The organism is Nocardiopsis sp. MT53 (assembly GCF_019598965.1).
Classification (GTDB): domain Bacteria; phylum Actinomycetota; class Actinomycetes; order Streptosporangiales; family Streptosporangiaceae; genus Nocardiopsis; species Nocardiopsis changdeensis.
Window position 1 is genome coordinate 3,357,418 of the sequence record NZ_CP080599.1, and the last position, 230,686, is coordinate 3,588,103.

Sequence of the window (230,686 nt, forward strand, 5' to 3'; positions counted from 1 at the left end):
GGGAAGCGCTCCCACGAAAGGTCTTGGGGCGGGGTCCCATGATGGGCTAGGTTGCCCGCCATGGATATCGCGATCACATCCGGATACGTCGTGCCCGTCGACGGGGACCCCATCGACGGCGGCACGGTCCTCATCTCCGACGGCAGGATCACCGCCGTCGGCCCCGACTCCGAGGTGGCCGTCCCCGAGGGCGCCACCGTCGTCGACGCCTCCGGCAAGTGGGTGCTCCCCGGCTTCGTCGAGGCCCACGGCCACATCGGCATCGACGAGGAGGGCATCGGCTGGGCCGGTGACGACACCAACGAGATGACCGACCCCAACGGGGCGCGGATGCGCGCCCTGGACGCCATCAACCCCGCCGACCGCGGCTTCGTCGACGCCCTGTCCGGAGGCGTCACCAGCTCGGTGGTCAAGCCCGGGTCGGGCAACCCCATCGGCGGCCAGACCGTGGCGGTCAAGTCCTGGGGCCGCAGCATGGAGGACCGGCTCATCAAGCACCCCGCCAGCGTCAAGAGCGCGCTCGGCGAGAACCCCAAGCGGGTCTACGGCAACAAGGACAAGCTGCCCTCCACCCGCCAGGGCGTGGCCGCGGTCATCCGCGACGCCTTCACCAAGGCCCAGGACTACAAGGCCAAGAAGGAGCACGCCGAGGCCGAGGGCAAGCCCTTCGACCGGGACAACACGCTGGAGGTGCTGGTCCGGGTCCTGGACCGGGAGCTGCCCTGGTGCCAGCACACCCACCGGGCCGACGACATCCACACCGCCATCCGCCTGTCGGACGAGTTCGGCTACCGGCTCATCGTCAACCACTGCACCGAGGGCCACCTGCTGGCCGACGAGCTGGCCGCCCGGAACATCCCCGTGATCACCGGCCCGCTGATGACCAGCCGCTCCAAGGTCGAGGTCAACAACAAGACCCTGGCCAACCCGGGCATCCTGGACCGCGCCGGGGTGAAGGTGGCCCTCACCACCGACCACCCGGTCGTGCCCATCGAGTTCCTGGTCCTCCAGGCCGCCCTGTGCGTCAAGGAGGGCATGGACCCGGACTCGGCCATCCGCGCCCTGACCGTGAACCCGGCCCAGATCATGGGCCTGGACGACCGGATCGGCTCCCTGAAGCCGGGGCTGGACGGCGACGTCGTGCTCTGGTCGGGCGACCCGCTGGACCTGCGCAGCCGCGCCGAGCGCGTGTTCATCGAGGGCCGCGAGGTGTACACCTACGACTACGGTGCCCGCCGCGGCACGGCCGTGGACGCCTACTACCGCGAGTCCTGATGCGGTGGGCCCGGGCCGCTCCGGCCGGCCCGGGCCCGGCCCCCCTCAGGGCCCCTCAGGCCGCGGTGAGCGGGATATGAGGCGGCCGTGGCCTGCGATATACGCCGATATGCCGATGTGCGGGCAGGGTCCTTAGCGGGAGTCTGAGGTCATCCGGGACGACGGAGCCCGGGACGGGACCTCCGGGAGGACGCCATGAACCACCACGACCCCGCGGCAGAGGCCGCCGAGTTCCACCGCCTGGAGCGGGAGCGGGAGGCCGCCCGCGAACGCGAGCTGCGGCGCATCCGCGAGGAGCGCCTCCGGGACGGTGACCGGCGCCGGTTCGGGCGGCCCCGCGGCCGGGGCGGGCCTTCGGACGACTACGACCTCGCCGTCTAGACCCGCCCGATCCGACCCCCCGGGTCGGGCCGGGGAGAAGGGGGTGGTGCGCCGCGCGGGGTGCGGCGCACCACCCCCGTGTCCGTCCGGGCCGGGCGTCGGCGGTGAGGGCGGTCGGAGGCCTCTTCGCCGCCCCGTGTTCCGTCCGGGGCGGGGCGGGCGCGAGCAGTCGGCGGGTCCCGCCGGCGGGACCCGCCCCGCGGGCTCAGCCGGCCGTGGAGATCCGCCGCAGGGGGGACCCGCCGGGCGGGTCCGTGTCGTCCGCGGTCGCGAACACGGTGGCGCGCTCCGCCTCCAGCCGCTTCCAGGTGTCCCGGGGGTCGGCGCCGGGGCCGGGGAACGGCGCCAGGATGATCGGCGCCCCCGCCGCCATCGGCGCCAGCAGCAGCTCCGCGCTCCGGCCCAGCACCTCCAGCGGGGCCGCGGGGTCCAGGAGCAGCGCCACCCGGTCGTCCCCGGTCAGCTCCCAGCGCCGCGCGCCGTCGCGGCCGTGGGCGACCAGGGCCGCGCCCGTGCGGGTCTCCGACAGGCGCAGGGCCGGGGCCAGCGGGTCCACCGGGTAGGGGGAGAAGCGGTCGCCGTACCCGCGCACCTCCACCGAGTAGTCCAGCACCATCGGCGGGACCTCCCGCAGCGGCAGGCCCAGCGGGTGCAGCGAGGTGCCCACGACCTCCTCGGCCCCGCTGTCCAGGGCCGCCTCCAGACGGGCCTCGTCGGCCACCGCCACCTGGGCGTCCGCGGGCAGGCCGGGCCCCGCGGCCGCCTCGGCGACCGCGCCCACCGACCAGCACGCCGTCAGCCACACCAGCGCCTGCCAGTGCACGGGCAGGGCCGCCACCACCCGGTCGCCCGGCTGGGTGCCGAAGCCGTCCACGAGCATGTTCGCGGTCTTGGACACCCAGTTGTCGAAGGTGGCCCGGGACAGTTCCACCCGGCCGCCCGAGGCGTCGTAGGAGGTGACGAACGGGCGGGAGGGGTCGGCGGCGACCAGGTCGCGCCACAGCTGCGCGGGAGTTTCGGACATGGCCACCACTCTAGAACCCGCCGGGAGCGGGAGGCGGCGGGTCCGTAACAAAGCGCCGCACGGTGTGCGAGGGGGTGACGGGAAGTGTCAGAGTTACCCCATGCGCTTGCTCCCCGGACGATTCCTCGCCCGTGTCACCGCGCTGCCCGCGATCGCCGTGTCCGCCTGGCTCCTGGTGGCCTTCCCCCTCCTGGCACTCGGTCTGTTCACTCCCTGGATCGCCCTGATCCTCGGGGTGCCCGCCGTGATCGCGGCCGGCGCCCTGGTGCCGCGGCTCATCCCCGACCCGGAGGAGGACGTGCCCTGGTGGCCCGTCGTCCTGGTCCTGGTGGTCGCCGCCGCGTTCGCGATCGTGCAGATCGCCTACCACGCCGAGGCCCTGGTCATCCGCCGCGACCCGGCCTCCTACGCCATGTACACGGTGTGGATCGCCGAGAACGGCCACCTGCCGATCCCGCAGCAGCGCGAGCTCATCGCCGGGGACGACCCCGCGCTGAGCTACCAGAGCCTGGCGCACTACGAGCGCGGCGACGTCATCTGGCCCCAGTTCATGGCGGGCGCCCCCCTGGTCACCGCCATCGGGTACTGGCTGGGCGGGCTCGACGGCATGCTCGTCGCCACGCCGGTCCTGGGCGCCCTGGGCGTCCTGACCTTCGCCGGACTCGCCGCCCGCCTGGTCGGCGCCCGCTGGGCGCCCCTGGCGGCCCTGGTCCTGGCCCTGTGCCTGCCCCAGCAGTGGGTCAGCCGGTTCACCTACAGCGAGCCCGTCACCCAGATCCTCCTCCTCGGCGGGCTGGTCCTGGCCTACGACTCCCTGGTCAGGCGCACCCACCTCACCGACAGGTGGTCGCGGACCCAGACCCTGGCCGCCGTCGCCGGACTGGTGCTCGGCCTGGCCCTGGTCGTGCGCATCGACGCCATCCGCGACCTGCTGCCCGTCATCGGGTTCGTCGCTCTGCTCCTGCTCGCCCGGCGCGGCCAGGCCCTCCCGCTGCTCGGCGGCCTGGCGCTCGGCACCGGTCTGGGCTTCTACGCGGGGTACGGGCTGTCCCTGCCCTACCTGGAGTACCTGTCGGACTCCCTGGACCCGCTGCTGATGATCAGCGGCGCGGTGGTCCTGGCCGCGGCCGCGGGCACCGCGGTCCTGTGGCGGCACGGCCTGCCGCGCACCGACCGGGTGCGGTGGCTGCCCGCCGCCGTCGCCGCCCTGGCCCTGGTCACCATGGCCGGCTTCGCCGTCCGTCCGCTGCTGTGGCCCGACTACGGCCACGGCAGCGACTTCACCGACGGCTGGGTCGCCTACGTCCAGTCCCAGGAGGGGCTGCCGATCGAGGGCAGCCGCACCTACTACGACATGAGCCTGTACTGGGTGGGCTGGTACGTGGGCCTGGGCACCGTCCTGTTCGCGTCCCTGGGCGTGGCCATGGTCCTGCGCCGCCTCACGCAGTGGCGCGACCCCCAGTGGCTGCTGCCCGCCATGCTGCTGGTGTGGTCGGTGGCCACCACCCTGATGCGCCCCGCCATCACCCCCGACCACCCCTGGGCCAGCCGCCGCCTCATCGTCCTGGTCATCCCCGCGTTCGTGCTGTTCGCGGTCTGGTTCCTGGCCTGGCTCACCCGCTACTGCGCCGTCGCCGTGCAGGCGGAGAAGCAGGGCTCGGCCCTGCGCATGCTGCCGGTGGTGGTCGCCGCCGGCGCGGCCGTGGCGATGGTCGCCCCCACCGCCGTCACCTCCTTCGCCGGCATCATGGGGTACCGGCAGGACGTGGGGACGGTGGCGGCCACCGAGCGATTGTGCGCGGCCCTGCCCGACGACGCCTCGGTGGTCGTGGTCGACCCCGGGATGGCGGGCAACTACATGCCGCTGCTGCGCAACGTCTGCGGGGTGCCCACCGCCGCGCTCGACGACGCCTCGCCGGAGAACACCGACCGTGTCATCGCCGCGATCCTGGAGCGCGACCGCACCCCCGTGCTCGCCTCCGAGGACTGGGCGCAGCTGGCCGACCTCGTCCCCGAGGCGGAGCCGGAGCGGCCCTTCCACGTGGTGGCGCAGATGGACCCGAGTACCCTCATGGAACCGCCCACCGGCCATTGGAGCTTCGTCGGGAGCGTGTGGATCACGGTCGTCCCCCGACCCTGACCCGCGCCCCGGGCAGAGCCCGCCCGCACCCTCTGAGAAGAACGCATGAGCCAGACACACGACGACGCCAGCCCCCGCCCCGAAGCCGGGTCCGAGGACCCGCCGGTGCGGGTCACCATCGTCCTGCCCTGCTACAACGAGGAGGACCACGTCGTCGACGAGGTCAAGCGGATCTGCTCGGCCATGGACGCGTCCGGGTACGGGTACGAGCTGCTGGCCGTCGACGACGCCTCCACCGACTCGACCCTGGAGCGGCTGCGCGAGGTCGCCCCCGTGTTCCCGAGCATGCGGATCATCGCGTTCGGGCACAACGGCGGCTCCGGCACGGTCCGCCGCATCGGCAGCCAGCGCGCCCGCGGCGAGTACGTCGTGTGGACCGACGCGGACATGAGCTACCCCAACGAGCGCATCCCCGAGCTGGTCGCCATGCTCGACGAGGACCCCGAGATCGACCAGGTCGTGGGCGCCCGCACCCAGGAGATGGGCAGCCACAAGGCACTGCGGGTGCCCGCCAAGTGGATCATCCGCAAGATCGCGGAGAAGCTCACCAACACGCGCATCCCCGACCTCAACTCCGGGCTGCGCGTGTTCCGCCGGGACGTGGCCCGCCCCTACCTGCGGCTGCTGCCGCCCGGGTTCTCCTGCGTCACCACCATCACCCTGGCGTTCCTGTCCAACCAGCACCCGGTGCGGTACGTGCCGATCGAGTACGCCAAGCGGGCCGGGAAGTCGAAGTTCCACTTCGTCACCGACGCGTACCGGTACATCCTCCAGGTGCTGCGCATGGTCATGTACTTCAACCCGCTCAAGGTGCTGATGCCGCCCGCGCTCGCCCTGCTGGGCGTGGGCGCCGCCAAGTTCGTGTTCGACCAGGTGCGCAACCCGCTGTACATCCCCAACAACACCGTCATGATCCTCATGACGGGGCTGATCATCGCCGCGATCGCCCTGCTGGCCGACCTGATCGTGCGCTCCCGGGACGGGGCGTGAGCCCCGCGCGGGTGGCTCTGGTCGGCCCGGTCCACCCCTACAAGGGCGGCGGCGCCCGGCACACCACCGAGCTGGCGCACCGGCTGCGGGCCGCCGGGCACCCCACCATGGTCGAGTCGTGGCGGGCCCAGTACCCCGCGGCCCTCTACCCGGGGACGCAGACCGTCGACGAGCCCGAGGGGGAGCCCTACCCCGACACCAGGCGCGAGCTGGCCTGGTACCGGCCCGACGGGTGGTGGCGGGCCGGGCGGCGGCTGGCCCGGGAGGCCGACCTGGTGGTCCTCACCCTGTTCTCGCCCGTGCAGGTGCCCGCCTACCTCGGCGTCCTGGCCGGGGTGCGGTCGGTGCGGGGCGACCGCACGCGGGTGGTGGCCCTGTGCCACAACGTGCTGCCGCACGAGCGGCGGGCCGTGGACGTGTCGCTGGTCCGGTCGCTGCTGCGGAGGGTGGACGGGGTGCTCGCGCACTCCGCCGACCAGGCCCTGCTGGCGCAGGGCATGCGCGGCGCCGGGGCCGGCGCCCCGGTCACGGCCGTGCTGCCCCCGCACCTGCCCGACACCGGCGCGGTCGTTCCCCCGGAGCCGGGGGAGCGCCGCCACCTGCTGTTCCTGGGCATCGTCCGCCCCTACAAGGGCGTGGACGTGCTGTTGCGCGCCCTGGCCGCGGGGGCGCCCGGCGACGTCTCGCTGACCGTCGCAGGGGAGTTCTGGGGCGGCACCGCCGAACTGGAGGCGCTCACCGCGGAACTGGGGCTCGGGGACCGGGTGCGGCTGCGGGACGGGTACGTGCCCGCCGAGGAGCTGCCGGGCCTGTACGCCGGCGCCGACGCGGTGGTGCTGCCCTACCGGACCGCCACTGCCAGCCAGAACGTGTGGCTGGCCCACGAGCACGGCCTGCCGGTGATCGCCACCCGCGCCGGGGCGCTGGCCGACCACGTCCGCGAGGGCGTGGACGGGCTGCTGTGCGCCCCGGGCGACGCCGACGACCTGGCCCGGGCGCTCGAGGAGTTCTACACCCCGGGCACCCCCGAGCGCCTGCGCGCCGGCGTCCGCCCGGTCGACCCCGCGCCCTGGTGGGCCGACTACGTCGAGCGCCTCCTGTCCGCCTGAGCGCCGGGACCCGCGCCGTCCACCGCGGGTCCCGGCGGGCGGCGGCCTACAGAGGCGGGCCGTCGATCCACATGGAGAACTCGTAGAGCGTGTACTTCACCACGTCTCCGGGCTCGCACCAGTCGGCCGCCGACGCGGCGGGCTCGACCACCACGTGTTCCTGGGAGAGCAGCCGGCCGGTGGCGGGGTCGAAGAGGACCCGGTGCTCGACGGTGCCGATGTCGGTCGGGTCGAGGGTGTAGGCCACACCCACGGCCGATCGGCCGGACACGTCCCGCACCGCCTCGAGCGGCCGGACGCCGGGCAGCCCGGCCAGGAGGGTGTACATGCCGGCTCTGACCTCGGGCGGGAAGGGGAGGTGCAGCGACCGGCTGACGTAGGAGAACCGCCGCGCCTCCTCGCTCCCGTATCCGCTTCCCGTGGTCGACGGGTGCCGGATGCCGTCAGGACCCTGCTCCGCCGGGTCGTCCGGCATGGGCTCCGAGGCGGGGAACAGCATCTCCTCGAGGTCCTCGGGGTCGGGGGAGGCCTCCTGGAGACCCTGGTGGTCCACGGTGCCGAGTCCGAAGTCCCAGCCCCCGGGATGGGGGCCGGACAGCTCTCCGAAACCCTCCTCCTGCGTGGGGATGTCGGGACGCTCCCCCTCGGGTCCGGGCTCCCACCGGACGGGGGAGCCGTCACGCTCCCACGCGGCCCAGGCGTCCTCGTTCAGCAGCTTCCACGTCGTCGCATCGGTCCGCCGGGCGTGCAGCCCCCACTCCTCGCCTCCCTCGCTCCGGCCGGTCCCGAGGTCGTACTCGTCCACCCAGCTCCAGGTCTCGGCGTGGTAGATGTCGTACACCCCGTACCTGTCGTCCTCCGGGCCCACCCCCCACGCCTCCGCCGAGTCGGTGCGCAGGTTCCAGACGTCGCCCCTGACGGGCGTGTTCCGGGCCTCCTCGATGACCGGGGCCATCACCTCCAGGGCGGTGGGCACCTCCTCCGCGGGCTCCGCGGACGTCTCGGCGGCGGGCGCCGCGGCGCCCTGGGTACAGGCGGTCAGGGTGAGGACCACGGCCGCGGTGGCCGGGAGCAGGGAACGGACGGTGCGCATGGGGCTCCTGTTTCGGGGGCGGATTCTCAGGGGCGGAACGCCCCTGTCGGGACGCCCGCCCCGGGCGTGCGGTTCACCTTCCGGGGTGCGCGCGGTCCCTCGTGCGCATCCCGGGCAGGCCGTGGACGCCCCGCCGCGTCCTTCCCCGAGGGCCTCCGGGCGGTCTGCGGCGGGGCGCGGGACCGCTACAGCGGCGGCTCGGCGATCCAGGCGGTCTCGTAGGTGATGTAGTCGACCAGGTCTCCGGGCTCGCACCAGTCGGTCACGGAGGTGGAGGGCTCGATCACCACCTGTTCGCGTGAGACCAGCAGACCGGTGACGGGGTCGAAGTGGAGACGGTGCTCGACGGTGCCGAAACCCCCGGGGTCGGCGGGGGTGTAGGCCACGCCCACGGTGACCCGACCGGCCACGTCCGTCACCTCACCGAGCGGCCGCAGACCGGAGAGCCCGGCCAGGACGGTGTACATGCCGGCCATCGTCTCGGGGGGAAGGGGGGTGGCCAGGTTGTGGTCGATCTCCGAGAAGAGCCGGTCCTCCTCGCCCGAGGGCGCGTCCGGGTCGTCGTACGCGAGGATCATCTCCCGCAGCGCCTCCGGGGAGGAGGGCAGTTCCTGGAGGTCCCGGTGCTCCCGCATCTCGCCCGCCAGGTACCAGCCGGCGCCGCTGGGGCCGAGGAGTTCGCCTTCGATGTCCGAGGCGTCGGGGATCGGTCCGTCGCCGGTCTCCTCGTGGGACCAGGACTCAGGGGAGCCGTCACGCTCCCACGCGGCCCGGTGCCTCTCGTCCACGAGGGCCCAGGCGGCCGGGCCGTGGCGGCGGGCGCTCAGGCTCGCCTCTGCGTCCGCCGGAACGTACTCCACTTCGGACGATTCGCCCGACCAGCTCCACGCCTCGTTGGAACGGATGTGGTGGACGCCGTATCTGTCCCCCTCGGGGCCCAGGCCCCGGGCCTCTCCCCAGGTGAGCCGCTGGTACCAGACGTCGCCGTCGACGGGCTGGTTCCGGACCGCCTCGATGATCGGGGCCATCGCGTCCCAGGCGGGGGCGTCCGCCTCCGTCGCCTCCCCGGAGGGCTCGGTGGCCGGCCCCACGCCGACCGTGAGCGGTCCGGGGAACACCACCAGCGCCAGGAACAGGGCGGCCGCCGCGACGACCGCGGCCCCGCTCAGCGCCAGTGGCAGCAGGCGTGGTCGGCGCACCGGCCGGAAGTCCCTCCCGCCCGGCCGCCATCCGGTGAGGAGCGCCAGCTCCTCGGGGGAGCGCTCGGGGACGCGGGACCTCAGGTCCCTCAGGTGGTCGAGCTCGTTCACCGGGTCACCTCCTGGTGGTCGACGGCGGATGCGGGCAGGTCGGCGCGCAGGCGCCTGCGCGCGCGGTGCAGCCGGGAGCGCACGGTGCCCACGGGGATGCCCAGCACCGAGGCGGTCTCCTCGTAGGTCAGCTCGCCCCAGGCGATGAGCAGCAGGACGTCGCGGTCGCCCTTGGACAGCCCCGCCAGGGAGCCGGCCAGGGAGGCCGACACCGAGGCGGCGTCCACACGCTCGCCGACCCGGTCGGCGTGCCCCTCCATGACCGGGTCGACGCCGGTCCGCGCCAGGGCGCGGTAGTGGCGGGTCTCGGTGCGGTGGTGCCTGCGGATGAGGTTGGCGGCGATCCGCCACAGCCACGGGCGCGCGTCGGGGTACGCCGGGTCGTAGCGGTGCCGCTTGCGGAAGGCGATGTGGAAGGTCTCGGCGACCACGTCGTCGGCTTCGGCGGAGCCGAGCCTCCGGGCCGCGTAGCGGTGCAGTGCGGGCGCGTGCCGGCGGAAGATCTCACCGAAGTCGGTGGGCTCGTGCAGTGACCGGCGGACGACCGACGCGTCGCTCTCCGCTTCTTCGGGCGGGAACGCCCTGGAGGCGGTGGGGGACATGGGGGTCCAATCCGTGGGGACGTCGGGAACGTGCTTCTACCCGTGTTAGCCCGATCCCCCCGAGGGGGTTCACGCCGGTCCGGACCGCGGCCCGTCCGCGTCCGCCGAGCGGTCCCCGAGCCGGGACAGCGGCACCGACAGCCCCGCCCACGCGACGTCGGCGGCCGTCATGACCAGCCGTGACAGCACCGCCGCGACCAGCGCCGCCCCGGCGTCCACGACCGGGGCCAGGGCCACCACCAGCACCGCCTCGCGCACGCCCAGCCCGGCCGGGGCGAACACCACCAGCAGGCCCAGCGTCCACGCCAGCGCGTACGCCCCCACGGCCGGGGCCAGCGCCCCCCGGGGGTCGCCGCCCACCGCCCACACGAGCACCCACAGGTGCAGGCCCAGCGGTACCCACGCCGCCAGGGTCCACCCCAGCGTCGCCGCCATCGCCCGGCCGCCGATGTCCAGCGGGCCGGCCTCGGCGACCTCCCGGAACCGGGCGAACGGGCGCGCCGCCAGGCGCACCCCCCACCGCACCACGCGCGGGTGCAGCCCGGCCAGCAGCAGCGGGGCCAGGGCCAGCGCCCACCACCACGTCCGGGCGGCCTCCGCCGAGGACAGCGGCAGCGCCACCGCGGCCACCGCGAGCCCCGCGGCCACCGTCACCCCCACCGCGAGCAGGGTCGCCGCCGTGCCCCGGACCCGGGGCACCTCGCGGTCGCGGGCCAGCTCCACCTGGGCCACGAACGCCCACACCGAGCCCGGCAGGTACTTGCCCAGCTGGCCCACGAACATCACCCGCGCCGCCACCGGCACCGGCAGCGGCGAGCCCAGCCCGGCCAGCAGCGCGCGCCAGGCCATCATCTGCGCGGTCAGCCCGGCCATCCCGGCCAGCACCGCCAGCGGCAGCGTCCACAGCGGAAGGGACAGCGCGGCGTCGCGCGCCTGCTCCCAGTGCCCGTGCAGCGCCCACGCGGCGCACGCGCACAGCAGGACCACCAGCGCCGATCGCACCCAGGGGTCGCGGCGCAGTCGAGCGAGCACGCGGTCCCTCCTCATCTCCGTCCTGCGCCGACCCTACGCCCCGGGCGGTGCCCGCCGGACCACGGCGCCCTCCGGCCGCGCGGCCCCGTCGAGGGCCGGTGCGGTTCACCGGGACGGAACCGCCGGGGCGTAGGGTGCGGCTTATGACCGGTGCGAACGAACCCGCCCCCACGCCGTCCGCCGTGCGCCGCGCCCTGGCCCGCGCCCGCGACGGCAAGACCCTGGACGCCGCCGAGGCGGAGGTCCTGCTGCACGCGCGCGGCGAGGACCTGGAGACCCTCCTGGGATACGCCTCCCGGGTGCGCGACGCGGGCCTGGAGGCGGCCGGCCGGCCCGGTGTGGTGACCTACAGCCGCAAGGTGTTCGTCCCCCTCACCCGCCTGTGCCGGGACCGCTGCCACTACTGCACCTTCGCGACCGTGCCCGGCCGCCTGGAATCGCCGTTCATGTCCCCCGACGAGGTCCTCGACATCGCCCGCCGGGGCGCCGCGATGGGCTGCAAGGAGGCCCTCATCACCCTGGGGGACCGCCCCGAGGACCGGTGGAGGCAGGCCGCCGAGTGGCTCGACGCCCACGGCTACGACGACACCCTGTCCTACGTGCGCGCCGTCTCCATCATGATCCTGGAGGAGACCGGGCTGCTGCCCCACCTCAACCCGGGCGTGCTCACCTGGGCCGACTTCCAGCGCCTCAAGCCCGTCGCCCCGTCCATGGGCATGATGCTGGAGACCACCTCCCGGCGGCTGTTCGAGGAGAAGGGGCAGCCCCACTACGGCAGCCCCGACAAGGACCCGGCCGTGCGCCTGCGCGCCCTGGAGGACGCGGGCCGCACCAGCGTCCCCTTCACGACCGGGATCCTGCTGGGCATCGGGGAGACGTTCGCCGACCGGGCCGAGTCCATCTTCGCGATGCGCTCCGTCGCCCGCCGCCACGGCGGGATCCAGGAGGTCATCGTCCAGAACTTCCGCGCCAAGCCGGACACCGCGATGATGCACCGGGCCGACGCCGAGATCGACGAGATGGCCGCCACCATCGCCGTCACCCGCCTGGTCATGGGGCCCAGGGCGCACATCCAGGCCCCGCCCAACCTCATCGGCGGGCAGGACGGCGGCCGCGACGAGTACGCCCTCATGCTCCGCGCGGGCATCGACGACTGGGGTGGCGTCTCCCCGCTCACCGCCGACCACGTGAACCCGGAGCGGCCCTGGCCGCAGATCGACGACCTGGCCGCCCGCACCGCCGCCCAGGGGTTCGAGCTCAGGGAACGGCTCACCGCGTACCCGGAGTACGTCCTGGCCGGCGAGCCGTGGCTCGACCCGCGGCTGCGGGCGCACGTCGAGGCCCTGGCGGACCCCGAGACCGGCCTGGCCCGCGAGGACGCCCCCGTGGTGGGCCGCCCCTGGCAGGAGCCCGAGGCCGTGCTGGCCGACACCGGGCGCACCGACCTGCACACCGCGGTGGACACCGAGGGCCGCACCGGCGACCGGCGCGGCGACTTCGACTCGGTGTACGGCGACTGGGAGTCCCTGCGCGAGGGCGTCGACCGCGAGGGCGCGGTGCCCCGCCGGTTCGACCCGGAGGTCGCCGACGCCCTGCGCGCCGCGGAGAAGGACCCCGCCGGGCTCTCCGACGCCCACGCCCTGGCCCTGCTGCACACCGACGGGCCCGAGCTGGAGGCCCTGGCGGAGCTGGCCGACGGGCTGCGCCGCGACGCGGTCGGCGACGACGTCACGTTCGTGGTCACCCGGAACATCAACTTCACCAACGTCTGCTACACCGGCTGCCGGTTCTGCGCGTTCGCGCAGCGCCGCACCGACGCCGACGCCTACACCCTGTCCCTGGACCAGGTGGCCGACCGGGCCGAGGAGGCGTGGAACGCGGGCGCCACCGAGGTGTGCATGCAGGGCGGCATCCACCCCGACCTGCCGGGCACCGCCTACTTCGACATCGCCGCCGCCGTCCGCGAGCGCGTCCCGGGCATGCACGTCCACGCGTTCAGCCCGATGGAGGTGGTCAACGGCGCGGCGCGCACGAACCTGCCCGTCCGCGAGTGGCTCACCCGGGCCCGCGACGCGGGGCTCGGGTCGATCCCGGGCACCGCGGCGGAGATCCTCGACGACGAGATCCGCTGGGTCCTCACCAAGGGCAAGCTCCCGGCGAGCGAGTGGATCGAGGTCATCACCACCGCGCACGACCTGGGCATCCCCACCACGTCGACGATGATGTACGGGCACGTGGACTCGCCCCGCCACTGGGTGGCGCACATCAAGCTGCTGCGCTCGCTCCAGGAGCGCTCCCTGGAGCGCAACGGGCGGCCGGGGTTCACCGAGTTCGTGCCGCTGCCGTTCGTGCACACCAGCGCGCCCATCTACCTGGCCGGCCTGGCCCGCACCGGCCCCACCGTCCGGGAGAACCGGGCGGTGCACGCGCTGGCCCGCCTGCTGCTGCACGGGGCGATCGACAACATCCAGTGCTCGTGGGTGAAGCTCGCCGAGGACACCTGCCGCCTGCTGCTGCGCGGCGGGGTCAACGACGTGGGCGGCACCCTGATGGAGGAGACGATCAGCCGGATGGCGGGCTCGGACCAGGGCTCGTACAAGACCATCACCGACATCCGCGCGCTGGTCGGGCCCACCGGCCGCCCGCTGCGCCAGCGCACCACCCTCTACGGCGAGGTCCCCGAGGAGCGCCGCGCCGTCGCCGAGGCCAGCGACGGCGTCGCCCCGAGCATCCTCCGCCGCTCCCTCCCCCTCGTCTGAGAACCCGCACGCGCCCCCGGAGAAGCAGGGAGGGGCGGGAGCGCCGGGGGAACGGCGCTCCCGCCCCTTCTCATGCGGGGCCGCGCGGAGCGGGTGGGGGGACGGGCCCCCGCGCGCGGCCCGGGGTCAGCAGGCGCCGACGAGGCGCCAGACGCCCCATTCGCCGGTGGTGCCCGGCTCGTCGCCCTGGGTCCACCACTGGGCGCGCCATTCGGAGCCGTTGTGGGAGACCACGTCGCCGCCGTTGTAGACGGTGCCGGAGGCCCAGGCGGGGGCGGTGCAGTCGCCCGGCTCGCCGCCGCCGGGGTCCCCGCCGCCGGGGCCCTCCACCACGGTGCCCTTGCGCGGGTGGTCGTAGGTGATGGCGTACTCGGTGCCGCCCACCTCGATCCGCCAGTTGGAGGGCTGCGCGATGGGCAGCCGCCAGCTGAGGTCGAACGAGAACGTCCCGCCCGCCGGGATCGACTGCCAGCCCGGCACGGTGATCTGCGCCCGGTGGAAGTCCCCGTCCAGGCCGCCGACGTTGTTCGCCCGGTCGTGCCCGATCTGGAGGTGGGTGAGCCCCAGGCCGGACTGGTCGCCCATGTTGCCCGGGGCGGAGGTGCCGTAGTCGAAGGTGATCTTGGACCCGCCGGGGATCTCGGCCGCCGAGTTGTTGGTGATGGTGACCTTGGGGTTGATGGGGTAGTTGTTGTCGCCCAGCGCGAATTCCCCGAAGTCCACGTCCACGTCCAGGACCTCGGCCGGGGCCTCGGTCTCGGCCTTGAGCGCGCCGTACGGCCCGGCGTTGCTCAGGGTCTCGTGCAGCGACGTGATGAGGGTGTCGCCCATCTCGTACTGGCCCGCGGCGGTGTTGTAGGAGTAGTCGCCCGCCATCTCCCAGATCATGACGCCGCCCAGGCCGGTGTCGGCCACGTAGTCGGCCTTGGTCCGGATGGTCTGTTCGGCGTCACCGGTCAGGAACGTGCGGGTCTGCGCGTTCCACCACCACTCGTTCTTCGTGACGTCGTCCCAGTGCCGCACGTAGGTGCCCTCGAGGGTGCCGTCCACCCCGTAGTCGTCCACGTAGTCCCCGACCACGCCGTCCTCCAGGTTGAGGACGTGCCAGATCGGGTTCGCGCCCGCCGGGATCTCCCCGCCGGTCACCGGGTCGCTGTCGTGCCACAGGTTGTCGATGCCGCCGGCCCCGTTGCCGCAGGGGGTGTTGACGCCGGTGCCGGGCGGGCACTGCGTCTGGTCCGGCAGCGCCGAGGTCCCCCACAGCCCGTTCGTGCCGCCCTGCACGTCCGTCCAGCCGCGTGTGTAGAACGGCACCCCCAGGTTGATCCGGCCCGCCTGCATCGCGCCCCGGAAGTAGTGGTGGGCCCAGTCGGCGTTGAGGTAGCCGATGCCGTTGTAGGCCCCGTACACCGCGCTCAGCTCGGGGTCCAGGCCGCTGTCGTACAGCGCGCCGTTGTGGCCGACGAAGTGGTTCCAGGTGCCGTGCAGGTCGTAGGTCATCATGTTGACGAAGTCGAGGTACTGCACGACCTGGTGCACCTCCTGGCCGCGCAGCAGCCAACCGGAGGCGGGCACCGCTGCGGTCAGCTGGTAGTACGTGCCGTCCTGGGCGGACGCCTCGTCGAGCTTCTCGCGCAGGACGCGCATCAGCTCCTCATAGCCCTCCCACAGGAGGCCGCGCCGGGCGTCGGAGATCCAGAAGTCGTCCGGGCTGCCCGCGCCGTTGTTGGAGGTGGCGTACTCGTAGTCGATGTCCAGCCCGTCGAACCCGTACTCGCGCACGAACTCCACGGCCGAGTCCGCGAACGTCTCGATGCCCTCGTGGTTGACCCCGGTGGGAGTCGTGGTCATCGAGTAGAACCCGCCGCTGGCCACCCGCTCGCCGTCCGCGTCGAAGTACCCGCCGGTCTCGGCCCAGCCGCCGACCGCCACCAGGGTCTTCACCCCGGGGTGCTCCTTCTTGAAGCTGTTGAGCAGGTTGAAGTGCCCCTGGTAGTCGAACTCCGGGTCGGGCTCCAGCCCCTCCCAGGTCATCCCGGTGGCCGGGTTGTCGGGGGTGTCGGCGCCCACGGAGACCCGGTTGTCCGGGCCCACGTGCGCGAAGGCGTAGTTGATGTGGGAGATCCGGTCCCAGGGGATGTCGTCGGCGAGGTACTCGGGCTGCCCGTTGGCGCCGTTGCGCCAGCTGGTGAAGTACCCGATGACCCGGCGGTCCAGGTCGTTGGGGAGCTTCTCGCGGCCGTCGGTGTCGTAGACGTCGCAGTAGGGGACGTCCACGCCGGGGGTGGGGTACAGCCCGTCGGGGCGGCACTCGGCGTCGGAGGAGGCGGACACCTCGGCCGGAGCGGCCGGGGCGGTGGGCGCGACCGTTGCGGCCTGGGCGACCGCGGGGGTGAACAGCGCTCCCGCCGCCAGGGTCAGCGCCGCCAGGGCGGAGCCGAACCGGCGGGCGGGGCCGCCGCGGGGTCGGGTTTCGGGCATGGGGGACCTTCCTCGGGATCTCGGGGGATGCGCCGGACCCGTCCGAGGGCACGGCAGAGGACCCCGCCGGCCGGTGGCCGGGGGGAGCGGGGGAGGGGAAGGGGCATGCGGGCCGCCCGGCGTTCTGCGCCGGGCGGCCCGATCAGGGGCGGGTCAGCAGGCGCCGACGAGGCGCCAGACGCCCCATTCGCCGGTGGTGCCGGGCTCCTCGCCCTGCGTCCACCACTGGGCTCGCCATTCGGAGCCGTTGTGGGAGACCACGTTGCCGCCGTTGTAGACGGTGCCGGAGGCCCAGGCGGGGGCGGTGCAGTCGCCGGGCGGGTTCGTCGGCGGGTCGGTGGGCGGGTCCGTCGGCGGGTTGGTGGGCCCGGTCCCGGGGCCCTGTGCCAGGCGGTCGGAGATGGTGTTCGCGAACGCGTAGCCGTTGGTGGCGTCCCAGTTGATGGACCAGGTCATCACGCCGCCGATGGGGCCGTACGGGGTGGCGGGGGAGAAGCTGCCGCAGTTGGTCCCGGCCTCCAGGCAGTCGAGGGCGCGGACGACCTGGCTCGGGGCCATGTGCCCGCCGCCGGCGGCGCGGGGCGTGGCCGGCAGCCCCAGGCCGACCTGGCTCGGGGCCAGGCCCATCTCCAGCTGGATGCAGGCCAGGGCGGCGACGAAGTCGGGCGTGCCCTGGGAGTAGACCTTCTGGTCGCAGCCCATCATCGTGCCGGAGTTGTAGTACTGCATGTTGACGATGGTGAGGATGTCGGAGATGTTCGACGCCAGCTGGTAGTACCCCATGGTGGGGGCCTGGAAGTCGATCGTCTGCGGCGCCATCGTGATGATCAGGTCGTTCCCGGCCTGGCCGTGCAGGTCGCGCAGCGCGTCCGTCATGTACTGGGCGTTGATGCCGTGCTCGAGGTCGATGTCGACGCCGTCGAACCCGTAGTCCTGCATCAGCGCGTACGTGGTGTCGGCGAAGTTCTGCGCCTGGGTCGGGTTGGAGACGATCACGTTCCCGCGCTCGCCGCCGACGGAGATGATCACCTTGCGGCCCTGGGCCTGGATGGCCGCGATGTCGGCGCGGAACTGCGCGTCGGTGTACCCGTCCAGTTCGCCGCTGGCCAGGTTGAACGTGATGCCGCCGGGGAGGCTCGGGTGGTTGTCGGCGAAGGCGACGGCGACGAGGTTGTACTCGGAGGGGATCTCCGACAGCGGCATGACGGTGGAGCCGTTGTCGAAGTTGTGCCAGTAGCCGGTCAGCCACTGCCCGTTCGCCTGCACGGCGGCCTCCTCTGCGGCCACGGTCTCGGCCTCGGTGGGGCCTGCGGGGAGCTGGGCGGCGCCGATGGCGAAGGCGGCGGTCAGGAGCGCGAAAGCCCCGGCCACCAGGGCTTTCGCCCGGGGGGAACGGCTTCGGTGACGGTTCATGGTCGGGGGGTTCCTTCCGTCGAGCGGGTGACGAAGGTCGGGGGATTGAATTGTTAAGAAACCTTAGAGTTGCCTTACCTGCGCGTCAATGCAATGGGAAGGAAAGCTTTCAGTTTTCTTCGGGGCCCGGTACCGAAAGGGACTCCATTCGTCCGCCTGGAATTCACCCGCTCTGGAACGGCCCGCCCTTGCTCTCGCCGAGGTCCATGTCCCTGCTGAGCGACTGGAAGACCGCGTGGTCGATGCGCCCTTCCCGGTAGAGCGCCCTCAGGGTGTCGCGGCGGGCGTCCAGGATCTGCGCGTGCACGGCCTTGACGCTCTCCGCCCGCTCGAACGCCGAGTCGTCCTCGTCCAGCAGCGCCTGCACCTCGCCCACCCGCCGGGAGTACGCGCTCCGCAGCGACTCCGCGGTCCCGGCGTCGACCTCCCCGGAGGTCTGGAGCTCGTCCACCTTGCTCAGCGCCGCGCAGCTCATCGCGTGGTCGGCGATCAGGAACTCCTTCCGGTGGGAGTCCCCGCCGCCCACCCCCAGCCTGCGCAGCACCAGGGGCAGGCTGAGCCCCTGGCCCATCAGCGTGCCCATCACCACCACCCCGGCGACGAAGATCAGCCCCCCGCGCTCGGTGAACGGCTCGCCCCCGACGGTCGCGGGCAGCGACAGCGCGATCGCCAGCGACACGGCGCCGCGCATCCCGCTCCACCCGATGACGACCCTCTCCCGGAAGGACGACACCTCCAGGTTGAGGAAGGGGATCACCCGTTGCAGCGGGATCACCGCCATCATCAGCCCCATCCGCAGGACTACCGCCGTGACCGTCACCAGCAGCGCCACCAGCACCAGCCGCGGGAACGAGTAGTGCTCGCGGACGGCTGTGATCACCGCGTCCAGCTGCAGGCCCAGCAGCACGAACAGCATGGACTCCAGCACCGCCACCAGGGTCTGCCACAGCGTCTGCGCGGTCACCCGCACCTTCGGCGGCAGCAGGCCCTCGCCCCGGGTGCCCAGCACGATCCCGGCCAGCGCCGCCGACAGCACCCCCGAGAAGCCCAGCATCTCCGAGGGGACGTAGGCCGCGAACGGGGTGATCAGCACGATCATCAGCTGGACGGAGGAGTCCTCGATCAGCCTGCGCGACCAGGCCACCAGCCACGCCACCAGCGCGCCGAACGCCAGCCCGCCCACCACGACCTTCGCCAGCTCCAGGACGCCCTCGGCCGGGGTCAGCGGATGCGACATCGCCGTCAGCGCCAGGCTGAACAGGGTGAGCGCGACCGCGTCGTTGATCAGCGACTCGCCCTCCAGGATCGTCAGCACCCGCCGGGGCGTGCCCACCCGCTTGAGGATCGCGGACGCCGCCACCGCGTCCGTCGGCGCGATCGCCGCCCCCAGGGCGATCGCCGCGGGCCAGCCCACCGCCGGGATGAGGAAGTAGACGACCGCGGCCAGCCCCAGCGCCGTCACCAGGGTCACCCCGACCGCCATGACCACGATCGGCCGGAGCAGCTCCCGGAAGTCCTTGGGGGAGGTGAAGAACGCGGCGTTGTAGATCAGCGGCGGCAGGAACACCAGCAGCACGATCTCGGGGGCGATCGTCAGCGAGTCCACGCCGGGCAGCAGCCCCAGCGCCATGCCCAGCACCACCAGGACGATCGCGTCCGGTATCCGCAGCCTCATGGCGATCAGCCGGCCGATGATCACCGCCACCACGACCACCAGCGTGCCGACCACGTACTCTTCGACGCCCATACCGCCGCCCCCTCGCCCGCACCCCCGTACGGCACCCCAGGATGCCCGCCGCACCGCGGCCGGGCCCCCGGCGACGCGCCGGGCGCCCCCGGTCGGGGCGGCCCGGAGGCGCCGCGGCCGCGAGGCCGGCGCTCGCCGGGGACCCGCGGCCGCGGCGCCGGGGACCGGCCTCAGCGGACCTCGATGAAGTCCTCCGGGTCGCGCGGCGGCCGCTCGCGCGGCGGCTCGGCGGCGTGCCCCACCGCGACCGCGCCCATCGGCCGCCAGTGGTCGGGCACCTCCAGCACCTCCCGCACCACGTCGGCGCAGAACATCGTGGAGGAGATCCAGGCCGAGCCCAGCCCCTCGACGGCCAGCCCCACCAGCAGCCCCTGCACCCCGGCGCCCATCGCCACGTGGAACATGGTCCGCTCGGCGTCGGCCCGCCGCTCGTCGGGATAGGCGTGCGCCCCGTCGGCCACCAGGAACGGCACCACCAGGTAGGGCGCCCCCCGCAGCACGTCGCCGCGCCGGGTGCGCCGGGCGATCGCGTCCTCGTCGAACCCGTCGCCGCGCAGGTCGGCCACCCACGCCTGGAGCATCGCGTCCAGCAGCCGCTTGCGCACCGGCGCCGACTCCACCAGGACGAACCGCCACGGCGTCGTGTGGTGCGGGGCGGGCGCGGTGATCGCCGCCGCCACCGCCCGGCGCACCGCCGCGGGGTCCACCGGGTCGTCGGTGAACGCGCGCACCGTGCGCCGGGCGGGCACCACGTCGCGCGAGCCGTACCGGAACAGGTCGGCGTCCGCCGTGCGCACCAGCGCCGCGGCCCCCGGCCCGTCCGCGTCGGTGACGACCGACAGGCCGCTGACCACCGCCACCGGCACACCGCTCGTCTTGCCCTTGACCAGCTCGCCGGCGGCGGCGATCTCGTCGGCGACCGCGTTGACGGTCGCCTCCATGAGGTTGCCGTGGGTGTCCGTCGTGCCCCGGAGGTCCTGCACCGGGTCCAGCCCGGCCGCGCCGATGGCCACGTCGGTCTGCCCGACCCGCCAGGGCCGCCCGAAGGTGTCGGAGACGATGACGCCCACCCGCACCCCCAGCCGCTCGCGCAGCCCGGCGCGCAGGGCGCGGGCCGACGCGTCGGAGTCCTCGGGGAGCAGCAGCACCGTGCCGGGTTCGACGTTGGAGGCGTCCACCCCGGCGGCGGCCATCACCAGCCCGTGCCGGGTCTGCACGATCCGGGTCCTCCCGGCCCGGGCCACCACCCGCACGGCCTCGGCGTCGACGGCGGCCTCCTTGGCCATCCGGCGCAGCCGCCCCTCGGCCTTGGCGACGATCTTGGAGGTGACCACCAGGACGTCGCCGTCGGCCAGCGGCTCCCCCGAGGCCTCGACGGCGTCCGCGATCAGCGCGACCAGGTCGGCGCCCGCGCCCACCTCCGGCAGGCCCGCCAGCCCGCGCACCCGCACACCGGTGCCCGCGTCCGCGCTCACTCGCCGCCGCCCTTGCGCCCGGCCAGCTCGCGGCCCAGGTCCAGGGCGGCCCGGGCGATGGCCTCGGTGGTCCGGAGGTCGCTCATGTACAGCGGGCGCGAGCGCACCTCGATCCCCTCGACCTCGGTCCCGGCGTCGGCCTCGTCCACCAGCCACCCGTCGAGCAGGTCGGCGCCCAGGTGGGCGGCGACCGCCCCGGCGCTCGTCTCCACACCGATCGCGTCCAGGCAGGCGTCGGCCATACCGCGCACCGGGGCGCCCCCGATGATGGGGGAGACGCCCACCACGGTCTTGGCGGCCAGCGCCTCCCTGATCCCGGGGATCCCCAGGACGGACCCCACGCTCACCACCGGGTTCGACGGCGGCAGGACCACGAGGTCGGCCTCGGCGATCGCCTCCAGCACCCCGGGCCCGGGCTTGGCGTCCTCCGCGCCCACGCTCACGATGCTCTGCGCGGGCACCGCCGCCCGGTGCCTGATCCACCACTCCTGGAAGTGGATCGCGCGCCTGCGCCCGTCCTCCTCGACGACCACGTGCGTCTCGACCTGGTCGTCGGTCATCGGCAGCAGCCGCACCCCGGGCCGCCACCGGTCGCACAGCGCCTCGGTGACCGCCGACAGCGGGTACCCCGCCGCGAGCATCTGGGACCGCACGATGTGGGTGGCGGTGTCCCGGTCGCCCAGGCCGAACCAGGTGGGGCGCATGCCGTAGGCGGCCAGCTCCTCCTTGACCGTGAAGGTCTCGTCGGCCCGCCCCCAGCCGCGCTCCTCGTCGATACCCCCGCCCAGGGTGTACATCACCGTGTCCAGATCCGGACATATCCTCAGTCCGAACAGAGTGATGTCGTCACCCGTGTTGCCGATGACGGTGATGGCGTTCGTGCTCTGCTCCTCCGGGACCGGGGAGTCGATTCCCAGGGCGGCCTTCAGGCCCCGAAGGAAGCGTGCTCCGCCGATACCACCGGCCGGTACGACTATCCGCATGCGTCCAAGTCTGGCAGGCTGGAAGCATGTACGGGTCGTCTGCCCCACCGTGGGCGCGACCCCGGCGTGACCGTACCGGTACCGCCGGTTCGCCGTTCGGCCGAACCCCGGTACCGTGGCCGCCGTCCCACTTTCACGGTCCGGTCCTCCGGCGTCCCCGTGTTCCGCGGCCGGGATCGACCGATTCCAACCGAACAGCCCGACGACAGAGCCACTCTTCCTCCCACGAGGGCGGCGACGAAGCAGCAGAGGGGAATCTCCCTTGAACAACGAAACACTGGAACGCCTGCGCCTACCCGCGGCGTGGGTCCTGATCGGTGCCGTCGGCGCCGGTGTGCTGGCGGGTTTCATCCGGTTGATAGCCGGATCGGGCTACCCGGGGTCCTTCGCCTCGGCGCTGGGGGGCGCGGGGGGCAACTTCTTCGGCCTGTCCGTCGTGGTCCTGCTCGCCGCCGCGGTGCTCCTGGTCCTCACCTCCGAGCGGACCCGGCCGGCGGCCTTCGGCGTCGTGCTGACCGCGCTCATCTTCTCCGGCCTGGGGCTGCTCTTCGCGCTCATCAACCTGATCACCGAGTTCATCGCCGCCAGTGAGATCGACGCGATCAGCCTCGGCTTCGCCGGCTTCCTGAGCACCCTGGGCCAGGGCGCGGTGCTGGGCATCTTCGCCTTCGCGCTGCTCAAGGCGTTCAACGACCCGAACCTGGTGCCGCGGGCCACCCCGCAGGCGCAGACCTACGGCGGCTACCCGCAGGCGTACGGCCAGCCCGGCTACCAGGACCCGACCATGACCGGCGGCCAGCCCGCGGCCGACCCCGCTCAGGCCGTCCCGGGCCAGGCGCAGCAGCAGGCGGCGTACGACCCGAACCAGTACGGCCAGGCGCAGGTCCAGCAGCACTACGCCACGGGCGCCCAGCAGTCCTACGCCCCGCAGCAGTCCTACGACACGTCGGGCCAGCAGGCGCAGGCCTACGACGCGTCCCAGGCGCAGCAGCCGCAGGCCGGGTACGACGCGAACCCGTACGGCCAGACGCAGGTGCAGCCGCAGTACGGCACCGGCGCCCAGCAGTCCTACGGCCAGGCGCAGTACGGCACCGACGCGTCCGGTCAGCAGGCGGCCTACGACCCCAACCAGTACGGCCAGGCCCAGCAGCAGTACGGCACCGACACGTCGGGCCAGGCGCAGCAGCCGCAGGCCGGGTACGACGCGAACCCGTACGGCCAGACGCAGGTGCAGCCGCAGTACGGCACCGACGCCTCGGGGCAGCAGCAGGGGTACGGCCAGGCCTACGACCCGTCCCAGTACGCCCCGCAGCAGGGCGAGCAGTCGGCCTCCGGCGAGCAGGCGGCCCAGGACGCCATCAACTACGGCTGGTACGGGCAGGGGCAGGCCCAGGGGCAGCCGTCCGAGAGTGGAGTTGAACCTTTCTTTAACTCCGGTGAGAACAACGCCACGGAGACGACCGACCAGGGCGGCTCCGGCTACGGAGACCAGTACGGCTCGGGCTCCGGATACGGCTCTGACCAGCAAGGACAGGGCGGTACCGGGGGCCAGCAGGGCTGGTACGGGGGCGAGGGCCAGCGCTGAACCCTCCGCGTGGGCCCCGAGCCCCCCGCCTCCTTGGAACGTCGTGAATTGCGTGGTAATCCGCAGAACGGACATGAACCGAGCAGCGTTGGCGCTTCGTTACATGATATTCAGTGGATTACCACGCAGGGCGCTTGACGAGTAGCACTGCGTCCACGTGTAATTTCAAGGTGGGATTCCGCCCGGCCCGGGGGACGAAATGGGTCGGGTCATCTATGGGGGGCAACAGGAGGTGCGCATGAGCGAGGTCATCCCGCTGGCGCACGGCTCGGATGAGGATCTGGGCTGGCAGGAACGCGCACTGTGCGCACAGACCGACCCGGAGGCGTTCTTCCCCGAGAAGGGCGGCTCGACCCGGGAGGCGAAGAAGGTCTGTCAGTCGTGCGACGTGCGCGCGGAGTGCCTGGAATACGCGCTCGAACACGATGAGCGGTTCGGTATCTGGGGGGGACTCTCCGAACGCGAGCGCCGAAGGCTGAAGAAAGCCGCCGGAGGGGATTTCGATTTCCTGGCGGACATGCTGTAGCAGGGCGCGCGCGTGAGGCGCGCCCGGGCCGCGAGCCCGGGCGCGCTTTTTTCATGTTCCCGACCGTTCAGGTCCAAAGTGAGGTTTGGCACGCAAGGCCCCGCAATGGCGAATAGGGGGATAAGTCGCCGGACGTCGGACCGGGGGCGAATAGGTACGCAATGGTGTGAGGTGGCGTAGGGTGATGTCCCGCACGCACCCGTGCCACCCCCGACCCGTGGTCGGGACCGGCGTGACCGCACGCCCACCGCCCCGGCGCCCCCGCCCTTCGGCCCGGCGCCCGGGAGGCCCGCCCCTTCCCTCGGAGAGAACCCACCACAGCCGTGCTCGACCTCGACTCAGCCCGACACGTCGTGACCGCGGTCATCGTGTCCCACGACGGGGCGCGCTGGCTGCCGGAGACCATGGCCGCGCTGCGCGCCCAGAGCCGCCCGGTGCAGCGCGCCGTGGCCGCCGACACCGGAAGCACCGACGGCGGCGTGGACGTCCTCCGCGAGTACCTGCCGCCGGACGCGGTCATCGGCCTGCCCTCCCGCACGGGCTACGGCGACGCGGTGCGCGCCGCCCTCGAACTGCCGCGCTCCACGTCGCCGGTCCACGGGTTCGACGAGGACGCCACCGAGTGGATCTGGCTCGTCCACGACGACCTCGCCCCCGAGGAGGACGCCCTCGCCCACCTCCTCGCCGCCGCCGACCGCGACCCGCGCGCCGCCGTCCTGGGCCCCAAGCTCCGCGACTGGTTCGACCGCCGCCTGCTGATCGAGGCCGGCGTGACCATCGACGGAGCGGGGCGCCGCGAGACCGGGCTGGAGCCGCGCGAGTTCGACCACGGCCAGCACGACGGAACCCGCCAGGTCCTGGCCGTGTCCAGCGCGGGCATGCTGGTCCGCCGCGACGTGTGGGAGCGCCTGGGCGGCTTCGACCGCGCCCTGCCGCTGTTCCGCGACGACATCGACCTCTGCTGGCGGGTGGGCGGCGCGGGGCTGCACGTCCTCATCGTCACCGAGGCCGTCGCCTACCACGCCGAGGCCTCCGCGCGCCGGCGGCGCCCCATCGGCGCCACCCGCAACCACCCGCGCCGGGTGGACCGCAGGCACGCCGTGTTCGTGCTGCTGGCCAACCTGCCCTTCGGCGGCATGCTCGCCGCGCTGCTGCGCAACTCCGTCGGGTCGCTGCTGCGCGTGATCATGTACCTGTTCATGAAGCAGCCCGCCAACGCCCTCGACGAGGCGGCCGCGATCACCCTGGTCTACCTGCGGCCGGACAAGCTGCTGCGGGCCCGCTTCCGGCGCCGGCGCGACCGCCGCCGCACCTACAGCGCGATCCGGCCCTACCTGGCGCGCGGTGTGGCGGCGCGCCAGTTCGCGGACTTCCTCACCGGGGTGCTCTCCGGCGAGCCGGTCATCGACACCGCGGGCCGCCACCAGGCCGTCACCACCGCCCCCGCCCCCGAGGACGAGGAGGCGCCCACCGACACCGGGGGCTTCCTGCGCCGGGTGGTGCTGCGGCCGGGCCCGCTGCTCGTCATCGCGCTGACGGTCGTCGCGCTCGTCGCCGAACGCTCCCTGCTCTTCGGCCCCCTGCTGGCCGGCGGCGCCCTGCCGCCCGTCGCGGGCGGCGCCGCCGACCTGTGGAACCTCTACCTGTCCGGGGCCCCCGACTCCGGTCTGGGCTCCGACGGCCCGGTCCCGCCCTACGTCGGGCTTCTGGCCCTGCTGTCCACGGCCGCCCTCGGCAAGCCCTGGATCGCGGTCTCCGTACTGCTGCTGGGCTCCGTGCCCCTGGCCGGCGCCACCGCCTACCTGCTCGCCCGCGAGGTGCTCGGCTACCGGCCCGCCCGCGTCTGGATGGCCGCCTCCTACGCGCTGCTGCCGGTCGCCACCGGCGCGATCGCCCAGGGGCGGCTGGGCACCGCCGTGGTCCACGTGCTCATGCCGGTCCTGGGCCTGCTGCTCATCCGCGTGGTGGCCATGCCGGCCAAGCACGCCCGGCGGGCCGCCTGGGGACTGGGCCTGGCCCTGGCCGCCGCCACCGCGTTCGTCCCCCTGGTGTGGCCGCTGGCACTGGTCACCGGCCTGCTGGTGGCGGCCGCCTTCGGGCACCTGGGCCGCCGCCTGTACGCCGACGTCGGCATCGCCCTGGGCGTCCCCCTGGTCATGCTCATGCCCTGGACCCTCGACCTGCTGCTGCACCCCTCCCAGTGGCTGCTGGAGGCCGGGCTGCACCGCCCCGAGCTGTCGGAGCCGGGCGCCACCCCCGAACAGCTGCTCATGCTCTCCCCGGGCGGACCCGGCGCGCCCCCGGTCTGGGTGACCGCCGGGCTGCTCGCCGCCGCCCTGTGCGCGCTGCTGCTCCTGCGCAACCGCGTCCTGGTCGCCGCCGGCTGGTCCCTGGCCGTGTTCGGGCTGCTCGTCGCGATCCTCACCTCCCGCCTGGTGGTCGAGCCCCACTTCGGCGGACCGCCCGCGGCGGTCTGGCCCGGCGTGGCGCTGACCTTCGCGGCCACGGCGGTGCTGCTGTCGGCGGCCACCGCCGCCCGCGCCTTCCGCACCATGCTGTCCCTGGGCGGCCTGCGCAGGGCCTTCGCCGTCGGCGTCGCACTCCTCGCCGTCGCCACACCCCTGGCCGGGGCGGGCGTGTGGATGTGGGAGGGCGTGGACGGACCGCTCACCTCGCGCGCCGCCCCGGTCCTGCCCGGCACCCTGGTCGGCGCCGGGGTCGGCCTGAGCGACGACGGCACCGAGCCGCGCACCCTCGTCGTCGCCCCGGACGGCGAGGGCGGTGTGGGCTACACCGTCGTCCGCGGCCGCGAACCCCGCCTGGGGGAGGAGCGCATCCGCCCCGACGACGCCTCCCGGGCGGCCGTGGACCGGGCCGTCGCCGAACTGGCCATCGGGCAGGGCGGAGACCGGCTGCGCGTCCTGGCCGACCACGGCATCCAGTACGTGCTCTACCCCCGGCCGCGGACCGGAACGCTCACCGACGTCACCATCGTGGACATGCTGGACGGCACCCCCGGGCTGATGCGGGAGTCGCTGTCCGACCGCTACGGCCTGTGGCGGCTGGCCGAGCCCACCGGGCGGCTGCGCGTGGTCTCCCAGGACGGGCTGGAGACGGAGCCGCTGCGGGTGAGCGGGCCCGGCCACGACTTCACCGCCCGGGTGGAGGAGGGCGGCACCGGGCGCCGCCTGGCCCTGGCGGAGACCGCCGGGAACGGCTGGCGGGCCAGCATCGGCGGCACCGAGCTGACCCCGGCCGAGGGGCAGGGCGGGACCCAGGCCTGGGAGCTCCCGGCGCAGGGGGGCGAGCTCCGGGTGTGGCACACCGACCACGTGCACACCGCCTGGGTGGCCACCCAGGGCGTGCTGCTGCTCGTCGTCGCGGTCCTGGCCGCCCCCGGCGTGCGGACCGAGGAGGACGCCCGGCTCATCGAGTCCACCCCTGCCCCCCGGCCCCGCCGCCCGGCGGGGCTGCGCGTACCGCGCCGCGGCCGCCGAGGCTCCCGGGCGCGCACCGCGCCCGGGGCCGACCCGGGGACCGACGCCGGGGAGCCGTCCCCGGACGGGGAGGCGGAGGAGCCCCCCACCGGCGAGTTCCCCGCCGGTGAGTTCGCCACAGGGGAGCCCGCCACCGGCGAGTTCGCCGTCACCGACACCGGGTCGATCCGAGCGGTGCGCGGCCGCCGCCGCGGCACCCGCCGCAAGGGGCGGCGCCGGGCCGGTTCCGCGCGGGACGGCGCGGTCCCCGACACCGGTGCCGCCGGTGACGAGAGGGAGGAGTAGGCCGTGCGACTGATCGTGGAGAACCGGTTCGCGCTGTTCGGGCTGGTCGCGCTGGCCCTGGCCGCGCTGTTCGGCATCGCCGTGGCGGTCCGGCCGGTGACCGCCGAACTGGGCGTCACCGGCCCCGGGACCGCCCGCCCCTCCCACACGCTGCGGGTCTGCCCGGCACCGCACGACGAGGACGCCGACAGTTCCGTCGCCGCGTTCGCGCCCCGGGTCAGCCGCGACGACACCGGCGGCCTGTGGGCCGTCCCGGTCCCGCCCGCCGCCGAGGACGAGGACACGGACGCGGACGGGGGCACGGCGGGGCGGGACGGCTCCGACGCGCAGAGCACCTCCACCGGCACCAGCGGCGCCCCCGACCCCGACATGCTCCTGGGCGAGGAGCTGACCGAACCCGGCAGCGTGTGGGGGGTCGACACCTCCGGCGCCGCCGAGCCGACCGCCGTCCACGCCCGGGGCTCGCTCGCCTCCGGCCTGGAGTCGGCCCAGATCACCGTCGCCTCCGACGGCGTCACCGAGGTGCGCTGCGCCGAGCCCTCGGTGAGCACCTGGTTCGCCCTGCCCGGCGGCGGCGACTCCGAGGGCGTCCGGCTGGAGCGGATCACCGTCCACCTCGCCAACCCCGAGACCTCCAGGGCCACCGCCAGCCTGGACATCCACACCAGCGGCGGGCCGTCCTACTCCCTCGACAGCCGGGGCATCTCCCTGCTGCCCGGTCAGTCCACCGAACTGGACATCACCGAACTGGCACAGAGCATCGGCGGGATCGGCGTGCAGGTGCGCACCAGCACCGGCCGGGTCGCCGCCTCGCTGCTCGCCGAGCACGTCGAGGGGCACACCGACTGGGTCCCGCCCACCGCGGCCCCCGCACGCGAGCACGTGATCCCGGGCGTCCCGGGCGGCGGCGGGCGGCGCCACCTGGTCGTCACCGCCCCGGGCGAGGAGCCCGCCCGGGTGCGCGTCCACGTCATCGGGCCCGGCGACGGATCCGGGCAGGCCGGGGAGGGATCCGGAGAGGACGGCGAGGACGACGCCGCGGCGGCCGAGGGCACCCCGGACGACCCGCTGGAGCTGCGGGTCCCGCCCGCCGCCTCCGCCCGGGTCAGCCTGGACGCCGCCCTGGCCGGGCGGGCCGGCGCGGTCGTGGTGGAGTCCGACGTGCCCGTGGTCGCCGGGGTGGCCGCCGAGTCCACCGGCGACGACCCCGACGAGATCCTGGAGACCGCCTACACCGCGGCCGTGCCGCCGCTGTCGTTCCCGCTGGACACCACGGCGGTGCTGCCCGACTCCCCGGAGGGCACCACGACCCGGCTCGTGCTCACGGCCCCGGAGGGCGACGTCCGGCTGATGGCCACCCCGGTCGGGGCCGACGGAACCCAGGGCGACGCGGTCCGCACCGAGGTCGCCGCGGGCACCACGGCCGTGTTCGGCGGGGACGGCGAGGGCTGGACGGCACCGGAGGGGACCGACCCCGCGGACGGCTACACGGTCCGCCTGGACCTGCTGGAGGGCTCGGGGCCGCTGTACGCGGCCCGGATCCTCACCGCCGACGGCGACGCCCTCGGCGCGCTGCCGGTGCGCCCGGCGCCGGTGGAGGTGGCCCTGCCGGTCGTGCGCGACACGATGGTGGGCCTGGTGCCCTGAGCGGCGCGGGCCGGGGGCCCGGCGGCGGCCTCCACCGTCCGCCTCCGGGACCGGGCCCCGGGCGGTCCGGTCAGTTCTCGGGGTCGACCGACTCCGGTTCCACGCCGAGCAGGTTGGCGACCTCCTCGACCACGGTCTCGTGGACGAGGAGGGCCATCTCCTCCGGGTCCTTGGTCCGGATCTCCAGCGGACGCCGGTACACCACGATGCGGGCCCGGCCCGAGGGATCGGTCTCCAGTCGGGAGAAGGGGATCGCCTCGGTCAGGGGGCCCCGGGGCGGAACCGGTGGGACGTCCTCCACGAGGAAGTCGACGTTCGCCAGTTCGCGCGCCCACAACCGCTCCAGGCGTTCGACCGCGTCCAGCACGAGGTCGTCGAACGCCTGCGCACGGCTGCGGAACACCGGCAGGTCGGAGGGCACGAGAGGACCGCGGATGCCTCGGCCGCGGCGGTCCCGGCGTCGCACTCGGTCAGGTTGGCCATGGGAAGGGCGCACTCGTCGCACACTTCGAGACTAAGCCATCACGGGCGCCTCGCGTAGCCCCGCGGGCGCGCCGATCGGCCGGCCCCCCGAACCGCCCCGGCGGAACGCGCGTCCGGCACCGGTATCGCGTTGGACACCACGAAACAGACCAGGTCGTGGAACGATGCTGGCGTGTCCCTCAGTAAAGGCATACAGTCGAACGCTGTGAGCCCTGTTCGACGCTGCTCCCGAACCGCCTGCCGGCAGCCCGCCGTCTTCACGCTCACGTACGTCTACGCCGACTCGACGGCCGTCCTCGGACCGCTCGCCGCCTACGTGGAACCGCACTGCTACGACCTCTGCGCCATGCACGCCGACCGCCTGACGGCGCCGCGCGGCTGGGAGGTCGTCCGGCTCCCCGTCGAGACGGTGGGCGGAGGTCCCGGAAGCGACGACCTGGAGGCCCTCGCGGACGCCGTACGTGAGGCGGCGCGCCCGCCGGCCCGCCCGGCCGACGACGCCGACGGCCCCGACGGCATGCGCCGCGGACACCTGCGGGTCGTCCGCTCCGACCCCTCCCGGCCGGACCCCCGGCCCTGAGCGGCCGGCGCGCCCTCGTACCGGGGGGCCGCCGCGCCCCTTGCTAGGTTGGTACCGCGCGCGGGCGTGCCCGTGCGGCATGACCATTCGGAGCAGGACCGATCCGGCCGGAGAAGACGTGGCAGACCTCGCAGGCATCTTCAAGGCATACGACGTACGCGGTGTGATCCCCGACACCCTCGACGCGGACATCTCCCGGGCGATCGGGGCGGCCTTCGCCCGGACCGTCGGCGGACCGGCGGTCGTGGTCGCCCACGACATGCGCCCCTCCTCGCCGGAGCTGGCCCGCGCCTTCGCCGACGGGGTCACCTCGCAGGGCGTCGACGTGGTCTTCGCCGGACTGGGCTCCACCGACCTGCTGTACTACGGCTCCGGCGCGCTCGACCTGCCCGGCGCGATGTTCACCGCCAGCCACAACCCCGCCCAGTACAACGGCATCAAGATGTGCCGGGCCGGGGCCGCCCCCATCAGCGCCGAGACCGGCCTGGCCGAGATCCGCCGGCTGGCCGAGGAGGGCGTGCCCGCCCACGACGGCCCGGCCGGCACGGTCACCGAGAAGGACCTGCTCGCCGGGTACGCCGACCACCTGCGCACCCTGGTGGACCTGTCCGGGATCCGGCCGCTCAAGGTCGTCGTGGACGCGGGCAACGGCATGGGCGGCCACACCGTCCCCGCCGTCCTGGAGCAGGGCCTGCCGCTGGAGATCGTGCCGCTCTACTTCGAGCTCGACGGCACCTTCCCCAACCACCCGGCCAACCCCCTGGACCCGGCCAACATCGTCGACCTCCAGAAGAAGGTCCGTGAGACCGGCGCGGACATCGGCCTGGCCTTCGACGGCGACGCCGACCGCTGCTTCGTCGTGGACGAGAACGGCGACGCCGTGCCGCCCTCGGCGATCACCGCCCTGGTCGCGGTGCAGGAGCTGGCCCGGGACCCCGGCGCGACGGTCATCCACAACCTCATCACCTCGCACGCCGTGCCCGAGATCGTCCGCGAGCACGGCGGCGTCCCGGTGCGCACCCGCGTGGGCCACTCCTACATCAAGGCCACCATGGCCGAGACCGGCGCGGTGTTCGGCGGCGAGCACTCCGCCCACTACTACTTCCGCGACTTCTGGAAGGCCGACACCGGCATGCTCGCCGCCATGCACGTCCTGCGCGTGCTGGGCTCCGACGAGCGGCCGCTGTCGGAGATCACCGCCGAGTACTCGCGCTACGCCGCCTCGGGCGAGATCAACTCCGAGGTCGCCGACGCCGCCGACCGCACGGCCGCGGTGCGCGACGCGTTCGCCGGGCGCGAGGGCGCCGAGGTCGACGAGCTGGACGGCCTGACCGTCACGCTGCCCGACGGCTCCTGGTTCAACCTGCGGGCCTCCAACACCGAGCCGCTGCTGCGGCTCAACGTCGAGGCCCCGGACGCGGCCGCGGTCGACGCCCTGCGCGACGAGGTGCTGGCCATCGTCCGCTCCTGAGAGGGGGCATGATGGAGGGGTGGGACGTTCGGCCGTCCCGCCCCGCACGACGAGGAACGAGGACCATGAGCACGAAGATCGACGGCTGGCTGCTGGAGATCCTGGCCTGCCCGCAGAGCCAGGCGCCGCTGCGCCACGACCCCGAGACCGACGAGCTGGTCTGCGACGAGAGCGGTCTGGCCTACCCGATCCGGGACGGCATCCCCGTCCTGCTGGTCGACGAGGCCCGCAAGATCGGCTGACGGTGTCCCGGACGGGGAAGGGACCGAATTCATGTCGGACCCTTATGGAACGTTATGGGCATTCCGGTAGTCATAGCGGGTGCGACGAAGTGAGAGACTTCGTCTCCGGGGGGTGACGGACGCACCGTCCCATACCCCCGCAAGCCGTACCCTGTTCGTGCCCACCCCGTCCAACACGACCTCCCTGGAGGACACCGATGCCCGGTCCCGAACCGCTACAGCCGAGCGATCCCTCCGCGTTCGGCGATTACAGCGTGACCGGACGCCTGGGCAAGGGCGGCCAGGGCATCGTGTACCTGGCCGAGGACCCGCAGGGCGAGGAGTACGCGGTCAAGGTCCTCAACGACCAGTGGTCCCGCGACAGCGACCTGCGCAAGCGGTTCGAGAAGGAGGTCCGCGCCGCGCAGAAGGTCGCCTCCTTCTGCACCGCCGCGATCATCGACGCGCAGCTCGACAGCGACCCGCCCTACGTGGTCAGCGAGTTCGTGCCCGGCAAGGACCTCCAGGAGACGGTCGCCAAGGGCGCCCCGCTGCGCGGCTCGGCGCTGCAGCGGCTCGCGGTCTCCACCGCCACCGCGCTCGTGGCCATCCACAAGGCCGGGATCGTCCACCGCGACTTCAAGCCCGGCAACGTGCTGCTGGGCCCGGACGGGCCCCGCGTCATCGACTTCGGCATCGCCCGGGTCGACGACGGCACCGCCACCATGACCAACTCGATCGTCGGCACGCCCTCCTACATGGCGCCCGAGCAGATCGAGGGGCGCGGCATCACCGACAAGTGCGACGTCTTCGCCTGGGGCTGCGTCATCGCGTTCGCCTCCAGCGGGCGTGCGCCGTTCGGCTCCGACACCGTCCCGGCGGTCGTGCACCGGGTCATCAGCGCCCCGCCGGACATCGACGGCGTCGACGATGCCCTGCGCCCCATCGTCGCGGCCTGCCTGAACAAGGACCCCGCCCAGCGGCCCACCGCCCAGAAGCTCCTCATGCGCCTGCTCGGCCACGAGGACGCCGACGAGGCCCCCTCCACCGAGGACGCCCTCAAGCAGGGCGAGCAGATCGCCCAGACCGGCCTCATCCCGCAGGGGCAGATGCCGGTGCGCCCGCAGACCGGGCCCCAGGGCGGGTTCGGCCACGGCCACCCCGGCACCTCCAACCCGCGGCCCGGCATGGGCCTGCCGGGGCACCCCGGGACGTCCAACCCCCAGCATGGCATGGGCGTGCCCGGCCACCCCGGCTACCCGCACCCGGGCACCTCCAACCCGCGGCCCGGCATGGGCCTGCCGGGGCACCCCGGGACGTCCAACCCCCAGCACGGCATGGGCGTGCCCGGCCACCCCGGCGCCTCCGGCCCGCGGCCGGTCGGCCCCTACCCGCAGGGGCCCCAGCCGCAGTTCGGCAACCCGCTGGTCACGGGCAACCCCAACCAGACCTACGGGGGACCGGCGCAGCAGCCGCCCGCCGAGGAGTCGATCCTCCAGCAGAGCTGGGTGATCCCGGCGGTCCTCATGACGATCCTCATCCTCGTCCTGCTGCTGGTCCTCATCGTCGTCTCCTGAACGTGAGCGCCCGCGGGGCCCGGCACCGCGCGGTGCCGGGCCCCACGGGCGTCCGCGGCCCTCAGACGCGGGTGAGCCCGCCCAGCGCCAGGGACACCCCCTCGTCCACCAGGTCGCGGATCCGCGGCCAGCGGTCGTCCACGCAGTCGGCGGGCATCAGGGTCACGGCCTCGGCGCCCGAGATGCCGGGAACGTCGCGCACCCCGTCCGGATCGGTCAGCCGCCCGTCCACGGTGACCGCCAGCACCCCCGTCCGGGGGCGGCCGATCTCCTGCACCACCACCACGAGCGACAGCGTCGTGTCCTCCACCGTCAGCTCCAGCGCCGTCCACCAGTGAGCGGCGCCCGGGGTGAGCACGGCCCGCCCCGCCTCGGAGAGGCCCTCCGCCCCGGCGCCGGAGTCGTGGCCGCCGGTGCGGACCACGGCGCGCGCCGCGGGGTCCAGGCCGCGCAGGATGAGGCCCACCGACTCCCGGTGCGAGCGCAGGTGGTCCGTCACCCGGCGGCGGGTCACCGCGGCCAGGGGCGGCACCGGCTCCCCGGGGTCGGGTGCGGTCCCCGGCGGCGTCCAGCTCAGCTCGTCGCGCAGCGCCGCCGTGACGGCCCGGGCCAGCGCCGAAACGGTCGGCGCCGGGCCCTCGTCGGAGTCCGGGCCGGGCACCGCGGGCGGGTGCACCGGCGGCACCGGCGGCAGGTCCGCGCGGCGCAGCACCAGCGCGGCCACCAGCCACGGCAGCAGCCGCGGGGCCTCGTTCCCGTGGTCCAGTTCGGTGACGGCCGCCAGCGTCTCGGCGTAGGTGTGCGCCGCGCGGACCAGGGGGTGGCCCGGGACCGCCGCGGGGGCGGCCACGGCGCGGGCCCGGTCGTACTCGACCAGGGGCGCGGCCGGGGCGCGGAAAGCGCCCGGGTCGGGCAGGGAGTGGACGCGGTCGGCGAGTTCGAGCACGTAGTCGGGGTCGAGCGTGCGGCCGCCCATCCCCTCCGCCAGCGCCGACTCCAGGTACTCGGCCAGGGGCCCGCCGACCCCGGCCCCCTCGATCCGGGACCGGACCAGGGACCGGCGCGCGGCCTCGCGCGCCTCCCGGGGCTGGGCCTGCCGGTGACCGGACCAGATCCGGCGCAGCCGGTCGACGTCGGTCAGCTCTTCGCGCACGCGGTCGGGGAGCCGCTCCGGGTCCGCACTCAGGCGTAGGGTATCCACGCTCTCTCCGTAGCCCGTGGGCGCTCCGGTGAAACCTGCCCGATGGCCCCTTGACCGGGCACCCGGGCCCGCCGGTACGGCGCGGCGGCTCCGACCTGCGCGATCAGGGGCGCCGGCCCAGCAGGCGCATCGCCTTCTGCTTCTCGAAGTCCAGGGCGCGGGCCGGCGCCGGGGCCAGCCGCCCCAGCCGCTCCCCGTGGGCGCGCACCCGCGCCAGCACCTCCGGCTCGGACAGCACGCGCAGCGCGAACGCCAGCGCGGCCGGGGGGATGTCGAACTCCCGCTCCAGCTCCAGGCCGGTCGCGATGGTCCGCACGTCCTCCTCGGTGAACCGGCGGTGCCGGTGCCCCCGCCCCGTAGGCTGCTCCTGGGTGCGGGGCAGCAGCCCCAGCCCCTCCCGGTACCGGAGCATGCGCGGGGTCGTCCCCACCCGTTCGGCGGCGGCCGAGATGGGCATCGGAACGCCGTACGCGGCGGAGGTGTCGTGCAGGGCCATGCCGACGACCCTAACCGAGCCCGCCGCCCATACCGGCGCAACCTGACACCGCGTTGTCAGATTCGTGCTGATGGCGGGCGCCCGGGCCTAGAATCAGGGGCGCCACGACCATCACGAGTGAGGAACGCATGGCTTTCGACTTCAAGGTCGCCGACCTGTCCCTGGCCGCCTTCGGCCGCGACGAGATCCGGCTCGCCGAGCACGAGATGCCCGGCCTCATGGCGACCCGCGCCGAGTACGGTGACAGCAAGCCGCTCCAGGGCGCCCGCATCATGGGCTCGCTGCACATGACCGTCCAGACCGCGGTCCTCATCGAGACCCTGGTCGCGCTGGGCGCCGAGGTGCGCTGGGTCAGCTGCAACATCTTCTCCACCCAGGACCACGCCGCCGCCGCGGTCGTCGTCGGCCCCGACGGCACCGTCGACGACCCCAAGGGCGTCCCGGTCTTCGCCTGGAAGGGCGAGACCCTGGAGGAGTACTGGTGGTGCACCGAGCAGGCGCTCACCTGGCCCGACGGTGAGGGCCCCAACATGATCCTGGACGACGGCGGCGACGCCACCATGCTCGTCCACAAGGGCGCCCAGTACGAGAAGGCCGGGGCCGTCCCCGACCCCTCCACCGCCGACAGCGAGGAGTTCGAGGTCGTCCTCAAGCTGCTCCAGGCGAGCCTGGCCCAGGACCCGACCAAGTGGACGACCATCGCCGAGCGCATCAAGGGCGTCACCGAGGAGACCACCACCGGTGTCCTGCGCCTGTACGAGATGCAGCGCGACGGCAGCCTGGCGTTCCCGGCGATCAACGTCAACGACTCGGTCACCAAGAGCAAGTTCGACAACAAGTACGGCATCCGCCACTCGCTGCCCGACGGCATCATGCGCGCCACCGACGTCCTCATCGGCGGCAAGGTGGCCGTGGTGTGCGGCTACGGCGACGTGGGCAAGGGCGCCGCGGAGGCGCTGCGCGGCCAGGGCGCCCGGGTCGTCGTCACCGAGATCGACCCGATCAACGCCCTCCAGGCCGCCATGGACGGCTACCAGGTCACCACCCTGGAGGACGTGGTGGGGACCGGTGACATCTTCATCACCACCACCGGCAACTTCAACGTCATCATGACCGAGCACATGACGGCGATGAAGCACCAGGCGATCGTCGGCAACGTCGGCCACTTCGACAACGAGATCGACATGGCCGGCCTGGCGAAGGTCCCCGGCATCACCAAGAAGGAGATCAAGCCGCAGGTCCACGAGTGGACCTTCCCCGACGGCCACACCATCCTGGTGCTGTCCGAGGGCCGCCTGCTCAACCTGGGCAACGCCACCGGCCACCCCAGCTTCGTGATGTCCAACAGCTTCACCAACCAGGTCATCGCGCAGATCGAGCTGTTCACCAAGCCCGACGAGTACCCGATCGGCGTGTACACGCTGCCCAAGATCCTCGACGAGAAGGTCGCCCGCCTCCACCTGGACGCCCTCGGCGTCAAGCTGACCAGGCTCAGCAAGGAGCAGGCCGCCTACATCGGCGTGGATGTCGAGGGCCCCTACAAGTCGGACCACTACCGCTACTAGCGGACGTCCGCCCACTCCGGGGCCGGCGCCGCACGCCGGCCCCGGAGCCGCCACCACAGAACGGGCTCCATGACCGGGACTCCACACGAGGTCGCCGACCTGGCCCTGGCCCCGGCCGGGGTGCGCCGGGTCGCCTGGGCCGAGCGGTCCATGCCGGTGCTGCGCAGTATCCACGCGCGCTTCGCCGCGGAGCGGCCCCTGGCCGGGCTGCGCGTCGCCGCCTGCCTGCACGTGACCGCCGAGACCGCCAACCTGCTGCGCGTCCTGCGCGCCGGCGGCGCCGAGGTGGCCCTGGCCGCCTCCAACCCGCTCTCCACCCAGGACGACACGGCGGCCGCGCTGGTCGCCGAGTACGGGGTGGCCGTGCACGCCTGGGCCGGGATGGACCCCGCCTCCTACGACCGCAACCTGGTCACGGTGCTCCGGACCCGGCCCCACCTGCTGCTGGACGACGGCTGCGACCTCGTCCACACCCTGCACGCCGCCCGCCCCGACCTGCTCGAAGGCGTCCTGGGCGGCTGCGAGCAGACCACCACCGGCGTCATCCGGCTGCGCCGCATGAGCGCCGAGGGCGAACTGCGGCTGCCCATGGTCGCCGTCAACGACACCGCCACCAAGCGCATGTTCGACAACCGGTACGGCACCGGCCAGTCCACCATCGACGGCATCCTGCGGGCCACCAACACCATGCTCGCGGGCCGCACCGTTGTCGTCGCCGGGTTCGGCTACTGCGGGCGCGGCCTGGCCGAACGCGCCCGCGGCATGGGCGCCCGCGTCATCGTCACCGAGGTGGACCCGGTCAAGGCCCTGGACGCCGTCATGCAGGGGTACACGGTCGCCGCGATGGAGAGCGCCGCCCCGGTCGGGGACGTGTTCGTCACCGCGACCGGCAACCGCGACGTGATCCGCGAGGAGCACCTCGCGCTGATGCGCGACGGCGCGATCCTCGCCAACTCGGGCCACTTCGACCTGGAGATCGACCTGGCCGCGCTGGACCGGCTCGCGGTCGCCGTGGACCGCGGGGTGCGCGAGCACGCCGACGAGTACGAGTTCGCCGACGGCCGCCGGGTCCTGCTGCTGTCCGAGGGCCGCCTGGTCAACCTGGGCGCCGCCGAGGGGCACCCGGCCGCCGTCATGGACCTGTCGTTCGCCGCGCAGGCCCTCACCACCGCCTGGCTGGCCCGCGCCCACGCGGACCTCGCCCCGGGCGTCGTGGACGTCCCGGACGAGATCGACACCGAGGTCGCCGGGCTGGAGCTGGCCGCCCTGGGCGTCGCCATCGACACCCTCACCCCCGAGCAGGAGTCCTACCTGCGCTCCTGGCACCCCTGACCGGGGCGCGCCCCGGCACGGGCCGGGAGGCGGCGCGCGTCAGGAGGCGGGGCGGTGCTGGGAGCGCTGCTGCTGGAGGGCGATCTGCTGGCGGCGCCGGCGCTCGGCCAGTACGGCCGCGAGGAAGTCCGCCGGCGCGACGCCCGGCGGCGGGGGCGGGCTGATCTGCGCGGCCACCGCGTCGGCCAGCCGGACGCCCATCTCGTGGCGGGTGTGCTCGGCCAGCTCGTAGTAGCGCAGGACGTACTGGCGGGCCGCGGCGGCCGTCTCCGGCGCGAGCCGGGACAGGTCGGCCCCCGACGCCCAGCCCGCCAGGTACGGCGGCATGGGGATGTGCTCCTGGCGGGGGCGCCCCGTACGCTCCTCCACGACCATCGTGCCCGCCAGGAAGTCGCCGACCCGGCGCCCGTCCTTGCTGATCATCGAGGTGATCAGCGCGATCACGCCGGTCGTCGCCCAGATCTCGAAGAACCCCGCCAGGGCCCGCGCCAGCGCCTGCCGGAACCGCTCGGGCGTCCCGTCGGTGCCGACCACGCGCAGGCCCAGCGCCATCTTGCCCAGGGACCGGCCGCGCGAGATGGTCTCGAACGCCGTCGGGTATCCCACGAAGATCAGGATCATGCCGCCCAGGAACACCGCGGCGGTCGCCGCCGGGTCCACGGCGGTGCCCATCCAGGCCACCAGCACCATGTGCAGCAAGAAGAGCACGCCCTGCACGATCACGTCGATGAGCAAGGCCACCGCACGGGTCGCGAACCCCGCCGCGCGCAGGTCCAGGACCACCGCGTCCCCCGTGACCAGGGGCGTCGTACCGTACGCGTCGCCGCGCACCTCACCACCGCCGGGATAGGACACCGGTGCTGCTCCCTCGGGGCCGAACGGAACTTTCGACCCCGACACTACCCGCAGGCCGGGCACCGCGTTCCCACCGGCGGCGTTCCCGGGCCGCGAGACGGTAGGGTCCCTTGCGTGGATATCGACGTTTTCGCCGCGGCGCACAACGGGGACTGGGAGCGCCTGGAACGGCTGGTCCGCCGACGGCGCCGACTCGACGGCGCCGAGGTCGACGAACTCGTCGACCTCTACCAGCGGGTGTCCACCCACCTGTCGGTGGTGCGCTCCTCCGGCCAGGACCCCGCCCTGGTGGGCCGCCTGTCCGCGCTGGTCGCGCGCGCCCGCTCCGCGGTGACCGGCGCCCACGACCCCGCCTGGCGCGACCTCGTGGGGTTCTTCACCCGGGTCTTCCCCGCGATCCTGTACCGGCTGCGCTGGTGGTGGCTGGGCATGACCGCGGGCACCGTCGGGATCGCGGCGGCCGTGGCCTGGTGGATCGTCGCCGACCCCGCGGTGATGCACGCGATGGGCACGCCCGAGTACGTCGCCCAGGTGGTCGAGTACGAGTTCGCGAACTACTACGTCGAGAACCCGCGGGGCTCCTTCGCCGCCCAGGTGTGGACCAACAACGCCTGGGTGGCGGCGCAGGCGATCCTGTACGGTGTCGCGTTCGGGGTGCCGACGCTGTACGTGATGCTGCTGAACGCGCTGAACCTGGGCGCCATGGCCGGGCTGATGATCGGCCACGGCCGGGCCGACGTGTTCTTCGGGCTGATCCTGCCGCACGGCCTCCTGGAGCTGACCGCCGTGTTCGTGGCGGGCGGCATCGGCCTGCGGCTGGGCTGGTCGCTCATCGCCCCCGGCGACCGCACCCGGCTGCGCGCCTTCGCCGAGGAGGGCCGCTCGGCGGTGGCGGCGGCGCTGGGGCTCGCGGTGGTGCTGTTCATCTCCGGCCTGATCGAGGGCCTGGTCACCGGGAACACGGTCGCCGGGCACATCCCGATCCCGGTGGCGCTGGGGATCGGCGTGCTGGCGGAGGTGCTGTTCCTGCTGTACGTGTTCGTGGTCGGCCGCCGGGCCCACCTGGAGGGCGAGACCGGGGACATCAGGAACGCGCCCGCGGCGGTGCCGGTGGCCTGAGGGCCCTGGCCCGCCGGGCCCGGGTGTGGCAGTGTCGGGCCCATGAGCGAAGCCCCCCACTGGTTCAAGAGCTCCTACAGCAGCTTCGAGGACGCCTGTGTCGAGGTGGCCTTCGGGGTTCCGGCCGGTGTCATGGTGCGCGACACGCAGAACCGGTCCGCCGTCGTCCTGGCGGTCGGCTCACGTGAGTGGTCCGCCCTCGTCACCTCGGCCGCGCGCGTCTGAACCCTTCACGGCCTGCCTGGCCCGCTCCGCGCGTTCACGGGCCTGGACGACCAGTGTGTTCTCCTCGCCCATGGCCGCGGCCCGTGTCCGGGCGACCTCGTCGAACATCGCGGCGGCGCGGGCGTGGTCCCCGCGCTCGGCCGCGTTGCGGGCCAGGAAGTAATCGGCCTGGCCGGTGTTCGGGTGATCCTCGCCCAGAACACGGCTCCAGGCTTCGCGGACCCTGAGGAAGCCCGCCTCCGCTCCGTCATTGTCACCGCGGAGCATGCGGATGTAGGCGAGGTTCTGCAGCGCGTGGAGCGCGGTCGGTTCCTCCTCCCGCCCCTCGTAGGCCGCCAGTACCGTCTGAAAACCCTGTTCCGCGGCTTTCAGGTCACCACGCAGCCCGGCGATGAGGGCGACCTGGTGCAGGCTGCTCAGAGTGTCGGGGTGGTCGGGTCCGAGCCTGGACACACGGTCGCTGTGGACCGAGCGGTAGATCTCCTGGGCCTCGCCCCACCGGTCCAGGGCGCGCAGTGAATCGGCCCAGGCGTGCCGGGCGCGCAGCGTCTCCGGGTGCGTGCCGCCCAGGGCGGCTTCGGCCGTTTCGACGAGCCGGCCCAGGGACCTCTCCGCCTCCATCCGGTCCCCGAGCAGCATCGCGACCCTGAAACGCCCGACGGAGGCCTGGACGACGGTTGGATGCCGGGCGTGGTGCACACGGGCCAGGACCCCGGCCAGCGCTGTGTAGGCGGAGGCCTCCAGGGTGAAATCGCTGTCGGGCCGCCACTGGAGCAGACCGCTGACGATGTCCGTCACCGCACTGTCGCCGATCCCCGCGCGGACGGTCTCCGCCACCAGGGGGTGCATCCGCAGCGCCGCCTCCCCGCCGTGCTCGCCCAGGGCGACCAGGCCGTGCACGATCAGGGCGTTGACGGCGCGTGCCAGCCCCACGTCGTCGAGGCCCTCCAGCGGACCGGACGCCAGTTCCGCCGGGGGCAGCCGCCGCAGCGGCACCGGCACCGCGTTCGACCCCAGGACCGCCAGGACCTGGAGCAGGGGGCGGGCGTACGGCTCCCGCTCCGCCACCGACCGCAGCGACAGGTCCCACACGCCCGACAGCAGCCGCCGGTCCACGTCGGGCCCGGTCACGAACGGCGCCGCCAGCTCGTCCAGCCGGTCCACGCCCTCCTCCAGGCGCGCCAGCAGCGCGCGGGCGTCGGGGAACAGCACCCGGTGCGTCGCCAGGATGCGCCCGGCCAGCGACAGCGCCAGCGGCACCCGGCCCAGCCGCTCCGCCAGCTCCTCCGCCCCGGCCGTCCCCGCCAGCGCCGCGTGGTCGGCCAGCGCCGACGCCGCGGCCCCCGCCTCCAGCGCCTCCACCCGGTGGATCCGTGCGGGCGCCCACTGGGCGGGGTCGTCCACCCGCGTCGTCACCAGAACGAACCCGCCCGGGCTGGCCCGCATCCAGCCCAGCTGGTCGCCGGGCCGGTTCTCCGGATCCAGCTCCTCGGGCCGGTCGGCGTTGTCGATGACCAGCAGCCACGGCCGCGGCGCGTCGTCCAGGTGCCGCCACACCCACCGCATCGCCAGATGCCGGGTGGTCCGCACCTCCTCGGCCTCCCGCCGCGACCCGCCCAGCTCCACGGCGACCTCGATCATGCTCGCCGCGACGCTGCCGGGCCGCACCCAGAACACCGTCCGCCCCTCGGCCCGCGCCCGTCCGGCCAGCTCCGCCGCCACCGTGGTCTTGCCGAACCCGCCGGGCCCGGTCAGCACGTGCGGCACGGCCGCTCCGGCGCGCATCTCCGCCAGCAGTTCCCCGACCAGCCCCTCCCGGCCGCGCACCGCCGTCGCGGGGCGCGGCGGGTCCAGCACCACGTCCGCCCCCGGCGGGGGAGCGGGCCGCTCCCCGGCGTTGATGGTGAGGCTGTGGATGTCGCGCGCCTGGACCAGCCGCCCGTACACGTCGCCGTCCACCGAGTTCACATGGGTTCCGGGGGAAGAGTCCATGCCCACATACTGCCGGAGCGCCCCACCGCCCGCGGGCGGACCGCACGCGCCCGGGTTCGGTGAGCACGGGAAAGGGCGGGGTGGCCGGTTCCGGCCACCCCGCCCCCGGGGCGCGTGCCGCTACAGGCGGCCCTGGGCCTTGAGGTTGATGTAGGCGTCGGCCAGCGCCGGGGCGATGTGCTCGGGCTCGGCGTCCACGACCTCCACCCCGACCCGGCGCAGCTCCGCCGTCACCCGGCGCCGCTCGGCCAGCGTGCGCTCGGCGGCGGCCGCCCGGTACACGGCCGCGGAGTCGTCGCGACCGGCCGCCATCGCCGTCACGGCGGGGTCCTGCACGGCCGCGACCAGCAGCAGGTGCCGCGCGGTCAGCGCCGGCACCCGGGGCAGCAGCCCCTCCTCCAGTGCCGCCGCGTTGAGGTCGGTGAGCAGCACGACCAGTGAGCGGGTCCGGCCCTGGGCGGTCAGGATCGCGCTCGCCATGCCCGCAGGGTCGGACTCCAGCAGCTCAGCCTCCAGCGGGGCCATCGCCTCCACGATCCGGTGCACCTGGCTGCCCTTGCCGGCCGCCTTGACCTGCGCCCGCACCCGGCGGTCGTAGGCCAGGAAGTCCACCCGGTCGCCCGCCTTGCCCGCCAGCGCGGCCAGCAGCAGGGCCGCGTCCATGGCGTGGTCCAGGCGGGGCGTGTCGCCCACCCGGCCCGCGGAGGTGCGGCCGGTGTCGAGCACGATGAGGATGCGCCGGTCCCGTTCGGGGCGCCAGGTGCGTACCACCACCCCGTCGTTGCGCGCGCTGGCCCGCCAGTCGATGGACCGCACGTCGTCCCCGGGCACGTAGTCGCGCAGGGAGTCGAACTCGCTGCCCTGGCCGCGCACCATCGCCGTGTGCTGGCCCTCCAGCTCCCGCAGCCGCGACAGCTTCCCGGGCAGGTGGCGGCGGCTGTGGAACGGCGGCAGCACCCGCACCGTCCACGGCGCCGGCAGCGTGCGCTGCCGTCCGGCCAGCCGCAGCGGGCCCAGGCTGCGCACGGTCACCCCGGCGGCGCGGGCGTCGCCCCGCCGGGTCGGGACGAGCGTCGTGCGCACCCGGCGCCGCTCGCCCGCGTCCACCCGCAGCGGCTGCACCCGGGGCCCGGCGTGCGCGCTCGGCGGCCAGGCGTCGCGGACGGTCCCGCGCAGGCGGCGCCGCGTCGGGTTGGCCACGGTGACCTCGACGGAGGCGGCGTCCCCCAGCCGCAGCGACGTGTCGCCCGCCCGGGACAGCCGCAGCGCCCGGGGGCTCGCCGCCAGCAGCACGTCGACGGCGACCGACACCACCAGGGCGGCGACGGCGGCCGCGGCCGCCCACGGGCCCAGGGAGCCGGAGAACGCCACGGCGACGGTCAGCACCCCCGCGAGCAGGACCGCCCGGCCGGTGACCACCATCAGCGCGGCACCGGGACGGAGGACAGCACGCCCTCCAGGATCCCGTCCGTGGTCGCGCCCTCCAGCTCCGCCTCCGGGCGCAGCGAGATCCGGTGCCGCAGGGTGCCCTTGGCCAGCGCCTTCACGTCGTCGGGGGTCACGTAGTCGCGGCCCGACAGCCACGCCCACGCCCGGGATGTGCGCATCAGGGCCGTCGCACCGCGCGGGGAGGCGCCCAGCTGGAGCGACGGCGACTGCCGGGTGGCCCGGCACAGGTCCACGATGTACCCGAGCACCTCGGGGGCCACCCGCACGGTCTCCACGGCACGGCGGGCCGCGTGCAGGTCGGCGGCCCCCGCCACCGCGGTCACCCCGGCGGCGCCCAGGTCGCCGGGGTCGAACCCGGCGGCGTGGCGGCCCAGGATCTCCACCTCGGCCTCCCGCGGCGGCAGCGGGACCGTCACCTTGAGCAGGAACCGGTCCAGCTGCGCCTCGGGCAGCGGGTAGGTGCCCTCGTACTCCACCGGGTTCTGGGTGGCGGCCACCAGGAACGGGTCGGGCAGCGCCATCGGGCGCCCCTCCACCGTCACCTGCCGCTCCTCCATGGCCTCCAGCAGCGACGCCTGGGTCTTGGGCGGGGTCCGGTTGATCTCGTCGGCCAGCAGCAGGTTGGTGAACACCGGGCCCTTGAGGAACTCGAACCTGGCGGTGTTCTGGTCGTACACCAGCGACCCCGTCACGTCGCCGGGCATCAGGTCGGGGGTGAACTGCACCCGCTTGTGGTCCAGCGACAGGGCCGCCGACACGGTGCGCACCAGCAGCGTCTTGGCGACACCGGGCACACCCTCCAGCAGTACGTGGCCGCGGCACAGCAGCGCCACGACCAGCGCGGTCACCGTCTCGTCCTGGCCCACGACCGCCTTGGCCACCTCGCGGCGCAGGGCGACCAGGGCCTGCCGCGCCTCATCGGCCGAGGGGGGTGCCTCGTGTGTGAAGGCGCTCACGTGCCGTCCACCTCTCTCGCTCTGTCGGAATTCTCCGTCGGTCCGGTCACCGCAGCCTCCGGGACCGCTCGTCCAGTTCGGCGGCCAGCCGCAGCAGGCCGCCGTCGTCGGCCGCGTACGGGTCGGCCCCCTGCGGGTACAGCAGCCCGCGCACGGCCTCCGGGTCGTCCCCGGTGCGCTCGGCGACCGCCGCGACCACCGCGTCGGGCGGGGCGTCCGGCCCCAGCCCCAGCCGGGCGGTGTGCCGGTCCAGGAAGCCCGCGCGCAGCGCGCCGACCACCCGGTCGCGCGCCGCGCGCGAACGGTACAGCCCGGCCCGCCCCTCGGTGGTCTCCGAGGCGCGCACCACCACCGGCAGCGACTCGGGCACCAGCGCGCCCATGCGGCGGCCCTGCCACAGCACGAGCAGCACCAGGCCCGCCGCCAGCGGCAGCAGGGACCAGCGCACCCCGGCGGGCAGCAGCTCGGGCAGCGAGGCCGTCCCCTCCTGCTGGGGCGGGTCGGGGCGCAGCCACACGACGGTCCCGGCGTCCAGCAGGTTGAGGGCCAGGGCGGCGTCGCCGCCCCGGTCCAGGAGCCGGTTGGTCCACGGGTTCCCGTTGCCCAGCACGGTGGTGGTCGTGCCGTCCTCGGTCACCTGTACCAGGGCGTCGCCGGCTCCGGCCGGGTAGCAGCCCACGGCGTCGGTCCCCGGAGCGGCGGTGTACAGCTCGCCGTGCACGTACGCGGGGCCCGCGGCCTCGGCGGCGGGCAGGTCGCAGTGCGGTTCCAGCGGCCGCTCCAGGATGTCGCGGGGCAGCTCGCGGCCGGTCATCTCCACCCCGGGGGCGAACGCCGACAGTGACCGCACCGAGGGGCGCACCAGGACGGTGTCCACGTCCAGGGCGGCCAGCCGGTCCAGCTCCTCGGGCAGCAGCCGGTGGTCCAGGAACACGACCAGGACCGCGTCCTCGGCGGCGCCGACCGCGTCGGCGGCGTCGCCGGAGGAGCGGACCACCTCGACCTCGCGGTCCTCGCCCAGCACGTTCACCAGGGCGCGGGTGCCGTCCGGGGCGACGCTGCCGGGCTCCAGGTGGCCGGTGGGGAACTGCTCCCCGCCCAGCGACATCAGCACGGACACCACGACGAGCGAGGCCGCCAGGATCGCGGGGAAGCGGGCGGCCCGCCAGAAGCGGCGGACGGCCGACTCCGGGGGAGCGCCGACGGGGGGTACCGGGTCGACGGCGGCGACCGGGCCGGCGGGGGCCTCGGGGGAGTGGACGGTCATCCGCGCGCCTCCTCGGGGTCCAGGGCCGGGCGGGCCGCGCGCAGGCGCTCGTCGAGCTCACGCAGCACCCGGGCGGTGTCGGCGGTCGCCGGGCGGTCGCCGTAGACGACGTCGTTGAACAGGCGGGCGCCCTCGCGCAGCCCCCCGGCCTCGCCGGGCAGCGCCTTCGCGGCCTCGGCGGCCAGCTCCGTGGCCGTGCGCCCGGCGCGCGGCGAGATGATCGTGCGGTCCTCCAGGTCGACGCTGATCGCGCGCATCCGCTCGGTGACGGCGGCCGTGTACTCCCCGGCCTCCTCGTGGGCCAGTGCGGCCGCGCGGTGGTCGGCCGCCGACCGGGGCGCGGTCCGGTGGACGGCGCCCTCGCCGCGGCGGGTCCGAGAGGGGCGCAGCCACAGGACGAGCCAGAGCACCAGCAGCGCGACCACGACGAGCAGGACCGCGGTGGCCCACCCGCCGCCGACGCCCGGGACGGGGACCTCCAGGTTGGAGAGCCATTCCAGGAAACGTTCCAGCAGGGAGGGCTCCTGCTGCCCGTACACCGGGTCGCTCAGCTCCTCGACGGCGCGGCGGCGCCCCTCGTCCCCGGTCACCTCCAGGACGGCCGCGAACGGCGCCGTCACGCCCGCTGCTCCGGCAGGTAGATCTCCGGGCCGACCTCGCGGCCGGACAGGGCCGCGGTGTGCAGCTTCAGGTCCAGGCCCTCGCGCCGCATCCGCAGGTCGACGTAGAGCAGGGTGGTCACACCCACTTCGAACGGGGTCACGATGGCGTAGGTCAGCGCCTGGCCGATGAACATCAGTGCCCCGGCGAGGACGGCCGCCCACAGCGCGCCCGGGAACATGACCGCGGGCACGATCCCGCCGATGGTGAACGGGCTGATCAGGATGTTGCTTACGAAGTAGACGATGATGATCGTCAAGAACAGGATGAGGACGATCCGCCACCAGCTGCCCTGGGTCAGCCGCCACGAGCGGCCCAGCGCGGAACCGACACCGATGCGCTCCAGAACGACGGCGGGCATCGCGAACTTGATCCGCACGAAGATCCAGACCCGGACCACGAGCCAGAAGAGGGCGGCACCGACGAGGCCGAGTGCTGCGACGACGGCCCCGGCCACGTCGCTGCCCCCGCTGATCATCAGGAGGCCGAGCAGGAACCCTCCCACGCCGAGGAACACGGCAACGGTGGCGATGACCGCGTCGATGAGCAGCCGCAACAGTGCCAGCCCGATCACCGGCCACATCCGCCCCTTGACGGAGGACCAGGCTTGGGAAGGGGAGAGCTTGCCGCCCAGCACCGCCATGCCGACCGTCGCCGTGAGCAGGCCGGTGGCGATGGCGATTCCGAGGGAGGACAGCAGGCTGCCCGCGTACATGGCGATCAGGGTCCACGGCCCGAACGGCACCGGGTCGTTGGGGTCGATGGCCAGGGGGTCGTTCAGTATCCGGTCGACGAACTCCCCGTACGTGGACATGTAACTGCCGAAGCCGACGGAGGAGATCACGCCGGTGACGGCCATGATGACCAGCGACAGGCCGACCATGGTCTTCGGGTTGCGGCGGATGAGGGTGAACGCGCCGTTGAGGATGTCCCCGAGGGTCATCGGGCGCAGCGCCACCACGCCGGGCTTGGGAGCCTGGGGTGCGTACCCATATCCCGGTTGGCCCTGGCCCGGTCCCTGCGGGTACTGCCCCGGGGCCGCCTGCCACTGGCCGGTCTGCGGACCGGTGTGGGGGCCGGCCCAGGGGCCCTGTCCGGGCTGCGGGCCGTACCCGGGGGCGGCGAACCCCTGCGCGGGCGCCTGTCCGTACGCCGCCTGTCCATACGCCTGCTGTCCGTACGCGGGCTGCTGGTGGGCCTGCTGCCCGTACCCCTGCTGTCCGTACCCGGGCGCCCCGTGCTCCTGCGCCGCGGGCTCGCCCGAACCCGGTGCGGCGAACCCGGCGGGTGCGCTCTCCGCGGGGGCGCCGCCCGCGGGCGGCGCGAAGGACGGGTACTGGGACGGATACCGCGGCTCCGCGGACCCCGGCGCGCCCTGTGCCCCGGCGGGGTCGCCCCCCTGCCCCGGAGCGGCCCAGGACTCCGCGCCCCCGGCGCCGTTCCGGGCGTCGGGCACGGGCGATCCACCGTCGGCGGGCGCCTCCGGGGTCTCCCCCGACGGGTTCCGGTGGTCGTCCTCCTGGGTCATCTGCCCCCGCCCTCCGTGAGGTTCGGTTACGCTGCGCAAGCGGACCGGGTTCCGCATTCACGTCTCGAAGAACAACCTACCGGCCGGTTCCCCCGAAGTCGGGCACGGTCCGGGCCCCTTCACGGGCAACCGACGCACTTCATTCTTTTTGTATGCTTTCTGTTACCAACCGGTCGGGCGTTATCAAGGGCGCCATCACCCTCCCGGCCAGGGAGGACGCCCGAAGTGGCCGAAATCGGCCCCGGAAGGTCCCAAAGACATCGACCGCGCCTCCCACCGCTCCAGGAGATGGCAGGGTGGGGGACAATGACGGTTCCCCGCGTCGGACCGTGGCGGCGCACCCGTAGACCGCACCGACGACGTTCGTGTTCTTCCGAGGAGAGAGGAGTAGGCGCCGCGAACTCCGCCCCACAGGGTGGGACCGACGCCCGGCGCCGGACACACCGATGAAGGGACGTGTACTGGTTGTCGACGACGACCTCGCCCTCGCAGAGATGCTCGGCATCGTGCTGCGCGGCGAGGGCTTCGAGCCCTCGTTCGTCCACGACGGCGACAAGGCCCTCGAGGCCTTCCGCGAGACCAAGCCCGACCTGGTCCTCCTCGACCTGATGCTGCCCGGCGCCGACGGCATCGACGTGTGCCGCCAGATCCGCGCCGAGTCCGGCGTGCCGATCGTCATGCTCACCGCCAAGAGCGACACCATCGACGTCGTGCTGGGCCTGGAGTCGGGCGCCGACGACTACATCGTCAAGCCGTTCAAGCCCAAGGAGCTCGTCGCCCGCATCCGCGTGCGCCTGCGCCGCACCGAGGAGCCCGCGCCCGAGGTGCTCCAGATCGGCGACATCACCATCGACGTCGCCGGGCACGCCGTGCGCCGCGACGGCGAGCAGATCAGCCTCACCCCGCTGGAGTTCGACCTGCTGGTCGCCCTGGCCCGCAAGCCGCGCCAGGTGTTCACCCGCGAGGTCCTGCTCGAGCAGGTCTGGGGCTACCGCCACGCCGCCGACACCCGCCTGGTCAACGTGCACGTGCAGCGCCTGCGCGCCAAGATCGAGAAGGACCCCGAGCACCCGGAGGTCGTCGTGACCGTCCGCGGTGTCGGCTACAAGGCCGGTACGGCCTGATCCGCACGAAGCGCCCATGACCGCAGCCGCACCCGAGGAGCAGCGGGGGGCCGACCCCGAGGGGGAGCGGCCGCCCCGGCCCTCCGGACGAACCGAGTCCGGAGGGGGCCGACGTGATGCCCGGGACGCCGACTCCGGGCTCACCCGCGCGTACCTGTTCGCCCAGCGGGCGGCCCGCGCGCTGGTCCGCGGCGTCCACACCAACTGGCGCCGCTCCCTGCACCTGCGGGTCATCTCCACGACCCTGGTGCTGTCCCTGGTGGTCATGGCCGGCCTGGGCTACGTGCTCATCTCCCAGGTGCGCAGCGGGCTGCTGGACGCCAAGATCGCCACCGCGGTCAACGACCACCGCGCCGGGCTCAACTACGCGCTCGCCGAGATCCAGGAGAACGAGACCGGCGACCGCGACCGGCTGATGTACAACATCGTCAGCGAGCTCGCCGGGCGCAGCGGCGACACCGGCCTGTACGGGGTCGTCATCCTCCCATCCGTGGACGACGAGCTCGGCTGGGTGGGCGAGGAGTCCCCGGACAAGCAGCTCGACCTGAGCGTCCCGGAACGGCTCATCGACCAGGTCGGCGACTCGATGGGCGACCAGCAGTACCACACCTACGCGCGCATCATGAACGAGGCGGAGGGCACCGAGGAGCCCGCCCTGGTCGTGGGCGCCGAGCTCACCCACGCCTACGAGCTGTACTACGTCTTCCCGCTCCAGCACGAGCAGGAGATCCTCGACCTGGTCCAGCGCACCGTCGTCCTGGTCGGCGCGCTGCTGGTCGTCCTCCTAGGCCTCATCGCCTACGTCGTCACCCGCCAGGTCGTCTCGCCGGTCCGCTCCGCCGCCCAGTCCGCCGAGCGGCTGGCCGCGGGCGACCTGTCCGAGCGCATGACCGTCCAGGGCGAGGACGACCTGGCGCGCCTGGCCGTGTCCTTCAACGACATGGCCGGGACCCTCCAGGAGAAGATCCAGGAGCTGGAGGAGCTGTCCAAGCTCCAGCGCCAGTTCGTCTCCGACGTCTCCCACGAGCTGCGGACCCCGCTCACCACCATCAAGATGGCCGGCGACCTGCTCTTCGACGACCGCGACGAGCTCGAACCCGCCATGCGCCGCTCGGTCGAGCTGCTGCAGAGCCAGGTGGAGCGGTTCGAGGAACTGCTCGCCGACCTGCTCGAGATCAGCCGCCACGACGCGGGCGCGGCCACCCTGGGGACCGAGCCCTCCGACATCCGCGACGCCGTGATGAAGGCGGTCGGCGACGCCGAGCAGATCGCCGAGAAGCGCGGCATCAAGGTCGTCATGCGGCTGCCCGCCGACCCGTGCGTCGCCGAGTACGACCCCCGGCGGATCAACCGCATCCTGCGCAACCTGGTGGTCAACGCCATCGAGCACAGCGAGGGGCGCGACGTGGTGGTCACCGCCGCGGGCGACCGCGACGCCGTCGCCGTCGCCGTGCGCGACTACGGCGTCGGCCTCAAGGAGGGCGAGGAGCACCTGTGCTTCGACCGCTTCTGGCGGGCCGACCCGGCGCGGGTGCGCACCACGGGGGGCACCGGACTGGGCCTGTCCATCGCCAAGGAGGACGCCGCCCTGCACGGCGGCTGGCTCCAGGCGTGGGGCATGCCCGGCCAGGGGTCCCAGTTCCGCCTGTCCCTGCCCCGGCTCGCGGGCGCCGAGCTGCGCGGCTCCCCGCTGCCGCTGGTGCCCCCGGAGTTCTCGCTGGGCCGCGCCTACCCCCGTGAGGGGGGAGAGGACCACCCGTGAGCAGAAACCTCCTGGTGTTCGGCGCCTCCGCGCTGTCCTGCCTGTTCCTCACCTCGTGCGCCAGCGTGCCGATGACCGGCCCGGTGGTCCCGGGCGAGGGCGGCGACGGCAGCGCCGACCCCTACGGCGGCTACGTGCGGCTGCTGCCCGCCGGCCCGCAGGCGGGCATGAACCCGGACGGGCTGGTCGGCAGCTTCCTCAAGGACATGGGCAGCTTCGAGGAGGACCACGGGGCGGCCCGCATCTACATGCTGCCCGACACCGGCCGGGAATGGTCCCCGGACGGGTCCGTCAAGGTCTTCACCGACCTGGACACCGTGGACCTGGAGACCGAGGTGTCCGAGGACGGGCTCACCGCGACCGTGCGGATGCGCACCCCGCTGGTCGCCACCATCGACGAGGACGGCAAGTACCGCCCCGGCACCCCGGGGACGCTGATGGACGAGACGTTCACGCTCGCCCGCGAGGACGGCGACCCCGAGGGCGAATGGCGGATCCAGAGCCTGCCCGACGACCTGATCCTCAGCCAGCTCGACGTGGAGCGCACCCACCGGCCGTTCAACCTGTACTACTTCAACCCGGAGGGCACCTCCCTGGTGCCCGACCCGATCTACCTCCCGGTGAGCACCGACCGGCTGGCCGAGCGGCTGCTGGCGCGCCTGGGGGAGGGGCCGACCTCCTGGCTGGGACCCGCGGTGCGCTCGGAGTTCCCCGAGGACTCCCGGGTCGGCGTGACCGTGGACGCGGAGAGCGTCGTGGTGGAGCTGGACCGCGTCGGCGACATCGACGAGTTCCGGCTGGGCGCCCAGATCGCCTGGACGCTGCGCCAGATCCCGGACGTGCAGGAGTTCACGCTGGTCGTGAACGGCGAGGAGGTGGCGTTCGCGGCCGCCGACGGCGACAGCGCCGACCGGCCCCGGCCCGCCAGCACGTTCTGGAACGGGGTCGGCCCGGGGGCGCTGCGCTCGGGGGTGCGCGCCTACTACTCCCACGAGGGGCAGCTCTGGTCCGCCTCGGAGTGGGACACCGACGTCTTCGGCGACGCCGAGCGCGTCCCGGGGCCGCTGGGCGCGGGCGACGTCCTCCTGGAGCGGTTCGCCGTCTCCATCGACGAGAGCACCGTCGCGGGCATCACCATGGGCGGCGAGACGGTCGTGACCTCCGCCTCCGCGCCCGGCGCCGCGGTCGAGGAGGTCCTCGACAAGGGCGCCTTCACCGAGCTGTCCTGGGACATCGACGGGAACCTGTGGGTGGTCGAGGAGACCGGCGGCCCGGAGGACGACCCCGGGGACGGAGAGGGGGACGGGTCCGGGAACGGGTCCGAGGAGGAGCCCTCCGATCCCCCCGCCGACCCCGAGACGCTCGCGGACCCGGCCCCGCCGGAGCCGGGGGCCTCCGCGGTCTGGGTGCTGCGCGACGCCCAGGAGGTGGTCCGGGTGGACGTCGGCGACCTGCGCGACGAGTCCCTGGTGCACTTCCGGGTGTCCCGCGACGGCGCGCGCGCCGCCGTGGTCACCGAGGTGGACGGCCGGCGCTCGCTCAAGGTGGGCCGGGTGGTCACCGACGAGGACGGCCGGGTGTCGGTGGAGGACTTCGTGCCCCTGGCCGGTGAGCTGGAGGAGGTCACGGAGATCTCCTGGAGGTCGGCCGACCAGCTGGCCGTGCTGGGCCGCCGCGAGGCCGGCACCGACCAGGTGTTCCTCGTCGCCCTGGACGGCGGCACCCCGCCCTCCAGCGCCGGCAACTCGGTCACCGGGCTGGTCACCATCTCCGGCGCGCCGGGCCAGCCCCTGGTGGCGGGCACCGACGACGGCAACATCTGGATCTCCAACGACCGCCTGAACTGGCAGACCGCGGTGGAGGGCAGCTCCCCGACCTTCCCGGGCTGATCCGGCCGCCGGGGGCCGACCCCCCGGGGACGGCCTCCAAGGGTCGGTCGATGCCCGGGGGTCGACCTCGATCACCGCGGTGGAGGGCGGCCCCCGACCTTTCCGGGTTGATCCGGGGCCGCCCCCACGGAGGCGGCCTCCGAGGACTGGTCGACGCCCGGGGGTCGACCTCGACCACCGCGGTGGAGGGCAGCTCCCCGACCTTCCCGGGCTGATCCGGCGGCCGCCGGGGGCCGACCCCCCCAGGGGCGGCCTCCGAGGACTGGTCGACGCCCGGGGGTTGACCTCAACCATAGTTGAGGCTCGATGCTCGGGTCATGGACACGACACAGCCGGACGATATGACCCGCGAGACCGAGACCGAGCGCCTGCGCGCGGTGGTCGCGGCGCTCGAACACTCCCAGCGCGAGAGGCTGCCCGAGGAGTTCATCGGCCTGTTCCGCGAGGACGCGATCTGGACCACGGGGCACGGCAAACGGCTGTTCGGCCGGGACGAGATCGCCGCGTTCACGCGCAGGGTCCTGCCGGGCTCCGTGCAGGAGGGGACGGTCTTCTACGAGGTCGAGCACGTGCTGTTCCTGCGGCCCGACGTCGCCGCGGTCAAGGCCCGCGCGACCTACCGCGACCCCGACGGCGCGCAGATCGGCAACCAGGGCAGCCCCATGTACGTGATGACCAAGGAGGGCGACCGCTGGTTGCTCACCGCCAATCAGAACACCGAGATCATCGACACCTGACACCCGACACCCGCCGCCCGGGTTTTCCACAGGTTCGGGGAGGGGGTGGCGGGGCCGCCCCCGGTCGCCGATCCTCGAAGTATGGATGTCGGGAAGGCCCTTGTCAGGGCACTCGTGCGGATCCGGGACGCGCTCCTGGACCTGCTGCTCCCACGGGCCTGCCCCGGGTGCGCGGGACCGGCCGGGGGCGGCGCGCCGCTGTGCCCCATGTGCCGCGACGCGCTGGTGCGGCGGCCGCACCGGTGCGCGCCGCGCCCGGGGTGCCCGCCGGTCTGGGCGGCCGGCCCTTACGCCGGGCTGCACCGCCGGGTGCTGCTCGCCTACAAGGAGGGCGACGACACACTGGCCCGCGTGTGGGGCGGGCGCCTGGCGGCGGTCTGCGAGGCGAGCGGTCTCGTCGGCATCGACACCCTGCTGGTGCCGATCCCCGGGCGCGGGCCGCCGCACGATCCGCGCGCCCCGGTGGCCCGGGTCGCGGTCGCGGCCTGCGGGGAGCACCGCGGCGGAACGCTCCTGCCGCTGCTGCGCCACCGGGGCCGGGTGCGGCGCCAGGCGGGCCTGGGCCGCCGGGAGCGGCTGGCCAACCGGGTGGGCGCGTTCCGCGCGGACCCGGTCCCGGCGTGGGCGGCCGGCCGCCGTGCCGTGGTGGTCGACGACGTCGTCACCACGGGCGCGACACTGGCCGAGGCGACGCGCGCGCTGCGCGCCGCCGGGCTGCGTGTGGCCGGTGCGGTGGTGCTCGCCGAGCGCCTTCCGACGGCCGACGGAGGTGAGACCCCGTTCCACGGAGAGAAGGTTTTACGAACGCCCCCGAAACCATGAAAAGTCCTTGTGTACAGGGGTTCGCGGTGTTTTTCCGGGCCTTGGCGCCGGGGTCGCCACCTGACATCCTCGCCAGGACAGGTTACGGTCACCGTATGGCACCCGTCCGGGTCCGTGGTTGCGTCGGAGTTCCGGTGTTCCTGGGAAGACCAGGGCACTCCTCCGGCAAGCCGATGCCAGGCGCAGGCGAAACGGCCCACGTAAGGCGACTTTTCGTCGACCGATCACGGTGCGCCTTAGAGGTAAGCCCTGCCCCGCGGAGGGTCCCGATGTCCCTCACGACAGGGAGAAGAGCAGTAGTCGCGGACAAGAGCGGCGACACTCTCAGCAGGCGGATGTGGGGACGAAGACCAGGTCGGCCGGACGGGTGGCATCCCATCGGGGGCCTCGCCATCGGGCGAGCCCCCGGGGAACCCCTCGTGTGCCGCTTTTCCCCCGGCCGCGACGAAAGTCCCTTTCCCCAGTTCAGGGCTACCCGCGATCATGTGCGTGGGACGGGTGATGACCGTGTCCCCGGTGGGTATACGCACTTTCAACCGAGACGTGATCCGCGCAGAACCGGATCACCCGCAGAAGGGGGCTGACAGCGCGAGACCCTTCCGTCCCCCGAACGACGGAAGGTGCAGAAGCCAGGCTGGCCGTCACCTTCCCGACGGCCACGCGATGAAGGGGGTCCTATGGACATCATCGTCAAGGGTCGACGCACCGGTGTGAGCGACAAGTTCCGACAGCACGTCGAGAACAAGCTCGACAGGCTCTCCAAGTGGGAGAAGAAGGGCATGACCGTCGATGTGGAGGTGTCCACGGAACGCAATCCCAAGCTCGCCGACGTGAAGGAACGCGTCGAGCTCACCATCCGCTCGAACGGCAACGGCCCCGTCGTTCGCAGCGAGGCGGCCGCCGTGGACCGGCACGGCGCCCTGGACCTGGCCATCGACAAGATCGAGGCGCGCCTGCGCAAGGCCGCCGACCGCCGCAAGGTGCACCGGGGCACCCGGGCCCCCGTCTCCGTCTCCTCGGCCACCGCGCACCTGCCCGGAGACCTGCCCCCCGAGGACACGATCGTGCAGGCGCCCCCGGCCCGCCGCAGCACGGAGGAGGACGCCGACTCCGGTGCCGGACGGGCGGGCTTCTCGGACGAGTTCGTCGAGCTCGACACCCAGGGGGAGGGTCCCCTCATCGTTCGGGAGAAGTCCCACCAGGCCAAGCCCATGAGCATCGACCAGGCGCTGATGGAGATGGAGCTCGTCGGACACGACTTCTTCCTCTTCCACGACGAGGTCAAGGACGCGCCCAGCGTCGTCTACCGGCGTAAGGGCTTCAACTACGGGGTCATCCGCCTCGTCGACTGACCCGGCCCCTCCCCGAGGGTCGAGGCGGTCACGGGGGCGGCGGGCCTCGCGGCCCGCCGCCCCCGTGGGCCCGGTCGGACTACACGGCGGTGGCGCCCCGCGCCCTCCGGCCGCGCCGCCGCTGCCTCAGCCCATCCCGGCGCTCGCGCCGCTGTTCCTTGCGGATCCGGTGCAGCGAGACGCCGTGCGGCTCCTCCGGCTCCACCGACGGGGCGTCGAGCACCACGTCCTCGAAGATGCGGGTGACCGCGGCCAGCACCAGCGCCGCGGCGAACAGCACGCCGGCGACCACCAGCAGCCACACGGGCATCCCCTGCACGATGGCGATCGCGACCACGACGGCCCCGGCCACGGCCAGTGCCACCACCACCCAGGACCCGGCCCGGCCCCGGTGCCGTCCGGTCGGCGCCAGGCTGCCGCCCTGGCGCTGGAAGCCCCGGATGCGGCCGAAACGCTGCTCGTCGTCGGGATGGTGCTGTTCCCAGCCCAGGCTGGGGTCGGACGACGACGGGTGCCGCCGTCTCTCGATCAGGTCGTCGAGCACCTCCACGGGTGTGCGGGGCGATGGAGCCCCGTTCTCCGCGGTCTGCGCCCTCTCGGGCCCTTCACCGGTTCGCATGGCGGTCCCCCCTGAACGCTCATGTCGTCAGCCCGGCCGCTCCGGCACGGGCCGGGCGTCTATCGAAGGGTCTACCCGGATCCGGTGGATGAACGCGGCCCGCCGGGCCCGCCGCCCCCGCCGACCGGGTCTCCGCTCCCCGGCACCGGGCACGATGCCCGGTCCTGTCCCGCCCCGCCCCGCCCCGACCGTCCGTCCGCCGCGGGTGCCACCGGACGGGGGCTGTCCACCGGACGGGGGTTCCGGCGGGCGCGCCCGCGCGGCCCGTCCGCCCGCGACGGTTGGAAAACGGTGTGAATCTCCGGCGCCGGGCGCGCACGGCACCTGGGCGCCCGTACGTGCGAGGGGAACATTCTCCGCTGTTTCGATCGTTCACCTGGGGGAAAGGGCCTCCCGTCCCTCCGTTGCCGAGCGGACCGGGTACAGGGTGCACGTCCTCTAGGATGTAGGCCCGAGGGCCCAGGGACCCCCCGCCGCCCTCCGCGGCCACGGGACAGCGGTCAGCGGGCCTAGATCTGATCTCCACGCGTGCCGTGGAGCCAACCGCGATCTGCGAGGAGCGCATAGGAAGTGCCAGGGATACTCAGCAAGCTCCTGCGCGCGGGTGAGGGAAAGATCCTGCGCCGGCTCAACAAGCTGAAGGACCAGATCAACTCGCTCGAGGACGAGTACGTCGACCTCTCCGACGAGGAGCTCCGGGACCTCACCCGGGAGTACAAGGAACGCCACGAGGACGGCGAGTCCCTCGACGACCTCCTCCCGGAGGCGTTCGCCACCGTCCGCGAGGCCGCCAAGCGCACCCTGGGCCAGCGCCACTTCGACGTCCAGCTCATGGGCGGTGCCGCGCTCCACCTGGGCAACATCGCCGAGATGAAGACCGGTGAGGGCAAGACCCTGACCGGTACCCTCGCGGTCTACCTCAACGCGCTCGCGGGCAAGGGCGTCCACGTCGTCACCACCAACGACTACCTGGCCAAGCGCGACGCCCAGAACATGGGCCGCATCTACCACTTCCTCGGCCTCGAGGTCGGCGTGGTCAGCCCCAACATGACCCCGGCCGAGCGCCGCAAGGCCTACCAGGCCGACATCACCTACGGCACGAACAACGAGTTCGGCTTCGACTACCTGCGCGACAACATGGCGCTGTCCCTGCGGGACACCGTCCAGCGCGGCCACTTCTTCGCCCTCGTCGACGAGGTCGACTCGATCCTCATCGACGAGGCGCGCACCCCGCTCATCATCAGCGGCCCCTCCGAGCAGAACTCCCGCTGGTACGGCGAGTTCGCCAAGATCGCGCCCCGCCTCAAGCGGGACACGGACTATGAGGTCGACGAGAAGAAGCGCACGGTCGGCATCACCGAGTCCGGTGTGGCCAAGGTCGAGGACTGGCTGGGCATCGACAACCTCTACGAGGCCGTCAACACCCCGCTGATCAGCTTCCTCAACAACTCCCTCAAGGCCAAGGAGCTGTACCGCCGCGACAAGGAGTACATCGTCAAGGACGGTGAGGTCCTCATCGTCGACGAGTTCACCGGCCGCGTCCTGGCGGGCCGCCGCTACAACGAGGGCATGCACCAGGCCATCGAGGCCAAGGAGCGCGTCAAGATCAAGGACGAGAACCAGACGCTCGCCAAGATCACGCTCCAGAACTACTTCCGCCTCTACGACAAGCTCGCGGGCATGACCGGTACCGCCGAGACCGAGGCCGCGGAGTTCCACCAGACCTACGGCGTCGGCGTGGTGCCCATCCCCACCAACAAGCCGATGATCCGCGAGGACGTCAAGGACCTCGTCTACAAGAACGAGGACTCCAAGTTCCAGGCGGTCGCCGAGGACATCGCGGAGCGCCACGAGGAGGGCCAGCCGGTCCTCGTCGGCACCACCAGCGTCGAGAAGTCCGAGCTGCTGTCGCGGATGCTCAAGCGCGAGGGCGTCCCGCACGAGGTCCTCAACGCCAAGAACCACGCCCGTGAGGCCGCGATCATCGCCCGCGCGGGCAAGCTCGGCGCGGTCACCGTCGCCACCAACATGGCCGGACGCGGTACCGACATCATGCTGGGCGGCAACCCGGACTTCCTCGCCGACGAGGAGCTCCAGGCGCGCGGCCTGAGCCCGCTGGAGACGCCCGAGGAGTACGAGGCGGCCTGGCCGGACGCGCTGGAGAAGGCCAAGTCCGAGTACGAGGAGGAGCACGAGAAGGTCGTCGAGCTCGGCGGCCTGTACGTGCTCGGCACCGAGCGGCACGAGTCCCGGCGCATCGACAACCAGCTGCGCGGCCGCTCCGGCCGCCAGGGCGACCCGGGTGTGTCCCGCTTCTACCTGTCCCTCCAGGACGACCTGCTGCGCCTGTTCAACAGCAGCCGTCTGGAGGTGTTCATGAACCAGCTGAACATCCCGGACGACCAGCCCATCGAGTCCGGCATGGTCAGCAAGGCGATCGCCTCCGCCCAGGGCCAGGTCGAGACCCAGAACTTCGAGATCCGCAAGAACGTCCTCAAGTACGACGAGGTCCTCAACCGGCAGCGCAAGGTCATCTACGCCGAGCGCCGCAAGGTCCTGGAGGGCCAGGACCTGCGCGACCAGGTGCTGGTCATGCTGGAGGAGGTCCTGCGCGGCTACGTCACGGAGGAGACCGCCGAGGGCGACCCGGCCGACTGGGACCTCGACAAGCTGTGGCGCGCGTTCAAGCAGGTCTACCCGATCAGCTTCACGGTGGACGAGTTCATCGAGGAGAACGGCGACCTGCACACCCTCACCGGTCAGCTCATCGCCGACCGGGTGGTCGAGGACGCCCTCGCCGCCTACGACGCCCGCGAGTCCGAGCTGGGCGAGGAGGCGATGCGCGAGGTCGAGCGCCGCATCATCCTCCAGGTCATGGACCGCAAGTGGCGCGAGCACCTCTACGAGATGGACTACCTCCAGGAGGGCATCGGCCTGCGCGCGATGGCCCAGCGCAACCCGCTGATCGAGTTCCAGCGCGAGGGCTTCGACATGTTCCAGCAGATGCTGGAGGCCATCAAGGAGGAGTCGGTCGGCTACCTCTTCAACCTCGAGGTGCAGGTCCGCAAGAAGGAGGAGCCCAAGCTCACCGCCGCCGCGGCCGCCACCACGGCCGCGACCGTGGGCGGGAGCTCCGGTGCCGGGGCCGTGGCCACCGCCGTGGACGAGGACGCGGAGGCCGCCGAGGCCGAGGCGCCCACCGAGGAGGCCGATGCCGCCGAGGACGTGGTGGTCCCGGGCTTCGGGGAGGGGCAGCCCAGCCGCCTCCAGTACTCCGCGCCGAGCGAGGACGGCTCCGTCGAGCGCCACAGCGAGGAGAACGACGAGTACGCGGGCGTCTCCCGCAACGCGCCGTGCCCCTGCGGCTCCGGCAAGAAGTTCAAGAAGTGCCACGGTGACCCGGCCAACCGGTAGCCGTCGCTGAAACACGCCTGTGGGCGCGCTCCCCGAGGGGACCGCGCCCACACGTGTTCCCGCCCCGGGCGTGCCGCCGCTCCCGGAGGGCGGTCCGGGAAGTGGTCGCCGACGGGAAGTCGGCCGCCCAGATTGCGCCCCCGCGGTCGGTGGGCGCTCCCGGACGGGGTGCGCCTCCGCCGCCCCCGGAGGGCGGCCTGAGAGGCGTTGGCTGACAGGAAGGCCGCTGCCCCACCCCGGGTGTGCCGCCGAGGTCGGGGCGCGGGGGGTGGACCTGCGGCGTGAACGGGCGCGGGCCCGCACCCGGGAGGGTGCGGGCCCGCGCCGCGGACGGACCGGTCAGTCCCCGTCCCCGGAGCCCGACCGCTTCGGGGCGGGCCCGCCGGGGTCGTCGGCGCCCGCGGAGGCGGCCGCCTCGGCTCCCTCCGCCGGTTCGCGGCCCGGGGTGGGCAGGTTCATCTTCTTGATGAGGAACATGAACACGAAGTAGTAGAGGAAGAAGTACGCCACGCCCATCGCGAGGATGATCCACAGGCCCTGCGTATTGGACTTCGTGGCGTTGAGCAACAGGTCGATCAGGCCCGCCGAGAACCCGAAGCCCAACTGGGTGTCCAGGGCGTTGAGCACCGCCATCGAGATGCCGGTCAGCACGATGTGCACGCCGAACAGGACCGGGGCGATGAAGATGAACGCGAACTCGATCGGCTCGGTGATGCCGGTGACGAAGGCCGTCAGCGCCGCGGCGATCATGAGGCCGCCGATGTTGGTGCGCTGCGAGGGGTGGGCGCAGCGCCAGATCGCCAGCGCCGCACCCGGCAGGCCGAACATCAGCACCGGGAAGAAGCCCGACAGGAAGCCGCCCGCGTCCGGGTCCCCGGCCAGGTAGCGGCTGATCTCGCCCAGGTACACGTCGCCCGTCTCGGGGTCGGTGTAGGAGCCGAACACGAACCACACGACCGAGTTGACGATGTGGTGCAGTCCCAGCGGCAGCAGCAGGCGGTTGATCACGCCGTAGATCCCGGCCCCGACCGCGCCCAGCCCGATGATCCACTCGCCGAGGGAGTTGATCAGGGAGCCGATCAGCGGCCAGATGAGCCCGAACGCCACGGCCACCAGGATGCCCACGCCCGCCATGAGGATGGGGACGAAGCGGCGCCCGCCGAAGAAGCCCAGCCAGGTCGGGAGCTTGATCCGGTAGTAGCGCTGCCACAGCCACGCCGACAGGAGGCCGATGACGATGCCGCCGAGCACGTCGCTCGGGTTCTTGGCACCCCAGTTGACGATGAACTCGCCGCCCGATTCGAGGGTGACCCGCTCACCGACCTCGCTGCCGCCCTGGAAGAAGAGCAGCTTCGACACCCGGTCGAAGACGAGGTAGCCCACCACTGCGGCCAGGGCGGTCGACCCGTCGGCGCGCTTGGCGAACCCGATGGCGACGCCGACCGCGAACAGCAGCGGCATCGCCTGGAACAGGGAGTCGCCCGCGGCTCCCACCACGTCCGCGACCCGCTGCATCCAGGCCAGGCCGTTGATCGAGGCCAGGCCGTCGGCACCGAGCAGGTCGTTCTGCCCCAGCCGCAGGAGGATGGCCGCCGCGGGCAGGACCGCGATGGGCATCATCAGGCTGCGGCCGAAGCGCTGCAGGGTGGCCAGCGCGGAGGAGGAGCGTTTGGGGGTACCGGCCGCGGCTGCCGTGGCCGGTGTGTTGTCCGAACTCAAAGGGGGGGTCCTTCCCTCGGACCTGCGCCTTGTGGGCGCGGGGGTGGGTCAGTCGCCGTGCCGGCGCGGGTCCAGCCGCGAGTGCAGCTGGTAGCGGTCGGCGCGGTAGGTGGACAGGGCCAGTTCGACGCACTGTCCCTTGGTGAAGCTGCGGCGCTGCATCACCAGCACCGGGCTTCCAGCGGGCAGGCCCAGGAGGCGGGAGTCGGCCGAGTCGCAGATCCCGGCCTCGATGGTCTGTTCCCCGGAATCCAACAGGATGTCGTACTCGTTTTCCAGGACCTCGTACAGAGAGCGTTCGGCGAGGTCGAAGTCCTCGAGACCGGGGACCATGGCCGCGGGGATGTTGGAGCGCTCCACGGCCATGGGTTCGTCGTCGGCGGTGCGCATCCGCTCGATGTGGTGCACCAGGGTGCCCGGCTCGATGTCGAGCATGCGGGCGGTGTGCCCGCTGGCCGGGATGACCTGGCGGATGAGCTCGCGCGCCCCGGGCTCGTACCCGCGGGCGCGCATGTCCTCACTGAACGAGGCCAGGACCAGGGACATCTCGATCTTGGGACGTGCGATGAAGGTCCCCTTGCCGGGGACCCGGTACAGCCGCCCCTCCGAGACCATCAGGTCGATGGTCTGGCGGACGGTCATGCGGGAAAGACCGTAGGAGGCGCTCAGCTCCCGCTCTGAGGGGATCATGTCGTCCACGCCCAGTCCGGCCTCGGTGATCCAGTCCAGGAGCAGGTCGCGGAGTTGGACGTACTTCGGCAGCGGGTTGCTGGGGTCGATCGGCATGGGTGCGGGTGGCCTTCTCGGTCGGCGACGGGTCGGGGTGGTGCGGTGCGCTCCCGGTTCGGTGGTGGTCGGGTCTCCTGTGACGCGGTGGCTCCGTGAGCGCGGGATACATCCTCCTGTACCCCGGGTATCGGGACAATCCCGGAGCCACTGGTATAGTCCGGACTAGACCATAGCTCTGTCCGCGTGTCAATCCACCCAACGGCAGGCGGTTCGCACCACTTCACGGGAGTGCCGGGCACCCGGCACGAGCAGGGAAGGCCCTCATGACCACCACGACGAGCGTGATGCGCTCCGAGATCGCCGAGCAGCCCGACGCGCTGCGCCGCACCTTCGCGGAGCTGCTCCCGCTCCGTTCGGAGATCGCGGCCCTGGGACGCGCCACCAAGCACGTGCTCTTCATCGCCCGCGGTTCCTCCGACAACGCCGCGGTGTACGGGAGCTACCTCCTCCAGGCCCACGCCGGACGGCTGGCCACCCTGGGCTCGCCCTCCATCGCCACCGCCTACGGCTCCAAGATCGACCTGTCCGACGTCCTGGCCGTGGCCATCTCCCAGTCCGGCAAGACGGAGGAGATCGTCGAGACGATGCGCTGGGCCGCCGACTGCGGCGCCCGCACCGTGGGCGTCACCAACGGCGCCGACTCCCCGCTGGCCGCCGAGGCCGACGTCGCCCTGGTCACCCGGGCCGGGAACGAGGTCGCGGTGCCCGCCACCAAGACCTACAACACCCAGCTCGCCGCCCTCGCGGTGCTGGCCCTGGGCCTGGGCGCCGACCTGGACCCCGCCGACCTGGACCGGGTGCCCGACGCCATCGAGGAGACCCTCGCCGCGCCCACCGACTCCCTGGAGGAGATCGTCGAGCGCATGGTCGCGGTGCAGGGGGCGGTGATCTCCGGGCGCGGCATGGCCTTCTCCACCGCCCTGGAGGCCGCCCTCAAGCTGAAGGAGGCCTGCTACCTGCACGCCATGGGCCTGTCCTACGCCGACCTGCTGCACGGCCCGATCGCGGTCGTCGACCCGCGCACCCCGGCGCTGCTGGTGGCCGCCCCCGACGGCCCCACCCTCGCGGGCACGGTCGCCCTGGCCGAGCGGGCCCGCTCGGCCGGCGCCCCGGTGTTCGGCTTCGGCGGCGGGTCCGCCCTGGCCGCGGCCAGCGACCTGTCCGTCCCCGTCCCGGACGTGCCCGAGTGGGTCTCCCCGATGAACCTCATCGTCCCCGCCCAGCTCCTCACCGAGCGGCTGGCCCGGCGCCTGGGCTACAACCCGGACGTCCCCCGGGGCCTCAACAAGGTCACCCAGACGGCCTGAGCCGCGCCCGGGACCCGGTGCCTGGCGCCCCGGGTCCCGGAGCCCTAAGCTCCCCCCACGGGGACGTAGCGGTCCCCACGGCACAGCAGGAGGACGACACATGGCGGACAAGGCAGCGGCGATCGTCGCGGGTCTGGGCGGCGCGGGCAACATCGAGGACATCGAGGCGTGCATCACCCGCCTGCGCACCGAGGTCTCCGACGCGTCGCTGGTGGACGAGCAGGCCCTGAAGAACACCGGGGCGCACGGCGTCCTGATCTCCGGCAACGTCGTCCAGGTGGTCGTCGGCCCCGAGGCCGACTCCCTCACCGACGACATCCGGGACATCATCGACGGGTAGCGCGGGCGGCCGCGACGGCGGACACCGCGCCGGGCGACGGGTGGAACGCAGGCCCGTTTCCCGTCGGTCCGGATGAAATCCCCCTGACAGGGAAGAGAGCCCCCATGCCAGACCTCAACGGATCCCTCAGCGTGTCGTCCCCCGTCCGCGGCACCGCCCTCCCCCTGGAGACGGTGCCCGACCCGGTGTTCTCCCAGGGGATGGTGGGGCCCGGTGTCGCCGTCCACCCCGAGCCCGGCCAGGAGGGCGGGCAGGAGGGCACCCAGGAGGTCACCGCCCCCATCGACGGCACCCTCGTCAAACTGCACCCCCACGCCTTCGTGGTGATGGCGCCCGACCAGCGCCGGGGCGTGCTCGTCCACCTGGGCATCGACACGGTCAAACTCAAGGGCGAGGGGTTCACGCTCCTGCTCGGGGAGGGTGCCGAGGTGACGGCGGGCACGCCCGTCGTGCGCTGGTCTCCGGGGTCGGTGGCCGCGCGCGGGCTCCCCGCGGTGGTCCCGGTCGTCGCCCTGGACGCCGCGCCCGGCGACCTGGGATCCGTCGCCGAGGGCGGTGTGGACAACGGCGAGACCCTCTTCACCTGGGCCTGAACACCACGGCCGGTGCGCCGCGCCGCGCGTCGGTCGTGGTGTTCCGACCACCCCCGCCGAGGGGGTAGTCTCCGGCGGACCAGCGATCCGCCGGAGATGAAGTCCCACATGAGAAGCCCCGTCACCCGAGTCCTGGCCTGCGCGGGAATCGCCCTGCTCGCCCTCACGGCCTGCACCACGGCACCCCAGGAGGAGGACACCTCGCCACGCGAAGAACCGTCGCCGTCCGAGCCGCCCTTCGAGCCGGTCCTGGCCCCGCGCCTGCTCGCGGAGATGGACCTGGACGCCAAGATCGGCCAGCTCCTGGTGCTCACCGCCCAGGGCACGACGGCCGCCGACAACGCCGCCCAGATCGAGGCGTACCGCCCTGGCGGCATCATCTACTTCGACGCCAACCTCACCGGCGCCGCCCAGATCGCCGAGTTCTCCAACGGGGTCCAGGAGCTCTCCCCGACCCCGCTGTTCGTCGGCGTGGACCAGGAGCAGGGGCTCGTGGTGCGGCTGCCGGTCGGCACCCGCTTCCCCGACGCCATGGCCGTCGGCGCCACCCGCGACCCCGAGCTGGCGGCGCTACGCGCCACGACGACCGCCACCGAGCTGGCCGCCCTGGGGATCAACCTCAACTACGCGCCCGACGCCGACGTCAACACCGACCCGGCCAACCCGGTGATCGGCATCCGCTCGTTCGGCTCCGAGCCCGACCTGGTCTCCGAGATGGCGCTCGCCGAGGCCGACGCCTACGCCGGGCAGGGGATCGTCCCCGTCGTCAAGCACTTCCCGGGGCACGGCGACACCGACGTGGACAGCCACACCGGGCTGCCCGTCATCGACCTGCCGCGCGACCGGTGGGAGGCCGAGCACCTGCCGCCGTTCCGCGCCGCGGTCGAGGCGGGCGTGGACGCGGTCATGACCGCCCACGTGCTCATGCCGCAGCTGGACCCGGACGAGCCCGCCACCCTGTCGTCGGAGATCATCGGCGGCATCCTGCGCGACGAGCTCGGCTACGAGGGCGTGGTCACCACCGACGCCCTCAACATGGAGGGCGTGCGGCAGCGCCACTCCGACGGGGAGAACGCGGTCCTGGCCCTGGAGGCGGGCGTGGACCAGCTACTGATGCCGCCGGACCCCGCCGCCGCGGTCGCCGCGATCAAGGCGGCCGTCGAGGAGGGGCGCCTCACCGAGGAGCGCATCGACGAATCCGTGCTGCGCGTCCTCTCCCTCAAGGAGAAGCGCGGCATCCTGGAGGCGGACCCGGTCGATCCGGCGGCGGCCGAGGAGGCCGTGTCCGACCCGGAGCACGCCGAGGCCGCCCAGCGCGTGGCGGACGCCTCCGCCACCGTGCTGCGCAACACCGACGGGGTCCTCCCGCTCGCCCCCGGCGCCCGGGTGCGCGTCGAGGGCACCAATGCCGACCGGCTCGCCGCCGCGCTCACCGAGGCGGGGCTCGAAGTCGTCACCGGTGACGCCGACGCGGTGATCGTGGGCACCAACACGGCGCCGGTCGGACGCTCCACGGCGCCCACCGTCGCCGTGTCCCAGGGCGGACCGTATTCGCTGGCCTCCTCGGACGTGGACGGGTTCGTCGCCGTCTACTCCGCCGTCGACGCGTCCCTGGCGGCCGCCGCCCGGGTCATCGCGGGGGAGGTGGAGCCCACTGGGACGCTCCCGGTGTCGATCCCCGACACGGCCGAGTTCGGCGCGGGCCTGTCCTACTAGGGGCCGGGGCGAGCGATCGGGCGGAAGGGTTGAAACGGGCGGGGAACGGGAAGAACCGTTGCCCGCCCGATCCCGGGCATCCGAGGTCGGGTGATACGACGACACGGATGGAGGGGATCGGATGGACGGCATCCGCCGAGGAGTCATCTCCGACTGGGGAGGCGTGCTCACACCCCCGCTCCCGGACGGGATCCGGGCCTGGCTGGCCGCCGACCGGATCGACGCCGCGCACTACTACGAGGTCATGACCCCGTACTTCGACGGCAGCCTGGTCGACGACAACCCCGTGCACGCGCTGGAGCGCGGGGAGATCGACACCGCGCTCTTCGAGCGCGACCTGGCGTCGCTGCTGCGCTCCACCCACGGGGGACCGGTGATCGCCGAAGGCCTGATCGAGCGCATGTTCGCCTCCTTCGCCCCGGTTCACGACATGTACGAGGCGCTCCGCGACGCCCGCCGTTCGGGCGCGAGCACGGCGCTCCTGTCCAACTCGTGGGGGAACGGCTACCCGCGCGAGCACTTCGTCACCACCTTCGACGAGGTGGTCATCTCCGGCGAGGTGGGAATGCGCAAGCCGGAACCGCGCATCTACCTGCACACCTGCCAACGGATGGGGCTGCGGCCCCAGGAGTGCGTGTTCATCGACGACCTGGAGCACAACGTCCGTACGGCCGAGGAGCTCGGGATGACCGGCATCCTGCACACCGACGTGGCGACGACCACGCGCGAACTGCGGAGCTTCCTCACGGCGGACCGCGAAGCCGCCTGACGGGTGCGGCAGACTTCAGGGTGACCGTCCCACCTTCCGGAGAGCCGCGATGTACGTCTTCCTGCCCAGCACCCTCCCCGCCCTCGCGACCGTCCTCGACGAGGGGAGGGTCCGGGTGCCGGTGGCGTTCGCGGCGGACACCGACGACGAGGAGGCGGAGTACGAGGCGATGTACGCGGCCGCCGAGGAGTCGCTGCGCCTCCTGGCGCAGGACCCCGCGGCCCCCCGCCGCCGCGTCGTGCTCGTCGCGAACCTGGCCGACCACCTGGTCGAGGAGGAGGGGCGAGAGGGACCGGACGTGGTCCGCGTCCGCATCACCGGCGATTCGATCCCGTACAAGCGCCTGGCCTCCGCGCACATCGACGACGAGGCCGCCGCCCCGGACGTCGCCGCAGCGGTGGCCGACCCGGACTCCGGCGCCGCGGACGACCACGAGCTCATGTGGTACGCGCTCCAGGAGCTGCGCCACCTCCTCGCCTGATGCCGGGCGGAGTGGTTCATGACGGGGGCACGGTCCGCCGGCCCGCCGGGCCCGGCAGCCCGTTCGTCCGCGCGCTCCTCGCCCACCTCGAGTCCTGGCCGGGGGCGCCCCGCCACCTCGGCCTCGAGGACGGGGACGAGGTCCTGGAGTACCTGCCGGGGGCGGTGGCGGCGGCCCGCCTCCTGCGCGGGTTCCACGACCTCACCGAGGGGACACCGCTCGCGGCGGGTGCGGAAGCCGTCTGCCACAACGACATCGCGCCGAAGAACACGGTGTTCCGCGGGGGACGGCCGGTGGCCTTCATGGCGCACCTGTGCCGGCAGTTCCTCGGCCTGGGGCCGACTGCTGAGGCCGGGGCCTCGGCCCGCGCCATCGCGGCGGTTCGCGATGCCTACGGCCTGCCGGACCCGCAGGGTGCCCTGGTGGACCGCGTCCTCTGGTGGCAGACCCTCACCGCCGACGGCATTGAAGAGGGAGCCGCCCGGGGCGACGCCGCCCTCCGCGCGTTCGTGGAGCGCGGAGCCGTCGCCGAGGCCTGTGCCGCCCACCGTTGGGTCACCGCCCACCGGGAGACCTTGGCCGCCCCTTGAGCCCGCGCTCCGTACCTGCCACGCTGACTATCGAACGCGGGACGCCGCCCTCCTGGGAAGGTCTCGGAGAGATAACGCGCCGCGTTGTCCCAGGTCATTAACTGCAAGCCCCGCGCACGCGGGGATGGACCGGGGTTCTACGAGAACTTCCTCATGTCGGGCACGCAAGCCCCGCGCACGCGGGGATGGACCGCGGGAGAGGTTCCCCCTTCGGCTGCCGACCTGGCAAGCCCCGCGCACGCGGGGATGGACCGGCGGCCCCGGCAGCACCCCCGCACCTGATCCAGCAAGCCCCGCGCACGCGGGGATGGACCGCGAGCCCGCAGCTCCGTCACGGGGGCCCTGGCGCAAGCCCCGCGCACGCGGGGATGGACCGGCGGCCGTCCGCCGCGCCCGGGAGCGGGCCCCGCAAGCCCCGCGCACGCGGGGATGGACCGGGGTGGCCACCCCCCTGGCCAGTGGCCACCGCGCAAGCCCCGCGCACGCGGGGATGGACCGCTGAGGCGGCCGTGGACCTGGACGGTCACGGCGTCAGCCCCGCGCACGCGGGGATGGACCGATCGACGCCGCCGTCCCGTCCGTGCTCGCCCAGTCAGCCCCGCGCACGCGGGGATGGACCGACAGCTGGGCGTACACCATCGCCCCCCGGCTCGTCAGCCCCGCGCACGCGGGGATGGGCCGGTGTTGCGCTGGAGGTACTGGTCACGCACCCCGCAAGCCCCGCACACGCGGGGGTGGACCCGTCACGCTGTACCAGGTGGCGTTGCCGTCGGCGTCAACCCCGCGCACGCGGGGACGGGCCGGGACGGCTCTGCCGGACCGGGCAGCGGGGCGTTGGCGCCGCGCCGGCGGGGCCGTTCGGGTGGTCAGGTGGGGGAGGGGAGGTCGGCGAGGCGCTTGTGGAGGAGGGCGCGGTCGTCCTCCGGAAGGCGCACGCCGAGGCGGTCCAGCCACGGGTCGAGGTCTTCCGGCGCCAGCTCCCCGTGCCGGGTGGGGGAGCCCGGGGCGCGGAGGGTGACCGAGTCCTGGGTGAGGCTGGCGTGGATCCCGTCGGGGAGGAAGCCCGTCACCACCAGCATCCTGCGGAACACCGAGTCCGGGTGGGTCGCGACGAAGTGGTTCCCCGCGACCAGGTCCACCGGGTACACCTCCGACTCGTGGGTCACGTGCAGCGGCTCCCACCCCTGCCCCCGCTGCTTGCGCAGCTCCCAGCCCCGCGACCGCCCGCGGGCCACCCGGGCGAGGCCGAAGGTCATCCCGCCCCCGCTGCTCCGGGCCCCGTCCTCCATCGCGATCGGCCGCCGCATGCCCGAGCCGAACCCCGGGTCGGCCAGCAGCCGCCGGCCGTCCAGCACGACCTCGACCAGCAGGTGCGTCCGTGCATTCTCGCCTGCGGGGCCGACCGTGCCCAGCCGCCGGTGCACCTCGAAGCCCAGCCGCTCCAGGGCGGCCGCGAACAGCACCCCGTGCTCGAAGCAGTACCCTCCCCGCCCCCCGCCCAGGAACTTCTCCTGCACGCCCCGGACGTCGACCGCCGGGGACCGGCCCAGGAGCGCGTCCACGGTCTCGAAGGGGAACGCCCTGATGTGCGCCTCGTGCAGCCGGTCCAGGTACTCCCCGTCCGGCCGTTGTGCGGGCACCCCCAACCGGTCCAGGTAGGCCGTCAGGTCCAGGGCCTCGGTGCCCCATGAGGTCGTCATGGCGGATCTCCTCTCGTCACCCCGTTGCAGCGCGGGCGGATAACGGGGTGTTCCTGGAGGAACCCGGAGGAACGGCGCGGGAATATCTCAGGGGCGCAGGTCGCGTCGGAGTACCGTGCGGAGGTCGCCGGGCGGCCGACCGGTGATGCGTTCGACCGTGTCCGTGACGCGGTCCTCGGCACCCGAGGCGATGAGGCCGTCGAGCCGCACCAGCATCCGTGCCACCTCCACCGGCATCGCCGCCGCCAGCGCCCGCTCCACGTCGCCGGGTTCCAGTGACTCGTGCACGACCTCCCGCCCCGTCACCTCGCCGTAGATCGCGGCGACCTCGTCGTAGCCCAGCGCCTCGGGTCCGGTGAGGACCGGCTCCCGTTCGACCGGCTCCGCGCCGGTCAGCGCGTGCGCGGCGACCGCCGCGATGTCGCGGGCGTCGACGAACCCCACCCGTCCGCCCTCGGTGGCCGTCGCGATCGCCCCCTGCTCCCGGAACCCGGTCGCGTGCGGGTGGTCCCCCACGAAGTTCTGCATGAACCACGACGGCCGCAGCACCACCGCCTCGTCGAACACCTCCAGCACCATCCGCGCCACCCGCCCCACCACTGGTCCTCCGGTGGGAACGGCCGACGCGCCGAGCAGCACCGCCCGGCGCACGCCGCGGCGGTGCGCCCGCTCCAGGAACGGCCCCATGGCCTCGACCGGGTCCGCGTCCAGCGGCGGCGGCACCAGGTACACGCGGTCGACGCCGTCGAGGGCCGCGTCGTGGCCGCCCGGGTCGTACCAGTCGAACCTGACGCCCCGCCCCGGTCCCGGACGGCGGCTCGCCGCGACCACCTCCGCGCCGAGTCCGTCCAGCACGGGGATGAGCGCGCGGGCGGTCGTCCCCGTCGCCCCCGTCACGAGGACCTTCACGCGCCCACCCCCGCGGCCTGCGCCACCAGCGGGTCCCAGTAGTCGCGGTAGGAGGTGACCCGCCCCTGGGCCACCTCCAGTACGACCACGTACCGCTGCTCGTAGGGCGCGCCCGTCGCCCTGACCCGGGCGCTCAGGCCCATCTCGATGACGGCGCGGCCCGGGTCGGTCGTCTGATGGACCACCGTTTCCGGCTTCGCGCCGAACTCGAACAGCTCCGGGACGCCCGCCATGTACGCCAGCACCGCCTCCCGCCCGTCGAGCCGCCGGACCGCGCCCGGCGGCGCGAACGGGAACTCCATGACGGCGTCCTCGGCCACCAGGCCGGCCCAGCCGGCGGTGTCGCCCCGCCACAGCAGGTCCATCAGCTCGTGGAACACCGCTTCGGGTGTGCCCTGCTCCACGCCCATCCCGCTCCCCCCATAAAATCGGACCATCGGTCCGGATCAATATACGGACCGCCAGTCCGTTTAACAAGGGGGAAGTGTGGCCCGCGAGAACGAACGCGCCGACGCCGCGCGCAACCGGGCGGCCATCCTGGCCGCCGCGGACCGGCTCTTCGCCGAATCACCGCACGGCACCGCGGTGTCCATGGACGAGATCGCCGAGGCGGCCGGGGTCGGCAAGGGCACCCTGTTCCGCCGCTTCGGCGACCGCGCGGGCCTGGTGCGCGCCGTCTTCGACGCGCGCACCGCCTGGTTCCGCGAAGCGCTGGCCGCGGGCCCCGAACCGCTGGGCCCGGGCACCCCGCCCCGGGAACGGGTCTTCGGGATCATGGAGGCCCTGGTGCGGATCAAGCTCGACAACACCCACCTGACGCAGACCCTGGAGGAGGCGCCCGCCGGGCGCGGCGCCGAGCTCTTCGCCTCCGAGTCCTACCGCCTCGTCCACGGTCTCCTGGCCGACGCCGTCGCCCGCGCCGGCCAGGCGCCTCCGGCGCCGGACGCCGCGTGGACCGCGCACGTCCTGCTCGGCGCCGTCCGGGCCGACCTGGTGGGCCACCTCGTCGCCGCCGAGGGACTCACCCGGGGCCGGGCGCTGCGCGACGTGCGCGCACTGGTGGAGCGGCTCCTCGGACCGTGACCGGTTCGGCCCCGGTGTGGCCGGTCCCGGACGGGGTTCTCGACGGGAAACGCCCGTGCGGCACAATAGGGGGGTCCGACTGTCGTGCATCACCCGAGGAGTTCGCCATCAGCCGCCTGGTGCTATGGAACATCGACCTCACGCTCCTCGACGTCGGCCGGGTCATGCGGGCCGCCTACGCCGAGGCCTTCGAGAAGGTCACCGGTGAGCCCCTGGTCTACCTGACCTCGACCGCGGGCCGTACGGACTCGGAGATGTTCTTCGAGTTCTGCGCCCGCAACTACGTCGACATCGAGCCCGACGTCGACACCCTCGCCCAGTTCCTCGCGGCCCTGGAGGCCGCCTTCGAGACCCGCGCCGGGGAGTTGGCGGCCAAGGGGCGGGTGATGCCCGGGGCGGCGGCCTCGCTGGCGGCCGTGGCCTCGCTGCCCGACACCGTGCAGACGGTGGTCAGCGGCAGCCCCCGGACGGTGGCCACCGCCAAGCTGGTGGCCTTCGGCCTGGACCCCTACCTGAACCTGGCCATCGGCGGCTACGGGTCGGTCAACTACCCCAAGTCCACGCTCATCCAGTCCATCCGCCTGCACGCGGCGGAGGGCGGGATGATCCCCGACTCCAGTACCGTCCTGATCACCGACAACGTCTCCGACGTCCGGGCCGCCCTGATCGGCGGGGCCGTCCCGGTCGGGGTCCTCAACGGCCCCACGACGGAGGGGCAGCTGCGCGACGCGGGCGCGCAGGTCGTCCTGCCCGACCTCACCGACCCCCGCGCCGTGATGACCGCCGTCCATCAGGCGACCGATTCGACAACGGCTCGATAACGACACGTACGTCTCCGACCGGGTCGAGGTGAACCCTCGTGCACATCGCCACCGACCGTCGCAATCCGCTTCTTACAGTGTGTAACCGTGGTTTAACGGTGTTGCTCCTGCCCTCCGACGTGAAAAGCAGTAGCCTGTGTTCTTGGACGAGGCAGTGACAATGGGGTCTGAAGCCTCTTTCTTCCAGCCTGTGCGCACAGGTCACACCACCACCACACCGCTCCCGGGGTCCCGTGCGGCCCTGGGTGCTCACGTAAAATCACACATCAGCTCAGGGATTCACAGGGCACATGACCCGGTGATCCCACAGCGCTCGTGCGACGTTGCTCACAAAGGAGTGAGATAGACACATGTCCGGGCAATCCGACGGCACCCTCCAGCAGCTGCTCGCCGAAGCGGCGACCAAGTGGTCCCCCGGCCCGCGGCTCGGCGCCGACGAGGCCGAGGCCGTCCGCCGCTTCCTCCCGCTCTACTACCGGCACACCGACCCGGAGGAGATCGCGGGCCGCACCCCCGAACAGATCTGCGGCATGGCCGAGGCCCACCGCGCCTTCGGCGCTCAGCGCCGCCCCGGCCGCGCCAAGGTCCGCGTGCACACCCCGACCGTCGAGCGCGACGGCTGGGACTCCCGGACCAGCATCGTCGAGACCGTCACCGACAACGCGCCCTTCCTCGTCTCGTCCGTGACGATGGCCCTGCGCGAGCTCAACGCGGGCGTCCGCCTGATCATCCACCCCCAGATGACCGTGGGCCGCGACCTGGAGGGCGAACTCCGCCAGATCGACCCCGAGCTCGGCGGCGACGGCCTGCTGCCCGTCGACGAGTCCTGGATGCACATCGAGATCGACCGGCAGACCGACCCCGAGCGGATCAAGGAGATCACCGACCGGCTCGAGTCCGTCCTCAACGACGTCCGCTACGTGGACGAGGACGCCGCCAAGATGAGCGACCGGGCCATCCGGATCGCCGACGAGCTGGCCGCCTACCCCGACCGCCTGGTCGCCGGGGGCGTGGACGCCCGCGAGATCGGCGAGAGCGTCGACTTCCTGCGCTGGGTCGCCGGGCGCCACTTCACCTTCATGGGCTACCGCGAGTACACCCTGGTCACCGACGAGAACGGCGACGACGCCCTGCGCCCGGAGCCCGGCACCGGCCTGGGCATCATGCGCATGGACTCCCCGGCCTCCACCAGCTTCGCCGCCCTGCCCCCGGAGATCCGCGGCAAGGCCCGCGAGCCCTACATCCTGGTGCTCACCAAGGCCAACTCCCGCTCCACCGTCCACCGGCCCAAGTACCTGGACTACATCGGCGTCAAGAAGTTCGACGCCCAGGGCAACATCGTCGGCGAGCGCCGCTTCCTGGGGCTGTTCACCTCCCAGGCCACCAACACGGGCATCGCCCAGATCCCCATCCTCCGCCGCAAGCAGGCGGAGATCCTGGCCCTGGCCGGGTTCGAGGCCGACAGCTACGACGGCCGCGACCTCACCGAACTGCTGGAGACCTTCCCCCGCGAGGAGCTCCTCCAGATCCCCGTCGGCGAGCTGTACACCATCGTCCGCGGCGTCATGCGCCTGCGCGACCGCCGCGGCACCAAGCTGTTCATGCGCCGCGACCCCTACGGCGGCCGGTACATGTCCTGCTTCGTGTACATGCCGCGCGACGAGTACAGCACCCGCGTGCGCCTGGACATCCAGCAGGTGCTCGGCGAGGCCTTCCACGGCGCGACCATGGACCACAACGTCATGATCGGCGCCGCCCCGCTGGCCCGCCTCTACCTGGTGGCGCGCGCCCGCCACGGCGAGACCCTGGCCGACATCGACCAGCTCGCCCTGGAGGAGAAGGTCCGCCGGGCCGCCCGCTCCTGGGACACCGACCTCGACGACGCCCTCACCGACGCCTTCGGCCCGGACCGCGCCACCGAGTACAAGGAGCGGTACGGCTCCGGCCTCTCCGAGGCCTACAAGGTCGACAACCAGCCCGAGGTCGCCGCGCGCGACATCGGCGCCCTGGAGGAGCTGCTCGCCCGCACCGCGCCCGACGAGCGGCGGGGCGCGTTCTCCGCCAGCCTCTACCGGCACCCCGACGACGACGCCTGGCGCTTCCGCGTCCACCGCGTCGGCAAGCCCATCTCGCTCTCCCGGATCCTGCCGGTCCTGGAGCACCTGGGCGTCGAGGTGGTCGACGAGTGGCCCTACGACATCGACGTCCAGGGCGTGGGCCGGGTCTGGATCTACGACTTCGGCCTGGGCCCCGTCACCGCGGCCGACCTGCCCGACGAGCGGCTCAAGAAGCTGTTCGAGGACGCCTTCGACGCCTCCTGGCGCGGCCTGGGCGAGTCCGACCGGTTCAACACCCTGGTGGTCCGCGCCGGGCTGGACTGGCGCCAGCTCACCGTGCTGCGCGCCTACGCCAAGTACCTGCGCCAGGCCGGGTCCACCTTCACCCCCGACTTCCTGGCCGACATCCTGGCCGCCAACGTCGGGATCACCGGCCTGCTCGTCGACCTGTTCCAGACCCGCTTCGACCCGGACCAGCCCGACGAGGGCCGGACCGAGCGCACCGAGGCCCTGGTCCGCAAGATCGAGGGCGAGCTGGACTCGGTGGCCAGCCTGGACCACGACCGCGTGCTGCGGTCCTTCCTGGCCGTCATCAGGGCCACGCTGCGCACCAACCACTACCAGGGCAACCCCTACCTGGTGCTCAAGCTCGACCCGCAGAGCATCCCGGACCTGCCCCAGCCCCGGCCCAAGCTGGAGATGTACGTCTACTCGCCGCGCGTCGAGGGCGTCCACCTGCGCTTCGGCCGGGTCGCCCGCGGCGGCCTGCGCTGGTCGGACCGGCTGGAGGACTTCCGCACCGAGGTCCTGGGCCTGGTCAAGGCGCAGATGGTGAAGAACTCGGTGATCGTCCCCAGCGGCGCCAAGGGCGGCTTCGTCTGCAAGCGCCTGCCCGAGGGCGGCACCCGCGAGCAGGTCATGGCCGAGGTCGTCGCCTGCTACAAGGACTTCATCAGCGGCCTGCTCGACGTCACCGACAACCTGGTCGACGGCGCCGTCGTCCACCCCGAGCGCACCGTCCTGCACGACGGCGACGACTCCTACCTGGTGGTGGCGGCCGACAAGGGCACCGCGACGTTCTCCGACACCGCCAACGAGATCTCCAAGGGGCGCGGCTTCTGGCTGGGCGACGCCTTCGCCTCCGGCGGCTCGGTCGGCTACGACCACAAGGCCATGGGCATCACCGCCCGCGGCGCCTGGGAGTCGGTCAAGTACCACTTCCGGGAGATGGGCGTCGACGTCCAGAGCGAGCCCTTCACCGCGGTCGGCATCGGCGACATGTCCGGTGACGTGTTCGGCAACGGCATGCTGCTGTCGCAGCAGATCAAGCTGGTCGCCGCGTTCGACCACCGGCACGTGTTCCTCGACCCGGACCCGGACCCGCACACCTCCTGGGTGGAGCGCAAGCGGCTCTTCGAGCTGCCGCGCAGCAACTGGGAGGACTACGACCCGGCGCTGATCTCCGAGGGCGGCGGCGTCTATCCGCGCTCGGCCAAGTCCGTCCCGGTCAGCGCGCAGGTCCGCGCGGCCCTGGGCATCGAGGACGACGTCACGGCGCTGACCCCCGACGAGCTGATCCGCCGGGTCCTCACCTCCCCGGTGGACCTGCTGTGGAACGGCGGCATCGGCACCTACGTCAAGGCCGCCTCCCAGACCCACGCCGAGGTCGGGGACAAGGCCAACGACCAGGTCCGCGTCGACGCCACCGAGCTGCGCGTCAAGGTCGTGGGCGAGGGCGGCAACCTGGGCCTGACCCAGCCCGCCCGCATCGAGTTCGCCCGCGAGGGCGGCCGGGTCAACACCGACTTCATCGACAACTCGGCCGGCGTGGACACCTCCGACCACGAGGTGAACATCAAGATCATGCTCGACCGGGAGGTGCGCGACGGCTCCCTGGACGCCGACGAGCGCGACCGCCTGTTCATCGACATGACCGACGAGGTCGCCGAGCTGGTCCTGGACAACAACTACGCGCAGAACACGGTGCTGGCCGCCGCCCGCAAGCAGGCCCACCAGATGCTGCACGTCCACGGCCGCTACATGCGCCACCTGGAGCGCACCAAGGTCCTCAAGCGCAAGCTGGAGGACCTGCCCTCCGACAAGGCGATCGCGGAGCGGCGCGCCGCGGGCCAGGGCCTGACCGGCCCGGAGTTCGCGACGCTCCTCTCCTACACCAAGATCAGCCTCAAGGACCAGATCGGCCTGTCCGACCTGGCGCAGGACCCGTACCTGGCCGACACCCTGGTCGGGTACTTCCCGACGCCGCTGCGCACGGAGCGGTTCGCGCGGGCGGTGGCCACCCACCCGCTGCGCCGGGAGATCATCGTCAACCAGGTGGTCAACCAGATGGTCAACCGCTCCGGGCTGACCTTCGCCTTCCGCCTCAACGAGGAGCTGGGCTCCAGCGCCGCGGACATCGCCCGCGCCTACCTGGTCGTCCAGGAGGTGCTGCGCCTCCAGGAGTTCTGGGGCGGGGTGGAGGAGCTGGACCACCGCATCTCGGTGGACGGCCAGCTCACCCTGCTGCTGGAGACCCGCAAGCTGGCCGAGCGCTCGGCCCGGTGGCTGCTGCGCAACCGCACCTTCCCGTTCGACATCCGCACCGAGATCGGGTTCTTCTCCGAGGGCGTGGGCGGGGTCCTGGGCCGGCTGGTGGGCCTGCTGCGCGGCCGCGACCGCGAGGCGTTCACCGAGCGCCGCGACCGGTACATCGGCCAGGGCGTCCCGGCCGAGCTGGCCGAGCGGGTCGCGGCCATGGTGCCCGCCTACTCCACCCTGGACCTGGTGGAGATCGCGCACCGCACCGGCCGGCCGGTGGAGAAGGTCGCCGAGCTGTACTTCGAGCTGGCCGACCGGCTCAACATCAGCTGGTGGCGGGAGCGGATCATCGACCTGCCGCGCGACGACCGGTGGGGCACGATGGCGCGCGGCGCGCTGCGCGACGACCTGTACGAGGCGCACGCGGCCCTCACCGGCCGGGTGCTGGAGTCGGGCACGCCGGACGACTCGGTCGAGGCGCTGATGCTCTCCTGGTTCGAGCAGAACCGCGAGGCCGTCCAGCGGGCGGGGATCACCCTGTCCGAGATCCAGGAGAACGAGCGGTTCGACCTGGCCACCCTGTCGGTGGCGCTGCGGTCCTTCCGCTCCCTGGTCGACGACTGACCCCCGTGCCCGCCCCTCGGGGCGGGCCGCGGGGTGACCGGGGCCGTCCGCAAGGGCGGCCCCGGCCGTGTTCGCCGGTGGCGGTCCCCGCGGGGCGGGGGCCTACACTGGGGTCCGTGGCAGAACTGGACCCAGCAGAGAAGATCAAGGACCTCGCGGCGACCCTGGCGAGCGTCACCGCCGTCTTGGACCTGGAGGCGATGAGCACCCGGATCGAGGAGCTGCGCGAGCAGTCCGCCGACCCGGAGCTGTGGGCCGACCAGGGCAACGCGCAGAAGGTGACGCGCGAGCTCTCCAGCCTGGAGTCCATGGTCAACAAGATCGAGGGCATCGGCCGGCGGCTCGACGACCTGGGCGTGCTCTACGAACTGGCCGAGGCCGAAGAGGACGCCGACACCAGGGCCGAGGCCGACCGCGAGCTGGAGCAGCTCCGCAAGGAGATCGGTGAGCTGGAGGTGCGCACCCTCCTCAACGGCCCGCACGACGAGCACGAGGCCCTCGTCACCATCAACTCCCAGGCGGGCGGCGTGGACGCCGCGGACTGGGCGCAGATGCTCCAGCGCATGTACCTGCGCTGGGCCGAGCGGCACGGCTACCCCACGGAGATCTACGAGACCTCCTACGCGGAGGAGGCGGGCATCAAGTCCACCTCGTTCGCGGTCAAGGCGCCGTTCGCCTACGGCACCCTGCGCGGCGAGCACGGCACCCACCGCCTGGTCCGCATCTCCCCGTTCGACAACCAGAACCGGCGCCAGACCTCCTTCGCCGGCGTGGACGTCGTCCCCGTGGTGGAGCAGAGCGACCACATCGACATCGACGAGACCGAGCTGCGCATCGACGTGTACCGCTCCTCGGGTCCCGGCGGCCAGGGCGTCAACACCACCGACTCGGCGGTGCGCATCACCCACCTGCCCACCGGGATCGTGGTGTCCTGCCAGAACGAGCGGTCCCAGCTCCAGAACAAGGCGACCGCGATGACGATGCTCCAGGCCAAGCTGCTGGCGCGCAAGCGCGAGGAGGAGCAGGCGGCGCTGGACGACATCCGCGGCGAGTCGGTGAGCAGCTGGGGCACCCAGATGCGCAACTACGTCCTCCAGCCCTACCAGAGCGTCAAGGACGTGCGGACCGGCATGGAGACGGGCAACACCGCTGCGGTGCTGGACGGCGAGATCGACGAGTTCATCGACGCCGAGATCCGCTGGATGCGCAGCCGGGAGCGGTCCGAGGACGCCTGACCCCACGACACGCCGACCGGCCGGGCGGCCCGCGCGGGACCGGGGACCCCTCCCCGGGGCGTGCGGGCCCCGGCCGTTCCGGTCTCGTGGAGGACGGGGTATCGGACCCCGGCGCGGCCGCGGGGACCGGGGACCTTCTCCCTGTAATATCCGGGGTCCGGCCGCACGGAGCGACCGCGGTGACACCCTGGGTGTCGGTGCGGATGCTACGGGTGAGCATATTGGGAAGAATGCGCAGGTTGTATCCCAATGGTGATGCTCACGACTCCGCGGTTTTACCGAAACGGCTATATGTGAACGTTATCATCGGTTGACGCCTCCGATATGCTCGGGGCTGTTGTCCGATAGTGTGCGGAATCTTCGGGTGCGACGCGGCCTGGACGATCCGGGTCGTTCCCCCCTCTACACTGTCGGTTGGCCATGCGGCCGGTACGATCCCCGCACGGAGTCCTCTCCGCGTCGGGTACCCATACCTTCGAGAACCTTGTGATGCGCCTGTGATCCACTTCGACAACGTCACCAAGGTCTATCCGACCCAGAAACGCCCCGCGCTCGACGGCGTTTCCATTGACGTAGACAAGGGCGAGTTCGTCTTCCTCGTCGGCCCGTCCGGCTCCGGCAAGTCGACCTTCCTCCGCCTGGTCCTCAAGGAGGAGAAGCCCGACAAGGGCCGCGTGCACGTGGCCGGCAAGGACCTCGCGCGCCTGTCCAACTGGAAGGTGCCGCACCTGCGCCGCCGCATCGGCTGCGTCTTCCAGGACTTCCGCCTGCTGCCGAACAAGAACGTCTTCGAGAACGTCGCGTTCGCCCTGGAGGTCATCGGCAAGCCCCGCAGGTTCATCCGCAAGGTCGTCCCCGAGGTCGTCGAGCTCGTCGGCCTGGAGGGCAAGGCCGGACGCATGCCCAACGAACTGTCCGGTGGCGAGCAGCAGCGCGTCGCGATCGCCCGCGCGTTCGTCAACCGCCCGCAGATCCTGCTGGCCGACGAGCCCACCGGCAACATCGACCCCGCGACCTCGATCGGCATCATGAAGGTCCTGGACCGGATCAACCGCACGGGTACCACCGTCGTCATGGCGACCCACGACGCCGCCATCGTCGACTCGATGCGCAAGCGCGTGATCGAGCTTGAAGAGGGCCTCGTGGTGCGCGACCAGTCGCGCGGCGTCTACGGCCAGGCGTACTGACCTTCTGGCGCGCCCGGCGCCGGGCGTCCCACCCCGCCGAGGACCCGACCGGCGCGGCGAACCACCCAAGGATGGACCTTTAACAGATCATGCGAGCACAATTCGTTCTCTCCGAGACGTGGATCGGCCTGCGTCGGAACCTGACGATGACGATCGCCGTCATCACCACGGTCGCCATCTCCCTCGCCCTCTTCGGCGCGGGCCTGCTGGTCAACCAGCAGGTGTCCGAGATGCGCAACTACTGGGACGAGCGGATCACGCTCACCATCTACATGTGCAACGAGATCTCGCCGACCCCCGTCTGTCAGGAGAACGGGCCCGCGACCGACGAGGACCGCGCCGCGCTCCAGGACAAGCTGGAGGGCATGGAGCAGGTCCAGGACGTCACCTACCTGACGGCCGCCGAGGCGTGGCAGGACTTCCAGGAGCGCCTGGGCGCCTCCAACGAGGCCCTGGCCGCCGCCGCGCAGGAGGGCGACATCCCGGACAACTTCCGGGTGCAGCTCACCAACCCGGAGTACTACGACACCGTGCGGGCCGCCGTCGAGGGCAGCCCCGGCGTCGACTCCATCTCCAACGACCAGCGGGTCCTGGAGCAGTTCTTCGGCCTGCTGGACGGGCTCAAGTGGTCCGCGCTGCTGGTCGCCGGCGTGCAGCTGGCCGCGGCCGCGCTGCTGATCGGCAACACCATCCGCCTGTCGGCCTACAGCCGCCGCCGCGAGACCGGGATCATGCGCCTGGTCGGCGCCTCCAACTTCTACATCCAGCTGCCCTTCCTCCTGGAGGGCGCGATCGCCGGCCTCGTCGGCGGCCTCATCGCCTCCGGGTTCATCGTGGCCACCCGGTTCACGCTGCTGACCCGCGTGGAGGAATGGTTCCAGTTCGACATCGCACTGGGCACCGGCGCGCTCATGTACGTGATCGGTGTATCGATGATCCTCGGTGTGCTGCTGTGCACCGTCACCTCGTTCCTCACCCTGCGCCGGTACCTCAAGGTCTGACGCGGGCCGTCGGGGACGGACACGACCGAACCGGGGGGCCTCGTGCCCCCCGGGCGTATTGAAGGGACACCCCAAGTGGCACGGGAAACCGGGCGCAAACTCATCGCGCAGAACCGGCGCGCCCGGCACGAATACCACATCGACGAGACCTACGAGGCGGGCATCGTCCTCACCGGTACCGAGGTGAAGTCGCTCCGAGAGGGCCGGGCGTCCATCGTCGACGGGTTCGCGCACATCGGCGACGGCGAGGTGTGGCTGGAGCACGTGCACATCCCCGAGTACTCACAGGGCACCTGGACCAACCACGCGTCCCGCCGATCGCGTAAGCTACTCCTGCATCGCGCGCAGATCTCGCGGCTCATCGGCAAGACCCGGGAGCCCGGCTACACGCTGATCCCGCTGGCGCTGTACTTCAGTGACGGTCGGGTCAAGGTCGAGATCGCTCTGGCACGCGGTAAGCGCGAATACGACAAGCGTCAGGACATCGCCGAACGCGAGGCGAAGCGGGACATGGAACGCGCGCTCCGCCAACGCAACCGATGAGGCGCCCGAAAGGAACACACACGGTGTCCCCCCGTCCCCACGGCCGCAGGACCGCGGCCGCCGGCAGCGCCCTGATCCTCGCTGCCACCCTGGCCGCCTGTACTCCCGACCCCAGCCCCGAGGTGGCGGTCAGGTCCTTCCTGCTCGCCTGGCAGAGCGGTGAGCACGCGGAGGCGGCCCGGTACACAGACGGCGACCCGGAGGAGGTCGAGCGCGCCCTCACGGACATGAAGGAGCAGCTCGACCTCGCCTCCCTGCGCTTCGGGCTCGGCCCGATCTCCCGGGAGAAGGACAGCGCCACCGCCGAGTTCTCGGCCCACGCCGACCTCGGCATGGGCGACCCCACCTGGGACTACACCGGTCGGATGCCGCTCACCTGGGGCCCCGACGGCTGGAAGATCACCTGGTCCTCCGGGGTCCTGCACCCCGAGCTGAACCCCGAGGAGCGCCTCGCGGTCAGCTACGAGGCCCAGGAGCGCGGGCAGATCCTCGACAGCCAGGGCCGGCCCCTGGTCGCCGCCGACCGGGTCAGCGCCTTCGGCGTGGTGCCGGCCGAGATGGAGGACAAGGAGGCCGGGGTCACCGAGCTGGCCCGCCTCCTCGACGAGGACCCCGACCGCCTGCTCAACCGCGTGCGCTCCGCGCCGCCCGAGCAGTTCCAGCCGCTGGTGCTCATGCGCAACTCCAGCGTGGACGGGGCGCTGCTGGCCGACGTCCGCGAGATCTCCGGCGCGGACGTGCAGGAGGTGGAGATCAACCTGACCCCGGCCGCGGCGCCGTTCGTGGTCGGCGAGGTCGCCGGCACCGCCGAGCACCGGGTCTCCTCCCGGGTCCCGGGCACCTACCAGGCCGGCGACACCGTGGGCCTGAGCGGACTGCAGAACATCTACCAGCACGAGCTGGCGGGCTCGGCGACCACCCAGGTCGTCACCCTGGACGCCGACGGGCAGGTCACCGGGGTCCTGGAGTCCTGGGAGGGCGAGCAGAGCGGCGGCGTCGACACCACGCTCGACACCGACGTGCAGCGGGCCGCCGAGCACGCGCTCACCGGGATGCCCGGCGACGCCTACCTGGTGGCCGTGGCCCCCGGCACCGGCGAGATCCTGGCCGCCGCCAACGCCTCCGGCAACACCGGCGACGACAACGCCTTCACCGGGTCCTACAAGCCCGGCGGGACCTTCGGTGTGATCGCCGCGCTGGCCGCCCTGGAGACGGGCGCCGCCACCCCGACCAGCGAGGTGCCCTGCGGGCCCAGCGTCGAGATCGGCGGGCAGACCTTCACCAACCCGAGCCAGGGCTCGCTCAGCTTCGACCCCAGCCTGGTCCGCAACATCGCGTTCGGCTGCAACGTCGGGTTCGCCGCCCTGGGCGAGGAGGTCGGCGCCGAGGCGCTGGCCGCGACCGCGCAGGAGCTCGGCGTCGGGGCGAACTGGCAGCTGCCGGTCCCCTCCTCGCCGGGCGAGGTCGAGATCGGCGGCGGCGAGGTCGAGACGGCCTCGGCGATGATCGGCGAACACGGGGTGCGGGTCAGCCCGCTGACCATGGCCCTGGTCGCCGGTGCCGTCGCCGACGGCTCCTGGCACCCGCCGCAGCTGGTGCGCGACGAGGCCGCCGCCGGGGCCACCGCCCTGGACGCGACCGGCCTGGAGGTGGTCCGCCAGGGGCTGCGCGAGGCCGTCGTCCAGCGCATGCCCGAGCTGACCATGGGGGTCGGCGAGGGCGAGGTGCACGGCCAGGCCGCGCGCACCGAGCAGGGCGACACCGCGCTGCACTGGTTCGTCGGCTACCAGGGGGACGTGGCGTTCGCGGTGCTGGCCGAGGTGGACCCGGCCCAGACGCAGTGGTCGCAGTACGCGGTCACCGCGGCCCAGTCGTTCCTGTCGGGCATGGCCAACGGGGTCCCGGAGACCACCACCGGGGTCCCCGACACCACCACCGAGGCTCCGCTGACGGAGGCCGATCTGACGGCCACCGAGGAGACCGGCTGGTAATCCGGTCGTACATACCATGCCCTGATGGGGCAAAACGGGCGGCCCTTCCGCAACCTTCGGGAGGGCCGCCCGCGTCTTTCCGGATACCTGGCACCGCGACAGGGGGTAGCGGGCCAGCGTGGAGGCAGGACCTCATCTCGGGGGAGATCCTGCCGGTTTCCAACGGTCGGCCCGACCCTGCCGACCGGCCCCCGCGGGAGAGCGTCGACCACTCTGAGTCCGCCCCGCGGGGGTTTCTCCCTGTTCGAAACCGGTCCGCGTCGGCGGGAATCAGCTTGGCCCCCGCGGCGTTGACCCGGTAGAGTGACGAACGAGCCGAAGGACCACGGTCCGGACGCTCGTTGCGGGCACCGCGGGCCACGGCCGGCGGAGCCTTGACAACTGCACAGGGGGTGATCGGTTTCGACTTCGGTCGGCGTTTCAGGGGAAGCGGGTCGAGGGTTGTGTTTGTGACCTCGTTAATCCTGCATTCACGCTAAACACAAGTGCCAATTCCAAGCGCACTGAGTTCGCTCTCGCTGCCTAAGCGATAGCGACTCTGTCGGTCCGGGCTCGTCATCGGCCCGGGTACCGGCATCAGCCAGATGACTCACCGCGCGGATCAGGCCACAGGGCCCGCGCGGGACATTTCAGTGGCTGGGCCCGTCAGCGATGTGTCTGTACAAGCGCTGGGGCCGAGTAGAACGACACTACAGACTGCACCCGGAGAAGCTCTGGTGCGTCATCGAAGGACGCGGGTTCGATTCCCGCCACCTCCACTCCACGACGACCCTGCTCGGGGGCCTACGGCCGCCTCGCAGGGTCGTTTCGGCATGTCCGCCGGGGGGAGACCCCCCGAACCCCCCGAGGCACCCCCCTGTGGCGGGGCCGCGGGGAACGGTTCCGTGGGCGGTACGTGCTCTCACATCGTGACGCGGGCTGTGCCCGCTTTCGGGCGACTCCGCTTGGAGCCTTCGGCTCCTTGCGGGGTCGCCCTTTGTCGTGTCCACCGGGGGGATCGGTCCGGTGGGCGGTGCGTGCTCTCACATCGTGACGCGGGCTGTGCCCGCTTTCGGGCAGCTCTGCTCGGAGCCTTCGGCTCCTTGCGGGGTCGCCCTTTGTCGTGTCCGCCGGGGGGATCGGTCCGGTGGGCGGTGGGTGCTCTCACGTTGTGAGGCGGGCTGTGCCCGCTTTCGGGCGGCTCCGCTTGCGGGGTCGCCTTTTTTGTTCGGGCGGGGTGAGTTGTTCCGGGTGCGATAGGGTTGGCAGGCCTAAAAGATTCTGGCTGGTGTGGTTATTCCAGCCCTCGGTTCTCCTGAGATGCAGTCGCGCCCGTCGGCGCGAACCCGAGGCGCCCCATCCTTCTACGGAGTGGACGGCGGCGCTGAGGTGTACGCATCGAGGCGTCGTCGTCCCGGACAAGGGATCGACGATGAACAAGAAGAGCGCTCTTCTCTCTCAGGTCATCATGACCTTCATCATGGCCGCGACCATGTCGGGCATCATGGGCCTCATCTTCACCGGGCCGACCATGGAGTGGTTGACCGGGTGGCCCCGGCAGTTCGCCATCGCGTGGCCGATCGCGTTCGCCCTGACCATGGGCGCCTGGCCCGTTTCGATGGCGCTCGCCGGGAGGATCCTCCGCGGCCGCGGAGGTGAGGCCTCCGAAACGGCCTGACACGTGCGCGGCCCGGGCCCGGCGGGCCCGGGCCGCGGCTGGTCGTGGGGCGGGCTCCGGCGGCATGATGGGGGTCCGCGCCCTGCTCCTGCGTTCGTCGGTGGGAGGGGAGTGGGGATGCGGTCTCGGCGGGGGTTCCTGGTCGGAGGCGGGGTCGCGGCCGCGGCCGCGGTGGTGGGGGCGGCGCCGCGGTGCGGTGGGCGTCCAGGAGCCCGCGGGAGCGGCTGGCGGACCTGGTGCCCGAGGGGCCCGAGGTCAGTGTGGTCGCGGCGGACGGCGAGCCCCTGGTGGCGGTGGGGATGGACACCGCGCGGGACGTGTGCTCGGTGACCAAGCAGTTCACCGCGGCCGGCGTCCTGCGGCTGGAGATGGACGGGGAGCTGTCCGTCGGGGACCCGGTGGGCGCTTTCCTGCCCGGCGCGTCGGGGCGGCTGGGGGAGGTCGACCTGCACCGGCTCCTGACGCACACCGGTGGGCTCCCGGAGGCGCTGGGCGACGACTACGAGCCGCTCGGGCGGGAGGAGTTCGTGGCGGCGGCGGTGGCCGCCGAGCCGGTGGAGGGCTACCTGTACTCCAACGTCGGCTACGGGCTGCTGGCGGCGGTCATCGAGGTGGTGGCCGGGTCGTACGAGGGTTTCCTGGCGGAGACCCTGTTCGGGCCCGCGGGCATGACGCGGACCGGGTACGTGCTGCCGGACTGGGACGACGCCGGGGTCGCGGTGGAGTACGACGCCCGGGGGGACTCCTTGGGGCGGCCGTACGAGCGGCCGTGGGCGGACGACGGGCCGTACTGGAACCTGCGGGGCAACGGCGGGATGCTGTCCACCGCGCGCGACATGCTGGCCTGGCACCGGGCCCTGGCCGGGGGCGCGGTGCTGTCGGAGCGGGCCCTGGAGCGGATGTTCACGCCGCACGTGGCGGAGGACGCCCTGGGGACCTCGCACTACGGGTACGGCTGGGTGATCCTCGAGGTCGGGGGCCGGAGGGCGGCCTGGCACAACGGGGGGAACGGCGCGGCCTACGCGGAGCTGCTGCACGTGCCCGGCGGGCCGATGGCGTTCTGGGCGACCGGGGCGGTCTCCCGGGAGGGGGAGTGGGACCTGGAGGACGCCGATGTGGCGGTCCGGATGGGCGAGGTCCTGCTGGGAGGGTGAATCGGCGCGGCGACATAGGTTGTATTCCTAACTAGGTAGGTCTATGGTCTAGGTAGTCGAACCGAAGGAGTCGTCGTGGGGTTCTCCGTGTGGGGACTGGCGCTGGTGGCGCTGATCGTCCTGTACCTGGTGGCCGTGGAACCGTGGTGGGGCAGGCGCGCCTACACGGAGCTGGAGCGGGTGCGGGACACGGACCCGCGGGCGCTCACGCGGATGTTCGGCCAGGGCATCGCCGTCTGGTGGGGCCTCACCGGGGTCGCCCTGCTGGCGGTCCTGGTCTCGCCCGGGGTGGGCCTCGCGGAACTGGGCCTGGTCCCGATGAACGGGGAGTGGGGCACGCTCGCCGGGGCCGTCGTGGGGATGGCCGTCGCGATGGCCGCGGTCGCCCTGGCCGCTCGGAAGGCCCCCGGGTTCCTGATGCCGGGGCAGAAGGCGGTCGCCGCGCTGCTGCCGCGCACGGCCCGGGAGCGGTGGTGGGGCGCGGGGGCCTCGGTCACCGCCGGGATCTGCGAGGAACTCGTCTACCGCGGCCTGTTCATCGCCGCCGGGGTGGGCCTGGGGCTGGACCCCGTGGTCGCCGCCGGGATCAGCCTGGGGATCTTCGTCCTGGGGCACCTGTACCAGGGGCCGGTGGGCCTGGTCTTCGTCACGCTGGTCGGCTTCGTGTTCACGAACGTGTACCTGGCCACCGGCAGCCTGTTCGTGCCGATCGTGCTGCACATCCTCCTGGACCTGCGCTCCCTGGCGTTCGCCCCCCGGCGCGAGGAGGTGGCGGCCCGATGAGGGCGGACCGCCGGTCGAGCTGGCTCAAGGGCGTGCTGGACCTGCTGGTGCTGGCCGGGCTGACCGAGGGCGAGAGCTACGGGTACGCGATCGCCAAGCGGCTGGACGAGGCGGGCCTGGGGACCATCAAGGGCGGCACGCTGTACCCGGTGCTCAACCGCCTGGAGGAGGCCGGGCTGGTGGAGGCCGAGTTCCGGGCCGCCGAGCGGGGACCGGGCCGGCGCTACTACCGGCTGACCGAGGCCGGGCGCACCGTCCTGGCCGAACAGACCGCGGCCTGGCGCGAGTTCGAGACCGCCGTCCGCACCGTGTTGGAGGACCGATGACCTACTTCGACGAGCTGGCCGAACGGCTCGCGGCACGCGGCGTGGACGCCGAGAGGTCGCGGGTGCTGCTGGAGGAGCTGTCCGCGTACGCGGCGGACGCCGGGGTGGACCCGGAGGAGGAGTTCGGGCCGGTCGACGGGTTCGCCGACTCGCTCGTGCCCCGGCAGGAGGGCGGCGATCCCGAGGAACTGGCCTGGACGGCGGACGCCTTCGAGACGCCCGCGCGGCTCAACGGGTTCGGCGCCCAGGGCTGGGAGGTGGAGCGCATCGACCGGCTGGGCCGGTTCGTCGGCCGCCGGGACCGTGAGAACCCCCAGACCTGGGAGTACCGCCAGGAGGTCTGCACGGGCCGCGCCGACCGGGAGCGGCTGGCCGCGAGGCTGGCCCCCGATGGCTGGGAGCCGTGCGGGCACCGGTCGGTGCTGGCCTACTTCAAACGTCCCGGGGCGGCCACCGCCGGTCCCGGGGCGGAGCTGGAGGACCCGCCCGCGCCCGGGCCCCGGCGGGCCTTCTTCGGGGCCCGGGGGATCGCGCTCATCGCCGCGTCGCTGGCGGTCGTGGCGGTCTCGGTGTGGTCGATCGTGCAGCGGGCGGCCGACGGGCGGCTGACGGCCGAGGGGCCGGAGGAGCTGGCGGGCCTCGCGGTGGGGGCGCTCGTCGGCGCGGCCCTGGCCCTGGGCGCCGTGTGGGCCGTGCTCCGGATCGTCCGTTCGGTGCGCGACCGGCGCTGAACGGGGCCGGAACCGGCTACCCCCTGTTGTTTCCCCGGCGGGGTGGGTAGCCTCGGGGACTTCCTCCGTCTCTGTTCGATGGGAGCCCCACGATGTCCTCCTCCGCCCCCCTGAACCGCAACCGGGCCTCTCTGCTGCACAAGGTCCGCTACGCACTGCGCAACCCGGCGAAGGTGGGGCCCTACCTTCGCCGCTCGGCCCGCGACCTGGGCCTGCGGCTCCGGCACCGGGACCACGTCTCCTACTACCGGGCGGTGATGGCCGCCGACACCGCCCGGGATCCCAAGGCCGCCGTGGGCAGCCGCAACGAGGAGCGGTGGCTGGAGCTGGGCCGGATGCAGTTCGACTACCTGGTCGGCCACGGACTGCGGCCCGGCCACCGCCTGCTGGAGATCGGCTGCGGCAACCTGCGCGCCGGGTGGCGGTTCATCGACCACCTGGACGCCGGCGGGTACTACGGGATCGACATCTCCCCGGACATCCTCATCTCCGCCAAGGAGACGCTGGCCGCGCGGGGGCTGCAGCACAAACTGCCGCACCTGACCCTGGTCCGGGACCTGACCTTCGACTTCCTGCCCGAGGGGCACTTCGACGTGGTGCACGCGCACAGCGTGTTCTCCCACTCGCCCCTGGAGGTCATCGACGAGTGCCTGGCGCACGTGGAGCGGGTGCTCGCCCCCGGGGGCTTCTTCGACTTCACGTTCGACCGCACCGAAGGGGCCGAGCACCACGTGCTGCGGGAGGACTTCTACTACCGCACCGAGACGCTCGTCGCCCTGGCGGAGAAGCACGGTCTGCGCGCCCGGTTCATGGAGGACTGGGAGGAGCTGCCGCACGGGCAGTCGAAGATCCGCGTCACCGTTCCAGAACGGAGCTGAGGCGCGCCCGGGCGGCGGTCATCGCCGGGCCGTACCAGGTCAGGTCGCGGCCCGAGACGCACACCGAGGGGACGTCGAACGCCTCCGGGCCGTCGCCGGGGCCGAACGGGTACGGCTCGTCGGGCAGCAGGACGAGGTCGGCACCGACGCTCCCGGGGGAGGCCTCCGGGTAGCGGCCGGGCAGGGCGGCCGGGACGTTGACGGCGCCCAGCCGGGTCAGCACGTCGTGGGCGTAGGTGTCGGAGCCGACGAACATCCACGGGTCACGCCAGACCGGGACGGCCACCCGCGGCCCCGCGGCGGGCGCGGGGGCGGCCCAGACCCGCCCGGCCTCGGCCAGCCAGCCGGGGTCGGCCAGGCCGCAGGCGTCCAGCAGGCGGCGCAGGGAGGCCAGCGCTCCGGGGACGGTGCGGATGTCGGTCACCCACACGGGGATCCCGGCCGCGCGCAGCTCCCGGACGTGGCGCTCCCGGTTCTCCTCCCTGTTGGCGACGACCAGGTCCGGGGCGAGCTCGACGATCCGCCGCACGTGCGGGTTCTTGGTGCCGCGCAGGCGCTCCGCGCCGGGGACCGGGGGGCACCAGTCGGTGACGCCCACCAGGACGCCGGGGTCGGTGGCGGCCAGCGCCTCGGACAGGGAGGGGACGAGGGACACGGCGCGGCGCACCCGGTCCGGCAGGGGGACCGGGTGCCCCAGGTCGTCTCGGCGCGGGATCAGGCGCTCCGGCTCGGGTGGTCGGCCAGGCGGCCGGTGCGCCGCCGGACCAGGGAGGGGCCCAGGATCTTCTGCCCCGGGTCGCCGTTCCAGACCGGGTCCAGGCCGTGCCGCCGCAGGGTCTCCACGATCTCGTGGCCGACCGCGGTCTTGGCCTCGACCCCGGTGGTCCCGACGGCGTCGAACCCCAGGTAGGGCTGGAGCCGCTCGGCGTCCTGGGCGTGGTAGAACACGAAACCGTGCACCGGGTCCAGCCCCCCGGCCGCGCGGGCGGCGTTCTCGGCCTCGATCTCCCCGCGGATGGCGGAGTGGGCACAGGTGTTGCAGCACTCGAAGTTCTCCCGGGCGACGACCCCGGCGGAGTCGAGCTCCCCGAAGGCCGCGGTCAGCCGTTCGGCGTCGCCGGGCCCGTCGTCCTCGCCCTGGGAGCGCAGGTGGGCGGCGAACTCGGCGTCCAGGACCGAGACCAGCCAGGCCCGGGTCCGGTCCCGGTCGGCCTCGGGCAGCAGGCCGGGGTCGTCGACGTAGTGCTCCAGGCCGTCGATGACGTAGTCCTCGATGGTGGAGCCGACGATCTCGTCGAAGGTGTCGGTGCCCAGGGCGATCTGGACGCGCAGGTCCTCCAGGACCTCGCCGAGGACGTCTTCGGGGTTCAGGCCGTCGAAGGGGGTGCTCATACGCCGATTATGGACCGACCCTACGACGCCCGGCGCCGGAGAGGCAGGCCAGGCGCTCCAGCTCCCGGTCGCCCAGGCGCAGGTCCAGGGCGGCCGCGCTCTCGCGGGCCTGCCGCTCGCTGGAGGCACCGGGGATGGCCACGACGGTGTCGCCGTAGTAGGAGGTGAGCCAGCCCAGCGCCACCTGGCCGGGAGTGGCGCCGTGCGCGTCGGCGACGGCCCGCAGCTCCCGGACGAGCGGCGCGGACCGGGCCAGCCCACGCGGACGGTACTCGGGGACGGCGAGCCGGCGGATGCGCGGCAGCGCGGCGACCGAGGAGGGGTCCTCGTGGAAGCGGCCGGTGAGGACCCCCATGCGCAGCGGGGCGTAGGCGATGAGCGTGATCCCCAGGCGGCGGGCGGTCGCCAGGACGCCGTTGTGCTCGATGTCGCGGTGCAGCAGGCTGATCTGCACCTGGTTGGAGGCCAGGACGACGCCCCGCGCGGCCAGCACGGTGTGGGCCCGCTCCATCTGCGCGGCGGAGAAGTTGCTGACCCCCACCGCGCGGACGGACCCGGCGGCGTGCAGTCGCGCCATCTCGTCCAGTTGGGCCCGGTGCGGGGACACGGACCCGCTGGGCATGTGGATCTGGTGCAGGTCCACCCCGTAGCCGCCCAGGGCCTCCGCGCGCCGGGGGAAGGTGCGCCCGATGCTCGCCGCGGTGCGCAGCAGGGGCGCCCACTTGGTGGCCACCGTGACCTCGCCCGGGGCGACCCCGTTGGCCCGCAGCGCGTCGGCCAGCGCCCGCTCGGAGGCGCCGTTGCCGTACATCTCGGCGGTGTCGAACCACGTGACGCCCCCGGCCAGGGCGGCCCCGACGATCGCCCGGGGCAGGGCCGGGTCGATGGGGCGGTAGAAGACCCGGGCTGCCCCGGTGCCGGAGAACTGCATGCAGCCCAGTCCGATGGGGCTGATCTCGATGTCGGTGCGGCCCAACCGTCGCCGTTCCATGACGACCGCCTCTCATGCTTGTCTCTGTGTGAGACACTAATGTCTCAAGGGGGGTCATGGCTGTCAATGGGTGGAAGGGATCTAGACTGCCCGGCATGGAGAGAACGGGTCTGCGCGACCACATCGCCGCCGCCATCCTGGACGCGGCGGCCCGCGTGCTGGCGGAGCAGGGGGAGACCGCGAGCATGGCGGCCATCGCGTCGGCCTCCGGGGTCAGCCGGGCCACTCTCTACCGCTACTTCCCCAACCGGGAGGCGCTGGTGGCCGGGCTGGTGGAGCGGGTCATGGAGGGCCTGGGGACGCGGATCGCCGACGCCGGGGTGGACGGCGTGCCCGTGCCCGAGGGGCTGGCCCGGGTCACCCGGGCGTTCCTGGCCGAGGGGCGGGAGTACGCGGCGCTGGTGCGGCTCGCTGAGGTGCACGAGCACAAGCGGCGGATGGGGATCGACGAGGGGGACGAGCGGATCTCCGCCCCGGTGCGGTCGCTGCTCGCCCGCGGTGCCGCCGACGGCACGCTGCGCCCGGACGTCCCCGAGGACGTCCGCTTCGAGATGTTCACGGCCCTGGTCGAGCGCGCGCTCGGCCTCGTCATCGCGGGCCGGATGGGCGTGGAGGAGGCGGGCGCCCTCGCCACGGGCGTCTTCCTCGACGGTTTCCGCACCCGCCCCGCCTGACCGCCCCGGCGCTGCCCCCACCGTCGGCGGCGGGGGCCCGGGATCGCGCAACGGTCGGATCCGGGCGATCCGGGTGGATGGGGCAAATCGGAATCTACGTTGTAAAGGGCGGCCCGTGGAGGGCCGTGCACGACGGCGGGGCGGTGCCGGTCCGGCACCGCCCCGCCGTCGATCGGTCAGGCCTTCGTCGCGCCCACCAGCCAGGCGATCTTGTGCGCCGTGACCCCGAGGCTGCCGCTGCTGCCCAGGTAGACGCCGAAGGAGGCGATGAAGGCGTAGTCGTGCTCCCGGCGCTCACAGATCACGTCCTCGACCGCGTAGGTGGACGCCGGGTTGCTCACCCGCAGGCAGGGGCCGTGCTCGTCCACCACGTCCGCGCGGACGTCGTAACGGGACAGCTCGTCGGCCAGTTTGTCCAGGTGCCCGTGCTCCTCCGAGGGTGCGCGGGTCTCCTCTTCCTGTCTGGATCGGCTCATGGCGGTGGGTCCTTTCACGTCACGGAACCGGGTCGGTGTCCCACCGCCATTGTCACCTAGCGTCTGATAACGACTACGAAGCGTCGTGGCGACACGCCGTCACTCGACCCTCTCGCCCCGATACAGCACCTCGGCGACCGAAAGGTCGTCCGCCAGCACCAGCAGGTCGGCCGGCGCGCCGACCTCGACCCGGCCGACACCGGCCAGCCCCAGCGCCGCGGCCGGGACCGACGAGGCCGAGCGCACCGCCTCCGGGACGCCCACGCCCAGGCCCTCCACGGCGTTGCGCACGGCCCGGGGGAGCACGATCGTGCTGGAGGCGATCGCCCCGGTCTCCACCAGGCGCGCCTCGCCGCCGCTCACGCGCACCCGCAGGTCGCCCAGCGTGTACTCGCCGTCGCCCAGCCCGGTCGCCGACATCGCGTCGGTCACCAGCGCCACCCGCTCCGCGCCCGCCGCCGCGAAGACCAGGCCGGCCGCCCCCGGGTGGACGTGCACGTTGTCCAGGATCAGTTCCACGGTCACCCGCTCGTCGCCCAGCAGCGCCGCGATCGGGCCCGGGTCGCGGTGGCCCAGCGGGCGCATCGCGTTGTAGATGTGGGTGGCCACCGTCGCGCCCGCGTCCACGGCCTCCAGCGCCGTCTCGTAGGACGCCTCGGTGTGCCCCACCGCGGCCACCACACCGGAGGAGGCGGCCGCGCGGATCAGGTCCAGGGCGCCGGGCAGCTCCGGTGCCACGGTGATCATGCGTACGTGCCCGCGGCCCGCCTTGAGCCAGGCGTCGAACTCCGCGGTGTCGGGATCGCGCAGCAGGTCCGGGTCGTGCGCGCCGCACCTGGACCTGGCGATGAACGGGCCCTCCAGGTAGATGCCCGCCAGTTCGCCCGCGTCGCACAGCTCGGCCAGCGCCGCCACCTGGCGGACCGTGTCCTCGGGGGTCGCCGCCACCAGGCCGCCCACCATCGAGGTCACCCCGCGGGAGCGGTTGAACCGGACCGTGGCCAGGGCGCCCTCGGGGTCGGCGTCGGGGAAGGCGTGCCCGGCACCGCCGTGCACGTGGACGTCGACCAGGCCCGGCGCCACCCAGGCCCCGCCCAGGTCGCGGACCTCTCCGGAGGGCGTGTCGGCGGAGTCGGGCTCCAGGGCGGCGATCCGGCCCCCCTCGATCCGGACGCGGCCCCGGTGGACGCCGTCGGGGGTGACCACTCGCGCGCCGGTGAGCGTGACGGGGTCGTGCACCATGTTCGTGACTCTCTCTCGCTTCGGACCCCGTGCGCAGGGCGTGTGTGTCGCACATTACATTCGTGTGACCGGGCTTCCGGGAAGCGGGTCGTGCACCCCCGTTCCGGCCCGCGCACCCCCTGCGGAGCTGGGAAATCCCGATCCTCGGGACGCCTGTCCGAAAGGTGGACCCTCCGATCCGGGGCGGAACGGGTCCGGGGCGGGTCGCCGGCACGCATTGACGATAGCGGCCGCGCCGCCCCATGATGGAGGCATGTCCGCCGGTGAGCTGCTTGTCCAGCGCCTGCACGTCGATCTCCGACAGCAGGCGAGCGCGCTCTGTCGTAGCTAGCGCCACGCGGGGCCCGCAGCCCCGCGCCACGGTCGTACCCCGTGGCCCGACCCTCGCAGACACCGGACGCTCATCTTCTCCCAGTTCTGGGTCCCGGACCGTGCATCGGTCCGAGGGAGCACCCCTGCCAGACCCGACACACCCCGCCTTGGACGACGAGGTCCGCGCACCGTGTCGGTAAGGGGAACGACGGTCCTCTCCGGTGTCACCGAACCGCAGTCCCCACTGTCGGGGAACCAGGTCCCGATCACCGCCCCGACGGTCCCTCCGGTCGATCCCGGCTCGCTCTGACCGAACCCAGGAGTTCTCGCATGACCCGCTTCACCGTGCTCGTCGCCGCCCCCCGTTCCCGCGCCTCCGTCCGCTCCACCGCCCTGGCGGCCGCCGCCGAGGTCGCCGCCCGCGCCGGCGTCGCCGACGCGCCCGAGGTCATCGACCTCGGCGACCTGGGGCCGGAGCTGCTCGCCGACTCCTCCGCCGCCGTCGACGGCGCCCTGGCCAGGGTGCGCGAGAGCGATGTCCTGCTGGTCGCCTCCCCGCAGGCGCACGGCACCTACACCGGGCTGCTCAAGGTGTTCCTCGACCGCCTGCCCGAGCTGGGGCTGGGCCACACCGTCGCGGTGCCCCTGGCGGTCGTCGACGACCTGCGCAACAGCCGCGGCATCGAGGAGGACCTGCGGATCCTCCTGGCCGACCTGGGCGCCTGGGTCGCCGAGCCCGGCCTGATCCTGTCCGAGGACGAGGCCGACCGCCCCGAGAGCGTCGTGCGGGCCTGGGCCGACGTCGCCGCCCCGGGTCTGCGCCGGGCCGTCTCCGTCGCGGTCTGACGCCCGCCCGCGGCCGGGGCCCGTCCGGGCCCTGGCGCCGCCGTCAGCCCTCGACGAGGGTGGCGGCGCGCTTGCGGCTGGTGTCGGCCTCGGCCCGGGCCACGTTGCCGCGGACCAGCACCACCACGACCAGGGTCAGGGCGAAGCCGCCGATCCGCAGGCCCAGCAGCACCGGGTCGTCGGGCAGGCTCTCGCCGAACAGCAGGGTGCCGGCCACGACCATGAACACGTTCCCGACCACGTTGGACACCGGCGCGGTGATCGAGGCCCGGGAGCGCTGCATGGAGGTCTGGAACAGCACGATCCCCACCGCCCAGCCCAGGGCGTACAGGTAGGGGAACGGGGAGAGGAGCGCGGGGACGACCGCGTTCCACAGGCCGTGGTCGCTGATCAGCCCGCCCAGGCCCTTGCCCTGGAGGCCGGCGCTGCCCTGGGCGAGCCCCGCGGCGGCGCCCATGGCGGCGGCCGACACGTACCGCCCCCGGCCGCCGACGAACGCCATCACGGCGACGCAGGCGATGACGGTGGCCACGCTGACGCCGACCAGCAGGGGGGTGTGCGCGGTGGTGCCGGTCTCGCCGCCGTCGGCGGTGGACAGGCCCAGCAGGCCCAGCGCGACCGGCATCAGGCCCAGGGCGATGTACTCGCCGCGGGTGATGCGCTCGCCCAGGACGAGGGTCATCACGAGCAGGCCGCAGGCCACCCCGGCGGCGAAGGCGGGCTGGACGACCGACACCGGGGCCAGGCCCAGGGAGACGATCAGGCCGACGCTGCCCAGCGCCGCGAACACGCAGCCGAGCACCCAGCGGGGGTTGCCCAGCAGGACGCGGGCCAGGTGCAGGGGGCGGTTGACGGAGATGGACTCCGAGCCGTGCAGGGCCCGCTGCTCCACGGTCAGGCCCACGGTGTAGACCACGGCGGCCAGCAGGGCGACCACGAGTCCGATCACGGATGCGCCTTTCGGATCGGGGAGGGCGGCGGGGTTCGGGAGGGGGTGTCGCGCCGGGTACGGCGTACCGCTAACGTCATGCTCTGCGGCCCTCTCCGCGCGGAAAGGGTGTGCTCGGGTTGACGGCCTCCATATAACCAGTTCTAGTCTGGTGTGGCCAGCTTTGCATTACGCCCGACGCTCCCTGGCAACCGGTCGAGGGCGTGGCGGATGTTGATGTAGAACACGTTCCGATACCGCTGTGGCGGTGGGATTGGGGAACGGTGCGGGAGCCGGGTGGGCCCGACGGGGACGCCTCCGCGTCCTCCTCGGCGGAGGGCGGGGCCGGGCCGAGTGCTGCCCGGGCCACGCCGCGGGAGGCGCTCGCCCGCCGCCGCGACGCCCTGCGCGCCGCGGTCACCGAACGCCTCGCGCACTGGCGCACCCTCACCTGGCAGGACGTCAGCTGGCGCACCCTCACCTGGCGCGGGCTGGCCGCCTGGCGCCACCGCGGCTCCGGCACCTCCCGTTTCGAACCCGGGCCCCTGGGCCTGCTCGGCATCATGCTGGCGGCGATGGCCGTCACCCTGCTGTTCATCCAGGCCGGCTCCCCGGGACTGACCGGGCGGGGCGACGAGGGTTCCGACGGCCCGGTCCCGGTGCCCGGGCCGCCCTCGGGCGAGCTGAGGGTGATGGTCGTCGGGGACTCCCTCACCCAGGGCAGCAGCGGCGACCACACCTGGCGCTACCACCTGTGGCGGCACCTGACCGGGAGCGAGGTGGCGGTCGACTTCGTGGGCCCCTACGACGACCTCTACGACCTGGCCGGCGAGGAGTTCGGCGACGACTCCTACGCCGTGCCCGACTTCGACCGCGACCACGCCGCCCGCTGGGGGTACTCGGCGGGGGACCTCTCCGACGAGGTGTCCCGGCTGGCCGCGGAGTACGAGCCGCACTACCTGCTGCTGCTGTCCGGGCTGGAGGACATCCTGGGCGGCGGCACCGCCGACCACGCCCTGGAGGGGGTCGGGGAGACCATCTCGACGGTGCGGGTGGTCCAGGGGGAGACGCGGTTCGTCGTGGGCGAGCTGCCCCCGGTGGAGGGGACCGCCGACGACGCCCGGGCCAACTCCGAGATCGCCCGCTTCAACATGGGCGTGGTCGCCCTGGCCGAGCAGCTGACCTCGGCCGACTCCCCGGTGGTCGTCGCCCGGGTCGCCGACGGGTACTCGCCCGCGCGGGACAACTGGGACGAGGCGCACCCGAACGCGCGGGGGGAGCTGCGCATCGCCGCGGCGTTCGCCGACGCCCTGGCCGACCCCCTGGGCGTAGGGCCGGCCCACCCGCGGCCGCTGCCCGAGATGGAGGTCGGTCCGCTGACCGCTCCGGAGCCCGGGCACGAGGAGGGCGACGACGGGCTGGTGCTCAGCTGGGAGGCGGTGCCGGGGGCGACCGACTACCGGGTGACCCAGCGCAGGGTGGCCCCCGACCCCGACGGCGAGACGGTGCTGCCGCTGGAGGTCGAGGAGGACGGCGGGAAGTACTCGGCGCTGGTGGAGGGCCTGTTCAGCGGGGCCCGGTACGAGTTCACCGTGATCCCGTTCAAGGGGCGCGACTCCGGCCGGGCCTCCGAGCCCGTCCAGCTGGTGTGGCGCGGGGACCCGCCGCCGGGGCCCGCCTGGATCCGCCTCCAGGACGGGGGCGCCACCCTGGTGTGGGAGCGGGTAGAGGACGCCACCCACTACGAGGTGTGGGTGCGGCCGCTGGAGTGCTCGTTCTCCGACGACCGGCGGGCCCCGGCCGACACGACCGACGGGGTGCGCTCGCCCGACGACGGGCCGGTGGAGCCGCCGCCGGGCGGGGGCGACCCGAGCCCGGGGCCCGTGGACCCGCAGCCGACCCCGACGCCCCGGCCCGACCCCGGGCCGGACCCGGAGCCTCCGGTGGCGCCGCCGGCGCCCGGCGACCCCCGGTGCGAGCGGCGCGACGGCCTGGGCCCCGACGACGGCGAGGGGTGGCGCACGCTGGGCTCGGCCGGCGAGGACCCGCGGTGGGCGGTGACGGTGTCGGGCGACTACGAGATCGTCGTCCGCTCCCACCGCGACTACGTCGAGGGAAGGTTCTCCGACTCGATCCTGACGGCGCGTCCCTAGGGCGCGGTGGTACCGGTGAGGAGGGCGCGGATGTCCCGCTGGCTGCCCTGGGCGGTGGGCCTGGTCGCGGCGGTGCTCGCACTGGGCCCCGCGCTGGGGCCCGGCTACGTGCTGCGCTACGACATGGTGTTCGTGCCCGACCTGTCGCTGCCGACGGTGCTGCGCGGGGCGGACGGGTTCCCCCGGGCGATCCCCAGCGACGCCGTGGTGGCGGCGCTGTCGTGGGTGCTGCCGGGGGACGCGGTGCAGTCGGCGGCGCTGGCTGCGGTCTTCGTGGTGGGCGCCGCGGGCGCGGCCCGGCTGATGCCGTCCCCGGCGGCCGCGGTGGTGGCGGGCGCGGCGTACGTGTGGAACCCGTTCGTGGCCGAGCGCCTGCTGCTGGGCCAGTGGGCGATGCTGCTGGGCTACGCCGGGCTGCCCTGGGTGGTGGGGGCGGCGCGCGGGCCGCTGGCGGGGGTGGTGCGTTCGCTGATCCCTGCGGCGGTGGGCGGGTTCTCCTCGGTGGTGCTCACCGCTCTGACGGCGGGTCCGGTGGCGCTGTGGGGGCGCGGCGGCCTGCGCCGCGGCGGGCTGCTGGCGGGGGCGCTGGTCGTGGTGTCGCTGCCCTGGCTGGTGCCGGCGCTGACGGCGGGGGCGGCGGGCGCGACGACCGACCCGGCCGGGGTGGAGGCGTTCGCGCCGCGGGCCGACACCCCGCTGGGGACGGCGGGGTCGCTGTTCCTGCTGGGCGGGGTGTGGAACGCGCACGCGGTCCCGGCGGGGTACGGGGACCCGGTGGCGGTGGCCCTGCGCCTGGCGCTGTGCCTGGCCGCGGTCGCGGGGTGGGCGTGGTGGCTGTACCGGGACCGCCCGGGGTTCGGCCCGGGGCTGACCGCGGCGGCGGTGCTCGGATTCGGGGTGGCCCTGTTGGGCGCCACCGAGCCGGGGCGGGGCGTGCTCGCGTGGCTGATCGGCCTGTGGCCGGGGTTCGGCCCGCTGCGCGACGGCCAGCTCTATGTGGCGCCCCTGGCGCTGGTGCAGGCCCTGGGTCTGGGGGCGGCGGCCCTGTGGCTCTCCCGGCCCGCTGGGGGGACCGCGGACGGTCCGGGGGACGGCGGGGCCGGCGCGGCGGGCCGGGGCGCCGGGGAGCCCGGTTCTTCGGCGGAGCCCGGGCCCGCGGGCCCGGGCGGGCGGCGGGCGCCGGCGGCCGGCCGGATCGCCGGGGTTGCCGCCGCCGCGGGGCTGGCGGTGCTGCCGGTGGTGGCGCTGCCCGGGCTGCTCTGGGGTGCGCAGGGGGCGCTGGCGCCGGCGGAGTACCCGCGGGACTGGCTCGCGGCGCAGGCGGCGGTGGCCGCCGACGACCGGCCCGGGGCGGTGCTGGTCCTGCCCTGGAGCGCCTACCGGGGGATCGACTGGTCGGGCGGGCCCGCGGTGGTGCTGGACCCGGCGACGAGGCTGTTCGACCGGCGCACCGTCTGGAACGACGACCTGGTGGTGGGCACCCCCGACGGAGGGACCGTGGTGGTGCGCGGGGAGGACGGGCTGGCGCGGGAGGCGGCCGCGGTGCTGGGGCCCGATCCCCGGACCGGGCTGCCGGAGTCCCTGGACGCGGCCGGGCTGGCGGCGCTGGGCGTGCGGTACGTGGCGGTGTCCGCCCCGGTCGATAACCGGTTCTGGTCTGATGTGGACGGGTTCTCGGTGGTGGTCGAGGGGCCTGAGATGACCCTTTTGGAAGTGCTCGCAGGGCCGATCAACACCGAAGAAGCGGACATTTCGGGGTTGGAAGTTACCTGTGGGTTAGTTACAGTTGGGGCAATCATCTGGTCTGTAGCTAGATCAGGTTCTAGTCTCGGGTTCCAGCGCACCGGCGTCGAACGGCGTCCGGGCGCGCGGAAGGAGATCCCCTAGTGATCAAGGTAATCGCCGCCTGCGTGATCGGTGCGGCTCTGGCTGGCGGGTCGGCCTACATGGTCACCAACATCGCCACCGAGTCCACCGCCACCGCGGAACCGGTGAACGAAACCCTCTACAACTACGGCGACCGCTAGGCCGCCCGAGTTCATCGAGGTCCTTCGGGCGCCTCGCCCCCAGCGGGGCGCCCATCCGTCCCCCCGTCCCGGCGGTCCTCTGCCCCGACCGCCCCATCCCCACAGACGTCCGGTCGATGGGCCTGTTCGGTGTGCCCACCGCTCTTCCCGCGCACCCTCGCCCTCCGTGTTCGCTCCACCCCGGAGGGTGTCGGGCGCGCCGGGTCCCGGACACCCCGCGGAAGGAGAGCGCGTGGTCTTCTCGAAGGCCCACCACCGAGGCCTGCCCACGGTCACCGCGAACCCCGCCCCGGTCCCGGCGGCCGCCGAGGAGGACCCCGTCGACCTCGGCCCCCGGCTCGACGGCGTCCGCCTGGTCATGATCAACTGGCGCGACCCCTGGCAGAGCGCGGCCGGCGGCGCCGAGGAGTACGCCTGGCGGATCAGCCGCCACCTGGCCGAACGCGGTGCCATCGTCACCTTCCTCACCAGCCGCGAGCCCCACCAGGCCCGCGTGGAGACCAGGGACGGGATCGTCATCCGCCGCATGGGCGGCCGCTTCACCGTCTACCCGCGCGTGATGGCCTGGCTCGCCCTGTGGCGCCGCGAGTACCAGCTCGCCTTCGACTGCATGAACGGCATCCCCTTCCTGTCCCGCCTCGTGCTGCGCCGCCGCACCAGGGTGGTCAGCATCGTCCACCACGTCCACGACCTCCAGTTCAACGCCTACTTCTCGGCGCCGCTGGCGTGGTTCGGCCGGTTCGTCGAGTCGACCGTCGCCTCGTGGGTCTACCGCGACTGCACCACCGTCACGGTCTCGGAGTCCTCCCGCCGCGCCCTGCGCGAGAAGCTGGGCTGGCGCGCGCCCGTCGAGATCATCCACAACGGGGGCGTGCAGGGCCCCCTCAAGCCCCTGGACGACGCCCCCGACGACATGGGCGACCCGGCGATCGTCAGCCTCGGCCGCCTGGTGGTGCAGAAGCGCGTCTCCCAGGTCGCCGACCTGGCCCGCGCCCTGGAGGGGGAGCACCCCCGGCTGCGGGTCCACATCGTCGGCCGCGGCCCCGAGGGCGAGCACCTGGCCGAGCAGATCTCCCGGGACGGCACGGCCGACCGGGTCCGCCTCCACGGGTTCCTGCCGGAGGAGGACAAGAACAGCGTCCTGGCCTCCAGCCACCTGCACGTCACCGCCTCGGAGTTCGAGGGGTGGGGCCTGACCGTCATCGAGGCGGCGCGCCTGGGCGTGCCCACCGTGGCCTACGATGTGGACGGACTGCGCGATTCGGTCCGAGACGGCGAAACCGGATGGCTGGTGCGCGAGGGCGAGGAACTGGCCGATGTCGTCTCCCGGGCCTTGAAGGAGCTGTCCGACCCCCACCGCAGAGCAGCCGTCCGCCGGGCCTGCCGGGCCTGGGCCGACCGCTTCACCTGGGAGGCCAGCGGCGCGCGGATGACCCGCCTGGTCGCCCGCGAACTCGATCTCCCCGGCGGCGCGGACGCCCCCGACACGACCTCAGGCAGGAAAGCAGAGAAGTGACTTCGGCGGAATCCACCGCCAGGCGCGAACCGGAGGATTCCAGGACACCGTCCCCCGTCTCCGGGGGAGTGGACGAGAAGCTGCTGCGGCGGCTCAAGGTCCTCGCGGTGTGCCTTCTCCTGGGCGCGCTGGCGGCCAGCATCGACCCCGGCCGGATCGTCAGCGACACCAAGCTGGACCTGACGGTCAACCCCCTGGGGTTCATGGAGCGCGCCCTGCACCTGTGGGACGCCTCCTACTTCGGGCAGATCCAGAACCAGGCCTACGGGTACTTCTTCCCGAACGGGCCGTTCCACCTGCTGCTGGAGTGGCTCGGCATGCCCGAGTGGCTCGTCCAGCGCTCGTGGATGGCGGTGCTGCTGGTGGCCGCGTTCCTGGGCGTGTACAAGGTCGCCGGAGCGCTGGACATCGGCACCGTCAACACCCGCATCCTGGCCGGCGTCGCCTACGCGCTGGCACCCCGGGTGCTGACGCTGCTGTCGTACAACTCCGCCGAGCTGCAGCCGATGCTGCTCATGCCGTGGGTGCTGCTGCCGCTGGTCCTGGGCGCCCGGCGCGGGTACCCGCCGGCCCGGATGGCGCTGCTGTCGGGGGCGGCGTTCCTGCTGTGCGGCGGCACCAACGCCGCCTCCGAGCTGGCCGTCCTCATCGTCCCCGGCCTGTACCTGCTCACCCGCTCCCGCGGCCCGCGCAAGCGGCGGATGATCTTCTGGTGGTCGGTGGCGCTGGTCGCCGCCACGTTCTGGTACGTCGCCCCGCTGCTGCTGATGTCGCGGTACGTGTACTCGTTCATGCCCTACACCGAGGACGCCGCCGTCACCACCGGCATCACCTCGCTGCTCAACGCGCTGCGCGGCACCTCCAACTGGATGGGCTTCCTGCCCGACCAGGGCAACACGGCCCTGCCCTCGGGCGCGGCCCTGTCCCTCACCCCCTGGCTGATCGCGGTCACCGCGCTGGTCGCCGGGCTGGGCCTGGCCGGGCTCGTCAACCGGCGCACCCCCGAGCGCTTCTTCCTGGTCACCACCCTGCTCACCGGCACGGCGATCGTCGTCGCCGGCTACACCGGCGACCTCACCGGGCCGTTCGCCGGGACCATGCGCGAGCTCCTGGACGGCGCGCTGGCCCCCTTCCGCAACGTCCACAAGTTCGACGCGCTCATCCGGCTGCCGGTGGTGCTGGGGCTGGCGCACCTGCCCGTGGTGGTCGCCCGCGACCGGGCCGACCGGCGCGGCGAGTCCGTCTCGGGCCGGGTGCGGCGCACCGTGGCCGCCGTGTGCGCGACCGCGTTCCTGGTCACCCTCGTCCCCATCGCCACCGTCGGCGTGGCCCCGGCGGGCGGGTTCGTCGCCCTCCCCGGGTACTGGCGCGAGGCGGTGGACTGGCTCAACGACCGCTCCGACGAGCGCGGCATGACGATGGCGCTGCCCGGCTCGGGGCGCGGGGAGTACGAGTGGGGCCGCCCCCTGGACGAGCCCCTGCAACCCCTCCTGGAGGGGGCCTGGACCAACCACCAGATCATCCCGTGGGGCTCGGCGGGGGTCTCCCGGCTCACCCACGAGATCGACCAGCGGGTGTCCTCCGGGCGCGGCTCGGCGGGACTCTCCGCCACCCTGGCCCGGATGGGCGTCACCCACCTGCTGGTCCGCAACGACCTCCAGCGCGTGGACAACCACGGCGGCTGGCCGGCCCGCGTCCACCAGGCGCTCGAAGCCTCGCCCGGCATCACGCCGGTGGCCGAGTTCGGGGCGCCCATGGGCTCCCTGGACCACCACTCCGCCTCGCAGTGGTTCGACCAGCCCTACCCGGCGCTGACGATCTACGAGGTGGAGGGCGCCGCCCCGACGGTGGGCGTGGTGCCCGCCGACGAGGCCGTCCGCGTCACCGGCGGCCCCGAGTCACTGCTGTACCTGGCCGAGCAGGGGCTGATCACCGACGACCGGCCGGTGCTGCTGGGCGACGACCCCGGCGCCGAGCAGGTGTCCGCGGAGGACACCATCGTCACCGACACCGCCCGCCGCCGTGAGGTCGTCTACCCCGACGTGCGCCGCAACGTGTCGGCCACCCTCACCGAGGACGAGGAGCTCGAACGCGACGTCCCCGCCCCCGACATCGCCGACCCGGCCTGGGAGGACTACACCGCCCACGCCGAGGACATCGGGATCGCGTCGGTGCGCGCCTCCTCCTCCGAGGCGGGGGCGGGCGCCCGCGCCGCCGACCGCGACCCCGGGCACGGGCCGCAGGCCGCGCTCGACGACGACCTCACCACCTCGTGGCGGTCCAGCGCGTTCACCGGCGCCCTGGGCGAGTGGATCGAGGTCGAGTTCGAGGAGCCCCAGGACCTCACCGGCCTGACGGTCGCGTTCGAGCAGTTCGCGAACGACCCGCCGCCCTCCCGGATCAGCGTCGTCACCGACACCGGCGAGGTGGACGTGCCGGTCTCCCAGACCGGCGACCCCCAGGAGGTCATGGTCCCGCCCGGGGCCACCACCACCCTGCGGCTCCGGGTGGAGGAGCTGGCCTGGGAGCCCGAGTACCGGTTCGGCACCCGGGTGGGCGTCACCTCCATCTCCGTGCCCGGCCTGGAGCCCGCCCGCACCCTGCGCGTGCCCGGCCCGGCCGACGCCGGGACCCTGCTGTTCACCGGTTCCACCGGCACCGCACCCGGGTGCATGGAGGGCTCCCACGTGTGGGTGTGCAACAGCGGCCTCCAGGTGCAGGGCGAGGACGCCCGCCGGCTGGACCGCACCTTCGGGTTGTCGGCGGCCGCGGCCGCCGCCCCGCACTCGGTGTCCGGCGAGGTCGTCCTCACCGACCCGCGCGAGGCCGAGAACGCGGCCAACCGCGCCGGGACGTACCCGTACGTCACCGCCTCCTCCACCGCAGTGCAGCACCCGGCGGCGATGGGCCGCGGCGCCCTGGACGACGACGGCAGCACCGTCTGGTACCCCGACCCCGAGGAGAAGCGCCCCTGGCTCGACATCGAGCTGGGCCGGCCGGTCGAGCTGAGCCACCTCACGGTGGACTTCCCGCGCGCCGACAGCGTGCTGCGCCCCATCAAGGTCACGGTCGAGGGCGGCGGCACCGTGCGCGAGGGGTGGCTGGACGGCAGCGGCCGGGTCGACTTCGCGCCGTTCACCGCCGACGCGGTGCGGATCACGTTCGAGCGCCCCGAGGGCCAGGCGCTGGAGATCGGCACCATCGCCCTGCCGGGCGTGGACCCGGTCGACCCGGTCCCCGACGGGGACGCGTCCACCGCCTGCGGCCTGGGCCCCACCCTGCGGGTCAACGGGCAGCGGGTGGAGACGCGGATCAGCGAGGGCACCCTGGCCGACCAGCTCACCGGCCGCCCGCTGCGCTACGAGAGCTGCACCGCCCTGGACCTGGTGGAGGGCGAGAACCGCATCGTCGTCGACCCCGGCAACCGGTACGAGGTCCGCTCCGCAGTGGTGGGCTCGGGGGAGTCGGTGGCCGAGCGCCCCGAGGTCTCCCTGACCGCCCCCGCGACCGTGCACGAGTGGGGTCCGGGGGAGCGCCGCTTCGACGTCGAGGCCGTGGACACCGACTCCTTCCTCGTCGTCAACGAGAACTACAACGAGGGCTGGCAGGCGCGCCTGGAGGGCGGGGAGGTGCTGGAGCCGGTCCGCCTGGAGGGGTGGAAGCAGGGCTGGCTGCTGCCGGCGGGCAGCGCGGGCACCGTGACCCTGACCTACACCCCCGACGCCGCCTACCACCGGGCCCTGATCGCGGGCGGTGTCCTGGCCGCCCTGCTGGTGGTCGCCGCCCTGTGGCCGCGCCGCCTGCTGCCGGGCGGCCGCGCCGGGGCCGCCGGGGCCCTGCGCGGAGCGCGCGCGCTGCCCGCGGCCGGGGCGGCCTGGCCGTCGCGGTGGTTCGTGCTCCCGCTGGGCCTGGCGTACGGGGTCTGGGTCGCCGGGGCGGTCGGCGCCGCCCTGGTCGGCGCCATCCTGCTGTGCATGTGGTGGCTGGGCCGCCGCGCGCCCGCCCGGCTCCGGCACGCCAAGCCGGGGAGCCCGTCCATGGGCGGGCGGCTCCTGCCCCGCCTGGCCGGACCGTGGCCGGTGGCGGTGTCGCTGGGACTGGCGGGCCTGGCGATGGCGGTGGGCACCCACCTGGCGGTCCACATGCCGTTCCACGACATCACCGACGTGGTGGGCCAGCCCTTGCGCGGCTGGGTCGCCCAGCTGCTGTGCCTGCCCGCCCTGGCCCGCCTGGTCCTGGCCCTGGGGCAGCGCCCCGACCCGTCCCGGGCCGACGCCCACCCGCGCGGGACGGGTGGCGCCCGCGGCGCGTCCGGCCCGCCGGGCCCGGGCCGGTCCCCGGACCGGCCCCGGGGCCGATCGTGGAACGGTGACGGCCCCGGCCCCGCCCCGGAGGCCGGCGGCCGGGAGAGCGACCACGAGGAGGCCCGCACATGAGCGCGGACGACACCGCGGGGCGGCGCGCCCTGCCCCGGGGCACGGTCCCGGCGGCGGTCGGCGCCTTCCTGCTGACCCTGGCCGCGATGCTGCCGCTGTACGTGTACGACCGGGTGGCGGTGCTGCCCGCCCAGGGCCGGTTCGAGATGACGATGGTCGCCGACGGCGCCGGGTACCTGGACACGTCCCGGTGGGCGTGGGTGGACGGGGTGCGGATCGTCCGCAACACGTCCGTCAGCGCCCAGGCCCACGGCCCGGACTGGTCGGCCTGGGAGATGTCGGTGGACACCGTCGCCGAGGGCGCGATGATCGACCACTGGAGCCGCCGGGCCATCGTCGACCGGGACACCGGCCGCGCCGTCAACTGCTGCGGCGAGCACGTGAACGGCGACCGGGCGGTCCGCCAGGCAGGGCTGGTGTTCTCCTGGCCCCCCGGGGTGGGGGAGGCCGACCACCCTTTCTACGACGCCGAGGTGCGGGCCGCGCCCGTCATGGAGTTCCAGGGGACCGACGAGGTCGCCGGGCTGACCGTGCGCCGCTACACCCAGGAGATCCCCGCGACCCAGGTGCCCGAGTCGGCCCGCGAGGTCCCCGCGTGGCTGTTCACCCCCGGCGCGGAGGGCACGGTCACCGCCGGCCGCTGGCTGGAGCTCACGCGCACCTACTGGGTGGAGCCGGTGTCCGGCACGGTCGTCAACGCCCACGAGGCGCGGCTGGAGACGCTGCGCCCGCAGAACGCCTCCGGCGAGGCGCACCTGCTCTACGCGGAACTGGGCCTGCGGGAGAACCAGATCGCGGGCCGCGCCGAGCAGGCCCGGGTGCGCTCCCTGCTGCTGCGCTCCCTGGACTCGTGGGCGCCCTGGGCCCTGGGCCCGGCCGGCGGCCTGCTGCTGGTCGCCGGGGGCGCGATCGCCCTGCGCGACCGCTCCCGGGACGCGGGCCGCGACGGCCGCGGGGGCGCGGAGGGGGCGGGAGCGCCCGCGGATTCGGATGTCACGGATGGGAAGCGGGTGCCGTCGGCGTAGGATCGGACGCATGTGCGGTCGTTATGCCCAGTCCAGGAACGTGCAGCAGCTCCGGCTCGACTTCGGCCTCCCGGAGGAGTCCCTGCCCGGCGAGGACGTGGACACCCGCGCCTGGCCGCCGCTGGAGGAGCTGGAGCCGGACTACAACATCTCGCCCGGCCGCCCGGTGTACGCCGTCCTCGGCCCGCCCCCGCAGGGCGGGGAGGAGGCCGAGCCCGGGCCGCGCTCCCTGCACACCCTGCGCTGGGGGCTGATCCCCTCCTGGGCCAAGGACCGCAACATCGGCTACCGGATGATCAACGCGCGCAGCGAGACCGTCGCCGACAAGCCCGCGTTCCGCACGGCGTTCCGGCGCCGCCGCTGCCTGCTGCCCGCCGACGCCTACTACGAGTGGCAGCTCGTCGGCAGGGACGGCACGGTCCAGGCCAGCACCTCGCCCGCCACCGACCCCGACCACAAGAAGCGCAAGGCCAAGGCGGACAAGAAGCCCTACTCCGTCCACTACCCCGGCGGCGGCGAGCCGCTGGCGATGGCCGGGATCTTCGAGCGCTGGCGCGACCCCGAGGCCCCCGAGGAGGACCCGGCGGGCTGGGTGTGGAGCTGCGCCGTCATCACCACCGAGGCCGCCCCCGCGCTCGCGCACATCCACGAGCGGATGCCCGTCATCGTGCCCCGGCAGGACTGGGCGGCGTGGCTGGACCCGGGCACCGGGCCCGACGAGCTGATGCACATCATGGCCGACACCCCGGCGGACCGGCTCGTCGCGGACGAGGTGTCCACCGACGTCAACACCATCAAGAACAACCGCCCCGACCTGCTCACGCCGCTGGCGGCCGGGTCGGGGCCGGAGCCGGACACCCTCTTCTGACCCCCGGGGTCCGCCTCCGGGGCTCTCTGCACCCCTGGACGGGACCGGGGTGTCCCTGTGTACAGTGTCCGGGGCCGCCCGTGAACGCGGGCGCGCCCGGGCACGGTCCGACCGTGCCCCACAACGGGATAACGCAACGCGGGAGCTCGCGCCATGGCGGGCTGAGAGGGCGGCTCAACGGTGTCGCCGACCGCAGAACCTGTTCGGGTAATTCCGACGTAGGGAGGCATGCCATGACGGCTTCGCAGAGCCGTGACACCGGTCCCACCACCGGGGAGCACCGGGTGACCACTGGTCCCATCATGGGATCATCCAAGGTCTACCGGGACATCGAGACCCCCGAGGGCTTCACCCTCCGGATCCCCGGGCGCCGGGTGGGACTCACCGACGGCGGCCATTTCGACCTGTACGACACCTCCGGCCCCTACACCGACGACACCGCACACATCGACGTCCGCGCCGGGCTGCCCGCCCTGCGCGGGGAGTGGATCCGCTCCCGCACCCCCGTCAACGGGGCCGACACCCAGCTCGCCCACGCCAAGGCCGGGACCATCACCCCCGAGATGAGGTTCGTGGCCGAGCGCGAGGGCCTGGACCCCGAGTTCGTCCGTTCCGAGGTGGCGGTGGGCCGGGCGGTCATCCCCGCCAACCGCCGCCACCCCGAGTCCGAGCCGATGGTCATCGGTAAGAACTTCCTGGTCAAGATCAACGCCAACATCGGCAACTCGGCCGTCACCTCCTCGGTGGAGGAGGAGGTCGAGAAGATGGTGTGGGCCACCCGCTGGGGCGCCGACACGATCATGGACCTGTCCACCGGCAAGCGCATCCACGAGACCCGCGAGCGCATCCTGCGCAACTCGCCCGTGCCGGTCGGCACCGTCCCCATCTACCAGGCGCTGGAGAAGGTCGACGGGGACCCGGCCCGGCTGTCCTGGGAGGTCTACCGCGACACGGTGATCGAGCAGTGCGAGCAGGGCGTGGACTACATGACCGTGCACGCGGGCGTCCTGCTGCGGTACGTGCCGCTCACCGCCCGCCGGGTCACCGGCATCGTCTCGCGCGGCGGCTCCATCATGGCCGCCTGGTGCCTGGCCCACCACCGGGAGAGCTTCCTGTACACCCACTTCGAGGAGCTGTGCGAGATCCTCCGGGAGTACGACGTCACGTTCTCGCTCGGCGACGGGCTGCGGCCCGGCTCCATCGCCGACGCCAACGACGAGGCCCAGTTCGCGGAGCTGCGCACCCTGGGCGAGCTCACCCACATCGCCCGCGCCCACGACGTGCAGGTGATGATCGAGGGCCCCGGGCACGTGCCCATGCACAGGATCGCGGAGAACGTGCGGCTGGAGGAGGAGCTGTGCGGTGAGGCGCCGTTCTACACCCTCGGCCCCCTGACCACCGACATCGCGCCGGGCTACGACCACATCACCTCGGCGATCGGCGCCGCCCAGATCGGGTGGTACGGCACCGCGATGCTCTGCTACGTCACCCCCAAGGAGCACCTGGGGCTGCCGGACCGCGACGACGTCAAGACCGGCGTCATCACCTACAAGCTCGCCGCCCACGCCGCCGACCTGGCCAAGGGGCACCCGCGGGCGCAGGAGTGGGACGACGAGCTGTCCAGGGCGCGGTTCGAGTTCCGGTGGAAGGACCAGTTCCACCTGTCGCTGGACCCGGAGACGGCGACGGCGTACCACGACGAGACGCTGCCCGCCGAGCCGGCCAAGACCGCGCACTTCTGCTCCATGTGCGGGCCCAAGTTCTGCTCGATGAAGATCACGCAGGACGTGCGCCGCTACGCGGCGGAGAACGGGCTGGACACGGTCGAGGCCATCCAGCGGGGGATGGCCGACAAGTCCGCCGAGTTCGGGGAGCAGGGCGGGCGGGTGTACCTGCCCCTCACCGAACGGTCCGGGTGACCCCGGGGCCCTGACGGCCCGGACGCGCACCGGGCGTCCCTGAACGGGCCGGCGGCACCGCCGCCGGCCCCCTCCCCGCTCGGCGCGGCCGTGCCGCCGACGGCCCTCGAGGGTCGGAGCCTTCGGTGCTGCGTCCAGGTCCTCGTCGACCGCCGGCCCCGACGGACGGCCCACGCCGCGCTTTCCCGTGGACGCCTCCTCCGGGCCTCTTCCCTTGGGCGCCTCCTCCGGGCCCCCGGAGCCCCCACGGCCCAGGGGAGCGTTCGGGGAGCGGGCGCCAGGGCGTGTTCGGCGGGTCGTTCCGGGTCGCGGCCGCGAGACCGCCTCTCGCCGCGCCGACCCTCCTGTGAGAGATCGCCCCGCGACCGCTCCCGGCATCCGGCGCGAGCGCCGGAACGCTCGGGAGCGTTCGGGGAGCGGGCGCTAGAGGGGCTTGCGGGCCGCGGCGACGAGGTGGACGCCGACGTAGTCGTCGGACTCGGTGGCGCGCAGCTCCATCTCGACCAGCCGGTTCATCGAACGCGGGTCGCGGGCCAGCATCATCTCCACCGTGGACGCCGACAGCACCGTGCGGGGCTTGATCCACTCCAGTTCCAGGCCCGCCTCGGTGAGGGTGTCGGTGAGCTGCTCGGCGGTGAAGCAGCGGGTGATGGACCCGTCGGGCCAGGGCACCAGCAGGACGTCGGCGCTGGGCGCGTGGCTCAGCTCGGGCCAGCAGTCCTGCTCGGCGAGCAGGGCCATGCCCAGCACCACCGAGTCGACGCACAGCAGGACCCGGCCGCCGGGCCGCAGCACCCGGGCGATCTCGGCCACCGACTCCTCGGTGGCCAGCTGCCGGGACAGCACCCGGTTGTCGGCGATCACCCCGTCGAAGCTCTCGGCGGCCAGGAAGCGCGGGAACGCCGCGTCCCCCACGATCTGGCGCAGCCGCCCGCGGCGGGCCGGGCGGGGCACCGCGGCGCGTCCGTTGACCAGGCGCAGCGGCCTGCGCACCGCAGAGTCCGCGGAGGGCAGCAGGGCGACCACGTCGTGTCCCGCGGCGACGGCGCGCGGAGTCCCCTGGTAGTCCGGGCTGGACAGGTCCAGCAGCCGGGAGGGGGCCTCCGGGAGCCAGCGGGCGATCTGCGCCTCGGCGACGGCCCAGTAGAACCGCCAGTAGTCGGAGAGCCGGTCGGGGGTGGCGAACTGGGCCGCCGGTGACCGGGGGCGGTCGGAGGCCGGAGTCGAGGACGGTCGCACGTGCACTCCTCTCCCATCCTTCAAAGGGTCTTACCCGCACTCTGCCATGCCTCACCTCCCCTGACGCGTCCGATCGGCGAAGTTCCGCGAGGAGGGGACCTTCGACCCGTGTCCGGACCGGAATCAGCGGGCGGCGGCCGTTGTTGTGACCGAACACCGCGACCGGGGAGGGCCCCGGTCCCACCGCCACCAGGGATTTTCCGAGGAGGACCGCCAGACCATGCCGATCGCCGGTGCTTGCCTCGAACGCGAGGAGGCGTTGTCCACGCCACGTGGTGCCGATGCGCGGCCCCGTGCCGGGGAACCGTATCTTGGAGGTACGGATTTCCCAGCCGGGACCAGTGCGAGGAGGCCGACGGGCTTGGATCAGGGCCAGGAGACAGCCGAGGAGCGGGAAGAGCGCTTCGAGAGGGATGTGCTTCCCTTTCTCGACCAGCTCTACTCCGCGGCGCTGCGCATGACCCGCAACCCCGCCGACGCGGAGGATCTCGTACAGGAGACCTTCGCCAAGGCGTTCGGTTCGTTCCACCAGTTCAAGGAGGGGACGAATCTCAAGGCGTGGCTGTACCGCATCCTCACCAACACCTTCATCAACTCCTACCGCAAGAAGCAGCGCGAGCCGAAGCAGGCCGGCACCGAGGACGTCGAGGACTGGCAGCTGGCGCAGGCCGCCTCGCACACGGCGGCGGGCCTGAAGTCCGCCGAGGCCGAGGCCCTGGAGCACCTCCCCGACAGCGACGTCAAGCGGGCGCTGCAGGAGCTGCCCGAGGACTTCCGGATCGCGGTCTACCTCGCCGACGTCGAGGGCTTCGCCTACAAGGAGGTGGCCGAGATCATGGGGACGCCGATCGGAACGGTCATGTCCAGGCTGCACCGGGGGCGCCGCCAGCTCCGGTCCCTCCTGGAGGAGTACGCGGTCGACCGCGGCTTCCTCCCCGCGGTGCGCGCCACGGCCGGCGCAGCCGCCTCTGGATCGTCCGCGGGCGGGCGGGGTCAGGACGGGTCGGATCGAGGAGATCGGCGATGAGCGGCCAGGGTCGTCACGGGGACACCCCGTGCAGCGAGGTGCTCGACAAGCTCTACACGTACATCGACGGGGAGCTGGAAGAGAACAACTGCGAGCAGATCAGGCGGCACCTGGACGGGTGCGAGCCCTGCCTGGAGGAGTACGGGCTCGACGAGGCGGTGAAGAAGCTCGTCGCCAAGCACTGCGGGTGCGACCCGGTCCCGCTGGACCTGCGGGACAAGGTCCTGGGCCGGCTCGCCCGGGCCCGGGACGAGCAGGCGGCCCGCGAGGCGGCGGGGCCCGGAACGTTCGCCTGAGCCGCGCACGGACGCGGTTCCCGCACGGACCCGGTTCTTTTTTCGGAAGTCCGGAACACCCCTGGGCGGAAGCTGGAATGCCAGCTTCCGCCTTTTTGGTGTCTTGCGGGTTTTCTGGGATCTTGTCATATGATGCGGCCTTGATGTGGTTTTGCGCTATTTCTTGGGAATGCGTGTTCGGATTCCCCTATGGTGTGGGGGTTTTTGGTCATCGGACTTTCCGGGTGACGCCTTCGTCCTCTCCTGCGACACGCCCGACCCCCTTCGGTCGACCCGGCCTGTGATCGACTCGGAATGATTTTTCCTGCGAGTGCGGGGAGTGCCCGCGTGCGATCACTTTGTGTAGTCGGAGCTGATGGTCTTGCGGGGGGCTGCCAGGCAAGGGGGCTCGGGTTCCGGTCTTCCGCGATCACGGCGCCGAGGGTGATGGTCACTCAGGGTAGTCGTCTGTGATTGCTAATTGAATTAGTAATTCCATACTCCGGAACTTCGCATCCCCTTCGGAGTCCGTGGCGCCGATGGTTCGGGTTGTGGGGAATCCGGGTGCCTTCGGGGCCCGTTAAACTGGACGCCATATCCAACGAATGGGGTAATTTACGCGGCGTGCCCGGGGAAAGGCGGCATGCCGTTCAGGGGAGAGGGGATGACGATGTTCATGGCTCTGCTTCACACCGCCGCCGCGGCGATCTTGGCCGCTTCCTCCTTCACGGGATGGTCCTGGTGGTAGAACAGAACCGGTGAAACCATGACAGTCCGGTCGTCGCTGGTGGGAGGTGAACGAGGGTGCGGGCTCTTCCCGGGGGCGCGCGTGTCTACATCGGGATCATCGTTGTCAGTGCTGTCGCCATCCTGCTCATCGGGCCCTATTCGGGCATAGATCTGCAGACGCTCATCATGGTGGCGCTGCTGTTCGTGGTCGCCGAGTCGATCAGTACGAGTGTCGGGTCGGGCGGCAAGGCGGGGATGTCGCCGAGCTCGGCGGTCTCGCTGGCCGCGGTCGTCCTCGTCGGTCCCGTCGGGGCGGCGCTGGTCGGTTTCGCCTCATGCTTCGCGGTCCGGAGACTGGCCGCGGTCAAACGCGCCTTCAACGGGGCGCAGTTCGCACTGGCGGCGTTCGCGGCCGGACATGTCTACCTGCTGTGCGGCGGCGTGGTGGGAGGACTCGGCGAGGCGGACTTCCCGGCCGTGGTCCTCCCCTACGTCGCCGCGGTCCTGACGCACTCCGCCGTCAACTCGCTACTGGTCGGGATCCTGTTCTGGACGCTCGGCCAGGCGCGCCCGCGCGGGCGCGGCCGCTTCAACTGGCGGCCCCTGGTGGCGGTCGAGCTGTCCTCGATGGGCTACCAGATGCTCGGCCTGGCCATCGCGGCGGTCTGGGACGGCGTGGGGATCGTCGCACCGCTGCTGGTCCTGCTGCCGCTGTTCATCGCCCGCTGGGCGTTCGCGCAGCAGGCCGACGAGGCCAAGGCGCACGAGGCCACCCTGGCCACGCTCTGCCAGGCCGTGGAGACCAAGGACTACTACACGCGCGGCCACTGCATGCGCGTCGCCGAGGGCTCGGCCATGATCGCCCGCGAACTGGGGATGTCGGCCGAACGGGTGCAGAAGATCCGCTACGCGGGGATGCTCCACGACATCGGCAAGCTCGGCGTGCCCACGAAGGTGCTGCAGAAGACCGGCAAGCTCACCGACGAGGAGTACGCCGCCATCAAGCTGCACCCCACCCGCGGCTACGAGATCGTCCGGGAGATCGGCTTTCTGGACGAGGCGCTGGCCGGGATCCGGCACCACCACGAGCGCCTCGACGGCCGCGGCTACCCGATGGGGCTGGTGGGGATGGAGATCCCCGAGTCCGCCCGCATCATCAGCGTCGCCGACGTCTTCGACTGCCTCACCTCCACGCGCTCCTACCGCAAGGCGTGGTCGGTGGAGGACGCCATCGTCGAACTGCGCGCCTGCGCGGGCACCCAGTTCGACCCGCGCATGGTGGAGGCCCTGGTCCGCGCGGTGGAGCGCGAGGGCTGGGAGACGCCCGACATCGCCGAGCCGCCGGGCGGCTGCTACGGCTCGGCCGCGGCGGAGGCCGCCTCCGCGGAGGACGGGGCGGCCGGCGGGACCGGACCGGGCACCGCGCCCGCGGCGCCGGCGGCCGTGCCCGCCGAACAGGGGACGGCGCCCGTCGAGGGCGCGGCCCCCACGACGGCGCTGCCCACGGGCACCGCGACGGGCGGTCGGGACCGGTGATGACACAACGGCAGACGGAGGGGCCGCCCCCCGGGCGGCCGACGGGCCCCGAGGGCGGCGCGCTCGGCCACCGGCGCCGGAGCGGGCCGGTCTGGAGGACCTCCCGCCCGGTGCGGGCCCTGCTGGTGGCGGTGGTGGGCTCGGTCTCGCTGGTCTCCCTGGTGTGGACCTCGGCCACCGGGTTCGTCGAACCCTATGTGGCCCTGTGCTTCTGCCTGGTCATCGCCGTCGGCGAGCTGGTGCGGATCACCCTGCCCGGGCACCGGGAGGTCGCGCCGATCGCCTCGGCGGGGGCGGTCGGGTACGCCTTCCTGCTGAACCTGGGGCAGGGGCCCTCGGACCACTCGCCCCTCCAGGTGGTGGCGGTGGTCGCCTGCGGTGTGGCGGTGGGCGAGCTGCCGCACGTCGCGGTGGGCCGCACCCCGCGGGTGGAGGACGTCGCCCGCCGGGTGCTCTCCGCCGGACTGCTGGCCGTCGGCTTTCGGCCCATCGCCGAGCAGTTGGGGCTGTCGGGGCCCTCGGTGGCGGCGACGCTGCTCATGTTCACCCTGGTACTGACCGTGTGGACGGTGGACGCCCTGCTGGCCGCGGTGCTGCGCGCCGAGCGGCTGCGCACCCGGCTGCGGGTCGCGGCGGGCGACGAGATGCGCGCCCAGTTCGCCTCGGGCATGGCCATCGGCTCCAGCGGTGTGCTCATCGCGCTGTCCTGCACCGTCACCGGCCTGGCCGGGCTGCTGGTGTTCAGTGCCCCGCTGCTGGTGGCCCAGGTGGCCTTCCGCAGGCACGCCGAGGTGCGCCGCACCTACCTGGAGACCGTGCGCGCGCTGTCGCGGGTGACCGAGGTCGGCGGGTACGTGGAGAACGGGCACTCGCGCCGGGTCAGCCACCTGTCGCACCTGGTCGGCTGCGAGCTGGGCCTGGCCGAGGCCGAGCTGCTGGAGCTGGAGTACGCGGCGCTGATGCACGACATCGGCCAGCTGTCGCTGCGCGAGCCCATCGCGGGCGGGGCGACCGTGCTGGCCTCGCCCCGCGAGCAGCGGCGCATCGCCGAACTGGGCGCGGGGATCATCCGGGAGACCGGGGTGCTGGACTCGGTCGCCGAGGTGGTGCGCCGCCAGTGCGAGCCGGTCGCCGGTGACGACGACGAGGGCGTGCCGCCGCTGGGCAGCCGGATCATCAAGGTCGCCAACGCCTTCGACGACCTGGTGGGCGAGAACGGCGACGCCGAGCGCCGGGAGGCGGTGCTGGACCGGCTGCGCATGGACGCGGGCACCGAGTACGACCCGCGGGTGGTGGAGGCCCTGGCCACCGTCCTGGACCGCGGGTAGCCGCGCGGTGCGGGACCCGGGCGCGGTCCGGGTCCCGCACGCCGCGCTCGTACGGAGGGGGCGCGGGGAGGCACCGCGCGGGGAGAGGGGCCGTCGGCCGGGGTGTCAGTCGGTCGGGGGGCGCAGGCGCGTGACGAACTTGTAGCGGTCGCCCCGGTACAGCGAGCGCACCCACTCCACCGGGTGCCCGTCCCGGTCGAAGCTGTGCTGGCAGTGCAGCACCAGCGGCAGGCCCACGTCCACGCCGAGCAGCCGGGCCTCGTTGGGGGTCGCCAGCACGGTCTCGATGGACGCCTCCGCCTCGGCCAGCGAGACGTCGTAGGCGCTCGCCAGCGCCTCGTACAGCGAGGCGTAGCGGTCCAGCTGCCGGCGCAGGCCGGGGAAGCGCCGGGCCGCCAGGTGTGCGGTCTCCACGGCCATCGGCTCGCCGTTGGCCAGCCGGAGCCGCTCGATGCGCAGCACCCGGCCGCCGGAGCGGATCGCCAGCAGCTCGGCGAGCTGGTCGTCGGCGTTGATGTAGCTCACGTCGAGGATGCGGGTGGCCGGGTGCAGGCCGTGCGAGCGCATCTCCTGGGTGTAGCTGGTCAGCTGGAGCACCTGGGCGACCTTGGGCTTGGCCACGAACGTGCCCTTGCCCTGGATGCGCAGCAGCCGCCCCTCCACGACCATCTCGGTGAGGGCCTGGCGCACCGTGGTGCGCGAGGTCCCGAACTGGGTGGCCAGGGCCCGCTCCGGGGGCACCGGGTTGCCCGCCGGCATCGCCTCGATCAGTTCCAGGAGCTGCTTCTTCACCTGGTAGTACTTCGGCACCCGGGGGTTGCCGTCCAGTGTGCCCTGACCGGTCATCACTCTCCTCGTGCGTTCGGCCGCGCCCGAATTGGTGTGGACCACTGGTCGAGCGCGTACCTCTTGAGTATGCACTCCTCCATGGGATGATTTGTGAGTGCCTCACCTCAGTGATCTCATCAGGCGACACACGTCGCTCAAGCAGGCCGATCTCGAATGGATCCACTCCCTCGTCTCCGATTGGCAGCTGCTGGCCGACCTCTCCTTCGCAGACCTGGTGCTGTGGGTGCGGTTGCGCGAGGACGACGGCTGGGTGGCCATCGCGCAGATGCGCCCCACCACCGGTCCCACCGCGTTCCAGGACGATCTGGTGGAGACCGTCCTCTACGACGATATGACGGACGTCACATCGCGTACCGCGCCCCGGGTCGTGGGCCGCAGGGCCCTCATCGACCGCGCCTGGAGCGAGGGCCGTATCTGCCGCGACGGCGACCCGGACTGGTCGGGCGGGGTCCCGGTGCGCGAGGAGACCATTCCGGTGCGGCGGGAGGGCAACCTCATCGCCGTCATCCAGCGCAGTACCAACCTCAGCTCCGCCCGCACCCCCAGCCGCCTGGAGCTCACCTACCTCCAGAGCGCCGGCGACCTGGCGCAGATGATCGCCGAGGGCGTGTTCCCCTTCATCGACCAGGGCCCGCTCATGGTGCGCTCGCCGCGCGTCGGGGACGGCCTGCTGCGCCTGGACCAGAACGGCGAGGTCGTCTACGCCAGCCCCAACGCCCTGTCGGCCTACCGGCGGCTGGGGCTCACCGCCGACCTGGTGGGCGCGCGCCTGGACCGCATCACCCTGGAGCTGGCGGCGCCGGGGGAGGCCCGCGACGAGAACCTCACCTACACGGCGGGCGGCCGGGCGCCCCAGGAGGCGGAGGTGGAGGCGCGCGGGGTCACCGTGCAGCTGCGCGCGATCCCGCTCATCATCGACCGGGTGCGCATCGGCGCCCTGGTGATGGTCCGCGACGTCACCGACCTGCGCCGCCGCGAGCGCGAGCTGATGACCAAGGACGCCACCATCCGCGAGATCCACCACCGGGTCAAGAACAACCTCCAGACGGTGGCGGCCCTGCTGCGGCTCCAGGCGCGGAGGCTCGACGTGCCCGAGGCGCGGGCGGCCCTGGACGAGGCGGTGGGCCGGGTCGGCTCCATCGCGATCGTCCACGAGATGCTGTCGCACACCCCCGACGAGGTCGTGGACTTCGACGACATCGCCGACCGGGTCATCCAGATGGCGGCGGAGGTCTCCTCCACGTCCGCCGGCAGCACCGTGGTGCCGCGCCGGGTGGGCGGGTTCGGCCTGCTCAACGCGCTGGTGGCCACACCGCTGTCGATGGTGCTGGCGGAGCTGGTGCAGAACGCCGTGGAACACGGGCTGGGCCAGGGGCCCGGGTCGATCGAGGTGCGGGTGCTCCGGTTCGAGGGCGGGCCGGGGTACACGGGCGCGGGAAGCCTGGAACTGGCCGTGTCCGACGACGGCGGGGGGCTGCCGGAGGACTTCGACCTGGAGGGCACCACGAGCCTGGGACTGCAGATCGTGCGGACCCTCATCGTGGGGGAGCTCGGGGGGACCCTGGCCATCAGGCCCAAGGAGGGCGGCGGGACCGAGGTGGCGATCACCCTGCCGCTGGACCGGGAGGAGGCGTCACTGCCCTGACCGGCGGGAGCCGTGCCGGGCGGAGGCCGGAAAGGGGCGCGGGCGTCCCCGCTGCGCCGGGCGGGGACCGGGGCCGCCTCCGGCCGTTGGCCGGGGGGCGGTGCGGGCGCCGGGGATCAGCCGCGTACCATCGAACGGTGGGAGATGCCCCGCCGCTTCTTGATCAGGCGGCGCTCGTCCTCGCTGGTCCCTCCCCAGACACCGCCGTCCTGGCCGCTCTCCAGAGCCCAGTTCAGGCAGGCGGAGCTGACGGGACAGCGGTGGCACACGGCCTTGGCCTCTTCGATCTGCATCAGGGCCGGGCCGAAATTGCCGATGGGGAAGAAGAGTTCGGGGTCTTCGTCACGGCAGGCTGCGTCATGGCGCCAGTCCATGCGGTCCACTCCTCATGTCGAGGTCCGGGGGCTTGTGAAGATTTTCACGAACACTGCACGGCGGGCGCCCGATGGATGGGTCCCATCGGTGGAGTCCGGCCCCGGGTTCACCCCGCGGCCACGTGGGAAGCGCCCCAATTAACTCGCCCGTAACTCGCGGCGATATGTCGAGCGTGGCAGGCCCGTCCCCGGCGTGCAAGAGCTCTCGGGGTCAAAGGTCCCGTAAGGGCATGTCGCATGCGTCACAGTGCCGTTGAATGGCGACGGAGCCGACAATTAACAGACGATTCGTAATGCCTTCGGTACGGAATGGAAGTTGACCTCTTCCCGCTCTCCGAGGTACTCGCCGTCGATTTGGAACGCCCGCGGATGGGATGACGTGATCCGCAGAGACTCCTGATCGTGCCAGGTCAGATAGCCGTCGCCGCGGGCGGCGAGCCCTTTGGGGAAGAACATCTGCGAAAGGATCCACCCCGTGAGCGGGTGCCCGGCCTGGGTGAGCGCGAATGCGTCCAGCCCCAGCTCGAAACGGGAGGAGGGCGTGGGCTGGAGCGGCAGCGCACCCGCGTAAGTCCACGGAGTGGTGTTCGTGACGAGGGCGAAATAGACGTCCTTCGCCCCGCCGTCGCCGGTCTGTACCGCCAGTGAGGGATCGCGGATATCGCCGCCGAAGAACAGCTTGACCGCGACCTCCGCGTACAGCGCCGGGGTCGCCTTGCGCCCGTTCGACCTCTCGTGCTCCACCCGCTGGACCACGTCCGCGTCCCAGCCGAACCCGGCGCAGAAGGTGAAGTAGCGGTCGTCCCGGTCGCTGGTGATCCGCCCCAGGTTGATCTCGCGCTCCCGGCCCGCCCGCAGCGCCTCCAGGATCGCCCCCGTGGCCTCCACGGGGTCGCCGGACACCCCCAGCGCGCGGATGAAGACGTTGGCGCTGCCGCCGGGGATCACCGCGTAGCGCGGCCGCTTCAGCTCCGGGGGAGTGGCCAGCAGGCCGTTGACGACCTCGTTGACGGTGCCGTCCCCGCCCAGGCTCAGCACCAGTTCGTACCCGGCCCCGGCAGCGCCGCGGGCCAGCTCGACCGCGTGGTCGCGGTACTCGGTCTCGGCGACGGTGACGTCCAGCTCCGACGCCAGGGCGCCCAGGATCACCTCGCGGGTCCGCGACGTGGTCGTGGTCGCCTGGGGGTTCACGATGAAAAGGGCGCGCACACGGCCAGTGTAGGGCCATACGGGGCGCGTGCCGCGGTCCGGGAGCGCCGCGCCCGCCGGACGCGCCCCGGACCGCGGGAGGGCGGGGCGGGAGCGGGTCCGGCCGGGGCGGGGATAACCTCGGAGGGTGTCTTCCGAGGTCTCTTCCCGCCCGTTCACCGTCGTCGTCGCAGCAGCGCTGGAGGCGCTCGTCGGGCTGGCCGCCGGCATCGGCGGGCTCTACAGCATGTTCACCGCGGTCACCGGCCGCACCGGCGAGCTGGACAGCGCCCTGCCGCTCACCGTCATCGGGCTGGGGGTGGCGGCGCTGCTGGTCTTCATCGCCCAGGGCCTGTGGCGGCTCAAGGACTGGGCGCGCACGCCGGTCTTCGTCACGCAGCTCTTCCTCGGCGTGGTGGCGTACTACATGTTCACCAGCGGCCAGTACCTGATCGGCGGCGTGCTGGCGGCCGTGGCGGTGGCCGCCTCGGCGGCGGTGCTCTCGCCTCCGACGACCGCGGCCCTCTTCCCCGGCGAATGGGGCGAGAAGAAGGATCGGTGAGCCGCGGCCGTCGGCGCGCGTCAGTCGTCGGTGGTCAGGGCCTGCCGCAGCTGGGCCAGGGTGCGGGCCAGCAGGCGCGACACGTGCATCTGCGAGATGCCGAGCTCCTGGGCGATCTGCGACTGGGTCATGTTCCCGAAGAACCGCAGCAGCAGGATGCGCTTCTCCCGGGGAGGCAGCTGCTCCAGGAGGGGCTTGAGCGACTCCCGGTACTCCACGCCCTCGAGGGACTCGTCCACGATCCCCAGCGAGTCGGCCACCGCGGGCGCGTCCTCGTCGCCGCTGTCCGGCGCGTCCAGCGACACCGTCGAGTAGGCGTTGGCGGACTCCAGGCCCTCCAGCACCTCCTCCTCGGTCATCTGCAGGTGCGCCGCCAGCTCGGCGACCGTCGGCGAGCGCCCCTCGCGCTGCGACAGGTCGCTGACCGCCTTGGTCAGCGAGAGCTTCAGCTCCTGGAGGCGCCGGGGGACCCGGACGGCCCACCCCTTGTCCCGGAAGTGGCGCTTGATCTCACCGACGATGGTGGGCGTGGCGTAGGTGGAGAACTCCACCCCCCGCTCCAGGTCGAACCGGTCGATCGACTTGATCAGCCCGATCGTGGCGACCTGGGTGAGGTCGTCCAGCCATTCCCCCCTGTTGCGGAACCGGCGGGCCAGGTACTCCACCAGTGGCAGGTGGAGCTCCACGAGCTCGTCACGGATCCTGCGCCGTTCCTCCGAATCGGCGTCGAGTTCGTTGAGGCGTTCGAACAGCGCTCTCGCGCGCGCCCGGTCGGGCACCGCGTGCTCGGTCTTCGCGGTCAGAGCGGGCCCCCTTTCGCTCACGCCGGCTCCAAGGTGCCACGGCGTTTGTACAGGACGATGGAGACACGGTCGTCGGGGCCGACCTCGGCGTCGACCTCCCCGGCCAGGGCGGACAGCACCGTCCAGGCGAAGGTGTCGCGCGCGGGGAGCCGGCCGTCGGCGGTGATCACCGAGACGGAGATGCGCATCCCGTCCGCGGCGAGCTCGAACTCTGTGGTCAGTTCCGTGCCGGGCAGCGCCTGGGAGAGGAGCATGGCGCAGGCCTCGTCGACACCGATCCTCAGGTCCTCGATCTCGTCGAGGGTGAAGTCGAGCCGGGCGGCCAGGCCCGCCGTCGCCGTGCGCAGGACGGACAGGTATGCGCTGTCCGCGGGCATGTTGACGGTGACAGCGTCGCGTACACCGGTGGCGTCGGCCATGGGCACAGCGGTTTCTTCGGTCACGTCCCTCCTTCGGGGGGCGAGGTTGCCGCTTGAATGCAATGTATCTCGTTTCACCCTGCCACTGACGCAGGGAGAACGGACCGTGTCCGCGTGATCGGGTCGAACGCGAGACGATCGGTCGTGATCAGGGGCTCTGGGAGCCCAGAGAGGCCAGGGCTTCGCCGTCCAGGCGGCGGACCGTCCACTCGCTCATGGGGCGCGACCCGAGCGCCTCGTAGAAGCGGATGGACGGCTCGTTCCAGTCGAGCACGGACCACTCCAGACGGGTGTAGCCGCGCTCCACGCAGGTGCGCGCCAGGGTGCGCAGCAGCGCCAGCCCGTGCCCGCCGCCGCGCGCGTGCGGGCGCACGTAGAGGTCCTCCAGGTAGATCCCGTGCCTGCCGGTCCAGGTGGAGTAGTTGAGGAACCACACCGAGAAGCCGACGGTGGCGGGGGTCCCGTCCGGCCCGGGCGCCTCGGCGATGTGCGAGAACACCTTGGGGTCGGGGCCGAAGAGCGCCGTGCGCAGGTCGTCCTCGGTGGCGACCGCGGCGTCCGGCTCCTTCTCGTACTCGGCTAGTTCCCGGATCATCGCGACGATCTCCGGAACGTCGTCGGGCACGGCGGTACGGATCATCGGATCACCTCGGTCGCGGAAGGGGACAGGGCCTCCTCCAGCCTACGCGCACACCGGCGGGTGTCAGGGGCGGTGGGCGACCATCCGCTCGACCGTCCCGAAGAACAGCCGGTCGTGGTGGCCGACCCGGAAGCCCGCCTCGGCGGCCACCTCACGCGGCGCCCGCCGGGGGCTCTCGCGGCGGCGCTCCCACAGCCGCGCGGGGAAGCGCGTGTGGCCGATCCGCTCCGCGGCCAGCAGCCGCCCGCCCGGCACCAGGACCCGGTACATCTCCCGCAGCGCCTCCTCCTGGCCGTCGATGGCGCTCAGGGCGAGCGTGCACACCACGGTCTCGAAGCTCTCGTCGGAGAAGTCCAGCGCGCGGGCGTCCCCCTCGGCGAAGCGGGCGACCAGCCCCAGCTCCTCGGCGCGCTTGCGGGCCGCGGCCAACGCCGCCGAGTCCGGGTCGATCGCGGTCAGGCGCACCTGGGGCGGGTAGTACCGCAGGTTGGCGCCGTCGCCCACACCGATCTCCAGGGTGCGCTCGCGCGCCCCCGCGCACAGGATTTCCCGGGTGCGCCGCAGGGCGGGGCCCTCCCAGGGCACCCCGCGCCCCGTCCACGGCCGCCGTACGCTCATGTCCTCGCCCGCTGTGCTCACCACCCCGACTCTGTGTCCCCCGGGGCCCCGGGTCAAGGGGCGGCGGCGCGTTTCTCCGGGAGAGGGCGCAAAAAAGGGGGCGACCCGCCCCCGGGGAGGGAGCGGGCCGCCCGGAGCGCGGCTCAGAGCACCTTGGACAGGAAGGCCCGGGTGCGCTCGTGCTGCGGGTTCCCCAGCACCTCGGCGGGGGCGCCGGCCTCCACGACCACGCCGTCGTCCATGAACACCAGGGAGTCGCCGACCTCGCGGGCGAACCCCATCTCGTGTGTGACGACCATCATGGTCATGCCGTTCTCGGCCAGGTCCCGCATCACGTCCAGGACCTCGCCGACCAGCTCCGGGTCCAGGGCGCTGGTGGGCTCGTCGAACAGCATCAGCGACGGCTCCATCGCCAGCGCGCGGGCGATCGCCACGCGCTGCTGCTGGCCGCCGGAGAGCTGGTCGGGGTAGGCGGCGGCCTTGTCGGGCAGGCCCACGCGCTCCAGCAGCTCCATGGCCTTGGCCGTGGCCTGGGCCTTGGGCACGCGCTTGACCTGCACCGGCGCCTCGATGATGTTGCCCAGCACGCTCAGGTGGGGGAACAGGTTGAAGCGCTGGAACACCATGCCGATGTCGCTGCGCTGGGCGGCGACCTCGGTCTCGCGCAGCTCGTAGAGCCTTCCGCGCTTCTGCCGGTAGCCCATCAGCTCGCCGTTGACCCACAGGCGTCCGGCGGTGAGCTTCTCCAAGTGGTTGACGCACCGCAGGAAGGTCGACTTGCCCGACCCCGAGGGGCCGATGATGCACATGACCTCGCCCCGCCGGACCTGGAGGTCGATGCCCTTGAGCACCTCCAGGCGGCCGAAGCTCTTGTGCACGTTCTCGGCGACCACGAGGGCGTCGGAGGGGAGCTCGGCCCCCTCGGCGGTCTCGATGACCGGCTCGTTCTGCTCGCTCATCAGTGCGCCCCTCCGACGATGCGGTTGCGGATGCCGCCGTACTGGCCGGGGTTGAAGCGGCGTTCGATGAAGTACTGGCCGATCATCAGGACGCTGGTGATGGCCAGGTACCACAGGCACGCCGCCACCAGCATCGGGAAGATCTGGTAGGTCCGGGCGCCGATCGCCTGGAGCTGGTAGAACAGCTCGATCGTCACCGGGACGTAGGCCAGCAGCGCGGTGTCCTTGAGCATCGCGATGGTCTCGTTGCCGGTGGGCGGGATGACCACCCGCATCGCCTGCGGCAGGGTGATGCGCCGCAGGACCTTGGCCCGGCTCATGCCCAGCGCCTGGGCGGCCTCGGTCTGGCCCTTGTCGACCGACTGCAGGCCCGCCCGGATGATCTCGGCCATGTAGGCGCCCTCGGAGAGCGACAGCGCCATCAGGCCGGCGACGTAGCCGCTCAGCAGGGTGCGGGTGTCGATCTCGAAGAAGCGGGCGTCGCCTTCGAGGCCGAGCCAGGCCATCCAGTAGTTGTCGAACGGCAGGCCCAGCTCGATGGTCTGGTAGAGGATCGCCAGGTTGCCGAAGAGCACGGCCAGGACCAGGCGGGGCACGCCCCGGAAGAACCAGGTGTAGATCCAGGAGACGGTGCTCAGCACCGGGTTCCCGGACAGCCGCATCACGGCCAGCACGATGCCCAGGGCGATGCCGATGACCATCGACAGGACGGTGGCGCTGATCGTGACCCACACGCCTCGGACCACGGGGTCCGAGAACATGTGCTCCACCATGAACGGCCAGTTGAAGGCGTCGTTCGTGAAGAGCATGTGCACGAACATCGACGCCAGGAGCAGCACGACTCCGGCGGCGACCCACCGTTCGGGGTAGCGGACGGGGACGGCGGTGATGGGTTCGGCCGGTCGGCCCGGAGCCGGGGTCTTGCTCGGCTCCGGGCCGCCCACCGGTGCGGTCGGTGAGGTCAAGGATCGGACTTTCGCTCGGTGACGGACGGGGGAGGGCTTCCCTTACTCCGCGGCGGGGTTCACCTCGGCGGACTCCAGGCCGCCGGCCTCCACGCCCCACTCGCCCAGGACCTGCTCGTAGGTGCCGTCCTCGATCATGGAGTTGAAGGCGGCGGCGATGGCGTCGGCCAGCTCGGTCTCGTCCTTGTGGGTGAGGATGCCGTAGGGGGCGGCGTCGTACTGCTCGCCGATGAACTCCAGGACGCCCTCACCGGTCTGCTCCAGGGCGTACGCCGCGGTGGGCATGTCGGCCAGGGAGGCGTCGTTGACGCCGGACACCACGGTCTCGGTGGCCAGCGGCTGGTTCTCGAACTTCTGGATGGTGATGGGGTCCTCGCCGGCGTCCACGCAGGCCTGGCTGCGGGCCTCGATGTCCTCGTCGTGGGTGGTGTCGGACTGCACCGCGATGCGCATGCCGCAGGCGTTGTCGGGGTCGACGTCCTGCGGGTTGCCCGCCTGGGCGAACCACTGGGTGCCGGAGGAGAAGTAGGACACCATGTTGACCTGCTCCATGCGCTCCGCGGTCACGGTGAAGGAGGAGGAGCCCAGGTCGTAGGTGCCGGTGTCGACACCGATGATGATGGAGTCGAAGGTGGTGGGCTCCCACTGGGCCTCCAGGCCGAGCTTGCCCAGGGCGGCCTCCAGCAGGTCGACGTTGAAGCCCAGGACGGTCTCGCCGTCGGTGTCCAGGAACTCGCCGGGCGGGTAGGACGCCTCCACACCGATCTTCACGGAACCGGCCTCGGCGATGTCGGCGGGGACCAGGGCGGCGAGCTCCTCGTCGACCTCCACGGCGGGCGCCTCCGGCGTCGCGGCCTCCTCCTCGGCCGGCTCGGAGCCGCCGCAAGCGCTGAGGGCGAGGACACCGGCCAGGGCGAGGGCGCCGACGGAGAAGGGCGCGGACAGGGGCTTGTGCAGGGCCATCGTGAATCTCCTTCTGGAGCACGAAGTGCCTGGTCGGAGTCGGGTTCGCGGCCCCTCCACCCGAACCAAAGCGACATACGGTGCGATATGTGGCAAATGTGGATACGTCGGTGCCGTCCCATCGTGCCGACCCTGCGATTTTCCTGCGGTCACCGTTGTGAGAGGATTGCGTAACGGGTCATCCCCGTAGTGAGGCGTACGCGCAGAACTCGCATAGGAGTCAGGCGAAGCACGACCTCTCCGGCGACACCACCGGTCATGGCCGACCGGCGCCGGAGGGGGCTCCCCTAGCACGGCACACCGGCTTCGCGCGCGGTACGCACCGACACCATCCGCCCCGTCATGGCCGACGCGGGCGGCAGTAAGACCTTGAAGGGTTTTCGATGACCAGCGATTCTTCTTCGCGTACCCGGAATCCGAACCTGGACGACGACCCCGCGTTCGCCCTGCACCGCGGCGGCAAGCTCCAGATCACCTCCACCGTCGACGTGCACGACCACGAGGGCCTGTCCCTCGCCTACACCCCGGGCGTCGCCCGCGTCTGCAACGGGATCGCCGACTCCCCCGAGCTGGTGGAGGACTACACCTGGCGGAGCAACCTGGTCGCCGTGGTCACCGACGGCACCGCGGTCCTGGGCCTGGGCGACATCGGCCCCGAGGCGTCCCTGCCCGTCATGGAGGGCAAGTCGCTGCTGTTCAAGCAGTTCGGCGGCGTCGACTCCGTCCCCATCGCCCTGGCCTGCACCGGTGTCGACGAGATCGTCGAGACCGTCGTGCGGATGGCCCCGTCCTTCGGCGGGATCAACCTGGAGGACATCTCCGCCCCCCGCTGCTTCGAGATCGAGAAGCGGCTGCGCGAGCGGCTGGACATCCCCGTCTTCCACGACGACCAGCACGGCACCGCGATCGTCACCGTCGCCGCCCTGCACAACGCCGCCCGCCTGACCGGGCGCACCCTGGGCGACCTGCGCGCGGTGGTCTCGGGCGCGGGCGCAGCCGGGGTCGCCGTCACCAAGATGCTCGTCGACGGCGGCATCGGCGACATCGCCGTGGCCGACTCCAAGGGCATGATCTACGACGGGCGGGAGGGCCTGACCCCCGTCAAGCAGGAGCTGGCCGCGATCAGCAACAAGGCCGGCCTGCGCGGCTCCATCGAGAGCGCCCTGGCCGGCGCCGACGTGTTCATCGGCCTGTCCGCCGGCGAGGTCCCCGAGGCCGTCGTCGCGACCATGGCCCAGGACGCGATCGTGTTCGCGATGGCCAACCCCAACCCGGAGATCCACCCGGACGTCGCCCGCAAGTACGCCGCGGTGGTCGCCACCGGGCGCAGCGACTTCCCCAACCAGATCAACAACGTCCTGGCCTTCCCGGGCGTGTTCAAGGGCGCCTTCGAGGCCCGCGCCACCGACATCACCGAGAACATGAAGCTGGCCGCCGCCACGGCTCTGGCCGGGCTGGTCGGTGACGACCTGTCGGCGGACTACATCATCCCGAGTCCCTTCGACGAGCGGGTGGGCGCGGCGGTCTCGGCCGCCGTCGCCGCCCAGGCCCGCGAGGACGGCGTCGCCCGCCGCTGACCGGACACGGGAAGGGCCCGGAAGGCGCGCCCCCGCGGCGCCCCTCCGGGCCCTTTCCCTTGTGCTCGGTCCGTCGCGGCTACCTGTCGTCGCCGGGGTCGTCGACCACCTGGCTCCAGGGGTCGCCGCCGGAGGGCGGCATGGGCCGCGCGGCCTTGGGCTCCTCGGGCTCCGGGGCCTTCCCGGCACCCTCGGCCTTCGGCTCCCCGGGCCTGTCCGCCTCAGGCTCCCCGGCCCCCGGCTTCTCCGCCTCCGGGCCGGGCGCCTCGGGCTCCCGGGACCCGGACTCCGGCCGCTCGGCGGCGGGAGCCCCGGCCCCGGGCGCCCCGGGACCGTCGGCCTTCCCGGCCTCCGGCTCCGCGGAGTCCTTGCGCGGCGGGCCCCAGGTGCGCGCGTCCCGGCGGATCACCTCGACGGTGTCGTCCAGGATGCGGCGCAGGTCGTGCAGGGCGGCCTCGCCGACCGTGCCCGCCTCCCTGGCCACGTCGCGGACCCGCTCGCTGAAGTCGCGCAGGGCGTGGTCCAGGTCGGGGGTGCGGCCGGAACCGCCCTTGCCCCAGACCGCGCCGAAGGCGCCGAAGCCCTGGGTGAACTTCTCCCACTCGCGCGACCAGCGCTGGCCGTCGTCGCAGGAGTGGTCGGCCTTCGCCTTCTCACCGCTCTGCTTCCGGGAGTCCCGCTCCTCCTCGGCCTTGGGGGCCTCGGCGGTCGGCTCCTCCTGCTTCGGGGCCTCCCCGGCCGCGGACTCCGGCTCGGGAGCCTCCTCGGCGGGGCGGCGGGCGCCGCCCGCGGCGAACTTGAGCTCCTCGCGCAGCGAGCTGATGGTCTCCCGCACGTCCTGCTTGACCGCCCGGGCGATGTCGCGCACCGAGTCGGTGATCTCCCGCTCCAGGTCGTCCAGGTCGCGCTCGCGCGCCCGCAGCTCCTCGCGCCCCTTGTCGGTGAGGCTGTAGACCTTGCGGCCGCCCTCCTCGGTGTGGGTGACCAGCCCCTCCTCCTCCAGCCGCGCCAGCCGCGGGTAGATGGTGCCGGGGGAGGGGGAGTACACGCCCAGGAACCGGTCCCGGAGCAGGCTGATGATCTCGTATCCGTGCCTGGGGCTCTCGTCCAGCAGCTTGAGCAGGTAGAGCCGGAGTCTGCCGTGTCCGAAGAAAGTGCTCATTCATGCCCCCTCGGGGATCGCGGCCGGGGTCTCGGGCGCGCGCCGCAGCAGCGCGGTCCGGTTGGACGCGGAGTTGATGGTGATGGTCGCCGGGTCCACCCCGCTGCCGATGCGCCCGCTCAGAACGGTGCGGGCGCGCCCGCCGCTCCGCTCCAGGCCGAAGTCGGAGTCGACCGCGGAGCTGGCGTTGCGGATCTCCACCGAGGCGGAGGTGTCCGCGGGCACCCGCAGGGCGACCTCGCCGGAGACGGTGTTGATCCGGACCCGGGCGGCCGGGGCCACGTCGGTGTCGGCCAGCACGGAGCCGGAGACGGTCTTGGCGCTCAGGGAGGAGACGCGCCCGCCCGCCACGGCCAGCTGGCCGCTGACGCTGTTGAAGGACAGGCCCCCGGACACGTCACGCAGGGAGGCGTTGCCGGAGACGGTGTTGATGTCGGTCTCGCCGCTCGCCCCGTCCAGGGTCACCTCGCCCGAGGCGGTCTTGAGCCTGGTGCGCGACCCCACGCCGGCGACGACGATCGGCGCGCTCATGGTGGTGACGTCGACCGGGCAGTCCCGGGGGACGCGCAGGTTCACGGTGGCGCTGCGCCGCTGCACCTGCTTGTAGCCGCCCAGCTGGACCGGGCGCAGCCGCTCCAGCAGTCCGGACCCGGTGAGGTCCTCGTAGTGGATGGTGAGGATGCCCGCCTCCTGGACGGCGAGGAGGGGCTCGCCGACGATGTCGGTCACCTCGAAGGTGACCGGGTCGTCGGTGGGAAGAATGTTGACCTGGCCGCCGAGGATCCGTACCCGCAAGGCCACGATGCCGTCGAGGGTCTGGGTCGTCGGCCTGTCGATGGTCCAACGTGCCATCGTGTGCACCCTTTCGCTCGCTCCGATGCCTTCACGATATGTCGCGAGTGCGGCGAACTCAAGATATGTCGCGGATTACCGGGGGTGTCTCCGGGTTCTCCCCGAGGCCCCCCGGGGGCGGCGCCTCCCGGGACGGGGCCGGACAGCGCGAAGGGGGCCCGGGATCTCTCCCGGGCCCCCTTCACAGGTGGTGCGCCCTACTCTTCGTCCTCGTCGTCCAGCCGGGCCAGCCAGGTGGCCAGCCGGTCGACCGGGGTCTCGAACTCGGGGTGGACGTCGGTGAACGTCCGCAGCTGCTCGGCGAGCCAGGCGAGGCTGACCTCCTCCTCACCGCGGCGTTTCTCCAACTCCTCGATTCCGCGATCCGTGTAGTACAACGCGCACGCCCCTGCTAGTCCGCCGGCGGGAAGACCGTGTCCACCAGGGCGCGCTGCTCCGCCTCGTGCCGCTTGGCCGAGCCGGCCGCGGGCGAGGAGGACGCCGGACGCGAGATCCGGGTGAACGGGCGGTCGAGCTGCTCGGAGAAGACCAGCGCGACGAACGGCCACGGGCCCATGTTCGCCGGCTCCTCCTGGACCCACAGGACCTCGCCCGCGTTCGGGTAGGCCTTGAGCTGCTCCCGGATCTCCTCGATCGGCAGCGGGTAGAGCCGCTCCGCCCGGATGATCGCGGTGTGCTTGTCGCCGCTCTTGCGGCGCGCCGCGTCCAGGTCGTAGTAGATCTTGCCCGAGCACAGCACCACGCGGCGCACCTTCTCCGGAGCGATCGAGTCGTCCGTGATGAGCGGCCGGAAGTGCCCCGAGGTGAAGTCGGCGGCGGCGGAGGTCGCGGCCTTCAGGCGCAGCAGCGACTTGGGCGTGAAGACCACCAGCGGACGCTGGATCGGCGACTTCGCCTGCCAGCGCAGCAGGTGGAAGTAGCTCGCCGGGGTCGTCGGCATCGCGACGGTCATGTTCTCCTGCGCGCACTGCTGGAGGAACCGCTCGATCCGGGCCGAGGAGTGGTCCGGGCCCTGGCCCTCGTAGCCGTGCGGCAGCAGCAGGGTGACGCTGGAGCGCTGGCCCCACTTCTGCTCGCCGGAGCTGATGTACTCGTCGATGATGGTCTGCGCGCCGTTGACGAAGTCGCCGAACTGCGCCTCCCACATCACCAGCGCCTCGGGGCGGGTGAGCGAGTAGCCGTACTCGAAGCCCAGCGCCGCGTACTCGCTCAGCAGCGAGTCGTGGACGTGGAACTTCACGGTGCCGTTGTCGAACTGCTTGAGCGGCGTGTACGCCTCGCCGGTCTCGCGGTCCACCAGGCCGGCGTGGCGCTGTCCGAAGGTGCCGCGGCGGCTGTCCTGGCCGATCAGGCGGATCGGGTGCCCGTCCAGCAGCAGCCCGCCGAAGGCGAGCAGCTCACCGGTCGCCCAGTCCACCGCGTCGTTCTCCACCATCGTGGCCCGGCGGGTCAGCTGGGGAGCCAGCCGCGGGTGCGGGGTGAAGCCGTCGGGCATGTTCACCTGGGTGTCGATGACCCGCTTGACGACCTCGTCGCTGATCGCGGTCTCGACGGTGGAGTGGTCCAGGCGGCCCTCGGTGAAGACCTCGGGCTTGACCACGGCACCCGGCTCGATCGGCTTCTTGTCGGCCTCGCGGGTCTCGACGAAGGCCCGCTCCAGCTCGGACTGGTAGTCGCGCAGCGCCGACTCGGCCTCCTCCACCGTGATGTCGCCGCGGCCGATGAGGGCCTCGGTGTACAGCTTGCGGGTGGAGCGCTTGGCGTCGATGACGTTGTACATCAGCGGCTGGGTGAACTCGGGGTTGTCCCCCTCGTTGTGGCCGCGGCGCCGGTAGCAGACGAGGTCGATGACGACGTCCTTGTTGAACGCCTGGCGGTAGGCGAAGGCCAGGTGCGCGACCCGGACCACGGCCTCGGGGTCGTCCCCGTTGACGTGGAAGATCGGCGCCTGCACCATCCGCGCCACGTCGGTGGCGTACACGCTGGAGCGGCTGTCCGACGGCGAGGTGGTGAAGCCCACCTGGTTGTTCACGACGATGTGGACGGTGCCGCCGGTGCGGTACCCGCGCAGCTGGGACAGGTTGAGGGTCTCGGCGACCACGCCCTGCCCGGCGAACGCGGCGTCGCCGTGGATGAGGATCGGCAGCACGGTGAAGCCGTGCGCGCCCTTGTCGAGCACGTCCTGCTTGGCGCGGACGATGCCCTCCAGGACCGGGTCGACGGTCTCCAGGTGCGACGGGTTGGCCGCCAGGGAGATGTCGATCTTCTCGCCCTCGCGGGTCTGGAAGACCCCCTCGGTGCCCAGGTGGTACTTGACGTCGCCGGAGCCGTGCGCGCTGCGCGGGTCGAGGTTGCCCTCGAACTCGCCGAAGATCTGCCCGTAGGACTTGCCGCAGATGTTGGCCAGCACATTGAGGCGGCCGCGGTGGGCCATGCCGATGACGGCCTCGTCCAGACCGGACTTGGCGGCCTTGGAGATCACGCCGTCGAGCAGCGGGATGAGGGACTCGCCGCCCTCCAGGGAGAACCGCTTCTGGCCCACGTACTTGGTCTGCAGGAAGGTCTCGAACGCCTCGGCGCTGTTGAGCCGGTGCAGGATGTGCAGCTGCTCGTCACGGTCGAGCTTCTCGTGCTCGCGCTCGACGTGCGACTGGATCCACTCCCGCTCCTCCGGGCTCTGGATGTGCATGTACTCGATACCCACCGTGCGGCAGTAGGTGTCGCGCAGCACGCCCAGGATGTCGCGCAGCTTCATGACCTGCTTGCCGCCGAAGCCCCCGGTCGGGAACTCGCGGTCCAGGTCCCACAGGGTCAGGCCGTGCTGGAGCACGTCCAGGTCCGGGTGCTTGCGCTGCTCGTGGTCGAGCGGGTTGGTGTCGGCCATGAGGTGGCCGCGCACGCGGTAGGCGTGGATCAGCTCCTGGACCCGGGTGGTCTTGTCGAGCTGGGTGGCCTTGTTGACGTGGATGTCCTGCACCCAGCGCACCGGCTCGTAGGGGATGCGCAGGGAGTTGAAGATCTCGTCGTAGAAGCCGTTCTCGCCCAGCAGCAGCTGGTGGATCCGGCGCAGGAACTCACCCGACTGCGCACCCTGGATGATGCGGTGGTCGTAGGTGGAGGTCAGCGTCATGACCTTGCTGATGCCCAGCTCGGCCAGCGTGTCCGCGGAGGCGCCCTGGAACTCGGCCGGGTACTCCATGGCGCCGACGCCCAGGATGGTGCCCTGGCCCGGCATGAGGCGCGGGACCGAGTGCACGGTGCCGATGCCGCCGGGGTTGGTGAGGCTGATGGTGGTGCCCTGGAAGTCCGGCACGCCCAGCTTGTTGGTGCGGGCCTTGCGGACCAGGTCCTCGTAGCCGCTCCAGAACTCCATGAAGTCCATCTCGTCGGACCTCTTGATGGAGGGCACGACGAGCTGGCGCGAACCGTCCGGCTTCTGCAGGTCGATGGCCAGGCCGAAGTTCACGTGCCTGGGCTTGGCGACACCGGGCTTGCCGTCGATCTCCGTGTAGGAGTGGTTCATCTCCGGCATCGACTCGAGGGCCTTGACCATGGCGTAGCCGATGAGGTGGGTGAAGGAGACCTTCCCACCGCGGCCGCGCCGGAGATGGTTGTTGATGACGATCCGGTTGTCGAAGAGGAGCTTGACCGGTACCGCGCGCACACTGGTCGCGGTCGGCATGGCCAGGCTCGACTCCATGTTGGTGGCGGTGCGCGCCGGTGCGCCGCGCAGCCGCTCCTCGTCGACCCGGAGGGCCTCGTCCGCGCTCGGGGCCGCCGCCTTGGCGGGGGCCGGCGCGGCGGGCTTCTTGGGTGCGGCGGGGGTCGTGGCCTGCGCCTTCGCGGCGGTGGTCCCCCCGCTCTTCGCACCGGCCGACTCCGCGGGCTTGTAGTCCGCGAAGAAGTTCCACCAGGCCTTGTCGACCGAGTTCGGGTCGTTCAAGTACTTCTGATAAAGCTCCTCGACCAACCACTCGTTGGGACCAAAGTCTGTCAGGGGTTGAGACGCCTCAGACGACACGGCGGAGATCGCCCACTTCCGCAGCTCGCTCGTGAATGTGTAGGACGACGGGTGGCTGCCGGCTCGGTCGGCTCAAGGAAGAACGGTGGTCGACCGCGTGGCGGAAGACCGGTCTGACCAGGCCGGCGCTCGTCGGTTACCAGGCTACTTGTACCGGCCTCCCGGCGGGGAACGCGGGCCGTGTTGAAACTAGGAGATAGCTAACATTTTTTCACAATCACGTTGTCGCTACGCGCCGGTAACCAAGCGTAGTGTGCCCGCGCTGCCTGATTTGTAGGCTTTTGAGGGGATTTTCAGATGTGAAACCCTTGGCCGTTATCGGCCGCTCCCAGTGTGTCCTGTACCACTCTCGATATCGAGATTCCGGGGGAACCCGGTACCGGCGGGCCCCGTCGGAGTAGGTGCAAGCGGCCGGGCAGGACGGCCGGGTCCCGCCGCCGACGTTCCCAGCGGGAGCGGTGGGACCCGGGCCCGGCCGTCGCGCGTTTCCCTCGGTGACGGCCCTCCGGGCTCGCGAAACGCCGGTGAACGGCGCCGAACTTGCGCGGATCTGTGCGCTCTTCGGAGTTCTCCCGCGCCGACGCGCCCCGCGTGCCAGGATCGCGATACGCGCACACCGGACACACGGGGGTGGGAGAGGCCCATGAGGGGACTGGGGGAGCTGGAAGCCGCCATCATGGACGCGCTGTGGCGGTCCGAGGAGCCGCTGCCCGTACGGCTCGTCCACGAGACGATGGTCTACGACCGGGACATCGCGTACACGACCGTCATGACGGTCGCGGGCATCCTGTACAACAAGGGCCTGGTCGACCGGGAGAAGCGCGGCCGCGCCTGGGTGTACTGGACGCTGGAGACCCGCGCCGAGTACACCGCGCGGGTCATGGACGAGTTCCTCGGCACCTGCCCGGAGCCCCAGGCCACCCTGCGCAGCCTCGTCGAGCGCTTCAGCGACGAGGAGGTGGCCTCCTTCCACCGGGTGCTCAGCCAGGTCCGCCTCAGCCGGGGCGCCGCCGGCTAGGTCCGTCTGTGCAGGCGGCGCACGTCCGGCACGGCCAGGGCCGCCAGGGAGGCCGCCACCGTCAGCGCGGCCAGCGCCGCCAGGGCCCGCTCCGGCCCCACGGCCGCCGCCACCGGCCCGATCGCCGCCTGCCCGACCGGGATCGCGGCGAACGACCCCAGGGCGTCGTAGGAGTACACCCGGGACAGCCGGTCGGCCGGGACGTTCTCCTGCACCGAGACGTTCCAGGCCACCTCGAACTGCTCCACGGCCACGCCCGCCGCGAACATGGCGGCGACCAGCACCAGGGGCGCCGCCGGCAGGGACAGCGCGTACAGCGGGACCGCCTGGACGGCGACCAGCGCCACCCCGAACGCCAGGGCGCGGCGCGGCAGCCACCGCGCGGCCAGGAACCCGCCCGCCAGCATCCCGGCGCTCTGGGCCGCCACCACCAGCCCCCAGGCCGCCCGGCCGAAGGACGCGTCGGCGATCGCCGGGCCCAGCACCGTCACCGAGGCCGACCAGGCGGCGTTGGTGACCATGAACTGCGCCACCACCACCCACACCCACGGGCGGGCGGTGAACTCGCGCCACCCCTCCACAAGGTCGCGCAGCACGCCCACCCGCCCCGTGCCGGCCTCCGTGCCCGGCGGCCGCAGCAGCACGAACGCCCCGCAGGCCAGCGCGTACAGTCCCGCGTCGGCGGCGATCGACCACCCCGGGCCGACGAACGCCACCAGGGCCCCGCCCAGGGACAGCCCCGCCACCATCGCGCCGTTGCCGGTCAGCCGGACCACCGCGTTGGCCTGGCGCAGCAGCCCGGGCGGCACCGTCTGGGGGACCAGCGCGGCGGACGCGGGCAGGTTCACCGCGGCCGCGGCCCCGTTGAGCACGCTCAGCCCCACCATCAGCGGCGTCGACGCCGTCCCCGTCAGCAGGGCCGCGCCCAGCGCCCCCTGGGACAGGGCGGCCAGGGCGCAGCCGCCGCGCAGCACCAGGGCGCGGGGGAGCCGGTCGGCGATCACCCCGCCGAGCAGCAGCAGGAGCACGTTGGCGACGGACCGCGCGCCCACCACCAGCCCCACCTGGACCAGGGAACCGGTCACGTCCAGCACGGCGAACGCCAGCGCCACGTTCGCGAGCCCGTTGCCCAGGGACATCAGCAGCCGCCCGGCGGCCAGCGCCCGGAACGGGCCGTGCCGCAGCGGCGCCCCCATCCCGGCCGCGCGCCCCGCGTCCTCCGTCGCCGTCACGTCAAAGCCCCGTCCCGTTCCCGGGGCTCCGGGCTCACGACAGGATCCAGCTGCGGCCCTCCGCCGCCAGCTTCTCCACGAGGGTCGCGCTGTCGTGCTCCTTGGCGAACAGGTGCTCGGGGCGGGTGATGGGCACGATCCACAGCCACCGCACCGGGTCGCCCTGGAAGGTCAGCCCCGCGGTGTCCGGCGGGGCGTGCCCGGCGGCGGCCACGAGGGGCGAGGGGTCCTCCAGCAGCAGCACCGCCCCCGCGCCCCGGCGCATCGCCCGGTCCTCGGGGTTGTCCAGCCACTTGACCGTGTGCCCGGTCCCGAACCAGGTCACCGCCCGCCACGGGAAGGCGCCGATCCACCGGAAGATCCGCGCCGCGTGGTGCGCGGGCATGGTGGTGGCCAGCGCCAGCTCCACCCGCGCGTACCTGGAGGTGTCGGCCATGTACCGGTCCAGGGTGGGCATCCGCTGCCCGCACATGCCCACGGTCGACAGGATCGTGAACGGCCGGTCCTCGGAGGGCGGGCGCTCCGACACCCGCAGCAGCGGCGGGTGGCCGTCGGACACGTCCCAGTAGTGGCCGGCCGCGCCCACCGTCCGGTTGAGGTGTCCCAGCACCGTGCGCTGCACGCTGCGCCACGCGCCCGAGGCCCGCCGCCAGTCCCAGTAGGCCTCCGCGTGCACCACCCGCGGCCACAGCTGCCCCTTGACCGGGTCCAGCTCCCAGGCGTAGGCGCTGCGCCCGATCGCCTCGCGGGCGTACCCGGGCAGTCCGCTGTCGGCCTCCGCCCAGCCGGGGATGACCGCGAGCAGGCCCTCCTCGTCGACCAGCGCGACCCCGTCGCCCTCCTCGAACCACACCGCGCGCAGACAGGAGGGGTCGAACCGGGGGCGCCCCTGCGGGTGCTTGGTGTGCCCCTCCGGCATCAGCGGGGCCCGCCCCTCGAAGGAGTCGCCGGGCTCGGCGGCGCGGGGGGCGATCTCGTGGTTGGCCAGCCACACCGGGACGCGGATGCGCCCGCGCGCGTCCAGCAGGTAGGCGGCCGTGGTCCGGGAGTCGCACTCGACGACGACGCGACGGCTCTGGTACGGGCTGACCTCGTCGAGCAGGACCTCGATCCCTGTCACCGGCCCTCCCACATGTGCCGATCCGCCGTCCTTCGCGGGTCCGATCCGACCCGTCCCTGCAATGCGTAGAATCGACGGTAGTGCCCTGACAGGCGGAGCCGTATCCGCAGCCGCGTATAGGTCGTATAACGACCCGAGCCGCTGCCGTCCCGCGCCGGGCCGAGACCATCGACTCCACCCTTACGGACTCTCTATGCCCGCCGAGCTCACCTTCGTCGCACCGCGCCGTGCCAAGCCTCCCCGGCACCTGGCCGACCTCACCCCGCAGGAGCGGGCCGAGGTCGTCGCCGAGCTGGGGGAGAAGCCCTTCCGGGCCAAACAGATCGCCAAGCACTACTTCGGCGGTCTGGAGTCGGACACCTCGGCCATGACCGACCTGCCCGCCTCCTCGCGGGAGAAGCTGGGCGAGGCCCTGCTGCCCCGCCTGCTCACCCCCGTCAAGCACATCACCTGCGACGACGGGATGACCCGCAAGACCCTGTGGAAGGCGTTCGACGGGGTGCTGTTCGAGTCGGTGCTGATGCGCTACCCGGACCGCGTCACCCTGTGCATCTCCTCACAGGCGGGCTGCGGCATGAACTGCCCGTTCTGCGCCACCGGGCAGGCGGGGCTCACCCGCAACCTGTCCACCGGCGAGATCGTGGAGCAGGTGGTGGCCAGCGCCCGCGACCTGGCCCGCGGCCAGGTGGCCGGCGGACCGGGGCGGATCAGCAACATCGTGTTCATGGGCATGGGCGAGCCCATGGCCAACTACAAGCGCGTCCTGGAGACGGTACGCCGGATCACCGACCCGGTGCCCGACGGGCTGGGCATCTCCCAGCGCGGCGTCACCGTGTCCACGGTGGGCCTGGTCCCGGCGATCGACAAGCTCACCGCCGAGAAGATGCAGGTGCGCCTGGCGATCTCGCTGCACGCCCCGGACGACGAGCTGCGCGACGAGCTGGTGCCGATCAACACCCGCTGGAAGGTCGCCGAGGTGCTCGACGCCGCCTGGCGCTACGCCGGGACGACCGGCCGCCGGGTCTCCATCGAGTACGCGCTCATCAAGGACGTCAACGACCAGGCGTGGCGGGCCGACCTGCTCGGCAGGCTGCTCAAGGGCCACCTGGTGCACGTGAACCTGATCCCGCTCAACCCCACCCCGGGGTCCAAGTGGACCGCGTCGCGCCCCGAGGACGAGCGCGAGTTCGTCCGGCGCCTGCAGTCCCACGGCGTCTCGGTGACCGTGCGCGACACCCGCGGCCAGGAGATCGACGGGGCCTGCGGCCAGCTCGCGGCCTCGGAGAGCTGACCCGGGGGTGGTCGAGACCGGACTGGCCTTCGTCATCGCCCTCGCGGCGGGACTGGTCCCGGTCCTCAACATCGAGGTCTACCTGCTGGGCGCCGTGGCCGTGAACGGCGACGGCGCCCTGGTGGCCATGGCGGTCGCCGCCGGCCTGGGGCAGACCCTGGGCAAGCTGCCCTACTACTACGCGGGCAAGGGGACGCTCTCCGCGCCCTGGCTGCGCAGGCGCACCGAGACGCCGGGCAAGTGGACCGAGCGGGCCGCCCGCTGGCGGAGCAGGGCCGAGGAGCGCCCCGCCTGGGGGGTGGGCCTGCTGGCGCTCAGCTCGTTCGCGAGCATCCCGCCGTTCATGGTGGTCTCCGTCCTGGCGGGCGTGGTGCGGATGAACATCGTGCTGTTCTCGGCCGTCACCTTCGCGACCCGCACCGCCCGCTTCCTCATCATCGTCCTGGCCCCCGCCTGGGCGCTGTCCTTCCTCCCCTGACCCCTTCCCGGCCGGGCTCCGGGATCCCTAGGATCGGGTGCGGTACCCCCGATCCGAGAGGCGCCCCATGCTGCCCTCCCTCCTCCTCGGCCTGCTGGCCGGACTCCTGCTCGGCAACGGCCTCCCGCACTTCGTCACGGGGATCACCGGCCGCTCGTACCCCAACGTGTTCGGCGACGGGCCGGTCCCCAACGTCCTCGGCGGCTGGGTGCAGCTCGTCGCGGCGTCCGGCATCGTCTATGCGCTGACCCGGCTGGACGGCGCCCCGTCCCCGCTCGTGCCGCTGGCGTGCGGTGCGGCGGGGGTCCTGGCGGCCGCCCTGTTCCACGCCCGCGGCCTCGCCGCCGGCGCGCGCCGCGCCGCCCCCGGGGACTGAGGCCCCCGGGGGCGGCGACGGTCAGGCGGTCTCCAGGTCGCGGCGGCGGAAGCCCGCCAGCGCCAGGGCCAGGGCGGCCGCGACCGCGGCGGAGGCGATCACGACCGGTGCCGCCTCGAACTCCTCCATCGGCGGCTGCGGCAGCATCCCGAACGCGCTGAGGTCCAGCGCCCAGTCGGGCATCCCCAGCAGGGCGCCGAGCATGGTGGTGAAGACGCTGTACCCCAGCCACAGCCACACCAGCGGCATCAGGCGCGGGGCCGCCCCGACGAACAGCGCGGTGGCCGCGACGAACGCCAGCGCCACCGGCGCCTGCGACAGCGCCGACTCCAGCATCGTGCCGATCCAGGAGGCGTCGTCCGTGGCGCTGAGCGCTCCGATGCCGATGCCGAGCCCGCCCAGGACCACGAGCAGACCCGTGGACAGGACGCCCACCGCCAGGGCGGCGCCGTACCAGCGGATCCGCCCCACCGCCGTGGCCAGGACGAGTTCGGCGCGGCCCGCCGACTCCTCGCTGCGCGCGCGCAGGACCGACAGGATGCCCTGGGCGGCGGCCGCCATGATCACGTAGCCCGACATGACGCCGAGGAAGCCCGCGGTCACGTCCTCGGCGGCGGAGCCGAGCAGGGCCATCAGCTCGGGGTTGGAGTCGAGCATCCCCTCGACCTCGGTGGCCAGCGTGCCGAAGGAGATCGAGAACAGGAAGGTCGCGGCGCTCCAGGCGATGATCGACCCCCGCTGCTGGCGCAGGTGCAGGGCGAGGACGCCGTTGAGCAGCGGGCCCGCCGCGGCCGGACCGGGGCGGGGCGGGACCAGGCCCGCGCCCAGGTCCCGGCGCCCCGCCAGGGCGTAGGCGGCGCCGAACAGGGCCAGGATCGCCAGCGGGTACAGGGCCAGCGGCCACCACCGCAGGTCGTCGAACACCCGGGTCTGCTGCACCCAGGCGAACGGGGAGGCCCAGGAGGAGGGCCCGCCCCCGCGCTCGGCCAGGTCGCCGACCACGCGGGCCATGAAGAGCAGCCCGGTGACGAGGAAGGCCGTCCCGGAGGCGGCCCGCGCGTGCTCGGTGAGCTGGGCGCACACCGCGGTGACGGCGCCGAAGGTGAGGCCGGCCAGCCCCAGCCCCAGCCCGTAGACCAGGGAGTCGACGGCGTCCAGCCCGTAGCCGGCCATGATCGCCCCGGTCAGCCCGCCGATGAGCAGGTTCAGCAGGGCGACGGTGAGCAGCGCCGCCGTCATCTGGGCGCCGCTGCCCAGGACCCCGGCCCGCAGCAGCTCGGCGCGGCCGCTCTCCTCCTCGGCCCGGGTGTGCCGGACCACGTGCAGGATGCTCATGATCGCCATGGCGATGAGCAGGCTCATGGTCAGCTCGTTGACCACCATGGCGCCGAGCGTGTAGTCGTCCAGCCCGAAGCCCGGGCCGCCGAAGAGGATCCCGGTGGGCGTGTCCATGAGCGCCGCCCGGGCCTGGCGCTGGGCTTCGGTGGCGAAGGCCTCGTCCAGGGTGGGGACGGTCAGGCCGACCGTGCCCACCAGGGCGACCACCCACACCGACATCCGGATGCGGTCGCGGCGCAGGATGAACCGGGTCAGGGTCCCGGTCCCGGTGAGGGCGCTCATGCCGCGCTCCCCCTGTCGCCGTTGAGGGCGGCCAGCTCGTCGCCGTAGTGGCGCAGGAACAGCTCCTCCAGGGAGGGCGGGTTGCTCACGAGGGAGCGGACCCCCAGGCCGGTCACCGCCCGCATGACGGTGTCGAGGTGGTCGTTGTCCACGTCCATGGAGATCCGGTCGCCGTCGACCTCCGCGTTGTGCACCCCGGCCAGCCCGGCCAGCGCTGAGGGGTCGCCGGAGACGGTGGCGCGCACGGAGGACCGGGTCAGGTGGCGCAGGTCCTCCAGGGTCCCCGACTCCACGGCCCTGCCCTGGCGGATGATGGTGACGGTGTCGCAGAGCTTCTCGACCTCGGACAGGATGTGGCTGGACAGCAGGACCGTGCGCCCCTGCTCCTTGGCCTCCAGCACGCACCCGGTGAACACCGCCTCCATCAGCGGGTCCAGTCCGGAGGTCGGCTCGTCCAGGATGAGCAGCTCGGCGTCGGAGGCGAGGGCGGCGACCAGGGCGACCTTCTGCCGGTTGCCCTTGGAGTAGGTGCGCGCCTTCTTGGTGGGGTCCAGTTCGAACCGGGCCAGCAGCTCCTCGCGGCGGGCCCGGTGCAGGCCGCCGCGCAGCCGCCCGAGCAGGTCGATGGCCTGGCCGCCGGTCAGGTTGGGCCACAGGGTGACGTCGCCGGGGACGTAGGCCAGCCTCCTGTGCAGGGAGACGGCGTCCTTCCAGGGGTCGCCGCCCAGCATGCGGACGGTGCCGGCGTCGGCCTTGAGCAGGCCGAGCAGGACGCGGATGGTCGTGGACTTGCCGGAGCCGTTGGGGCCGAGGAACCCGGCGACCCTGCCGGCCTCCACGGTGAGGTCCAGGCCGTTGAGGGCCTGGAACCGGCCGAAGTACTTGTCGACGCCGCGCGCGTCGATGACGGGTGAGGACATGGCGGGTGGTCTCTTCTCTCTTCCGACGGGGGTGCCCGGGGGCCTGGTGCGTCAGCGCGCGCCCTCGGGCGGGTCGCAGACGTACAGCAGGTAGGCGTCGAGCATCTGCCGGTCGGTGTAGAGACCTTCGGTGTACAGCTCCAGTACCGGGAGCATGTGCTCCTCCATCCATTCCCGCAGGAACAGTGGGAAGTCGATGTCGTCGGGGTCGGGTCGGGCGGACAGCGCTACGAGGAGGGAGCCCATGGAGCTCTCGGCCAGCCACCGGGCGCGCTTGGCCCGGTCGCGGCTGGGCCGGATCGTCCCGGCGGCCTCGCCCGCGGCGAGGTAGCCCTGGACGTCCTCGACGATGCGCTCGTACAGGGCCAGGCCGGCGGCGCCGCCCTCCTGGAAGGAGCGGACCGCGTAGGCCAGCAGGGGGGCGAACTCCTCGACGTGCGCCACGTACTGGAGGGCGACCGAGGGGTCGGAGGTCACCGACTCCCTCTTGACCTTGTGCACGACCTCGAAGACGTGGTCGTCGCAGGCCCTGCGCAGTCCGTCCTTGGACCCGAAGTGGTGCATGACCAGGCCGGGGGAGACCCCCGCCTTCTCGGCGATGGCCCGGATCGTCACCTTGAAGCCGTGCCTTCCGAAGTATTCGAGGGCGGCGTCGCGGATGCGGGCGCGCGCGGTGAGGTCGGAGGCAGCGGCTGAACTCATGTTCAATAGGTTAAACACGCGTTCAGTCCGCTGGCAAGGGGGTGGCCGTACACTCGTGCCCACCCGCGTCGACGAGGAGGATCCGATGGTGCAGGTCGCTGTCGCCCAGTTCGCCCCCGCCCAGGACAAGGCGGAGAACCTGCGCTCGGTGGGGAGGCTGGCCGCGCGGGCCGCGGCCCTGGGGGCGCGGGTGGTGCTGCTGCCCGAGTACACGATGTTCACCGCGTCCCGCACCGACGGCCGCTACGTCGAGGCGGCCGAGCCCCTGGACGGGCCGTTCGTCGCGGCCGCCGCCGACACCGCCCGCCGGGAGGGCGTCCACCTGGTGCTGGGCGTCAACGAGGAGACCGCCGGGGGCACGCACTTCTCCAACACGCTGGTGGCCCTGTCGCCGCGGGGCGAACGGGTCGCGCTCTACCGCAAGATCCACCTGTACGACGCGTTCGGCGTCAGGGAGTCCGACGTGGTCGCGCCCGGGCCCGTCGAGGAGCCGGAGACCTTCACCGTCGAGGGCGTGACCTTCGGCCTGCAGACCTGCTACGACCTGCGCTTCCCCGAGGTGACCCGGCGGATCGCGGACGCCGGGGCGCACGTGGTGCTGCTGGCCGCCCAGTGGGTGCCCGGACCGCTCAAGGAGGAGCACTGGCGGACGCTGGCGCGCGCCCGGGCGGTGGAGAACACCGTGTACGTCGCCGCCGCCGGGCAGTCCGCGCCCACGGGGGCGGGCAACAGCATGGTGGTCGACCCGATGGGGACGCCGATCGCGGCGCTGGGGGAGCAGGGCTTCGAGGTGGCCGTCGCCGAGGTTTCGGCCTCACGGGTGGACGAGGTCCGTACGACCAACCCCGCGTTGGCGATGCGCCGTTTTGTGGTGGTGCCCCGAGACTGATTCGATGTGATCGGGGGTAGTCCACCTCCTGGATGTCCGACAAATCCGCTGATCGCTCAGATTTCAGGCGGGGTCTTCCCAGGCTTGGTTACTTAGAGCTATGATCTACCTGCACGGAGTGATTTAGATGGGGACGGACCCTTCCAGGTGCCGAGTGCCTCTGATTGAATAAAGAGCCGGTAACTATCGGCCCGCCAGACTGTCCTAAACCACGGGGGGAGCAGGGACATTGCGCGGAACGAGCACGATGTGCGTATCGGATGCGGAGGCCGACGCCGTATCCGACGGATACGTGTACGACCCGGAATCGCTGAGCGCGGAGCAGTGCACGGGGGATGCCTGCGCCGTCTGCCACACGCGATGGCCCCGGCCGCGGACCGCCCTGGGCGTCCTGCCGGACGGGATGCCGGTGTTCGGTTGTGGTGACTGCGCGGAGCTCGTCGGCGCCGGATCGCCGGTCGCCGCCGACACCCGGGTGTTCGCCGCCCGCTGAGCAGAACACGGTCGCGCTCCGGGTCCAAGGGGAGAGAAGGACCCGGAGCGCTCCCGCCGGCGCACCCGCTTCCATGGGGAGGAGGGGAAGTTGAGCGCGCCTTTCCCGGAATGGTCCCGTGATCAGGCCGTCGGCCACGCCCCGTGAGGGGCGGGCGACAACCACGATACTCCGAGTCGCCCGCCGCGACCGTCGGTGGGACGTATCCGTCCGGTATTTCCCTGAACTGCTGACAGTCGGGAATGTCCGTTGTCATTCGCCGACGGGGGACCCGTCAGCCGTTGGTGGGGAACCCGAGGTCCACACCGCCGGACGGGCGCGCGCCCGGGTCGGTCCACCGGGCGGTGACCGCCTTGGTGCGGGTGTAGAAGTGCACCCCCTCGGTGCCGTGCGCGTGCGAGTCGCCGAACAGCGACTGCTTCCACCCGCCGAACGAGTAGTAGGCCATCGGCACCGGGATCGGCACGTTGACGCCGACCATCCCCACCTCGACCTCGTTCTGGAACCGCCGGGCCGCCCCGCCGTCGTTGGTGAAGATCGCCGTCCCGTTGCCGTAGGGGTTGTCGTTGACCAGCTTCACCGCGGAGTCGTAGTCGTCCGCCCGCAGCACGCTCAGGACCGGGCCGAAGATCTCGTCGCGGTAGCAGGACATCTCCGGGCCCACGTGGTCGAGCAGCGTCGGCCCCAGCCAGAACCCGTCCTCCCCGCCGCCCAGGACCGGGTGCACCCGGCCGTCGACGGCCAGCGTCGCGCCCTCGCGCACCCCCGACTCCAGGTAGGAGGCGACCTTGTCGCGGTGCTCGCGGGTGACCAGCGGGCCCATCTCGCTGCGCTCGTCGTCGCCGGGGCCCACCCGCAGCCGGGAGATCCGCTCCTTGATCCGGGCGACCAGCTCGTCGCCCACCGGGTCCACCGCGACCACCGCGGAGATGGCCATGCAGCGTTCCCCGGCCGAGCCGAACCCGGCCGACACCGCCTGGTCGGCGGCCAGGTCCAGGTCGGCGTCGGGCAGCACCACCATGTGGTTCTTGGCCCCGCCCAGCGCCTGCACCCGCTTGCCGTGCTCGGCGGCCGTCCGGTAGATGTACCGGGCGATCGGGGTGGAGCCCACGAAGCTCACCGCCGCCACGTCGGGGTGCTCCAGGAGCGCGTCCACGGCGACCTTGTCGCCCTGGACCACGCTGAACACGCCCTCGGGCAGCCCGGCCTCCTCCCACAGCCCGGCGATGAGCAGCGACGCCGAGGGGTCCTTCTCGCTGGGCTTGAGCACGAACGCGTTGCCGCAGGCGATCGCCACCGGGAACATCCACATCGGCACCATGGCCGGGAAGTTGAACGGGGTGATGCCCGCGACCACGCCCAGCGGCTGGAGGATGGAGTAGGAGTCCACGCCGGTGGACACGTTCTCGGAGTAGCCGCCCTTGAGCAGGTGGGGGATGCCGCAGGCGAAGTCCACGACCTCCAGGCCGCGGGCCACCTCGCCCTGCGCGTCGGAGAACACCTTGCCGTGCTCGGCGCTGATCGCCGCGGCCAGCTCGTCCCTGTTGGCGTTGAGCAGCTCCCGGAACCGGAACAGGATCTGTACCCGCCGCGACAGCGACGTGTCCCGCCAGCCCGGGAACGCCGCCCGGGCCGCGGCCACCGCCGCGTCCACCTCCTCGGGGCCCGCGAAGTCGACGGTGCCGGTGACCGCGCCCGTCGCCGGGTTGTAGATGTCGCCCTGGCGCTCGGCCGGGCCCTGGTAGCGGCGTCCGCCGATCCAGTGGGTGACGTGCTTGCCCATGTCTGGTCTCCTCGGGTCGTGTCAGGCCTGGGCGTCGACCGCGCGGACGGCGTCCAGCAGCAGGTCGCGCCCCTGGGCGGCGTCCTCGGCGGACAGGGTCAGCGGCGGGGCCATGCGCAGCACGTTGCCGTGCACGCCGCCCTTGCCCACCAGCAGGCCCCGCTCGCGGGCGGCCTCCAGCACCCGGCCGGCCAGGGCCGAGGAGGGGCCGCCGGTGCGCGGGTCCGCCATCTCGACGGCGAACATCAGGCCCTTGCCGCGCACGTCCGCCACCGACGCCAGTTCGGTCAGCGGCCGCAGGCCCTCGATGATGAGCGAGCCCTGCCGCAGCGCGTTGCCCTGGAGGTCGTGCTCCAACACGTAGTCCAGGGTGGCCCCGGCGGCCGCCATCGACACCGGGTTCCCGCCGAAGGTGGCCACGCCCAGCGCCGACAGGCCGTCCATGAGGTCGCCGCGCGCCACGACGCCGCCGACGGCGAAGCCGTTGCCCAGGCCCTTGGCGAAGGTCATCATGTCCGGGGTGACCCCGTGGTTCCCGATGCCGAAGAAACTGGTGCCGGTGCGGCCCCAGCCGGTCTGCACCTCGTCGGAGACGAACAGGATCCCGTGCTCGTCCAGCACCTCCTTGTAGGCGGCGTACAGCCCGTCCGGCGGCATGTTGAACCCGCCCACGCCCTGGATCGGCTCGGCGATCAGACAGGCCACGTTCGGTGCGGCGGTATCCAGGACGTCGCGCAGGTCGGCGACGCAGGCCTCGGTGTACTCCTTCTCCGACATGCCGCGGAACACCGGGGAGGCGTGGTCGGTGCCGTGCAGGTAGTGCACGTTGAGCGGGGACAGCGAGGAGTTCTTCCAGCCGCGGTTGCCGGTGACGGCGATGGTGCCGTAGGAGCGCCCGTGGTAGCTGCCGCGCACGGCCAGCACCTCGTCGCTGCCGCGGGCGCAGGTGGCCAGCAGCAGGGCGGTCTCGTTGGCCTCGGTGCCGGAGTTGGTGAAGAACACCTTGGCGTCGGGGATGCCCGACAGGCGGGCGATCTTCTCGGCGAGCTCGACCTGGGAGCGGATCAGGTACAGCGTGGAGGTGTGCACGACGCCCTTGGCGATCTGCCGCTCCACGGCCTCGCGCACCTCGGCCACGTCGTAGCCGAGCATGTTGGTCACGATGCCGGTGAAGAAGTCCAGGTAGGTGCGGCCGTCCGCGTCGGTGACGCGGGAGCCGCTGCCGGACACGATCTCCAGCGGGGACTCGTAGTACAGGGGCAGCCAGGAGGGCATGACCGCGCGGTGGCGCGAGAGAAGTTCGGACATGCCCCCAGTCTCTCCGCGGACCGCCGCCGTGGCCAGAACCACCGTGTTGACAACATGCAGGCCGGATTTACGACCTGTAAGGAGGCCGCATCCCCTGCTCACCGCGGGTTCCGTGCCGCAGGGCCGCGAAAGGGGGTGCACAGTGTCAGGCGGACCCGGTCGGCTTCTGACACTGTGTCCTAGAATGCGAACGTGCTTCCCACCCTTGCCGAGGTCCTGCGCCTCCCCGCGCTCCAGCGCGCCCGCCCCCGCGTCGTGGTCGGCTCCGAGCACCTGGACGTGCCCGTGCGCTGGGTCCACATCGCCGAGGTCACCGACCTGGCGCACCTGCTGCGCGGCGGCGAGCTCGTGCTCAGCACCGGCATCGCCATGCCCGACGACCCCCACGCGCTCAAGCGCTACATCGACGATCTCGCGGCCGTCGGCGTCAGCGGCATCGCCGTCGAGCTGGGCCGCAAGTACCACGCCGAGCTGCCGGGGCCGTTCCTGGACGCCGCCCGCGAGGCCGGGGTCCCGGTGATCCTGCTGGACCGGGAGGCCCGGTTCGTGGAGATCACCGAGGCCGTGCACATCCGGGTCGTCAACGAGCAGCTGGAGGAGCTGCGCGAGTCCGAGAAGCTCCACTCGGTCTTCACCCGACTGTCGGTGGAGGGCGCCGACACCGACCGCATCCTGCACGAGATCACCCAGCTGTCCGGCTGTCCGGTGGTCCTGGAGAACCTCTCCCACCAGGTCCTGGCCTGCGACCTCAACGGCGAGGACCCCGGGACCCTGCTCACCTCCTGGGAGAGCCGCTCGCGAGCCGTGCGGTCGGGCACGCGCACCGTCCACGCCCCGGCCACCGGCTGGCTGGTCACCACGGTCGGCGCGCGCGGGCAGGACTGGGGGCGGCTCATCCTCATCGCCGGGGCCAACCCCACCCCCCGCCAGAGCATGCTCATCGAGCGGGCGGCCACCACGCTGGCGCTGGGCCGGCTGCTCGAACGCCACCAGGAGAGCCTGGAGCGCCAGACCCACCGCACGATCATCGCGGGCATCATCGACCGCGCCTACTCCGACCCCGAGGAGGCCCTGGTGCGGGCCCGGGCCGTGGGCGTCCCCCTCAACAACCGCGAACTGCTGGGCCTGGTGCTGCGCCTGCGGGAGAACGGGACCGGCCTGGCCGCGCAGGCCCGCCTGTCCGACACCGCGGAGGGCGCCGCCCGCGCCTGCCGCGAGCTGCGGCTGCCCGCGCTGGTGGGCTCCCTGGACGACCTGCGGGTCGGCGTCCTGCTGGCGCTGCCGCCCCGGCGGCGCGTCGACGCCACCCTGCACATGCTCGCCGACCGGCTGGCGGTGACCGTCGGCGACGCCGCGGTGCTCGCGGTCGGCTCCACCTCGGACGACATCCGCGAGGTGCGCCGCTCCTTCCTGGAGGCGCGCCAGGTGGGCGACGTGGCGGTCCGCCAGAGCGACCGGCGGCCCTTCTACCGCCTGCCCGACCTGCACCTGCGCGGGCTGCTGCACCTGTTCCGCGACGACGAGCGGCTGCAGACCTACGTGGAGCGCGAGCTGGGCCCGCTGCTGGACCACGACGCCCGGCACGGCTCGGACCTCACCGACATGCTCCGCCACTACCTGGCGGCGGGGCGCAACAAGGCGCTGGCGGCGGGCAACGCGCACCTGTCCCGGCCCGCGTTCTACGATCGGCTGCGCAGGATCTCCAACGTGCTCGACGCCGACCTGGACTCGGTCGAGACCTGCCTGTCCCTGCACGTGGCCCTGCTGTCACTGGATTCGGTGCGCGACGGCCAGCTTTGACCGGCCGGGGTCTTCGTCATTCGAATGACCGTGCAGTAACCTTGGAATCCGTTGTACGGACGCCAGATGTCGATGAAATCCGGCGTTCATACGCACAAAATACGTTGGATTCACGGAGGGCCATGTGAACGGCCAGTCGGACCCCGCCCCCCAGCGCAGGGGCAACGGCATCGTCCTGGACGAGACCGCCAAACGCATCATCGAGGTGCTCCAGGAGGACGGCCGCCGGTCCTACGCCGCCATCGGCAAGGCCGTGGGCCTGTCCGAGGCCGCCGTGCGCCAGCGCGTCCAGCGCCTGCTGGAGTCCGGGGTGGTCCAGGTCGTGGGGGTCACCGACCCCATGATGCTCGGCTTCCACCGCCAGGCCATGATCGGCGTGCGCACCGACGGCGACCTCAACACCGCCGCCGACGTGATCTCCGAGATCCCCGGGGTGGAGTACGTCGTCATCACGGCGGGCTCCTTCGACCTGCTGGTCGAGGTCGTCGCCGAGGACGACGCCCGCCTGCTGGAGATCCTGGCGGCCATGCGCGCCGTCGACTCGGTGGTCTCCACCGAGACCTTCCTGTACCTCAGGCTCCGCAAGCAGACCTACGCCTGGGGCACCCGGTAGGGGGCGATGCCCACCGGGTGCCCCGGGGTGGAGGGGCCGCGGGGTGCGGGCCGGGAAGGCCCGCGGGGCGCGGCTACAGGCGGGCGAACGCCTCGGCCAGGATGTCCAGGCCCTCGTTGAGGAGGTCGTCGCCGATGACCAGCGGCGGCAGCATGCGGATCACGTTGCCGTAGGTGCCCGCGCTCAGCAGGATCAGGCCCTGGGAGTGGCAGTACGACAGGACCTTGCCCAGCGCCTCCGCGTCCGGGGTCTTGTCCTCCTTGACCAGCTCGATCGCGATCATCGCGCCGCGGCCGCGCACGTCGCCGATCACCGGGTGCTCCTCGGCCAGCTTGCGCAGCCGGCCCAGCATCAGGTCGCCGATCTCGCGGGCGCGCCCGACCAGGTCGTCGGACTCGATGGCCTCCAGCGACGCCAGCGCGGCGGCGCAGGCGGTCGGGTTGCCGCCGTAGGTGCCGCCCAGGCCGCCGCCGTGCACGGCGTCCATGAGCTCGGCGCGGCCGGTCACCGCGGCCAGCGGCAGGCCGCCCGCGATGCCCTTGGCGGTCGTGATGAGGTCCGGGACGATGCCCTCGTGCTCGCAGGCGAACATCTGCCCGGTGCGCGCGAAGCCGGTCTGCACCTCGTCGGCGACGAACACGATCCCGTTGGCGCGGCAGAACTCCACCACGGCGGGCAGGAAGCCGGGGGCGGGCTCGATGAAGCCGCCCTCGCCCTGGATCGGCTCGATCACCACGGCGGCGACGTTGTCCGCGCCGATCTGCTTGGTGATCTGGTCGATGACCATGGCGGCGGCCTCGGGGCCGCAGTTCTCCGGGCCGGTGGGCCAGCGGTAGGCGTAGGCCATGGGCATGCGGTGGATCTCGCCCGCGAACGGTCCGAAGCCCTGCTTGTAGGGCATGTTCTTGGCGGTCAGGCCCATGGTGAGGTTGGTGCGGCCGTGGTAGGCGTGGTCGAACACCACGACGGCCTGGCGCCCGGTGGCGCTGCGGGCGATCTTCACCGCGTTCTCGACGGCCTCGGCGCCGGAGTTCAGCAGGATCGAGCGCTTCTCGTGGTCGCCGGGGGTGATCCGGTTGAGGGCCTCGCACACGTCCACGTACGCCTCGTACGGGTTGACCATGAAACACGTGTGCGTGAACCGGCCCAGCTGCTCGGCGGAGCGCTCCACCACGCGCGGGTCGGCGTTGCCGACGTTGGTCACGGCGATGCCCGAGCCGAAGTCGATGAGGGCGTTGCCGTCGACGTCCTCGACGATCCCGCCGCCGGCCCGGGTCACGTAGACGGGCAGCACGCTGCCGACGCCCTTGGCGACGGCCGCGACACGGCGCTCCTGGAGCTCACGGGACTTGGGACCGGGGATCTCGGTGACGACCCGGCGGGACTGGGCGACCTCGGTCACGGCCATGCGTCTGCCTCCTTCAGTGCGACACGGGGTGTGGAACGGGACGGGGCCGCACGGCCCCGACCCGCATGACACTAGGCCGCGTCCGGGCCGGCGGACATGGACACCGTGGATAATCGACGCAGGCCCCTGCGCCAATGCGGCAGAGGCCGCCGAGCACGACGAGTGGAGGCCCGATGCCACCGACCCTGGGCGGACTGGTGCGGACGCCCTCCCTTGGGCTGAGCCCGCTCACCGGCGACGAGGGGCTGGAGCGCACGGTGGGGTGGGTCGCGGTCAGCGAGCTCACCGACCCCACCCCCTACCTGGCCGGGGGCGAACTGCTGCTCACCACCGGCGTCCGCTGGGCCGACTCCCGGCCGGACCTGCGCGAATACGTGCGCAGGCTGGCCCGGCGCGACATCGCCGGTCTCGGGTTCGGCGTGGGCGTGGCCCTGGAGCGGACCCCGGAGGAGCTGCGGGAGGCGGCCGCCGAGTTCGGCGTCGTCCTGTTGGAGGTCGCCCGCCGGACCCCCTTCATCGCCATCGGCAAGGAGGTCTCCCGGGTCCTGGCCAAGGAGGAGTACGAGGGCCTCAGCCGCGCCTTCACCGCCCAGCGCGACCTCACCCGCGCCGCCCTGACCGGGGCCGAGGCCGTCGTCGACCGGCTCGCCCGGGACCTGGGCGCCCGCGTGCTGCTGATGGCGGCCGACGGCTCCCCGCGCCACACGGCCCCCGCCGGGGCGGCCCTGCGCCCGCAGGACCTGGCCGGGGAGCTGGAGCGGCTCAAGACCGCGGGGCCGCGCGCCAGCGTGGCGGTCACGGCGGGCGGCGACCGTATCTGGGCCCAGCCGCTGGCCACCGGCCGCCGGGTCCGCGGGTTCCTGGCCGTGGGCACCGGCGGGCCGCTGGGGCCCGAGCAGCGGACCCTGGTCAACGCCGCCGTCTCCCTGCTGTCCCTGGAACTGGAGCGGGACGCCCACGGCGACATCGCCCGCATGGGCGAGGGGGTGCTCGCCGCCCTCCTCACCGGCGCCCTGGACCCGGCCCACCCCGGCGCCGAGCGGCTGGTCGCGGTGCTCCCTCCCGCCCCGGTGGTGGTCGCCGCCGCGGACGGGGTCCAGGGCGCCCACCCCCCGCACGGCGTCCTCGTCGCCGGACACGAGGGCCGGGCCGTGCTGCTGGCCTCGGCCGACACCCCGGCCGCGGCCCTCGCCGACCTGCTCGACGGTCCCGTCGGGATCAGCGAACCGGCCGACTACACCGGGCTCGCCGTCGCCCTGGCCCAGGCCGAGCGCGCCCGCGAGGCGGCCCGCTCCCGGGGCGGGGAGCCGGTGCGGGCCGCCGAACTGCCCGGCGGCCTGCTGGGCCTGGCCGACACCCCCGCCGGGGTCCGGATGGCCGAGGAACTGCTCGCCCCGCTGCTGGCGGAGCGCTCCGGCGCCGAACTGCTCGCCTCCCTGCGCGCGTACCTGGCGGCCTCCGGGCGCTGGGACGCCGCGGCCGACGCCCTGGGCGTGCACCGGCACACCCTGCGCTACCGGATGCGCCGCATCCGCGACCTGCTTCCGGTCGACCTCGACGACCCCGACGTGCGCGCCGAGCTGTGGATGGCCCTGCGCCTGCACGGCGGCCGCGCCTGAAAGTCGGTACGGGTTCCGGCGTTCGGGGGGCCTCGGCCCGCGTTATCCACGACAATGGGCGTTGACAGCGGTGTGTAATCGAATGATCACCGGATCGACGCCGGGGGCGGACGTGAGATCACTACGGGACGATGAGCAGGAGATCGGCGACCTCGGGACACCGGTCCCCTCCGGGCGGCGGCCGGCGGTCATCCGGATCCGCAGGCAGGGGACGGGCGGGGCGTCCCCGCACTGGAAGCCGCCCGCCGCCGAGGACACCGACCCCCGCGCCCTGCTGGGCTACCTGCGCGCCTGCCTGCGCCGCGAGGCCGTGCACACCCACACGGTCCTGCTGGGCCACCTCGACGGCGACACCTGCGCCTGCCTGCCCGGAGGCGCCGAGACACTGTTCAGCGGCGGCGGCGACCGCGTCCCGGCCGGGGCCGCGGCCGCCCGGGTCGTGCGCCTGGCCGCCCGGCACGGGCAGGCCCTGCGCTACGGCTACCCCCTCGTCATCCTCGGCGAGGGAGCCGACCGGGCCGCCCTGCCCCTGCTCACCGTGGACGTCCAGGCGGTCGAGGACCCCGCGTTCCCCGACGCCCCCCGGATCCGCGCGATCGGCCCGCCCGACGTCAACGCCGCGCTGCTGGAGCGGCTGGGCGCCACCGACCCCGAGGACCTCTTCGAGCTGCGGACCCGGCTGCGCTCCGGCGCCCGCGGCCCCTACCCCGCGGCCGTCGCCGACCTGGCCGTCAAGGTGCGCACCCTGCTCTCCCGCCTGGAGATCGAGCGGGTCGACGACATCGACCCGGCGGCCACCCGGGACGCGCCCCGCGACCCCGTCGACGGCGCCCACAACGTCGCCGTCCTGTTCCGGGCCGGTCCCGGGGCCCGCCCCGGCGACCGGGTGCCCGAACCGGGCACCGTGGAGGCGGTGCTGGCCGACCTCGATCCCACCGAACGGGACGGCATCGACCCCGGGGCCATCGGGGACACCGCCCTCCAGGCCCTGCTGCGGGGGCCCGGCGGCGCCGCCGGGCCGGAACCGGACCCCGCCCGCGGCGCCCGGGCCGAGGACGGGCGCGACCCCGGCGGGCACGGCGCCGACCCCGTCCCGATCAGCGCCTCGCCCCTGGACCAGGCCCGGTACGCCGCGCTGTGCGCGGCCATGGCCGACCGGCTCACCGCCGTGGCGGCCCCGCCCGGCACCGGCGTCCACGACCTCGTCGACGCCGTGGTCCGCACCGCCGTCGGCTCCGGCCTGCGGGTCCTGGTGTGCGGGCGCACCGAGCACGACATCCGCGAGGTCCTGCGCCGGGCCGAGGGCGGCCACCCGGTCATGCGGGTCGGCGGCAAGGAGCACCGGGCCGCCGAGGCGCGCCTCATCGGGCGCCTGCTCGCCGACCACGGCGGTGCCCCTCCCCGCCACGAGGACCCCGCCGCCCACCGCGCCGACCTGGCCCGCCACTGGTCCGTGGTCCGCGCCGTCTGGGACGAGATGGACGGCATGGCCGCGGGCGGGTACGAGCTCGCCCACCTGGCCCTGGAGCGCGAACTGGGCATCGCCGCCGGCTGGGACCCCGACCGGCTGTTCACCCCCGAGCGCGGCGGCCCGGAGTACTGGCTGCCGCGGGCCGAACGCGCCTTCGCCGGCGGCCTGGGCGCCTTCCAGCACCGCTCCGCCATCCGCCGCGAACTGGGCCTGGACACCGACCCCGAGACCCTCGCCCGGCTGTGCGCGACCGCCCGCCTGGAGAGCCGCTGGCGCGCCGCCCTGGACCGGCGCACCCGGCACGCGCCCCTGGGCGAGCTGACGGAGCGGCTGGCCCGGGCCCGGGAGGAGCACCGCCGCGCCGGTGCCGACTGCCTGGCCGCCGCCGTCGAACCCCGGCTGTGGCGGGGCAGACCCGCCCTGGAGAACCGGCTGGAGACCCTCAACTGGCACCACGGCCCGGGCTGGCCCGGTATGGAGGGGCTGATCGAGGTGCTGCCCGCCTGGACGTGCCGCACCGACCAGGTCCGCGCCCTGCCCCCGCGCGCGGGCCTGTTCGACCTGGTCGTGGTGCTGGGCGCGGAGCGGACCCGGGTCTGCGAGCTGCTGCCCGCCCTGCACCGGGCGGCCCGGGCCCTGGTCGTGGGCGACCCGGCGCACCCCGGCCCGGCCAGCGCGCTGGAACCCGACGAGGAGCGCCGCGCCCTGGCCGCCGCCGGGCTCGCCGCCGACCGGCTGGACGAGCGGGGCCTGCGCCACGGGACCGGGTCGGCGCTGCGCGCGGCCGAGCGCGCCGCCGGCGGGATCCTGTGGCTGGACGAGCACTCCGGGGCGCCGCCCCTGCTCGCCGAGACCGCCTCGCGCCACTGCTACGGAGGGCGGGTGTCGGTGTCCACCGCGCCCGACCCGGGCGGCGGCCCGGCCTTCGAATGGCGCGACGTCGCGGGCGTCTGCGAGGCCGCCCCCGGCCTGTCCTACATCAACCGGGAGGAGGCCTACCGCGCCGCCGTGGTCGTCGACGAGATCGACGAGCACCTGCCGCTCGGGCGCACCATCGCCGTGGTCGCGCCGACCCAGCCCCAGGTGGCGCTGCTGCGCCGCCTGCTGCGGCCGCGGGCCTTCCGCCACCGCGTCGTGGTCGGCGGACCCGACCTGCTCGGCGGCGACCTCGACCGCGCGGACATCACCGTCCTCTCGCCGCTGCTCGCCAGGGGCGCCCCCGCGATCATCGAGCGCCGCGTGCGCCGCATGGGACACCTGTGGGCCGCGGTGCTCACCCGCACCGGGCAGCGGCTCGTGGTCGTCGGCGACCGCTCCCACTGGGAGGCCGGCGACGGCCCGCTCGCCGAACTGGTCGCCGTACCCGAGAACACCCCGGACGGCGCCTGCCGGGCCCTGGTGGACCGGCTCCGGGAGGCGGGCACCCGCGTCGGCGTCCAGCAGACCGTGGAGGGCTGGACCGCCGACCTCGTGGTCCGCTTCGGAGCCCGGCGCCTGCTCATCCTCCTGGACCGCGAACCCGACGGCCGCGGGCTGCGCCGGCTCATGGCCCGCGGCGACGCCCTCAACCGCATCACCGGCGACCCCGTCGTGGTGGTCCCCGCCTGGCGCTGCCTCGCCGACCCCGACCGCCTCGTCCGGGAGATCCTCGAGGCCCGCTGACCCGCACTACCCTGGACGCGGCGGGGACGAGGCCCCGCCGTGCTCAGGGAGGCAAGGGGGATCGGGTGCCCGAGGGCCACACTCTGCACCGGTTGGCGGCGCACTTCGACAAGACCTTCGGCGGCGGCGCCGTGCGGGCCTCCAGCCCCCAGGGCCGCTTCGCCGACGGGGCGGCCCGGATCGACGGCCGGGTCCTGACCACCGGCGAGGCGCACGGCAAGCACCTGTTCCTGGGCTTCGACTCGGGGGAGTGGCTGCGGGTCCACCTGGGCCTGTACGGCGCGTGGACCTTCGGCGACGCCGACGGCGAGCGCCACCTGGGCGCGCCCCGCGCCGCCGGGGCCGGCCGGACCGACCTGGTCCGCGACGCGGACGGGTTCGTCGTGCCGCCCGCGCCGACCGGCACCGTCCGGGCCCGGCTGGTCAACGCCTCCGGCTGGGCCGACCTGCGCGGCCCCTCGGCCTGCGAGGTCGTCACCGAGGAGGAGAAGCTGGCGGTCCAGGAGCGTCTGGGGCCCGACCCGCTGCGCCCCGACGCCGACCCCGAACGCGCCTGGCGTGCGGTCTCCCGCTCCCGGACGAGCATCGCCGCCCTGCTCATGCGGCAGGAGGTCATCGCCGGGATCGGCAACATCTACCGCGCCGAGTCCCTGTTCCGCGCGGGCCTGGACCCGATGACCCCCGGCCGCGACCTCACCCGGCGGCAGTGGGACGCCCTCTGGGACGACCTGGCCGGGCTGCTCCGGGACGGCGTCCGCGACGGCTACATCATCACGACCCGACCCGAGCACCGGCCCGACCCCGGCGCGCTCCCGGTGCCCCGGCCGGACACCCTGTACGTCTGCTACCGCACCGGCGAACCCTGCCGGGTGTGCGGATCCCCGATCGCCTCGGCCGAGCTGGCCGGACGAACGCTCTACTGGTGCCCGGGCTGTCAGCCCGCGTGAGACCCGGTCCCCCTCCCCGGCGAACGCTCACGGAGCGTGCAGTACAATCCCACATCGCCGCTTAACCGGTTCAGGACTCGAGTTCAGGGGGACGTGTGGGGGGTTTGATGCGACGGCCGACCATCATGGACATCGCCAAGGCCGCGGGGGTGTCCAAGGGGGCGGTCTCCTACGCCCTCAACGGCCGGCCCGGGGTCTCCCAGGAGACCCGCGAGCGCATCCTGGCGATCGCCCACGACCTGGGCTGGGCGCCCAGCAGCACGGCGCGCGCCCTGTCGCCCGGCGGCCGGGTGGGCGCGTTCGGGCTGGTCATCGACCGGCCCGCCCGCTTCCTGGGGGTCGAGCCGTTCTTCATGCAGTTGGTCTCGGGCATCGAGGCGGAGCTCGCGGTCGCGGGCACGGACCTGCTGCTCCAGGTCACCGACGACCGGAAGGCGGAGGAGGGCGTCTACCGGCGCTGGTTCGCCGAGCGCCGTGTGGACGGGGTGATCATCGTCGACCTGCGGGTCGACGACCCGAGGATCGCGCTGGTCGACGAGGTGCCGCTGCCCGCGGTCGTCCTGGGCGGGCCCGGCGGGGCGGGCTCCCTGCCGTGCCTGTACACCGACGACGCCTCCTCCGTCCGGGAGGTCGTGCACTACCTGGCCGCCCTGGGGCACCGGCGGGTGGTCCGGGTGGCGGGGCCGGACGACTTCGTGCACACCAGGGACCGGACCCGTGCCTTCGAGGAGGCCGCCGCGGAGGCGGGGCTGCCGGGGGCGGTCACGGTCCACTCCGACTACACGGGGGAGTCGGGCGCCCGCACGACCCGCCGCCTGCTGGCGCGCGCCGACCGGCCCACCGCGCTGGTCTACGACAACGACCTCATGGCGGTGGCCGGCCTGGGCGTGGCCCGCGAGATGGGGGTCGACGTCCCGGGGCAGCTGTCCATCGTGGCCTGGGACGACTCGGTGCTGTGCCAGGTGGTGCACCCCTCCCTGACCGCGGTCGCCCGGGACGTGGTCGCCGCGGGCCGGGAGGTCGCGCGGATGCTCGCCGAGGCGGTCGAGGGCGGCCCCGTGGGCAGCCGCGAGACGGTTCCGGGGGAGCTCCAGCCGCGCGGCAGCACGGGCCCCATGGCGGGCTGAGCGACCGGTGCGCAGGCGTCGGCCGAACGAGCACCTCCGGCATGCCTCCCGAGCCTCATGGGAGCGCTACCAAAACATCATTCACTGTGGAAAACTACGCGCAAGCCGTGCGCTGCGTCACAACGCACACGAGGGGAGAAGCCCGATGGTGAACCGGTTCGACGGTTGTCGGCTGGCTGACTTGCCCACATCTGTGCTGTTACAAGCGAATAACAGCGGAGTGACGCCCATTGACGCCCTTCCCGTCGGCGTGTTGTTGTTAACGTCACTTACCCGGTTCAGCAACGGCCTGTCTCCGCGCCCCTGATTGGGAGCGCTCCCACCTCTTCGGGCCCCGGAGAGGGAAGTTCCCCCCCACGAGCGGCCGACCGGGTGGAAGAAGGAGGAGTCGAGATGAGATCTCTTCGGCTTCCGGCGGCACTCGCGGCACTGACCCTCGCGGTCACGGCCTGCGCGGGTGGCGGCGGCGGAAACGGAGAAGGTTCCGGCGAGTACCCGCGGAACGAGACGCTGTACACCACCGGGACCGCGTGGGGCCCGCCCGCCAACTGGAACCCCTTCATGCAGGGCCAGTACGCGGTCGGCACGGTGGGGCTGGCCTACGAGCCGCTCTTCCTCTTCGACCCGAACACCAGCGAGTACGTCCCCTGGCTGGCCGAGAGCGACAGCTGGCCCGAGGAGAACGTCCACGAGATCGTCCTGCGCGAGGGCATCACCTGGACGGACGGCGAGGCCTTCGACTCCGCCGACGTGGTCTCCACACTGGAGATCGGTCAGTTCGGGTCCGTCCCCTTCAGCAACCTGTGGAACTTCATCGAGAGCGTGGAGGCCGTGGACGCGCAGACCGTCCGCGTCACGTTCAGCGAGAGCCGCCCGCAGGAGTGGATGAACTGGGTTTACTCGCACCCCATCGCCCCCGAGCACATCTGGGGCGAGAAGACCGAAGAGCAGATCATGAGCGACGTGAACGAGGACCCGGTCGGCACCGGTCCCTACGTCTACGAGTCGCACACCGACGAGCGCCTGGTCTGGGAGCGCAACGACGACTGGTGGGGCACCGCGGCGCTCGACTACGAGATGAAGCCCCGCTACATCGTCGACCTCGTCAACGCCTCCAACGACGTCACCCTGGGCATGCTCCAGCAGGGCCAGGTCGACCTGTCGAACAACTTCCTGCCGGGCATCGACCAGATCATCAACGGCAACGAGACCATCACCAGCTTCTACGACGGTCCGCCGTACATGCAGCCCGCCAACACCGCCTGGCTGGTGCCCAACACCACCAAGGAACCGCTGAACGACCCCGCGTTCCGACAGGCGCTGGCCCACTCGATCGACATGCAGCAGATCATCGAGGGCCCGTACTCCAACCTGGTCGAGGCCGCCAACCCCACCGGTCTGCTCCCGCTCTGGGACGACTACATCGATCACGAGCTGGTCGAGGAGGAGGGCTTCTCCTACGACGCCGACGAGGCGGTGGCCATCCTCGAGGACGCGGGCTACCAGGACCAGGACGGCGACGGCTTCGTCGAGACCCCGGACGGCGACCCCATCGCCCTCACCCTGGAGGTCCCGGCCGGCTGGACCGACTGGATGGAGGCGTCCAACGTCATCGCGGCGAACGCCCAGGCCGTCGGCATCAACATCGAGGCGCAGACCCCCGAGTTCGACCTGCTGGTGGACAACCGCAACTCCGGTGAGTTCGACCTGATCATCAACAACGAGCGCCAGGCGAGCAACACCCCCTGGACCTACTACGACTACCTCTTCCAGCTGCCCATCAACGAGCAGCAGACGACGGTCAACTTCGGCCGTTACGAGAACGAGGAGGTGTGGTCCCTGGTCGAGCAGCTCGCCGCCGTCCCCGCGGACGACGTCGAGGCCGCGGCCGAGATCACCTCGCAGATCCAGGAGATCCAGCTGGCCGAGCTCCCGGCCATCCCGCTCTGGTACAACGGCATGTGGTCGCAGGCCAACAACACGTACTGGACGAACTGGCCGAGTGAGGCCGAGGGCGCGCCGAAGAGCGCCGCGACCCTCTGGAACGGCTGGTGGCAGCTCGGCGCCATCACCACCCTGGCCACCATCGAGCCGGCCGGCGAGTAGCCGCACCACGGTCGGCGGGCCGGAGCACCCCTCCTCCCGAGTCCCGCCGACCGCCCGGTCCCGGCCGGGAGCGGCGCGAAAGCCCGACCGGGACCGCCCCGGAGCGGGCGGGACGGCGGAACCCCGCGGGGACCCCCTCGCCCGGGTCCCCCTCCGCCTCCCGCCCCGCCCGGGGCTCCTCGTCCGTCCGCCACCATCACCTGGAGGAACGTGTGTGGCGCTACATCGGCCGTAAGCTCTTCGTCTACCTGCTTACGTTCGTCATCGCGGTCACCATCAACTGGATGATCCCGCGCTTCATGCCGGGCGACCCCGTCCGGAGCATGCTCTCCCGCGCCTCGGTCGGCAACCCCGAGGCCCTGCAGCGCATGAACGATTACTACACGGGGGTCTTCGGCCTCGACACCCCCCTGCACGAGCAGTACCTCGCCTTCTGGGCCGGCCTGCTCCGGGGCGACCTGGGCGTCAGCGTGATGCTGTTCCCCCAGCCCGTCCTGGACATCATCATGAGGTCGGTGCCCTACACCCTGGGACTGCTCCTGCCCGCCATCCTGCTGAGCTGGATCGTCGGCAACCGGATCGGCGCCTTCGCCGCCCGCAAGAAGCTGCTCGACAACACGATCCTGCCCGTGGGGTACATCCTCACCGCCATGCCCTACATGTGGCTGGCCCTGCTGCTCGCCTGGAGCCTGGGCATCGTCGCGGGAGTCCTGCCCACCGCCGGCGGCTACGCCCCGTCGCTGCGCCCGGAGTTCAGCTGGCTGTTCATCTCCAGCCTGATCTCCCACTGGTTCCTGCCGTTCCTGTCCATGTTCATCGTGGCCCTGGGCGGCTGGGCGATCGGCATGCGCAACATGATCATCTACGAGCTGGAGGCGGACTACTCCAACTACCTCCAGGCCCTGGGCGCCCCCACCCGCCTGATCCGCCGCTACGCGTTCCGCAACGCGATGCTGCCGCAGATCACCGGCCTGGCCGTCCAGCTGGGCACGGTCCTGTCCGGCGCCCTGCTCACCGAGATCGTGTTCAACTACCCCGGCCTGGGCACCCTGATCCTCCAGGCGCTGAACAACCGCGACTTCTTCGTGCTCCAGGGCACCTTCCTGTTCGTGGTCGTCGGCGTGCTGATCGCCAACTTCATCATCGACATCGTCTACGTGCTGGTCGACCCGCGCACCCGGGTCCAGATGACGGGAGGCGCGGCGTGAGCGAGATCGCCGGAGCCCCGGGCGCCGCGGATCCCGCGGGCGACCCCCAGCCCACCCCAGAGCGCAAGACCTCCGAGGTCCTGCACTTCGCCGTGCGCAACCCCAAGCTGCTCATCGGCCTGGGCATCGTCCTGAGCCTGCTGCTGCTGGGCATCTTCGGGCCGTTCTTCATCGACCACGACCCCAACGAGTACATAGGCCCCAAGAGCCAGCCGCCGAACGGCGAGTACTGGTTCGGCACGACCAGCTTCGGCCAGGACGTCTGGGCCCAGTTCGTGTACGGCCTGCGCTCGACCTTCCTCATCGGCGCCTTCGGCGGCGGCGTGGCCTTCGTCATCGGCACGGCGGTCGGGTTCGTCGCCGGTTACAAGGGCGGGATCGTCGACGAGATCCTCAACATGCTCACCAACGTCGTGCTGGTGCTGCCCGCCCTGGTCGTCCTCATCGTCATCACGGCCTACCTGGAGGTGCGCGGCGTCTTCATCCAGGGCGTGTTCATCGGCCTGACCTCCTGGCCGTGGGCGGCCCGCGCGGTCCGCTCCCAGGCGCTGTCGCTGTCCACCCGCGACTACGTCGACCTGGCCCGGCTCAGCGGTCGCCGCACCTGGCGGATCATCACCACCGAGATCGCCCCCAACATGAGCTCCTACCTGGTGATGTCCTTCATCCTGCTGTTCGGCGGGGCGATCCTCATCGCCGCGGGCCTGGACTTCATCGGCCTGGGCCCGACCAACGGCGTCTCGCTCGGCCTCATGCTGGAGAGCGCGATGAAGTGGAGCTCCCTCTACCTGGGCATGTGGTGGTGGTTCATCCCGCCGGGCCTCGGGATCACGATGATCGTGGGCTCCCTGTACATCCTGAATGTCGGGCTGGACGAGGTGTTCAACCCCAAGCTGCGGGAGCTGTAGATGACTCTGCGCGTCAACGACCTCAAGGTCTACTACCAGACCCTGCGCGGGGACGTCCACGCCCTGGACGGCGTGACCTTCGATCTGGCCGACGGCGAGATCATGGGTCTGGCCGGCGAGTCCGGGTGCGGCAAGACCACGCTGGGCAAGAGCCTGATCCGCCTCGACTCGCGCATGCGCCACATCGGCGGGACCGTCGAACTGGACGGCAAGGACGTGCCCATCGCCGACGACAGGGCGATGGTGCCCCTGCGGTACCACGAGATCTCGCTCATCCCGCAGTACGCGATGAGCGCGCTCAACCCCACCCGCAAGATCGGGCGGATGATCAACGACCTCCTGCGGGCGCGGGGGGTGCGCCCGGCGGATATCGCCGTCGAGCTCGGACGCCGCCTCGAACTGGTCGGACTCGACACCGACGTCCTGGACCGGTTCCCGATCGAGCTGTCCGGCGGCATGAAGCAGCGCGTCGTCATGGTGATGTCCACGCTGCTCAACCCGTCGCTGCTGATCGCGGACGAGGTCACCTCGGCCCTGGACGTGTCCACCCAGCGCGCCGTCGCCGAGTCCCTGGTGGAGTTCCGGGACCGCGAGTACATCAAGAGCATGGTGTTCGTGACCCACGACATCTCGCTCGTGTACCAGATGGCCGACACGATCATGGTGATGTACGCGGGCCACGTCGTGGAGAAGGCCTCGGCGTCGACCATCGTCAACGCGCCGCGGCACCCGTACACGCAGATGCTCATCTCGGCCCTGCCCGAGGTTGGCACCACCACCGAGCAGGGCCGGCTGGAGGGCATCCCCGGCACCCCGCCCGGGCTGCTGAACCCGCCCACCGGGTGCCGGTTCAAGGACCGCTGCCCGCTGGCGTTCGAGAAGTGCAACGAGCGGCCCCCGCTGGTCGAGATCGAACCCGGCCACTTGGCCGCCTGCTGGAAGACGGGGTGAGGACGTGCTGGAACTCAGCCACGTGCACAAGGTGTACCGGGTCGGGGCGTTCGGCGGAGGGCGGCTGCGCGCCGTCCGCGACGTCAGCCTGAAGGTCGGGTCCGGAGAGGTGGTCTCCCTCATCGGGGAGAGCGGCAGCGGCAAGAGCACCATCGGCAAGATGGTGCTGGGGCTGTTCAAGCCCTCCGCCGGGACGATCTCCTTCGACGGCACCGACATCACGACCATCCGCGGGCACGCCGCCCGCAAGGCCTACTACCGGCGGGTGCAGGGGGTCTTCCAGGACCCGTTCAGCTCCTTCAACCCGATCTTCAAGGCCGACCGGGTGTTCGAGATGATCCGGAGCTCGTACTTCCCCGGGACCTCGGACGCCGACTGGCGGGAGCGGGTGCTCAAGGCGGTCGGCACGGTCCGCCTGGACCCGGAGAACGTCCTGGGCAAGTACCCGCACCAGCTCAGCGGCGGTCAGCTGCAGCGCCTGCTCATCGCGCGGGCCCTGCTGCTGGACGTGGACCTGCTGGTCGCCGACGAGGTGATCAGCATGCTGGACGCCTCCACCCGGATCGACGTGCTCAACCTGCTCGCCGACCTGAAGGAGCGGGGGATGGCGATCCTGTTCGTCACCCACGACCTGTCGCTGGGCAACTACGTCAGCGACCGGTCGGTGATCCTGCGCAAGGGCGCGATCGCCGAGATGGGGCCCACCGCCCGCGTGTTCGAGAACCCGCTGCACCCCTACAGCCGCCACCTGCTCTCCTGCGTGCCCCAGCTGCACCGCACCTGGGCCGAGGTGGACGCCGAGCTGAAGGCGAATCCGCCGGAGGACGTCGAACTCCCGGTCGCCCCGGACGACGCGTCCGCGCCGCTGCTGGAGGCGGAGGAAGGGCATTTCGTCGGGATCGATCAGGGCTGAGAACGGGCCGCCGACCGCGCCGTGGCGCGGCATCCCCGCACTGGTAGGGGGTGCCGCGCCCGTCGCTGTCAGGACCCCGGATATTCCCCTGCTGTTCGTGCGTGTTGCCACACCGAAAACCCTCGCGATCCGGGGTGCCTGTGGTACGTTCGAGGTGATTGTTAGTCGTTGAATTTCGCAGTTGGTGTCTTGCCCGCGGAGTTTGTGACCGGCGGGCGGTTTCCCTGGGGAGTCGGCTCGCGGCAATTACTCGGGCGCGAGGTTGCGCCCGATGTACACCGAGCTGAAGGAGACAACATGGCTCAGGGAACTGTGAAGTGGTTCAACGGCGAGAAGGGCTTCGGCTTCATCTCCCCCGACGACGGTGGCCCCGACGCCTTCGTTCACTACAGCGCCATCCAGGGCACGGGCTTCCGTAACCTGGAGGAGAACCAGCGCGTGGAGTTCGACATCGTCACGGGCAACCGCGGCCCGCAGGCCGAGAACGTCGTCGCCATCTAACTCCTCGTGAGCTAGATCACCACGACTCGGGACGGCCCCGTCCGGAGGTCCTCGACCTCCCGGCGGGGCCGTCCTTCGTCTTCCCCGGGCCCGGACCCGGGACACGCGAAGGCCCCGGAGGGTTCGACCCTCCGGGGCCTTCGCGCGTCCCGGGGCGCCGGCCGGGCGCCCCGGCGGATCAGCGCACGGCGGGCACGGGCGCGCCGAGAAGCCGCTGGACGCGGGCCCGGACCCCGGGCGTCTCCAGGCCGCGCACGGTCACCGTGGTGCGGCGGCGCAGCACGTCGTCGACGGTCACCGCCCACTCGCGGTCGCGGGCGAACACCACCTGGGCCCACACGTCCGGGCCGTCGGGGTGGATGCGCTCGCCCAGCGCCGGGTCCTCGCGGATGAGCGCGGCGATGTCCAGGGCCAGGCTGCCGTAGTGGGAGGCCAGGTGGCGGGCCACCGGCGGCTCCATCCGGGCGCCCGGCTCGCGGTCGATCAGGATCCGCTGCGCCACCGCGTCCGGGCTGGCCAGCCCGGGCAGCGGGACGGTCCGCAGCGGGTCGGCCATCTCCTCGGCCAGCGGCACCGCGCGCACCTTGCGCAGTTCCTTCAGGACGGCCCGGCCGATGTGCCGGTAGGTCGTCCACTTGCCCCCGGCCACCGACAGCATGCCGCCGCGGCCCTGGGTGACCACCGTCTCGCGCTTGGCCGCGCTGGTGTCCCCGTCGCCGCCCGGCAGCACCCGCAGCCCGGCGAAGGCGTAGTCCACGTGGGAGGCGTCCAGGTAGGGCGCGTCGATGCCCAGCTCGGCCTCGCCCAGGATCTGCTCCACGTCGGCGGGCACCACGGACACCTCGGCGGGGTCCCCGGTGTACTCCTCGTCGGTGGTGCCCAGCAGCAGGCGCCCCTCCCACGGGATGGCGAACGACACCCGGTGGCGGTCCACCGGGATGGTCAGCGCCGCACGCCACGGCTCCGGGGTGCGCAGCACCAGGTGGGCCCCCTTGGACAGGCGCACGCTCGGCGCCGCCGCGGGGTCCTCCATCCGGCGCAGGCGGTCCACCCACGGGCCGGTGGCGTTGAGGACCAGGCGGGCGTCGACACCGAACTCCGTGCCGTCGGCGCGGTCGCGCAGCTCGGCACCGGTGACACGGGTCCCGGTGCGGCGCAGGTCCACGACCTCCGCGTGGTTGAGGACGACGGCCCCCGCCTCGACCGCGGCCCGCACGGTCATGATCGCCATGCGGCTGTCGTTCATCTGGTGGTCGCCGTAGGCGGCGACCGACTTCAGGCCCTCGGTGCGCAGGCCCGGGGCCAGCCGGGCGGCCTGGGCCGGGGACAGCAGCCGCCCCATGCCGTCGCCGAACGCCGACAGCGCCGAGTACAGGAACACGCCCGCGCCCATCTTGGCCGCGCCGTGCGGGCCGCCCTCGTAGACCGGCACCAGGAACGGCAGCGGGTTGACCAGGTGCGGGGCGACGGTGGTGGCCAGGGAACGGCGTTCGCGGTGGTTCTCGGCGACCAGCCGGAGGTTCCCGGTCTGGAGGTAGCGCAGGCCGCCGTGGACGAGCTTGGAGGAGGCGCTGGAGGTGGCGCCGGCGAAGTCGCCCGCGTCCACCATGGCGACCCGCAGGCCGGACTGGGCGGCGTTCCAGGCGACGGAGGTGCCCAGGATGCCCCCGCCGACGACGAGGAGGTCGAAGGTGCCGCGGGAGAGCTCGGCGCGGGTGCGCGCGCGGTCCGCGCCGCGGCCCGGGAACGCGACGGCGGCGGACACCGGGGACAGGGCGTCCGGGGTGCCGGCGGGCTCCGCGGCGGGGGCTTCGGTGTCTCGGGCGGCGGGCACGGAGGCGTCGGGGCGCCGGTCGGCCGGGTCGGGCGTGGTCGTCATGGCCGGGTACTCCTCGGAGAGGGATGGCTGTGCGGCCGCCGGAACGGACTCCGCGTTCCGTGCGGACATCGCAAAGATCATACGACAATGCCGCACGCTGGTGGAGGGGGAGGGGCTCCCTGCGGCGTTCTTGTCATGCTTTCGGTGTGCTTCCCGGACCCGGAGTGCGTTGGTGTGACGGTCGGTGTCCGGTGTGTGGCGTGGGGTTCTTGTGATGCGTCATTGTCGAACGCGGTTCCGTGGGTCGGCGGCGGGCGTGGCCGTGGCCGACCGCGGACACGGGCCGGCGTCAACGCCTGGCATGTGACCGGCGTCTCATTGGTGAGACCGAAAGGAACGGGGGAGCACGATGCACGCAGGACGCGCACGGATCACGGCCGCGGCGGGGGCGGTGGCACTGGCGGCCGCGGCGGCGCTCGCCGGCGGGGCCGCCCACGCGGGCGAGGGGGAGGACCCCCGCCCCTGCCGCAGCGACGACTTCCGGGTGACCGAGATCGACCGGGGCGCGGCCGCCGGGACGATGTACGTCGAGTTCGGGCTGGACCGCACCGGGGGCGGGGACCCCTGCCTGATGAGCGACCGGTTCGGCGTCCACTGGACCGACGTCCCCGGCGGGGACCGGGTGGGGGAGTGGGCCCGCTACAGCGAGGAGATCCGGGACCCGTGGGTGGTGCCGGGCGACGGGCGCGCCCTGCTGACCATGGCCCAGGCCGAGCCGGGGAACTTCGACCCGGGGGACTGCGGAGAGGTGCTCACCGCCACCGGGATCACCGTCTACCAGGAGTTCCACGGCGACCCGGGCGTGCACGGGGAGCTGAGCGCGCCGGTGCGGGTGTGCGAGCTGGAGGCGGGCGCCCCCTCCATGTCGGTGTCGCCGGACGGGTGACCCGGGACGGCGGGAGGGCGGCGGACACGGTCCGCCGCCCTCCCGCGCTCCCCGTGGCGGGGCCGCTCACCCGCCGAAGCCGGTCAGCCTCCACACCCAGGCGCCGAGCACGCCGCCGATGAGCGGGGCCACCACCGGGATCCAGGCGTAGGACCAGTCCGAGGAGCCCTTGCCCGGGATGGGCAGCACCGCGTGCGCCAGCCGCGGGCCCAGGTCGCGGGCCGGGTTGATGGCGTACCCGGTCGGGCCGCCCAGGGACAGGCCGATGGCCAGCACCAGCAGGCCGACGAGCAGCGGCGCGATACCGGTGGAGAACAGCCCCGACAGGTCGACGTCGCCCTGCGTCACGTGTCCGGAGTTGGCGCCGATGCCGAGCACGCCCAGGACCAGCATCGCGGTGCCGATGACCTCGGTGATGATGTTGGCGACCGGGTTGCGCACCGCGGGCGCCGTGCTGAACACGCCCAGCTTGGTCGCCGGGTCCCCGGTCTCCTTCCAGTGTGGGAGGTAGGCCAGGTACACCAGCACCGCACCGGTGAACGCGCCGACCAGCTGGGCCGCCATGTAGCCCGGCACCAGCGCCCAGTCGAAGTCGCCGATGCTGGCCAGACCCAGCGTCACCGCCGGGTTGAGGTGCGCGCCGCTGACCGTGCCGACCGTGTAGACGGCCATGGCCACCGCCATGCCCCAGCCGAACGTGATCACGATCCAGCCGCCGTTGAAGGCCTTGGACTTGGTGAGGGTGACGCCGGCGACGACGCCGCCGCCGAGGAGGATGAGGATCGCCGTGCCGAGGAACTCGGCGAGGTAAACAGACATGATGGCCTCCGCCCGTATGGGGCAGCCGGGTCACGGGGGCGGTGTCCGCCCGCGGACGCGGGCATGGTCGGACACACCCGTCACAGGGATGGGGTGGGTGGGGCCGCCCGCCGGGGAGGCCCGGTCCGCGCCCGGGGGCCGCGGGGGTCGCGGGCCGGGCCCCGGGGCGCGGTCGTCGAGGGGACGGGTGGGTCCCGTCCGGTCACTTCTCGTCGTGCTCGACCCAGCCGAGGGTGCGCTTCACCGCCTTGTTCCAGTTGTGGTACTCCCGCTCGCGCACGGCGGGCTCCATCTCGGGCGTCCACTCGGCCGCCTTGTGCCAGTTGGCGCGCAGGGTCTCCACGTCGGGCCAGTAGCCCACGGCCAGGCCCGCCGCGTACGCGGCGCCCAGGCACGTGGTCTCGGCGACCATCGGGCGCACCACCTCGGCGTCCAGGACGTCGGACAGGATCTGCATGAGCAGGTTGTCCGCGGTCATGCCGCCGTCCACCTTCAGGGTGGTCAGCTCGATCTTGGAGTCGGCGTTCATCGCGTCGACGACCTCGCGGGTCTGCCAGGCGGTCGCCTCCAGGACGGCGCGGGCGATGTGGCCCTTGTTGACGTAGCCGGTCAGGCCGGCGATGACGCCGCGGGCGTCGCCGCGCCAGTGCGGGGCGAACAGCCCGGAGAAGGCGGGGACGAAGTAGCAGCCGCCGTTGTCCTCCACGGTGCGGGCCAGCGTCTCGATCTCCGGGGCGGTGGAGATCAGGCCGAGGTTGTCGCGCAGCCACTGGACGAGCGAGCCGGTGACCGCGATCGAGCCCTCCAGCGCGTACACGGCCGGGGCGTCGCCCAGCTTGTAGCCCAGGGTGGTGAGCAGGCCGTTCTCGGAGGTGACGGGCTCGGTGCCGGTGTTCATCACCAGGAAGGTGCCGGTGCCGTAGGTGCCCTTGACGTCGCCCGGGTCGAAGCAGGTCTGGCCGAACAGGGCGGCGTGCTGGTCGCCCAGGGAAGAGGCGACCGGCACGCCCTCCAGGTACCCGCGGGCCTGGCCGTAGACCTCCGAGGACGAGCGGATCTCCGGCAGCACGGCCGCCGGGATGCCCATGGCGTCGAGGATCTCGGAGTCCCACTCCAGGGTGGCCAGGTTCATCAGCATGGTGCGGCTGGCGTTGGTCACGTCGGTGACGTGGCGGCCGGTCAGCTTCCAGATGATCCAGGTGTCCATGGTGCCGAAGAGGACCTCGCCGCGTTCGGCGCGCTCGCGCAGGCCGTCGACGTTGTCCAGCAGCCAGCGCAGCTTGGGGCCGGAGAAGTAGGTGGCCAGAGGCAGGCCGCAGGCGGCGCGGAAGCGGTCCTGGCCCTCGTCGGCGCCGAGTTCGCGGACCAGGGCGTCGGTGCGGGTGTCCTGCCAGACGATGGCGTTGTGGACCGGCTCGCCGGTCTCCTTGTCCCAGACGACGGTGGTCTCGCGCTGGTTGGTGATGCCGATGGCGGCGACCTGGTCGGGGGTGATGTCGCTCTTCTCCAGGGCGTTCTGGACGACGACCTCGACGTTGGTCCAGATCTCCTGGGCGTCGTGCTCGACCCAGCCGGGCTTGGGGAAGATCTGCCGGTGCTCGCGCTGGTCGACCGAGACGATGCGGCCGTCCCGGTCGAAGAGGATGCAGCGACTCGATGTGGTGCCCTGGTCGATCGCGGCGACGTACTGCTGACTCATCGGATGCTCTCGCCTTCAGTGGAGGGCTCGGGAACGGGGACGGACACGCGCGAACAACGGGCTATACCCGCACGTTGTACGACATTGACGTATGAGTAGGCGTTAGTTTCATCCGCTTTTCCCACCTGTGTCAAGACGGCGTGACGCAATCGTGTCGCGTGGGTCACGTACCCTCGCGAACACCGTGACAACACCTCGGGGCTGCGCGAAGTCGCCGCGCCCGCCGTTCGCCGCAGGGGAACGCCCCCGGCCCCGCAACGGCCCGGGAACGCCGGCCCCGAGAGCCGCCACCGCACCGCTACGCGGGGATCGCCGCACGACGCGCCGGCGGAGCGCACCGACAGGACACCGGCACGCGCCGGCCTCCACGGGACGCGCCGGCGGAGTGTTCAGGCCGGACGTACCGACATGGACGCGTCGGCAGGGGCCGTGTGACCGGGGCGCGTCGGTGGAGTGCTCAGGTGGCACGTGCCGATAGGGGCGCGTCGGCGGAGTGTAGGCAGGATGCGTGGGTGGGGTGTGCCGCCAGAGGCACGGCCGCGGGGAGCGGTCGGCCTGGGGTGTGGACCGCCGAGCACGCGGTCGGCGCGGCAGGGCCCAGGCGCGCGGAGATCACTGCACGACGCTTCGGTGAGCGCATCGGCGGGACACAGGTGCGCGGCGGCGTCGGCGGAGTGTGCGGGCAGGGGCGCGGACAGGCGTGTCGGTGGGGTGTCGGTACGTGGGGCCTGCGCGGGACGCGCCGACGGGGTGCTCAGGCCGGACGCATCGACATGGACGCTTCGGCAGAAGCGTGCCGACCGGGACGCGTCGGCGGAGTGCTCGGGTGGGATGGTGCCGATAGGGGCGCGTCGGCAGGGAAGTCTCAGTAGGGGGTGGCGCCCAGTTCGCGGGAGATCGCGCGGGCGGCGTCGCGGACGTAGGACACCTGCTCCATGTCCAGCTTGTTGTCGGGCCCGCGCAGGCGTTCGACGGCGCCGCGCACCCCGATCGCCCCGACCGTGGTGCCCCGCCGGTCGCGGATGGGCGCGGCGATGGACACCTCGCCGTCCACCAGTTCCTCGGCCTCCCAGGCCCACCCGTTGTCGCGGACCTCCGCCAGCTGCTTCTCCAGCTCGCCGGGGGAGACGATCGTGAAGCGCGTGTAGGCGGGCAGGAACACCGGCCCCTCCTCCACCGCGGTGTCCTCCAGCGGCGTGACCAGCGGGTCGAAGGCCATGAGGACCTTGCCCAGCGCGGTGGCGTGCAGCGGCAGCAGGGTGCCGACGTCCAGGGTCTGCCGGGAGGAGTCCGGGCGGAACACGTGGTGCACCACGAGCACCTGCCCCTGGTGCGGGGTGCCGATGCGCACGCTCTCACCGCTCCGGGAGGCCAGGGTGTCGGCCCAGTTCAGGGCGCGGGTGCGCAGCTCGTTGCCGTCGAGGTAGCGGGTGCCCAGGCTGAGCATGCCCCCGCCCAGCCGGTAGCGGCCGGACTCGGGGTCCTGCTCGACGAAGCCCACGTGCTGGAGGGTGCGCAGGATGCCCAGGACCGTGCCCTTGGGCAGTTCGAGAGAGCGGGAGATCTCCGCCAGGCTCAGCCCGCGGGCACCACCGGCCAGGAGGCGCAGGATCGCGGCCGCGCGTTCGATGGACTGGATTCTTCCCGGCATGGGGGTGCTACCACTCTCTAGTACGACAATGTCATACGCGCATGCTACTACGCGATGTGACGCCCGCCATGGGACGAGTGACATCGGATCGCGCGGAACGGCCCGCAGGGTCGCAACAGTGTAGTCGCCGGGCCTTGGGAGCCCGCGCCCGACGTGCACGGACGCGGGCGCGGGCGGCTGTTCACAGCTCGGCGGCGGCCTTGGCGATCGCCGTGGCGGCCTCGTCGACGTCACGGTCGGTGATCTCCAGGTGGACCACCAGGCGGATCGTCTCCGCGCCGATGTCCAGGGCCCGCACGCCGTGGCGGGCGAACGCCTCCCGGTAGGCGGCGGCCCGCCCCCGCGGGGTCTCCACCAGCACCATGTTGGTCTGCGCCCGCGCCCCGAGTCCGGGCAGTTGGGCGATCCGCTCCGCCAGCAGCGCCGCCCGCGCGTGGTCCTGGACCATCCGCTCCCGGTGGTGGCGCAGGGCGTACAGGGCGCCCGCCGCGATGATGCCGGCCTGGCGCATCCCCGCCCCCAGCAGCTTGCGGGCCCGCCGGGCCCGGGCGATGGTGGCGGCGTCCCCGGCCAGGGCCGAGCCCACCGGCGCGCCCAGCCCCTTGGAGAAGCACACCGACACCGAGTCGAACCCCTCGGCCACCTCGGCCGGGGAGACCTCCAGCGCCGCGGCGGCGTTCCACAGCCGGGCCCCGTCCAGGTGGGTCCGCAGCCCGTGGCGGTGGGCGAACCCGGTCACCCGGCGCTGCTCGGCCAGCGGGACCACCCGGCCGGTGAAGGTGTTCTCCAGCCACACCAGCGCGGGCTCGGCGCGGTGGACGTCGCCGCGCCCGGCGATCCACGACTCCAGCAGCTCGTCGGAGGGGACCGTGCCGTCGGAGTACAGCCGGGGCAGCGCCCGGGCCAGTACTGCGGTCGCCCCCTGCTCGTCCCCGATGAGGTGGTGGTGCTCGTGCGCCCACACCTCGTCGCCGCTGCGGACGGACACGTACAGGCCCAGCTGGTTGGCCATGTGCCCGGAGGTGACGTAGAGGGCGGCCTCCTTGCCGAGCAGGGCGGCCGTCTCCTCCTCCAGGGCGCGCACGGTGGGGTCCTCGCCGAAGACGTCGTCGCCCACCTCCGCCTCGGCCATGGCCCGGCGCATGGCGGAGGTGGGGCGGGTGACGGTGTCCGAGCGCAGGTCGATCATGGTCGCTTCCTCGAGAACGCGGCGGTGGGGTGTGCGACCGACGATACTGCCCGGCGGGTTCAGCCCCGCGTGCCGATCCTCTCCAGCGCCTCCGACAGCAGGCGCAGGGAGGCCAGCGCGTCCGCGGCGCCCTCCTCGCCGAGTTCGGCGACCAGCGCCTCGGCCAGCCGGCCGTGCGCCGGGTCGATCCGGCGCAGCGCGGCGACGCCCTCCCCGGTGGGGGCCAGGAGCTTGGCGCGGCTGTGCGCGGGGTTGGGCCGGTACTCGGCGAGTCCCTGCTCCACCAGTACGTCCGCGATGCGCTGCACGCTCTGCCGGGCGCTGCCGAGTTCGCGGGCGATGGCCGACACCGCCTTGGGCGCGTCGGTGACCGAGCCGAGTACCTGCCAGCGCGCGGCGGTCAGTCCCGCCGGCCTGGCCAGTTCCTCGGCCACCGACAGGAACTGGCCGTTGAGGCGGAAGACGGTGAGGGCGGTCCCGCTGAGCAGTTCGGCGCTGCGGAGGTCGGGCCGCGCCATGGTCAGGCCCCCTCCATCAGAGCGAAGTAGGCGCCGGCGTCGTGCTGGGCGTGCAGCCGGTACCAGGCGTCCAGCGTCCGGGGCGTGAACAGGTCCAGCTGGGCGAAGATCTCGCGGGCGAACTCGATCGGCGCGGTGGAGCCCGCGGTGATCAGCCCGTCGTCGGTGACGGCCAGGGCGTTGCGGTACCTGGCCGCGCCGGTGTAGCCGGTGGCCAGCAGGTACTCGGGCGCGGAGCTGGTGTGGTCGCGGTAGTCGAGCAGGCCCTCGCGGGCCAGGCCGGCGGTGGCCCCGCAGATCGCCGCCACCGGGACCCCGGCGTCGAGGAAGATCCCGGCGGCCGAGGCGAGGGAGGTCATCGACTCCGGGTCGACGTCCCAGGAGGCCGCGCCCGGCAGGATCAGCATCGCGCTGCTGGACGGCTTGAGCTGGGTGAGCGTGAGGTCGGGCAGGACGGTGACACCGCCCATGGTGGTCACCGGGGCGCCGCTGAGCCCGACGGTGACGACGTCGTAGCGGCCCGGGGTGCGCTGCCACTCGCCGCTGCGGATGGTGGAGACGGCGTGGCCGATCTCCCAGTCTGCGAGCCCCTCGTAGACGGCGAGGTGGACGGTCTTCCTGCTCTCGGTGTTCATGACAACATCCTGTCATCCTGACAGCATGCTGTCAAGAGAGTGGGGGTGTGGGAATCAGAGTTCACGTGCATTCGATCGGGTGTCCATTGCCGGTTTCCGGGCGGAGTGTTCCGCGGGGCGCCCTGCGCCTGAAGAGCATGGTGAACCATCTTCCGGGCCTTGTGCTTTTCCGGGCGGTGAGGAAATTCGGATAGGCCCCTCTCCCAAATGGGAGACCCTGGCGTCTTCGCAGGTCGTTCGGGGTGTGGCGCGGGGTTCGTCGTTATGTTCGGGCGCACTTCGAAGGCGTTCCGTCGACGAGGGTCGGGGGTCCGGATTTCGGTGGTTCGCGGGAAAGGGGGTGGAATGCGCGACCGGGGCCCGGGGGCGCGTCCGCGGGGTGGAGTGTGACGGGGCTCACTCTCAGTCGGGAACGCCCGTGTCATCGGGGGTGCGGGTGACCCGCATCTCGCTCGGGTCACAGAAGCCCACGTGGGTGTTCACAGAAGCTCACAAATGGTACTACCATTTCGTCCGCCTGCCTCGAGGACAGGCCGAGGTCGCGATGTCCGGCGACCCCGCACCTCCGACGTCCGCTCACCGGAAGGCTCCGCTGTGGAGAACTTCACGCCCGTCTACGGGACGGGTCCCCTCCTCGGGATCGCGGCCGGGGCCATCGCCCTGCTGCTCTTCCTGATCATCCGCCTGCGACTGCACGCCTTCATCGCGCTCGTCCTGGTCAGCCTGCTGACCGCGGTCGCCGCGGGGATCCCGGTCGCCGAGATCATGCCGACCCTCCTGGGCGGATTCGGCGGAACCCTCGCCAACGTCGCCCTGCTGGTCGGCCTCGGCGTCATGCTCGGCCGCATGCTGGAGGTCACCGGTGGCGCCGCCGTCCTGGCCGGGGCCCTCATCAGGGTCTTCGGCGAGAAGCGGGCGCCCCTGGCACTGGGCGTCGCGTCCCTGCTCTTCGGCTTCCCGCTGTTCTTCGACGTCGGCCTCGTCGTCATGCTGCCGATCGTCTTCAGCGTCGCCCGCCGGGTCGGCGGCTCGGTCCTGACCTACACGCTGCCCACCGCGGGCGCCTTCGCGGTCATGCACGCCTTCGTGCCCCCGCACCCCGGACCGGTCACCGCCGCCGTCGAGGTCGGCGCGGACATGGGCCTGGTGCTGCTGATCGGCCTCCTGCTGGCCATCCCCACCTGGTACCTGTCCAGCTACCTGTTCGGCCTGTGGATCGGCAAGCGCGTCGTGATCCCGGTGCCCGACGACATCATGTCCGACGGCAGCGTCAAGCACGAGAACCCGCCGCACCTGGCCACCGTCGTCGGCCTGCTGCTCCTGCCGATGCTGCTGATCTTCGCCAACACCGGCGTCACCACCCTCGTCTCCACCGAGGCCGTCCCCGCGGACGCGCTGTGGGTGCAGGTCTGCCAGCTCGTCGGCCAGACCCCCGTCGCGCTGCTCATCACCGTGCTGGTCGCCATGCTCGTGCTCAGCCGGGGCCGGTTCACCCGCCAGGGCATGGAGACGCTGGTCGGCGACTCCCTGGGCCCCGTCTGCGGCATCATCCTCATCACCGGCGCGGGCGGCATGTTCGGCATGGTCCTGCGCACCAGCGGCATCGGCGGCGCGCTCGCCGAGAGCCTGGACGCGATCGGGCTGCCGGTCATCGTGGCCGCGTTCGTGATCGCGCTCGCGCTGCGCGTCGCCCAGGGCTCGGCCACCGTCGCCATCACCACGGCCGCCGGGCTCATCGCCCCCGCCGTGCAGGCGGCGGACGGGCTGTCGTCGATCGACCTGGCGCTGATCGTCATCGCCATCGCCTCCGGCGCCACCGCCCTGTCGCACGTCAACGACTCCGGGTTCTGGCTGGTCGGCCGGTTCCTGGGAATGGACGTCAAGACCACGCTCAAGACCTGGACCGTGATGGAGACCCTCATCGGCTTCATCGGGTTCGGCCTGGCCTTCGGGCTGAGCCTGGTGCTGTGACCCCGGGGCGGCCCGGCTCAGACGGGGAGGTCGTCCTCGTCGTTCCGGGTCGGGTCGTCCTCCAGGGCCTCGACGACCTCGGTGACGATGGCGCGCATGGCGGCCTCGGCCACGTCGGGCAGGCCGTCGCGGATGGCCTGGGCGACCGCCTTGTGCAGCCGCAGCGCCTCGGGGCGCGGGTGGCGGGGCATCAGGTCGTAGGAGGTGCGTCCCACGAGGACCTCCGACACCACCTGCGACAGGCCCACCAGCATCTCGTTGCCCGACAGCTCCAGGATCTGCCGGTGGAAGGCGATGTCCAGCTCGAGGAAGGTGTCCAGGTCGCCGGCGCGGCCGGTGCGGACCATCTCGTCGGCGACCACCACCAGGTGGGCGCGGGCCTGGGCGTCGCCGCGCTGGGCGGCCAGGGCGGCGGCCCCGGGTTCGACCGCGGAGCGCAGCTCGTTGAGGGAGCGCAGCTGCTCCATGCGGCCGGAACCGGCCAGCCGCCAGCGGATCAGCTGCGGGTCGAAGATGTTCCAGTCCGGCATCGGGCGCACCCGGATGCCGGTACGGGGCCTGCTGACCACCAGCCGCATCGACTCCAGCACCCGCACCGCCTCGCGTGCCACGGTCCGCGACACGCCGAAGTCCACCTCCAGCCCCTGGAGGGTGAACGTGTGGCCGGTGGCGTACTCGCCCGCGGCGATGGCGGGCCCGAGGACCGCCAGCACCCGGTTGTGCAGCGTGCGGTGATCTGTGCCCATCGTTCTCCCTGTTTCGACCGGGGGGTCAGGCTGAAGCCTAGCCGGATTGATTGATATCACTATTGATGGTGGAACTTGCGGTCGTGCAGGTCCCCACGAGGAGAAACCATGCACTTCGTCTTCATGGGCGTGTCGGGCAGCGGCAAGACCACCGTCGCCGAGCGCGTGGCCCGCGAACTCGGGCTCCCCTTCGCGGAGGCGGACGCCTTCCACCCCCGCGCCAACATCGACAAGATGGCGGCCGGGACCCCCCTCACCGACGAGGACCGCTGGCCCTGGCTGCGCGAGCTCGCCGGGTGGATCGCCGCCCACGACGCGCTGGGCGAGTCGACCGTGATGGCCTGCTCCGCGCTCAAGAGGTCCTACCGCGACCTGCTGCGCGAGGGGGCGCCGGGGGTGCACTTCCTGCACATGAGCGGGCCGGAGGAGGTCATCTGGGAGCGGATCGCCGCCCGGACGGACCACTTCATGCCGCCCGCGCTGCTGCGCTCCCAGCTGGAGACCCTGGAGTCCCTGGAGCCGGACGAGGCAGGGCGCGAGTTCGACGTCCGGTCGGACCCCGACGTGCTGGTCCGGGAGGCGCTGGCGTACGTGGAAACGGTGCTGCAGCCCTCCTGACCTGCCGTCTTGCGTTGAATTGGGGGAAGCGGGACCCTTTCGTCATGCAAGATTCCGTTTCGTCCCCCGCAGCCTCCCCTGTGCGGCCCCCGCTGGACGTGCGGCAGACGTGTGTCCTGATGTTCGTCGCCGCCCCCGTGTACGGCCTGCTGGGCTACCTGACCTGGTCGCTTTTCTCGGCCGACATCCCCCAGGAGGTGGTGGGCGACCTGTGGATCCTGCTGGTCCTCACGGTCCTGGCGGGAGTCGCGTCGGCGGGCCTGGCGGTGCCGGTCCGCCGCGGGGACCACGCCCTGTGGCGCACCTCCCAGGCGGTCGCCCTGTTCGCGCTGGGTGTCCCGCTGTTCGCGCTGCACATCGCCTCGAAGCTCGCGGTGACGCCGCTGCTGCTCGGGGCCCTCCTCGCGGCGGTGGTGGCCATCGTCATCAACATCGCCCTGTGGACCACCGAGGTCCGCCGCTGGTGCTCCCCGCGGCGCGCCCGCAACACCGCGAGCGCCGAGGAGGTCGAGGCCATCGCCGCCGCGGTCGCCGGACCCCGTTCCTCCTCCGCCGGCACCCCCGAGTCCGCCGCGACCCCCGAGGGCGCCGCCGTCCCGGTCGCCGCCGCCATGGCGTCCGTGGCCGCGGGCGCCTCCGTGCCCGTGGACGGGCCCGAGCCGGCGGTGAGCGTCGACGAGCCCGAGCCCGCTGTCGCCCCTGAGCCCGCCGAGGCCGCGGTGGACACCGACACGTCCGAGCCGGTCGGTGCTCCTGAGGCCGTCGAGCCCGCCGAGGTTTCCGAAGCCGCTTCTGTGCCTGTCGAGGAGTCCGAGGCGGTGGCGAGCGCCGGTGTGACCGAGTCCGCCGTGGACGCCGATGCCGACGAGGCTCCTGAGACCGCTGTGGCCGTGGCCGCGGCGGACACCGACACGCCTGAGCCGACCGGTACCCCTGAGCCTGCCGAGGGCGGCACCGAGGTCGCCATGACCCCCGAGGACGCCGTCGCCCTGATCTCCGCCGCTGTGGCGTTCGTGGACGAGTCCGAGTCGGCGGTGGGCGCCGACGCGCCTGAGCCGGCTGGTGCTCCTGAGTCCGCCGAGGTCTCCGAGGCCGGTGTTTCCGGGCCCGTGGACACCCCCGCCCCCGCGGACGAGGTGACGTCCGCGGACGCCGACGAGTCCGAGTCGGCCGGTGCCTCTGAGCCCGTCGAGGCGGACGGTGCCGAGGATGAGCTTGAGGCTGCTGTGACGTCCGGGGCCGCTGATGCGTCCGGGACCGCGGACGATGCCGGGACCGCCGAGGTCTCCGAGACCACGGACGATGTCGAGGCACCTGCGTCCGCCGAGGCCCCTGAGGGCGCTGCCGCCGGAACCGCGGACGCCGATGCGACTGAGACGGCCGGTGCCTCTGAGGCTGCTGAGGCTGCCGTGACCACCGACGACACCGAGGCCACCGCGTCTGCTGAGGCCGCCGTGGCTTCTGAGGACGCTGCTACCTCTGAGTCCGAGACCGCTTCCCCTGAGGCCGTGGATGGGGCCGAGCCGAACGTGGACATCGACACGGCCGAGGCGACCGAGGCCCCCGAGGGCACTGCCGTCGAGGCGGCGGTCACCCCCGCTGCCGTGGACGAGGAGACGTCCGCGGATGCCGATGCGTCCGAGTCGGCGGGTGCCCCTGCGCCCGCTGAGGCTGCCGAGGACGCTGTTACCTCTGAGCCTGAGGCCGCTTCCCCTGAGGTCTCGGATGGGGTCGAGCCGAACGCGGACGTCGACACGTCCGAGGACGCTGCTGCCGGGACCGCGGACGCCGATGCGTCCGAGTCGGCGGTTGCCCCTGCGCCCGCTGAGGCTGCCGCGTCCACCGACGACGCCGAGGCCACCGCGTCTGCCGGGTCCGAGGGGGCGGACGTATCCCCGGAGGGCGACGGCGGGAAGGACGCCGAGCCGGCCGAGGGCGGCTCCGACAAGAAGAAGTAGACCGAGACCGACCGAAACGGGGGACCGGCGTGGCCGGTCCCCCGTTCTCGTGCGCCCGTTCCGCAGGGGCGGTCGGGTCAGAAGCCCCCCGCGGGCTCAGTCCTCGTCGTCGGCGAGGGCGTGCAGGCGGGCGAGGTGGTCGCTGTCGTCGTCGCCGTGGCGTTCCACGTAGGCCTCGCGGGCCTCGTCGGCGATGTCGGCGCTCTCGTCCTCGAAGCCGTAGTCGCCGAGGTCGTCGAGCAGGTCGATGGCGCGGTGCAGCGGGTCGTCGTCATCGGGCTCCTCCGCGGGGAGGTGCTGTACGACGGCGGCGAGGAGGACCGCCCGGGCGTCGTCCACGGCGCTCTCCGAGCCCGCGGCGGCGGTCAGCCGGATCCGCGTGATGGGGTCGTCGTCCGCGGCGAGCATGAGCTGTTCGGCCAGCCAGGCGCTGTCCTGGCCTTCGAGGAACGCGGTCAGTGCCGCGTCGTCAAGGGGAGTGGTCACCCGGAAGATGATAGGCCCGCACGCACCCTGCCCGAGCTCACGACCCAAGTCCCGATATAGACAAAAGGCAGACAAAACAGTCATTCGCCCCATGATCCAATACCATGTTCCATCATTGTTTCCCAGACCCCGAAAAAGATGAATCCCGTGTTACCCCGGGATCATCCGCACTTCTCTCAGGTCACTCCCGTAACGCCGGTATCGGAGTTTCGGTCCCGCCTGAACAAGGCGGTCAACAAAACACACCTATGGATCACGCCACAGATCTGAAACGGTTGTATTAATACCCGGACGTCTACCTTCCCCGCTGGTACGGGCCCGGTCTAGGGTCCTCTCAATCAACCCCCGGGCACAGGCGCCCACCCCCCACAGAGGTGGACATGTTCACGAAGACTTCCAGGAAACCGGCGGCCCTCCTGGCCGCGGCGGTGTCCGTGATGCTGTTGGCGACAGCGTGCGCGGAGAGTGAGCGGGACCCCGAAGGCGACTCCTCCGCGCCGTTCGTATTCGGATCCGCGGGCGACATCAAATCCCTCGACCCGTTCCTCGCGAGCGACGGGGAGACCTTCCGTTACAGCCGCCAGGTCTACGAGACCCTCCTCGAGCACGAATCCGGCGGCAGCGAGATCGTGGGCGGCCTCGCCGAGACCTGGGAACAGTCCGAGGACGGCACCGAGTGGACGTTCCACCTCCGCGAGGGCGTCGTCTTCCACGACGGCGACGAGCTGACGGCCGAGGTCGTCTGCGCCAACTTCGACCGGTGGCACAACCTCTCCGGTGCCTGGCAGAGCTCCAACAACTCCTACTACTGGCAGGCCATCTTCGGCGGCTTCGCGGAGAACGAGGACGAGGGGCTGCCCGAGTCCCGCTACGTCTCCTGTGAGGCCACCGACGAGCTCACCGCCGTCATCACCATCTCGGAGTACTCCTCCATCTTCCCGGGCGGCTTCAGCCTCGCGGCGTTCGGCATCCTGAGCCCCACCAGCCTGGAGACCATCGCCGAGGCCGAGATCACCGGTGAGGAGGGCAGCTACACCCTGCCCGAGTACACCAGGGAGCCGGGCGCCATCGCGGGCACCGGCCCGTTCACGGCCCAGGCCTGGAACCGCGACCAGGCCGAGGTCACGCTCCAGCGCTTCGACGACTACTGGGGCGAGCCCGCCGGGTTCGAGACCATGATCCTGCGCGCCATCCCCGACGAGACGGCCCGCCGCCAGGCCCTGGAGGCCGGTGACATCCACGGCTACGACCTGGTCGCCCCGGCCGACGTCGAGCCCCTCACCGAGGCCGGCTTCCAGGTCCCGACCCGCGACGTCTTCAACGTCCTCTACCTGGCCTTCCAGCAGGAGACCAGCGAGGAGCTGGCCGACATCCGGGTCCGGCAGGCCCTGGCCCACGCCGTCGACCGCCAGCGCATCGTCGACACCATCCTCCCGGCCGGCGGCGAGGTGGCGACCCAGTTCCACCCGAACACCCTCGACGGCTGGTCGGAGAACGTCACCACCTACGACTACGACCCGGAGAAGGCCGAGGAGCTGCTGGCCGAGGCGGGCCAGGAGGACCTCACCCTCGACTTCTGCTACCCGACCGAGGTCACCCGCCCCTACATGCCCGCCCCGCGCGACATCTTCGACGTCATCAGCCAGGACCTCGAGAGCGTCGGCGTCACCGTCGAGCCGAAGTCCTTCGAGTGGACCGAGTACGTCCCCAACACCGACAGCGGCGAGTGCTCCCTGTACCTGCTGGGCTGGACCGGCGACTACAACGACGCCTACAACTTCCTGGGCACCTGGTTCTCCGTGAAGAACGACGCCTGGGGCATGGACGAGCCCGAGCTGTTCGACGCCATGGCCGAGGCCAGCTCCAACCCGGACACCGAGGAGCGCATCGCCGCCTACCAGGGCCTGAACGAGCAGATCATGGAGATCCTGCCGGGCCTGCCCATCTCCAGCTCCCCGCCGTCCATCGTGTTCGCGGAGAACGTGAACCCGCCGAACGTCAGCCCGCTCACCCAGGAGGACTTCTCGGAGGGTTCCTGGAAGGAGTGACCCGCACGGCCCCGTGACCCGGGGCCTCGGAAGACCGCCTCCCGCACCGCGGGAGGGGGAGGCCCGGCCGATCCGTCCCCCGGTCGGCCGGGCCCCGTCCATGTCGACCCCGCCCCCGCCCGGGCGGGGGAAGCCTCACCCTCCACTGGCGAAAGGCGGCGAAGTGCTGCGTTTCATCGTCAGGCGTACTCTGCAACTGATCCCGACCCTGGGCGGTCTGTCGATCCTGTTGTTCATCTGGCTCCAACGCCTACCCGGCGGGCCCGAGTACGCCCTCCTCCCCGACGACGCGACCGACGAGCAGCGGGCCCAGCTGCGTCGCGCCCTCGGTCTGGACGAACCCCTCACCGTCCAGTACGTGCGGTTCCTGCGCAACATCCTCCAGGGGGACCTGGGGACCTCCCTGCAGACCGGGCAGCCGGTCATGGAGGAGTTCTTCACCCGTTTCCCGGCCACGTTCGAGCTGTCGGTCACCGCGATCCTCATCGCGGTCGCCGTCGGCATCCCGCTCGGCTACCTGGCCGCCCGCCGCCGCGGCGGGATCCTCGACTTCGCCGCCGTCGGCGGCTCCCTGCTCGGCATCTGCACGCCGGTGTTCTTCCTCGCCTTCATCCTGAAGGTGGTCTTCGCCGAACGCCTGGGCCTGTTCCCGTCGGCGTTCCGGCTCTCCCCGGGGCTGAGCCGCACCGACCTGAGCGGGTTCGTCATCCTCGACGGCCTGCGCACGGGCGAACTCGACGTCGTGTGGGACGCCCTGATGCACCTGGTGCTCCCGGGCCTGGCGCTGGCCTCCATCCCGCTGGCCGTCATCGTCCGGATGACCCGGGCCAGCGTCCTGGAGGTCCTGGACGAGGACTACGTGCGCACCGCCAACGCCAAGGGCCTGTACCGCCGGACGGTCCGCGGCCGCCACGTGCTGCGCAACGCGATGCTGCCGGTGGTCACCGCCATCGGCCTGCTCACCGGCAGCCTGTTCGCCGGCGCGGTCCTCACCGAGAGCGTGTTCGCGTTCCCCGGCGTCGGCTCGTTCGTGTACGCGGCGACCCAGACCCGTGACTACCCGGTCCTGACCGGGTTCATCCTGCTCATCGCCACCATGTACGTGCTGATCAACCTGCTGGTGGACATCTCCTACAGCCTCCTCGACCCGAGAGTGCGGGCCCAGTGATGCCGACGACACCCAACGCGCAGAACCCGTCGGACGACCCGGGGACCCCGGACACCGGCCCCGCCCGCCAGGACGGGGGCGGCACCTCCCTGCTCACCCGCAGGGCCGACAGGATCGACCGGCTCGCGGAGCTCATGGGCCCCCGCGACGACGGCTCCGGCGGCGCGGGCATCTGGCGCACCGCGTTCCGCCGCCTGCGCCGCAGCCCGATGGCGATCTCCGGCGCGGTCATCGTCGCCGTGTTCGTCCTCATCGCCCTGCTCGCCCCGCTCATCGCCCCCTACTCGGCCACCGCGCAGACCTGGGGCGGGGAGGTCTTCCCCAACCAGAACATCTTCGTCGGCCCGCGGGCCGAGAACTGGCTGGGCCTGGACAACCTGGGCCGCGACCAGTTCTCCCGCATGGTGATCGGCGCCCGCCAGACCCTCCTGGTCGGTGTCGTGGCGACCCTGGTCGGGTTCGGCGTCGGGGCCCTGATCGGCGGCACCGCCGGCGCCGCGGCCACCCTGGGCGGGCGCTGGGGCCGGGTCGTCGACAACGTCATCATGCGCGTCATCGACATGATGCTGGCGCTGCCCACCCTGCTGCTGGCGGTCACCGTGGCGGCCCTGATCGGGGCCAGCCTCACCACGGTCATGCTCGCGGTCGGCATCGCCCAGGTGCCGGTCTTCGCCCGCCTGCTGCGCGGCGCGATGATCGCCCAGGGCAACCGCGACTACGTGCTCGCCGCCCGGGCGCTGGGCGTGCGCACCCACAAGATCGCCCTCACGCACATCCTGCCCAACTCCCTGGGGCCGGTCATCGTGCAGTCCACGCTCACCCTGGCCACCGCCATCATCGACGCGGCGGCCCTGTCCTACCTGGGCCTGGGCAACCCCGACCCGTCCTTCCCCGAGTGGGGGACGATGCTCGCCGACGCGCAGCGGTTCCTCTCCAGCGCTCCCCAGCTGGCCGTCTACCCGGCGCTGGCCATCATCGTCACCGCGCTGGGCTTCACCCTGCTCGGTGAGGCGATGCGCGAGGCCCTCGACCCGAAGCTGAGGAAGTAAGCATGGGTTCCAGCACACCGCTGCTCGCGGTCGAAGAACTGTCCGTCGTGTTCGGCGGCCGCGGCTCCGACGAGGTCCGGGCCGTGGACGGGGTCTCCTTCACCCTGGAGGAGGGCCGGGTCACCGGCCTGGTGGGGGAGTCCGGCTGCGGCAAGAGCGTCACCTCGCTGGCCCTGATGGGCCTGCTGCCCTCCCGCGGCGTGCGGGTCGGCGGCTCCGCCGTCCTGCGCACCGGCGACACCGAGGTCGACCTGCTCGGGCTGTCCCCCGCGCGGATGCGCGACCTGCGCGGCTCACAGCTGGCGATGATCTTCCAGGACCCGCTCAGCTCCCTGAACCCGGTGGTCCCCATCGGCCGCCAGGTCACCGAGATCCTCACCCGGCACCGGGGCCTGCGCGGATCGGCCGCCGAGAAGGAGGCCGCCGACCTGCTGTACCGGGTGGGCATCCCCGACCCCAGGAGGCGCCTCAAGGAGTACCCGCACCAGCTCTCCGGCGGCATGCGCCAGCGGGCCCTCATCGCCATGGCGGTGGCCTGCCGCCCCCGGGTGATGATCGCCGACGAGCCCACCACCGCGCTGGACGTCACCATCCAGGCCCAGATCCTCGAACTCCTCAAGGACCTGGTCACCGAGGAGGGCACCGCCCTGCTCATGATCACCCACGACCTGGGCGTGGTGGCGGGCCTGTGCGACGACATCAACGTCCTGTACGCGGGGCGCGCGGTGGAGACCGCCCCCCGCGCGCCCCTGTTCGCCGACCCCACCCACCCCTACACGGTGGGCCTGCTCGGGTCGATCCCCCGGCTCGACGCCCCGCGCGGCGAACCGCTCACCCCGATCCGCGGGTCGGTCAACGACAACATCGCCTGGTCCGACGGGTGCGCGTTCGCTCCCCGCTGCGACCACTACACCCTGGACTGCCTCCAGGGGCCGCCGGAGCTGGTCGTCTCGGGCGCCGACGGCGCCCACGCGCACCGCTGCGTCAACCCCGTCCGGCACGCCGACCTGGTGGACCGGGCCGTTCTGGAGAGCCCGTCCGTGGTGGGCGACGAGGAGGAGAGCGCATGAGCCTGTTGCGGATCGAGGACCTCAAGGTCCACTTCCCGATCAGACGGGGCGTCGTGTTCGACCGCACCGTCGGCCACGTGTACGCGGTGGACGGCGTCAGCCTGAGCATCGAACGCGGCAGCACCTACGGCCTGGTGGGCGAGTCCGGCTGCGGCAAGACCACCCTGGGCCGGGCGGTGCTGCGCCTGGTCGACATCACCTCCGGCTCCGTCGTCCACGACGGCCGCGACCTGGCCACGCTGGGCGGCGAGGAGATGCGCCGCGAGCGCCGCAACCTCCAGATGGTCTTCCAGGACCCGCTGGGCAGCCTCAACCCCCGGCAGAACATCGGCTCCATCCTCATGGAGGGGCTGGAGACCCACGGCATCGGCGGCCCCTCCGCGGAGGAGGCCGCGTCGATGAGCGCCGCGGAGCGCAGGGAGGCCACGCGGGCCGACCGGCGGAGGCGGGTCGTGGGGGCGCTGGAGCGCGTCGGGCTGTCCTCCAAGGCGCTGGACCGGTACCCGCACGAGTTCTCCGGCGGCCAGCGCCAGCGCATCGGCATCGCCCGCGCCCTGGTGCTGGAGCCCGACCTCATCATCTGCGACGAACCCGTGTCGGCGCTGGACGTGTCCATCCAGGCGCAGGTCCTCAACCTGCTGGAGGAGCTCCAGGAGGAGCTGGGCCTGACCTACCTCGTCATCGCCCACGACCTGGCGGTGGTCCGCCACGTCAGCGACACGGTGGGCGTGATGTACCTGGGGTCCCTGGTGGAGGAGGCGCCCAGCGACGACCTCTACGAGACGCCGCTGCACCCCTACACCCGGGCACTGATGTCCGCGGTGCCCGTCCCCGACCCGACGGTGGAGGACACCCGCGAGCGCATCCTCCTGGCGGGCGACCTGCCCTCGCCCGTGGACCCGCCCCCCGGCTGCCGGTTCCACACCCGCTGCCCCTGGCGGCAGGAGGAGCTGTGCGACACGGAGCGCCCGGAGCTGCGGCCGATCAACGGCGGCGCGCACCGGGTGGCCTGCCACCACGCGGAGAGGATCCTGTCGGGGGAGATCCTGCCGAGCGAGGAGCGCGCCGAGCGCATCGTGCACGGCTCCGCGGGATGACCCCGGGCCGGCGGCGGGCGGGGAGAGCGCGCCCGCCGCCGGACCCGGTCCGCCCCCGCCCGCGGATCCTCCCGCGGGCGGGGACTCCCGGCCTCGTGCGCCGCCCGGGGTTTCGGTCACGGATCCCGGTGCGACTTCGTGACCAGGGGGGAAGGGTTTCCAATCGGACAATTGGCTATATTCGGCTTGTCCTGTATCTCCGGTATCCCCGCCTACCGGAAGAATCTCTGTCCCCAGGAGACCCTTTTGTCCCCCGACTTCCGTCCGGGTGCCCGCGCGCCCCGTGTCATCGCCGTCTCCGTGCTCGCCGCGGGGCTGGCCTTCGGGGCCGCCGCCCCGGCCTTCGCGTCCGCGCCCTTCGCCCCGCCCGGCGACAACGGCACCGTCAAGATCCACTCCCCGCAGACCCCGGAGGAGGACGACCGGAACGAGCCCAAGGTCTGCGAGTTCCAGGTCGTGGGCCACGGGTTCGACCCCGCCCAGGAGGTCACCTGGGAGATCCTCACCCAGGGCGGCAAGCCCTCCGAGCGCGAGGTCGTCCTGTCGGGCGGGCTCGAACTGGACGGCGAGGGCGCGGGGAGCACCGAACTGCTCACCCTCGACGACGGCCACTACCGCCTGGAGTGGACCTTCGAGGGCCAGCAGAGCAACGCCGCGAAGCACAAGGTCTTCAAGGTCGAGTGCTCCGAGGAGGAGCCCTCCCCGGAGCCCTCCCCGTCGCCCGGCGGCGAGCCCTCCACCCCGCCGGAGAGCCCCGAGCCCGCCGACCCGCCCACGGTCGAGCCCACCGGCCCCGCGACCCCGGTGGAGCCGACCGAACCGGAGACCCCCGTGGACCCGACCGGACCCGCCACCCCCGGCCCGTCGGACGAGCCCACCGCCCCCGCCGGTGAGGAGCCGAGCCTGCCCCTGACCGGCTCCGCCATCGCCGGGCTCGTCGCCGCCGGCGCGGCCGCGGCCGCCGGCGGCGGTGCCGCGATCTACTTCGGCCGCAAGCGCAGGCTCCAGTAGGGGGTCGGACCCGAGGAGCGCAGGGGTGCGCCGCGAACGTGGCGCACCCCTCGCCCCCCTCCTGCTTCGCCGGCCCCCGACCGGGTAGGGGCCGGATGTGACCCCTCCCCGGCGGCGGAACCCCGCCGCAGGGGAGGGGCAGGCCCGCCCGCCGGGCCCGTATCCGCCAGGAGAGTGCGATGGCAGTGTTCCTGTACGACGACGACTGCGGTTTCTGCAAGCGCATGGTCGCGCTGGCGCGGGACCGGCTGGGTGCGCGCACGGAGTTCGCGGCCTGGCAGGACACCGACCTCGACGCCCTCGGCCTCACCCCCGAGCAGACCTCCGAGGCCGCCTGGGTGGTCCACCCCGACGGGCGCCGCTTCAGCGGCGGCGACGCGGTCGCCGAGGTGCTGCTGTCCTCCCGGCCCCTGCTGCGGCCCGTCGGCCGCCTGATGCGGCTGCCGCTGCTGCGCTCGGCCAACCGCCTCGCCTACCGGTGGGTGGCCGCCAACCGCTACCGCCTGCCCGGCGGCACCGCCTCCTGCGCGCTGCCCCGCCCCTAGGCTGTGCTTTTTTGAACCTCCGCTGCGCTTCGGCCCGCCCGTCGCCCGCCACCGCCCTCAACGGACGGCCTGCGGCCGCAGCCCGGTCACCTTGTTCGGCGCCCCCCGAGGGTGGGAACCTTCGGCCCTGCGTCGACATCCTCGCCCGCCCGTCGCCCGCCACCGCCCTCAACGGATGGCCTACGGCCACAGGCTTTCCTCGAGGACGTCTCCTCCGGGCCTCCAGGACCCCACCGGGCGCCTCACGAAACCCCAGGAAGCACCGGAGAGCGTTCAAGAACAGGCGCTAGGCGACGGCCTCGCGCAGGGCGCGGCAGACGTCCAGTAGCCGCCCGCGCAGCACCGCGCCGCGCTCGGCGAACCCCTCCTGGCGGCGCATGTACTCGGCCTTGCCCTCGGCCGTCTCGATCCGCACCGGCGCGTACCCCCACTCCCGCAGGTCGTAGGGTGAGGCCCGCATGTCCAGCTCCCGGATCTCCCGGGACAGCTCGAAGCAGTCCACCACCAGCTCCGACGGCACCGCCGGGGACAGCTTGTACGCCCACTTGTACAGGTCCATGTTGGCGTGCAGGCAGCCCGGCTGGTCCAGTTCGACCTGTGTCTCCCGGGTCGGCCGGAGCGTGTTGAGCGGCCGGGCCGGCTCGGTGAAGAACCGGAACGCGTCGAAGTGCGAGCACCGGATCCGGTGCGACTCCACCACCCGGTCGGTCCCCTCGGCCCCCAGCCGCAGCGGCACCTGCCCGTGTCGCACCTCCCGGGTGCGGTACACCATCGCCCACTCGTGCAGCCCGAAGCACCCCAGGTGGGCGTCCCGGGAGGCGACCGCCGACAGCAGCCCCTCCACGAAGCCGACCACCGGCCGGGCCGCCAGGAACGCGGCCGCGTCCAGGCCCACCCCCTCGGGGACGGCCGCCGCGAACCGCTCCGACAGCCGCTCGCGCGCGCCCTCCCCGGCCAGCACCGTGCCCACCCCGGGGTCCCAGCGTCGCAGCCGGGCGGGCTTGAGGTTGTAGTAGGTGAACAGGAAGTCCTCCACCGGGTGGCGCTCGCCCGCACGGCGGCGCCGCAGGTGGTCGGCGGTCAGCGCGTCCACCCGCTCCTCGTGGCGGCGGGCGCGCTCGCGCCACGCGTCCTCCGCCAGTACCTCCACGGCCCGCACGGCCCCGGTGTCCGTTCCCATCACGGGCCCCAGGGTACGCGGCGGTCAGTTGGACTGCTGCACGGGCAGATGGCGCCCGAGGTACCCGATGTACACCCGGTTGGTGGTCCCGGGCCCCAGGTCGGGGAAGAAGTACAGCCGCGGGCAGATCCCGTACTCGATGTCGAGCTTGATGTGCGCGTACATCGGCACCCGCCCGGCGGGGTGCACGTCCTCCGGCACCCGGAAGAAGCGCTTCTCGTTGAGCTTGCCCCGGTTGCGGACGTGGTCCGACTCCTGCGACGCCAGCCGCTTGACCGGGATCACCCGGTACCCGTCGGGGTTCTCCTTGAGGTACGAGTGGAACCCCAGCCCCCGGTCGGGGTTGTCGAACTGGTAGCGGGCGTAGTCGTTGAGGGCGATCAGGGCCTCCCAGGCCCGGGTCACCCACAGGGACTCCTTGCGGCTGTCGGACAGCTCGTAGACCGTCTGGTCCTCGATGGTGAAGTACAGGTGCGGCAGCGCGGTGTCGTCGGTGATCCGCTCCAGCAGCTCGGACACGCTGCGCGGCGGGCGCAGGGCCGGGTCGCGCGGTGCGGGGGCGGCGGCCAGCCGGAACAGCCCGGCCTCGCGGGCCTGCTCGCGCAGCCACCGCACCTCGTAGCGGGCGCCGCGCAGCCGCCCGCGCTCCTCGTCCAGCTCCTCGGCCAGGTCGGCGGTCTCGGCCAGCAGTTGGCGGCGCTCCTCGGCCAGCTCGCCGATCCGCTCGCCCTGCCGGGTGACCTCCTCCTTGAGGCGCTGCACCTGGAGCTCCAGGGCCTTGACCTCCTGGGCGGCCGCCAGGTCCGCGGCCTGCCCGGACTCGCCCGCCGGGTGCGCCCCGGCGACGCCCGGGGACACGCCGGTCTCGGGGGAGGGGGCGCGGCGCAGGTCCTCGGTCTCCTCGTCCAGGAGGGCGTCCACCGCGCGCAGGGGGCCGGGCAGGTCGATGTCCAGGGCGTTCTCGCGCACCCGCCGGGACAGCGCCGCGCCCACCCAGTTGCGGATGCGCTCCCCGTCGCGGGCGGTGTCCAGGGTGCTCGGGCTCATCCGGGGGTGCCGGGAGGGGTCGCCCCCCGTCCCGGGTAAGAAGGTCCGCACCCCGCCGGAGGGGATGTCCATCCCCTCCGGGAGCAGGTGCACGATCCGCTCCTGGGCGGCGGAGTCCAGCACGTACACCGACCCCATCCCGGTGCACCGGGACAGGGCTGCGGCCATCGCGGTGCGCCAGTCCGCGACGGTGACGTCGCCGGGGGCGCCGGTCGCCAGGACCGCGAGTCTTCGCTCCGGGTCGCGGATCGCGGACACCAGCGCGTCCATCAGCGTGTCGTCGCGGCCGCGCACGATCACCGGCACCGGGGGGATCCGGTGCCCGCCGTCGTGCGCGGGCAGGGCGTCCAGCAGCATCCGCGCGGCCTCGGGCGGCATGATGTCGAGCCGGGGCTGCTCGGAGGCGCCCGCGGTGTCCACCGCCATGTCCAGCCACAGGTACCGCCACGGTGCCAGCTCCGGGTCCACGACGACGGTGACGACCGTCCGCCACACCCCGTCGGGCTTGTCGGACTCGGTGGTCAGCCGCAGGAAGGACAGGCCCTCCTCGGGGTTGTCGTGCCGCACGACCAGGGCCCGGGAGCGGTTGCTCAGTTCGTAGCGCCCCGAGGCGGTGAAGTCCACCCGCGCTCCGGAGTTCCCCCGTTTGCTCAGCCACCGGGACAGCACGGCCGACGCGGTGGCGATGGGGTCCCCCTGGTCCTCCGGGACCGCGATGAGCGTGCGGTAGACAAGCGGCAATGGGCACTCCCGGGCTTCCGTCGTCGGCGGCGGACCCGAGGACCCGACCCGAACGAGCCGGTAGGGCCCTCATCACCACTGTGTACGAAAGAGCACCCCGGCGCCAGTCGGGCGACCGGAGGTGGTCTTCACGGGGTCCCGTCGCCCAGGGTGTACCCGTCCTCGGTCCAGGGAATCTCGGCGTCGTCGATGTGCACGTGCCACCGGGCGCCGGGCAGGGCGCGGCGCATCCTGCCCAGGGCGTCCAGGTAGTGGCGCAGCTGGGCGAAGAGGGGCTCGAACCCGCAGGCGGGCGGCGGCACCTTGCTGGACCCGGCCAGCACCTGCGCCCCGTGGAGGTGCTCCTCGGAGTAGAGGAACAGCCCCTCGAAGACCTCCGCCGGCGACCGGTACTCCTCGGGCATCTCACCCGAGGCGTGCCAGGCCGGGAACAGCTCCAGGGCCTCCTCCCGCAGGGCCTCCTCCCCTTCGGAGGCCAGGCGCGCGATCGTCGCGCGCTCGTCCCCGGTCAGCGGGGTGTCGCGTTCGGCGCTGTAGTAGAGGGAGACTCCCATGGGCCGGCCTTCCTTCGGGTGCGGGTGTGCGAGGTGTGTCCTGTGGGACGACCCTAGAAGAGGGGGCCGACATGCTCCATTGCGGCCAATCCGCGGCGCCCGCCTGGCAAGTCTGGACAAGGCGGGGGCGGGGCCCGGGTACTAGCGTCCCTTCCATGTCCACGCACCCGTTCTGGCTGGCCGGCACCGCCGCGACCGGCGACAGCGAACTCACCGTCGTCAACCCCTACACCGGCGAGGTCGCGGGCCGCGTCTCCGTGCCCACCGCCGACCAGGTCGAGCAGGCCGTCGCCGCCGCGCACGCCGCGGCCGCCCAGGCCGCCGCCCTGCCCGCGCACGCCAAGGCCGCCGCCCTCGACCACATCTCGCGCCGCATCGGCGAGCGCGCCGAGGAGATCGCGCAGACGATCACCGCGGAGAGCGGCAAGCCGATCAAGTGGTCCCGCGTCGAGGCCGCCCGCGCCGTGTCCGTGTTCCGCTGGGCCGCCGAGGAGGCCCGCCGCGACAGCGGCGAGCTCCAGCGCCTGGACACCGACGCCGGCGGCACCGGCCGGATGGCCCTGGTCCGCCGGGTCCCGCACGGCCCGGTGCTCGGGATCTCGCCGTTCAACTTCCCGCTGAACCTGGTCGCCCACAAGATCGCCCCGGCGATCGCCGTCGGCGCCCCCATCATCCTCAAGCCGGCCCCGGCCACCCCGATGACCGCGCTGCTGCTGGGCGAGATCATCGCCGAGACCGACCTGCCCGCGGGCACCGTGTCGGTGCTGCCGATGCCCAACGACCTGGCCGGCCGCCTCATCGACGACGCCCGCCTCCCGGTCATCTCGTTCACCGGCGGCGCGTTCGGCTGGGAGATCCAGAAGCGGGCCCCGCACAAGCACGTCACCCTGGAGCTGGGCGGCAACGCCGCGGCCGTGGTGCTCGACGACGCCGACCTGGACTGGGCGTCCTCGCGCGTCGCCCTGTTCGGCAACAACCAGGCGGGCCAGGTCTGCATCGGCGTGCAGCGGGTCGTCGTCACCGGCGCCGTGTACGACGAGTTCGTGTCGCGCCTGGTCGAGAAGGTGGAGGCGCTGGGCACCGGCGACCCCGCCGACGAGGGCACCGACGTGGGCCCGCTGGTGGACGAGGCCGCCGCGGTCCGCGTCCAGGAGTGGGTGGAGGAGGCCGTGGCGGGCGGCGCGAAGCTGCTCACCGGCGGCACCCGCGACGGTGTGACCGTCGCGCCGACGGTGCTGGCCGACGCCCCCGCCGACAGCCGCGTGATGCGCCAGGAGGTGTTCGGCCCGGTGCTGGTGCTCCAGCGGGTCGCCGACACCGACGCCGCCTTCGCCGCGGTCAACGACAGCGACTTCGGCCTCCAGGCGGGTGTGTTCACCCGCGACCTGCCGACCGCGTTCCGGGCCCACCGGGAGCTGGAGGTGGGCGGCGTGATCATCGGCGACGTGCCGACCTTCCGCGCCGACCAGATGCCCTACGGCGGCGTCAAGGGCTCGGGCGTGGGCCGCGAGGGCGTGCGCGCGGCCATGACGGACCTGACCTACGAGCGTGTCCTGGTGCTCACCGGCATCAGCCTGTGAGCCGCCGCCGACGGCTCCCGCTCACTGCCGGGCGGGAGCCGTCGGCGTACGGGGACCGCGGCCGCGGCCGCGGTCCGTCCGTGCGGGGGGCGGCGCCGGGGCCTACGCCCCGGACGCGTGCTCGTACAGCCTGCGGGCCTCGTCGCCGAACCGCGGCCCGTACTGGGTCCGCCGGTCGTCGGCGTACTTGAAGCTCACCACCGAGGACACCGTCCCCACCCCCGTGGCGGGGTCGAACCCGGTCAGCCACGGCCCGCCGCTGGAGCCCTGGGTCATCCCGCAGCGCATCCCGTTGGCGGTGGTCCCGCCGGTGTCGGCGCGGGTGCGGCCCGAGCAGTAGTGCAGCTCCCGGCCGTTGTACGGGGAGGCCGCCGGGTACCCGAACGAGTACACCTGCACCCCGTTGCGCACCCGCGTGTCCGTCCAGGTGTCGAACGCGATCCGCTGGGAGCCGACCCGGTCCTGCACGGTCCTGCCGTCGGCGGTGTTCACCACCGCGACCGCGAGGTCGTAGCTGTCGTCGGCCCGCTTGGACCACTCCGGCGACACCAGCAGGTCGCGGGCAGTGTAGCGGCCGTAGGGCGAGGACCCGTCGTCGAAGCCGGGCACGAACGTCCAGTTGCGCGCCCAGGAGCCGGTCCCGTCCTTGGCGCAGTGCCCGGCGGTGACGACGGTGCTCCCGTTGGGGGCGTCCACCACCGAGGCCGAACAGGTGAAGTCGCGCCCGTCCATGGTCAGGAACACCTTGCCGGTGGTGCGCACGACCCGGCCCCCGGCCGTCCACCTCTCCCCGGTGCTGTCGTCGCGCGGGGCCGCCTGGTGCTCGGCCTCGGGGCGGGGGACCACCCCCTGCGCGCCGGACAGGGTCCGGTCGAGCAGTTCGGTGATGGGGCGGGCGGCGGCCATGCGCTCGGGGGTCCAGTAGGACAGCACGGCCCGCTGCTGGTCCTCGGTGACCGCCGCGCTCAGCCGCACCACCCCGTCGGCCTCGGAGAGGGCGGTGTGCGCCTCCTGGAGGCGTTCGGGGACGGTTCCGGCCTGTGCGGGGTCGGGCATCCGGTCGGCGTAGGCGAGGCCGCCGACGGAGAGGGCCGCCGCGGCGAGGGCGGCCAGGAGTTTGTGCGCGGTGGACGAGGTCATGGACCGCATTTTTGCACACATGAAGTAATCACATGACTACTTTGAGTTTGTGTCCAGGGGTTTTCGGGAAAACGCGGACGGCCGCCTCCGATACGGGGGCCGTATCGGAGGCGGCCCGGGCGGTCGCGCCGTGCCGCGGGAGTGGTGCGGCGCGCCGCCGGTCGGGCGACCCGCTTTCCGGTCACGCACCCGGCGGGGTTCGCGTCGGTGCCGTTTCGGCGACGCGGGCCCCGCCGGAGCGGTCGGGGGCCGGTGTCCGGGATCAGGAGAAGGGAATGGTCACCCGGGTGGGCTCGGCCTCGGGGGAGGACACCGTCACCCGGTTCCCGATCGTGCTCTTGCTGTCGTAGCGCAGGTCGCGGGTGTCCACCACGACGGACAGCCGGTGCCCGGCGGGCACGTCCCACACCACCGGCGACAGCTCGGTCGTCACCGTCACCGGTGCGCCCGGGCTCGCGTCGCGCAGTGTGTAGGGGGCGTGCGAGAGCAGGGCGCCCCGGCCGCCGGCGTCGATCGCGTACAGGTACACGAACACCGACTGCGTGCTCGCGGTGGGCGTGAACGTGAACGTCGCCTCCGGGGTGCCCGCCACCCGGGCGCCGTCCGGGTAGGCCGGGCTCGTCCACACCCCGGCCCGGTAGCGGTCCACGGTGGGCAGCAGCACCCCCGTGGGCACGTCGAAGAACTGCTGGAGGGCGCCGCTCAGCATCACGGTCCCGCTCTCCGCGGTGGTGCCGATCCCGGTGCGCACCCGGTAGTCCCACCCGGTGTCGGGGTCGGCGCCCATGGCGCCGCTGTTCTGCCAGCGGGCCCAGTCCGTGCTGGGCTCGCCCAGGTAGAAGGTCTGCTCGCCGCCGGTCACCGACTCCCAGTCCGGGTACGAGGTCCAGGTCCCGCGCCCGTTGTTGGGCTTGACCATCACCGGGTCGGCGGTGTCCACGCCGTTGTCCTCGCCCTTGAGGTGGTGGTCGAACCAGTCGCCGACCCCCGCCCAGATCTCGTCGGGCAGCCCGGCCGCGCCGAAGATCTCCTGGGTGGCGTGGTCGCCGGGGGCGATCATGAGCCGCTTGGGGCCGGTCAGCTCGCCGTAGAAGTCGGTGATGTGCCCGACCGGGAACATGCCGTCGTTCCAGCCGTGGGCCATCATCACGGCGGTGCCGTTGGCGTTGAGCCGGTCGACCTTGGTGGCGGCCGACCGGTCGGGGGCCATGTCCAGGGCGGGCTGGATGTCCCCGCGCCGGTAGGCGCGCTCCACGTTCTGGAGGGTCTCGCCCTTGCGGCCGGTCAGCGCGGCGGCGCCCAGCAGCAGCTCGGCGGACTGCACGTCGACCGTCTCGTTGGGGTAGAGCGACTCCCGGAGGTCGGCCCAGCCGCTGAGCGAGGCCACCGCCTTGATCCGGTCGTCCTCGGCCGCGGTGAGCAGGCTGATGCCGCCGCCGTAGGAGATCCCGGCCATGCCGATGCGCTCGGGGTCGGAGTCGGTGTTCTCCAGGGCCCAATCGATGACCGCGCTGGCGTCGGCCCGGTCCTCGGGGCCGGCCACCTCGATGGCGCCGCCGGAGTCCCAGAAGCCGCGCGAGGAGTAGGTGACGACCTGGTAGCCGGACTCCTGGGCGAGCCGGGCCCCGGCGCCCACGTACAGCAGGTGCGGGGTGGCCCAGGCGGACGGCATGACCAGCAGGGGGTGCGGGCCCTCGACGCCGGTGGGCGTGATGACCTTGGCCTTGATCTCGGTGCCGTCGTGGCTGGTGATGGTCACGTAGCGGATCTCGGAGCCGATCGCCGCGGCGGCCGGTGCCGGGGTCAGCAGGACCGCGGCCAGTACGGCCGCCGCGAGCCCGGACAGCAGCCGGACGAGGGCGGGGCGGCGGAGCGGGGGAGAGGGACGCGGGGTCTGGGAAGGCATGTGTCGGGAACCTCGGGGGAGCAGGGACGGGAGGTTTCCGATGGGTCGTCGCGCCGCCGAGGCCATCGGGGGAGTGCCGACCGGGGAGGCCGGTGCGCAGGAGGAATGGGGGGTGACGGGGGTCGCAAGTAACTGTGAGGTAACTTACCCACCGGTTAAGTTAGGACAGCTGGCGCCGCTTGTAAAGCCCCCGTGACACCGCGCTTCCCCTCGACCCGCGGGTCGGCTCCCGCGTCCGGTCCCGCGGACCTGACAGTTCGTCCACAGGCCCCGGCGGCGGTGCCCCGCTTGGGCGACAATGGGGACGTGCGACAAGAACAGCAGCGAACCGTAGTCCTCCTCGGCTCCACCGGCTCGATCGGCACCCAGGCCCTGGACCTCGTCCACCGCAACCCCGACCGCTTCCGCGTCGTCGGCCTGGCCGCCGGGGGCGGCCGGGTGGACCTGCTCGCCAAGCAGGCCGCCGAGTTCGGCGTCCCACGGGTGGCCGTCGCCGACCCCGCCAAGGCCGACGAACTGCGCCGCGCCCTGGCCGGGCACGGCTCCACCGCCACCGTGCTCGCCGGCCCCGAGGGCGTCGCCGAGCTCGCCGCCGAGCCCTGCGACACCGTCCTCAACGGCATCACCGGCGCCCTGGGCCTGGAGTCCACGCTGGCCGCGCTGCGCGCCGGGAGCACCCTGGCGCTGGCCAACAAGGAGTCCCTCATCATCGGCGGGCCGCTGGTCCGCGACCTGGCCCGGCCCGGCCAGATCGTCCCGGTCGACTCCGAGCACTTCGCCATCGCCCAGTGCTTCCCCCACCTGCCCGACGAGGAGCTGCGCAGCCTCGCCCAGGGGCACGTCACCGCCCGCCGCGACGAGGTGCGCCGCCTGGTCGTCACCGCCAGCGGCGGCCCCTTCCGCGGCCGCCGCCGCGAGGAGCTGGAGGGCGTCACCCCCGCCGAGGCGCTCGCCCACCCCACCTGGAGCATGGGCCCGGTCATCACCGTCAACTCCGCGACCCTGCTCAACAAGGGCCTGGAGGTGATCGAGGCCAACCTGCTGTTCGACATCCCCTTCGACCGCATCGACGTCGTCGTGCACCCGCAGTCGATCGTCCACTCGATGGTCGAGTACGTGGACGGGTCCACCATCGCCAAGGCCAGCCCGCCCAGCATGATGATCCCCATCGCCTACGGCATGAGCGCCCCCGACCGCGTCCCCGACGCCGCGCCCGGCATGGACTGGACCAGGGCCCAGACCTGGACCTTCGAGCCCCTGGACCACGAGGCCTTCCCCGCCGTCCGGCTGGCCTGCGAGGTCGGCGAGGCGGGCGGCACCGCCCCGGCCGTGTACAACGCCGCCAACGAGGAGGCCGTCGACGCCTTCCTCGCTGGAAACCTCGCGTTTCCGGCGATCCTGGACACCGTCGCGCGGGTAGTCTCTGAGCATCAGCGAACGGAACGCCCCGGTGAGGCGTCCCAGCGACCAGGGGGCCTCACCCTCGACGACGTGTACGCCGCTGACGGATGGGCCCGTATCCGAGCGCGCGAACTGGTCGCACGCCGGGCCTGACACCGGTGTAGGGAGAGATGCATGGTCCTGCTGCTGACCGTGGTCGGGATCGTCCTGTTCGTTCTGGGGCTGCTGTTCTCGATCGCCTGGCACGAACTCGGCCACCTGGGCACCGCCAAGCTGTTCGGCATCAAGTGCACCGAGTACATGGTCGGGTTCGGCAAGACCCTGTGGTCGTTCCGCCGCGGTGAGACCGAGTACGGGGTCAAGGCCGTCCCCCTGGGCGGCTACGTCCGCATGGTCGGGATGATGCCTCCGGCGCGGAAGACCGCCGACGACAGCGGCCGCAAGCTCTCCCGCTGGCGCGCCATGGCGGAGGACGCCCGCGAGGCCTCCTACGTGGAGCTGGGGCCGCAGGACCAGGACCGGCAGTTCTACCAGCGCGCGCCCTGGAAGCGCCTCATCGTCATGTTCGCCGGGCCCGGGATGAACGTCGTCCTGGCGGCCATCCTGCTCGGCGTCCTCTTCATGGGCATCGGCGTCCCGCAGCAGACCACCCAGATCGCGGTGGTCAACGAGTGCGTGGTCTCCGCCGAGGCCGAGAGCCGGGTCGACTCCTGCGAGGGGCTGCCGCCAACCCCCGCCAACGAGGCGGGCCTGCGGCCCGGCGACGTCATCGTCGAGGTCGACGGACAGCCCACCCCCGAGTGGAACGACGCCAACCAGCTCATCCGCTCCTCCCTGGGGCCCACCGAGATCGTGGTGGAGCGCGACGGGGAGCGGCTCCCGCTCACCGTCGACATCATCGAGAACGAGCTCCCGGCCCGCGACGCCGAGGGCGAGTTCATCTACGAGACCGACGCCGACGGCGACGAGATCACCGACGAGCAGGGCTTCCCCGTCTACAAGATGGAGACGGTCGGGTTCCTGGGCATCATCTTCGCCACCGAGCGCGCCCCGCTCACCCTCGCCGAGTCGGCCGGGGAGATGGGCAACATGATGATCGGCGTCGGCGAGGCGCTCATCGCGCTGCCGTCGAAGATCCCCGGGGTGTTCGCCGCCGCCTTCCTCGGCGAGGAGCGCACCGCGGACTCGCCGGTGGGCATCGTCGGCATCTCCCGCATCGGCGGCGAGATCATGGCCCAGGGGCTGCCCATCGCCGACACCGCCTCGATCATGATCCAGATGCTGGCGGGCGTGAACCTCTTCCTGTTCGCCTTCAACATGCTCCCGATCCTGCCGCTGGACGGCGGGCACATGGCGGGGGCCATCTGGGAGTGGATCAAGCGCGGCTGGGCCAGGCTCACCCGCAGGCCGGAGCCGGCCCCGGTGGACGTGGCCATGCTGACACCGGTCGCCTACATCGTGGTGGCCTGCTTCCTGGCGTTCAGCGTGGTGCTGCTGATCGCCGACCTGTTCAACCCGGTCCGCCTGTTCGGCTGACCGGGCCCGGGCCGGCCGCGGACCGCGGCCGGCCCGGGCACCCGCCGCGCGCATCCGGGCCGGGCTCGGCCGCCTTCGGCCGGACCCCGCCCGGTCTGCGGGGATCCGCCCCGATGCGGGGGTTCCGTGTGATGCGAGGCACCCCCCGGGGTGCGGGTAACCTGGGTGCGCGATCCGGGAACGGCGGCACGTCCCGCACGGCCGCCCCGCACAGGCGTCGATTCCCCGGTCGTGGCTCCGCGCAGCGCGCCGGGCGCCTTCTCTGTGAACCGGACGAAATTCCAAGTGCCGCCCCTCCCTCCGGCGGCAGACGAGGTGAATCAAGCGTGACGACCGTCGATCTCGGCATTCCCGCCACCCCGCCGCGCCCGCTGGCGACCCGGCGCAAGACCCGGCAGATCATGGTCGGCAACGTCCCCGTGGGCGGGGACGCGCCGGTGTCCGTGCAGTCCATGACCACCACCCGCACCTCCGACATCAACGCGACCCTGCAGCAGATCGCGGAGCTGACCGCCTCGGGCTGCCAGATCGTCCGGGTCGCGGTGCCCACCAACGACGACGCCGACGCCCTGCCGATCATCGCGAAGAAGTCGCAGATCCCGGTGATCGCCGACATCCACTTCCAGCCCAAGTACGTGTTCCAGGCCATCGACGCCGGCTGCGCGGCGGTGCGCGTCAACCCGGGCAACATCAAGAAGTTCGACGACAAGGTCGCCGAGATCGCCAAGGCCGCCGGGGACGCGGGGGTGCCGATCCGCATCGGCGTCAACGCCGGGTCCCTGGACAAGCGGCTGCTCGCCAAGTACGGCAAGGCCACCCCCGAGGCGCTGGTGGAGTCCGCGCTGTGGGAGTGCTCCCTGTTCGAGGAGCACGGCTTCCGCGACATCAAGATCTCGGTCAAGCACAACGACCCGGTCGTCATGGTCAACGCCTACCGCCAGCTCGCCTCGGCCTGCGACTACCCGCTGCACCTGGGGGTGACCGAGGCCGGCCCCGCCTTCCAGGGCACCATCAAGTCCGCGGTGGCCTTCGGCGCCCTGCTCGCGGAGGGCATCGGCGACACCATCCGCGTCTCGCTGTCGGCGCCGCCGGCGGAGGAGGTCAAGGTCGGCACGCAGATCCTGGAGTCGCTGGGCCTGCGCGAGCGGGGCCTGGAGATCGTCTCCTGCCCCAGTTGCGGGCGCGCCCAGGTGGACGTGTACACGCTGGCGGAGGAGGTCACCGCCGGGCTGGAGGGCCTGGAGGTGCCGCTGCGGGTGGCGGTGATGGGGTGTGTGGTCAACGGTCCGGGCGAGGCGCGTGAGGCGGATCTGGGTGTGGCCTCGGGCAACGGCAAGGGGCAGATCTTCGTCAAGGGCGAGGTGATCAAGACGGTGCCGGAGTCCAAGATCGTGGAGACGCTGATCGAGGAGGCCATGCGGATCGCCGAGGAGATGGGCGAGGCCGGGGTCGAGCCGGGCGAGCCCACCGTCGCCGTCGCGGGCTGACACCCGCATCCACACCACGGCCGCGCCCCAGTCGGGGCGCGGCCGTTCGTGTTCCCCGTCCGGGGGAGCCCAGCAGGTGCCGGTCCGGCGCGCGTCGACCGGGTGGGGAGAGGGCCCCGGGGTGGGGCGGCGCCGGGCGGCGGGACCGTTCGGGAAGGGGAGTTTCCCGTATACGTGCAGGTCACCCGTGTGTCATCACACAGCGTGATTTAGTGTGGCATCCATCACGTCGATGTGCGTTTTCTTGCGCTGGGACGCATGTTCCGCGCGCGCATTCCGGATAGACGCAATGAATGTGGGTCATGTTACCCAGGTAACGCGGTTACCGTTGCTGAGGGCATTTTCCCTCCGTTAACGGACAGGGGAGCGCCCGTCCCCCCACACCGCACCCCACCCGGGGCGCCTCAGCGTGCCCGCGTCCGGGGAGCGGTGTGCCCGCGCATGAAACGAGGAGTGACACGTGGTCGACCAGAAGACCCCCGCGGACGCCCCCGGGGTGCCCGCGCGCCCGGGCGGTGCGCCCGCGCTTCGGGAGCGCCTGACCAGGCGCAAGCCGGTGGAGAAGCTCGTCGCCGAGACCGAGGGTGCCGCGGGCGCCGGCCTGCGGCGGCACATGGGCTTCTGGCAGCTGTCCATGATCGGCATCGGCGCGACCCTGGGCACCGGCATCTTCGTGGTCCTGGGCGAGGCCGTGCCCGTCGCCGGGCCGGCCGTCATGATCTCGTTCGTGCTGGCGGGCGTCACCGCCCTCTTCTCCGCCCTGGCCTACGCCGAGATGGCGGGCATGATCCCGGCCTCCGGCTCGGCCTACTCCTACAGCTACGCCACCATCGGCGAGTTCATGGCGTGGATCTGCGGCTGGTGCCTGATGCTCACCTACGGCGTCTCCGTGGCCGCCGTCGGCGTGGGCTGGGGGCAGTACATCAACGAGCTGCTGCATTTGACCACCGGCCTCTCCCTGCCGCCCGCCGTCCTGGCCGGCCCGATGGAGGGCGGGCTGGTCAACCTCCCGGCCGCCATCGTCGTCCTGCTGTCGATGTTCGCCCTGCTCGCCGGGGTGCGCGAGAGCAGCCGCGTCAACGCCGTGATGGTCACCATCAAGATCGGCATCCTGGTGATGTTCGTGGCCATCGCCGTCACCGCCGTCCAGGACGGCAACTTCGCCCCCTTCATGCCCATGGGCATGGCGGGCGTCAGCGCCGCGGGCGCCACCCTGTTCTTCTCCTACATCGGGTTCGACTCGGTCTCCACCGCCAGCGAGGAGGCCAAGAACCCGCAGCGCGACCTGCCCCGCGCGATCATGTTCTCGATGATCCTGGTGACCGCCATCTACTGCCTGGTGGCCTTCGCCGCGGTCGGCGCGCTGAACTGGACGGACTTCGTCGACGGTGAGACCTCGCTGGCCGGCATCCTGACCAGGGTCACCGGTACCCCGATCTGGGCCGTCATCTTCGCCGCGGGCGCCGTCCTGGCCCTGGCCAGCGTCGTCCTGGTGGTCCTCTACAGCCAGACCCGCATCCTCTTCGTGATGTCGCGCGACGGCCTGATCCCCAAGGCGTTCTCCAAGGTCGACGCCAAGGGCACCCCGCGCCTGAACACCGTCATCACCTCGGTGCTGATCGCCGTCCTGGCCGCGTTCATCCCGCTGGGCCCGCTCGCCGACGCCACCGCCATCGGCACCCTGTTTGCGTTCGCCCTGGTGAACGTGGCCGTGCTGGTGCTGCGCCGGACCCGCCCCGACCTGCCCCGCGCCTTCCGGGTGCCGGGCGCTCCGGTCACCCCGGTCCTGGGCGTCCTGGCCTGCGCCTACATGGTGGCCAGCATGGGCGCGAGCGTGTGGATCGCGTTCGGCGCGTGGCTGGCCGTCGGCCTGGTGGTCTACTTCGGCTACAGCATGAAGCGCTCCGCGCTGGAGGCCGAGGACACCGTCGAGGTCCGCTCCTGAGCTGAGACGGAGCCCACGGAGGGGGTCGGGATTCCCGGCCCCCTCCGCCGTGTTCCAGGGGAGGGCGCCGCCGGGGCCGACGCACGTGTTCGGTGCATATGTGCACACAGGCGCAAAGAAACCCATCAATGCGTCGAAAATACGCAAAGCATCTGATGTGCGACGCACACTTCGGACGGGTGCCGCCGCCTAGAGTGGACCCGGCCTCGCAGCCGCCCCACCAGCGGCGATGAGACCCCCGACCCCGCGGCGACGGCGCCGCGGACACCAGACCCGAGGGACGGAGGAGCGGATGGCACGGCGGACCCTGCGCGTGGCCCTGGACCAGGGCACCGGCCGCAGCGGCGACCCCGCCGATGCCCTGGCCCGCCTCTCAGACCGGGCGCGCGCCGCCGCCGACGCGGGCGCCGACCTGCTGATCGGCCCCGAGATGTCGCTGACCGGCTACAACATCGGCGCGGACGTCGCCCGCCTGGCCGAGCCCGTCGACGGACGGCTGTCCGCCCAGGTCGCGCGGATCGCCGCCGACACCGGTGTCGCGATCGTCCACGGCTTCCCGGAGCGGGACGGGGACGCGGTGTACAACACCGTCCTGCTCACCGGCCCGGACGGCGTCCGGCTGGCCGCCTACCGCAAGACCCACCTGTTCGGCGACCTCGACCGCGGCGCCTTCGCCCCCGGGGACACCCCGGTGGTCCAGGCCGACCTGAACGGCGTCCGCCTGGGGCTGCTGGTCTGCTACGACGTCGAGTTCCCCGAGCCCGTGCGCGCCCACGCGCTGGCCGGGACCGAGCTGCTCGTGGTGCCGACCGCCCTCATGCTGCCCTACACCGACGTGCCCGACCGCATCGTCCCGGTACGGGCGCTGGAGAACCAGATCCACCTGGCGTACGTGAACCGCTGCGACACCGAGGGCGACCTGCGCTACGCGGGCCGCAGCGCCCTCGTCGCCCCCGACGGCACCGAGACCCTGCGCGCCGGGGCCGACGAGGAGCTGCTCGTCGGCGACGTCGACCTCGGCGCCATCGCCCGCGCCCGCGAGGGGCAGTCCTACCTGGACGACCGCAGGCCGGGGCTGTACGGCTCCCTGAGCCGCGACCGGGCCCGCGCCCGCTAGACCCACGGCCATTCCCGGCCGCACCGCCACCACCGCCACACCGACCCTGGAGGGGATTCATGACGTCTGCCGTGCCCACGGCCGCCGGCACCGGCCCGGTGCAGGACCCGCCGCTGAACATGTGCGGACCGGACTTCCCGTTCGCCTACGACCGGTACCTCGAGCACCCCGCCGGGCTCGGGCAGATCCCGGCGGAGCGGCTCGGGACCGAGGTGGCGGTCATCGGCGGCGGCCTGTCGGGCATCGTCACCGCCTACGAGCTCATGAAGATGGGGCTGCGGCCGGTCGTGTACGAGGCCGACCGGATCGGCGGCCGCCTGCGCACCGAGCGCTTCCCCGGCGTCGACGAGGAAGAGGTCGTCGCCGAGATGGGGGCGATGCGCTTCCCGCCCTCCTCCACGGCGTTCTGGCACTACGTGGACCGGGTCGGGCTGCGCACCGAGCCGTTCCCCAACCCGCTCGCCCCCACCACCCCCAGCACCGTCGTCGACCTCAAGGGCGAGTCGCACTACGCGACCACCCTGGCCGACCTCCCTGAGGTGTACCGCGAGGTCGCCCGCGCCTGGGAGCGGACCCTGGAGGACGGGGCGCAGCACTCCCGGATGCAGCGCGCCATCCGCGAGCGCGACGTCGCGACCCAGAAGGAGATCTGGAACGAGCTCGTGGAGAAGCTCGACAACCAGACCTTCTACGGATTTTTGTGTGATTCTCCGGCTTTCGCTTCCTTCCGCCACCGTGAGATCTTCGGACAAGTGGGATTCGGCACCGGTGGCTGGGACACCGACTTCCCGAACTCCATCCTGGAGATCCTCCGGGTCACCTACACGGGCGCGGACGACGACCACATGGGCATCATCGGCGGTGTCCAGCAGCTTCCCCAACGGCTCTGGGAGGACGCCCCGGACAAGCTCGTCCACTGGGCGCAGGGCACGACTCTGGCGAAGCTGCACGCGGACGGTCCGCGCCCGGCCGTCACGGCCCTTCGCCGCACCGCGGCGAAGGGCTCGGCGGCGGGCAACATCACCGTGACGGACGCGTCGGGCTCCACCCGCACCTACGCCGCGGCGGTGTTCACCGCGCAGAGCTGGATGATGCTGTCCAAGGTCGACTGCGACGAGTCGCTGCTGCCGATCGACCACTGGACCGCGATCGAGCGCACCCACTACATGGAGTCCTCCAAGCTGTTCGTGCCGGTGGACCGGCCGTTCTGGAAGGACAAGGACCCCGAGACCGGGCGCGACGTCATGAGCATGACGCTCACCGACCGGATGACCCGCGGCACCTACCTGCTGGAGGGGCCGGACCCCGACGGGCCCGCCGCCATCTGCATGTCGTACACCTGGTGCGACGACTCGCTGAAGTGGCTGCCGCTGTCCCCGAACGAGCGCCTGGAGGTCATGCTGGCCTCGCTCGCCAAGGTGTACCCGGGCGTGGACGTCCGCTCCCACATCACCGGCGACCCGGTCACGGTGTCGTGGGAGGACGAGCCCTACTTCATGGGCGCCTTCAAGGCCAACCTGCCGGGGCACTACCGGTACCAGCGCCGCCTGTTCACGCACTTCGCGCAGGACTCGCTGTCGGAGGAGTACCGCGGCCTGTTCCTGGCCGGCGACGACGTGTCCTGGACGGCCGGCTGGGCCGAGGGCGCGGTGCAGACGGCGCTCAACGCCGTGTGGGGGGTGATGCACCACCTCGGTGGCGCCACCGACCCGACGAACCCGGGCCCGGGCGACGAGTTCGACGAACTCGCGCCGGTGGCCCTGCCCGAAGGCTGAGGTCAGGGGAGACCTCTGCGACAGGACCGGTGGGCGCGCGGAACCGCGAACCCCGCGCGCCCGCGCACCGGTCCGTCGCGAGCCGATGGGAACGTGCACCCCGGGGCTATGGGGATGGCCCCGGGGTGTCCTCATGCCCGGACCCGGCCGCTCAGCGCAGGGTGAGCGGGGTCTCGGAGTCCAGACGGGTGAGCTTCTCCGGATTGCGGACGTAGTACAGGCCGGTGATCAGGCCGCCCTCGACGCGGGCCGCCATGATCCCGTCGAACTCGCCGTCCAGGTGGATGGCCAGCGCGGGGTGGCCGTTGACCATCGTGGCCCTGCCGGTGACCGCCGAGCCGACCTTGCGCAGGCCCCCCATGGTCGCCCGGACCACCCGGTCGGCGCCGACGATCGCGTTCGGCACGGCCCGCTTGATGCCGCCGCCGTCGCCCACGAGGACGACATCGGGGGCGAGCACGTCCATCAGGCCCTGGAGGTCCCCGGTCTCGAAGGCGCGCCGGAACGAGTCCAGCACCGCCCGGCCCTGGTCGGGCGCGACCGTCTCGCGCGGGCGGCGGGCGTCCACGTGGCGCCGGGCCCGGTGGGAGATCTGGCGGACCGCCGCCGACGTCTTCCCCACGGCCGCCGCGATCTCGTCGTAGCCGAGGCCGAAGGCCTCCCGCAGCACGAACACGGCGCGCTCGGTGGGCGACAGCGTCTCCAGGACCAGCATGAGCGCCATCGACACGCTCTCGGCGAGCTCGACGTCCTCGGCCACGTCGGGCGAGGTGAGGAGGGGTTCGGGCAGCCAGTTGCCGACGTAGGACTCGCGGCGGCGCTTGAGCGTGCGCAGGCGGTTCAGTGCCTGGCGGGTGGTGATCCGGACCAGATAGGCGCGCGGTTCGCGGACCTGCTCCCGGTCGACCTCGGCCCAGCGCAGCCAGGTCTCCTGGAGGACGTCCTCGGCGTCGGCGGCGGAGCCGAGCATCTCGTAGGCGACCGTGAACAGCAGGTTGCGGTGGGAGACGAAGTCCTCCGTCGCCGGATCGGCCCGCCGCTCCCGCCCGGTGTCCTCCACGGTCCTCATCCCTTCACGGACTCGGTGGCGGAGCGCTGCCGGAGCAGGCGCTCGCGGTGGCCGCCGTCCCCGAACCGCACCCGGCGCCCGCCGGGCCTGCTCGCCTCGTCGGACAGCTGCCCGACGATGCCCCGGCAGATGAACTCCTTGATCCTCCCACCGGCCCGGCCGGAGATGTGGGCTCCGCGGGCGATGTCGTTGCGGTGGGCGATCTGGAAGATACCGTTACGGCGGCCGAGGCTGATGCACTGGGCGGCGAACATGACGGTCAGGGGCTCGGGCGCCCGCCCCTCGATCCGGGCGAGTACCGTGTCGGCGGCCTGCGGGCCGGACTGGACGGCCGCCTGGCAGCTCATCCGGACGGGGAGGCCCGACGGCGCGGCGGCGTCGCCGGTGGCGACGATGTGCGGGCTGTCGAGGCTGGTGTAGGTCTCGTCGGTGAGCAGGCGGCCCTCGGCGTCGGTGCTCAGGCCGCTGTCGCGGGCCAGGCGCGGGACGGAGAAGCCGACGGCCCACACGGTGACCGCGCTGGGCAGTTCCCGGCCGTCGGCGAGGCGGACGGAGGCGTCGGCCACGGCGGTCACCCGGGAGCCGGGGCCGTCGAGGACGGTGACGCCCAGGGCCGCGAGGCGCCGGGCGACCGAACGGCGGCCGCGCGGGTGCAGGTAGGGGCCGAGCAGGCCGCCGCAGGCCAGGGTGACGGGGTGCACGGTGGCCTCGGCCAGCTCGGCGGCGACCTCGATCCCCGTGGGGCCGCCGCCGACCACGGTGACGGGCGCCGCCGCCGGGGCCGCGTCCAGGACCCGCTTCAGGGCGCGGGCCTCCTCCAGACTGGCGAGGGGGTGCGCGAACTCGGCGGCGCCGGGGACGCCGGATACCGCGCTGGAGCTGCCGACGGCGTAGACGAGGTGGTCGTAGTGGAGCGGATCCCCTGCGGCCAGTTCGACGGTGCGCGCGGCCGCGTCGATCCGCGTGGCCGTGTCGACCACCAGCCCGACGGCGGGGGCGAGCACGTCGGCGTAGTCGACGACGGCCCCGTGGGTGTCGGCGGCCAGCTGGTGCAGGCGGATGCGGTCGACGAAGGCGGGGCGCGGGTTGACCAGGGTGACGGCGAGGTCGGTGCGCCGGGTGAGGCGGTTGGCGGCGAGGACGCCGGAGTATCCGCCGCCGATGACGACGACTCGGGTGTTCGCGGTCATGGTGTCTCCTCCGTTTTCAGCGGGTCGACCACAGGACACCGGCGGCCCGCGGTCTGTGACACCGCGCCGGGGGATCCGCGGCACCGGACCGGAAAAGGCGGGGCGGGGGCGGCGCCACGCCGCCCCCGCCCCGCCGGGCCCGGACTCACATCCCGGGGCCGCCGGGACGTGTGCCCACGGCGAAGCGGGTGCGGGCCGTCGCGGGCAGGCCCTCCCGGGTCACCGCGGGTTCGAGCAGGGCGAAGGCCCTCTCCCGGAACTCCTCCAGCAGGTCGGCCGGCAGCCGCTCGTAGAAGGCCCGGAAACCGGTGGTCCAGGTCCACTCCCACCAGGCGGCGGTGTCGGCGAAGACGAACGCCGACTCCTCCTCCACCACCCGCACGCCGGTGAACCCCGCCTCGGCGAGCAGCCCCCCGGCGTTCATGCCGAAGTCCGGCCTGCGCGCGGCCGCCGGACCGGCGCGCAGCGCGACGGACCGGAACAGGTCCGACATGGCCGCGCGGTCCCCCGGCATGAGCTGCTCCACCGGAACGGAGACCCCGCACCGTCCGCCGGGGCGCAGCGCGCGCAGGAAGCCGCGCGCCGCGGACCCCGGGTCGGGCATGAGGAACAGCGCGAACGCGCACAGCACCCTGTCGTAGGAGCCTTCGGCGACGGTGAGCGCCTGGGCGTCCATCCGGGCCGCCGTGGCGTTCGCCGTGCCCCGCCCGGCGATGTCGGCGGCGAGCTGTCGGACCATGCCCTCGGACAGGTCCACCCCGTGCACGGCACCCGCCGGGCCCACCCGCTCGGCCGCCGGGAACAGGCACGCTCCGCGGCCCGCGGCCACGTCGAGGACGCGCTCCCCCGGCAGGGGGTCGACCAGGTCGACCAGGCGGCGCCCCAGTACGGCGAAGTGGCCGACGTGCGGGTCGTATCCGTCGGCGCACCTGTCGTACAGGGCGGCCCACGCCGAGGTCGTCATCGGCGCCGCTCCCCTCGCGCCGTCTCGGCCAGCGCCTCCGAGATCGTCTCGGCGACCGTGTCGATGTCCTGCCTGGTGTGCGCTGTGCTCAGGAACCAGGGCTCGGCGGGCACGGGGTGGAAGTACACGCCCCGGCGCTGGCAGGCCGTCTGCAGCAGCCGGTGCCCGGCCTCGTCCACCTCGCCGGTCGCGGGGTCGGTGAGCGCCACCGACATCATCGAGCCGACCCGGCCGATCCGTGCGGTGCGCCCGGCGCCGTCGACGGCCTCGCGCACCCGCGCCTCGGCGTGGGCGCCGATCCCGTCCAGCTCGGTGTACAGCGCCCCCGCCGCCCGGATCTTGGCCAGCGTCGCGGCCACCGCCCGCAGGGCCGCGTGGTTGCCCGAGTAGACCCCGGCGTGGAACGCCTCGTACCGGGCCAGCGGCTCCATCACCTCGCGCGACCCTCCGAAGGCCGCGACGGGGAACCCGCCGCCCATCGCCTTGGACACCACGGTCAGGTCGGGCACGACGCCGTACAGCTCCTGGCCGCCGCCCCGGGCGACCCGGAAGCCGGTGATCACCTCGTCGAAGACCAGCAGCGCGCCGTGCTCGCCGGTCAGGCGGCGCAGCAGCTCCAGGAAGCCGGCGTCGGGCACGACCACGCCGTCGTTGGCCAGGACCGGCTCGCACATCACCGCGGCCAGTTCGGCCCCGTGGTCGGCGAACACCTTCTCCACCGCCGCCGCGTCGTTCCAGGGGACCTGGAGGGTGTGCTCCATCGCCTCCGGGATCATCCCCGCGGCCCCCGGGGCGGGTCGGCGGCCGTCGCCCCCGCGCGATCGCAGGAGCGTCTCGCTCCAGCCGTGGTAGTGGCCCTCGAAGGTCAGCACGAGGGTCCGGCCGGTGACCGCGCGCGCGAGGCGCACCGCCGACATCAGCGCCTCGGTGCCGGAGTTGGCGAACCGGAGCCGTTCGACGCCGGGCACCAGCTCCGCCACCAGCCCCGCCGCCTCCCGGTCGATCCGGTGCGGCAGCCCGGTCATGTGCCCGCGGCCGAACTGGGCGGCGATCTGCGCGGTCACGTCCGGGTCGGCGTAGCCGAACAGGTGGGGGCCGTAGCCCATGTTGACGTCGATGAGCTCGTTGCCCTCGATGTCGCGGACCCGGCAGCCGGAGGCCGAGTCCACGACGATCGGCTCGATGATCCCGCGGGCCCGCATGTTGCTGCTGACGCCGCCCGCCACGAACCCGTGGAGGTCGGCGTAGGCGGCCTGGTTGGACAGTCCCGTCCTGGGGCCGTCGATGGTGGTCATCATGGTCCTTTCACGTGGTCAAGGTGTCGCCATGGAGTGGAACCGGTCGGGGGAGAAGGGGGTGAGCAGGTCCGGGCGCCCTCCCGAGGAGATCTCGTCCGCGACCAGGCGGCCCAGGAGCGCCCCGAGCGTGGCACCGCTGTGCGTGACGGCCTCGTAGTAGCCGGGCACGGCGTCCAGGAAGCCCACGCTGGAGCCCCCGTCCGCCGGGAAGGCCCTGATGCCGACGCGGACCGCGGTGGGCCGGGTGCCGCGCAGGCCGGGCAGGACGCGGCCCGCCCGCTCGATCAGGTCCCGGACGGGGGAGTCGAGCGGTTCCCCGGACGGCCCGGCCAGCCGGGCGTCGACCCCGTCCGAGCGGACCCGCACGCCGTCGGGGCCGGCGGGCCGGACGCTGACGTCCGGGCCGAGCAGCATGGCGTCCACGCCGCCGGGCAGGGGCAGGTCCGCCAGCAGCCCCGGGGTGGGGGCCAGGGCCAGGGGGCCGCCGACGAGGCCGGCGACCTCCTCGGCCCCCGCGCCCGCCGCGTTGACCACCGTCCTGGCGTCCACCCGGCCGCCGCCGGCCAGAGCGACGCCGCACACCGCGCCCGCGGCGTCGGTGAGGATCCGTTCGACGCGGGCCCCGAACCGGACCTCGGCCCCCTCCCGCCGGGCCCGGTCGACCATCCACCCGGCCATGGCCGGCAGGTCGACCCAGCCCTCGTCGGGCAGCCGCACGACACGGGGGGACAGGGCGGCGCGGTCGACACCGCGCGGGACGGCGGGCGCGTCCGGTGCGACCTCCTCCGCCGCGTAGCCCCACTGCCGTGCCCGGGCCAGGTCGGCGTCCAGGCGGTCGGGGTCCCGCGCCCAGAGCAGGGTCGGGCAGGGGTGGAACCCGGGCGCCCCCTGGGCGCCGATCCGGTGGAGTTCGCGCAGGCCCGCGTGGTTCAGGTCGAAGTAGGCCCGGGGCGGCTTGCCGAAAGCGGTGGCACGCGAGAACGAGGCGGCGCTGGCCGCCGTCGCGGGTGCGGGCGCGGCCTCCAGCACCCGCACGCGCGCCCCCGCCAGCGTGAGGTTCCAGGCCACCGAGGCGCCGACGATCCCCGCGCCGACGACCACAACGTCACACATGCGCCCGCTCCGTTCCGGCCGACGCTACGGGCACGGGGGCGTCCTCCCAGGACACCGGGCCCTGGGGCCAGTCCGCGGGCACGTTCCGGACCCGCTCGGGCGTCGCCCAGCCGGTGCGGTCGCCGCCGGTGAGGTTGACCAGGACCACGTCGTCCGCGGCGATCTCCCCCTCCCGGCGCATCTTCACCGCGCCGGCGAGGGCGGTCGCGCTCGCGTGGCACACGCGCAGGCCCTCGGTCTCCTCCAGCAGGTCGCGGGCCGCGTTGATCTCGGCCTCGCTCACGGAGGTGATCCGGCCGCCGCTGCTCCGGCAGACCTCGCGGATGTAGGGGTAGGTGCGGGTGGGGTCGCCGCGCAGGATGGCCTCGGCCGGCCCCTTCGGGTCGTGCACGATGTGCCGCGGGGCGATGGACTCGGCCCCCTCCGCGTAGGCCCGGGCCATGGGGGCGCATCCGGCCTGCTGCACCGCCGTGAACCTCGGCACGCGGGAGAGCCGCCCCAGCAGCCGGTACTCCAGGGCGCCCTTGTAGGCGCCCAGGAGGCCCATGCCGCTGCTGACGGCCTGGAACACGTGGTCGGGCTCGGCGTCCATCTGGTCGAAGGCCTCCAGGTAGGCCAGTTTCAGGCCCTCCCTGCGGGCGACGTTGAAGAACCCGCCCTCGGTGAACGCGCCGGTCCGCAGGGCGAAGCGCCGGGCGGCCCGGCCGGCCTCGACGAAGTCGCCGTCGACCAGGTAGGTGGTGACCGAGGGGTGGTCGGGGTAGTTGAGCCGGTGCCGGAAGCGCCGGCCGCAGAACAGGGCGAGTTCGACCCCCTCCAGGGACTGCACGCCGTGGGCGTAGGCCGTGGAGCTGTTGCCCGTGGACGCCATGACGAACCGCCGCACGCCGAGTTCGGCGAGCCTGGAAAGGCCGACGGAGGCGATGCGGTCCTTGGTGCTCCGGGTGGGGTTCTCGCTCTCGTTCTTCAGTGCGATTCTGGACATCCCTATTCGTTCGCCCAGTTTCTCCGCGGTGAAGCAGGGGGTGCTGCCCTCGCCGAGCCATTTGAGGGAATTCCGGTCGCGGACGGGCAGGAGGTCGAAATACCTCTGGAGGGGGTTTTCTCCTTTTTGGGGAGGGCCCTCGGCAGTGGACACCGACGCCAGGTCGTGGACGGCGTCGATCGCCCCGTCGCAGGTCGGACAGCGATGGGCCGCCTCATCGGGGGACGGGTCTCCGCACAGTACGCACATCAGTGTGAATCCGCCGGGCGTCGCGGGCGCGCGCTCCATCAGCGTCTCGTAGCGCAGGGCCGGGCTCATGGGTCCCTTTCGATCGAGGGTCGGGCGGGCATGCCGAGTGCATTGTTTCCCCGCCTGCCGCCGGGGGAACCACCTTTCTGGAAATTTTTATTTCCGAGCCCGGGCGGGCCGGAAAATCGGAAGAGAGATGGCTAATTCGGTATGTCGGTTGATTTTCTCTCCCCTGGAGAATGGTCTGGTTTCGACGGCTTGCGGAAGGTCTGGGAGGACCGGCTGCCCGAGGCGCTGGCCAGGGCGTCCCGCAGCGACTTCTACCGGCCCCGCCTGGAGGGCCGGGTGTCCCGCACGGGCCCCGACGACCTGGCCGTGCTGCCCCTGACCACCAAGGACGACCTGCGGGCGGGCTACCCCTTCGGCATGCTCGCCGTCCCGCGCCGGAGGGTGGTCTCCTACCACGAGTCCAGCGGCACGTCGGCGGGCCGGACCACGGCGTCGTTCCACACGGAGGCGGACTGGGAGGAGATGCTCGACCGCTTCCGCCGGGGGCGGACGTCCCTGGGGCCGGACGACACCGTGCTGGTCCGGGTGCCCTACGCGATGGTCACCATCGGCCACCAGGTCCACGGTGCGGCCAGGGCGGCGGGGGCGATGGTGGTCCCGGCGGACGCGCGCTCGACCGCGATGACCTACCGCCGGGTGCTCGGGCTGCTGTGCGACTTGGAGGTGACCGTCGCCGCCGCGCTGCCGACCGAGCCGCTGCTGTGGGCCGCCTGTGCGCGCGAGACGGGCGGGACCCCCCGCGAGCACGCCCCCCACCTGCGTGCCCTGCTCGCCACCGGTGAGCCGCTGAGCGACGCCCGCAGGAACCGGATCGGCGAGCTGTGGGGCTGCGACGTCGTCGTCAGCTACGGCAACTCCGAGTGCGGCTCCAGCCTGGCGGGCGAGTGCCCCGAGGGCACCCTGCACCTGTGGGCGGACCGCTACCTGCCCGAGGTGCTCGACCCCGCCACGGGGCGCACCTCCCGGGAGGGGAGCGGCCGCCTGGTCGTGACCACGCTGTACCGCGAGGCCATGCCGCTGGTGCGCTACGACACCGGCGACGCGGTGGAGCTGTCCTACGGGGAGTGCCCGTGCGGGTGGGCGCTGCCCCGGATCCGGGTGCTGGGGCGCTGGGACCAGGGGGTCGAGGTGGGCGGCCGGACCGTGTTCGGCTCGCAGGTGGAGGAGGTCGTGTTCGGCCTGCCCGCCCGCCTGGGGGTGCTCATGTGGCGGGCGCGGACGCACGCGGGGCGCCTGCACGTGCGCGTCGAGGTTCCGGAGCCGGACGCCGCCGAGGCGGTCGCCGCGCTGACCGGGGGCCTGGACGCGGCCTTCGGGCCGGGGTGCCGGGTCGAGGCCGTGCCCCTGGGGACCCTGGTTTCCCTCGAGGAGCTGACCCGCGCCTCGCACGTCGCCAAGCCCCGCTACCTCTCGGCCGCCGAGGAGGACACGGGGCTCGCCTACCCGGCCCCGGCGGCCCCCTGACCGCTCGCCGAGGGTGGCGAGCGGCGACAAGCGACGAGCGAGCAGCGAGAAGTCGGAGAGGACGAGAAGATGACCCCTGTACTGGAGGCCCTGGCCGCCGCGCGGGACCGGCAGGCCCTGCACGACCCCCGGGACACGCTCACGGCGGGAGAGGCTCTGGACACCGTGTACCGGGTCGCCCGGGCCCTGGCGGAGTACGGCCACGGCCCGGGGCGGGTCGTGGCCCTGGTCGGCCCCATCAGCGCCCGGATGTACCTGGTGTCCCTCGCCGCCCAGGTCACCGGCGGGGCACAGGTGGAGATCCCCGTCGCGATGCCCGCGCGCGACCAGGCCGCCCTGGTTCAGCGGTGCCGGGCGGACCTCGTGGTCGTGGACCCCGACGCGGCCGACGCGTCGGCGGTCGAGGGGCCGGGGGTCCGGGTGCTGACACTGGCGCCCTCGCCGTCGGGCGAGGACCTGTTCGCCGCGGCCGAGAGGTGCTCGGCCCGGCCGCTCGCCCCGCGGTTCCGGAGCGGGGACCCCAGTCGCATCTCCCTGACCGGCGGGACCACGGGCCGCGCCAAGCCCGTTCTGCGCCGGTACCGGGCGCCGGTCCACACCCGGTCGCCGTGGGCGCACCACCTGGGGCAGGACGGGACGGGGCCGCGGCGCGTGCTCAAGACGGAGCGCCTCACCGGGCTGGGGAGGACCCTGGGCGACGTGGCCGTGACCTGTGGCGCGGAGCTCGTCACGCTCCCGGTGTTCGACCCGTCCGAGGTGCTGGCCGTCATCCGGGGGAGAGGGATCACCCATCTGCTCCTCGCCCCGCACCAGCTGCGCCTGCTGCTGGACCTGCCTGAGACGGCGGGGGCGGACCTGTCGTCCCTGCGCTGTGTCGTCACCGCGACGGCCGCGGCCAGCCCGGCGCTGCTGCGCCGGGCGGTGGAACGGTTCGGGCCGATCGTGCACGCCACCTACGGGCAGACGGAGGCGGGGCACATCTGCTGGCTGGAGCCGGAGGACTATGCGAGGACCGGGCCCGCGGCGTCGTACGGGTGCGGGAGGCCCATCCCGGGGGCGCAGGTCCGGATCCGCGACGAGGGGGGCGCGGATCTGGCCGCCGGTGAGCGCGGGCGGGTGTGGGTGCGCACCCCCTTCCTGATGGACGAGTACCTGGACATGCCGGAGGACACCGCGCGGGTGCTGCGTGAGGGGTGGCTGGACACCGGTGATGTCGGGTTCTTGAACGGGGAGGGGTTCCTGACCCTGCTGGGGCGCTCGACCGACGCCATGGTGATCGGGGGAGAAGTTGTTTATTCGGCCGAGGTGGACGCGCTCCTCCAGGAGCACCCGGCGGTGGAGGACTCGGTCACGTTCGACGTGCCGGGGGAGGGGGGAGCGAGCCTGCACACGGCCGTGGTCCTGCGGGGGGAGAGTGAGGGGGACGTTGGGGAGGACGAACTGAGGGCGCTGGTGGCCGCAAGGTTGCCTGAGAGCCATGTGCCGTCGTCGTTCCGGTTCGTGTCCCGGATCCCGTTGACGTACGCCCATGAGCCGTGCTGGGACACCCTGCGTGCGGGGGCGATGGCCCGGACCCGCTGAGGGGAGGGGCTCGCTGAGAAGGTGTGGACCGGCCCCGCCGAAAGGTCTTCGGTGGGGCCGGTCCGGGTGCTAGTTCGCGGGGAGCACCCGCAGGAGCGCGGTCCACTCCCCGGCGGCGAAGCCGAGGTGCCCCAGTTCCCGGTTCTGTGTGTCCCGCACCAGGGTCTCGGCCCCCTCCGCGACCTCCACGCAGCTGCCGCTGCCGCCGCTGTAGCTGCTCTTGTGCCACTGGGGTTCACGCATTGTCGACCAACTCTCGAATCAGCTGACGGCTTCGGGCCTCTGGATACGCCTCACCTTGGAGGAGGCCGAAGTTCGTCACGCACTCCTGGTACCGATCGGTGTCATTGATGATGACCTCACCGGTCATGTACTCGGCGGAGGCCACCGGGGGCTCATCAGCGAAGGTGTAGAGGCGGAACGCACCGCCGTTGCCGTAGTGGTGCGGGGTGTCATGGGGAACGATCTGCAGACGCACCCTACCCGCCTCCGCCTCTCGGAGCAGCCGCCGCCGCTGCTCGTGCAGTAGACCGTTTCCGCACCCGCCAACCCGCTGGTGTAGCACCGCTTCGGTGATGACCATGAGAATCAGCGGCCGCGGCTCCTTGCCCAGGATCTCCTGGCGTTCCATGCGAGCTTCGACCAGCCTGTCCGCTGAGGCTTTGGTGATCCCGGGGAAGGTGTCCTCGAAGATGGCGCGCGCATAGTCAGGGGTCTGCACGAGCCCCGGAACTACCAACGGCTGGAACTCCCTGAGTTGTGTCACGGCCGCCTCCAGGTCCGGAAGCTCTGCGAACCTCAGGGGATTCTGTGTCTGTCGTTGGAGCTTCCCCCACTCCTCAGCGATGCGTCCTGCGGCTTTGAGAACTTCGTCCAACTTGTTGACGTACTTCTCGTCAACGTGCCTGGTGCCCGTTTCCCAAGCGGAGTAATAGCTCCCGACTACTCCCATCTCACGGGCGACATCCACCTGCCTCAGGCTGAGCTGATTTCTGTGATGCCGCAGTTGGCGGCCGAAAGTCCTCCACTTGGGGTCGACTCGTCGGTTCACCTTCGCCTCCATGGATCGCCAAGAGATCTACAGATTACACAGGGATTCCACTGGTATGGAAGAGAAATTCACCAACTCATCCATCCTTCGTCTAGGTGGAACAGTCTATTGAGCTTGCAACCTGCTTCTTGGATGGTGGATCCGTGGCAGAGTCCCAGTGGAGTCGTGTGACCTCGGGAGCCTCTGTCGGGCAAAAGGTATTTACGGGGCTATTCATAAAAAAGCCTCGGCAGTCGAAGTGAGAAGCGCCTGCCGAGGCCGTGCCCCAAATCGAACGTATGACCATCGAGGTGAGACGGAATGCAGTGTATCGCCGGGGAACACGCCCCTCCGAGGGGTGACGCGACCACGATCACGGTGGTGCGGGGACGGTCAGGGGTGCGCCACCTGCGCCCGGCCGAACTCACGGCCGTGCGGCGCAAGGCACGCGCGGCCTTCGCCCTGAACCACGGCGGAGCGGGCGGCGACCTGCTCTCCCCGGAGTTCTCCCCACTGTTCACCCGCCCGCACCCGGGCCGGCGGGCGTCGGCCCCGCATGTGTCCCCGCCCCGCCCGGCCGGGGCCGGCCGCCCCACCACCGGCCGGGTGATCCCCCTCCGCCCCGACCTCGTGGGCTGGACCCGTCCCCTGACCGGTGGAAGCCCCCTTCACCTGCTCCCGGGGCGCGGACGCCACCACCGGCCGGAGTCCCCGGTCCGCCCGACCCTGGCGGACTACACCCACCGGGCCCCGGCACCGCCTTCCACCGGCCGGCGGACCACCACCCTGGCCGGACGTGAGGCCCCGCCCCCGGCCTCCACCCCGGAGCAGCGGCCCGCCATCCGGCGCCGCGCGTCCCGGGTCCGCGCCTACGTCGCGCACCCCGCGGGCGACCTGGCCCCGCTCACCCTCGCGGTCCGCGCCTACCTGGCCAAGGGGGTGCGGTGATGCTCGTCGGGGACATCAACATCACGGACCTGTTCGACGCCATCGGGGCCGCCCTGGCCCTGCCGCCCGTCGCGACCCCGGACGAGGAGGCCGCCCGCGCCTCCCTCCTCGGGCGGCGCATCGCCGCCGTCTGCGCGGCGGTCGACCACGTCCGCACCACGGGCGACCCGGTCGAGGCCATCGGCATCCTCGACGCGGCGGTGGAGGAGCACCCGGCCGACTACGCCCTCCGGCCCCCGCGCCCGAGGAGCGCGCCGTGATCCCGCGGCCCTGCGGGGAGACCTCGCTGAACAGCGGCGGGTTCCGGCGCACCTGCGTCCTCGACTCCGACCACACGGGAGACCACGAGGACCTCGACGGCCGGACCTGGCAGCCTCCGGGGACCGTTCTTGCCCGCCTGCGCGCCGCCTGGGGCGACACCCACCGCATCGCCTGGACCGGTTCGCTCTGGGTCGCGGTCCACCGCGACCCCGCCGCCTCCTGGCGCACACACGTCGAACCCACACCGGCCCAACTCGAAGACCGCCTCCGCCGACACACGGCCTCACGTGCCGAGTCTCGGCCGCGCCGGTAGCTCGTCTCTGAGGCAGGGGTCGTGCCGTGTCTGCGGCCCCTGTCTCCGTTCGTCCGCGTGCGCCGCCCTGCTTGAGTACTCAAGCCGCCACATGCCACAGTGGACGAGGCCGCAGGCCCCTCTGAGGCTAGGTAACGCGGGGATAACGTCCCGCGTTTTCCCAGGTCGCGAACTGTGAGCCCCGCGCACGCGGGGATGGACCGCGTTGGCCAACAGGCTGCACGAGGCCGGGAAAGTGAGCCCCGCGCACGCGGGGATGGACCGCAGGGGTGGGTGCGCCCGGACGGGCGCCGCACGTGAGCCCCGCGCACGCGGGGATGGACCGACCGCCCTGGCCCTGGCCGCGGGTGCGATCGCGTGAGCCCCGCGCACGCGGGGATGGACCGGGCGGTTCCCAGCGCAGTGGGCGGCATCCCCGGTGAGCCCCGCGCACGCGGGGATGGACCGGTCTGGTCACTCATGGGTTTCGGTCTCCAGGGGTGAGCCCCGCGCACGCGGGGATGGACCGTATCTGGAGGAGCCCGCGCAGCGGGAGTCCTCGTGAGCCCCGCGCACGCGGGGATGGACCGGGCTCCGCCTCCTCGGGCCGGCCGCCCCAGAGGTGAGCCCCGCGCACGCGGGGATGGACCGCGGGTCTCGACTGGGACCAGGGGTCGGTGGACGTGAGCCCCGCGCACGCGGGGATGGACCGCCCGGGCTTCCGTCATGTCTGGGGTTAGATGGGTGAGCCCCGCGCACGCGGGGATGGACCGGCGGGGCCCAGCTCGTTGCCGCCGAGCTGGCCGTGAGCCCCGCGCACGCGGGGATGGACCGGCGGACCGCGATGGCGCTCGCGCAGTGGAGCAGTGAGCCCCGCGCACGCGGGGATGGACCGCCCGCGATCTTCTCCGCCTGCTCGTACAGGGCGTGAGCCCCGCGCACGCGGGGATGGACCGACGGCCAGGCGGACGGCCTCGTGCCCGGGGAAGTGAGCCCCGCGCACGCGGGGATGGACCGGAGCGCTCGGATCTTCAAGGGCGGGTGCTGCGGTGAGCCCCGCGCACGCGGGGGTGGACCGAGCGAGTCCCGGCCGCGCCGGTGACCCGCACATCCGGGGTGGAGGCCGCACCGGCGTCCTCCACCCCGCACCCCTCAAACCCCATCCGCCTCCACGACGGTCACCTGCCACAGATGCCCGTCCAGGTCGGCGCAGACACCGGCATAACCCCACGGCTGCTGCTCGGGCGCCGCCACGATCTTGCCTCCGGCCTGCCGGGCCCGTTCGATCACCTCGTCGACCGCCTTCGGCGTGCCGACCGCGAAACTCAGCAGCACCTCGTGCGATCGGGGCGGTGCGACCTCCCGGCCTTCGCCCAGGACCCACCCGAACCCTCCCGTCGGAATGAGCATCAGCCGCGTTCGCTCGCCGATCTCGAACTGCAACGGCTCGGGCACCCCGTCCTCGGCCGGTTCGCCCAGCGCCGCGAGACCGAACACCTCCCGGTAGAACACCATCGCCCGCATCCGGTCCGCGATCGGCAGACTCACCACGATCGCGCCGCCATCACTTGCGGCCATGACCACTCCCTTCCTTCTGTGCGTCTTCCGGATCCATCCCTTCCGACCCCCGCGAGCCCCCGAATTCATCGCCCTCAGGCCGATGACACCGAAGATCTCCGCAACATGCCCCGTGCCGTGAGCCCCGCGCACGCGGGAACGGTCCGACCGGACCCGTGAACGCCTACCGGATGGCGACCCCGATCACCGTGCCCACGTGATCCTCCTCCGGTGCCGTCTCCTCCCACACCCGAACCTGGCCGAACCCGTGCCCGGTGAGGATGTTCTCCCACTCCTCGGGTTCGTAGGCCCACCGGTACACCCACACCCGGCGGCCGTTGAACCCGACCCCGTACATGCCCTGCACCCCGTACGACCCCGGTACCGCCGAAGCGTGGGAGAACACGAACCTCCCGCCGGGCTCTAACCGGTCATGGACGAGGGGGAACAGCACCGCGGGGTCGGTGAACCACGCCGCGCCCCAGATCGAGTAGACCGCCTCCCACTTCCGGGCGGTGCCGCCCAGGAACTCGGTCACGTCCGCATGGTGGAACTCCGCACCCAGGTGCTCCCACCGCTGCTGTGCGGTGCGCACGGCCACCGGGGACATGTCTACGCCTGCGGCCTTCACGCCGAGGGAGGCCAGCGCGGCGACCGCGTCGCCCCGACCGAATCCCAGTTCCAGGGCCGTGGAGGGTTCACCGAGCAGTTCGGCTCCGGGCCCGTGCCCCGGGTACTGGGTCCACTCCAGGATCGGGGCCTCCTCCGGCCCTTGCCGGGTGACGCCCTGGATGTACCGGTCCCAGTAGCCGGGAATGTCCGTGGTCGGGTCGGCCATGGTGTGGTCCTTGCGGCTTCGGTGACAGGACCCGCACCACGGTAGCCACGCCACGGTCGTGACGGCAGGGGAACAGCGGAAAAGGCCGACACCCCGGAGACCGTGGCCTTGTACAACCAAGCGCAAGACGATCCAGGCGAGCACCTGGACTACGTAGCTGTGAGCCCCGCACATACGGGGATGGACCCTCGGACAAGAGGTCGGGCAGAGACATGCCTGAGTGAGCCCCGAGCGCACCGGGCGGCGCGCCTGGTCGACCTCGGTGCTTCGCGCGGGCGCAGCGCGACCGACACCGCGGTGGCGGGACCGGTCACGGCGCACGGGAAGGCGGTCGGGCCGTCTGCGGGCGCCGCCGAGCATGCGGGCGAAGCCGCCTGCACGTAGAGCGGGCGACGCTGCGATCCGTTGCGGTGGGGTGTTGCCGACCGGGTGCGCGCGGGCTTCCCCCGATCACCATTCGGGCAGGCGGTGTGCGACCGCTGTCCCAGCGGTGATGCAGGCGGTCCTGGAACGACTCCTCCGGCCCGCCCCCGATTCGGCTGGGTCCTGCTGGTTCGGACCCGGACGTCTGCCCGCAGCAGAAAGGACATTTCCGCTCGGTACAGCCCCCTACGGTGGAGGCCCCAGCCCCTGAAAGCCGTAGGAGTGCGTATGGATGCGATCACCGGCACAGCCGCAGGCGTGCCGTTCACGGCCCTCCCCCCGTCCGGGGGGAACACCGGCCGTGCGCCGTTGATCGTGACCTGGCACATGCTGGACGCACCGCGCACGAACGCGGCTTTCGCGGCGGCGCTGCCCATGGCCGGTGTCCCCGCCTGGCGAGTACACCTGGGCCTGCCGCTGTGCGGCTCGCGTATGGTCGACGGCCGCCTGGACAGACACCTTGAACTCGCACGCGAGGACATACTCCTGGCGTACCTCGGTCCGATCGTTCACCAGGCGGTCGAGGAGTTCCCGGCCGCGCTGGCCGAGCTGCGCCGTCAGCTCCCGATCGATGACCAGCCGATCAGCATCCTCGGTGCGTCACTCGGCGGGGCGGTGGCTCTGCGGGTGCTCACAGCGCCGCCGAGTCCGATCGGGGCGGTCGCGCTCGTCAACCCGGCCGTACGGGTGAGCGCGGCCGTCGAACTTCTCGCGACCGGGCTCGGCCAACCCTACGGTTGGACCGCTGAATCCCGCAGAGTCGCAGACGAACTGGACTTCGTCGGCCGCGCCGAAAGCCTCACGGGGGAGCCGCCGTTGCTGCTGGTCAGCGGCGAGAACGACCACCCGGCGCTGCGTGAGGACGCGCTCTCCCTGGTCGGGGTGCTGCGCGAGCGGTACGCGCATCCCTGCGACATCGAACTGGCCACCGTGCCGGGCCTGGCCCACCCGCTGGCAGATGAGCCCGGCCTGGAACCGGTTCCCCAGTCGCCCGCCGCAGTGGCGGTCGACGAGGTCCTGACCCGGTGGTTCCTCCGGGGCTTCGATGGCCTGAGCGCCGGTGGTCCTGCGGTGGCGAAGACCAGGCCTGCACAGTTCGAAACGGAGTGATGGCGTGGCGCCCGGACGAACACTTTCAGGGTTCGCCGGGCGCCATGACGGTCGGTCCGGCTGCGGTCGGCGGCGATCTGGAAGGGACCGTGGGCGCGGCCGACCCGGATCGGTGGGGTGAGCGGCCCACGGTCACCTCGTCGGGGGCGGACGAAAGGCGGGCAGGTCCCGGTCCTACCGGTCGGCCGCCGGGCGCCACTCGCGGCGGAGGAGGCCGAACACCCAGGAGTCGGAGACGTCGCCGTTGACGACGCAGTCCTCGCGGAGGGTGCCTTCGTGGACGAAGCCGAGCTTCTTCAGGACCCGGGCGGATGCTGCGTTGCGGGTGTCGGCCTCCGCCTGGACACGGTTCAGGTCCAGGGTGTCGAACGCCCATCGCAGGACGGCGTGCGCGGTCTCCGTGGCGTAGCCGTGACCCCACACGTCGGCGTCGAAGATGTAGCCCAGGGAGGCGCTGCGGAAGTCCGGGTTCCAGCCGGTCAGGCCGCACCAGCCGATGAACGCGCCGTCGGAGGCGCGGTCGACGGCCACCCGCGCCCCCGTGCCTTCCTCTCGGTCCGCATGCTGCGTCACTACGACGCGACAGGGCTCCTGCGCCCGGCCCACGTCGGGATGGACCGATGATGGGTGGTTGACGGCTGGCTGTGCAGAACTCTCTAGGGACATCCCTCTCCAAGGTCATCCCACCGAATGACCGACACTTCTCTGCCCCGCACGTGTTTCCCGGTGCGGGGCGCCCTCATCGTTCCTCAGGTCACGCGAACTGGTCGGCCGCGAGCCTGCGCAGCTCTGGCAGGCCGAGCCGTTCGCGTCCGTAGGCGATGGCATTGGTCAACACCACCATGTACCGACCCGCGTTCGGGTCGAGGTACAGGCTCGTGCCGGTGAACCCGTGGTGATACACCAACCCTCCATCCGAGAGCAGCCAGGCCAGGCCCCGGCTCGTCGATGCGTTCACCCGCGTCGCCGGACGCCATGACTCGCCGATGTACCCGGACAGAGCCGACAGGCCGCCCTTGCCGTCGTGCGCGGCCAGCAGGAGCCGCGCGAATTCGGCGAGGGCTCCGGCCGAAGCGAACACGCCCGCGTGACCGGCGACCCCGCCCAACGTGTGCGCGTTCTCGTCGTGCACGACCCCGTGCACCGGGTATCCGCCGACCAGGCGTTGCTCGGTCGGGGCGACATGCTCTCCGCGCGGAAGCGGCCCGTACTGGAACCCCGCGAGCCCGAGACGGTGGGCGAACTCGTCGAGGAGGTCGTACAGGGGTCGGCCTTCGGCCCGGGCTAGCAGCAGACCGAGCAGGATGAACCCGCGGTTGATGTACCGGTGCCTCCCCGGCGAGTCGAGCGGCTCGGACAGGATCGCCTCGGCGACGTCCCGGGCCTCGCCCGAGTACAGATCGAGCCGGGTGGCCGGCATCAGGCCCGAGGTGTGCGTGAGGATCTCCCGCGGTGTTACGGAACCACCCTCACCCTCCGCGAACCCCGGGAAGTATCCGGACACCGGCGCGTCGAGGTCGACCAGGGCCCGGGACGCGGCGTCACCGAAAAGCGGCCAGGTTGCGACGACCTTCGTCAGGCTCGCCACGTCGTACAGCGTCGAAGGCTCCGGGGCGATGGTGCCGCCCGGCGACACCGTGCCCGAGACGGCGTAGCCCGGGGTGGTTCCCACCGTTCCGGCGGCGATGATCCCGCCCGGGGTCCGGCGATCGCCCACCATGCGGTCGAGTGCTCCGCGCATGGTCGCCAGCGCCGTGTCCGCCCACACGGATGATCGCGCGGTGGGCGTTTCGGTCAATGGTCCTCCTCGGTGATGTCGGCGCCCAGCGCGCCGAGGGTGTCGGCCAGGTCCTCGTATCCGCGGCGCAGATGGCGCACACCGTAGACGCGGGTGGTACCCCTGGCCGCCAGGGCGGCCAGGACGAGGGCGGTCGCGGCTCTGATGTCGTCACCGTGCACCGTAGTGCCGCGCAGCCGGGACCGCCCGGTGATCGTGAGTTCCTGCCCGCGTGCGGTCACATCGGCGCCGAGGGCGACCAGACCGGGGACATGGGTGGCGCGTTGGGCGTAGATCCGTTCCAGCACCCGGGAGGTTCCCGGGGTCTGGGTCAGCAGCGCGACGAGTTGGGGCTGCAGATCGGTCGGGTAGCCGGGGTGAACGCCGGTCTCGACGGTGACCGGGTGCAGGTCGGAAGGTGTGGTGCGTATGGTGCCGATGCCTCGGGTGAGCTTCAGGCCCACGTCGGCGAGGGTGTCGACGAACCCCCGGGGCAGGCTGTCGAGGGTGGGGTCTTCGACCTCGACGCGGCCGTTGGTGATCGCCCCGGCCAGCAGCAGCGTGCCCGCGGCCATCCGGTCGGCGGGCACGCGTGCGGCCGCGGGGGCGAGCCGGTCGCGTCCCTCGACGAGCAGGACACCGTTCTCCGCTTCGATCGGTACCCCCATACGGCGCAGCAGCTCCGCCGTCGCGTGCACCTCGGGCTCCCCGCTCGGAGACACCACTCGTGACTCGCCCCGGGCCGAGGCGGCCAGCAGCAGGGCCGTCACGGTCGCACCGAGACTCGGACCGAAGCCGCCCGGTGTCGTGCAGTCGAAGGAGAACCCGCACAGCCCGGTCCGGATCCGGGCGGAGACGATCCCGTTGGCCGTGCGGACCTCGGCGCCCGCAGCACGCATGGCTTCCAGGTGGAGGTCGATACGGCGCACGGCGAAGGCATCGCCGCCCGGCATCGGGAAGACCGCGCGCCCGGTCCGGGCGAGTAGCGCGGCGCCGAAACAGGCGGTCGGGCGGATCATGCCGCCGAGGTCTGGCGGGATGACGCCGCTCGTGACGTCGGCCGCGTGCACGTCCATGCCGGCGCCGTCAAACGAGACCTGGGCACCGGCGGCCCCGATGATGTCGGCGACCACCCCGGTATCGGTGATCCTGGGGACGTTGTGCAGTCGAACCGGGTGGGCGGACAGCAGCGCGGCCGAGGCCAGGTGCAGGAAGACGTTCTTCGATCCCTGCACGCGGACGACCCCTGCCAGGGGACGGCCGCCTCGAATACGGAGATGGGTCATGACCTCACCCGCGCTTGAGAGGGGTACAGGCCGCCGAGCTGGTCGGTCGGGTAGATGGTCACGTCCGGTCCGATCAGCGTCCCCGGAGCGACAGAGGTCAGCGCGGGCAGTTGCACACGGTCGCCCAGGACCGCACCGAACTTCGTCTGACCGGTCCCTACGCGGGTGCCCGCGATGGTGATGGACAGTTCGTCGACGGCCGGCTCGACGACGGGCCGGTCGACCCGCAGGTTCGCCAGAACGGAGGAGGAACCGACGTTGACCTGGCTGCCGACGATCGAGTCCCCGATGAACACGAAGTGCATGGCGCGTGTGTCGGCCAGGATGAGGCTTCGGGTGATCTCGCAGGCGTAGCCGATCCTGCTCCCGGGCCCGATCACCGTGTGATCGCGAACCAGGCCGCGACCGATGTAAGCGCCCCGACAGATCAGCGCGGGGCCGGTGATGACGGCTCCGGCGTCGACGGTCGCGCCGGGTTCGACGATCACGGCACCGTCGACCTCGGCCCGGGGATGGATGGCGCCGGCCAGCGATCGGCGGGCGGTGGTGAGCCAGTCGGTCAGCGCGGACTTGACCTCGAAGACGGTCGTGGGAAGCGGGAAGGGGAGCGGCACACCGGCGGTGTCGCAGTAGTAGGAGAGGTCGAGGAACTGTCCGCTGTCCTGCTGAGGGGCCATTCGTTCCTCCGGAGGGAGTCGGTGGGTGGGCCGGCGAGCCCGGTTTCCGTGGCCGCCGTCGAGCGCGCGGGGGCGGGGGCGGGTGGCTGGACCCCGAAGGCACCGGCGCTCACCGCCTCAACGTGGGTGCCTGCGACTTTCCCCTTTCCTGTGAACTGTGTGAATTCATTGCGATCGGGCTGTTCGTGCACTTCTCCTGAGGCCCGTGGACGAGCGACAGGGTGCGAGCACGATCGGAACCGGCGGCTTGTCGCTTCTTTGCCGGGCGACCGTTTTCGTGTGCGGTGGCACAAGGCGATGTAACGTCGATCGGCAGTGGTTGAGGAATCTCCCGGCGATATACGACGGCGGTATGAATGAGCGGCCCCCACCTTTCGGAACGCCTCTCGATCCCCCTGTGCTTCTGGTCTCGCGCCGAGGTCCTGCACGCCTTGGAGGATCACGATGCCGGAGCCCTGTTCCGCCTCGTCCGGCAGTACTGCGGCGCGAGCCAGCAGGCGATCGGAGCGGCCGTCGACCTTGCGCAGCCGCACGTCAGTCGGATCATGTCGGGCCGGCAGCGGATGACGACGCTCCAGAGTTGGCAGCGAGTAGCGGACGGCCTCGAAATGCCGAACGATGCCCGTTGCATGATCGGGCTCGCCGACGCCCGGTCCGCATATATCGGCGGCAACTCCCGATCCGGTGCGTCGACTGCGGCAACAGGTGATCTATGGTCGGCGCCGAGAACAGTTGAGGACATCGCCGAGATCACGTTGAAGGACCTGATGAAACGCAGAGAGGCTCTTGTCGTCGGTGGCGCACTCGTCGTCGGTGCGGCGCTCACCGAGACTTTCGAACACTGGTTGCTGCCGCCCAGGGGCATCCTCGACCGCGGCAAGGGGAGGCTCGGGGAAAGCGAGCTTCGGCGGATCGAGGCCGCGACCGTGGCGCTACGGCACTGGGACGACCGCTGGCGCCTGGGGATCCGTCGCAAGGCCGTCGTCGGCCAGCTCTCCGAGGTCTCCGAACTCGCCGAGACCACTCAGTCGGCATCGGTCCAGGCGCGCCTCTTCGTCGTCATGGCCGAGCTGTCGAAGATAGCCGCGTCCATGTCCTACGACGCAGGCGATCATCCGACCGCGCAGAAGTACTACATGCTCTCGCTGCGGGCGATCCACCAGGCCGGCCCGGAACACAAGCTGTACGGTGTCGGAGTCCTGGCCGACATGGCGCGCCAGATGCTGGACACGAAGAACCCTCGCGATGCCCTCGACATCTCCCGGATCGCCTTGGACAGTGCCCAGGCGCACAAAGCGCCGTCAACGGTGCTGGCGATGCTCCGCACCCGGGAGGGGTGGTCCTACGCCGGCATGGGGCGCGCAGCGGCCTACACACGGTCCGTCGCCCAGGCCGAGGAGCTCCTGGAAGAAGGGGACGCCGATGAGCTTCCGAGCTGGGCGCGCAACTTCGACCGTGCCGAGCTGCTCGGGGTCGTCGGTGCGCGGTACCGGGATCTCGCCCTCGGGCAGGACGACAAGGTGGCGCGGACCGAGTACGCGCGATCGTCGGCCGACTACATCGCCCAGGCCCTTCGGCTGCGTGATCCGGAGAAGAGGCGCAACCGGGCGTTCGACCTGGTCGGCCTGGGACGGACCTACCTCGTTCTCGGAGAGCCCGAGGAGGCCGCGCGGGTCGTCGCCCAGGCCGCCGGTATCGAACGTGACCTCGGGTCGGGACGGGTACGCCGACGCCTGCACGACTGGCATCGCGAAGCCGCAGCCTTCCACCGGGAGCCCGCTGTGGCAGGGGTCCGCGAGGAGTTGTCGAATACCCTGCTGGCCGAACCCTCGACCTCGAAGGAGACGGCATGACACGGATCGGGATCACCGGTCACTCCAATCTGACGGCCGACAGCGTTCCCCTCGTGCGCAAGGCCCTCGCCGAGGTGCTCGCGCCGTACAGTGACGGAGACCTGGTCGGCCTCTCCTGCCTCGCCCGAGGGGCCGACCAGATCTTCGCCGAAGTCGTTCTGGAGACCGGCGGGAAGCTGGAAGTCGTGCTTCCCTCGGTCGACTACCGCGAGGCGAAGGTGAAGCCTCACGATCTCGACCGGTTCGACGACCTTCTGATGCGCTCGACGCTGGTCCGCTACATGCCGCACAAGACAGCGGGGCGAGAAGCCTACGAGGACGCGAACGAAGCGGTCCTGAGCGGGATCGACCGTCTCGTCGCAGTCTGGGACGGCCGGCCCTCCGACGGCAAGGGCGGTACCGGGGACGCGGTCGCGGCCGCTCGTGACCGGGGAGTCCCGGTCGACGTCGTCTGGCCGGACGGCACTCGGCGCGAGTGATCCGTTCCGGCGCAGAACGGCCGCTCCCCGAGGTGGAGCGGCCCTTTCGGTTCTGGGGCGGTAGCGGTTCCGGTGACAGCCGCGCCGGGATCCCGGTGTCCTGTCCCGTCCCCTCGATGGGGACCGGACCGGTGGCCTCCCGTGCTTCCTTCGATCCGGCGGCCTCTGGGTAGGGTCTTGACCCTCACACCGTGTCAGGCGGTCGACTCGGAGACACCATGTTCACCATCGGAGATTTCGCCCGGCACGGCTGCGTCTCGGTCCGCATGCTGCGTCACTACGACGCGACAGGACTCCTGCGCCCGGCCCACGTCGACCCCGCCAGCGGCTACCGCTACTACACCGCCGCCCAGCTCTCCCGCCTCAACCGGATCATCGCGCTCAAGGACCTCGGATTCACCCTCCAGCAGGTCCGGGAGATCGTGGACGAGAAGGTCGGCGCCGACGAACTGCGCGGCATGCTGCGGCTGCGGCGGGCCGACCTGGAGACCGCGAGGACTTCCGCGCAGGCCCGGCTGCTCCAGGTCGAGGCGAGGCTCCGAGCGATCGAGAGCGAGGGGCACATGCCCACCAACGACGTCGTCATCAAGAACGTCCCCGCCGTCCGAGTGGCGGAGCTGACCGCGACCGCCGCGAGCTTCGGGCCCGAGGACATCGGCCCCGTCATCGGGCCGCTCTACGACGAGCTGTTCCGGCTCCTGGACGCGGCCGGCATCGCCCCCACGGGCCCCGGCATCGCCTACTACGAGGACGCTCCCGAGGGCGGCGGCCGGATCACCGTCCACGCCGCCGTCCAGGTCTCCGCGCCTCTCCGGGACGGCGACTTCCGGGTCCTCGACCTGCCGTCCCTGGACCAGGCGGCGACCATCGTGCACCGCGGCTCGATGGACGCCGTGCTCCCCACCGCCCAGGCCCTGGCCCACTGGATCGACGCCAACGGCTACCGGCCCGCCGGGCACCCCCGCGAGATCAACCTGGAGTGCCCCGAGGACCGCGACGACTGGGTGACCGAACTCCAGGCACCGGTGACCCGGGCCTGACCGGTCGTTCCCGGACCGTCCGATCCCGTCCGGCCCGGTCCCGCCCGGTTCCGCCTGGTCCCGCCCGGACCAGGGCCGGGACCGGGCACGGGGTCGGGTGGCCGGGGCCGTAGCGCGCCCCGCCGCCCGACCCCGCCCTCCGGGGCTTCCCGCGACGGTCCGGTGCCCCGGAGGGGAACCCGCGCCGGTCCGCCTCAGCGGCCCTCGGTCCCGTTCCTGCGGGCCGCGGCCCTGGCGCCCCGCCGGCGCAGGTCGGCCCGTGCCGTCCACTCGTAGACCGCGTCGTACCCGGCGATTCCGAGCCCCATCAGTCCCAGGAGCCCGGTGATCACCGTGACCGGGATCAGGTCCAGCATCCTGGAGAGCACCGCCACGACCATGAACCCGATCCCCAGGCCCAGGCCCCACTTCCCAATACCGCTCATAACGAGCGAACCTATCGGATCCGCCCTGGCCGAGGATTCCGTGGTGCACACCGGCGTGACCGGCGATGTGACCGGTCGTGGCCGGGCCGTTCGAGCGCCTCGAGCGCCTCGAGCGCCTCAAGCGCCCCGAGCGGTCCGCCCCGCCGACGGTCTCCGTGCCGGTGACGAGCCCGGCGACGCCGACCGCTTCCGACGGGGCGGCGCCCGTTCCCGCCGTCATCCGACCGGCCCCTCACACCCGGCCCGCCTCGGCCTCTGCGTGAAAACCGGCTCTGACCAGGGAATTTGACCTCAACAGCAGTTGAGCTGATGAGGTGTTCGCCGTCTGCTTCGGAACCAGGGAGAGCGAACGGTCATGGCGAACAGCACAGGCGGAGCGGTCACGGGGGCCGCACCGCACCCGGGGCCGGCGGACCGGCCGTCCCGATTGACGCTTCCGGTGGTCCTGGTCGGCGTCGTCCTGGTGGCGATGTCCATCTCGGGAACGGCGGTGGCACTCCCGAGCATCGGCCGTGACCTCGATACCTCCGGTTCTCCGTTGAACTGGGTCGTCGCCGGTTACAACCTGGCCTTCGCCGCCATGACGCTCATCGCGGGGTCGACCGCCGACCGGGTCGGACGGCGGCGGGTCTTCGTCGTCTCGGCGCTGGTGTTCTCGGTCGGCTTCCTCGGGACGGCACTGAGCCCGATGATCGTGGCCGTCGACGTTTTCCGCGTCGTCTCCGGTGTCGGAGGCGCGGGGATCATGGCGGCGGGCGGCGCCGTCCTGGCCTCCACGTACGAGGGGGCCGCCCGCAACCGCGCTTTCGCTCTGATGGGCACCATGGCCGGGCTCGGTATCGCGATCGGCCCCACCTTGTCGGGACTGCTGATCAGCGCCATGGGGTGGCGGGGAGGCTTCGCGGCCTTCACCGTGATCGGACTGCTGGTCGCCGTGGGCGGGACCCGTGTCCGGGAGTCCCGCGCGGCCGCTTCCGAACGGACCGACCGTGTGGGCGGTGTCCTGTTCGTGGCCGCGCTGACGCTGTTGATGTTCGCGCTGCTGGAGGCATCCGCGCTCGGCTGGACCCACCCGGCCGTCCTCGTGACCGGCATCGGGGGCCTGGCCGCCCTGGTCGTGTTCGGCATCGTTCAGCGGCACAGTGCCGCTCCGGTGCTGGCACCCGCCCTGGTCGCCAACCGCGGATTCCTGGGGTGGAGTCTGGCGACCCTGACCACCTCCATCGGGTTCCTGGGCGTCCTGGTCTTCCTGCCCACCTACCTGCAGGCGGCGGCGGACCTGTCCCCTGCGGCCGCAGGGGTCGCGATGCTGTTGCTGACCGCTCCCGTGCTCGTCGTGCCCATGGCCGCGGTGGGGCTGGTGAACAGGGGGGTTCCGGCCCGTGCGCTGATCATGGTCGCCCTGCTGCTGGTCGTGGCCGGGAACCTGTGGCTGGTGACCCTGGAGGCCGAGGACGCGGTCGCCGTCGTGGCAGCCCCGCTCGTGCTGATCGGCATCGGTATGGGGGCGTCCTTCGGTATCACCGACGGCCAGGCCATGGCGCTGGTCGACCCCGACGCCGTCGGTACGGCGGCCGGTTTCCTCAACACCCTGCGGGGAGCGGCCGAGGCCCTCGTGATCGCCGCGTACAGTGCTTCTCTCGTCGGTCTCCTGTCGGCCAGGCTCGATGACGCGGACCGCGCC

193 protein-coding genes, 1 other RNA gene, 2 CRISPR repeat arrays and 1 riboswitch (1 of these 197 cut by a window edge) are annotated in these 230,686 nt (G+C 72.7%); of the genes, 110 read left to right on the forward strand and 84 right to left on the reverse strand.

Annotated features, from left to right (window positions below; translation table 11 throughout):
* The first annotated feature begins 60 nt into the window (after positions 1-60).
* Both K1J57_RS15030 and K1J57_RS15035 read left to right on the forward strand, forming a co-directional pair.
* Positions 61-1,275 carry an amidohydrolase gene (locus tag K1J57_RS15030; protein WP_220565026.1) on the forward strand — a complete coding sequence of 405 codons (1,215 nt, stop codon included), beginning with the start codon at positions 61-63 and terminating at the stop codon, positions 1,273-1,275.
* 195 nt (positions 1,276-1,470) lie between these two features.
* Positions 1,471-1,656, forward strand: a complete 186-nt coding sequence (locus K1J57_RS15035; protein WP_220565027.1) for a hypothetical protein — start codon at positions 1,471-1,473, stop codon at positions 1,654-1,656.
* A 205-nt stretch (positions 1,657-1,861) separates the two neighbouring features.
* Here K1J57_RS15035 and K1J57_RS15040 read toward each other — a convergent pair whose 3' ends face one another.
* Entirely contained in the window at positions 1,862-2,680 is an 819-nt protein-coding gene (locus K1J57_RS15040; protein WP_220565028.1) for a TIGR03089 family protein, read from the reverse strand.
* 100 nt (positions 2,681-2,780) lie between these two features.
* Here K1J57_RS15040 and K1J57_RS15045 point away from each other — a divergent pair, with 100 nt between their 5' ends.
* Genes K1J57_RS15045 through K1J57_RS15055 form a run of 3 tightly spaced genes read left to right on the forward strand, consistent with a single transcriptional unit; the run spans position 2,781 to position 6,919 of the window.
* Entirely contained in the window at positions 2,781-4,820 is a 2,040-nt protein-coding gene (locus K1J57_RS15045; RefSeq protein ID WP_220565029.1) for a hypothetical protein, read from the forward strand.
* 45 nt (positions 4,821-4,865) lie between these two features.
* The gene (locus tag K1J57_RS15050; RefSeq protein WP_220565030.1) at positions 4,866-5,810 is read left to right on the forward strand and encodes a glycosyltransferase family 2 protein; all 945 of its coding nucleotides are present in this window, start codon (positions 4,866-4,868) and stop codon (positions 5,808-5,810) included.
* Positions 5,807-6,919: a glycosyltransferase family 4 protein gene (locus K1J57_RS15055; RefSeq protein ID WP_220565031.1), complete on the forward strand. Its 1,113-nt coding sequence runs from the start codon at positions 5,807-5,809 to the stop codon at positions 6,917-6,919. The genes K1J57_RS15050 and K1J57_RS15055 overlap by 4 nt, the downstream gene beginning before the upstream one ends.
* A 46-nt stretch (positions 6,920-6,965) precedes the next feature.
* Here the strand turns inward: K1J57_RS15055 and K1J57_RS15060 are convergent, their stop codons facing one another.
* The 4 genes from K1J57_RS15060 to K1J57_RS15075 form a co-directional block, all read right to left on the reverse strand.
* Positions 6,966-8,012 carry a hypothetical protein gene (locus K1J57_RS15060; RefSeq protein WP_220565032.1) on the reverse strand — a complete coding sequence of 349 codons (1,047 nt, stop codon included), beginning with the start codon at positions 8,010-8,012 and terminating at the stop codon, positions 6,966-6,968.
* Positions 8,013-8,197: 185 nt separating this feature from the next.
* Positions 8,198-9,322 carry a CU044_5270 family protein gene (locus tag K1J57_RS15065; RefSeq protein WP_220565033.1) on the reverse strand — a complete coding sequence of 375 codons (1,125 nt, stop codon included), beginning with the start codon at positions 9,320-9,322 and terminating at the stop codon, positions 8,198-8,200.
* The gene (locus K1J57_RS15070) at positions 9,319-9,924 is read right to left on the reverse strand and encodes an RNA polymerase sigma factor (protein ID WP_220565034.1); all 606 of its coding nucleotides are present in this window, start codon (positions 9,922-9,924) and stop codon (positions 9,319-9,321) included. The genes K1J57_RS15065 and K1J57_RS15070 overlap by 4 nt, the downstream gene beginning before the upstream one ends.
* A gap of 69 nt (positions 9,925-9,993) precedes the next feature.
* Positions 9,994-10,956: a lysylphosphatidylglycerol synthase domain-containing protein gene (locus tag K1J57_RS15075; protein ID WP_255647075.1), complete on the reverse strand. Its 963-nt coding sequence runs from the start codon at positions 10,954-10,956 to the stop codon at positions 9,994-9,996.
* A 143-nt stretch (positions 10,957-11,099) separates the two neighbouring features.
* Between K1J57_RS15075 and K1J57_RS15080 the strand changes: the two genes are divergently transcribed.
* On the forward strand, positions 11,100-13,715 hold the full coding sequence (locus tag K1J57_RS15080; protein ID WP_220565036.1) for a bifunctional FO biosynthesis protein CofGH: 2,616 nt from the start codon (positions 11,100-11,102) through the stop codon (positions 13,713-13,715).
* Positions 13,716-13,841: 126 nt separating this feature from the next.
* Here K1J57_RS15080 and K1J57_RS15085 read toward each other — a convergent pair whose 3' ends face one another.
* The 5 genes from K1J57_RS15085 to cofD form a co-directional block, all read right to left on the reverse strand.
* Positions 13,842-16,196 carry a glycosyl hydrolase family 18 protein gene (locus K1J57_RS15085; RefSeq protein ID WP_220565037.1) on the reverse strand — a complete coding sequence of 785 codons (2,355 nt, stop codon included), beginning with the start codon at positions 16,194-16,196 and terminating at the stop codon, positions 13,842-13,844.
* A gap of 153 nt (positions 16,197-16,349) precedes the next feature.
* On the reverse strand, positions 16,350-17,609 hold the full coding sequence (locus K1J57_RS15090; RefSeq protein ID WP_220565038.1) for a glycosyl hydrolase family 18 protein: 1,260 nt from the start codon (positions 17,607-17,609) through the stop codon (positions 16,350-16,352).
* A 163-nt stretch (positions 17,610-17,772) separates the two neighbouring features.
* Positions 17,773-19,356 carry a Na+/H+ antiporter gene (locus tag K1J57_RS15095; protein ID WP_220565039.1) on the reverse strand — a complete coding sequence of 528 codons (1,584 nt, stop codon included), beginning with the start codon at positions 19,354-19,356 and terminating at the stop codon, positions 17,773-17,775.
* Between the two features lie 170 nt (positions 19,357-19,526).
* Complete coding sequence (locus tag K1J57_RS15100) at positions 19,527-20,831, reverse strand: coenzyme F420-0:L-glutamate ligase (RefSeq protein WP_220565040.1); 1,305 nt, start codon at positions 20,829-20,831, stop codon at positions 19,527-19,529.
* Entirely contained in the window at positions 20,828-21,814 is a 987-nt protein-coding gene (cofD, locus tag K1J57_RS15105; protein ID WP_220565041.1) for a 2-phospho-L-lactate transferase, read from the reverse strand. Before cofD ends, K1J57_RS15100 begins: the two co-directional genes overlap by 4 nt.
* Before the next feature lie 262 nt (positions 21,815-22,076).
* Between cofD and K1J57_RS15110 the strand changes: the two genes are divergently transcribed.
* From K1J57_RS15110 to K1J57_RS15125, 4 genes are all read left to right on the forward strand, one after another.
* Entirely contained in the window at positions 22,077-23,399 is a 1,323-nt protein-coding gene (locus K1J57_RS15110; protein WP_220565042.1) for a hypothetical protein, read from the forward strand.
* A 238-nt stretch (positions 23,400-23,637) separates the two neighbouring features.
* A complete protein-coding gene (locus K1J57_RS15115) occupies positions 23,638-23,925 on the forward strand; it encodes a WhiB family transcriptional regulator (protein WP_211715498.1) in 288 nt (95 codons plus the stop codon).
* Between the two features lie 323 nt (positions 23,926-24,248).
* Positions 24,249-27,707: a glycosyltransferase family 2 protein gene (locus tag K1J57_RS15120; protein ID WP_220565043.1), complete on the forward strand. Its 3,459-nt coding sequence runs from the start codon at positions 24,249-24,251 to the stop codon at positions 27,705-27,707.
* Positions 27,708-27,710: 3 nt separating this feature from the next.
* Entirely contained in the window at positions 27,711-29,354 is a 1,644-nt protein-coding gene (locus tag K1J57_RS15125) for a DUF5719 family protein (RefSeq protein WP_220565044.1), read from the forward strand.
* A gap of 70 nt (positions 29,355-29,424) precedes the next feature.
* Here K1J57_RS15125 and K1J57_RS15130 read toward each other — a convergent pair whose 3' ends face one another.
* Positions 29,425-29,775: a metallopeptidase family protein gene (locus K1J57_RS15130; RefSeq protein ID WP_255647077.1), complete on the reverse strand. Its 351-nt coding sequence runs from the start codon at positions 29,773-29,775 to the stop codon at positions 29,425-29,427.
* Positions 29,776-30,042: 267 nt separating this feature from the next.
* Here K1J57_RS15130 and K1J57_RS15135 point away from each other — a divergent pair, with 267 nt between their 5' ends.
* From K1J57_RS15135 to K1J57_RS15150, 4 genes are all read left to right on the forward strand, one after another.
* Positions 30,043-30,417 carry a DUF3499 domain-containing protein gene (locus tag K1J57_RS15135; RefSeq protein ID WP_220565046.1) on the forward strand — a complete coding sequence of 125 codons (375 nt, stop codon included), beginning with the start codon at positions 30,043-30,045 and terminating at the stop codon, positions 30,415-30,417.
* 118 nt (positions 30,418-30,535) lie between these two features.
* Entirely contained in the window at positions 30,536-31,888 is a 1,353-nt protein-coding gene (locus K1J57_RS15140; protein ID WP_220565047.1) for a phosphomannomutase/phosphoglucomutase, read from the forward strand.
* A gap of 65 nt (positions 31,889-31,953) precedes the next feature.
* Entirely contained in the window at positions 31,954-32,130 is a 177-nt protein-coding gene (locus K1J57_RS15145; RefSeq protein ID WP_013154764.1) for a Trm112 family protein, read from the forward strand.
* 197 nt (positions 32,131-32,327) lie between these two features.
* Complete coding sequence (locus K1J57_RS15150; protein ID WP_220565048.1) at positions 32,328-33,686, forward strand: serine/threonine-protein kinase; 1,359 nt, start codon at positions 32,328-32,330, stop codon at positions 33,684-33,686.
* A gap of 61 nt (positions 33,687-33,747) precedes the next feature.
* On the opposite strand, the gene K1J57_RS15155 is transcribed toward K1J57_RS15150, so the two are convergent.
* Entirely contained in the window at positions 33,748-34,887 is a 1,140-nt protein-coding gene (locus K1J57_RS15155; RefSeq protein ID WP_220565049.1) for a hypothetical protein, read from the reverse strand.
* Between the two features lie 103 nt (positions 34,888-34,990).
* Positions 34,991-35,383, reverse strand: coding sequence for a MerR family transcriptional regulator (locus tag K1J57_RS15160; protein WP_220565050.1), 393 nt, complete (start codon positions 35,381-35,383; stop codon positions 34,991-34,993).
* A gap of 128 nt (positions 35,384-35,511) precedes the next feature.
* Here K1J57_RS15160 and ahcY point away from each other — a divergent pair, with 128 nt between their 5' ends.
* Positions 35,512-36,948 (forward strand): adenosylhomocysteinase, encoded by a 1,437-nt coding sequence (gene ahcY, locus K1J57_RS15165; RefSeq protein ID WP_220565051.1) that lies wholly within the window; start codon positions 35,512-35,514, stop codon positions 36,946-36,948.
* A 69-nt stretch (positions 36,949-37,017) separates the two neighbouring features.
* A complete protein-coding gene (locus K1J57_RS15170; protein ID WP_220565052.1) occupies positions 37,018-38,280 on the forward strand; it encodes an adenosylhomocysteinase in 1,263 nt (420 codons plus the stop codon).
* Positions 38,281-38,319: 39 nt separating this feature from the next.
* Here the strand turns inward: K1J57_RS15170 and K1J57_RS15175 are convergent, their stop codons facing one another.
* Complete coding sequence (locus K1J57_RS15175; RefSeq protein WP_220565053.1) at positions 38,320-39,135, reverse strand: RDD family protein; 816 nt, start codon at positions 39,133-39,135, stop codon at positions 38,320-38,322.
* A 114-nt stretch (positions 39,136-39,249) separates the two neighbouring features.
* On the opposite strand from K1J57_RS15175, the gene K1J57_RS15180 reads away from it, so the two are divergent.
* Positions 39,250-40,254, forward strand: a complete 1,005-nt coding sequence (locus K1J57_RS15180) for a stage II sporulation protein M (protein WP_220565054.1) — start codon at positions 39,250-39,252, stop codon at positions 40,252-40,254.
* A gap of 42 nt (positions 40,255-40,296) precedes the next feature.
* On the forward strand, positions 40,297-40,479 hold the full coding sequence (locus K1J57_RS15185) for a DUF397 domain-containing protein (RefSeq protein ID WP_220565055.1): 183 nt from the start codon (positions 40,297-40,299) through the stop codon (positions 40,477-40,479).
* Here the strand turns inward: K1J57_RS15185 and K1J57_RS33985 are convergent.
* The 6 genes from K1J57_RS33985 to K1J57_RS15215 all read right to left on the reverse strand — a co-directional run bounded on the left by K1J57_RS33985 (position 40,435) and on the right by K1J57_RS15215 (position 48,331).
* Positions 40,435-42,471: a tetratricopeptide repeat protein gene (locus tag K1J57_RS33985; RefSeq protein ID WP_220565056.1), complete on the reverse strand. Its 2,037-nt coding sequence runs from the start codon at positions 42,469-42,471 to the stop codon at positions 40,435-40,437. The two genes, K1J57_RS15185 and K1J57_RS33985, sit on opposite strands and share 45 nt — an antisense overlap.
* A 120-nt stretch (positions 42,472-42,591) precedes the next feature.
* Positions 42,592-43,893 carry a DUF58 domain-containing protein gene (locus K1J57_RS15195; protein WP_220565057.1) on the reverse strand — a complete coding sequence of 434 codons (1,302 nt, stop codon included), beginning with the start codon at positions 43,891-43,893 and terminating at the stop codon, positions 42,592-42,594.
* On the reverse strand, positions 43,893-44,876 hold the full coding sequence (locus K1J57_RS15200; RefSeq protein ID WP_220565058.1) for a MoxR family ATPase: 984 nt from the start codon (positions 44,874-44,876) through the stop codon (positions 43,893-43,895). The genes K1J57_RS15195 and K1J57_RS15200 overlap by 1 nt, the downstream gene beginning before the upstream one ends.
* A gap of 46 nt (positions 44,877-44,922) precedes the next feature.
* Positions 44,923-46,143: a DUF4350 domain-containing protein gene (locus K1J57_RS15205; RefSeq protein WP_220565059.1), complete on the reverse strand. Its 1,221-nt coding sequence runs from the start codon at positions 46,141-46,143 to the stop codon at positions 44,923-44,925.
* Positions 46,140-46,763, reverse strand: coding sequence for a DUF4129 domain-containing protein (locus K1J57_RS15210; RefSeq protein WP_220565060.1), 624 nt, complete (start codon positions 46,761-46,763; stop codon positions 46,140-46,142). Before K1J57_RS15210 ends, K1J57_RS15205 begins: the two co-directional genes overlap by 4 nt.
* Positions 46,760-48,331, reverse strand: a complete 1,572-nt coding sequence (locus K1J57_RS15215) for a glycerophosphoryl diester phosphodiesterase membrane domain-containing protein (RefSeq protein ID WP_220565061.1) — start codon at positions 48,329-48,331, stop codon at positions 46,760-46,762. The genes K1J57_RS15210 and K1J57_RS15215 overlap by 4 nt, the downstream gene beginning before the upstream one ends.
* 446 nt (positions 48,332-48,777) lie before the next feature.
* On the opposite strand from K1J57_RS15215, the gene mtrA reads away from it, so the two are divergent.
* The 6 genes from mtrA to hpf all read left to right on the forward strand — a co-directional run bounded on the left by mtrA (position 48,778) and on the right by hpf (position 56,017).
* Positions 48,778-49,455 (forward strand): MtrAB system response regulator MtrA, encoded by a 678-nt coding sequence (mtrA, locus tag K1J57_RS15220; RefSeq protein WP_073376517.1) that lies wholly within the window; start codon positions 48,778-48,780, stop codon positions 49,453-49,455.
* Positions 49,456-49,471: 16 nt separating this feature from the next.
* Positions 49,472-51,217, forward strand: a complete 1,746-nt coding sequence (gene mtrB, locus K1J57_RS15225; RefSeq protein WP_220565062.1) for an MtrAB system histidine kinase MtrB — start codon at positions 49,472-49,474, stop codon at positions 51,215-51,217.
* On the forward strand, positions 51,214-53,106 hold the full coding sequence (locus K1J57_RS15230; protein WP_255647078.1) for an LpqB family beta-propeller domain-containing protein: 1,893 nt from the start codon (positions 51,214-51,216) through the stop codon (positions 53,104-53,106). Before mtrB ends, K1J57_RS15230 begins: the two co-directional genes overlap by 4 nt.
* Before the next feature lie 317 nt (positions 53,107-53,423).
* Entirely contained in the window at positions 53,424-53,843 is a 420-nt protein-coding gene (locus K1J57_RS15235; RefSeq protein ID WP_220565063.1) for an SgcJ/EcaC family oxidoreductase, read from the forward strand.
* A gap of 81 nt (positions 53,844-53,924) precedes the next feature.
* A complete protein-coding gene (locus K1J57_RS15240; protein WP_220565064.1) occupies positions 53,925-54,665 on the forward strand; it encodes a ComF family protein in 741 nt (246 codons plus the stop codon).
* Between the two features lie 677 nt (positions 54,666-55,342).
* The gene (hpf, locus tag K1J57_RS15245; RefSeq protein WP_220565065.1) at positions 55,343-56,017 is read left to right on the forward strand and encodes a ribosome hibernation-promoting factor, HPF/YfiA family; all 675 of its coding nucleotides are present in this window, start codon (positions 55,343-55,345) and stop codon (positions 56,015-56,017) included.
* Between the two features lie 79 nt (positions 56,018-56,096).
* Here hpf and K1J57_RS15250 read toward each other — a convergent pair whose 3' ends face one another.
* Positions 56,097-56,561, reverse strand: a complete 465-nt coding sequence (locus tag K1J57_RS15250) for a hypothetical protein (protein WP_220565066.1) — start codon at positions 56,559-56,561, stop codon at positions 56,097-56,099.
* 645 nt (positions 56,562-57,206) lie between these two features.
* On the opposite strand from K1J57_RS15250, the gene secA reads away from it, so the two are divergent.
* The gene (secA, locus tag K1J57_RS15255; RefSeq protein ID WP_220565067.1) at positions 57,207-60,050 is read left to right on the forward strand and encodes a preprotein translocase subunit SecA; all 2,844 of its coding nucleotides are present in this window, start codon (positions 57,207-57,209) and stop codon (positions 60,048-60,050) included.
* 339 nt (positions 60,051-60,389) lie between these two features.
* Here secA and K1J57_RS15260 read toward each other — a convergent pair whose 3' ends face one another.
* Both K1J57_RS15260 and K1J57_RS15265 read right to left on the reverse strand, forming a co-directional pair.
* Positions 60,390-61,769: a PTS transporter subunit EIIC gene (locus tag K1J57_RS15260; protein WP_220565068.1), complete on the reverse strand. Its 1,380-nt coding sequence runs from the start codon at positions 61,767-61,769 to the stop codon at positions 60,390-60,392.
* 48 nt (positions 61,770-61,817) lie between these two features.
* Positions 61,818-62,555, reverse strand: a complete 738-nt coding sequence (locus K1J57_RS15265; RefSeq protein ID WP_220565069.1) for a GntR family transcriptional regulator — start codon at positions 62,553-62,555, stop codon at positions 61,818-61,820.
* A gap of 266 nt (positions 62,556-62,821) precedes the next feature.
* Here K1J57_RS15265 and K1J57_RS15270 point away from each other — a divergent pair, with 266 nt between their 5' ends.
* The 7 genes from K1J57_RS15270 to K1J57_RS15300 all read left to right on the forward strand — a co-directional run bounded on the left by K1J57_RS15270 (position 62,822) and on the right by K1J57_RS15300 (position 68,354).
* Positions 62,822-63,865, forward strand: coding sequence for an SIS domain-containing protein (locus K1J57_RS15270; RefSeq protein WP_220565070.1), 1,044 nt, complete (start codon positions 62,822-62,824; stop codon positions 63,863-63,865).
* Between the two features lie 100 nt (positions 63,866-63,965).
* On the forward strand, positions 63,966-64,205 hold the full coding sequence (locus K1J57_RS15275; RefSeq protein ID WP_220565071.1) for a glucose PTS transporter subunit EIIB: 240 nt from the start codon (positions 63,966-63,968) through the stop codon (positions 64,203-64,205).
* 104 nt (positions 64,206-64,309) lie between these two features.
* Positions 64,310-64,798, forward strand: a complete 489-nt coding sequence (locus K1J57_RS15280; protein WP_220565072.1) for a PTS glucose transporter subunit IIA — start codon at positions 64,310-64,312, stop codon at positions 64,796-64,798.
* Positions 64,799-64,906: 108 nt separating this feature from the next.
* Entirely contained in the window at positions 64,907-66,514 is a 1,608-nt protein-coding gene (locus K1J57_RS15285) for a glycoside hydrolase family 3 protein (RefSeq protein ID WP_220565073.1), read from the forward strand.
* Positions 66,515-66,635: 121 nt separating this feature from the next.
* Entirely contained in the window at positions 66,636-67,283 is a 648-nt protein-coding gene (locus K1J57_RS15290; protein ID WP_220565074.1) for an HAD family phosphatase, read from the forward strand.
* 49 nt (positions 67,284-67,332) lie between these two features.
* Positions 67,333-67,764, forward strand: coding sequence for a hypothetical protein (locus tag K1J57_RS15295; RefSeq protein ID WP_220565075.1), 432 nt, complete (start codon positions 67,333-67,335; stop codon positions 67,762-67,764).
* Between the two features lie 11 nt (positions 67,765-67,775).
* The gene (locus tag K1J57_RS15300) at positions 67,776-68,354 is read left to right on the forward strand and encodes a trifolitoxin immunity protein (protein ID WP_220565076.1); all 579 of its coding nucleotides are present in this window, start codon (positions 67,776-67,778) and stop codon (positions 68,352-68,354) included.
* 106 nt (positions 68,355-68,460) lie between these two features.
* Positions 68,461-69,157: direct repeats of the CRISPR family, unit length 26 nt; unit sequence AGCCCCGCGCACGCGGGGATGGACCG.
* A gap of 63 nt (positions 69,158-69,220) precedes the next feature.
* Here the strand turns inward: K1J57_RS15300 and K1J57_RS15305 are convergent.
* The 3 genes from K1J57_RS15305 to K1J57_RS15315 all read right to left on the reverse strand — a co-directional run bounded on the left by K1J57_RS15305 (position 69,221) and on the right by K1J57_RS15315 (position 71,373).
* Positions 69,221-70,054 (reverse strand): arylamine N-acetyltransferase, encoded by an 834-nt coding sequence (locus K1J57_RS15305; RefSeq protein ID WP_220565077.1) that lies wholly within the window; start codon positions 70,052-70,054, stop codon positions 69,221-69,223.
* 87 nt (positions 70,055-70,141) lie between these two features.
* The gene (locus K1J57_RS15310; protein WP_220565078.1) at positions 70,142-70,963 is read right to left on the reverse strand and encodes an ergot alkaloid biosynthesis protein; all 822 of its coding nucleotides are present in this window, start codon (positions 70,961-70,963) and stop codon (positions 70,142-70,144) included.
* The gene (locus tag K1J57_RS15315) at positions 70,960-71,373 is read right to left on the reverse strand and encodes a nuclear transport factor 2 family protein (protein WP_220565079.1); all 414 of its coding nucleotides are present in this window, start codon (positions 71,371-71,373) and stop codon (positions 70,960-70,962) included. The genes K1J57_RS15310 and K1J57_RS15315 overlap by 4 nt, the downstream gene beginning before the upstream one ends.
* 76 nt (positions 71,374-71,449) lie before the next feature.
* On the opposite strand from K1J57_RS15315, the gene K1J57_RS15320 reads away from it, so the two are divergent.
* The 15 genes from K1J57_RS15320 (at position 71,450) to K1J57_RS15390 (ending at position 89,572) form a co-directional block, all read left to right on the forward strand.
* A complete protein-coding gene (locus K1J57_RS15320) occupies positions 71,450-72,046 on the forward strand; it encodes a TetR/AcrR family transcriptional regulator (RefSeq protein ID WP_220565080.1) in 597 nt (198 codons plus the stop codon).
* A 119-nt stretch (positions 72,047-72,165) separates the two neighbouring features.
* Positions 72,166-72,867, forward strand: coding sequence for an HAD family hydrolase (locus K1J57_RS15325; protein WP_220565081.1), 702 nt, complete (start codon positions 72,166-72,168; stop codon positions 72,865-72,867).
* Positions 72,868-73,217: 350 nt separating this feature from the next.
* The gene (locus K1J57_RS15330; protein WP_220565082.1) at positions 73,218-78,086 is read left to right on the forward strand and encodes an NAD-glutamate dehydrogenase; all 4,869 of its coding nucleotides are present in this window, start codon (positions 73,218-73,220) and stop codon (positions 78,084-78,086) included.
* A 116-nt stretch (positions 78,087-78,202) separates the two neighbouring features.
* On the forward strand, positions 78,203-79,321 hold the full coding sequence (gene prfB, locus K1J57_RS15335; protein WP_220565083.1) for a peptide chain release factor 2: 1,119 nt from the start codon (positions 78,203-78,205) through the stop codon (positions 79,319-79,321).
* Between the two features lie 497 nt (positions 79,322-79,818).
* Positions 79,819-80,508 carry a cell division ATP-binding protein FtsE gene (gene ftsE, locus K1J57_RS15340; RefSeq protein WP_220565084.1) on the forward strand — a complete coding sequence of 230 codons (690 nt, stop codon included), beginning with the start codon at positions 79,819-79,821 and terminating at the stop codon, positions 80,506-80,508.
* A gap of 89 nt (positions 80,509-80,597) precedes the next feature.
* A complete protein-coding gene (gene ftsX / locus K1J57_RS15345) occupies positions 80,598-81,509 on the forward strand; it encodes a permease-like cell division protein FtsX (protein ID WP_220565085.1) in 912 nt (303 codons plus the stop codon).
* Between the two features lie 75 nt (positions 81,510-81,584).
* A complete protein-coding gene (gene smpB, locus K1J57_RS15350) occupies positions 81,585-82,052 on the forward strand; it encodes an SsrA-binding protein SmpB (RefSeq protein WP_073384230.1) in 468 nt (155 codons plus the stop codon).
* A 23-nt stretch (positions 82,053-82,075) separates the two neighbouring features.
* A complete protein-coding gene (locus K1J57_RS15355) occupies positions 82,076-84,043 on the forward strand; it encodes a penicillin-binding transpeptidase domain-containing protein (protein WP_220565086.1) in 1,968 nt (655 codons plus the stop codon).
* Positions 84,044-84,431: 388 nt separating this feature from the next.
* Positions 84,432-84,804, forward strand: a transfer-messenger RNA (tmRNA) gene (gene ssrA, locus K1J57_RS15360).
* A 650-nt stretch (positions 84,805-85,454) separates the two neighbouring features.
* Positions 85,455-85,700, forward strand: a complete 246-nt coding sequence (locus tag K1J57_RS15365; protein ID WP_220565087.1) for a DUF2798 domain-containing protein — start codon at positions 85,455-85,457, stop codon at positions 85,698-85,700.
* Between the two features lie 191 nt (positions 85,701-85,891).
* Positions 85,892-86,854: a serine hydrolase gene (locus K1J57_RS15370; protein WP_220565088.1), complete on the forward strand. Its 963-nt coding sequence runs from the start codon at positions 85,892-85,894 to the stop codon at positions 86,852-86,854.
* Between the two features lie 75 nt (positions 86,855-86,929).
* Positions 86,930-87,637 carry a CPBP family intramembrane glutamic endopeptidase gene (locus K1J57_RS15375; protein ID WP_220565089.1) on the forward strand — a complete coding sequence of 236 codons (708 nt, stop codon included), beginning with the start codon at positions 86,930-86,932 and terminating at the stop codon, positions 87,635-87,637.
* Positions 87,634-87,963: a PadR family transcriptional regulator gene (locus K1J57_RS15380; RefSeq protein ID WP_220565090.1), complete on the forward strand. Its 330-nt coding sequence runs from the start codon at positions 87,634-87,636 to the stop codon at positions 87,961-87,963. Before K1J57_RS15375 ends, K1J57_RS15380 begins: the two co-directional genes overlap by 4 nt.
* Positions 87,960-88,694: a DUF2812 domain-containing protein gene (locus K1J57_RS15385; protein ID WP_220565091.1), complete on the forward strand. Its 735-nt coding sequence runs from the start codon at positions 87,960-87,962 to the stop codon at positions 88,692-88,694. The genes K1J57_RS15380 and K1J57_RS15385 overlap by 4 nt, the downstream gene beginning before the upstream one ends.
* Positions 88,695-88,786: 92 nt before the next feature.
* The gene (locus tag K1J57_RS15390) at positions 88,787-89,572 is read left to right on the forward strand and encodes a class I SAM-dependent methyltransferase (protein WP_220565092.1); all 786 of its coding nucleotides are present in this window, start codon (positions 88,787-88,789) and stop codon (positions 89,570-89,572) included.
* On the opposite strand, the gene K1J57_RS15395 is transcribed toward K1J57_RS15390, so the two are convergent.
* The 3 genes from K1J57_RS15395 to K1J57_RS15405 are packed head-to-tail and all read right to left on the reverse strand — an operon-like array spanning position 89,550 to position 91,955.
* Complete coding sequence (locus K1J57_RS15395) at positions 89,550-90,287, reverse strand: helical backbone metal receptor (RefSeq protein ID WP_220565562.1); 738 nt, start codon at positions 90,285-90,287, stop codon at positions 89,550-89,552. The two genes, K1J57_RS15390 and K1J57_RS15395, sit on opposite strands and share 23 nt — an antisense overlap.
* Positions 90,287-90,964, reverse strand: a complete 678-nt coding sequence (locus K1J57_RS15400) for a hypothetical protein (protein ID WP_220565093.1) — start codon at positions 90,962-90,964, stop codon at positions 90,287-90,289. Before K1J57_RS15400 ends, K1J57_RS15395 begins: the two co-directional genes overlap by 1 nt.
* A 7-nt stretch (positions 90,965-90,971) precedes the next feature.
* Positions 90,972-91,955 (reverse strand): aldo/keto reductase, encoded by a 984-nt coding sequence (locus tag K1J57_RS15405; protein WP_220565095.1) that lies wholly within the window; start codon positions 91,953-91,955, stop codon positions 90,972-90,974.
* A gap of 95 nt (positions 91,956-92,050) precedes the next feature.
* Between K1J57_RS15405 and K1J57_RS15410 the strand changes: the two genes are divergently transcribed.
* On the forward strand, positions 92,051-92,629 hold the full coding sequence (locus K1J57_RS15410) for a TetR/AcrR family transcriptional regulator (RefSeq protein ID WP_220565096.1): 579 nt from the start codon (positions 92,051-92,053) through the stop codon (positions 92,627-92,629).
* Positions 92,630-92,805: 176 nt separating this feature from the next.
* Here the strand turns inward: K1J57_RS15410 and K1J57_RS15415 are convergent, their stop codons facing one another.
* Both K1J57_RS15415 and nagA read right to left on the reverse strand, forming a co-directional pair.
* Positions 92,806-93,105, reverse strand: a complete 300-nt coding sequence (locus K1J57_RS15415) for a hypothetical protein (RefSeq protein WP_220565098.1) — start codon at positions 93,103-93,105, stop codon at positions 92,806-92,808.
* A gap of 99 nt (positions 93,106-93,204) precedes the next feature.
* Positions 93,205-94,347 (reverse strand): N-acetylglucosamine-6-phosphate deacetylase, encoded by a 1,143-nt coding sequence (gene nagA / locus K1J57_RS15420; RefSeq protein ID WP_220565099.1) that lies wholly within the window; start codon positions 94,345-94,347, stop codon positions 93,205-93,207.
* Between the two features lie 642 nt (positions 94,348-94,989).
* On the opposite strand from nagA, the gene K1J57_RS15425 reads away from it, so the two are divergent.
* Positions 94,990-95,505 carry an NADPH-dependent FMN reductase gene (locus K1J57_RS15425; RefSeq protein WP_220565101.1) on the forward strand — a complete coding sequence of 172 codons (516 nt, stop codon included), beginning with the start codon at positions 94,990-94,992 and terminating at the stop codon, positions 95,503-95,505.
* Positions 95,506-95,548: 43 nt separating this feature from the next.
* Here K1J57_RS15425 and K1J57_RS15430 read toward each other — a convergent pair whose 3' ends face one another.
* Positions 95,549-96,454, reverse strand: coding sequence for a hypothetical protein (locus K1J57_RS15430; protein WP_220565103.1), 906 nt, complete (start codon positions 96,452-96,454; stop codon positions 95,549-95,551).
* Positions 96,455-96,996: 542 nt separating this feature from the next.
* On the opposite strand from K1J57_RS15430, the gene K1J57_RS15435 reads away from it, so the two are divergent.
* From K1J57_RS15435 to thiC, 8 genes are all read left to right on the forward strand, one after another.
* Positions 96,997-98,586 (forward strand): GDSL-type esterase/lipase family protein, encoded by a 1,590-nt coding sequence (locus K1J57_RS15435; protein WP_220565563.1) that lies wholly within the window; start codon positions 96,997-96,999, stop codon positions 98,584-98,586.
* A gap of 30 nt (positions 98,587-98,616) precedes the next feature.
* Positions 98,617-100,473 (forward strand): hypothetical protein, encoded by a 1,857-nt coding sequence (locus K1J57_RS15440; protein ID WP_220565105.1) that lies wholly within the window; start codon positions 98,617-98,619, stop codon positions 100,471-100,473.
* Positions 100,473-100,613 (forward strand): hypothetical protein, encoded by a 141-nt coding sequence (locus tag K1J57_RS15445; protein ID WP_220565106.1) that lies wholly within the window; start codon positions 100,473-100,475, stop codon positions 100,611-100,613. Before K1J57_RS15440 ends, K1J57_RS15445 begins: the two co-directional genes overlap by 1 nt.
* A gap of 232 nt (positions 100,614-100,845) precedes the next feature.
* A complete protein-coding gene (locus K1J57_RS15450) occupies positions 100,846-102,129 on the forward strand; it encodes a glycosyltransferase family 4 protein (protein WP_220565107.1) in 1,284 nt (427 codons plus the stop codon).
* Positions 102,126-106,565 carry an alpha-(1->3)-arabinofuranosyltransferase gene (locus K1J57_RS15455; RefSeq protein WP_220565108.1) on the forward strand — a complete coding sequence of 1,480 codons (4,440 nt, stop codon included), beginning with the start codon at positions 102,126-102,128 and terminating at the stop codon, positions 106,563-106,565. Before K1J57_RS15450 ends, K1J57_RS15455 begins: the two co-directional genes overlap by 4 nt.
* Complete coding sequence (locus K1J57_RS15460) at positions 106,562-107,590, forward strand: DUF3068 domain-containing protein (RefSeq protein WP_220565110.1); 1,029 nt, start codon at positions 106,562-106,564, stop codon at positions 107,588-107,590. Before K1J57_RS15455 ends, K1J57_RS15460 begins: the two co-directional genes overlap by 4 nt.
* A 10-nt stretch (positions 107,591-107,600) precedes the next feature.
* Entirely contained in the window at positions 107,601-108,458 is an 858-nt protein-coding gene (locus K1J57_RS15465; RefSeq protein WP_220565111.1) for an SOS response-associated peptidase, read from the forward strand.
* A 128-nt stretch (positions 108,459-108,586) separates the two neighbouring features.
* Positions 108,587-108,698: riboswitch (TPP riboswitch) on the forward strand.
* Positions 108,692-110,377, forward strand: coding sequence for a phosphomethylpyrimidine synthase ThiC (thiC, locus tag K1J57_RS15470; RefSeq protein ID WP_220565113.1), 1,686 nt, complete (start codon positions 108,692-108,694; stop codon positions 110,375-110,377). It overlaps the preceding riboswitch by 7 nt.
* A gap of 423 nt (positions 110,378-110,800) precedes the next feature.
* Here the strand turns inward: thiC and K1J57_RS15475 are convergent, their stop codons facing one another.
* Entirely contained in the window at positions 110,801-111,622 is an 822-nt protein-coding gene (locus tag K1J57_RS15475) for a class I SAM-dependent methyltransferase (protein ID WP_220565115.1), read from the reverse strand.
* 355 nt (positions 111,623-111,977) lie between these two features.
* On the opposite strand from K1J57_RS15475, the gene K1J57_RS15480 reads away from it, so the two are divergent.
* From K1J57_RS15480 to K1J57_RS15495, 4 genes are all read left to right on the forward strand, one after another.
* Complete coding sequence (locus tag K1J57_RS15480) at positions 111,978-112,643, forward strand: sigma-70 family RNA polymerase sigma factor (RefSeq protein WP_220565116.1); 666 nt, start codon at positions 111,978-111,980, stop codon at positions 112,641-112,643.
* Complete coding sequence (gene rsrA / locus K1J57_RS15485) at positions 112,640-112,939, forward strand: mycothiol system anti-sigma-R factor (protein ID WP_220565117.1); 300 nt, start codon at positions 112,640-112,642, stop codon at positions 112,937-112,939. The genes K1J57_RS15480 and rsrA overlap by 4 nt, the downstream gene beginning before the upstream one ends.
* An 849-nt stretch (positions 112,940-113,788) precedes the next feature.
* The gene (locus K1J57_RS15490) at positions 113,789-115,183 is read left to right on the forward strand and encodes an HD-GYP domain-containing protein (protein WP_220565564.1); all 1,395 of its coding nucleotides are present in this window, start codon (positions 113,789-113,791) and stop codon (positions 115,181-115,183) included.
* Positions 115,183-116,511, forward strand: coding sequence for an HD-GYP domain-containing protein (locus K1J57_RS15495; protein WP_220565118.1), 1,329 nt, complete (start codon positions 115,183-115,185; stop codon positions 116,509-116,511). Before K1J57_RS15490 ends, K1J57_RS15495 begins: the two co-directional genes overlap by 1 nt.
* A 105-nt stretch (positions 116,512-116,616) precedes the next feature.
* On the opposite strand, the gene K1J57_RS15500 is transcribed toward K1J57_RS15495, so the two are convergent.
* Positions 116,617-117,357 carry a GntR family transcriptional regulator gene (locus K1J57_RS15500; protein WP_073378335.1) on the reverse strand — a complete coding sequence of 247 codons (741 nt, stop codon included), beginning with the start codon at positions 117,355-117,357 and terminating at the stop codon, positions 116,617-116,619.
* Between the two features lie 97 nt (positions 117,358-117,454).
* Here K1J57_RS15500 and K1J57_RS15505 point away from each other — a divergent pair, with 97 nt between their 5' ends.
* A complete protein-coding gene (locus tag K1J57_RS15505) occupies positions 117,455-119,005 on the forward strand; it encodes a sensor histidine kinase (protein ID WP_220565120.1) in 1,551 nt (516 codons plus the stop codon).
* A 116-nt stretch (positions 119,006-119,121) separates the two neighbouring features.
* On the opposite strand, the gene K1J57_RS15510 is transcribed toward K1J57_RS15505, so the two are convergent.
* Together K1J57_RS15510 and K1J57_RS15515 are read right to left on the reverse strand one after the other, a co-directional pair.
* Positions 119,122-119,379, reverse strand: coding sequence for a WhiB family transcriptional regulator (locus K1J57_RS15510; protein ID WP_220565121.1), 258 nt, complete (start codon positions 119,377-119,379; stop codon positions 119,122-119,124).
* 276 nt (positions 119,380-119,655) lie between these two features.
* Positions 119,656-120,588 carry a diacylglycerol kinase family protein gene (locus K1J57_RS15515; RefSeq protein ID WP_220565123.1) on the reverse strand — a complete coding sequence of 311 codons (933 nt, stop codon included), beginning with the start codon at positions 120,586-120,588 and terminating at the stop codon, positions 119,656-119,658.
* A gap of 127 nt (positions 120,589-120,715) precedes the next feature.
* Here K1J57_RS15515 and K1J57_RS15520 point away from each other — a divergent pair, with 127 nt between their 5' ends.
* The gene (locus tag K1J57_RS15520) at positions 120,716-121,129 is read left to right on the forward strand and encodes a hypothetical protein (protein WP_220565125.1); all 414 of its coding nucleotides are present in this window, start codon (positions 120,716-120,718) and stop codon (positions 121,127-121,129) included.
* Positions 121,130-121,149: 20 nt separating this feature from the next.
* On the opposite strand, the gene K1J57_RS15525 is transcribed toward K1J57_RS15520, so the two are convergent.
* The 7 genes from K1J57_RS15525 to K1J57_RS15555 all read right to left on the reverse strand — a co-directional run bounded on the left by K1J57_RS15525 (position 121,150) and on the right by K1J57_RS15555 (position 126,496).
* The gene (locus K1J57_RS15525) at positions 121,150-121,908 is read right to left on the reverse strand and encodes an RNA polymerase sigma factor SigF (protein ID WP_073378881.1); all 759 of its coding nucleotides are present in this window, start codon (positions 121,906-121,908) and stop codon (positions 121,150-121,152) included.
* A 41-nt stretch (positions 121,909-121,949) separates the two neighbouring features.
* Entirely contained in the window at positions 121,950-122,375 is a 426-nt protein-coding gene (locus K1J57_RS15530) for an anti-sigma factor (protein ID WP_073378345.1), read from the reverse strand.
* 124 nt (positions 122,376-122,499) lie between these two features.
* Complete coding sequence (locus K1J57_RS15535) at positions 122,500-122,991, reverse strand: GNAT family N-acetyltransferase (RefSeq protein ID WP_220565127.1); 492 nt, start codon at positions 122,989-122,991, stop codon at positions 122,500-122,502.
* A gap of 63 nt (positions 122,992-123,054) precedes the next feature.
* Positions 123,055-123,609 (reverse strand): class I SAM-dependent methyltransferase, encoded by a 555-nt coding sequence (locus K1J57_RS15540; protein WP_220565565.1) that lies wholly within the window; start codon positions 123,607-123,609, stop codon positions 123,055-123,057.
* A gap of 143 nt (positions 123,610-123,752) precedes the next feature.
* Complete coding sequence (locus K1J57_RS15545) at positions 123,753-124,568, reverse strand: amino acid ABC transporter ATP-binding protein (protein WP_255647080.1); 816 nt, start codon at positions 124,566-124,568, stop codon at positions 123,753-123,755.
* On the reverse strand, positions 124,568-125,533 hold the full coding sequence (locus K1J57_RS15550) for an amino acid ABC transporter permease (RefSeq protein ID WP_220565128.1): 966 nt from the start codon (positions 125,531-125,533) through the stop codon (positions 124,568-124,570). The genes K1J57_RS15545 and K1J57_RS15550 overlap by 1 nt, the downstream gene beginning before the upstream one ends.
* A gap of 42 nt (positions 125,534-125,575) precedes the next feature.
* The gene (locus K1J57_RS15555; protein ID WP_220565129.1) at positions 125,576-126,496 is read right to left on the reverse strand and encodes an ABC transporter substrate-binding protein; all 921 of its coding nucleotides are present in this window, start codon (positions 126,494-126,496) and stop codon (positions 125,576-125,578) included.
* Between the two features lie 383 nt (positions 126,497-126,879).
* Here K1J57_RS15555 and K1J57_RS15560 point away from each other — a divergent pair, with 383 nt between their 5' ends.
* Entirely contained in the window at positions 126,880-128,073 is a 1,194-nt protein-coding gene (locus K1J57_RS15560) for an NADP-dependent malic enzyme (protein WP_220565130.1), read from the forward strand.
* 79 nt (positions 128,074-128,152) lie between these two features.
* Here the strand turns inward: K1J57_RS15560 and K1J57_RS15565 are convergent, their stop codons facing one another.
* The 4 genes from K1J57_RS15565 to K1J57_RS15580 form a co-directional block, all read right to left on the reverse strand.
* Complete coding sequence (locus K1J57_RS15565) at positions 128,153-129,235, reverse strand: PadR family transcriptional regulator (protein ID WP_220565131.1); 1,083 nt, start codon at positions 129,233-129,235, stop codon at positions 128,153-128,155.
* Entirely contained in the window at positions 129,236-130,087 is an 852-nt protein-coding gene (locus K1J57_RS15570; RefSeq protein WP_220565132.1) for a DUF4097 family beta strand repeat-containing protein, read from the reverse strand.
* A gap of 197 nt (positions 130,088-130,284) precedes the next feature.
* Positions 130,285-130,464, reverse strand: coding sequence for a DUF6104 family protein (locus tag K1J57_RS15575; RefSeq protein ID WP_220565134.1), 180 nt, complete (start codon positions 130,462-130,464; stop codon positions 130,285-130,287).
* A gap of 14 nt (positions 130,465-130,478) precedes the next feature.
* Positions 130,479-134,108 carry a multifunctional oxoglutarate decarboxylase/oxoglutarate dehydrogenase thiamine pyrophosphate-binding subunit/dihydrolipoyllysine-residue succinyltransferase subunit gene (locus K1J57_RS15580; protein ID WP_220565135.1) on the reverse strand — a complete coding sequence of 1,210 codons (3,630 nt, stop codon included), beginning with the start codon at positions 134,106-134,108 and terminating at the stop codon, positions 130,479-130,481.
* 643 nt (positions 134,109-134,751) lie between these two features.
* On the opposite strand from K1J57_RS15580, the gene K1J57_RS15585 reads away from it, so the two are divergent.
* Positions 134,752-135,126, forward strand: a complete 375-nt coding sequence (locus K1J57_RS15585; protein ID WP_220565136.1) for a BlaI/MecI/CopY family transcriptional regulator — start codon at positions 134,752-134,754, stop codon at positions 135,124-135,126.
* Here K1J57_RS15585 and K1J57_RS15590 read toward each other — a convergent pair.
* Positions 135,123-136,322 (reverse strand): MFS transporter, encoded by a 1,200-nt coding sequence (locus K1J57_RS15590; protein WP_220565567.1) that lies wholly within the window; start codon positions 136,320-136,322, stop codon positions 135,123-135,125. The genes K1J57_RS15585 and K1J57_RS15590 overlap by 4 nt on opposite strands.
* A gap of 70 nt (positions 136,323-136,392) precedes the next feature.
* Entirely contained in the window at positions 136,393-137,478 is a 1,086-nt protein-coding gene (locus tag K1J57_RS15595; RefSeq protein WP_220565138.1) for a suppressor of fused domain protein, read from the reverse strand.
* A gap of 193 nt (positions 137,479-137,671) precedes the next feature.
* Between K1J57_RS15595 and rlmN the strand changes: the two genes are divergently transcribed.
* The 3 genes from rlmN to K1J57_RS15610 all read left to right on the forward strand — a co-directional run bounded on the left by rlmN (position 137,672) and on the right by K1J57_RS15610 (position 139,623).
* Complete coding sequence (rlmN, locus tag K1J57_RS15600) at positions 137,672-138,769, forward strand: 23S rRNA (adenine(2503)-C(2))-methyltransferase RlmN (protein WP_220565139.1); 1,098 nt, start codon at positions 137,672-137,674, stop codon at positions 138,767-138,769.
* Positions 138,770-138,776: 7 nt separating this feature from the next.
* Positions 138,777-139,247, forward strand: coding sequence for a hypothetical protein (locus tag K1J57_RS15605; RefSeq protein WP_220565141.1), 471 nt, complete (start codon positions 138,777-138,779; stop codon positions 139,245-139,247).
* A gap of 67 nt (positions 139,248-139,314) precedes the next feature.
* On the forward strand, positions 139,315-139,623 hold the full coding sequence (locus tag K1J57_RS15610; RefSeq protein WP_220565142.1) for a hypothetical protein: 309 nt from the start codon (positions 139,315-139,317) through the stop codon (positions 139,621-139,623).
* A gap of 21 nt (positions 139,624-139,644) precedes the next feature.
* Here K1J57_RS15610 and K1J57_RS15615 read toward each other — a convergent pair whose 3' ends face one another.
* Genes K1J57_RS15615 through K1J57_RS15625 form a run of 3 tightly spaced genes read right to left on the reverse strand, consistent with a single transcriptional unit; the run spans position 139,645 to position 142,865 of the window.
* Positions 139,645-141,243, reverse strand: coding sequence for an ABC transporter permease (locus K1J57_RS15615; protein WP_220565144.1), 1,599 nt, complete (start codon positions 141,241-141,243; stop codon positions 139,645-139,647).
* Positions 141,240-142,163, reverse strand: coding sequence for an ABC transporter ATP-binding protein (locus K1J57_RS15620; RefSeq protein ID WP_220565145.1), 924 nt, complete (start codon positions 142,161-142,163; stop codon positions 141,240-141,242). Before K1J57_RS15620 ends, K1J57_RS15615 begins: the two co-directional genes overlap by 4 nt.
* A gap of 51 nt (positions 142,164-142,214) precedes the next feature.
* Positions 142,215-142,865, reverse strand: a complete 651-nt coding sequence (locus K1J57_RS15625; protein WP_220565146.1) for a TetR/AcrR family transcriptional regulator — start codon at positions 142,863-142,865, stop codon at positions 142,215-142,217.
* A gap of 85 nt (positions 142,866-142,950) precedes the next feature.
* On the opposite strand from K1J57_RS15625, the gene K1J57_RS15630 reads away from it, so the two are divergent.
* Both K1J57_RS15630 and K1J57_RS15635 read left to right on the forward strand, forming a co-directional pair.
* Positions 142,951-143,754: a carbon-nitrogen hydrolase family protein gene (locus tag K1J57_RS15630; protein ID WP_220565148.1), complete on the forward strand. Its 804-nt coding sequence runs from the start codon at positions 142,951-142,953 to the stop codon at positions 143,752-143,754.
* A 247-nt stretch (positions 143,755-144,001) separates the two neighbouring features.
* Complete coding sequence (locus K1J57_RS15635) at positions 144,002-144,247, forward strand: hypothetical protein (RefSeq protein WP_220565150.1); 246 nt, start codon at positions 144,002-144,004, stop codon at positions 144,245-144,247.
* Positions 144,248-144,521: 274 nt separating this feature from the next.
* Here K1J57_RS15635 and K1J57_RS15640 read toward each other — a convergent pair whose 3' ends face one another.
* The gene (locus K1J57_RS15640) at positions 144,522-146,030 is read right to left on the reverse strand and encodes a CoA-acylating methylmalonate-semialdehyde dehydrogenase (protein ID WP_220565152.1); all 1,509 of its coding nucleotides are present in this window, start codon (positions 146,028-146,030) and stop codon (positions 144,522-144,524) included.
* A 21-nt stretch (positions 146,031-146,051) separates the two neighbouring features.
* Positions 146,052-147,338, reverse strand: a complete 1,287-nt coding sequence (locus K1J57_RS15645) for an aspartate aminotransferase family protein (RefSeq protein ID WP_220565153.1) — start codon at positions 147,336-147,338, stop codon at positions 146,052-146,054.
* A 192-nt stretch (positions 147,339-147,530) separates the two neighbouring features.
* Between K1J57_RS15645 and K1J57_RS15650 the strand changes: the two genes are divergently transcribed.
* Positions 147,531-149,138, forward strand: a complete 1,608-nt coding sequence (locus K1J57_RS15650) for a PucR family transcriptional regulator (protein ID WP_220565155.1) — start codon at positions 147,531-147,533, stop codon at positions 149,136-149,138.
* A gap of 124 nt (positions 149,139-149,262) precedes the next feature.
* The gene (locus K1J57_RS15655) at positions 149,263-149,751 is read left to right on the forward strand and encodes an Lrp/AsnC family transcriptional regulator (protein ID WP_220565157.1); all 489 of its coding nucleotides are present in this window, start codon (positions 149,263-149,265) and stop codon (positions 149,749-149,751) included.
* Between the two features lie 73 nt (positions 149,752-149,824).
* Here the strand turns inward: K1J57_RS15655 and gabT are convergent, their stop codons facing one another.
* Positions 149,825-151,159, reverse strand: coding sequence for a 4-aminobutyrate--2-oxoglutarate transaminase (gene gabT / locus K1J57_RS15660; protein ID WP_220565158.1), 1,335 nt, complete (start codon positions 151,157-151,159; stop codon positions 149,825-149,827).
* A gap of 173 nt (positions 151,160-151,332) precedes the next feature.
* Here gabT and K1J57_RS15665 point away from each other — a divergent pair, with 173 nt between their 5' ends.
* From K1J57_RS15665 to K1J57_RS15710, 10 genes are all read left to right on the forward strand, one after another.
* A complete protein-coding gene (locus tag K1J57_RS15665) occupies positions 151,333-152,778 on the forward strand; it encodes a PucR family transcriptional regulator (protein ID WP_220565160.1) in 1,446 nt (481 codons plus the stop codon).
* 112 nt (positions 152,779-152,890) lie between these two features.
* Positions 152,891-155,911 (forward strand): DNA helicase, encoded by a 3,021-nt coding sequence (locus K1J57_RS15670; protein ID WP_220565161.1) that lies wholly within the window; start codon positions 152,891-152,893, stop codon positions 155,909-155,911.
* A gap of 65 nt (positions 155,912-155,976) precedes the next feature.
* Positions 155,977-156,858: an Fpg/Nei family DNA glycosylase gene (locus K1J57_RS15675; RefSeq protein WP_220565162.1), complete on the forward strand. Its 882-nt coding sequence runs from the start codon at positions 155,977-155,979 to the stop codon at positions 156,856-156,858.
* A 107-nt stretch (positions 156,859-156,965) separates the two neighbouring features.
* Entirely contained in the window at positions 156,966-157,985 is a 1,020-nt protein-coding gene (locus tag K1J57_RS15680) for a LacI family DNA-binding transcriptional regulator (RefSeq protein WP_220565164.1), read from the forward strand.
* Positions 157,986-158,378: 393 nt separating this feature from the next.
* A complete protein-coding gene (locus K1J57_RS15685; RefSeq protein WP_220565166.1) occupies positions 158,379-160,091 on the forward strand; it encodes an ABC transporter substrate-binding protein in 1,713 nt (570 codons plus the stop codon).
* A gap of 212 nt (positions 160,092-160,303) precedes the next feature.
* Positions 160,304-161,299: an ABC transporter permease gene (locus tag K1J57_RS15690; RefSeq protein WP_220565167.1), complete on the forward strand. Its 996-nt coding sequence runs from the start codon at positions 160,304-160,306 to the stop codon at positions 161,297-161,299.
* Positions 161,296-162,207 (forward strand): ABC transporter permease, encoded by a 912-nt coding sequence (locus K1J57_RS15695; RefSeq protein ID WP_220565169.1) that lies wholly within the window; start codon positions 161,296-161,298, stop codon positions 162,205-162,207. Before K1J57_RS15690 ends, K1J57_RS15695 begins: the two co-directional genes overlap by 4 nt.
* Entirely contained in the window at positions 162,208-163,158 is a 951-nt protein-coding gene (locus tag K1J57_RS15700) for an ABC transporter ATP-binding protein (protein ID WP_220565171.1), read from the forward strand.
* Between the two features lie 4 nt (positions 163,159-163,162).
* A complete protein-coding gene (locus K1J57_RS15705) occupies positions 163,163-164,071 on the forward strand; it encodes an ATP-binding cassette domain-containing protein (protein WP_220565172.1) in 909 nt (302 codons plus the stop codon).
* A 297-nt stretch (positions 164,072-164,368) separates the two neighbouring features.
* Positions 164,369-164,572, forward strand: coding sequence for a cold-shock protein (locus tag K1J57_RS15710; RefSeq protein WP_220565173.1), 204 nt, complete (start codon positions 164,369-164,371; stop codon positions 164,570-164,572).
* Between the two features lie 178 nt (positions 164,573-164,750).
* Here the strand turns inward: K1J57_RS15710 and K1J57_RS15715 are convergent, their stop codons facing one another.
* Complete coding sequence (locus K1J57_RS15715) at positions 164,751-166,520, reverse strand: glycerol-3-phosphate dehydrogenase/oxidase (RefSeq protein WP_255647081.1); 1,770 nt, start codon at positions 166,518-166,520, stop codon at positions 164,751-164,753.
* Between the two features lie 280 nt (positions 166,521-166,800).
* On the opposite strand from K1J57_RS15715, the gene K1J57_RS15720 reads away from it, so the two are divergent.
* Positions 166,801-167,337: a hypothetical protein gene (locus tag K1J57_RS15720; RefSeq protein WP_220565175.1), complete on the forward strand. Its 537-nt coding sequence runs from the start codon at positions 166,801-166,803 to the stop codon at positions 167,335-167,337.
* A gap of 66 nt (positions 167,338-167,403) precedes the next feature.
* Here the strand turns inward: K1J57_RS15720 and K1J57_RS15725 are convergent, their stop codons facing one another.
* From K1J57_RS15725 to K1J57_RS15750, 6 genes are all read right to left on the reverse strand, one after another.
* Positions 167,404-168,156 carry an MIP/aquaporin family protein gene (locus K1J57_RS15725; RefSeq protein ID WP_220565176.1) on the reverse strand — a complete coding sequence of 251 codons (753 nt, stop codon included), beginning with the start codon at positions 168,154-168,156 and terminating at the stop codon, positions 167,404-167,406.
* Positions 168,157-168,358: 202 nt separating this feature from the next.
* Positions 168,359-169,855: a glycerol kinase GlpK gene (gene glpK, locus K1J57_RS15730; RefSeq protein WP_220565177.1), complete on the reverse strand. Its 1,497-nt coding sequence runs from the start codon at positions 169,853-169,855 to the stop codon at positions 168,359-168,361.
* 865 nt (positions 169,856-170,720) lie between these two features.
* Positions 170,721-171,506, reverse strand: a complete 786-nt coding sequence (locus tag K1J57_RS15735) for an IclR family transcriptional regulator (RefSeq protein ID WP_220565179.1) — start codon at positions 171,504-171,506, stop codon at positions 170,721-170,723.
* 181 nt (positions 171,507-171,687) lie between these two features.
* Positions 171,688-172,695, reverse strand: a complete 1,008-nt coding sequence (locus K1J57_RS15740; protein ID WP_220565181.1) for a low specificity L-threonine aldolase — start codon at positions 172,693-172,695, stop codon at positions 171,688-171,690.
* A 59-nt stretch (positions 172,696-172,754) separates the two neighbouring features.
* The gene (locus K1J57_RS15745; protein WP_220565183.1) at positions 172,755-173,213 is read right to left on the reverse strand and encodes a MarR family winged helix-turn-helix transcriptional regulator; all 459 of its coding nucleotides are present in this window, start codon (positions 173,211-173,213) and stop codon (positions 172,755-172,757) included.
* A gap of 2 nt (positions 173,214-173,215) precedes the next feature.
* On the reverse strand, positions 173,216-173,848 hold the full coding sequence (locus K1J57_RS15750; protein ID WP_220565185.1) for a DJ-1/PfpI family protein: 633 nt from the start codon (positions 173,846-173,848) through the stop codon (positions 173,216-173,218).
* Positions 173,849-174,442: 594 nt separating this feature from the next.
* Here K1J57_RS15750 and K1J57_RS15755 point away from each other — a divergent pair.
* Positions 174,443-175,819 carry a GntP family permease gene (locus K1J57_RS15755; protein ID WP_220565187.1) on the forward strand — a complete coding sequence of 459 codons (1,377 nt, stop codon included), beginning with the start codon at positions 174,443-174,445 and terminating at the stop codon, positions 175,817-175,819.
* A 17-nt stretch (positions 175,820-175,836) separates the two neighbouring features.
* Here the strand turns inward: K1J57_RS15755 and K1J57_RS15760 are convergent, their stop codons facing one another.
* The gene (locus K1J57_RS15760) at positions 175,837-176,565 is read right to left on the reverse strand and encodes a FadR/GntR family transcriptional regulator (protein ID WP_220565189.1); all 729 of its coding nucleotides are present in this window, start codon (positions 176,563-176,565) and stop codon (positions 175,837-175,839) included.
* 108 nt (positions 176,566-176,673) lie between these two features.
* Between K1J57_RS15760 and K1J57_RS15765 the strand changes: the two genes are divergently transcribed.
* The gene (locus tag K1J57_RS15765) at positions 176,674-177,183 is read left to right on the forward strand and encodes a gluconokinase (RefSeq protein WP_220565191.1); all 510 of its coding nucleotides are present in this window, start codon (positions 176,674-176,676) and stop codon (positions 177,181-177,183) included.
* Between the two features lie 44 nt (positions 177,184-177,227).
* Positions 177,228-179,141: a hypothetical protein gene (locus K1J57_RS15770; protein WP_220565193.1), complete on the forward strand. Its 1,914-nt coding sequence runs from the start codon at positions 177,228-177,230 to the stop codon at positions 179,139-179,141.
* A gap of 96 nt (positions 179,142-179,237) precedes the next feature.
* Here K1J57_RS15770 and K1J57_RS15775 read toward each other — a convergent pair whose 3' ends face one another.
* Entirely contained in the window at positions 179,238-179,627 is a 390-nt protein-coding gene (locus K1J57_RS15775; RefSeq protein ID WP_220565195.1) for a hypothetical protein, read from the reverse strand.
* A gap of 380 nt (positions 179,628-180,007) precedes the next feature.
* Between K1J57_RS15775 and K1J57_RS15780 the strand changes: the two genes are divergently transcribed.
* From K1J57_RS15780 to K1J57_RS15810, 7 genes are all read left to right on the forward strand, one after another.
* A complete protein-coding gene (locus tag K1J57_RS15780) occupies positions 180,008-181,675 on the forward strand; it encodes an ABC transporter substrate-binding protein (protein WP_220565196.1) in 1,668 nt (555 codons plus the stop codon).
* Between the two features lie 163 nt (positions 181,676-181,838).
* Positions 181,839-182,843, forward strand: coding sequence for an ABC transporter permease (locus K1J57_RS15785; protein WP_220565197.1), 1,005 nt, complete (start codon positions 181,839-181,841; stop codon positions 182,841-182,843).
* Positions 182,843-183,892: an ABC transporter permease gene (locus tag K1J57_RS15790; RefSeq protein WP_220565198.1), complete on the forward strand. Its 1,050-nt coding sequence runs from the start codon at positions 182,843-182,845 to the stop codon at positions 183,890-183,892. Before K1J57_RS15785 ends, K1J57_RS15790 begins: the two co-directional genes overlap by 1 nt.
* A gap of 2 nt (positions 183,893-183,894) precedes the next feature.
* Positions 183,895-184,962, forward strand: coding sequence for an ABC transporter ATP-binding protein (locus K1J57_RS15795; protein ID WP_220565199.1), 1,068 nt, complete (start codon positions 183,895-183,897; stop codon positions 184,960-184,962).
* Entirely contained in the window at positions 184,959-186,059 is a 1,101-nt protein-coding gene (locus K1J57_RS15800) for an ABC transporter ATP-binding protein (RefSeq protein WP_220565201.1), read from the forward strand. Before K1J57_RS15795 ends, K1J57_RS15800 begins: the two co-directional genes overlap by 4 nt.
* Before the next feature lie 246 nt (positions 186,060-186,305).
* A complete protein-coding gene (locus K1J57_RS15805; RefSeq protein ID WP_220565202.1) occupies positions 186,306-187,070 on the forward strand; it encodes an LPXTG cell wall anchor domain-containing protein in 765 nt (254 codons plus the stop codon).
* A 179-nt stretch (positions 187,071-187,249) separates the two neighbouring features.
* A complete protein-coding gene (locus tag K1J57_RS15810; RefSeq protein WP_220565203.1) occupies positions 187,250-187,615 on the forward strand; it encodes a thiol-disulfide oxidoreductase DCC family protein in 366 nt (121 codons plus the stop codon).
* Between the two features lie 286 nt (positions 187,616-187,901).
* Here the strand turns inward: K1J57_RS15810 and K1J57_RS15815 are convergent, their stop codons facing one another.
* The 3 genes from K1J57_RS15815 to K1J57_RS15825 all read right to left on the reverse strand — a co-directional run bounded on the left by K1J57_RS15815 (position 187,902) and on the right by K1J57_RS15825 (position 191,137).
* Positions 187,902-188,795: a 3-methyladenine DNA glycosylase gene (locus tag K1J57_RS15815; protein ID WP_220565569.1), complete on the reverse strand. Its 894-nt coding sequence runs from the start codon at positions 188,793-188,795 to the stop codon at positions 187,902-187,904.
* A 24-nt stretch (positions 188,796-188,819) separates the two neighbouring features.
* Positions 188,820-190,583, reverse strand: coding sequence for a hypothetical protein (locus K1J57_RS15820; protein WP_220565206.1), 1,764 nt, complete (start codon positions 190,581-190,583; stop codon positions 188,820-188,822).
* Positions 190,584-190,711: 128 nt separating this feature from the next.
* Positions 190,712-191,137 carry a hypothetical protein gene (locus tag K1J57_RS15825; RefSeq protein ID WP_220565945.1) on the reverse strand — a complete coding sequence of 142 codons (426 nt, stop codon included), beginning with the start codon at positions 191,135-191,137 and terminating at the stop codon, positions 190,712-190,714.
* Positions 191,138-191,292: 155 nt separating this feature from the next.
* Here K1J57_RS15825 and K1J57_RS15830 point away from each other — a divergent pair, with 155 nt between their 5' ends.
* The gene (locus tag K1J57_RS15830; RefSeq protein WP_220565208.1) at positions 191,293-192,717 is read left to right on the forward strand and encodes an aldehyde dehydrogenase family protein; all 1,425 of its coding nucleotides are present in this window, start codon (positions 191,293-191,295) and stop codon (positions 192,715-192,717) included.
* A 102-nt stretch (positions 192,718-192,819) separates the two neighbouring features.
* Here the strand turns inward: K1J57_RS15830 and K1J57_RS15835 are convergent, their stop codons facing one another.
* Both K1J57_RS15835 and K1J57_RS15840 read right to left on the reverse strand, forming a co-directional pair.
* Positions 192,820-193,857 (reverse strand): serine protease, encoded by a 1,038-nt coding sequence (locus K1J57_RS15835; RefSeq protein WP_220565209.1) that lies wholly within the window; start codon positions 193,855-193,857, stop codon positions 192,820-192,822.
* 262 nt (positions 193,858-194,119) lie between these two features.
* A complete protein-coding gene (locus tag K1J57_RS15840; RefSeq protein ID WP_220565210.1) occupies positions 194,120-195,763 on the reverse strand; it encodes an alpha/beta fold hydrolase in 1,644 nt (547 codons plus the stop codon).
* Between the two features lie 306 nt (positions 195,764-196,069).
* Between K1J57_RS15840 and dxr the strand changes: the two genes are divergently transcribed.
* The 6 genes from dxr to K1J57_RS15870 all read left to right on the forward strand — a co-directional run bounded on the left by dxr (position 196,070) and on the right by K1J57_RS15870 (position 205,024).
* Positions 196,070-197,317, forward strand: a complete 1,248-nt coding sequence (gene dxr, locus K1J57_RS15845; RefSeq protein WP_220565211.1) for a 1-deoxy-D-xylulose-5-phosphate reductoisomerase — start codon at positions 196,070-196,072, stop codon at positions 197,315-197,317.
* A gap of 21 nt (positions 197,318-197,338) precedes the next feature.
* On the forward strand, positions 197,339-198,700 hold the full coding sequence (locus K1J57_RS15850) for an RIP metalloprotease (protein ID WP_220565212.1): 1,362 nt from the start codon (positions 197,339-197,341) through the stop codon (positions 198,698-198,700).
* A 326-nt stretch (positions 198,701-199,026) separates the two neighbouring features.
* Entirely contained in the window at positions 199,027-200,187 is a 1,161-nt protein-coding gene (gene ispG, locus K1J57_RS15855; RefSeq protein ID WP_220565213.1) for a flavodoxin-dependent (E)-4-hydroxy-3-methylbut-2-enyl-diphosphate synthase, read from the forward strand.
* Between the two features lie 460 nt (positions 200,188-200,647).
* Positions 200,648-202,132, forward strand: a complete 1,485-nt coding sequence (locus K1J57_RS15860; protein WP_220565214.1) for an amino acid permease — start codon at positions 200,648-200,650, stop codon at positions 202,130-202,132.
* Between the two features lie 292 nt (positions 202,133-202,424).
* Complete coding sequence (locus K1J57_RS15865; RefSeq protein ID WP_220565215.1) at positions 202,425-203,249, forward strand: carbon-nitrogen hydrolase family protein; 825 nt, start codon at positions 202,425-202,427, stop codon at positions 203,247-203,249.
* Positions 203,250-203,308: 59 nt separating this feature from the next.
* Positions 203,309-205,024, forward strand: a complete 1,716-nt coding sequence (locus K1J57_RS15870) for an NAD(P)/FAD-dependent oxidoreductase (protein ID WP_220565216.1) — start codon at positions 203,309-203,311, stop codon at positions 205,022-205,024.
* A 151-nt stretch (positions 205,025-205,175) separates the two neighbouring features.
* Here K1J57_RS15870 and K1J57_RS15875 read toward each other — a convergent pair whose 3' ends face one another.
* From K1J57_RS15875 to K1J57_RS15900, 6 genes are all read right to left on the reverse strand, one after another.
* Entirely contained in the window at positions 205,176-206,084 is a 909-nt protein-coding gene (locus tag K1J57_RS15875; RefSeq protein WP_255647082.1) for an RNA polymerase sigma-70 factor, read from the reverse strand.
* A 5-nt stretch (positions 206,085-206,089) separates the two neighbouring features.
* Entirely contained in the window at positions 206,090-207,283 is a 1,194-nt protein-coding gene (locus K1J57_RS15880) for an NAD(P)/FAD-dependent oxidoreductase (RefSeq protein ID WP_220565218.1), read from the reverse strand.
* 145 nt (positions 207,284-207,428) lie between these two features.
* Positions 207,429-208,247: a class I SAM-dependent methyltransferase gene (locus K1J57_RS15885; protein WP_220565219.1), complete on the reverse strand. Its 819-nt coding sequence runs from the start codon at positions 208,245-208,247 to the stop codon at positions 207,429-207,431.
* Entirely contained in the window at positions 208,244-209,542 is a 1,299-nt protein-coding gene (locus tag K1J57_RS15890) for an aspartate aminotransferase family protein (protein ID WP_220565220.1), read from the reverse strand. Before K1J57_RS15890 ends, K1J57_RS15885 begins: the two co-directional genes overlap by 4 nt.
* 18 nt (positions 209,543-209,560) lie before the next feature.
* The gene (locus K1J57_RS15895; RefSeq protein ID WP_220565221.1) at positions 209,561-210,658 is read right to left on the reverse strand and encodes an FAD-binding oxidoreductase; all 1,098 of its coding nucleotides are present in this window, start codon (positions 210,656-210,658) and stop codon (positions 209,561-209,563) included.
* Positions 210,651-211,961, reverse strand: coding sequence for a pyridoxal-phosphate dependent enzyme (locus K1J57_RS15900; protein WP_220565222.1), 1,311 nt, complete (start codon positions 211,959-211,961; stop codon positions 210,651-210,653). Before K1J57_RS15900 ends, K1J57_RS15895 begins: the two co-directional genes overlap by 8 nt.
* A 189-nt stretch (positions 211,962-212,150) precedes the next feature.
* On the opposite strand from K1J57_RS15900, the gene K1J57_RS15905 reads away from it, so the two are divergent.
* Both K1J57_RS15905 and K1J57_RS15910 read left to right on the forward strand, forming a co-directional pair.
* Positions 212,151-213,425, forward strand: a complete 1,275-nt coding sequence (locus K1J57_RS15905; RefSeq protein ID WP_220565223.1) for a phenylacetate--CoA ligase family protein — start codon at positions 212,151-212,153, stop codon at positions 213,423-213,425.
* A 69-nt stretch (positions 213,426-213,494) separates the two neighbouring features.
* On the forward strand, positions 213,495-215,006 hold the full coding sequence (locus K1J57_RS15910; protein ID WP_220565224.1) for a class I adenylate-forming enzyme family protein: 1,512 nt from the start codon (positions 213,495-213,497) through the stop codon (positions 215,004-215,006).
* A gap of 69 nt (positions 215,007-215,075) precedes the next feature.
* Here the strand turns inward: K1J57_RS15910 and K1J57_RS15915 are convergent, their stop codons facing one another.
* Positions 215,076-215,249 (reverse strand): DUF397 domain-containing protein, encoded by a 174-nt coding sequence (locus tag K1J57_RS15915; protein ID WP_220565225.1) that lies wholly within the window; start codon positions 215,247-215,249, stop codon positions 215,076-215,078.
* Entirely contained in the window at positions 215,242-216,057 is an 816-nt protein-coding gene (locus K1J57_RS15920; protein ID WP_255647083.1) for a helix-turn-helix transcriptional regulator, read from the reverse strand. The genes K1J57_RS15915 and K1J57_RS15920 overlap by 8 nt, the downstream gene beginning before the upstream one ends.
* Positions 216,058-216,417: 360 nt before the next feature.
* On the opposite strand from K1J57_RS15920, the gene K1J57_RS15925 reads away from it, so the two are divergent.
* The 3 genes from K1J57_RS15925 to K1J57_RS15935 are packed head-to-tail and all read left to right on the forward strand — an operon-like array spanning position 216,418 to position 217,558.
* On the forward strand, positions 216,418-216,984 hold the full coding sequence (locus K1J57_RS15925) for a hypothetical protein (RefSeq protein ID WP_220565946.1): 567 nt from the start codon (positions 216,418-216,420) through the stop codon (positions 216,982-216,984).
* On the forward strand, positions 216,984-217,244 hold the full coding sequence (locus tag K1J57_RS15930; RefSeq protein ID WP_220565227.1) for a hypothetical protein: 261 nt from the start codon (positions 216,984-216,986) through the stop codon (positions 217,242-217,244). Before K1J57_RS15925 ends, K1J57_RS15930 begins: the two co-directional genes overlap by 1 nt.
* Complete coding sequence (locus K1J57_RS15935; RefSeq protein WP_220565947.1) at positions 217,241-217,558, forward strand: hypothetical protein; 318 nt, start codon at positions 217,241-217,243, stop codon at positions 217,556-217,558. Before K1J57_RS15930 ends, K1J57_RS15935 begins: the two co-directional genes overlap by 4 nt.
* A gap of 121 nt (positions 217,559-217,679) precedes the next feature.
* A CRISPR array of direct repeats spans positions 217,680-218,615; the repeat unit is 29 nt; unit sequence GTGAGCCCCGCGCACGCGGGGATGGACCG.
* 74 nt (positions 218,616-218,689) lie between these two features.
* Here K1J57_RS15935 and K1J57_RS15940 read toward each other — a convergent pair.
* Positions 218,690-219,115 carry a VOC family protein gene (locus K1J57_RS15940; RefSeq protein ID WP_220565228.1) on the reverse strand — a complete coding sequence of 142 codons (426 nt, stop codon included), beginning with the start codon at positions 219,113-219,115 and terminating at the stop codon, positions 218,690-218,692.
* Between the two features lie 163 nt (positions 219,116-219,278).
* Positions 219,279-219,932, reverse strand: coding sequence for a bifunctional 2-polyprenyl-6-hydroxyphenol methylase/3-demethylubiquinol 3-O-methyltransferase UbiG (locus tag K1J57_RS15945; protein WP_220565229.1), 654 nt, complete (start codon positions 219,930-219,932; stop codon positions 219,279-219,281).
* 651 nt (positions 219,933-220,583) lie between these two features.
* Between K1J57_RS15945 and K1J57_RS15950 the strand changes: the two genes are divergently transcribed.
* Complete coding sequence (locus tag K1J57_RS15950; protein WP_220565230.1) at positions 220,584-221,465, forward strand: S9 family peptidase; 882 nt, start codon at positions 220,584-220,586, stop codon at positions 221,463-221,465.
* 174 nt (positions 221,466-221,639) lie between these two features.
* On the opposite strand, the gene K1J57_RS15955 is transcribed toward K1J57_RS15950, so the two are convergent.
* The 4 genes from K1J57_RS15955 to K1J57_RS15970 all read right to left on the reverse strand — a co-directional run bounded on the left by K1J57_RS15955 (position 221,640) and on the right by K1J57_RS15970 (position 225,205).
* Positions 221,640-222,131: a GNAT family N-acetyltransferase gene (locus K1J57_RS15955; protein ID WP_255647084.1), complete on the reverse strand. Its 492-nt coding sequence runs from the start codon at positions 222,129-222,131 to the stop codon at positions 221,640-221,642.
* A gap of 88 nt (positions 222,132-222,219) precedes the next feature.
* Positions 222,220-223,263, reverse strand: coding sequence for a serine hydrolase (locus tag K1J57_RS15960; protein WP_220565232.1), 1,044 nt, complete (start codon positions 223,261-223,263; stop codon positions 222,220-222,222).
* Positions 223,260-224,477 (reverse strand): UDP-N-acetylglucosamine 1-carboxyvinyltransferase, encoded by a 1,218-nt coding sequence (locus tag K1J57_RS15965; RefSeq protein WP_255647085.1) that lies wholly within the window; start codon positions 224,475-224,477, stop codon positions 223,260-223,262. Before K1J57_RS15965 ends, K1J57_RS15960 begins: the two co-directional genes overlap by 4 nt.
* Positions 224,478-224,524: 47 nt before the next feature.
* Positions 224,525-225,205 carry a hypothetical protein gene (locus K1J57_RS15970; RefSeq protein WP_220565234.1) on the reverse strand — a complete coding sequence of 227 codons (681 nt, stop codon included), beginning with the start codon at positions 225,203-225,205 and terminating at the stop codon, positions 224,525-224,527.
* Positions 225,206-225,561: 356 nt separating this feature from the next.
* Here K1J57_RS15970 and K1J57_RS15975 point away from each other — a divergent pair, with 356 nt between their 5' ends.
* The 3 genes from K1J57_RS15975 to K1J57_RS15985 all read left to right on the forward strand — a co-directional run bounded on the left by K1J57_RS15975 (position 225,562) and on the right by K1J57_RS15985 (position 228,577).
* The gene (locus K1J57_RS15975; RefSeq protein WP_220565235.1) at positions 225,562-227,058 is read left to right on the forward strand and encodes a helix-turn-helix transcriptional regulator; all 1,497 of its coding nucleotides are present in this window, start codon (positions 225,562-225,564) and stop codon (positions 227,056-227,058) included.
* Entirely contained in the window at positions 227,055-227,537 is a 483-nt protein-coding gene (locus K1J57_RS15980) for a hypothetical protein (RefSeq protein WP_220565236.1), read from the forward strand. Before K1J57_RS15975 ends, K1J57_RS15980 begins: the two co-directional genes overlap by 4 nt.
* Before the next feature lie 218 nt (positions 227,538-227,755).
* Entirely contained in the window at positions 227,756-228,577 is an 822-nt protein-coding gene (locus K1J57_RS15985) for a MerR family transcriptional regulator (protein ID WP_220565237.1), read from the forward strand.
* Positions 228,578-228,771: 194 nt separating this feature from the next.
* Here the strand turns inward: K1J57_RS15985 and K1J57_RS15990 are convergent, their stop codons facing one another.
* Positions 228,772-229,002: a hypothetical protein gene (locus K1J57_RS15990; RefSeq protein WP_220565238.1), complete on the reverse strand. Its 231-nt coding sequence runs from the start codon at positions 229,000-229,002 to the stop codon at positions 228,772-228,774.
* Positions 229,003-229,357: 355 nt separating this feature from the next.
* Between K1J57_RS15990 and K1J57_RS15995 the strand changes: the two genes are divergently transcribed.
* A protein-coding gene (locus K1J57_RS15995) for an MFS transporter (RefSeq protein WP_220565239.1) crosses the window boundary here: on the forward strand, positions 229,358-230,686 show its 5' portion. Its footprint extends 174 nt past the window's final position; only the first 1,329 of its 1,503 coding nucleotides appear in the window; it begins with the start codon at positions 229,358-229,360; its stop codon lies off the right edge, out of view.

What these genes read in the sequence shown, in the direction of transcription:
- K1J57_RS15030 (WP_220565026.1), top strand. Translation starts at nt 61, where the DNA reads ATGGATATCGCGATCACATCCGGATACGTCGTGCCCGTCGACGGGGAC.
- K1J57_RS15035 (WP_220565027.1), top strand. Translation starts at nt 1,471, where the DNA reads ATGAACCACCACGACCCCGCGGCAGAGGCCGCCGAGTTCCACCGCCTG.
- K1J57_RS15040 (WP_220565028.1), bottom strand. Translation starts at nt 2,680, where the DNA reads ATGTCCGAAACTCCCGCGCAGCTGTGGCGCGACCTGGTCGCCGCCGAC.
- K1J57_RS15045 (WP_220565029.1), top strand. Translation starts at nt 2,781, where the DNA reads ATGCGCTTGCTCCCCGGACGATTCCTCGCCCGTGTCACCGCGCTGCCC.
- K1J57_RS15050 (WP_220565030.1), top strand. Translation starts at nt 4,866, where the DNA reads ATGAGCCAGACACACGACGACGCCAGCCCCCGCCCCGAAGCCGGGTCC.
- K1J57_RS15060 (WP_220565032.1), bottom strand. Translation starts at nt 8,012, where the DNA reads ATGCGCACCGTCCGTTCCCTGCTCCCGGCCACCGCGGCCGTGGTCCTC.
- K1J57_RS15070 (WP_220565034.1), bottom strand. Translation starts at nt 9,924, where the DNA reads ATGTCCCCCACCGCCTCCAGGGCGTTCCCGCCCGAAGAAGCGGAGAGC.
- K1J57_RS15080 (WP_220565036.1), top strand. Translation starts at nt 11,100, where the DNA reads ATGACCGGTGCGAACGAACCCGCCCCCACGCCGTCCGCCGTGCGCCGC.
- K1J57_RS15085 (WP_220565037.1), bottom strand. Translation starts at nt 16,196, where the DNA reads ATGCCCGAAACCCGACCCCGCGGCGGCCCCGCCCGCCGGTTCGGCTCC.
- K1J57_RS15090 (WP_220565038.1), bottom strand. Translation starts at nt 17,609, where the DNA reads ATGAACCGTCACCGAAGCCGTTCCCCCCGGGCGAAAGCCCTGGTGGCC.
- K1J57_RS15095 (WP_220565039.1), bottom strand. Translation starts at nt 19,356, where the DNA reads ATGGGCGTCGAAGAGTACGTGGTCGGCACGCTGGTGGTCGTGGTGGCG.
- cofD (WP_220565041.1), bottom strand. Translation starts at nt 21,814, where the DNA reads ATGCGGATAGTCGTACCGGCCGGTGGTATCGGCGGAGCACGCTTCCTT.
- K1J57_RS15115 (WP_211715498.1), top strand. Translation starts at nt 23,638, where the DNA reads ATGAGCGAGGTCATCCCGCTGGCGCACGGCTCGGATGAGGATCTGGGC.
- K1J57_RS15145 (WP_013154764.1), top strand. Translation starts at nt 31,954, where the DNA reads ATGAGCACGAAGATCGACGGCTGGCTGCTGGAGATCCTGGCCTGCCCG.
- K1J57_RS15150 (WP_220565048.1), top strand. Translation starts at nt 32,328, where the DNA reads ATGCCCGGTCCCGAACCGCTACAGCCGAGCGATCCCTCCGCGTTCGGC.
- K1J57_RS15160 (WP_220565050.1), bottom strand. Translation starts at nt 35,383, where the DNA reads ATGGCCCTGCACGACACCTCCGCCGCGTACGGCGTTCCGATGCCCATC.
- ahcY (WP_220565051.1), top strand. Translation starts at nt 35,512, where the DNA reads ATGGCTTTCGACTTCAAGGTCGCCGACCTGTCCCTGGCCGCCTTCGGC.
- K1J57_RS15170 (WP_220565052.1), top strand. Translation starts at nt 37,018, where the DNA reads ATGACCGGGACTCCACACGAGGTCGCCGACCTGGCCCTGGCCCCGGCC.
- K1J57_RS15185 (WP_220565055.1), top strand. Translation starts at nt 40,297, where the DNA reads ATGAGCGAAGCCCCCCACTGGTTCAAGAGCTCCTACAGCAGCTTCGAG.
- K1J57_RS33985 (WP_220565056.1), bottom strand. Translation starts at nt 42,471, where the DNA reads ATGGACTCTTCCCCCGGAACCCATGTGAACTCGGTGGACGGCGACGTG.
- K1J57_RS15195 (WP_220565057.1), bottom strand. Translation starts at nt 43,893, where the DNA reads ATGGTGGTCACCGGCCGGGCGGTCCTGCTCGCGGGGGTGCTGACCGTC.
- K1J57_RS15205 (WP_220565059.1), bottom strand. Translation starts at nt 46,143, where the DNA reads ATGACCGTCCACTCCCCCGAGGCCCCCGCCGGCCCGGTCGCCGCCGTC.
- K1J57_RS15215 (WP_220565061.1), bottom strand. Translation starts at nt 48,331, where the DNA reads ATGACCCAGGAGGACGACCACCGGAACCCGTCGGGGGAGACCCCGGAG.
- mtrA (WP_073376517.1), top strand. Translation starts at nt 48,778, where the DNA reads ATGAAGGGACGTGTACTGGTTGTCGACGACGACCTCGCCCTCGCAGAG.
- mtrB (WP_220565062.1), top strand. Translation starts at nt 49,472, where the DNA reads ATGACCGCAGCCGCACCCGAGGAGCAGCGGGGGGCCGACCCCGAGGGG.
- K1J57_RS15235 (WP_220565063.1), top strand. Translation starts at nt 53,424, where the DNA reads ATGGACACGACACAGCCGGACGATATGACCCGCGAGACCGAGACCGAG.
- K1J57_RS15240 (WP_220565064.1), top strand. Translation starts at nt 53,925, where the DNA reads ATGGATGTCGGGAAGGCCCTTGTCAGGGCACTCGTGCGGATCCGGGAC.
- hpf (WP_220565065.1), top strand. Translation starts at nt 55,343, where the DNA reads ATGGACATCATCGTCAAGGGTCGACGCACCGGTGTGAGCGACAAGTTC.
- K1J57_RS15265 (WP_220565069.1), bottom strand. Translation starts at nt 62,555, where the DNA reads ATGCCGATCGACCCCAGCAACCCGCTGCCGAAGTACGTCCAACTCCGC.
- K1J57_RS15270 (WP_220565070.1), top strand. Translation starts at nt 62,822, where the DNA reads ATGACCACCACGACGAGCGTGATGCGCTCCGAGATCGCCGAGCAGCCC.
- K1J57_RS15275 (WP_220565071.1), top strand. Translation starts at nt 63,966, where the DNA reads ATGGCGGACAAGGCAGCGGCGATCGTCGCGGGTCTGGGCGGCGCGGGC.
- K1J57_RS15280 (WP_220565072.1), top strand. Translation starts at nt 64,310, where the DNA reads ATGCCAGACCTCAACGGATCCCTCAGCGTGTCGTCCCCCGTCCGCGGC.
- K1J57_RS15285 (WP_220565073.1), top strand. Translation starts at nt 64,907, where the DNA reads ATGAGAAGCCCCGTCACCCGAGTCCTGGCCTGCGCGGGAATCGCCCTG.
- K1J57_RS15290 (WP_220565074.1), top strand. Translation starts at nt 66,636, where the DNA reads ATGGACGGCATCCGCCGAGGAGTCATCTCCGACTGGGGAGGCGTGCTC.
- K1J57_RS15295 (WP_220565075.1), top strand. Translation starts at nt 67,333, where the DNA reads ATGTACGTCTTCCTGCCCAGCACCCTCCCCGCCCTCGCGACCGTCCTC.
- K1J57_RS15305 (WP_220565077.1), bottom strand. Translation starts at nt 70,054, where the DNA reads ATGACGACCTCATGGGGCACCGAGGCCCTGGACCTGACGGCCTACCTG.
- K1J57_RS15315 (WP_220565079.1), bottom strand. Translation starts at nt 71,373, where the DNA reads ATGGGCGTGGAGCAGGGCACACCCGAAGCGGTGTTCCACGAGCTGATG.
- K1J57_RS15330 (WP_220565082.1), top strand. Translation starts at nt 73,218, where the DNA reads ATGTCCGGGCAATCCGACGGCACCCTCCAGCAGCTGCTCGCCGAAGCG.
- ftsX (WP_220565085.1), top strand. Translation starts at nt 80,598, where the DNA reads ATGCGAGCACAATTCGTTCTCTCCGAGACGTGGATCGGCCTGCGTCGG.
- K1J57_RS15365 (WP_220565087.1), top strand. Translation starts at nt 85,455, where the DNA reads ATGAACAAGAAGAGCGCTCTTCTCTCTCAGGTCATCATGACCTTCATC.
- K1J57_RS15380 (WP_220565090.1), top strand. Translation starts at nt 87,634, where the DNA reads ATGAGGGCGGACCGCCGGTCGAGCTGGCTCAAGGGCGTGCTGGACCTG.
- K1J57_RS15385 (WP_220565091.1), top strand. Translation starts at nt 87,960, where the DNA reads ATGACCTACTTCGACGAGCTGGCCGAACGGCTCGCGGCACGCGGCGTG.
- K1J57_RS15390 (WP_220565092.1), top strand. Translation starts at nt 88,787, where the DNA reads ATGTCCTCCTCCGCCCCCCTGAACCGCAACCGGGCCTCTCTGCTGCAC.
- K1J57_RS15400 (WP_220565093.1), bottom strand. Translation starts at nt 90,964, where the DNA reads ATGAGCACCCCCTTCGACGGCCTGAACCCCGAAGACGTCCTCGGCGAG.
- K1J57_RS15405 (WP_220565095.1), bottom strand. Translation starts at nt 91,955, where the DNA reads ATGGAACGGCGACGGTTGGGCCGCACCGACATCGAGATCAGCCCCATC.
- K1J57_RS15410 (WP_220565096.1), top strand. Translation starts at nt 92,051, where the DNA reads ATGGAGAGAACGGGTCTGCGCGACCACATCGCCGCCGCCATCCTGGAC.
- K1J57_RS15415 (WP_220565098.1), bottom strand. Translation starts at nt 93,105, where the DNA reads ATGAGCCGATCCAGACAGGAAGAGGAGACCCGCGCACCCTCGGAGGAG.
- nagA (WP_220565099.1), bottom strand. Translation starts at nt 94,347, where the DNA reads ATGGTGCACGACCCCGTCACGCTCACCGGCGCGCGAGTGGTCACCCCC.
- K1J57_RS15425 (WP_220565101.1), top strand. Translation starts at nt 94,990, where the DNA reads ATGACCCGCTTCACCGTGCTCGTCGCCGCCCCCCGTTCCCGCGCCTCC.
- K1J57_RS15435 (WP_220565563.1), top strand. Translation starts at nt 96,997, where the DNA reads ATGCTGGCGGCGATGGCCGTCACCCTGCTGTTCATCCAGGCCGGCTCC.
- K1J57_RS15440 (WP_220565105.1), top strand. Translation starts at nt 98,617, where the DNA reads ATGTCCCGCTGGCTGCCCTGGGCGGTGGGCCTGGTCGCGGCGGTGCTC.
- K1J57_RS15460 (WP_220565110.1), top strand. Translation starts at nt 106,562, where the DNA reads ATGAGCGCGGACGACACCGCGGGGCGGCGCGCCCTGCCCCGGGGCACG.
- K1J57_RS15465 (WP_220565111.1), top strand. Translation starts at nt 107,601, where the DNA reads ATGTGCGGTCGTTATGCCCAGTCCAGGAACGTGCAGCAGCTCCGGCTC.
- thiC (WP_220565113.1), top strand. Translation starts at nt 108,692, where the DNA reads ATGACGGCTTCGCAGAGCCGTGACACCGGTCCCACCACCGGGGAGCAC.
- rsrA (WP_220565117.1), top strand. Translation starts at nt 112,640, where the DNA reads ATGAGCGGCCAGGGTCGTCACGGGGACACCCCGTGCAGCGAGGTGCTC.
- K1J57_RS15495 (WP_220565118.1), top strand. Translation starts at nt 115,183, where the DNA reads ATGACACAACGGCAGACGGAGGGGCCGCCCCCCGGGCGGCCGACGGGC.
- K1J57_RS15500 (WP_073378335.1), bottom strand. Translation starts at nt 117,357, where the DNA reads ATGACCGGTCAGGGCACACTGGACGGCAACCCCCGGGTGCCGAAGTAC.
- K1J57_RS15510 (WP_220565121.1), bottom strand. Translation starts at nt 119,379, where the DNA reads ATGGACTGGCGCCATGACGCAGCCTGCCGTGACGAAGACCCCGAACTC.
- K1J57_RS15535 (WP_220565127.1), bottom strand. Translation starts at nt 122,991, where the DNA reads ATGATCCGTACCGCCGTGCCCGACGACGTTCCGGAGATCGTCGCGATG.
- K1J57_RS15540 (WP_220565565.1), bottom strand. Translation starts at nt 123,609, where the DNA reads ATGAGCGTACGGCGGCCGTGGACGGGGCGCGGGGTGCCCTGGGAGGGC.
- K1J57_RS15545 (WP_255647080.1), bottom strand. Translation starts at nt 124,568, where the DNA reads ATGAGCGAGCAGAACGAGCCGGTCATCGAGACCGCCGAGGGGGCCGAG.
- K1J57_RS15555 (WP_220565129.1), bottom strand. Translation starts at nt 126,496, where the DNA reads ATGGCCCTGCACAAGCCCCTGTCCGCGCCCTTCTCCGTCGGCGCCCTC.
- K1J57_RS15560 (WP_220565130.1), top strand. Translation starts at nt 126,880, where the DNA reads ATGACCAGCGATTCTTCTTCGCGTACCCGGAATCCGAACCTGGACGAC.
- K1J57_RS15565 (WP_220565131.1), bottom strand. Translation starts at nt 129,235, where the DNA reads ATGAGCACTTTCTTCGGACACGGCAGACTCCGGCTCTACCTGCTCAAG.
- K1J57_RS15570 (WP_220565132.1), bottom strand. Translation starts at nt 130,087, where the DNA reads ATGGCACGTTGGACCATCGACAGGCCGACGACCCAGACCCTCGACGGC.
- K1J57_RS15585 (WP_220565136.1), top strand. Translation starts at nt 134,752, where the DNA reads ATGAGGGGACTGGGGGAGCTGGAAGCCGCCATCATGGACGCGCTGTGG.
- K1J57_RS15590 (WP_220565567.1), bottom strand. Translation starts at nt 136,322, where the DNA reads ATGGGGGCGCCGCTGCGGCACGGCCCGTTCCGGGCGCTGGCCGCCGGG.
- rlmN (WP_220565139.1), top strand. Translation starts at nt 137,672, where the DNA reads ATGCCCGCCGAGCTCACCTTCGTCGCACCGCGCCGTGCCAAGCCTCCC.
- K1J57_RS15610 (WP_220565142.1), top strand. Translation starts at nt 139,315, where the DNA reads ATGCTGCCCTCCCTCCTCCTCGGCCTGCTGGCCGGACTCCTGCTCGGC.
- K1J57_RS15615 (WP_220565144.1), bottom strand. Translation starts at nt 141,243, where the DNA reads ATGAGCGCCCTCACCGGGACCGGGACCCTGACCCGGTTCATCCTGCGC.
- K1J57_RS15620 (WP_220565145.1), bottom strand. Translation starts at nt 142,163, where the DNA reads ATGTCCTCACCCGTCATCGACGCGCGCGGCGTCGACAAGTACTTCGGC.
- K1J57_RS15625 (WP_220565146.1), bottom strand. Translation starts at nt 142,865, where the DNA reads ATGAGTTCAGCCGCTGCCTCCGACCTCACCGCGCGCGCCCGCATCCGC.
- K1J57_RS15630 (WP_220565148.1), top strand. Translation starts at nt 142,951, where the DNA reads ATGGTGCAGGTCGCTGTCGCCCAGTTCGCCCCCGCCCAGGACAAGGCG.
- K1J57_RS15635 (WP_220565150.1), top strand. Translation starts at nt 144,002, where the DNA reads ATGTGCGTATCGGATGCGGAGGCCGACGCCGTATCCGACGGATACGTG.
- K1J57_RS15640 (WP_220565152.1), bottom strand. Translation starts at nt 146,030, where the DNA reads ATGGGCAAGCACGTCACCCACTGGATCGGCGGACGCCGCTACCAGGGC.
- K1J57_RS15645 (WP_220565153.1), bottom strand. Translation starts at nt 147,338, where the DNA reads ATGTCCGAACTTCTCTCGCGCCACCGCGCGGTCATGCCCTCCTGGCTG.
- gabT (WP_220565158.1), bottom strand. Translation starts at nt 151,159, where the DNA reads ATGGCCGTGACCGAGGTCGCCCAGTCCCGCCGGGTCGTCACCGAGATC.
- K1J57_RS15665 (WP_220565160.1), top strand. Translation starts at nt 151,333, where the DNA reads ATGCCACCGACCCTGGGCGGACTGGTGCGGACGCCCTCCCTTGGGCTG.
- K1J57_RS15680 (WP_220565164.1), top strand. Translation starts at nt 156,966, where the DNA reads ATGCGACGGCCGACCATCATGGACATCGCCAAGGCCGCGGGGGTGTCC.
- K1J57_RS15685 (WP_220565166.1), top strand. Translation starts at nt 158,379, where the DNA reads ATGAGATCTCTTCGGCTTCCGGCGGCACTCGCGGCACTGACCCTCGCG.
- K1J57_RS15700 (WP_220565171.1), top strand. Translation starts at nt 162,208, where the DNA reads ATGACTCTGCGCGTCAACGACCTCAAGGTCTACTACCAGACCCTGCGC.
- K1J57_RS15710 (WP_220565173.1), top strand. Translation starts at nt 164,369, where the DNA reads ATGGCTCAGGGAACTGTGAAGTGGTTCAACGGCGAGAAGGGCTTCGGC.
- K1J57_RS15715 (WP_255647081.1), bottom strand. Translation starts at nt 166,520, where the DNA reads ATGTCCGCACGGAACGCGGAGTCCGTTCCGGCGGCCGCACAGCCATCC.
- K1J57_RS15720 (WP_220565175.1), top strand. Translation starts at nt 166,801, where the DNA reads ATGCACGCAGGACGCGCACGGATCACGGCCGCGGCGGGGGCGGTGGCA.
- K1J57_RS15725 (WP_220565176.1), bottom strand. Translation starts at nt 168,156, where the DNA reads ATGTCTGTTTACCTCGCCGAGTTCCTCGGCACGGCGATCCTCATCCTC.
- glpK (WP_220565177.1), bottom strand. Translation starts at nt 169,855, where the DNA reads ATGAGTCAGCAGTACGTCGCCGCGATCGACCAGGGCACCACATCGAGT.
- K1J57_RS15735 (WP_220565179.1), bottom strand. Translation starts at nt 171,506, where the DNA reads ATGCCGGGAAGAATCCAGTCCATCGAACGCGCGGCCGCGATCCTGCGC.
- K1J57_RS15740 (WP_220565181.1), bottom strand. Translation starts at nt 172,695, where the DNA reads ATGATCGACCTGCGCTCGGACACCGTCACCCGCCCCACCTCCGCCATG.
- K1J57_RS15745 (WP_220565183.1), bottom strand. Translation starts at nt 173,213, where the DNA reads ATGGCGCGGCCCGACCTCCGCAGCGCCGAACTGCTCAGCGGGACCGCC.
- K1J57_RS15750 (WP_220565185.1), bottom strand. Translation starts at nt 173,848, where the DNA reads ATGAACACCGAGAGCAGGAAGACCGTCCACCTCGCCGTCTACGAGGGG.
- K1J57_RS15760 (WP_220565189.1), bottom strand. Translation starts at nt 176,565, where the DNA reads ATGGGCACAGATCACCGCACGCTGCACAACCGGGTGCTGGCGGTCCTC.
- K1J57_RS15765 (WP_220565191.1), top strand. Translation starts at nt 176,674, where the DNA reads ATGCACTTCGTCTTCATGGGCGTGTCGGGCAGCGGCAAGACCACCGTC.
- K1J57_RS15770 (WP_220565193.1), top strand. Translation starts at nt 177,228, where the DNA reads ATGCAAGATTCCGTTTCGTCCCCCGCAGCCTCCCCTGTGCGGCCCCCG.
- K1J57_RS15780 (WP_220565196.1), top strand. Translation starts at nt 180,008, where the DNA reads ATGTTCACGAAGACTTCCAGGAAACCGGCGGCCCTCCTGGCCGCGGCG.
- K1J57_RS15790 (WP_220565198.1), top strand. Translation starts at nt 182,843, where the DNA reads ATGCCGACGACACCCAACGCGCAGAACCCGTCGGACGACCCGGGGACC.
- K1J57_RS15795 (WP_220565199.1), top strand. Translation starts at nt 183,895, where the DNA reads ATGGGTTCCAGCACACCGCTGCTCGCGGTCGAAGAACTGTCCGTCGTG.
- K1J57_RS15800 (WP_220565201.1), top strand. Translation starts at nt 184,959, where the DNA reads ATGAGCCTGTTGCGGATCGAGGACCTCAAGGTCCACTTCCCGATCAGA.
- K1J57_RS15810 (WP_220565203.1), top strand. Translation starts at nt 187,250, where the DNA reads ATGGCAGTGTTCCTGTACGACGACGACTGCGGTTTCTGCAAGCGCATG.
- K1J57_RS15815 (WP_220565569.1), bottom strand. Translation starts at nt 188,795, where the DNA reads ATGGGAACGGACACCGGGGCCGTGCGGGCCGTGGAGGTACTGGCGGAG.
- K1J57_RS15825 (WP_220565945.1), bottom strand. Translation starts at nt 191,137, where the DNA reads ATGGGAGTCTCCCTCTACTACAGCGCCGAACGCGACACCCCGCTGACC.
- K1J57_RS15830 (WP_220565208.1), top strand. Translation starts at nt 191,293, where the DNA reads ATGTCCACGCACCCGTTCTGGCTGGCCGGCACCGCCGCGACCGGCGAC.
- K1J57_RS15835 (WP_220565209.1), bottom strand. Translation starts at nt 193,857, where the DNA reads ATGACCTCGTCCACCGCGCACAAACTCCTGGCCGCCCTCGCCGCGGCG.
- K1J57_RS15840 (WP_220565210.1), bottom strand. Translation starts at nt 195,763, where the DNA reads ATGCCTTCCCAGACCCCGCGTCCCTCTCCCCCGCTCCGCCGCCCCGCC.
- K1J57_RS15850 (WP_220565212.1), top strand. Translation starts at nt 197,339, where the DNA reads ATGGTCCTGCTGCTGACCGTGGTCGGGATCGTCCTGTTCGTTCTGGGG.
- K1J57_RS15865 (WP_220565215.1), top strand. Translation starts at nt 202,425, where the DNA reads ATGGCACGGCGGACCCTGCGCGTGGCCCTGGACCAGGGCACCGGCCGC.
- K1J57_RS15870 (WP_220565216.1), top strand. Translation starts at nt 203,309, where the DNA reads ATGACGTCTGCCGTGCCCACGGCCGCCGGCACCGGCCCGGTGCAGGAC.
- K1J57_RS15880 (WP_220565218.1), bottom strand. Translation starts at nt 207,283, where the DNA reads ATGACCGCGAACACCCGAGTCGTCGTCATCGGCGGCGGATACTCCGGC.
- K1J57_RS15885 (WP_220565219.1), bottom strand. Translation starts at nt 208,247, where the DNA reads ATGACGACCTCGGCGTGGGCCGCCCTGTACGACAGGTGCGCCGACGGA.
- K1J57_RS15890 (WP_220565220.1), bottom strand. Translation starts at nt 209,542, where the DNA reads ATGACCACCATCGACGGCCCCAGGACGGGACTGTCCAACCAGGCCGCC.
- K1J57_RS15895 (WP_220565221.1), bottom strand. Translation starts at nt 210,658, where the DNA reads ATGTGTGACGTTGTGGTCGTCGGCGCGGGGATCGTCGGCGCCTCGGTG.
- K1J57_RS15900 (WP_220565222.1), bottom strand. Translation starts at nt 211,961, where the DNA reads ATGAGCCCGGCCCTGCGCTACGAGACGCTGATGGAGCGCGCGCCCGCG.
- K1J57_RS15910 (WP_220565224.1), top strand. Translation starts at nt 213,495, where the DNA reads ATGACCCCTGTACTGGAGGCCCTGGCCGCCGCGCGGGACCGGCAGGCC.
- K1J57_RS15915 (WP_220565225.1), bottom strand. Translation starts at nt 215,249, where the DNA reads ATGCGTGAACCCCAGTGGCACAAGAGCAGCTACAGCGGCGGCAGCGGC.
- K1J57_RS15930 (WP_220565227.1), top strand. Translation starts at nt 216,984, where the DNA reads ATGCTCGTCGGGGACATCAACATCACGGACCTGTTCGACGCCATCGGG.
- K1J57_RS15940 (WP_220565228.1), bottom strand. Translation starts at nt 219,115, where the DNA reads ATGGCCGCAAGTGATGGCGGCGCGATCGTGGTGAGTCTGCCGATCGCG.
- K1J57_RS15945 (WP_220565229.1), bottom strand. Translation starts at nt 219,932, where the DNA reads ATGGCCGACCCGACCACGGACATTCCCGGCTACTGGGACCGGTACATC.
- K1J57_RS15950 (WP_220565230.1), top strand. Translation starts at nt 220,584, where the DNA reads ATGGATGCGATCACCGGCACAGCCGCAGGCGTGCCGTTCACGGCCCTC.
- K1J57_RS15955 (WP_255647084.1), bottom strand. Translation starts at nt 222,131, where the DNA reads ATGTCCCTAGAGAGTTCTGCACAGCCAGCCGTCAACCACCCATCATCG.
- K1J57_RS15970 (WP_220565234.1), bottom strand. Translation starts at nt 225,205, where the DNA reads ATGGCCCCTCAGCAGGACAGCGGACAGTTCCTCGACCTCTCCTACTAC.
- K1J57_RS15975 (WP_220565235.1), top strand. Translation starts at nt 225,562, where the DNA reads ATGAGCGGCCCCCACCTTTCGGAACGCCTCTCGATCCCCCTGTGCTTC.
- K1J57_RS15980 (WP_220565236.1), top strand. Translation starts at nt 227,055, where the DNA reads ATGACACGGATCGGGATCACCGGTCACTCCAATCTGACGGCCGACAGC.
- K1J57_RS15985 (WP_220565237.1), top strand. Translation starts at nt 227,756, where the DNA reads ATGTTCACCATCGGAGATTTCGCCCGGCACGGCTGCGTCTCGGTCCGC.
- K1J57_RS15990 (WP_220565238.1), bottom strand. Translation starts at nt 229,002, where the DNA reads ATGAGCGGTATTGGGAAGTGGGGCCTGGGCCTGGGGATCGGGTTCATG.